The sequence below is a fragment of the Occultella aeris genome (assembly GCF_902703175.1).
GTDB classification, from domain to species: Bacteria; Actinomycetota; Actinomycetes; order Actinomycetales; family Beutenbergiaceae; genus Occultella; species Occultella aeris.
Map to the genome: position 1 here is coordinate 57,672 of NZ_CACRYJ010000071.1, position 178,731 is coordinate 236,402.

177 protein-coding genes, 4 tRNA genes, 1 pseudogene and 1 riboswitch (1 of these 183 cut by a window edge) are annotated in these 178,731 nt (G+C 70.8%); of the genes and pseudogenes, 117 read left to right on the plus strand and 65 right to left on the minus strand.

The window, feature by feature from the left end:
- On the minus strand, positions 1-484 hold the 5' portion of the coding sequence (gene pnuC, locus HALOF300_RS25885) for a nicotinamide riboside transporter PnuC (protein ID WP_156743768.1). Its footprint begins 164 nt before the window's first position; the window shows 484 of its 648 coding nt (coding positions 1-484); the start codon lies at positions 482-484; its stop codon lies off the left edge, out of view.
- 85 nt (positions 485-569) lie between these two features.
- Between pnuC and HALOF300_RS25890 the strand changes: the two genes are divergently transcribed.
- Together HALOF300_RS25890 and HALOF300_RS25895 are read left to right on the plus strand one after the other, a co-directional pair.
- The gene (locus HALOF300_RS25890) at positions 570-905 is read left to right on the plus strand and encodes an ArsR/SmtB family transcription factor (RefSeq protein WP_156743769.1); all 336 of its coding nucleotides are present in this window, start codon (positions 570-572) and stop codon (positions 903-905) included.
- Positions 902-1,408 carry an SRPBCC family protein gene (locus HALOF300_RS25895; protein WP_156743770.1) on the plus strand — a complete coding sequence of 169 codons (507 nt, stop codon included), beginning with the start codon at positions 902-904 and terminating at the stop codon, positions 1,406-1,408. Before HALOF300_RS25890 ends, HALOF300_RS25895 begins: the two co-directional genes overlap by 4 nt.
- Before the next feature lie 13 nt (positions 1,409-1,421).
- Here HALOF300_RS25895 and narI read toward each other — a convergent pair whose 3' ends face one another.
- The 9 genes from narI to HALOF300_RS25940 form a co-directional block, all read right to left on the minus strand.
- Positions 1,422-2,159, minus strand: coding sequence for a respiratory nitrate reductase subunit gamma (gene narI, locus HALOF300_RS25900; protein ID WP_156743771.1), 738 nt, complete (start codon positions 2,157-2,159; stop codon positions 1,422-1,424).
- The gene (gene narJ / locus HALOF300_RS25905; RefSeq protein WP_156743772.1) at positions 2,156-2,818 is read right to left on the minus strand and encodes a nitrate reductase molybdenum cofactor assembly chaperone; all 663 of its coding nucleotides are present in this window, start codon (positions 2,816-2,818) and stop codon (positions 2,156-2,158) included. The genes narI and narJ overlap by 4 nt, the downstream gene beginning before the upstream one ends.
- Positions 2,815-4,500, minus strand: a complete 1,686-nt coding sequence (narH, locus tag HALOF300_RS25910; protein WP_156743773.1) for a nitrate reductase subunit beta — start codon at positions 4,498-4,500, stop codon at positions 2,815-2,817. The genes narJ and narH overlap by 4 nt, the downstream gene beginning before the upstream one ends.
- Positions 4,500-8,240, minus strand: a complete 3,741-nt coding sequence (locus HALOF300_RS25915; RefSeq protein WP_156743774.1) for a nitrate reductase subunit alpha — start codon at positions 8,238-8,240, stop codon at positions 4,500-4,502. Before HALOF300_RS25915 ends, narH begins: the two co-directional genes overlap by 1 nt.
- Positions 8,237-9,523 carry an MFS transporter gene (locus HALOF300_RS25920; protein ID WP_197522852.1) on the minus strand — a complete coding sequence of 429 codons (1,287 nt, stop codon included), beginning with the start codon at positions 9,521-9,523 and terminating at the stop codon, positions 8,237-8,239. Before HALOF300_RS25920 ends, HALOF300_RS25915 begins: the two co-directional genes overlap by 4 nt.
- A 106-nt stretch (positions 9,524-9,629) precedes the next feature.
- Positions 9,630-11,246, minus strand: coding sequence for a peptidoglycan-binding protein (locus tag HALOF300_RS25925; protein ID WP_156743775.1), 1,617 nt, complete (start codon positions 11,244-11,246; stop codon positions 9,630-9,632).
- Positions 11,247-11,462: 216 nt separating this feature from the next.
- A tRNA-Val gene (locus tag HALOF300_RS25930) sits at positions 11,463-11,534 on the minus strand.
- A gap of 8 nt (positions 11,535-11,542) precedes the next feature.
- Positions 11,543-11,613: transfer RNA gene (locus HALOF300_RS25935), tRNA-Cys, on the minus strand.
- A 39-nt stretch (positions 11,614-11,652) separates the two neighbouring features.
- Positions 11,653-11,725 (minus strand) — tRNA-Gly (locus tag HALOF300_RS25940).
- Between the two features lie 103 nt (positions 11,726-11,828).
- Here HALOF300_RS25940 and HALOF300_RS25945 point away from each other — a divergent pair.
- Positions 11,829-12,938, plus strand: coding sequence for a chorismate-binding protein (locus tag HALOF300_RS25945; RefSeq protein ID WP_156743776.1), 1,110 nt, complete (start codon positions 11,829-11,831; stop codon positions 12,936-12,938).
- A 221-nt stretch (positions 12,939-13,159) separates the two neighbouring features.
- Here HALOF300_RS25945 and HALOF300_RS25950 read toward each other — a convergent pair whose 3' ends face one another.
- Positions 13,160-14,047, minus strand: coding sequence for a hypothetical protein (locus HALOF300_RS25950; protein WP_156743777.1), 888 nt, complete (start codon positions 14,045-14,047; stop codon positions 13,160-13,162).
- 391 nt (positions 14,048-14,438) lie between these two features.
- Here HALOF300_RS25950 and HALOF300_RS25955 point away from each other — a divergent pair.
- A tRNA-Val gene (locus HALOF300_RS25955) sits at positions 14,439-14,510 on the plus strand.
- Positions 14,511-14,585: 75 nt separating this feature from the next.
- Here the strand turns inward: HALOF300_RS25955 and HALOF300_RS25960 are convergent.
- Both HALOF300_RS25960 and HALOF300_RS25965 read right to left on the minus strand, forming a co-directional pair.
- Positions 14,586-14,927: a hypothetical protein gene (locus tag HALOF300_RS25960; protein WP_156743778.1), complete on the minus strand. Its 342-nt coding sequence runs from the start codon at positions 14,925-14,927 to the stop codon at positions 14,586-14,588.
- Positions 14,928-15,096: 169 nt separating this feature from the next.
- Positions 15,097-15,483: a hypothetical protein gene (locus tag HALOF300_RS25965; RefSeq protein ID WP_156743779.1), complete on the minus strand. Its 387-nt coding sequence runs from the start codon at positions 15,481-15,483 to the stop codon at positions 15,097-15,099.
- Positions 15,484-15,734: 251 nt separating this feature from the next.
- Here HALOF300_RS25965 and HALOF300_RS27655 point away from each other — a divergent pair, with 251 nt between their 5' ends.
- From HALOF300_RS27655 to HALOF300_RS26070, 22 genes are all read left to right on the plus strand, one after another.
- Positions 15,735-16,190, plus strand: a complete 456-nt coding sequence (locus HALOF300_RS27655) for an alpha/beta fold hydrolase (protein ID WP_331716258.1) — start codon at positions 15,735-15,737, stop codon at positions 16,188-16,190.
- Positions 16,191-16,200: 10 nt separating this feature from the next.
- The gene (locus HALOF300_RS27660; protein WP_331716259.1) at positions 16,201-16,392 is read left to right on the plus strand and encodes a hypothetical protein; all 192 of its coding nucleotides are present in this window, start codon (positions 16,201-16,203) and stop codon (positions 16,390-16,392) included.
- Between the two features lie 81 nt (positions 16,393-16,473).
- Positions 16,474-16,635 (plus strand): hypothetical protein, encoded by a 162-nt coding sequence (locus HALOF300_RS25975; RefSeq protein ID WP_156743780.1) that lies wholly within the window; start codon positions 16,474-16,476, stop codon positions 16,633-16,635.
- Positions 16,636-16,715: 80 nt separating this feature from the next.
- Positions 16,716-18,746, plus strand: a complete 2,031-nt coding sequence (thrS, locus tag HALOF300_RS25980; RefSeq protein WP_408637047.1) for a threonine--tRNA ligase — start codon at positions 16,716-16,718, stop codon at positions 18,744-18,746.
- A 1-nt stretch (position 18,747) separates the two neighbouring features.
- Positions 18,748-19,308: an HIT family protein gene (locus HALOF300_RS25985; RefSeq protein ID WP_231955788.1), complete on the plus strand. Its 561-nt coding sequence runs from the start codon at positions 18,748-18,750 to the stop codon at positions 19,306-19,308.
- Positions 19,295-19,966, plus strand: a complete 672-nt coding sequence (gene pgsA / locus HALOF300_RS25990) for a phosphatidylinositol phosphate synthase (protein WP_156743781.1) — start codon at positions 19,295-19,297, stop codon at positions 19,964-19,966. The genes HALOF300_RS25985 and pgsA overlap by 14 nt, the downstream gene beginning before the upstream one ends.
- Positions 19,963-20,943 carry a phosphatidylinositol mannoside acyltransferase gene (locus HALOF300_RS25995; RefSeq protein WP_156743782.1) on the plus strand — a complete coding sequence of 327 codons (981 nt, stop codon included), beginning with the start codon at positions 19,963-19,965 and terminating at the stop codon, positions 20,941-20,943. Before pgsA ends, HALOF300_RS25995 begins: the two co-directional genes overlap by 4 nt.
- The gene (locus HALOF300_RS26000) at positions 20,940-22,103 is read left to right on the plus strand and encodes a glycosyltransferase family 4 protein (protein ID WP_156743783.1); all 1,164 of its coding nucleotides are present in this window, start codon (positions 20,940-20,942) and stop codon (positions 22,101-22,103) included. Before HALOF300_RS25995 ends, HALOF300_RS26000 begins: the two co-directional genes overlap by 4 nt.
- A complete protein-coding gene (locus tag HALOF300_RS26005) occupies positions 22,100-22,690 on the plus strand; it encodes a LemA family protein (protein WP_156743784.1) in 591 nt (196 codons plus the stop codon). The genes HALOF300_RS26000 and HALOF300_RS26005 overlap by 4 nt, the downstream gene beginning before the upstream one ends.
- Before the next feature lie 10 nt (positions 22,691-22,700).
- Positions 22,701-23,996 (plus strand): PrsW family intramembrane metalloprotease, encoded by a 1,296-nt coding sequence (locus tag HALOF300_RS26010; protein WP_156743785.1) that lies wholly within the window; start codon positions 22,701-22,703, stop codon positions 23,994-23,996.
- Positions 23,997-24,057: 61 nt separating this feature from the next.
- Positions 24,058-24,987: a pyridoxal 5'-phosphate synthase lyase subunit PdxS gene (pdxS, locus tag HALOF300_RS26015; protein WP_156743786.1), complete on the plus strand. Its 930-nt coding sequence runs from the start codon at positions 24,058-24,060 to the stop codon at positions 24,985-24,987.
- Positions 24,984-25,514 (plus strand): NUDIX hydrolase, encoded by a 531-nt coding sequence (locus HALOF300_RS26020; RefSeq protein ID WP_231955789.1) that lies wholly within the window; start codon positions 24,984-24,986, stop codon positions 25,512-25,514. The genes pdxS and HALOF300_RS26020 overlap by 4 nt, the downstream gene beginning before the upstream one ends.
- Positions 25,511-26,185, plus strand: coding sequence for a pyridoxal 5'-phosphate synthase glutaminase subunit PdxT (pdxT, locus tag HALOF300_RS26025; RefSeq protein ID WP_156743788.1), 675 nt, complete (start codon positions 25,511-25,513; stop codon positions 26,183-26,185). The genes HALOF300_RS26020 and pdxT overlap by 4 nt, the downstream gene beginning before the upstream one ends.
- Before the next feature lie 4 nt (positions 26,186-26,189).
- Positions 26,190-26,948 carry a YebC/PmpR family DNA-binding transcriptional regulator gene (locus tag HALOF300_RS26030; protein ID WP_154794273.1) on the plus strand — a complete coding sequence of 253 codons (759 nt, stop codon included), beginning with the start codon at positions 26,190-26,192 and terminating at the stop codon, positions 26,946-26,948.
- Between the two features lie 84 nt (positions 26,949-27,032).
- A complete protein-coding gene (gene ruvC / locus HALOF300_RS26035) occupies positions 27,033-27,644 on the plus strand; it encodes a crossover junction endodeoxyribonuclease RuvC (protein ID WP_231955790.1) in 612 nt (203 codons plus the stop codon).
- 67 nt (positions 27,645-27,711) lie between these two features.
- Positions 27,712-28,317 (plus strand): Holliday junction branch migration protein RuvA, encoded by a 606-nt coding sequence (gene ruvA / locus HALOF300_RS26040; RefSeq protein ID WP_156743790.1) that lies wholly within the window; start codon positions 27,712-27,714, stop codon positions 28,315-28,317.
- The gene (gene ruvB, locus HALOF300_RS26045) at positions 28,310-29,356 is read left to right on the plus strand and encodes a Holliday junction branch migration DNA helicase RuvB (RefSeq protein ID WP_231955791.1); all 1,047 of its coding nucleotides are present in this window, start codon (positions 28,310-28,312) and stop codon (positions 29,354-29,356) included. Before ruvA ends, ruvB begins: the two co-directional genes overlap by 8 nt.
- A gap of 107 nt (positions 29,357-29,463) precedes the next feature.
- Positions 29,464-29,901 (plus strand): preprotein translocase subunit YajC, encoded by a 438-nt coding sequence (gene yajC / locus HALOF300_RS26050; protein ID WP_156743792.1) that lies wholly within the window; start codon positions 29,464-29,466, stop codon positions 29,899-29,901.
- A 62-nt stretch (positions 29,902-29,963) separates the two neighbouring features.
- The gene (secD, locus tag HALOF300_RS26055; protein ID WP_156743793.1) at positions 29,964-32,018 is read left to right on the plus strand and encodes a protein translocase subunit SecD; all 2,055 of its coding nucleotides are present in this window, start codon (positions 29,964-29,966) and stop codon (positions 32,016-32,018) included.
- Positions 32,019-32,020: 2 nt separating this feature from the next.
- Positions 32,021-33,118, plus strand: a complete 1,098-nt coding sequence (secF, locus tag HALOF300_RS26060) for a protein translocase subunit SecF (protein ID WP_408637049.1) — start codon at positions 32,021-32,023, stop codon at positions 33,116-33,118.
- On the plus strand, positions 33,115-33,657 hold the full coding sequence (locus HALOF300_RS26065; RefSeq protein WP_154794266.1) for an adenine phosphoribosyltransferase: 543 nt from the start codon (positions 33,115-33,117) through the stop codon (positions 33,655-33,657). The genes secF and HALOF300_RS26065 overlap by 4 nt, the downstream gene beginning before the upstream one ends.
- Positions 33,658-33,682: 25 nt before the next feature.
- Positions 33,683-36,034, plus strand: coding sequence for a RelA/SpoT family protein (locus tag HALOF300_RS26070; RefSeq protein ID WP_156743795.1), 2,352 nt, complete (start codon positions 33,683-33,685; stop codon positions 36,032-36,034).
- A 26-nt stretch (positions 36,035-36,060) separates the two neighbouring features.
- Here HALOF300_RS26070 and HALOF300_RS26075 read toward each other — a convergent pair whose 3' ends face one another.
- Both HALOF300_RS26075 and HALOF300_RS26080 read right to left on the minus strand, forming a co-directional pair.
- Entirely contained in the window at positions 36,061-38,169 is a 2,109-nt protein-coding gene (locus tag HALOF300_RS26075; RefSeq protein ID WP_231955792.1) for a DUF349 domain-containing protein, read from the minus strand.
- Entirely contained in the window at positions 38,166-38,969 is an 804-nt protein-coding gene (locus HALOF300_RS26080; RefSeq protein ID WP_156743796.1) for a peptidylprolyl isomerase, read from the minus strand. The genes HALOF300_RS26075 and HALOF300_RS26080 overlap by 4 nt, the downstream gene beginning before the upstream one ends.
- 207 nt (positions 38,970-39,176) lie before the next feature.
- On the opposite strand from HALOF300_RS26080, the gene hisS reads away from it, so the two are divergent.
- A complete protein-coding gene (hisS, locus tag HALOF300_RS26085; RefSeq protein WP_156743797.1) occupies positions 39,177-40,532 on the plus strand; it encodes a histidine--tRNA ligase in 1,356 nt (451 codons plus the stop codon).
- 157 nt (positions 40,533-40,689) lie between these two features.
- Here the strand turns inward: hisS and HALOF300_RS26090 are convergent, their stop codons facing one another.
- Complete coding sequence (locus HALOF300_RS26090; RefSeq protein ID WP_156743798.1) at positions 40,690-42,582, minus strand: DEAD/DEAH box helicase; 1,893 nt, start codon at positions 42,580-42,582, stop codon at positions 40,690-40,692.
- A 244-nt stretch (positions 42,583-42,826) separates the two neighbouring features.
- On the opposite strand from HALOF300_RS26090, the gene HALOF300_RS26095 reads away from it, so the two are divergent.
- The 4 genes from HALOF300_RS26095 to HALOF300_RS26110 all read left to right on the plus strand — a co-directional run bounded on the left by HALOF300_RS26095 (position 42,827) and on the right by HALOF300_RS26110 (position 49,160).
- The gene (locus HALOF300_RS26095; RefSeq protein ID WP_197522854.1) at positions 42,827-44,734 is read left to right on the plus strand and encodes a dynamin family protein; all 1,908 of its coding nucleotides are present in this window, start codon (positions 42,827-42,829) and stop codon (positions 44,732-44,734) included.
- Positions 44,722-46,467, plus strand: a complete 1,746-nt coding sequence (locus HALOF300_RS26100; protein ID WP_156743800.1) for a GTPase — start codon at positions 44,722-44,724, stop codon at positions 46,465-46,467. The genes HALOF300_RS26095 and HALOF300_RS26100 overlap by 13 nt, the downstream gene beginning before the upstream one ends.
- Before the next feature lie 75 nt (positions 46,468-46,542).
- Complete coding sequence (gene aspS / locus HALOF300_RS26105) at positions 46,543-48,375, plus strand: aspartate--tRNA ligase (RefSeq protein ID WP_156743801.1); 1,833 nt, start codon at positions 46,543-46,545, stop codon at positions 48,373-48,375.
- Positions 48,372-49,160: a GNAT family N-acetyltransferase gene (locus HALOF300_RS26110; protein WP_156743802.1), complete on the plus strand. Its 789-nt coding sequence runs from the start codon at positions 48,372-48,374 to the stop codon at positions 49,158-49,160. Before aspS ends, HALOF300_RS26110 begins: the two co-directional genes overlap by 4 nt.
- A 19-nt stretch (positions 49,161-49,179) precedes the next feature.
- Here HALOF300_RS26110 and HALOF300_RS26115 read toward each other — a convergent pair whose 3' ends face one another.
- Entirely contained in the window at positions 49,180-51,456 is a 2,277-nt protein-coding gene (locus HALOF300_RS26115; protein ID WP_156743803.1) for an MMPL family transporter, read from the minus strand.
- Positions 51,457-51,542: 86 nt separating this feature from the next.
- Between HALOF300_RS26115 and HALOF300_RS26120 the strand changes: the two genes are divergently transcribed.
- The gene (locus tag HALOF300_RS26120) at positions 51,543-52,892 is read left to right on the plus strand and encodes a replication-associated recombination protein A (protein ID WP_156743804.1); all 1,350 of its coding nucleotides are present in this window, start codon (positions 51,543-51,545) and stop codon (positions 52,890-52,892) included.
- A gap of 10 nt (positions 52,893-52,902) precedes the next feature.
- On the opposite strand, the gene HALOF300_RS26125 is transcribed toward HALOF300_RS26120, so the two are convergent.
- Entirely contained in the window at positions 52,903-54,186 is a 1,284-nt protein-coding gene (locus HALOF300_RS26125) for a cytochrome P450 (protein WP_197522855.1), read from the minus strand.
- A 205-nt stretch (positions 54,187-54,391) separates the two neighbouring features.
- On the opposite strand from HALOF300_RS26125, the gene rpsD reads away from it, so the two are divergent.
- From rpsD to HALOF300_RS26320, 39 genes are all read left to right on the plus strand, one after another.
- Positions 54,392-55,018, plus strand: coding sequence for a 30S ribosomal protein S4 (gene rpsD / locus HALOF300_RS26130; protein ID WP_156743805.1), 627 nt, complete (start codon positions 54,392-54,394; stop codon positions 55,016-55,018).
- Positions 55,019-55,196: 178 nt separating this feature from the next.
- Entirely contained in the window at positions 55,197-55,550 is a 354-nt protein-coding gene (locus tag HALOF300_RS26135; protein WP_156743806.1) for a DUF948 domain-containing protein, read from the plus strand.
- Positions 55,547-55,888, plus strand: coding sequence for a hypothetical protein (locus HALOF300_RS26140; protein WP_156743807.1), 342 nt, complete (start codon positions 55,547-55,549; stop codon positions 55,886-55,888). Before HALOF300_RS26135 ends, HALOF300_RS26140 begins: the two co-directional genes overlap by 4 nt.
- Positions 55,889-55,964: 76 nt before the next feature.
- A complete protein-coding gene (alaS, locus tag HALOF300_RS26145; RefSeq protein WP_156743808.1) occupies positions 55,965-58,643 on the plus strand; it encodes an alanine--tRNA ligase in 2,679 nt (892 codons plus the stop codon).
- A gap of 13 nt (positions 58,644-58,656) precedes the next feature.
- Complete coding sequence (gene ruvX, locus HALOF300_RS26150; RefSeq protein ID WP_156743921.1) at positions 58,657-59,157, plus strand: Holliday junction resolvase RuvX; 501 nt, start codon at positions 58,657-58,659, stop codon at positions 59,155-59,157.
- Complete coding sequence (gene mltG, locus HALOF300_RS26155; RefSeq protein WP_156743809.1) at positions 59,154-60,347, plus strand: endolytic transglycosylase MltG; 1,194 nt, start codon at positions 59,154-59,156, stop codon at positions 60,345-60,347. The genes ruvX and mltG overlap by 4 nt, the downstream gene beginning before the upstream one ends.
- Positions 60,348-60,349: 2 nt before the next feature.
- Positions 60,350-61,198 (plus strand): shikimate dehydrogenase, encoded by an 849-nt coding sequence (locus HALOF300_RS26160; RefSeq protein WP_156743810.1) that lies wholly within the window; start codon positions 60,350-60,352, stop codon positions 61,196-61,198.
- Positions 61,199-61,202: 4 nt separating this feature from the next.
- A complete protein-coding gene (locus HALOF300_RS26165) occupies positions 61,203-61,853 on the plus strand; it encodes a prepilin peptidase (protein ID WP_156743811.1) in 651 nt (216 codons plus the stop codon).
- A gap of 76 nt (positions 61,854-61,929) precedes the next feature.
- On the plus strand, positions 61,930-63,147 hold the full coding sequence (gene aroC / locus HALOF300_RS26170) for a chorismate synthase (protein WP_156743812.1): 1,218 nt from the start codon (positions 61,930-61,932) through the stop codon (positions 63,145-63,147).
- Positions 63,144-63,662 carry a shikimate kinase gene (locus tag HALOF300_RS26175; RefSeq protein ID WP_156743813.1) on the plus strand — a complete coding sequence of 173 codons (519 nt, stop codon included), beginning with the start codon at positions 63,144-63,146 and terminating at the stop codon, positions 63,660-63,662. The genes aroC and HALOF300_RS26175 overlap by 4 nt, the downstream gene beginning before the upstream one ends.
- Positions 63,659-64,813, plus strand: a complete 1,155-nt coding sequence (aroB, locus tag HALOF300_RS26180) for a 3-dehydroquinate synthase (protein ID WP_156743814.1) — start codon at positions 63,659-63,661, stop codon at positions 64,811-64,813. The genes HALOF300_RS26175 and aroB overlap by 4 nt, the downstream gene beginning before the upstream one ends.
- On the plus strand, positions 64,810-65,247 hold the full coding sequence (locus HALOF300_RS26185) for a type II 3-dehydroquinate dehydratase (protein ID WP_156743815.1): 438 nt from the start codon (positions 64,810-64,812) through the stop codon (positions 65,245-65,247). The genes aroB and HALOF300_RS26185 overlap by 4 nt, the downstream gene beginning before the upstream one ends.
- 59 nt (positions 65,248-65,306) lie before the next feature.
- Complete coding sequence (locus HALOF300_RS26190; RefSeq protein ID WP_156743816.1) at positions 65,307-65,936, plus strand: hypothetical protein; 630 nt, start codon at positions 65,307-65,309, stop codon at positions 65,934-65,936.
- Between the two features lie 7 nt (positions 65,937-65,943).
- Positions 65,944-66,357 carry a hypothetical protein gene (locus HALOF300_RS26195; protein ID WP_331716261.1) on the plus strand — a complete coding sequence of 138 codons (414 nt, stop codon included), beginning with the start codon at positions 65,944-65,946 and terminating at the stop codon, positions 66,355-66,357.
- 93 nt (positions 66,358-66,450) lie between these two features.
- The gene (efp, locus tag HALOF300_RS26200) at positions 66,451-67,014 is read left to right on the plus strand and encodes an elongation factor P (protein WP_154794245.1); all 564 of its coding nucleotides are present in this window, start codon (positions 66,451-66,453) and stop codon (positions 67,012-67,014) included.
- On the plus strand, positions 67,014-67,463 hold the full coding sequence (nusB, locus tag HALOF300_RS26205) for a transcription antitermination factor NusB (RefSeq protein ID WP_156743817.1): 450 nt from the start codon (positions 67,014-67,016) through the stop codon (positions 67,461-67,463). The genes efp and nusB overlap by 1 nt, the downstream gene beginning before the upstream one ends.
- A 62-nt stretch (positions 67,464-67,525) precedes the next feature.
- On the plus strand, positions 67,526-67,948 hold the full coding sequence (locus HALOF300_RS26210) for a nuclear transport factor 2 family protein (RefSeq protein ID WP_197522856.1): 423 nt from the start codon (positions 67,526-67,528) through the stop codon (positions 67,946-67,948).
- An 8-nt stretch (positions 67,949-67,956) separates the two neighbouring features.
- A complete protein-coding gene (locus HALOF300_RS26215) occupies positions 67,957-68,406 on the plus strand; it encodes a nitroreductase family deazaflavin-dependent oxidoreductase (RefSeq protein WP_156743818.1) in 450 nt (149 codons plus the stop codon).
- A gap of 93 nt (positions 68,407-68,499) precedes the next feature.
- Positions 68,500-69,057: a bifunctional pyr operon transcriptional regulator/uracil phosphoribosyltransferase PyrR gene (gene pyrR / locus HALOF300_RS26220; protein WP_231955793.1), complete on the plus strand. Its 558-nt coding sequence runs from the start codon at positions 68,500-68,502 to the stop codon at positions 69,055-69,057.
- Positions 69,054-70,040 (plus strand): aspartate carbamoyltransferase catalytic subunit, encoded by a 987-nt coding sequence (locus HALOF300_RS26225; RefSeq protein WP_156743819.1) that lies wholly within the window; start codon positions 69,054-69,056, stop codon positions 70,038-70,040. Before pyrR ends, HALOF300_RS26225 begins: the two co-directional genes overlap by 4 nt.
- Positions 70,037-71,377: a dihydroorotase gene (locus tag HALOF300_RS26230; protein WP_156743820.1), complete on the plus strand. Its 1,341-nt coding sequence runs from the start codon at positions 70,037-70,039 to the stop codon at positions 71,375-71,377. The genes HALOF300_RS26225 and HALOF300_RS26230 overlap by 4 nt, the downstream gene beginning before the upstream one ends.
- A 35-nt stretch (positions 71,378-71,412) precedes the next feature.
- Positions 71,413-72,645: a glutamine-hydrolyzing carbamoyl-phosphate synthase small subunit gene (gene carA / locus HALOF300_RS26235; protein ID WP_156743821.1), complete on the plus strand. Its 1,233-nt coding sequence runs from the start codon at positions 71,413-71,415 to the stop codon at positions 72,643-72,645.
- Entirely contained in the window at positions 72,645-75,968 is a 3,324-nt protein-coding gene (carB, locus tag HALOF300_RS26240) for a carbamoyl-phosphate synthase large subunit (protein WP_156743822.1), read from the plus strand. The genes carA and carB overlap by 1 nt, the downstream gene beginning before the upstream one ends.
- A 56-nt stretch (positions 75,969-76,024) precedes the next feature.
- Positions 76,025-76,927: an orotidine-5'-phosphate decarboxylase gene (gene pyrF / locus HALOF300_RS26245; RefSeq protein ID WP_156743823.1), complete on the plus strand. Its 903-nt coding sequence runs from the start codon at positions 76,025-76,027 to the stop codon at positions 76,925-76,927.
- Between the two features lie 104 nt (positions 76,928-77,031).
- Positions 77,032-77,343 (plus strand): integration host factor, actinobacterial type, encoded by a 312-nt coding sequence (gene mihF, locus HALOF300_RS26250; protein ID WP_133108129.1) that lies wholly within the window; start codon positions 77,032-77,034, stop codon positions 77,341-77,343.
- Positions 77,336-77,950: a guanylate kinase gene (gmk, locus tag HALOF300_RS26255; protein WP_156743824.1), complete on the plus strand. Its 615-nt coding sequence runs from the start codon at positions 77,336-77,338 to the stop codon at positions 77,948-77,950. The genes mihF and gmk overlap by 8 nt, the downstream gene beginning before the upstream one ends.
- Before the next feature lie 46 nt (positions 77,951-77,996).
- Entirely contained in the window at positions 77,997-78,260 is a 264-nt protein-coding gene (gene rpoZ, locus HALOF300_RS26260; RefSeq protein WP_154794234.1) for a DNA-directed RNA polymerase subunit omega, read from the plus strand.
- A gap of 8 nt (positions 78,261-78,268) precedes the next feature.
- Entirely contained in the window at positions 78,269-79,507 is a 1,239-nt protein-coding gene (gene coaBC, locus HALOF300_RS26265) for a bifunctional phosphopantothenoylcysteine decarboxylase/phosphopantothenate--cysteine ligase CoaBC (protein ID WP_156743825.1), read from the plus strand.
- A gap of 44 nt (positions 79,508-79,551) precedes the next feature.
- Positions 79,552-80,757, plus strand: coding sequence for a methionine adenosyltransferase (metK, locus tag HALOF300_RS26270; protein WP_156743826.1), 1,206 nt, complete (start codon positions 79,552-79,554; stop codon positions 80,755-80,757).
- An 80-nt stretch (positions 80,758-80,837) separates the two neighbouring features.
- Entirely contained in the window at positions 80,838-82,967 is a 2,130-nt protein-coding gene (locus tag HALOF300_RS26275; protein ID WP_156743827.1) for a primosomal protein N', read from the plus strand.
- Between the two features lie 37 nt (positions 82,968-83,004).
- The gene (locus tag HALOF300_RS26280; protein ID WP_156743828.1) at positions 83,005-83,634 is read left to right on the plus strand and encodes an HAD family hydrolase; all 630 of its coding nucleotides are present in this window, start codon (positions 83,005-83,007) and stop codon (positions 83,632-83,634) included.
- 9 nt (positions 83,635-83,643) lie between these two features.
- Complete coding sequence (locus HALOF300_RS26285) at positions 83,644-84,603, plus strand: methionyl-tRNA formyltransferase (RefSeq protein WP_156743829.1); 960 nt, start codon at positions 83,644-83,646, stop codon at positions 84,601-84,603.
- Complete coding sequence (locus HALOF300_RS26290) at positions 84,596-86,155, plus strand: RsmB/NOP family class I SAM-dependent RNA methyltransferase (protein ID WP_156743830.1); 1,560 nt, start codon at positions 84,596-84,598, stop codon at positions 86,153-86,155. Before HALOF300_RS26285 ends, HALOF300_RS26290 begins: the two co-directional genes overlap by 8 nt.
- A 26-nt stretch (positions 86,156-86,181) precedes the next feature.
- On the plus strand, positions 86,182-86,847 hold the full coding sequence (gene rpe / locus HALOF300_RS26295) for a ribulose-phosphate 3-epimerase (protein WP_156743831.1): 666 nt from the start codon (positions 86,182-86,184) through the stop codon (positions 86,845-86,847).
- Positions 86,848-86,964: 117 nt separating this feature from the next.
- Positions 86,965-87,097, plus strand: a riboswitch (FMN riboswitch).
- An 84-nt stretch (positions 87,098-87,181) separates the two neighbouring features.
- Positions 87,182-87,919: an ABC transporter permease gene (locus tag HALOF300_RS26300; protein ID WP_231955794.1), complete on the plus strand. Its 738-nt coding sequence runs from the start codon at positions 87,182-87,184 to the stop codon at positions 87,917-87,919.
- A complete protein-coding gene (locus HALOF300_RS26305; protein WP_156743833.1) occupies positions 87,910-88,932 on the plus strand; it encodes an ABC transporter substrate-binding protein in 1,023 nt (340 codons plus the stop codon). The genes HALOF300_RS26300 and HALOF300_RS26305 overlap by 10 nt, the downstream gene beginning before the upstream one ends.
- Before the next feature lie 9 nt (positions 88,933-88,941).
- Positions 88,942-89,205 (plus strand): phosphoribosyl-ATP diphosphatase, encoded by a 264-nt coding sequence (locus HALOF300_RS26310; protein ID WP_156743834.1) that lies wholly within the window; start codon positions 88,942-88,944, stop codon positions 89,203-89,205.
- Between the two features lie 82 nt (positions 89,206-89,287).
- Entirely contained in the window at positions 89,288-90,133 is an 846-nt protein-coding gene (gene hisG, locus HALOF300_RS26315) for an ATP phosphoribosyltransferase (protein ID WP_156743835.1), read from the plus strand.
- Between the two features lie 11 nt (positions 90,134-90,144).
- Positions 90,145-90,591, plus strand: a complete 447-nt coding sequence (locus HALOF300_RS26320; RefSeq protein WP_156743836.1) for a PH domain-containing protein — start codon at positions 90,145-90,147, stop codon at positions 90,589-90,591.
- Between the two features lie 157 nt (positions 90,592-90,748).
- Here the strand turns inward: HALOF300_RS26320 and HALOF300_RS26325 are convergent, their stop codons facing one another.
- Positions 90,749-91,864 carry a DUF3866 family protein gene (locus HALOF300_RS26325; protein WP_156743837.1) on the minus strand — a complete coding sequence of 372 codons (1,116 nt, stop codon included), beginning with the start codon at positions 91,862-91,864 and terminating at the stop codon, positions 90,749-90,751.
- Positions 91,865-91,895: 31 nt separating this feature from the next.
- Here HALOF300_RS26325 and HALOF300_RS26330 point away from each other — a divergent pair, with 31 nt between their 5' ends.
- The 9 genes from HALOF300_RS26330 to HALOF300_RS26370 all read left to right on the plus strand — a co-directional run bounded on the left by HALOF300_RS26330 (position 91,896) and on the right by HALOF300_RS26370 (position 102,164).
- The gene (locus HALOF300_RS26330) at positions 91,896-92,900 is read left to right on the plus strand and encodes a helix-turn-helix transcriptional regulator (RefSeq protein WP_156743838.1); all 1,005 of its coding nucleotides are present in this window, start codon (positions 91,896-91,898) and stop codon (positions 92,898-92,900) included.
- Complete coding sequence (locus tag HALOF300_RS26335; RefSeq protein ID WP_156743839.1) at positions 92,900-93,886, plus strand: helix-turn-helix transcriptional regulator; 987 nt, start codon at positions 92,900-92,902, stop codon at positions 93,884-93,886. The genes HALOF300_RS26330 and HALOF300_RS26335 overlap by 1 nt, the downstream gene beginning before the upstream one ends.
- A gap of 10 nt (positions 93,887-93,896) precedes the next feature.
- Entirely contained in the window at positions 93,897-94,229 is a 333-nt protein-coding gene (locus tag HALOF300_RS26340) for a hypothetical protein (protein ID WP_156743840.1), read from the plus strand.
- Positions 94,230-94,292: 63 nt separating this feature from the next.
- A complete protein-coding gene (gene tatA, locus HALOF300_RS26345; protein ID WP_156743841.1) occupies positions 94,293-94,577 on the plus strand; it encodes a Sec-independent protein translocase subunit TatA in 285 nt (94 codons plus the stop codon).
- Positions 94,578-94,628: 51 nt separating this feature from the next.
- Positions 94,629-95,408, plus strand: coding sequence for a twin-arginine translocase subunit TatC (gene tatC, locus HALOF300_RS26350; protein ID WP_156743925.1), 780 nt, complete (start codon positions 94,629-94,631; stop codon positions 95,406-95,408).
- Positions 95,409-95,454: 46 nt separating this feature from the next.
- Positions 95,455-96,396 (plus strand): diacylglycerol/lipid kinase family protein, encoded by a 942-nt coding sequence (locus HALOF300_RS26355; RefSeq protein WP_156743842.1) that lies wholly within the window; start codon positions 95,455-95,457, stop codon positions 96,394-96,396.
- A 9-nt stretch (positions 96,397-96,405) separates the two neighbouring features.
- A complete protein-coding gene (locus HALOF300_RS26360) occupies positions 96,406-99,204 on the plus strand; it encodes a DEAD/DEAH box helicase (RefSeq protein ID WP_156743843.1) in 2,799 nt (932 codons plus the stop codon).
- A 426-nt stretch (positions 99,205-99,630) separates the two neighbouring features.
- Complete coding sequence (lnt, locus tag HALOF300_RS26365) at positions 99,631-101,346, plus strand: apolipoprotein N-acyltransferase (protein WP_156743926.1); 1,716 nt, start codon at positions 99,631-99,633, stop codon at positions 101,344-101,346.
- Between the two features lie 68 nt (positions 101,347-101,414).
- Entirely contained in the window at positions 101,415-102,164 is a 750-nt protein-coding gene (locus HALOF300_RS26370; RefSeq protein WP_197522869.1) for a polyprenol monophosphomannose synthase, read from the plus strand.
- Here the strand turns inward: HALOF300_RS26370 and HALOF300_RS26375 are convergent.
- Positions 102,140-102,487, minus strand: a complete 348-nt coding sequence (locus HALOF300_RS26375) for an RNA polymerase-binding protein RbpA (RefSeq protein WP_154794214.1) — start codon at positions 102,485-102,487, stop codon at positions 102,140-102,142. The two genes, HALOF300_RS26370 and HALOF300_RS26375, sit on opposite strands and share 25 nt — an antisense overlap.
- Before the next feature lie 207 nt (positions 102,488-102,694).
- On the opposite strand from HALOF300_RS26375, the gene HALOF300_RS26380 reads away from it, so the two are divergent.
- Complete coding sequence (locus HALOF300_RS26380) at positions 102,695-103,636, plus strand: aldo/keto reductase (RefSeq protein WP_156743928.1); 942 nt, start codon at positions 102,695-102,697, stop codon at positions 103,634-103,636.
- Positions 103,637-103,745: 109 nt separating this feature from the next.
- On the opposite strand, the gene HALOF300_RS26385 is transcribed toward HALOF300_RS26380, so the two are convergent.
- Positions 103,746-104,345, minus strand: a complete 600-nt coding sequence (locus HALOF300_RS26385; RefSeq protein ID WP_156743844.1) for a hypothetical protein — start codon at positions 104,343-104,345, stop codon at positions 103,746-103,748.
- A 255-nt stretch (positions 104,346-104,600) separates the two neighbouring features.
- Here HALOF300_RS26385 and HALOF300_RS26390 point away from each other — a divergent pair, with 255 nt between their 5' ends.
- The 10 genes from HALOF300_RS26390 to HALOF300_RS26435 all read left to right on the plus strand — a co-directional run bounded on the left by HALOF300_RS26390 (position 104,601) and on the right by HALOF300_RS26435 (position 114,074).
- The gene (locus HALOF300_RS26390) at positions 104,601-105,059 is read left to right on the plus strand and encodes an Hcp family type VI secretion system effector (RefSeq protein ID WP_156743845.1); all 459 of its coding nucleotides are present in this window, start codon (positions 104,601-104,603) and stop codon (positions 105,057-105,059) included.
- Positions 105,060-105,074: 15 nt separating this feature from the next.
- Positions 105,075-105,866, plus strand: a complete 792-nt coding sequence (locus tag HALOF300_RS26395) for a putative protein N(5)-glutamine methyltransferase (RefSeq protein WP_408637052.1) — start codon at positions 105,075-105,077, stop codon at positions 105,864-105,866.
- A 121-nt stretch (positions 105,867-105,987) separates the two neighbouring features.
- Positions 105,988-109,050, plus strand: coding sequence for a hypothetical protein (locus HALOF300_RS26400; RefSeq protein WP_156743846.1), 3,063 nt, complete (start codon positions 105,988-105,990; stop codon positions 109,048-109,050).
- A 59-nt stretch (positions 109,051-109,109) separates the two neighbouring features.
- Entirely contained in the window at positions 109,110-109,553 is a 444-nt protein-coding gene (locus tag HALOF300_RS26405) for a helix-turn-helix transcriptional regulator (RefSeq protein ID WP_156743847.1), read from the plus strand.
- A 5-nt stretch (positions 109,554-109,558) separates the two neighbouring features.
- Complete coding sequence (locus tag HALOF300_RS26410) at positions 109,559-109,972, plus strand: VOC family protein (RefSeq protein ID WP_156743848.1); 414 nt, start codon at positions 109,559-109,561, stop codon at positions 109,970-109,972.
- An 18-nt stretch (positions 109,973-109,990) separates the two neighbouring features.
- Positions 109,991-112,369: an ATP-binding cassette domain-containing protein gene (locus HALOF300_RS26415; protein ID WP_156743849.1), complete on the plus strand. Its 2,379-nt coding sequence runs from the start codon at positions 109,991-109,993 to the stop codon at positions 112,367-112,369.
- A gap of 53 nt (positions 112,370-112,422) precedes the next feature.
- Positions 112,423-112,845, plus strand: a complete 423-nt coding sequence (locus tag HALOF300_RS26420) for a VOC family protein (protein ID WP_156743850.1) — start codon at positions 112,423-112,425, stop codon at positions 112,843-112,845.
- Between the two features lie 67 nt (positions 112,846-112,912).
- On the plus strand, positions 112,913-113,251 hold the full coding sequence (locus HALOF300_RS26425; protein ID WP_231955795.1) for an NUDIX domain-containing protein: 339 nt from the start codon (positions 112,913-112,915) through the stop codon (positions 113,249-113,251).
- Between the two features lie 134 nt (positions 113,252-113,385).
- The gene (locus tag HALOF300_RS26430; protein WP_197522858.1) at positions 113,386-113,670 is read left to right on the plus strand and encodes an ArsR/SmtB family transcription factor; all 285 of its coding nucleotides are present in this window, start codon (positions 113,386-113,388) and stop codon (positions 113,668-113,670) included.
- Entirely contained in the window at positions 113,667-114,074 is a 408-nt protein-coding gene (locus HALOF300_RS26435) for a VOC family protein (protein WP_156743852.1), read from the plus strand. The genes HALOF300_RS26430 and HALOF300_RS26435 overlap by 4 nt, the downstream gene beginning before the upstream one ends.
- 36 nt (positions 114,075-114,110) lie before the next feature.
- Here HALOF300_RS26435 and HALOF300_RS26440 read toward each other — a convergent pair whose 3' ends face one another.
- Complete coding sequence (locus HALOF300_RS26440) at positions 114,111-114,596, minus strand: GNAT family N-acetyltransferase (protein WP_197522859.1); 486 nt, start codon at positions 114,594-114,596, stop codon at positions 114,111-114,113.
- A gap of 346 nt (positions 114,597-114,942) precedes the next feature.
- On the opposite strand from HALOF300_RS26440, the gene HALOF300_RS26445 reads away from it, so the two are divergent.
- The 3 genes from HALOF300_RS26445 (at position 114,943) to HALOF300_RS26455 (ending at position 116,825) form a co-directional block, all read left to right on the plus strand.
- Complete coding sequence (locus tag HALOF300_RS26445) at positions 114,943-115,509, plus strand: GNAT family N-acetyltransferase (protein WP_156743854.1); 567 nt, start codon at positions 114,943-114,945, stop codon at positions 115,507-115,509.
- Positions 115,510-115,546: 37 nt separating this feature from the next.
- Positions 115,547-116,158: a hypothetical protein gene (locus HALOF300_RS26450; protein WP_231955796.1), complete on the plus strand. Its 612-nt coding sequence runs from the start codon at positions 115,547-115,549 to the stop codon at positions 116,156-116,158.
- 88 nt (positions 116,159-116,246) lie between these two features.
- Positions 116,247-116,825 carry a dihydrofolate reductase family protein gene (locus HALOF300_RS26455; RefSeq protein ID WP_156743856.1) on the plus strand — a complete coding sequence of 193 codons (579 nt, stop codon included), beginning with the start codon at positions 116,247-116,249 and terminating at the stop codon, positions 116,823-116,825.
- Between the two features lie 33 nt (positions 116,826-116,858).
- Here HALOF300_RS26455 and HALOF300_RS26460 read toward each other — a convergent pair whose 3' ends face one another.
- Positions 116,859-117,749 carry a carbohydrate kinase family protein gene (locus HALOF300_RS26460; protein WP_231955797.1) on the minus strand — a complete coding sequence of 297 codons (891 nt, stop codon included), beginning with the start codon at positions 117,747-117,749 and terminating at the stop codon, positions 116,859-116,861.
- A gap of 93 nt (positions 117,750-117,842) precedes the next feature.
- Positions 117,843-118,235 carry a YunG family protein gene (locus HALOF300_RS26465; RefSeq protein WP_231955798.1) on the minus strand — a complete coding sequence of 131 codons (393 nt, stop codon included), beginning with the start codon at positions 118,233-118,235 and terminating at the stop codon, positions 117,843-117,845.
- 91 nt (positions 118,236-118,326) lie between these two features.
- Between HALOF300_RS26465 and HALOF300_RS26470 the strand changes: the two genes are divergently transcribed.
- A complete protein-coding gene (locus tag HALOF300_RS26470) occupies positions 118,327-119,040 on the plus strand; it encodes a DUF2199 domain-containing protein (RefSeq protein ID WP_156743858.1) in 714 nt (237 codons plus the stop codon).
- 486 nt (positions 119,041-119,526) lie between these two features.
- Here the strand turns inward: HALOF300_RS26470 and HALOF300_RS26475 are convergent, their stop codons facing one another.
- From HALOF300_RS26475 to HALOF300_RS26485, 3 genes are all read right to left on the minus strand, one after another.
- Complete coding sequence (locus HALOF300_RS26475; RefSeq protein WP_156743859.1) at positions 119,527-119,904, minus strand: hypothetical protein; 378 nt, start codon at positions 119,902-119,904, stop codon at positions 119,527-119,529.
- A gap of 341 nt (positions 119,905-120,245) precedes the next feature.
- Positions 120,246-120,545 carry a hypothetical protein gene (locus tag HALOF300_RS27145; RefSeq protein WP_197522860.1) on the minus strand — a complete coding sequence of 100 codons (300 nt, stop codon included), beginning with the start codon at positions 120,543-120,545 and terminating at the stop codon, positions 120,246-120,248.
- A 426-nt stretch (positions 120,546-120,971) separates the two neighbouring features.
- Complete coding sequence (locus HALOF300_RS26485) at positions 120,972-121,397, minus strand: VOC family protein (protein WP_331716264.1); 426 nt, start codon at positions 121,395-121,397, stop codon at positions 120,972-120,974.
- A 25-nt stretch (positions 121,398-121,422) separates the two neighbouring features.
- Here HALOF300_RS26485 and HALOF300_RS26490 point away from each other — a divergent pair, with 25 nt between their 5' ends.
- On the plus strand, positions 121,423-122,004 hold the full coding sequence (locus HALOF300_RS26490; RefSeq protein ID WP_156743860.1) for a GNAT family N-acetyltransferase: 582 nt from the start codon (positions 121,423-121,425) through the stop codon (positions 122,002-122,004).
- 228 nt (positions 122,005-122,232) lie between these two features.
- On the opposite strand, the gene HALOF300_RS26495 is transcribed toward HALOF300_RS26490, so the two are convergent.
- Entirely contained in the window at positions 122,233-123,015 is a 783-nt protein-coding gene (locus HALOF300_RS26495) for a class I SAM-dependent methyltransferase (protein ID WP_156743861.1), read from the minus strand.
- An 81-nt stretch (positions 123,016-123,096) separates the two neighbouring features.
- Here HALOF300_RS26495 and HALOF300_RS27815 point away from each other — a divergent pair, with 81 nt between their 5' ends.
- Positions 123,097-123,573, plus strand: coding sequence for a GNAT family N-acetyltransferase (locus HALOF300_RS27815; protein WP_197522861.1), 477 nt, complete (start codon positions 123,097-123,099; stop codon positions 123,571-123,573).
- Here the strand turns inward: HALOF300_RS27815 and HALOF300_RS26505 are convergent.
- A complete protein-coding gene (locus tag HALOF300_RS26505; protein ID WP_231955799.1) occupies positions 123,555-124,079 on the minus strand; it encodes a pyridoxamine 5'-phosphate oxidase family protein in 525 nt (174 codons plus the stop codon). The two genes, HALOF300_RS27815 and HALOF300_RS26505, sit on opposite strands and share 19 nt — an antisense overlap.
- A gap of 117 nt (positions 124,080-124,196) precedes the next feature.
- Positions 124,197-124,577, minus strand: coding sequence for a hypothetical protein (locus HALOF300_RS26510; RefSeq protein ID WP_156743862.1), 381 nt, complete (start codon positions 124,575-124,577; stop codon positions 124,197-124,199).
- Positions 124,578-124,743: 166 nt separating this feature from the next.
- Here HALOF300_RS26510 and HALOF300_RS26515 point away from each other — a divergent pair, with 166 nt between their 5' ends.
- Complete coding sequence (locus HALOF300_RS26515) at positions 124,744-125,502, plus strand: class I SAM-dependent methyltransferase (RefSeq protein WP_156743863.1); 759 nt, start codon at positions 124,744-124,746, stop codon at positions 125,500-125,502.
- Between the two features lie 46 nt (positions 125,503-125,548).
- Here HALOF300_RS26515 and HALOF300_RS26520 read toward each other — a convergent pair whose 3' ends face one another.
- A complete protein-coding gene (locus HALOF300_RS26520; RefSeq protein WP_156743864.1) occupies positions 125,549-127,435 on the minus strand; it encodes a hypothetical protein in 1,887 nt (628 codons plus the stop codon).
- 9 nt (positions 127,436-127,444) lie between these two features.
- Positions 127,445-128,017, minus strand: coding sequence for a GNAT family N-acetyltransferase (locus HALOF300_RS26525; RefSeq protein WP_231955800.1), 573 nt, complete (start codon positions 128,015-128,017; stop codon positions 127,445-127,447).
- A 37-nt stretch (positions 128,018-128,054) separates the two neighbouring features.
- Between HALOF300_RS26525 and HALOF300_RS26530 the strand changes: the two genes are divergently transcribed.
- Complete coding sequence (locus HALOF300_RS26530) at positions 128,055-128,408, plus strand: iron chaperone (RefSeq protein WP_156743865.1); 354 nt, start codon at positions 128,055-128,057, stop codon at positions 128,406-128,408.
- 24 nt (positions 128,409-128,432) lie between these two features.
- Here the strand turns inward: HALOF300_RS26530 and HALOF300_RS26535 are convergent, their stop codons facing one another.
- Positions 128,433-129,677: a VOC family protein gene (locus HALOF300_RS26535; RefSeq protein WP_156743866.1), complete on the minus strand. Its 1,245-nt coding sequence runs from the start codon at positions 129,675-129,677 to the stop codon at positions 128,433-128,435.
- Positions 129,678-129,782: 105 nt separating this feature from the next.
- Here HALOF300_RS26535 and HALOF300_RS26540 point away from each other — a divergent pair, with 105 nt between their 5' ends.
- Entirely contained in the window at positions 129,783-130,361 is a 579-nt protein-coding gene (locus tag HALOF300_RS26540) for a mycothiol transferase (RefSeq protein ID WP_156743867.1), read from the plus strand.
- A 73-nt stretch (positions 130,362-130,434) separates the two neighbouring features.
- Here HALOF300_RS26540 and HALOF300_RS26545 read toward each other — a convergent pair whose 3' ends face one another.
- Positions 130,435-131,391, minus strand: a complete 957-nt coding sequence (locus HALOF300_RS26545) for a helix-turn-helix transcriptional regulator (RefSeq protein WP_156743868.1) — start codon at positions 131,389-131,391, stop codon at positions 130,435-130,437.
- Between the two features lie 95 nt (positions 131,392-131,486).
- Between HALOF300_RS26545 and HALOF300_RS26550 the strand changes: the two genes are divergently transcribed.
- Positions 131,487-131,786, plus strand: coding sequence for a DUF1905 domain-containing protein (locus tag HALOF300_RS26550; protein ID WP_156743869.1), 300 nt, complete (start codon positions 131,487-131,489; stop codon positions 131,784-131,786).
- A 15-nt stretch (positions 131,787-131,801) separates the two neighbouring features.
- Here HALOF300_RS26550 and HALOF300_RS26555 read toward each other — a convergent pair whose 3' ends face one another.
- From HALOF300_RS26555 to HALOF300_RS26585, 7 genes are all read right to left on the minus strand, one after another.
- On the minus strand, positions 131,802-133,214 hold the full coding sequence (locus HALOF300_RS26555) for an MFS transporter (protein WP_156743870.1): 1,413 nt from the start codon (positions 133,212-133,214) through the stop codon (positions 131,802-131,804).
- A gap of 184 nt (positions 133,215-133,398) precedes the next feature.
- Positions 133,399-133,827 carry a hypothetical protein gene (locus tag HALOF300_RS26560; RefSeq protein ID WP_156743871.1) on the minus strand — a complete coding sequence of 143 codons (429 nt, stop codon included), beginning with the start codon at positions 133,825-133,827 and terminating at the stop codon, positions 133,399-133,401.
- A gap of 78 nt (positions 133,828-133,905) precedes the next feature.
- Entirely contained in the window at positions 133,906-134,526 is a 621-nt protein-coding gene (locus HALOF300_RS26565; protein ID WP_156743872.1) for an L-threonylcarbamoyladenylate synthase, read from the minus strand.
- A gap of 23 nt (positions 134,527-134,549) precedes the next feature.
- Positions 134,550-135,413, minus strand: a complete 864-nt coding sequence (locus HALOF300_RS26570; protein ID WP_156743873.1) for a class II fructose-bisphosphate aldolase — start codon at positions 135,411-135,413, stop codon at positions 134,550-134,552.
- Complete coding sequence (locus HALOF300_RS26575) at positions 135,400-136,356, minus strand: 1-phosphofructokinase family hexose kinase (RefSeq protein ID WP_156743874.1); 957 nt, start codon at positions 136,354-136,356, stop codon at positions 135,400-135,402. The genes HALOF300_RS26570 and HALOF300_RS26575 overlap by 14 nt, the downstream gene beginning before the upstream one ends.
- Positions 136,353-137,240 carry an ROK family protein gene (locus tag HALOF300_RS26580; protein ID WP_156743875.1) on the minus strand — a complete coding sequence of 296 codons (888 nt, stop codon included), beginning with the start codon at positions 137,238-137,240 and terminating at the stop codon, positions 136,353-136,355. Before HALOF300_RS26580 ends, HALOF300_RS26575 begins: the two co-directional genes overlap by 4 nt.
- A 2-nt stretch (positions 137,241-137,242) precedes the next feature.
- Positions 137,243-138,133 carry an SIS domain-containing protein gene (locus HALOF300_RS26585; RefSeq protein ID WP_156743876.1) on the minus strand — a complete coding sequence of 297 codons (891 nt, stop codon included), beginning with the start codon at positions 138,131-138,133 and terminating at the stop codon, positions 137,243-137,245.
- Between the two features lie 147 nt (positions 138,134-138,280).
- Between HALOF300_RS26585 and HALOF300_RS26590 the strand changes: the two genes are divergently transcribed.
- Together HALOF300_RS26590 and HALOF300_RS26595 are read left to right on the plus strand one after the other, a co-directional pair.
- Entirely contained in the window at positions 138,281-139,063 is a 783-nt protein-coding gene (locus HALOF300_RS26590; protein ID WP_156743877.1) for a DeoR/GlpR family DNA-binding transcription regulator, read from the plus strand.
- Positions 139,064-139,181: 118 nt separating this feature from the next.
- Positions 139,182-139,961, plus strand: a complete 780-nt coding sequence (locus HALOF300_RS26595; RefSeq protein WP_156743878.1) for a class I SAM-dependent methyltransferase — start codon at positions 139,182-139,184, stop codon at positions 139,959-139,961.
- A 42-nt stretch (positions 139,962-140,003) separates the two neighbouring features.
- Here HALOF300_RS26595 and HALOF300_RS26600 read toward each other — a convergent pair whose 3' ends face one another.
- The 9 genes from HALOF300_RS26600 to HALOF300_RS26640 form a co-directional block, all read right to left on the minus strand.
- Positions 140,004-143,402, minus strand: a complete 3,399-nt coding sequence (locus HALOF300_RS26600; protein WP_156743879.1) for a pyruvate carboxylase — start codon at positions 143,400-143,402, stop codon at positions 140,004-140,006.
- Between the two features lie 184 nt (positions 143,403-143,586).
- Complete coding sequence (locus HALOF300_RS26605) at positions 143,587-144,111, minus strand: MerR family transcriptional regulator (RefSeq protein ID WP_231955808.1); 525 nt, start codon at positions 144,109-144,111, stop codon at positions 143,587-143,589.
- A 314-nt stretch (positions 144,112-144,425) separates the two neighbouring features.
- Positions 144,426-144,947 carry a bifunctional nuclease family protein gene (locus HALOF300_RS26610; protein WP_156743936.1) on the minus strand — a complete coding sequence of 174 codons (522 nt, stop codon included), beginning with the start codon at positions 144,945-144,947 and terminating at the stop codon, positions 144,426-144,428.
- Positions 144,948-145,042: 95 nt separating this feature from the next.
- On the minus strand, positions 145,043-145,807 hold the full coding sequence (ftsR, locus tag HALOF300_RS26615; RefSeq protein WP_231955801.1) for a transcriptional regulator FtsR: 765 nt from the start codon (positions 145,805-145,807) through the stop codon (positions 145,043-145,045).
- The gene (locus HALOF300_RS26620; protein WP_156743880.1) at positions 145,804-146,358 is read right to left on the minus strand and encodes an FHA domain-containing protein; all 555 of its coding nucleotides are present in this window, start codon (positions 146,356-146,358) and stop codon (positions 145,804-145,806) included. The genes ftsR and HALOF300_RS26620 overlap by 4 nt, the downstream gene beginning before the upstream one ends.
- Positions 146,359-146,504: 146 nt before the next feature.
- Positions 146,505-147,329: a DUF881 domain-containing protein gene (locus HALOF300_RS26625; protein ID WP_156743881.1), complete on the minus strand. Its 825-nt coding sequence runs from the start codon at positions 147,327-147,329 to the stop codon at positions 146,505-146,507.
- Between the two features lie 3 nt (positions 147,330-147,332).
- Entirely contained in the window at positions 147,333-147,665 is a 333-nt protein-coding gene (locus HALOF300_RS26630; protein WP_154794174.1) for a small basic family protein, read from the minus strand.
- Between the two features lie 64 nt (positions 147,666-147,729).
- Positions 147,730-148,587 (minus strand): DUF881 domain-containing protein, encoded by an 858-nt coding sequence (locus HALOF300_RS26635; protein ID WP_156743882.1) that lies wholly within the window; start codon positions 148,585-148,587, stop codon positions 147,730-147,732.
- Entirely contained in the window at positions 148,584-149,231 is a 648-nt protein-coding gene (locus HALOF300_RS26640; RefSeq protein WP_231955802.1) for a CDP-alcohol phosphatidyltransferase family protein, read from the minus strand. Before HALOF300_RS26640 ends, HALOF300_RS26635 begins: the two co-directional genes overlap by 4 nt.
- 67 nt (positions 149,232-149,298) lie before the next feature.
- Between HALOF300_RS26640 and HALOF300_RS26645 the strand changes: the two genes are divergently transcribed.
- The 8 genes from HALOF300_RS26645 to HALOF300_RS26675 all read left to right on the plus strand — a co-directional run bounded on the left by HALOF300_RS26645 (position 149,299) and on the right by HALOF300_RS26675 (position 153,921).
- Positions 149,299-149,622 carry an MTH1187 family thiamine-binding protein gene (locus tag HALOF300_RS26645; RefSeq protein WP_156743883.1) on the plus strand — a complete coding sequence of 108 codons (324 nt, stop codon included), beginning with the start codon at positions 149,299-149,301 and terminating at the stop codon, positions 149,620-149,622.
- A 4-nt stretch (positions 149,623-149,626) separates the two neighbouring features.
- Positions 149,627-150,217, plus strand: a complete 591-nt coding sequence (locus tag HALOF300_RS26650) for a DUF4126 domain-containing protein (protein WP_156743884.1) — start codon at positions 149,627-149,629, stop codon at positions 150,215-150,217.
- On the plus strand, positions 150,214-151,206 hold the full coding sequence (locus tag HALOF300_RS26655) for an LLM class F420-dependent oxidoreductase (RefSeq protein ID WP_156743885.1): 993 nt from the start codon (positions 150,214-150,216) through the stop codon (positions 151,204-151,206). The genes HALOF300_RS26650 and HALOF300_RS26655 overlap by 4 nt, the downstream gene beginning before the upstream one ends.
- A gap of 33 nt (positions 151,207-151,239) precedes the next feature.
- A complete protein-coding gene (locus tag HALOF300_RS27590; protein WP_269455334.1) occupies positions 151,240-151,374 on the plus strand; it encodes a hypothetical protein in 135 nt (44 codons plus the stop codon).
- Positions 151,371-151,604, plus strand: a complete 234-nt coding sequence (locus HALOF300_RS26660; protein WP_156743886.1) for a hypothetical protein — start codon at positions 151,371-151,373, stop codon at positions 151,602-151,604. The genes HALOF300_RS27590 and HALOF300_RS26660 overlap by 4 nt, the downstream gene beginning before the upstream one ends.
- Positions 151,605-151,696: 92 nt before the next feature.
- Positions 151,697-152,131: a hypothetical protein gene (locus HALOF300_RS26665; RefSeq protein ID WP_156743887.1), complete on the plus strand. Its 435-nt coding sequence runs from the start codon at positions 151,697-151,699 to the stop codon at positions 152,129-152,131.
- 117 nt (positions 152,132-152,248) lie between these two features.
- Complete coding sequence (locus HALOF300_RS26670; RefSeq protein ID WP_156743888.1) at positions 152,249-152,767, plus strand: GNAT family N-acetyltransferase; 519 nt, start codon at positions 152,249-152,251, stop codon at positions 152,765-152,767.
- 77 nt (positions 152,768-152,844) lie between these two features.
- Entirely contained in the window at positions 152,845-153,921 is a 1,077-nt protein-coding gene (locus HALOF300_RS26675; protein ID WP_156743889.1) for a DUF932 domain-containing protein, read from the plus strand.
- An 88-nt stretch (positions 153,922-154,009) separates the two neighbouring features.
- On the opposite strand, the gene HALOF300_RS26680 is transcribed toward HALOF300_RS26675, so the two are convergent.
- The 4 genes from HALOF300_RS26680 to HALOF300_RS26695 form a co-directional block, all read right to left on the minus strand.
- A complete protein-coding gene (locus HALOF300_RS26680) occupies positions 154,010-154,474 on the minus strand; it encodes a DUF4395 domain-containing protein (RefSeq protein ID WP_156743890.1) in 465 nt (154 codons plus the stop codon).
- On the minus strand, positions 154,471-155,070 hold the full coding sequence (locus tag HALOF300_RS26685; RefSeq protein ID WP_197522864.1) for a TlpA family protein disulfide reductase: 600 nt from the start codon (positions 155,068-155,070) through the stop codon (positions 154,471-154,473). The genes HALOF300_RS26680 and HALOF300_RS26685 overlap by 4 nt, the downstream gene beginning before the upstream one ends.
- Positions 155,071-155,151: 81 nt before the next feature.
- Complete coding sequence (locus HALOF300_RS26690) at positions 155,152-157,848, minus strand: ATP-dependent RNA helicase (RefSeq protein WP_156743892.1); 2,697 nt, start codon at positions 157,846-157,848, stop codon at positions 155,152-155,154.
- A gap of 149 nt (positions 157,849-157,997) precedes the next feature.
- Positions 157,998-160,847, minus strand: coding sequence for a cation-translocating P-type ATPase (locus HALOF300_RS26695; protein WP_156743893.1), 2,850 nt, complete (start codon positions 160,845-160,847; stop codon positions 157,998-158,000).
- Positions 160,848-161,014: 167 nt separating this feature from the next.
- Here HALOF300_RS26695 and HALOF300_RS26700 point away from each other — a divergent pair, with 167 nt between their 5' ends.
- From HALOF300_RS26700 to HALOF300_RS26715, 4 genes are all read left to right on the plus strand, one after another.
- Positions 161,015-162,703, plus strand: a complete 1,689-nt coding sequence (locus tag HALOF300_RS26700) for a leucine-rich repeat domain-containing protein (RefSeq protein ID WP_156743894.1) — start codon at positions 161,015-161,017, stop codon at positions 162,701-162,703.
- A gap of 60 nt (positions 162,704-162,763) precedes the next feature.
- A complete protein-coding gene (gene rlmC, locus HALOF300_RS26705; protein ID WP_156743895.1) occupies positions 162,764-163,897 on the plus strand; it encodes a 23S rRNA (uracil(747)-C(5))-methyltransferase RlmC in 1,134 nt (377 codons plus the stop codon).
- A 42-nt stretch (positions 163,898-163,939) separates the two neighbouring features.
- Positions 163,940-165,067 carry a hypothetical protein gene (locus HALOF300_RS26710; protein ID WP_156743896.1) on the plus strand — a complete coding sequence of 376 codons (1,128 nt, stop codon included), beginning with the start codon at positions 163,940-163,942 and terminating at the stop codon, positions 165,065-165,067.
- Between the two features lie 82 nt (positions 165,068-165,149).
- Complete coding sequence (locus HALOF300_RS26715; RefSeq protein WP_156743897.1) at positions 165,150-165,539, plus strand: VOC family protein; 390 nt, start codon at positions 165,150-165,152, stop codon at positions 165,537-165,539.
- A gap of 126 nt (positions 165,540-165,665) precedes the next feature.
- Here the strand turns inward: HALOF300_RS26715 and HALOF300_RS26720 are convergent, their stop codons facing one another.
- The 5 genes from HALOF300_RS26720 to HALOF300_RS26740 all read right to left on the minus strand — a co-directional run bounded on the left by HALOF300_RS26720 (position 165,666) and on the right by HALOF300_RS26740 (position 171,173).
- Entirely contained in the window at positions 165,666-166,436 is a 771-nt protein-coding gene (locus HALOF300_RS26720) for an SDR family oxidoreductase (protein WP_156743898.1), read from the minus strand.
- Between the two features lie 167 nt (positions 166,437-166,603).
- Positions 166,604-168,001: an NAD(P)/FAD-dependent oxidoreductase gene (locus HALOF300_RS26725; RefSeq protein WP_156743899.1), complete on the minus strand. Its 1,398-nt coding sequence runs from the start codon at positions 167,999-168,001 to the stop codon at positions 166,604-166,606.
- A 153-nt stretch (positions 168,002-168,154) separates the two neighbouring features.
- Positions 168,155-169,057 carry an RNA polymerase sigma-70 factor gene (locus tag HALOF300_RS26730; RefSeq protein WP_231955803.1) on the minus strand — a complete coding sequence of 301 codons (903 nt, stop codon included), beginning with the start codon at positions 169,055-169,057 and terminating at the stop codon, positions 168,155-168,157.
- A 112-nt stretch (positions 169,058-169,169) separates the two neighbouring features.
- Entirely contained in the window at positions 169,170-170,024 is an 855-nt protein-coding gene (locus HALOF300_RS26735) for a hypothetical protein (RefSeq protein ID WP_156743901.1), read from the minus strand.
- A 216-nt stretch (positions 170,025-170,240) separates the two neighbouring features.
- A complete protein-coding gene (locus HALOF300_RS26740) occupies positions 170,241-171,173 on the minus strand; it encodes a hypothetical protein (RefSeq protein WP_197522865.1) in 933 nt (310 codons plus the stop codon).
- 271 nt (positions 171,174-171,444) lie between these two features.
- Here HALOF300_RS26740 and HALOF300_RS26745 point away from each other — a divergent pair, with 271 nt between their 5' ends.
- Positions 171,445-172,944: an MDR family MFS transporter gene (locus tag HALOF300_RS26745; RefSeq protein ID WP_156743903.1), complete on the plus strand. Its 1,500-nt coding sequence runs from the start codon at positions 171,445-171,447 to the stop codon at positions 172,942-172,944.
- 113 nt (positions 172,945-173,057) lie between these two features.
- On the opposite strand, the gene HALOF300_RS26750 is transcribed toward HALOF300_RS26745, so the two are convergent.
- From HALOF300_RS26750 to HALOF300_RS26760, 3 genes are all read right to left on the minus strand, one after another.
- Positions 173,058-173,885 carry a hypothetical protein gene (locus tag HALOF300_RS26750; RefSeq protein WP_156743904.1) on the minus strand — a complete coding sequence of 276 codons (828 nt, stop codon included), beginning with the start codon at positions 173,883-173,885 and terminating at the stop codon, positions 173,058-173,060.
- 335 nt (positions 173,886-174,220) lie between these two features.
- Positions 174,221-174,691, minus strand: a complete 471-nt coding sequence (locus HALOF300_RS26755; RefSeq protein WP_156743905.1) for an SRPBCC family protein — start codon at positions 174,689-174,691, stop codon at positions 174,221-174,223.
- Positions 174,688-175,077 carry an ArsR/SmtB family transcription factor gene (locus tag HALOF300_RS26760; RefSeq protein WP_197522866.1) on the minus strand — a complete coding sequence of 130 codons (390 nt, stop codon included), beginning with the start codon at positions 175,075-175,077 and terminating at the stop codon, positions 174,688-174,690. The genes HALOF300_RS26755 and HALOF300_RS26760 overlap by 4 nt, the downstream gene beginning before the upstream one ends.
- 308 nt (positions 175,078-175,385) lie before the next feature.
- On the opposite strand from HALOF300_RS26760, the gene HALOF300_RS26765 reads away from it, so the two are divergent.
- Positions 175,386-175,583, plus strand: a complete 198-nt coding sequence (locus tag HALOF300_RS26765; RefSeq protein WP_156743907.1) for a hypothetical protein — start codon at positions 175,386-175,388, stop codon at positions 175,581-175,583.
- Positions 175,584-175,918: 335 nt separating this feature from the next.
- Here HALOF300_RS26765 and HALOF300_RS26770 read toward each other — a convergent pair whose 3' ends face one another.
- The 3 genes and pseudogenes from HALOF300_RS26770 to HALOF300_RS27150 all read right to left on the minus strand — a co-directional run.
- Positions 175,919-176,368, minus strand: coding sequence for a nucleoside deaminase (locus HALOF300_RS26770; RefSeq protein WP_156743908.1), 450 nt, complete (start codon positions 176,366-176,368; stop codon positions 175,919-175,921).
- Positions 176,369-176,548: 180 nt separating this feature from the next.
- Positions 176,549-177,157, minus strand: coding sequence for a nitroreductase family protein (locus HALOF300_RS26775; RefSeq protein WP_156743909.1), 609 nt, complete (start codon positions 177,155-177,157; stop codon positions 176,549-176,551).
- 127 nt (positions 177,158-177,284) lie between these two features.
- Positions 177,285-178,731, minus strand: a pseudogene (locus tag HALOF300_RS27150) (hypothetical protein); the annotation flags it as partial.

A 178,731-nucleotide genomic window follows, 5' to 3' on the forward strand; every position in this document is an offset into this window, starting at 1 on the left:
CCGTCAGCCACAGCCCTTGCGAGGCGTAGAGGCCGATCAGGACGACGTCGGTGACCAGCCATACCGTCCAGTTGCCGAGCCACTTGCGCCCGAGCATCACCTGCGCGACAACAGAGGACGACGTGGTCAGCGAGTCCCAGAACGGGACGGCGGAATCGGTCCACGCGGACAGGGCGAACAGACCCGCGATGGTGAGCAGTGCCGTCACTCCTGCCGCGCCGGCCCACGCCCAACCGGGCGTGCGCCGCACCACGAGCGCTGCGCCGTCGGGCCCGCGCCTGGTCCACCAGTACCAGCCGAGCGCTCCGACCACGGCGAACAGGACCTGCAGGGCAGCGTTCGCGTACAGGCCGGCGCCGGCGAACAGGATCAGGAAGGCGACGTTGTTGGCGAGCCCGATCGGGAACGTCCACACGTTCTGGCGAACGGCGAGCCACACGCAGATCGCACCGGTGACGAATCCGAAGACTTCCGTGGGGTCCACGCCCGCGAGACTAGCCGACACCGGACTCGTGACTCGTCCGGAGCCGGATCTTGACACATACCGATATGGGTATACATTGGACGGCATGGCACGAGCAGCAACGACGGCGGATGCGTTCAACGCGGTGGCGGAGCCGGTGCGTCGCGACATCCTCGACGCCCTGGCGGACACCGAACGGTCCGTCGGGGAGGTCGTCGATGCGCTCGGGCTGGGGCAGCCGCAGGCGTCCAAACACCTGCGGGTACTGCGTGAGGTGGGGTTGGTGGACGTGCGAGATGAAGGGCGTCGGCGGCTGTACCGCACGAACGCACAAGCGCTGCGGCCGATCCACGAGTGGGTCAGTCGCTACGAGAGACAGTGGAACGAACGGTTCGACGCGGTGGACACCGTGCTCGAGGAACTGAAGGAGAGCGAGTCATGAGCCAGACGACGACGAAGGGCACGGCGGTCCTGACGCTGCCGAGCGACACCGAGATCCTCGTGACGCGTGAGTTCAACGCGCCGCGGCACCTCGTCTACCGGGTCTTCACGGAGCCGGACCTGATCAGGCGGTGGTGGGCCGGCCAGCGCGGCAACGTGACGGTCGCCGAGGTCGACCTGCGGGTGGGCGGCGCCTGGCGGTACGCACTGGAGGCGGGCGGCGGCTTCGAGGTCGGCTTCCACGGCGAGTTCGAGGAGATCGTGCCCGACGAGCGGATCGTGTGCACCGAGATCTTCGAGGGCATGCCCGGCGGCGAAGGGGCGGGCGAGGCGACGCTGATCACCTACACGTTCACCGAGACCGATGGCCGGACGACGCTCGAGGTGCTCACAGCCTGCAGGTCCAGGCAGACCAGGGACGTCATCATCTCCTCGGGGATGGAGGTCGGGATGCAGGAGGGATACGACCTCGTCGAGGAGCTCGCGGTCGAACTGGCGCTCTGACGCGGCCGCGTGGTCAGCGGCGCGGGGAGTCCACCCGGTCCCACCCGCGCGGCTGGCTGCGCGACCCGAGGCGGTCGCTGCGGGAGCGGTACACCACGTACGGGCGCCACAGGTAGAACAACGGGACGCTGAACACGTGCACCAGCCGCGTGAACGGCCACATCGCGAACAGGACCATCGCCGTCATCGCGTGCAGCTGGAAGCCCAGCGGCGCCTGGGCCATCAGCTCCGGCTTCGGCTGGAAGTAGAAGATGCTGCGCCACCACTCCGAGACCCCGGTGCGGTAGTTGTAGTGGCCGCCGAGGTTGAGCACGCCGCCGGCGACCGTGTTCCACAGGCCGAGCAGGATGACCAGTGCGAGGGCGAAGTACATCGCCTTGTCCATCTTCGTGGTCGCCCGGAACACCGGGCCGGTGGTGCGGCGGCGGTAGATCAGCAGGACGAGGCCGAGGAGCGTGCAGAATCCGGCGATCCCGCCGACTCCGATCGCGAGGGCGTGGTAGAGCTCCTCGGACATGCCGATCGCGTCGGTCCAGTTCTTCGGGATCACCAGGCCCATCAGATGGCCGAGGAACACGAACAGGATGCCGAAGTGGAACAGCGGGCTGCCCCAGCGCAGCAGCCGGTCCTCGTAGAGCTGGGAGGAGCGGGTGGTCCACCCGAACTTGTCGTAGCGGTAGCGCCAGATGTGGCCGACGACGAAGATCGCGAGCGCCACGTACGGCACGATCACCCAGAGCAGCGTGGTCATCGCGGGTCTCCCATGTAGGACGGTGGGGCGAACGGTTCGAGGCCGACCTCCTCCTCGGGTGGGCCGGCCGCGATGAGGGTGGTGATGGCCTGCTCCTCCTCGCCGGCCAGCGGCGGGAGGGTGGCGCAGACGGCGGTGAGCGCGCCCGCGTAAGGGGAGCCGGCGTCCCGCAGGGCGACCCGGAGCACCTCGAGCCCGGCACGGTGCTTGAGCAGGAGCTCACGGCCCCAGGCCAGGTCGGTGGTGGCGGCGAACTCGAGGACCACGCACAGGTGGTCGGGCAGCTCGTCGTCGGAGAGCTCGAGCCCGCTCTGCCGGTAGGCGGACTTGAAGTCGAGCATCGCCATGCCGCGCTTGCGGGTGTCCCCGAACGCGTAATAGGTCAGATACAGTGCCCGGCGGCGGTCCAGGTCGAACGTGCGCACGTACTCGGCGCCGATCGCCTGGTCGTCGCCCGCGGCCAGGTGGTCGACGAGGCCGCCGAGGTCGCTGCGGGCCGGGTCCGGCAAGGACCCGACGGCGGTGGCGAGGGCTGGGAGCCGGTCGGCCAGGTTCGCGTCGGGGTACTCGAGCAGGAAGGCGGCGACGCGGTAGATGAGGGCGTCGGTGCCCTCACCGGCGCGGGGCCGGTCCCGGCGGAGCGTGAGCAGCTGCTTCATGACCGGTCCTCGCCGTCGGCCGGGTTGTCGGTGTCCCGACGCTCCGGGAAGAGCCCCGATGGGCTGCCGTTGCCGTCCCAGTTGAGCAGGTTCACCCGGGCAGCCTTGTCCGCCGGGTCGGTGCCGAAGTCGGAGCGCTGGCGCGTCTTCAGGGCGGCGAAGTTCTCCACCGCGAGCGGCGTCTGCGAACCCGACCCCTCGCCGAACGGGCCGGAACCACCCATGCCCGGTCCGCCGTCGTAATCCAACGAGCAGTCCGTGGCGAGCTCCTCCAGGCCGTGCGCCTGCTCGGCGTGCGTGGGTGGGATGACGTACCGCTCGTCGTACTTCGCCAGGGCCAGCAGCCGGTACATGCCGCGGATGTCGGCACCGGTCATCCCCACGGCGGTGGCGATGGACTCCTCGGGCTCGCGGCCCATGTTGATCTCGCGCATGTACGAGCGCATCGCGGCCAGGCGGCGGAGCACGTTCGTGACCGGGACGGGGTCCCCGGCGGTGAACAGCTCGGCGAGGTACTCGACCGGGATCCGCAGGGTGTCGATCGCGGCGAACAGGTTGCCGGGGTCCTCGGCGTCCTCGCCGGTCTCGGCGACCACGTCGACCACCGGTGAGAGCGGCGGGATGTACCAGACCATCGGCATGGTCCGGTACTCGGGATGCAGCGGCAGCGCCACCTCGTAGTCGTTGATGAGCGACCAGATGGGGGAGCGCTGCGCGGCGAGCACCCAGTCGTGGGCGATCCCGGCCGCCTCTGCGGCGCGGACCACCGTCGGGTCGTGGGGGTCGAGGAAGCAGTCCCGCTGCGCGCGCAGGAGGTCCTTCTCGTCCGGGACCGAGGCCGCGGCGAGGACCAGGTCGGCGTCGTAGAGGACCAGGCCGATGTAGCGCAGCCTGCCCACGCAGGTCTCCGCGCACACGGTCGGCAGCCCGACCTCGATGCGGGGGAAGCAGAACGTGCACTTCTCCGCCTTGCCCGTGCGGTGGTTGAAGTAGACCTTCTTGTACGGGCATCCGGTGACGCACTTGCGCCACCCCCGGCAGGCGTCCTGGTCCACCAGGACGATGCCGTCCTCCTCGCGCTTGTAGATCGCACCGGAGGGGCAGGAGGCGGCGCACGCGGGGTTCAGGCAGTGCTCGCAGATGCGCGGCAGGTAGAACATGAAGGTCTGCTCGAACTCGAGCTTCACCTTGTCCGAGACCTTCGCCAGCACCGGGTCACCGGGCACGATCTCGGTGGAGCCGGCCAGGTTGTCGTCCCAGTTCGCACTCCAGCTGATGTTCATGTCCTTGCCGGACAGCAGCGACTTCGGCCGGGCGACCGGGGTGTGCTGCTGGGCGGGGGCGGTGGTGAGGGACTCGTAGTCGTAGGTCCACGGCTCGTAGTAGTCGCTCATCGAGGGCATCTTCGGGCTGGCGAAGATCGTGGCGAGGTTCTTCAGCCGGCCGCCGGCCTTGAGCTTGAGCCGGCCCCGCTTGGTGAGGGTCCAGCCGCCCTGCCAGGTGTCCTGGTCCTGGTAGGTGCGGGGGTAGCCCTGCCCTGGCCGGGTCTCCACGTTGTTGAACCACACATACTCGGTGCCGGACCGGTTCGTCCACGCCTGCTTGCAGGTGACCGAACAGGTGTGGCAGCCGATGCACTTGTCCAGGTTCATCACCATCGCCATCTGTGCCATGACGCGCATCAGTACTGCACCTCCTGGGAACGACGGCGGATCAGCGTGACCTCGTCGCGCTGATTGCCGGTGGGGCCGATGTAGTTGAACGCGTAGGACAGCTGCGCGTATCCGCCCACCAGGTGCGTGGGTTTCATCATGATCCGGGTGAGCGAGTTGTGGATGCCGCCACGCTTGCCGGACTTCTCCGACAGGGGCACGTCGATGAGCCGGTCCTGCGCGTGGTGCATGTACACCGTGCCCTCGGGCATCCGGTGGGAGACGATCGCGCGGGCCACGACCACCCCGTTGCGGTTCACGCACTCGATCCAGTCGTTGTCCGAGACGCCGATCTTGGCGGCGTCGAGGTTGGACATCCACACGGCCGGCCCACCGCGGGACAGGCTCAGCATGAGCAGGTTGTCCTGGTACTCGGAGTGGATCGACCACTTGTTGTGCGGGGTGAGGTACCGGACCGCGATCGTGGTGCCCGCGGTGCCGTCGGCGCGCTCGCCGACGGGTGTCTCCCCGAACAGCACCGCCATGTTCAGGGGCGGCCGGTAGATCGGCATGTTCTCCCCGATCTCGCTCATCCAGTCGTGGTCGAGGTAGAACGACTGCCGGCCGCTGAGCGTGTGCCAGGGCTTGAGCCGTTCGACGTTGATGGTGAACGCCGAGTACCGGCGGCCGCCGCTCTCCGAGCCGGACCACTCCGGCGAGGTGATCACGGGGGTGGGGGCGGCCTGGGTGTCCGCGAACCGGATCCGCTTGCCCTCGTGCTCGGCGGCCAGGTCGGCCATCGGTTGGCCGGTGCGCTGCTCCAGGGTGTGGAAGCCGGCGGTGGCCAGGTGCCCGTTCGTCGTCCCGGACAGGGACAGGATGAACTCGCAGACCTGGCGGTCCTGCTCCAGCGCCGGCCGGCCCTCGGCGACGCCACCGCGGGCCGGCCCGTTCAGGTCGCGCAGGAGGTCCACCTCGTGGGCGAGGTCGAACGTGATGCCCTTCGTGGTGGCGCCGAGCTCGGCCAGGAGCGGGCCGGCCGAGCGCATCTTGTCCGCGATCGCCGTGTAGTCCCGTTCGACGACGACGAGCTTCGGCATCGTCCTGCCGGGGATCGGCTCGCACTCGCCGAACTTCCAGTCCTTGACGATGCCCGACGGCGTCGCGAGCGCATCCGGGGTGTCGTGCGTGAGCGGGACGGCCACCAGGTCCTTGCGGGTGCCGAGGTGTGCGCGGGCCTGCTCGGAGAACTCCGCGGCGATGTTGTGGAACGCCTCGAAGTCGGTGCGGGCCTGCCACGGTGGGGCGATCGCGGGGTTGAACGAGTTCACGTACGGATGCATGTCGGTGCTGGACAGGTCGTACTTCTCGTACCAGGTGGCGGCCGGCAGCACGATGTCGGAGAAGATCGTCGTGGAGGTCATCCGGAAGTCGAGGGTGAACAGCAGGTCGAGCTTGCCGGCGGGTGCCTCGTCCCGCCAGACGACATCCCGTGGACGCTTGTCCGCTGGCGTCTCGCTCGCGTTGACGGAGTGATCGGTGCCGAGCAGGTGCCGCAGGAAGTACTCGTCGCCCTTGGCGGAACTGCCGAGCAGGTTCGAGCGCCAGATGCCGAGCACCCGGGGGAAGTTCTCGGGCGCGTCCGGGTCCTCCGCGGCGAACCGCAGGTCCCCGCTCTTGAGCTGGGCCGGGACGTACGTGCCGACGTCCTGCCCGGCCGCCTCGGCGTCGTCGACGACCTGCAGCGAACTGCGGTCGAAGGTGGGGTAGGACGGGGACCAGCCGAGCCGGGCGGACTGGGCGAGGATGTCCGCCGTCGTCATCCCGGCCCAGCGGCCGCCCGGGCGGCCGGACAGTTCGTCGGCGGTGAAGGCGTCGTAGCGGAACTGGTCGGTGTGCAGGAACCAGTACGCCGTCTGGATCATGTGCCGCGGCGGGCGGGACCAGTCCAGGGCATTCGCGTACTGGGTGAAGCCGGTCAGCGGACGCACCTTCTCCTGGCCGACGTAGTGTGCCCAGCCGCCGCCGTTGCGGCCCTGGGACCCGGTGATCGTGGTGAGGGTGAGGAACGCCCGGTAGATGGCGTCGGAGTGGAACCAGTGGTTCGTCCCGGCACCCATCAGGATCATCGAGCGACCGTTGGACTCCTCCGCGTTCGCGGCGAACTCCCGGCCGATCTTCGCGGCCTTCCTCGCGGGCACGCCGGTGATGGCCTCCTGCCATGCGGGCGTGCACGGTGAGGTGGCGTCGTCGTAGCCGGTGGGCCACTTACCGGGCAGCCCGTCGCGGCCGACTCCGTACTGGGCGAGCAGAAGGTCGAAGACCGTGGTGACCAGGTGCGCACCGACCCGGCGCACCGGGACCCCGCGCACGATCTCGGCGGCGGCGCCGTCGGGCGTGTCGAAGCGGGGCAGCGTGACCGGCACGGCGTCCGGCACCGCACCCGGCCCGGCTGCGGCCGACGCGGCATCGGCGACGCTCAGCGCCGGCGCGACTCCTTCGAGGTCCAGGTTCCACTTGCCGGCGCCCGCCTCCCCGAACCGGAAGCCCAGGGACCCGTTCGGGACAACCGGGGCACCGGTGGACTCCTCGAGGACCACCGTCTTGAACTCGTCGTGCTCACCCCGGCCGGGGGTGCCCGGCGGCAGGTCCGCGGCGGTGAGGAACTTCCCCGGAACGTAACCCTCGCCGTCGGGCTCGAGCCGGATCAGGAACGGGAGGTCGGTGTACGAGCGTGCGTAGTCGACGAAGTACGGCGTGCGGCGGTCGACGAAGAACTCCTTGAGCACAACGTGCCCCATCGCCATCGCGAGGGCGCCGTCCGTGCCCGGAACCGGGGCGAGCCATTCGTCGGCGAACTTGACGTTGTCCGCATAGTCGGGGGCGACCGCGATGACCTTCTGGCCCCGATAGCGGGCCTCGACCATCCAGTGCGCGTCCGGGGTGCGGGTCACCGGGACATTCGAGCCCCACATGATGAGGTACCCGGCGTCCCACCAGTCGCCGGACTCGGGCACGTCCGTCTGGTCCCCGAAGACCTGCGGTGACGCCACCGGGAGGTCGGCGTACCAGTCGTAGAAGGACAGCATCGCGCCACCGATGAGGGAGTAGAACCGGGACCCGACGCCGTGGGAGACCATCGACATCGCAGGGATCGGGGAGAACCCGGCGATCCGGTCCGGTCCGTGGTCGGCGATGGTCGCCACGTGCGCGGCGGCGATCATCTCGACCGCCTCGCCCCAGCCGGCGCGGACCAGGCCACCCTTGCCACGGGCGGCCTTGTACCGCTTGGACCGCTCCGGGTCGCCGGTGATGTCCCGCCAGGCGAGTACTGGGTCACCGAGGCGGGCCTTCGCCTCCCGGTACATCTCGAGCAGGACGCCGCGCACGTACGGGTAGCGGACCCTGGTGGGGGAGTAGGTGTACCAGGAGAACGCGGCGCCGCGCGGGCAGCCCCGCGGCTCGTAGTCGGGTCGGTCCGGGCCGGCGCTGGGATAGTCGGTCTGCTGCGCCTCCCAGGTGATGATGCCGTCCTTGACGTAAACCTTCCAGGAGCAGGATCCGGTGCAGTTGACGCCGTGCGTGGACCGGACGACCTTGTCGTGCGCCCAGCGGTCCCGGTAGAACGTGTCCGCGTCCCGACCGCCCTTCTGGTGCAGCGTGCGCAGGTCCGCCGAGACCTCCTTGGGCTTGAAGAACCGCCGGGCCTTCAGCAGGCCCTCCACGATCCCGGTGTCCAGCCCGGGTGGCGGTGTCTGCTGCGTGGTCATGACGTGTTCCCTCCGGTGGTGGGCTCTGCGGGGTCTACGGGTGCGGCCGCCGCGGTTTCGGCGCGGCGCAGGGCGGCCTTGCGGACCGGACCCCAGGTGAAGGCGGCCATGCCGAAGGCGACGAGGGCGAGCAGGACGTATCCGACCGTGTAGCTGCCGAGGGCGTCGTAGGTTGCGCCCATCACGAGCGGCGGCACGAACCCGCCGAGGCCGCCGGCCGCGCCGACCACCCCGGTGACGGACCCGACCTTGTTCGGTGGTGCGACCTGCCCGACGAGTGCGAACGTGGCGCCGGACGCGGCGCCGAGGGTGGCGGCCATGCCAAGGAATGCGGCCGTCGGGATCGGCACCAGCGGAAGCCCGATCGCATCGATGGCCGAGAACACGCCGGTCGCTGCGAAGCTCACGAGGAGCACCTTGATCGCGCCGATCCGATCCGAGAGTGCGCCGCCGATCGGCCGGGCGACCACGGCCAGGATGACGAACACCGCGGTCCGGAACGAGGCATCGGTTCCGGTCAGGCCATAGGCGTTCACCAGATACGTGGGCAGGTACACGCTGAAGGCGACGAAGCCGCCGAAGCCGAGTGCGTACAGGGCGGCCAGTTGCCAGGTGACCCCGAGCTTCATCGTCGCGGCCGTGTTGGCGACGAAGGAGCCCGCGGGCCTGGGCCGGTCCGGGGACTCCCGGAGCATCAGGTAACTCACCACGGCATACACGGCCAGGATCACGCTGACCAGCACGAACGGCGCCTGCCGGCCGAAGGAGTCGGCGAGTGGCACTGTCGTGAACGCCGAGATCGCGGTGCCGGCGGTGCCCATTCCGAAGATCCCGAGCGCGGCGCCGCGTTTGCTGACCCGGTACCAGGAGGACACGAACGGCACCCCGATCGCGAACGAGGTGCCGCCGAGGCCGAGGAAGAACCCGCCGAGCAGCATCATCGGGAACGAGTCCGCCACGAAGGCGATGAACAGCACCGGGATGATGGTCAGCACGCTCACGAGCGGGAACATGAACTTCGCGCCGAACCGATCGGTCAGCGCACCGATCGGGATCCGCCCGAGCGATCCGACGAGCACCGGCGTCGCCACCAGCGCCGACTGCTGGAACCCCGTCAGGTCGAGCCGCTCGCCGTAGTCTCCCCCGAGCGGCGAGATCAGCGACCAGGCCCAGAAGTTCACGCCGAACCCGACCGTGGCCAGGACCAGCATCATGGTCGCCCGCGACCTCTCGCCCTGCTCGAGGGCCGTCCTGGCCCCGCCTGCTGTGTTCGATCCGGACATCGATCCCCGCCGTTCTGACGCCGTGTGATCAACCTCTCGAAGAACCTAGCAAGGCCCACGAGGGGGCGCCCGTGATAAATCCCGGAAACCCCCTCGCGGATCGGGGTTAGCGGAGCCGATCCGCGAGCTGGGCCTCGTACAGCGACTCCGGGATCAGCCCGCCGCGATCGGTGCCCTCGATGAAGCCCTCGGGGTGCGTGTACGGGCCGTCGCCGGTGATGTCACCGAAGCACCCGATCGCGTAGTTCTGGCCGGTCGGCGGGCGCTGGACGACCAGTTGGGTGCCCGCCGTGTCGGTGTTCCACGCCACCGAGTGCACCGCGGACCAGCCGTGCCCGGTGCCCCAGTCGCCACGGTTGTACAGACCGATGGTGCGCTCGCTGTTCGGGTCGATCTCGGTGTGGTTGTCGAACAGCAGCCCCTGGGTCCATTGCCGGTGGCCCTCGCTCGAGGTGTGCGAGCCGGTCGCGGTGGTCCGGTGGAACACCACGCCCGAGACCGAGCTCGTCCCGTTGGAGACGAACGCGTGCCGGGACTCGCTGGCGTGGCAGTCGGTGAACAGCACCTGTTGGGAGTTGCGTTCCAGATTGAAGTTGTAGCGCATGCTCCCGGTGATCTCGGAGACTGGGTCCAACGCGTGGCAGGAGACGACCGTGGCCCGGGTTGTGGTGCCCGTGACGATGCCGGACTGACTGAAGTGCAACACGGTGCAGCGGCGCACCCACGCGTCCTCGGCCTGGCGGATCCGGATGGCGTGCTTGGCGTGGGACCCGGCCTCCGTGGTCGGGCCGTCGTAGGCGACGTCCACCCGCAGGTCCTCGATGCCGACCTCGGTGACGCGGCGCGCCTGGTCCCAGACGTAGACGTAACTCTGGGACAGCGTCCGGTCAAGGGTCGTGAACAGCGGCACGTCCACGGTCACCCGGTTGCCTGTGATGGCCGTGATGTAGCGGTTGTAGACGATGGGGAGCTGTCCCGGCGTCCACGGAGCATCGATACCGGTGCCGCCGCCGTCGACGGCGTCGATCCATTCCTGGGTGCACGGGTGGGTGATGATGATGTTGTCACCGACGCTCAGGCCAGAGGCGTCCGCCACCGTGAAGGCAGCGTCCGCCACTCGCACCAGGTCGCTGATGAGATCGGTGCGGGTGCCGGGCACCTCACCGTCCCAGTTGCCGTTGTCGCCGATGACGACGGCGTTGCGCTCCGGATCCCCACCCTGCGGCCGGATGATCGTGTTCGTCGCCGGATCCGCCCCGTCGCCGACACCCCGGATGACGACGCCGCTGTAGGGCTGGTCGATGGTGCGGCTCACCGGGTACACGCCGCCCTCGAGCAGCAGCGCGCCGCGGAACCCGTCCTCGCCGACGGGCAGGGCACCGACCAGCGCGATGGCGGCCTCGATGTGGTCGTGGTTGTCCGCGCCGTCGGGCAACGGGGCGATCGAGTGGACCACGGGGACGTCGGGGATGTCCCGGCCGCCACGGTGATAGCCGGTGTGGCCGAAGTCGGGTAGCCGGTGCCCGTCACGGCGGGGGTAGACGAGGCCGCCGCGCCCGTTCACGCGGACCAGGGCGCAGTTCCAGCTTCCGGCCGGGGAGCGCCGCGAGCTGGCTCCGGGCGCGGCCGGCCCGGTCCCGGCATGCGCGGCGGCCGCGCTCGACCCGCCCACCGCACTAATCGTGGCTGCACCCAGCAGGAATCCTCGACGTGAGATCTGCACAACTTCCTCCTTGAAGTTCCGATGGAACCCCGATGATGGGCGGCCCGCGGGGGCGGGTGGCCACGGGTTGCCGGATGTTGCCGCAGATTGGGGTATGCGCTTTCCCGCAATTGCGGTCGCCGATGGCGACGTCGACATCGGCGCGAGCCGGGCCCACAACGCAGCGGGCCCGCCCGGATCTCTCCGGACGGGCCCGCTGACCTGCGACTTCTCTTGTGGGCGATACTGGGATCGAACCAGTGACCTCTTCCGTGTCAGGGAAGCGCGCTACCGCTGCGCCAATCGCCCGGGCTGCGAGGTGGGTACGGGATTCGAACCCGTGTATACGGCTTTGCAGGCCGCTGCCTCGCCTCTCGGCCAACCCACCGGTGGTACTCATCTGGGACCCACCGGAGTGGTGCCTCCGAGCGGACGACGGGACTCGAACCCGCGACCCTCACCTTGGCAAGGTGATGCTCTACCAACTGAGCCACGTCCGCATGCTCGCTTCTCCCACTCGAAAGTGGTTTCTGCGTGCGTCGGAGACTCTAACCCAGTCCCGGGCCGAACGTCCAACCGGTCCCACCTGGGTAGCGTGTGACCGTGACCACAACGCCTCCGGGCCCTGATCGAGCACGGGCCTGGTTCCGTGGCATCCGCGCCCGGGACGTGATCGGCTACGCCGATCTGGCCCGCGAGCCCGAGGCCCTGGCGGACGGCGGTTGGTGGGTCGTGGTGGCCGAGTTCGACGGGCCGCTGCACGCGTGGCGGTTCGCCGACGTGCACCGCACCGGAGCCGCGGACGCCGTCGTGCGTGACGCCAAGCCCTGGCACGGGCCGGCGCCGGAGCAGTGGCGCAGCACCATGTCGCGCACGGAGTACGTCGCGGCGGTCGAGGCGGTCCGGGCCGCCGTGCTCGAGGGCGAGGTCTACCAGGCGAACATCTGCCGGGTGCTGGCCGCGCCCCTGGCCGGGCCGCAGCCGCAGGCCGTACTGCCCGACGGCGGTGGCTGGCGTCCCGATGCGGCTGCCCTCGCGGTGCGGCTCGCCACGGGCAACCCCGCGCCGTACGCGGCGCTCATCGACGTGCCGGCCGGTCCGGAGTGGCCGGGTAGCTGGGTGGTGAGCGCGTCCCCGGAACTCTCGGTGCGCGTTCGCGATGGGTATGTCACGTCCGGTCCGATCAAGGGCACAGCGGTCACCGCCGAGGGTCTCGGCGCGAAGGACCGCGCCGAGAACGTGATGATCACCGACCTGGTCCGCAACGACCTCGCCCGCGTGTGCGTGCCCGGCACGGTGGAGGTCATCGACCTGCTCGCCACCGAGGAGCACCCGGGCCTGGTGCACCTGGTCTCCAGGGTCCGGGGCGAGCTGGCCCCAGGACGCGGTGGCCGGGTGGACTGGGCCGCGCTGCTCGGGGCAACCCACCCGCCGGGTTCGGTCTCCGGTGCGCCGAAGTCCTCGGCGTTGCGACTGATCGGCGAGCTCGAACCGACGGCCCGGGGGCCGTACTGCGGCCAGATCGGCTGGCTGGACGCCGACGCGGGCGAGGCGCGGCTCGCCGTCGGGATCCGGACCTTCTGGTGGGCAGATCAGGCGCTCAGGTTCGGCACGGGCGCCGGGATCACGTGGGGCAGCGACGCCGCGGCCGAGTGGGAGGAGACCGAACTGAAGGCCCGCCGCCTCGTCGGGCTGGCTTCCACCTCCCGCTAGGAGGCGCAGCGGCCCTCAGTCCACCTTCTCGAAGACTGCGACCTGATTGGTGTTGGTCGAATCGATCGGTCCGATCAGGTCATGGCGGGTATCGATGTTCCAAAGGTCGCGGTCGAGTGCCAGAGATTCCGGCCCGCCGCACTAGGCGAGCTCTTGGTGCCCGAGCAACGGTGGCGTTCATTACGACCATCGATTAGGCGCACGTCGCTACGATCTCCTGTTCAGTTGCCAGGGGTGTACACCTCGCCGGTGCCCAGCTCGAAGATCTCGGCGGTGGTCAAGGAGCCGAGGTCGGTCTCGTCCGGAAGGAACGTCGCAACTCCATCGACCACTGTGCGCAGGCGCCGGCCTTCATCATCTGTGAAGGCGATGACAGTGCCAGGAAACTCAGCCAGATTGTCGTACGGGTTTAGATCGAGGAAGGCATCGGTGCTAAGCCCGGCTAACGCGGGGTTAAAGACGACGCGCACCACGCCGTCCTCGAACGTGACGCTCTCGACGGCTATTGCCAACACCACGCCATCGTTGGCACGCCCTTCGAGATATGTGGTGAATGTGTCGATCACTTCGGCGTCGGTGACTGCTGTGCTGGTCACACCCGACGGCGGTTCTGTTTCCTCGTCGTCCGGCGTCGGGCTTGGTGAGGGCTGTGCCGGTACCGCCGGCGATGTCGGGTCTGTATCGCCGGGGCCCAATGCCTGTCCGATCAAGCCGATGAGGATGAGCGCGCCTATGAGCAGAACCCACCACTTGAGGTACCACGGCTTCGTGGCTCTTGGCGGTTGCGTGCCGTCACTGAAGTTCTGAGGGGCTTGCGAGCCGTTGTGCGGCGTTGCGGCGGCTAAGAGCGACGGAGCCGGAGACCCCGGCGACTGAGCCGCTGAGGTTCGTTCGCTCTGGTCACCGGAATCGGCGCCTTTCGCCAGTGAGGTCTGGGGCGCCGCGGAGCGAACACTTCTTGGGTTCGGCCGCCGGAGCGTGTATGTGCGAGCGGACATCAATGCGCCACCGCTCTGACCCATGAGTTCCCAACCCTGCCGCTGGAGTTTACGGGCTAGCCGGTCACTATTGACCTGCCGGACCTCGTACGGCTCCTTCTCGCGTGCCATGACGGGCGCTCCTGAGCGATGTTTGCGGAGCGCATGAGTTGCACTCGCAACTCGTCAGAGCCTAGCGATCGATACGTCACCCTGCGCGGGGGGCACCGGGGAGCACCTAACCCGGAGGTGTTGGGCCAGGAGAATCGCGTTCCGGGTGTAGGCGCTCGCGGCTGTTGGCTCGTTGTCGCCAGGACGGATAACGTCGTCGATGTTGGCAAGTCGGTGCAGCCCACGCAAGCCAGTGCCGCGTGACCCCCTGGCCGTGCATGGCCCACGGGCGCGGGTTCCGTACGAGTCGAGACCCCCAGCCACCGTCGCCACAAGGGCGTGGCGCTTGGCCCTCCCGGGCGCTGCTAGTATCGTTCCTCGTCAGCCGCACCGCCCACAAGGCGTGCGGCACGGGCGATTGGCTCAGTGGTAGAGCGCCTCGTTCACACCGAGGAGGTCACTGGTTCGAACCCAGTATCGCCCACAGGGAAGAAGGAGCGGCCAGGTCCGGCCGCTCCTGTGCTGTTTCAGAGACTCAGACTGCTCGTCGGCATCACGTTCAGCGGTACTCGGCGACGACCTCGATCATGCCGACGATGTGCCGGTTGAAGTCCTCGAGATCCTCGGCCGGGATCCAGTACTCGAGGATCGTCCGACCGCCCACTTGTTGCACGTCGTACTTGTCGAGGAACGCCTTCTCGACGTCGAAGCGGGTCACGAAGCCCACGCCGCTCGCCTTGACGTTCCAGTCGCGGGCGATCTTCGTCGCGTAGTCCTCGTTCAGCACGGGGTAGAAGATCGGCTGGTCCGGCAATCGTGAGGGCCACTCGTGCCAGCCCGAGGCTTCAACGAGCGCGAGTTCTTCGGGACCGGTCGGGCGCCAGAGCGTCACTGTCTCCATCGACGTAACTCTGGCCCACGGCATTTCGCCCGGCGGATCTGCCACGCCGTCCGACCGACGTTGTGCTCCAATCCCTGGTGACGTTGATTGCTGCGCCGGCGCTGAGATCGTTGGCGGTGCCGGAGTCGGTTGGAGGAGCAACGCCTGGGCTCCACCACTGCGGGCGCTCTCAGTCCCCGATGAACCAGAGGTATCGGTGCACGCGCTCAGTAGCCACTGCCATCAGGCGCTCCAACTCGTCGAGCATCGGCTGACGATCGGTGCCGAGTCGTGTTCGCAAGAACTCGACCTCACGTGGCAACTGCCACTTGATCTGTAGACGGTTGAACACGGTGTCGCCGTAGGCGTCCACGGCGATGAGGAGTGGCGTATCAGAGAAGTTCATGGCCTCTTTCGACGGCGTCCACGTGAGCGCACCCTCATCGATCCGGTCGCCCCGCTCTGGCATCTCCGTACGCACCCACATGCTGATCGGCACACCGGATCTTCCCACAATCGAGTCCCCGCACATCGACCTGGCCGTCGTCGTGCGGTATGGCGTGCGGTCGGTCTGCACGTCGCAGTGGCGCATTGTTGAACGAGACAGCGATTGGCGGCGTGGTCTGTTCGTCCGTGGAGGTGCGTGGGTACTGGCTAGTCTCAGCGTGAGATCGGCGAGGCGGCCGGCCGACGTGGAAGGTCACACGATGACGATCTTCGAGGGCGTCACCCCAGAGTCCGTCCAGACGCCCCGGTTGCGGGCGAACGTACTACGCCGGCCGGCGATGTCCGCCAGGCGCCGCACCGTGGTGTTCGTCCACGGCAAATGTGTCGTCGTCCCTGTTCTGGCAGCCCCTGATGCTGGCCCCGCCTGCGGACTTTGATGCCTACGCAATCGACCTGCGCGGGTTTGGTGAGTCCGAGATGCTGCCGGTCGACGCCACGCGCGGCCTGCGGGACTTCAGCGACGACGTCCGCGGCGTGATCGAGGCGCTCGGCCTGGGCGACGCCGTGGACCTGGTCGGGTGGCGCATGGGCGCCGGGGTGGTGCTGCGGTACGCGCTCGACCACCCGGTCCGCACCCTGACCCCGCAGGCTCCGGTCTCGCCCTACGGATTCGGTGGCACCCGCGGCACCGACGGCGAACGACTCACGCCCGACGACCCCGCGGTGTCGGCGCAGGTGGTGCGAACCCCGACTTCGTGGCCCGCCTCGAGACCGGCGACACCAGCGATGTGGCGCCGACGTCGCCGCGCTCGGTGTACCGCTCGTCAACCAGCTTGATGCCACCGGCGTGATCCCGGGCTGGCCGGACGCGGACGTGGCCCCGCCGAGCCCGATGGTCTCCCAGACCCGCGCGGTGCTGGACGCTTACGCGGCGGCCGGCGGCACCTACCGCGAGGTGCTGCTCGAGGGCGCCGGGCACTCGCCGCACCTCGAGCGCCAAGCCGAGTTCCTCGAGGCCCTGACCGAACACCTCGCGTGAACACGACAGCGCGCCGCCCGGGTGCGGGCCCCCGGGCGGCGTAATCTGAGCGCCTGCGGACGCCGCCGGCGAGGAGCACCCATGGGCATCGACGACATCATCAGCAAGGCCAAGGCCGAGGCGAGCCCGGATGGCCTCGAGGCCCTCTCGGAGCAGATCGCCGAGCAGATCAAGGACCGCACGCCCGAGGAGATCGACGAGATCACCGGTCAGGCCGCGGCGAAGGCAAAGGAACTGGGCTGAGCGTCCGGCAGCCGGGCGTGCGCGGCCGATCGGCCCCGGCGGACTCGCTACGATCGAGCCGTCAGTTCATCGCCTCACCCATGCCCGCTTGGAGCCACAACGTGCCCGACCTGAACCTGCTCATCGATGGTGTCGAACGCTCTGTCGAGGTCGGCACCACGGCGAGCGACCTGTACGCCGAGCAGCGCAACGTCGTCGCCGTCCGCGTGGACGGCGAGCTACGTGACCTCGCGGTCGCGCTCGACGGTGCCGCCGCCGTCGAGGCGGTGACGATCGACAGCCCGGACGGGCTGAGCATCCTGCGGCACTCCGCTGCGCACGTGCTCGCCCAGGCGGTGCAGCAGGTGAACCCGGACGCCAAGCTCGGCATCGGCCCGCCGATCACCGACGGCTTCTACTACGACTTCGAGGTGGCGGAACCGTTCACTCCCGACTCCCTCAAGGCGCTCGAGAAGGCCATGCAGCGGATCATCAAGGAGGGCCAGACCTTCCGTCGTCGGGTGGTCAGCGATGACGAGGCGCGCGCCGAGCTCGCCGCCGAGCCGTACAAGCTCGAGTTGATCGGTCTGAAGGGTTCCGGCGCGGACGCGTCCGCAGCCGCCGAGGGCGCGGGGGCCGAGGTCGGTGCCGGCGAGCTCACCATCTACGACAACCTGCGCCGCGACGGTGCGACCGCGTGGAAGGACCTCTGCCGCGGCCCGCACCTGCCCTCCACCCGGCTGATCGGCAACGGCTTCTCCCTGATGCGCAGCGCTGCCGCGTACTGGCGCGGCAGCGAGAAGAACCCGCAGCTCCAGCGCATCTACGGCACCGCCTGGCCCACGAAGGACGAGCTCGTCGCGTACAAGGAGCGGCTCGCCGAGGCCGAGCGCCGAGATCACCGCAAGCTCGGCGCGGAGATGGACCTGTTCTCCTTCCCCGAGGAGGTCGGCTCGGGGCTCCCGGTGTTCCACCCCAAGGGTGCGATGATCCGGATGGAGATGGAGGACTACTCGCGTCGCCGGCACATCGAGGCCGGGTACTCCTTCGTGAACACCCCGCACATCACCAAGGCGAAACTGTTCCAGACCTCGAGGCACCTGGACTGGTACGCCGAGGGGATGTACCCGCCGATGCACCTGGACGAGGTGCGCGACGCCGACGGCGAGGTGACCCGGGCCGGCCAGGACTACTACCTGAAGCCGATGAACTGCCCGATGCACAATCTGGTGTTCAGCGCCCGGGGCCGCTCCTACCGCGAGCTGCCGCTGCGGCTGTTCGAGTTCGGGCACGTGTACCGGTACGAGAAGTCCGGCGTGGTGCACGGACTGACCCGTGCCCGCGGGTTCACCCAGGACGATGCGCATATCTACACCACCCGTGAGCAGATGCGCGACGAGCTCGCGTCGCTGCTGTCCTTCGTGCTCGACCTGCTCAAGGACTACGGCCTGGACGACTTCTACCTGGAGCTGTCCACCCGGGACCCGGAGAAGTCCGTCGGGGACGAGGCCACCTGGGAGGAGGCGACCCGGGTCCTCGAGGAGGTCGCAGGAGACTCGGGGCTCGAGCTCGTGCCGGACCCGGGCGGCGCCGCGTTCTACGGGCCGAAGATCTCCGTGCAGGCCAAGGACGCGATCGGGCGCACCTGGCAGCTCTCCACGATCCAGCTCGACTTCTTCGAGCCGGAGCTGTTCGAGCTCGAGTACACCGCGAGCGACGGCAGCCGGCAGCGGCCCGTGATGATCCACCGAGCCCTTTTCGGATCCATCGAGCGGTTTTTCGGTGTGCTTCTGGAGCACTATGCCGGCGCCTTCCCCCCGTGGCTCGCCCCCGTGCAGGTGGTCGCGGTCCCGGTGGCGGAACCGTTCAACGACTACCTCGCCGACGTCGTCGCCCAGTTGCGCACCGCCGGCGTGCGCGCCGAGGTGGACGCCGGCGACGACCGGTTCAACAAGAAGATCCGCACCGCCACCAAGGACAAGGTGCCGTTCGTTCTGATCGCCGGCGGTGAGGACGCCGAGGCCGGTGCGGTCTCGTTCCGGTACCGGGACGGCAGCCAGCGCAACGGGGTGCCAGTGCCGGAGGCGATCTCGCTGATCACCGACGCGATCCGGCAGCGGGTCCAGGTCTGACGTGGCGCCTGACGTCGAGGATGCCGGCGCTCACCCGGGCGAGCCGGACGGCTACCAGCGGCTCTGGACCCCACACCGGATGGCCTACATCGGTGGGGAGTCCAAGCCTGTCTCCGACGCCGCCGGGGACTGCCCGTTCTGTGCCGCGCCGAAGCGGGCCGACGACGAGGCCCTGATCGTCCACCGGGGCGAGACCGGGTACGTGCTGCTGAACCTCTACCCGTACAACTCCGGGCACCTGCTGGTCTGCCCGTACCGGCACGTGGCCGACCTGGTGGACCTGACCACGGCAGAACGGCACGAGCTTGACGACCTGGTGGTGGCCTCGATCCACGCGCTCACTGCGGCCAAGCACCCGGACGGGTTCAACCTCGGCATGAACCAGGGTTCTGCCGCCGGCGCCGGGGTGGCCGCGCACGCGCACCAGCACGTCGTGCCCCGCTGGTCCGGGGACGCCAACTTCCTTCCGATCGTGGGCCGCACGAAGGCCCTCCCGGAGTTGCTCGCCGACACCCGCGCCGAGCTCGCGGCCGCCTGGGGGAGTTCCGATGGTGCTCGGTAGCCGCGGCCGCGGCTTCAGCTCGGTCGTGTTCGGGCCCGTCGCGCGGCTGCTGGTCCGCCTGCACGTCAGCCCGGACGCGGTCACTGTCGCGGGGACGGTGGCCGTCTCCTCGGCAGCGCTGATCCTTTTCCCGCAGGGGTACCTGGTGGCCGGCGCCCTGATCACCGGGATCCTCGTGCTCACCGACTCCGTCGACGGTCTGATGGCGCGCCAGATCGGGCGGACCAGCCAGTTCGGTGCCTACCTCGACTCCACGATGGACCGGATCTCGGACTCGGCGATCTTCGCCGGCCTGATCCTGTACTTCGTGAACGCGCCCGACGGCGACTGGCGGATGCCCGGCATCATCGCCGCCCTCGCATGCCTGATCCTGGGCAGCCTGGTGTCCTACGCCCGGGCTCGCGCGGAGGGGCTCGACTTCACCGCCAAGGTCGGCCTCGCCGAACGCGCGGACCGGCTCATCGTCGCGCTCGTGGCGACCCTCGCCGTCGGGCTCGGCGCCCCGACCGCGGTGCTCGTCCTCGCGCTCTGCCTGCTCGCCCTGGCCAGTCTCTACACGGTCGGCCAACGCACCGCCACGGTGTACCGGCAGGCCGACGCGCGCGACGCGGCGCAGCGCGACGCCGCGGGCCGCGACGGGGGAGGATCGCAAGCATGAGGCGACCGGACCCCGCCAAGGCGTTCCAGATCGCGTGGAAGGTTGTCGGGAGGATGCCCCGATCCCTGGCTCGCGGCGTCTTCGACGTGATCGCCATCGGTGCGCACACCGCCCGGATCGGCGGGGTGCGTCAGCTCGAGGCGAACCTCGCCCGGGTGCGGCCCGAGGCGGACGCCCGGGCGTTGCGCCGGCTGTCCCGCGCCGGGATGCGTTCATACATGCGGTATTACTGCGAGTCGTTCCAACTGCCGTCGATGACCGCAGCGGAGCGGGACGCCCGGGTGCGGGCCATCGGTGCCGACGCGGTCCGTGAGCACGTGCAGGGTGGCGGTTCGGTGGTGATGGCGCTCGGCCACGCCGGCAACTGGGACCTCGCCGGCGCCTGGGCGCAGGAGCACGTCGGCCGGGTGGTGACCGTCGCCGAGAAACTCGAGCCGGAGGAGCTGTTCCGGGAGTTCCTCGCGTTCCGGGAGGGCCTTGGCATGGTCATCGTGCCCTACGAGCGCGGCTCCGGGGTGTTCCGGCGGCTGATCTCCGAGGCCCGCGATCCGGCCCTGATCCCGCTGCTGGCGGACCGGGACCTGTCCCGGTCCGGCGTGGAGGTACTTCTCGGCGACGTCCCGATGCGGGTGGCCCCGGGCCCCGCGGCCCTCGCGATGGCCTCCCGGTCGGCACTGTCCCCGGTGTTCATCCACTACGAGCGACTGTCCGGGGCCCGCAGGCGGACCGCGCGCAGCCCGTGGGGCATCGTCATCGAGTTCTGCGACTTCGTCGACCTGCCCGACGGCGGCGCGCGCCAAGGTTCTGGCGGTGCGGCCCGGGAGGAGCGCACCCAGGTGCTCACCCAGCTCTGGTTCGACGTCTGGGCGGCGCGGGTGCGGGAGCACCCGCAGGACTGGCACATGCTGCAGAAGGTGTTCACCGCGGACCTGGACCCGGACCGGCTGGCCCGCGCGAGCGTGGAGCAGGCGCCGTGAGGATCGGCCTGGTCTGCCCGTACTCCTTCGACGCGCCGGGCGGCGTGCAGTTCCACATCCGTGACCTTGCCGAGAAGTTCCTCGAACTGGGTCACGAGGTGTCCGTCCTGGCGCCCGCGGACGAGGACACCCCGGTCCCGGACTACCTCGTCTCCGTCGGCGGGGCGCTGCCGGTCCGGTACAACGGCTCGGTGGCCCGGCTCTCGTTCGGGCCGGTCGTCGCGGCGAAGACCCGGTCCTGGCTGGCTGCCGGGAACTTCGACGTGGTGCACATCCACGAGCCGCTCGCGCCGTCGGTGGGACTGATCGCCCTGATGCAGTCCGAGGCCCCGGTGGTCGCCACCTTCCACAGCGCCCAGCTCCGCTCCCGGGCGATGCAGCTCGGGTACCCGCTGGCACGGCCAGGGCTGGAGCGGATCAGCGCCCGGATCGCGGTGTCCGAGGACGCGCGGCGCACCATCGTCGAGCACATGGGCGGCGACGCCGTCGTCATCCCGAACGGCGTGTACACGCAGGTGTTCGCCACCGCCGAGCCCGCCGAGAGGTGGCGCGGCACGCCGCAGGCACCGACCATCGCCTTCCTCGGCCGGCTCGACGAGCCCCGGAAGGGGCTGGCGGTCCTCGCCGCCGCCGCGCCGGCGATCCTGGACGCCCATCCCGGCGCCCGGTTCCTGATCGCCGGCAAGGGAGACATGTCCGAAGCCCGGCAGCTCCTGGCGGACCGGGCCGACGCCCTTGAGGAACTCGGCCCGATCACGGACGCCGAGAAGGCGTCCATGCTCGCCGCCACCGACCTCTACGTGGCGCCGCAGCTCGGTGGGGAGAGCTTCGGCATCGTACTCGTCGAGGCCATGAGCGCCGGGGCTTCTGTGGTGGCAAGCGACCTGCCCGCGTTCCGCCGGGTCCTCGACGACGGGGGCTCCGGCTTCCTGTTCACCACGGGCGACCCGGACTCGCTGGCCAGCACGATCATCGGTGCCCTCGCCGACCCCGCGGAGATGGAGCGACGACGTGCCTACGCACGCACCGCCGTCCGGCGTTTCGACTGGGACCGGGTGGCGGCCCGGATCCTCGACGTGTACGCGATGGTGACCGAGCACCAGACCGCGGAACCGCGCTCGCTCCTGGGCCGCCTGTTCGGGCGGGGTGAGGGCCGATGAGCGGCGCCGAGATCACGCTGGTCGTCATCGCCGCCCTGGCGCTGGCTGGATTCCTGCTCTGGCGGATCGCCCAGCGGCTGGACCGGCTGCACCAGCGCGAGCTCTCCTCGCGTGCCACCTTGGACGCCCAACTGGTGCGGCGCGCGGAGGTGGCCGTCGCCCTGGCGGAATCGGGGGTCCTGGACGCCGCCAGCGCCCTGATCGTCGGGGACGCCGCGTGGCGCGCCGCCGTGGAGGCGAGACGCCTCGTCGGCGACGACGCCGGCGACCCCGCCAGCACCGACGACACCCGCGGCCAGGCGGAGAGCGAACTGACCCAGGCCCTGCGCGCAGCTCTCGGTGGCGGCCAGGACCAGGCGCACCTCGCCGCCGAGCCCGGCGGCCGGGACCTGCTCGAGCGGCTCGCCCAGGCGAACTACCGGGTGCAGCTGGCCCGCCGGTTCCACAACGATGCCGTGGTCCAGATCATCGCCATGCGGGACAGCACGCTCGTGCGCACGTTCCACCTTGCCGGCCGGGCCGAGCTGCCCCAGACCTTCGAGATGGACGATGCGCTGACCGTCCAGGCGGAGAGTGCCAGGCCCTAAGGTTGGGGCCATGTCGAACCAGTACGGCTACCCGAGCGGCCCGAGCGGGAACGGCCCGACGGCCCAGCAGCCGCAGCGGCAGGCCTACCCGACGGCGTACCGCCCGGGCGGGTTCGCGCCGTCGCCGGCGGACTGGGGCACCATGAACGCCGCGGTGGCCCCGCCGCCGAACACGACCGGTCCGATCGAGCAGGTCTGGGCGCCCGGTCAGCGGCGCAGCAACCGGCACCTGTTCAACGTGATCGGGTACTCCCTCGGCGCTGTCACGCTGGTCATCGCGCTCATCATCATCATGTACCAGACCGGGGTCGGGAAGACCACGGCGGCGTTCTTCCTGGCGCTCATCCCGCTCACGATCGTGCTGCTCGGGGTGCGCTGGCTGGACCGGTGGGAGCCGGAGCCGAAGGGGATGCTCGTCCTCGCGCTGCTCTGGGGCGCCGGGGTGTCCGTGCTCAGCGCGCTGCTGATCAACACCGCGATCATCCAGTGGATCTACGAGCAGACGCTCGACGCGCAGGGAGCCAACACCCTCGGCGCAGTGGTGGTGGCCCCGGTGGTCGAGGAACTGGTCAAGGGAATCGGAGTGCTGCTGATCTTCCTGTTCCGGCGGCAGCACTTCGACGGACCGGTCGACGGCGTCGTGTACGCCGCGACCGTGGCCGCCGGGTTCGCGTTCACCGAGAACATCCTGTACTTCTCCCAGAACGCCGACGAGGTCTGGACCGTCTTCGTGCTCCGCGGCATCTTCTCGCCGTTCGCGCACGCCCTGTTCACCTCCTGCGTCGGTATCGCGCTCGGCATGGCGGCCCGGTCGAGCCGGGCCAGCGTCGTCGTGTTCGCTTTCCCGGTCGGCCTCGTCGGCGCGATGGGGCTGCACGCCCTCTGGAACGGCAGCGCCAGCCTCGGCAACAACTTCGTGCTGCTCTACCTCGTGATCCAGGTGCCGCTGTTCATCGCCACCGTCGTGCTGCTGGCCTGGCTGCGAAGACAGGAGGCCGACGTCATCCGGGCGCGCCTGTCCGAGTACGCCCAGGCGGGCTGGTTCGCCCCGCACGAGGTTGAGATGCTCTCCTCGCTGCGGATGCGCGGGCAGGCCAGGACCTGGTCCGACGGGTACGGCGAGCGGGCCAAGGAGGCGATGCGCTCGTTCCAGCGCGACGCGACCTCGTTGGCGTACCTGCGCCAACGGGTCCTGACCGGACGCGCGGACCTGCGCGCCTCCCAGAGCGAGCACGAGCTGCTGAACATGGTCCAGCGCGACCGGCACGTGTTCACCACCAACGCCCGCGGCGTCGGTCCCGCCTGAGCCGGTCCGCGGACTAAACTGGTGGCTCACGCCCCCACCCAACCTTCGATCAGAGGTCAACGTGTCCGAGCAGTCCCAGTCAGCGCACTCCGAGCCCACCGCCGCAGCCCCCGAGGTCGGCACCGCCCGCGTGAAGCGCGGCATGGCGGAGATGCTCAAGGGCGGCGTCATCATGGACGTGGTGACCGCCGACCAGGCGAAGATCGCCGAGGACGCCGGCGCGGTCGCCGTGATGGCCCTCGAGCGGGTCCCGGCGGACATCCGCGCCCAGGGCGGCGTGTCCCGGATGAGCGACCCGGACATGATCGACTCGATCATCGAGACCGTGTCCATCCCGGTGATGGCCAAGGCCCGGATCGGCCACTTCGTCGAGGCGCAGGTGCTGCAGAGCCTCGGCGTGGACTACATCGACGAGTCCGAGGTGCTCACCCCGGCGGACTACTCCCACCACATCGACAAGTGGCAGTTCACGGTCCCGTTCGTGTGCGGTGCCACCAACCTCGGCGAGGCGCTGCGCCGGATCACCGAGGGTGCGGCGATGATCCGCTCCAAGGGCGAGGCCGGCACCGGCGACGTCTCCAACGCGACCACCCACATGCGAACCATCCGCGACGAGATCCGCCGCCTGACCTCGCTGCCCGAGGACGAGCTGTACCTGGCCGCCAAGGAGCTGCAGGCGCCGTACGACCTCGTCAAGGAGGTCGCCGCGAACGGCAAGCTGCCGGTCGTGGTGTTCACCGCCGGGGGCATCGCGACCCCCGCGGACGCGGCGATGATGATGCAGCTCGGCGCCGAGGGCGTGTTCGTCGGGTCCGGGATCTTCAAGTCCGGCAACCCCGAGCAGCGCGCCGCGGCCATCGTCAAGGCCACCACGTTCTACGACGACCCCGACGTCATCGCGAAGGTCTCCCGCGGGCTGGGCGAGGCGATGGTCGGCATCAACGTCGACGACATCCCGGTGCCGCACCGGCTCGCCGAGCGCGGTTGGTGAACGACCTCGGCCCGGAGTGGCGTCTCGGCCCTGACGGCCGGTACTTCCGCAAGGCCGCCCGGGTGCTCCTGCTGGACCACGCGGATCGGCTCCTGCTCGTGCGCGGTCACGACGTCGACCAGCCCGAGCGGTCCTGGTGGTTCACCGTCGGCGGCGGGATCGACACGGGGGAGAGCTCCCGCGAGGCGGCCGTGCGTGAGGTCGTAGAGGAGACCGGGCTGAGCGTGGACCCCGACGCCCTGGTCGGCCCGGTGCTGACCCGGTCCGCCGTCTTCGACTTCTTCGCCCGAGACGTCCGGCAGGACGAGGAGTTCTTCGTGGCTCGGATCTCCTCGCCCGGGGAACTGAGCGAGGCCGGCTGGACCGAGATCGAGCGGGACTTCGTCGACGAGATGCGGTGGTGGGACCTGGACGCCCTGGCGGAGGTCACGGTCGAGGTCTTCCCCGCGGAACTGGTCGAGGTGACCCGCTCGCTGCTCGACGGGTGGGACGGGACCGTTCGGCACCTGGGCGAGGTGTCCGAATGAGCGGCCCGCTGATCGGCGTCCTGGCCCTGCAGGGGGATGTCCGCGAGCACACCCACGCCCTCCGGGCGAGCGGCGCCGAGGTGGTGCCGGTGCGCCGGCGCAGTGAGCTCGCCGCCGTCGAGGGCCTGGTGATCCCCGGTGGGGAGTCGACCACGATGGACCGGCTCCTGAAGGTCTTCGAGCTGTACGAGCCGCTCCGTGCGCGGATCGCCGACGGCCTGCCTGTGTACGGCTCCTGCGCCGGGATGATCCTGCTCGCCGACCGGATCCTGGACGGCGCCGGTGGGCAGGGCACGGTCGGTGGCCTCGACGTGACGGTCCGCCGGAACGCGTTCGGGCGGCAGGTCGACTCCTTCGAGGAGGACCTGGACGCCCCGCTGCTCGGGGCCGGGGAGGGCGACCCGCCCTTGCACGCGATCTTCATCCGGGCGCCCTGGGTCGAGGAGGTCGGGCCGGACGTCGAGATCCTGGCCACGGTGAGGTCCGGGCCGGCGGCGGGTAGGATCGTCGCCGTACGCCAGGGGGTGCTGATGGCCACGGCCTTCCACCCGGAGATCGGATCGGACCATCGGGTCCACCGGGCCTTCGTCGACCTGGTGCTCGCGCACCGCCGTCGCGAGGAGTCCGCCGCGGCGGACCTGGAAGCAGCACGGGTAACGAGAAGAGGGTAGGGACATGTCCGGTCACTCAAAGTGGGCGACGACCAAGCACAAGAAGGCCGCGATCGACGCCAAGCGGGGCCAGTTGTTCGCGAAGCTCGTCAAGAACGTCGAGGTCGCTGCGCGCACCGGCGGCGGGGACCCCGCGGGCAACCCGACCCTCTTCGATGCCATCCAGAAGGCGAAGAAGTCCTCGGTCCCGAACGACAACATCGACCGCGCCGTCAAGCGTGGCTCCGGCCTCGAGGCCGGCGGCGCCGACTACCAGACCATCATGTACGAGGGCTACGGTCCCGGCGGCGTCGCGGTCCTGGTCGAGTGCCTGACCGACAACCGCAACCGCGCGGCCTCCGATGTGCGCGTCGCCTTCACCCGCAACGGCGGATCGCTCGCGGACCCGGGCAGCGTGTCCTACCTGTTCACCCGCAAGGGTGTGGTGCTCGTGCCGAAGTCCGGTGAGCTGGGCGAGGACGACGTCCTCGAGACGGTCCTGGACGCCGGCGCCGAGGAGGTCAACGACCTCGGTGAGGCGTTCGAGGTGATCAGCGAGGCGACCGACCTGGTGGCCGTCCGCACCGCCCTGCAGGGGGCCGAGATCGACTACGACTCCGCCGAGGCCCAGTTCGTGCCGGCCACCCAGATCGAGGTGGACGCCGACGGCGCGCGCAAGGTGCTGCGCCTGATCGATGCCCTCGAGGAGAGCGACGACGTGCAGAACGTGTTCGCGAACTTCGACGCCTCCGACGAGGTCATGGCCGAGCTCGAGAACGACTGACCCCCGCCCAACCTCGGGCTGATGCACGGCGGGTTGTGCGTGGCGCTACCGCGCCATGTCCGACGGCGGTGCGAGAGTAACGGGGTGAGCTTCCGCATCCTTGGGGTCGACCCGGGCCTGACCCGCTGCGGCCTCGGCCTCGTCGAGGCCGGTCGGGGCCGGAGCCTGCGGCTGGTGGATGTCGGCGTGGCCCGGACCGGGGCCGACGAGGACCCGGCGCAGCGGTTGCTGCACATCGCGGACGAGCTGGAGGCGTGGATCCGCCGGCTCGAGCCGGACGCGGTCGCGGTGGAGCGGGTGTTCGCCCAGCAGAACGTCCGCACCGTGACCGGCACGGCCCAGGTGGCCGGTCTGGCCATGGTCGCGGCCACACGGGCCGGGGTCCCGGTCGCCCTGCACACCCCGAGCGAGGTGAAGGCCGCCGTCACCGGCAACGGCCGGGCGGACAAGGCTCAGGTGCAGGAGATGGTGCGCCGCATCCTCGGTCTCGAGCAGCGGCCCCAGCCGGCGGACGCGGCGGACGCCCTGGCCCTGGCGATCACGCACGCCTGGCGAGCCCACGCCGTCGGGCAGGTGCACGGCGCTCAGGGCGGCCGGCAGACGCCCGCCCAACAGGCCTGGGCCCGCGCGGAGGCGGCCGCCCGCACCGGGGGCAGGACGCAGCGGGTGACCGCCCGCCCGGCGGGTCGCGGGTAGGCGCACGCGGCGCTCAGATACGCTGGGTGGTCGTACGGATGTTCGTTCAAGCGGGAGGTCGTAGTCGGTGATCGCGTCGGTGCGAGGTCGGGTCGAGCACGTCGGGCTGGATGCGGCGGTCCTCGAGGCCGGGGGACTGGGGTACCGGATCCACGCGACCCCAGGCACGCTCGCGACGCTGCGTGATGGTGCCGAGGTCAAGCTGGCCACCACGCTCGTGGTCCGTGAGGACTCGATGACCCTGTTCGGCTTCGCCGACGACGAGGAGCGGGACGTCTTCGAACTGCTGCAGACCGTGAGCGGCGTCGGCCCTCGGCTGGCCCTGGCGATGCTCGCTGTACACACGCCGAACGGACTGCGCCGCGCGGTCGCCGGTGAGGACTTCAAAGCGCTGACCCGGGTGCCCGGGATCGGGGACAAGGGCGCCCGGCGGATCGTCCTGGAACTCGGCGACCGGCTCGGACCCGCGATCGAGGAGGGTGCCCGCCCGGCCCCGACCCCGGCCGGGTCACAGGCGGACGTGGTGGCGGCACTGGTCGGTCTCGGCTGGGCGGCGAAGCAGGCCGAGGCCGCCGTGGACAAGGTACTGGCCGAGGGGGACCTGAATGCCGCGGACACCGGTGCGGTGTTGCGAGCGGCCCTGCAGCACCTCGGCGGGAGTGCACGTGGCTGAGCACCCCGAGCAGGACAAGCTCGGCGAGCACCTGCTCGCTGCGGAGGCGGACGAGCTGGACCGCGCCGCCGAGGCGGCCCTGCGCCCACGGCGGCTCGCGGAGTTCATCGGCCAGCCGGTGGTCCGCGACCAGCTCTCGCTCGTGCTCGACGCGGCCAACGCTCGCGGCCGGACCCCGGACCACGTCCTGCTCGCCGGCCCGCCGGGACTTGGCAAGACGACGCTCGCGATGATCATCGCCGCCGAGGTCGATGGCGCCCTGCGGCTCACGTCGGGACCAGCGGTGCAGCACGCCGGGGACCTCGCCGCGATCCTGTCCGCGCTCCAGGAGGGCGACGTCCTCTTCATCGACGAGATCCACCGGCTCGCCCGGCCCGCCGAGGAGATGCTGTACCTGGCCATGGAGGACTTCCGGGTGGACGTGGTGGTCGGCAAAGGGCCGGGCGCCACGGCGATCCCGTTGTCGCTGCCCCGGTTCACCGTCGTGGGCGCGACCACTCGTTCGGGGCTGTTGCCCGCACCGCTGCGCGACCGGTTCGGTTTCACTGCCCACATGGACTTCTATTCGACGGCGGAACTGGAGTCGGTCCTACGCCGTTCGGCCCGGCTGTTGGGCGCCGAGCTCGCCGAGTCCGCGGCCGCGGAGATCGCCAAGCGGTCCCGCGGCACACCCCGGATCGCGAACCGGCTCCTGCGCCGGGTTCAGGACTGGGCGCAGGTGCGCGGCACCGGTGCGCTCGACCACGCGGCCGCGATGGCCGCCCTCAAGGTGTTCGAGGTGGACGAACTCGGGCTGGACCGGCTGGACCGGTCCGTCATGCGGGCCCTGTGCGAGCGGTTCAACGGTGGGCCGGCCGGGCTGACCACGCTGGCGGTCGCCGTCGGGGAGGAGCCCGAGACCGTGGAGACCGTGGTCGAGCCGTTCCTGGTCCGAGAGGGCCTCATGGCCCGCACTCCGCGGGGCCGGGTCGCCACGGCGGCGGCGTTCGCCCATCTCGGCCTGACGCCCCCGAACCAGTCCGGCATGCTCTGGGACTGACCGTACCCACGCGGTGTGGCCCCCGGATTGCTGGCGGCGGATGGTTGGTGCCTTCAGTCTTGTCGCCTAGAATCGGGCGAACCCCCTCGATCTTGGAGTAATTCCTCATGGATGGTCAGAGCCCGATCCTGCTCATTGTGCTCGGCGTTGCGATCGTCGGCCTGTTCTGGATGAACAGCCGCGCGAAGAAGCAGCAGCAGCGCAAGCTCTCGTTCCGGGACTCGCTCGTGCCGGGCCAGGAGGTCCAGACCATCGGTGGTCTGGTGGGCACCGTCACGCACGTCGAGGGCGACCTGATCACGATCGCGACCACTCCCGGCACCGAGCTGCGGTTCGTGCGCGCGGCCATCGCGAAGCTCGTCGAGCCGACGGAGGCCGACGAGGAGTTCAGCGACGAAGTCACCGATGACACCGACGACGGCGAGACCGCCGCGCCAGAGCAGTCGGAAGGGACGCCGTCGGCCACGGCGTCCGGGGACCGACCGACCGGCTTCCTCTCCGACGACGACCTGAAGAAGCCCTACCGGGACGGCGAGAAGCCGTAACGCTCGCCCACGTTCCGCCCATCTTGTGGCGCTGACGCGCGCCCACACGGAAGAAGACCTCGTTGGCAACACCTAAGAAGCCTGCCGTTCGTCCGCTGCGCACGCTGACGTTCCTGGCGGTGCTGATCGCGATCGTGTTCGGCTCGGTCGCCGCCGGCACGAAGTGGTCCGACGCGACGTGGACGCCGAACCTCGCGCTCGACCTCGAGGGCGGGACGCAGCTGATCCTCACCCCGAAGACCGAGGACGGCGACCCGATCACAGCCGACCAGGTCAACGAGGCCATCCGCATCATCCGGCAACGCGTCGACGCCTCCGGTGTGGCCGAAGCGGAGATCACCAGCCAGGGCGGCCAGAACATCGTCGTCGCGCTGCCCGGCACACCGTCCGAGGAGACTCTCGACCTGGTCCGTCGCAGCGCCCAGATGCGGTTCCGGCCGGTGCTCGTCGAGGCCGGCCCGGGGCAGATCGACCCCGCCCAGCTCGAGGCTGCGGAGCAGGACCCGAACGCCGTCGATCCGAACGCCGTCGATCCGAACGCCGATCCGGAAGCGACGGACCCCGCATCGGACCCGGCCACGGAGGAGACCACCGAGCCCGCCGCGGACGGCGCCGTCCGCGGGACGGTCGGGGCCGAGACCACGCCGCCGAGCGACGATCCCACGACCGAGCAGCCCGTCGAGGGCGCCACGGAGGAACCGGCCGAGGAGCCCACGGCCACCACCTACACCCCGGAGGAGATCGAGGCTGCGGCGATGGCGGCCTCCGACGCCAACGGCGACGGGGTGCTCTCGAACGAGCCCGCCACCGAGCCGACCAGTGCGAGCGACCAGGCGTGGATCACCGAGCAGATCACGTATGACTTCTACATGCTCGACTGCACCGACCCGGCGAACCTGGTCGGCGGTGGCGGCGACGACCCCGACGCACCGCTCGTGTCCTGCGCCGACGACGGCACCGCGAAGTACATCCTCGGCCCGATGGAGATCGCCGGCACCGAGATCTCCTCCGCCAGCTCCGGCCTCCAGGTCACCGAGTCCGGCACCGTCACCAACGACTACGTCGTCAACATCGAGTTCACCTCCGAGGGTGGCGAGACCTTCGCCGCCGTCACCGAGCGCCTCGCCTCGCCGGAACTGCAGGCGAACGGGACCAACCGGTTCGCGATGGTGCTGGACGGTCTGGTGATCTCGGCGCCGAGCGTGACCGCGCAGATCCCGAACGGTGAGGCCCAGATCAGCGGAAGCACCGCCAACCCGTTCACCCGGGACGAGGCCACCGCACTGGCGAACCAGCTCAACTTCGGTGCCCTGCCGATTACCTTCGAGGTGCAGAGCGAGGAGCAGATCTCCGCGACCCTTGGCACGGAGCAGCTCGAGCGGGGGCTGCTCGCCGGTCTCATCGGGCTGATCCTGGTGGTCATCTACTCGCTGTTCCAGTACCGCGGGCTCGCCATCGTCACGGTGGCCAGCCTCGTCGTCGCCGGTTCCCTGGTGTACGGGGTGATCGCACTGCTGTCCTGGGTCCAGGGGTACCGGCTGTCCCTGCCCGGCGTGGCCGGTCTCATCGTGGCCATCGGCATCACCGCCGACTCGTTCATCGTGTACTTCGAACGTATCCGTGACGAGGTCCGCGAGGGCCGGCGCCTCGACGCAGCCGTCGAGGAGGGCTGGAAGCGGGCCCGACGGACCATCCTGGCGTCCGACGCCGTGAACCTGCTCGCCGCCGTGGTGCTGTACTTCCTGGCCGTCGGCGGGGTCCGCGGGTTCGCGTTCACCCTCGGCCTCACCACGATCATCGACCTCGTGGTGGTCGTGCTGTTCACGCACCCGATGGTGCAGCTGCTGACCCGCACGAAGTTCTTCGGGGAGGGACACCGGCTTTCCGGTCTCGACCCGGAGCACCTCGGCGCCACCGTCTCCGCATACAAGGGCCGGGGCCGGTTCCGCAGCCCCGAGGAGCGGCTCACGATCGCCGAGCGAAGGCGCCGCGACGCCGAGTCCGCGGCTTCTGCGGGGTCTGCGGCATCGCCCGAACCCGCGGAGGACTCCCCGGACGATCCCGGCGGCGGGTCCGAGAGCGTCACCTCCACTTCGGCCAAGGACGGTGAGAAGTGATGATGAACTTCGCCAAGTTCGGTAACGAGCTCTACTCCGGCAAGCGCTCGTTCGACATCGTCGGCAACCGTCGGCGCTGGTTCGCCATCGGGATCGGCCTGATCATCCTCTCCGGGCTGCTCGTCGGCATCCGTGGGATCAACCCCGGGATCGAATTCCGGGGCGGCTCGGAGTTCACAGTCTCCGGGATCTCCAACCCGGACCCGCAGCTCGCCCACGACGCACTCGCCGAGGTCAACAGCGAGCAGGTCGCACGGGTCTCCACGGTCGGTTCGTCGGCGATCCGTGTGCAGACCGAGGAACTCACCGACGCCGAGACCGACGAGCTCGCCGACCTCCTGGCCGAGGCGTACGACGTCCCGACGGCGGACGTGACGTCCTCGTTCGTGGGCCCGTCCTGGGGCGCGGACGTGACCTCGAAGGCGGTCCAGGGGCTGGTCATCTTCCTGGTCCTGGTCACCCTCGTGATGGCCCTGTACTTCCGCCGATGGTCTATGGCGATCGCCGCACTCATCGCGCTGCTGCACGACCTCATCGTGACGATCGGGCTGTACTCCGGGGTCGGGTTCGAGGTCACCCCGGCGAGCGTGATCGGGTTCCTGACGATTCTCGGGTACTCGCTCTACGACACGGTGGTGGTCTTCGACAAGGTCCGGGAGAACACCGAGGGTGTCCTCGATCAGAGCCGCTACACCTACGCCGAGGCGGCGAACCTGGCCGTCAACCAGACCCTGGTGCGGTCCATCAACACCTCGGTGGTCGGGTTGCTGCCGGTCGCGTCGATCCTGTTCGTCGGAGCCTTCCTGCTCGGTGCCGGCACCCTGCGCGACATCGCGCTCGCCCTGTTCATCGGGATGCTCCTGTCCACGCTGTCCTCGATCTTCATCGCCACCCCGATGGAGGTGGTGCTGCGGCAGCGTGACCCGAAGATCGCGGCACACACGGCGAAGGTGCTCGAACTACGGGAACGTCGCGTTGCCGAGGCCGAGGAGGACGGTCTCACGGCCGACGAGGTGCTCGCGGAGGCACGGGCCGGCGGCCTGGTGGCCGGGCGGCACCTCGGGCAGGGTGCACAGCCACGGCGCAAGACCAAGCGATGACGCCACGGATGATCTCCGCGGGGCTGCACGGCCTGATCACGGAGAAGGTCCGCGACGTGCCCGACTTCCCGGAGCCCGGGGTGCTGTTCCGGGACATCACCCCGCTGCTTGCCGACGGCACCGCGTTCTCGGCGGTGGTCGGTCACCTCGCCGACGTGTTCGGCGGCGAGGTGGACGTCGTGGCGGGTATCGAGGCCCGCGGGTTCCTGCTCGCGGCGCCGCTCGCGGCCGTGCTCGGCGTCGGTGTCGTCGCGGTCCGTAAGGTCGGCAAGCTGCCCCCGCCCACGTTACGCACCGCGTACGACCTCGAGTACGGCAGCGCGGAGATCGAGGTCTCCCCGGCCGGGCTCACGCCCGGTGCGCGGGTGGTGCTGATCGATGACGTGCTCGCCACCGGTGGCACCGCAGCGGCCGCGTGCCGGCTGCTGGAGGAGGCGGGCACGAAGGTGACCGGCATCGGGTTCCTCATCGAACTCCTGGAGCTGGGCGGTCGGGACCGCCTGCCCGACCGCCCGATGCACGCCCTGGTCAGCTACTGAGCCGTGCAGGTCGTAGCATGGCTGGATGAGCGAGGACGTCGCCGTCGGGACCACACCCGACCCCGGTAGCCGGGATCAGGGTGGCGATCCGGTCGTGCCCGGATCCCGGATGCGATCGCGTCTGGTCCGCCTGGGATCGCGCGGGCACTCCACCGCGCCGGCGATCGAACCTCTCATCCAGGTGGTGCGCAGCAACCATCCGAAGGCGGACACAGCGCTGCTCGAACGCGCATACCGGGTGGCCGAACGTGCCCACAAGGGGCAGTCCCGCAAGAGCGGCGATCCCTACATCACGCATCCGGTCGCCGTCGCCACGATCCTTGCCGAACTCGGCATGACCCCGCCAACGCTGGCGGCGGCACTGCTGCACGACACCGTCGAGGACACCAGCTACAGCCTCGATGCGCTCCGCGCCGACTTCGGCGACGAGATCGCCGTCCTCGTCGACGGCGTCACGAAGCTCGACAAGGTCACCTACGGTGAGGCCGCGCAGGCCGAGACCGTCCGCAAGATGGTGATCGCGATGGCCCGCGACATCCGGGTGCTGGTGATCAAGCTCGCCGACCGGCTGCACAACGCGCGCACCTGGAAGTACGTGTCGGCGAACTCCGCGTCCCGCAAGGCCCGCGAGACGCTCGAGATCTACGCCCCACTGGCCCACCGACTGGGCATGAACACCATCAAGTGGGAGCTCGAGGACCTGTCCTTCGCCACCCTGTACCCGAAGGTGTACGAGGAGATCGTCCATCTCGTGGCCGAGCGGGCCCCGGCCCGGGAGGAGTTCCTGGCGATCGTCCGGGAGCAGGTCACGGCGGACCTGAAGGCCGCGAAGATCAAGGCCACCGTCACCGGCCGGCCCAAGCACTACTACTCGATCTACCAGAAGATGATCGTCCGCGGCCGCGATTTCGCGGACATCTACGACCTCGTCGGTGTCCGCGTCCTGGTGGACTCGGTCCGGGACTGCTACGCCGCCCTCGGTGCGCTCCATGCGCGCTGGAACCCGGTGGCCGGGCGCTTCAAGGACTACATCGCGATGCCGAAGTTCAACATGTACCAGTCGCTGCACACCACGGTGATCGGGCCGACCGGCAAGCCGGTCGAGATCCAGATCCGCAGCATGGACATGCACCGGCGGGCCGAGTACGGCGTGGCCGCGCACTGGAAGTACAAGGAGACGGCGAAGCAGACCGGCAAGCAGGGCAGGACCGAATCGGACGCCGATGCGATGCCGTGGCTGCGCCAGCTCCTGGACTGGCAGCGGGAGACCTCGGACCCGGGGGAGTTCCTCGATTCGTTGCGGTTCGAGATGTCCGGCGCGGAGGTGTACGTCTTCACACCGAAGGGCGACGTCCTCGCGCTGCCTGCCGGATCCACGCCCGTGGACTTCGCCTACGCCGTGCACACCGAGGTCGGCCACCGCACCGTCGGGGCGCGGGTGAACGGGCGCCTGGTGAACCTAGAGTCGACCCTCGAGAACGGTGACACCGTCGAGGTGTTCACCTCACGTGCCGAGGGTGCCGGACCGAGCCAGGACTGGCTGAGCTTCGTGAAGAGCCCTCGAGCCAGGAACAAGATCCGGGCCTGGTTCACGAAGGAGCGGCGCGAGGAGGCCATCGACTCCGGGCGCAACCTCATCGCGAAGGCGATGCGCAAGCAGAACCTGCCGATGCAGCGGCTGCTGAACCACGAGACCCTGGTCACCCTCGCCGATGAGCTGCGATACGCCGGCGTCAGCGAACTCTATGCGGCCGTGGGCGAGGGGCACGTGTCCGCGTCGAACGTGGTGCAGAAGCTCGTCACGTCGCTCGGGGGCGAGGAGGTCACCGAAGAGGACGAGGCGGAGGCGACCCGCCCGGGCCAGCCGGCACAGCGCAGCCGCTCCGGTGACCCCGGGGTGATCGTCAAGGGCATGGGGAACACGGACCTGTGGACCAAGCTCGCCCGGTGCTGCACCCCGGTGCCCGGCGACCCGATCGTCGGCTTCATCACGCGCGGGTCGGGTGTGTCCGTGCACCGGGCGGACTGCTCGAACGTCGATGGGCTACGCGCCCAGCCGGAGCGGATGATCGATGTGGACTGGGCTCCGAACGCGCAGAGCGTGTTCCTGGTGCAGATCCAGGTCGAGGCCCTGGACCGCAATGGGCTGCTGTCCGACGTGACCAAGGTGCTCTCGGACAACCATGTGAACATCCTGTCCGCCAACGTCGCCACGTCGAGGGACCGGGTGGCCGTGTCCCGGTTCGTGTTCGAGATGGCTGAGCCGTCCCACCTCGGTCATGTGCTCCGAGCGGTGCGCAACATCGATGGCGTCTTCGACGTGTACCGGCTCACCGGTTCCCGCTCCGACAAGTCCCACGGCGCCGCGACGGTCTGAACCGCCGCGGCGCACGTACGGATGCGTCAGCGGGCGTCGTCCGCGGCGCGGAGCACCTGCTCCAGCCACGCCTTGCGGGCGTCGAGGGCCTCGGTGGCGTCCTTGATGCGACGGGCGTCGCCTGTGGCCTTCGCCTTCTCCAGGTCCTCCTCGAGCCCCGCGATGGCGGCCTCGAGCTGGGCGGCGGCGCCTTCCGCGCGAGCACGCACCCGCGGGTTGGACGTCTTCCACTCCCGCTGCTCGGCGTCCCGGATGGCCTCCTCGACGGCCCGCAGCCGTGCCTCGACGCGCTGCAGGTCGCCACGAGGCACCTTGCCGGCCGCCTCCCAGCGGTCCTGGATGTCCCGGAGCTTGGCCTTCGCGGAGCGCAGGTCGCGGACCGGCAGGATCCCCTCGGCCTCGGTGAGGATCGTGAGCTTCACCTTCAGGTTCTCGCCGAACTCGGCGTCCGTCTCGGCGTTGCGGGCGTTGCGTGCCTCGAAGAACGTGTCCTGAGCGGCACGGAACCGCGCCCACAGGGCGTCGTCCTCCTTGCGGGAGGCGCGGCCGGCCCGCTTCCACTCGTCCATCAGGTCGCGGTACGCGGCGGCCGTTGGTCCCCAGTCCGTCGAGCCCGAGAGTGCCTCGGCCCGCTCGATCAACTGCTCCTTGGTGGCCTTGACCTGACCGTGCGTCTTGTCCAGCTCGGCGAAGTACTGGCGCCGGTTCCGGTCGAACTGGGACCGGGCGTGCGAGAACCGCTTCCAGAGCGCGTCCTCGGACGGGCGGTCCAGCCGGACGCCGGTCTTCTGTGCGTGCTTCCACTCGTCGAGGAGCTTGCGCAGTTCCTCGCCCTGCTGGCGCCACTGCACCCTGGCCGGGTCCGCCCCGGCGATCTCCTCGGCGCGCTCCACGATGACCGTGCGCTCGGCGAGGGCCTGCGCGCGGGCCGCCTCCCGTTCGGCGGCGATCTCCTTGCGGCGCTCGGCGGCCTGCTCGCGCAGGTCCTCCAGCTCCGCTCGGAGCCCGTCGAGGTCGCCGACCACGGCCGGGTCCTCGAACTGCGAGGTCAGGCCGGCCAGGGTGCTGTCCAGGTCCTTGACGGTCAGCGTCGACAGGCGGGTGCCGAACAGCCGGACCTGGGCCTGCAGGTCGAGGAAGCGTCGGATGTACAGCGAGAGCGCCTCCTCCTCGGAGACACCGGGGTACTGCCCCACGACGCGTTCGCCGTCGCCTTCGCGCACATGCACCGTGCCGTCCGCGTCGACCCGGCCGTACTCGGCCGCCGCAGCGACCTCGATCGGGTCGAGTGGGGGACCGGCCTCGGTGCTCGCGTCGACCGGCGCGGGCGCCGCGACCGGGGGCACGACGGCGGGGGTGGTGTGCGCGAGCACCGCCGGCGTCGGTACCGGGCCAGGCCGAGGTCCCGGGCGCGGCACCGGCTTCGGGGCCGGTGCAGCGGTCTCTGCCTTGCCCGCGGTCTCGGTCTGTGCGACCGCGGGCTCGGTCTGTTCGACGGCGGGCGTCGCCGCCTCCTGGGAGGCCGGCTCGGTCGCCGCGGACTCCTCGGCATTCGGAGCGTCACTGGGTTCGGCAGCCGGCGCTTCGGCGGGTGCGTCGTCGGACCCTGTCACCGCTGCAGCCTGTTCGGCGGGTGCCTCCGACTCGACGGCGGGTGCGTCGCCGCTCTCCGTCCCGGCTGGATCGGGTACGCCAGCGCGCTCGTGGGCAGCCGTCTCTGTGGGCTCCGCAGCAGCCGTCTCGGCGCCAACCGTCTCGGCAGCAGCCGTCTCAGTGGGCTCGGCGGCGGGTGCGTCCGACTCTTCGCCGGTGGCCGAGTCAGTGCCGTTCGCAGCGACTTCAGCTGCCGGTGCCACTGCCTCATCGGCAGGTTCGTCGGTGGTTCCAGTCGATCCGTCGACGGCCGGTGCGGTTGCTTCGTCGGCGACAGGCGCCTCGTCGTCGGCAGGTGCCTCGGCGGCTACTGCCTCGTCGGCCACCACTTCCTCGGCGGCGTGCACCTCGGTAGCCTCGGCGGCCGACGCTTCGGTCGCCACGGCCTCGATGGCTTCGGTCGGTGGCACGGTCTGCTCCTGCGACAACTGGATCTCCACGTCTTCGTTCGGTTGGTCCGGGTTGTTCGGGTGCTCGGTCACAGGACCTCCACGCTCTCGATGATGACGTTCTCGATCGGTTGTCCGTCCCCGGAGCCGTCGGCGGTACCGGCTGCACCGATCGCCTGCAGGATCTCCAGGCCGCTGTCGATGGTGCCGAAGACCGAGTAGCCACCGGCCGCGTCGGAGGGCAGCGGGACGTCATTGAACACCAGGAAGAACTGGGAACCCTGACTCTCGGCGTTGCCACCCTGCCGGGCCATCGCGATGGTGCCGGTGGGGTACACGTCGTCCGCGGGTGCGTTCTCGATGGGACCGAAGGAGTAGCCGGGGCCGCCTCCACCGGTCGCCGTCGGGTCGCCGCACTGCAGCAACGAGTCCGGCAGCAGGCGATGACAGGCGGTGCCGTCGTAGAAGCCGTTGGAGGCCAGCATGATGAAGGAGGCCACGGACTGCGGCGCGAGCGCACCGTCCAGGGTTGCCTCGATGTCACCCATGTTGGTGTGGATGATGATGTTCCAGTCCTGGTCCAGCGAGTCGGCCGCCGGCGGCGGGGCCTGATAGGTCTGCGGGTTCGTGGTCGGCAGCGCACCCGGCTCGGTCGCAGGTGACTCGCTCCCGGGTGCCGTGGCAGTGTCGCTGGCGCCCGGGTCGGCAGCGGGGTCGGCCTCCAGCTGCCTGTTCCAGAAGAACAGCCCGGCGACGGCCACGAGGAGTGCGAGCACCGACACGGTCGCGACGATCCGCCGCTCCCGCGCGACGGCGTTGTTCTTGGCCAACTTTGCGGCACGCTTGTTGTATCGACGACGCGCGTACTCGCGTTCCCGTTTACTCGGGGACACCTATTTCCTCCTCGGAACAGACAACGGCCACGATGCGGACTCACACCCCGAACCCGCGCCGACACGCGCGCACGCGGGGACGCCGAAGGTGGCGCACGTGCCCGATTCTAGGCAAGGCTGCCATACGCCCCTGACCGTGGGGGTCCTCCGGCCGGTCACGGGATGGTCACAAACTCACGGTGCGTCGCTCGATGGAATGATGGGGGCATGGCTCGAATCGCACCCCTGTCCGGATTTCCCGAGTGGCTTCCCGAAGGCCGCGCCGTCGAATCGCACATCCTGCGCACCGTGGCGCAAGTCTTCGAACTGCACGGCTTCGTGGGGATCGAGACGCGTGCGGTGGAGCCGCTCGAGCAGCTGCTGAGCAAGGGAGAGACGTCCAAGGAGGTGTATCTCCTGCGCCGCCTGCAGGACGACGGCCCCGAGCAGCAGGTCGCCGGTGACAAGACACTCGGCCTGCACTTCGACCTGACCGTGCCGTTCGCGCGCTACGTCCTCGAGAACGCCGGGCACCTCGCCTTCCCGTTCAAGCGCTATCAGATCCAGAAGGTCTGGCGTGGCGAGCGGCCCCAGGACGGCCGGTTCCGCGAGTTCACCCAGGCGGACATCGACGTCGTCGGTTCCGAGGAGCTCCCGTTCCACTTCGAGGTGGAGCTCCCACTCGTGATCGCCGAAGCGTTCGCTGCCCTGCAGGAGATCGGGCTGCCGCCAGTGCGGATCTCGGTGAACAACCGGAAGGTCGCGCAGGGCTTCTACGAGGGCCTCGGTCTGGCCGACGTGGAGGGCGTCCTGCGCACGATCGACAAGCTCGACAAGATCGGCCCGGACGCCGTCGCCGAAGCACTCCAGCGCGACAACGGGGCGAACGAGGAGCAGGCCCGGGCCTGCCTGGCCCTGGCGTCCATCACCGGCACCGATGCGTCCGTCGCCGAGCGGGTGCTTGCCCTCGGCGTGCGGACACCTCGTCTCGAGGAGGGTCTGGACGAACTGGTCCGGCTCGTCGAGACCGCCGCCGCACGAGCCCCGGGGGTGGTCGTGGCGGACCTGAAGATCGCCCGCGGCCTGGACTACTACACGGGCAGCGTCTACGAGACCACCCTCGTCGGCCACGAGCAGCTCGGCTCGATCTGCTCGGGCGGCCGCTACGACTCGCTCGCCTCTGACGGCAGCCACACCTATCCGGGGGTTGGCCTGTCCATCGGGGTGTCCCGCCTGGTCTCCCGTCTGCTCGCCGCGGGTCTGTCGTCGCCCACCCGGGCGATCCCGACGGCGGTGCTCGTCGCGGTCGCGGATGAGGCACACCGCGGGGCTTCCGACGGTATCGCCGCGGCGCTGCGCGCGCGCGACATACCTGCCGACGTCGCCCCGAGTGCGGCCAAGTTCGGCAAGCAGATCCGCCACGCGGACCGCCGTGCGATCCCGTTCGTCTGGTTCCCGGGCGTCGACGGCGCCGCCGACCAGGTCAAGGACATCCGCTCCGGTGACCAGGTCGACGCGGACGCAGCGACCTGGGCGCCGCCGGCGCAGGACCGCTGGCCGGTGATCCTCCCGCAGACCTCCTAGCGCCGCAGATCTCCTGGAACGGTGGTGGCACGCCGGGTCGGGCACGGTGCGGTCAGGGTTGGTGGCCCGCGCACCCAGTCGATACCTGTCTGCGACCCCTACGACGGAAGGACCCCAGCACGCGAGTGCTGAGGTCCTTCAAGTCGTTCGGGTTCGCTCAGCGCGGAACGCTGCGCGAGGGGCGTTGGCCGTTGTACTTGCCGGCCGGCTTGTCCCGGTAGGGCTTGCTCGAGCGGGGCTTGTCCCACTGGCCGCGAGCGGTGTGGGGCTTGTCGACGTGCCCCTTGGCATCCCCGACACCAGGACCGCGGCGCGGGCCGCCCTCGTCCGGGCGGATCTTCAGGGCTTGGCCGGCGACGCGCGCGTTGCCGATCCGACGGGAGGCCTCGGGGGAGACGTCCGCGGAGATCTCCACGAGCGAGAACCTGCTGAAGATGTCGATCTTGCCGAGGTCGCTGCCACGCAGGCCGCCCTCACCGGTGATCGCACCGACGATGTCCTGCGGGCGGGCCCCGTGGGTGTGGCCGACAGCCACCCGGTACACGGTGCCCGCACCGGACGCGCGGTGCCGGGTCGGGACGCGCCGCTCCTCGTGCGCCCCCCGGGCAACCCGCTCGGGGCGCTCGGTGTCAAAGCGGGCCGAGAACTCGGAATCGGCGCTCTCCTCGCCCTCACGCCACGGCTTGGGCCCGGCGTCCCCGACCGCCAGCGCGAGCAGGGCCGAGGCGACGTCCAGCGGATCCCCGGCGGGGGTGTCCACGGCGTTGAGCAGGAACTCGGCGAGCTGCTCCCGGTAGGACTCCAACCGGCCCTTGTCGATCCGGTCGGTCACCGATTCGAGCACGGTGGTCGCGCGGTGGGCGCTGACCTGCGCCGGGGTCGGGATCGGGACCTCGGTCAGTGGCGTGCGGGTGACCCGCTCGATCGCGCGCAGGCGTCCCTTCTCCCGCGGGGTGAGGAAGGTCAGGGCGATGCCGGTGCGGCCGGCGCGGCCGGTGCGGCCGATGCGGTGCACATACGCCTCCGGCTCACCGGGGACGTCGAAGTTCACGACGAGGCCGATGCGGTCCACATCCAGGCCACGGGCCGCCACGTCGGTGGCGACGAGCACGTTCAGAGTGCCGTTGCGCAGGCGCTCGACGATCCGCTCCCGCTCCCGCTGGGCGACGTCACCGGAGATGGTGGCGGCGTTGATGCCACGCTCGATGAGCGCTGAGCCGACGTCCTCAGCGGTGCCCCGAGTACGCACGAACACCAGGGCCGCCTCGGCGGGGGTGGTGGCGAGCACCCGGGCCAGCGCGCCGATCTTGTGGCGGAACGGCACGACGGCGAACGTCTGGGTGATCGTGTCGGTGGTGGAGGACTGGCGCGAGGTGGCGACCTCGACCGGGTCGTTCATATGCGTCCGGGCGACCTTGCGGATCGCCGGCGGCATGGTCGCCGAGAACAGCGACGTCTGGCGGTCGGAGGACGCGTGGGTGAGGATCTGGTCGACATCCTCCGCGAAGCCCATCCGGAGCATCTCGTCGGCCTCGTCCAGGGCCAGGAACCGCAGTCCGCTGAGGTCAAGGGCGCCGCGCTCGAGCATGTCGATCACGCGGCCCGGGGTGCCGACGACGACCTGGGCGCCGTTCTGGATGCCGCGCAGCTGCGGGCCGTAGGGGGAGCCGCCGTAGATCGCCAGGACGTTCACGCCGCGGCTCGCCGCGGCCATCGCGCCGATCGCCTCGCTGACCTGCATGGCGAGCTCACGGGTCGGGGTGAGCACGAGCGCCTGCACGCGGCGCTGCTCGGGGTCGATCGTCGCCAGCAGCGGCAGCCCGAACGCGGCGGTCTTGCCGGTGCCGGTCTGGGCCACGCCGGTGACGTCGCGGCCGGCCAGCAGCGCGGGGATCACGGCGGCCTGGATGTCGGTCGGGGTGGTGAAACCCATCCGCGAGACCGCGTCGAGCAGATCCGCGGGCAGGCCGAGGTCGGCGAACGTGGTGGGCGCGTCAGAGGCGTCGGGGGCGTGCGTGGGCACGTCGGAGGACAGGACGGATTCAGTCATGGTGGGGCCTTCGTCGAATACGGAGCCGGCAGACCGGACGGTCCTTCTCCGCATCGGCCCGTCTCCTCGCAATGCCGCACTCTGCGACATCTGCACGTGAACACCCGCTCTTGGCGGGTCGTGATGTGGGCCCTCTCGCGGCATGATGCGCTCCAGGTAGCCCGAGTCTACCGGGACGGAGGGCCTCGGCGCTGGGTAGGACACGAAGATGTGCCGCATCTCACGCACTGGCATGATCAGCGCCATGGAATCTGCGCTGTCCGGCCTACGAGAGGCGATCGAGGCTGCGCACTTCCCGTTGGAGGTCCCCGGGGCCGAACATGCACGCGGCCTGCGGGCCCAGCTGTTGAATCAGCTCGACGACTACATCCTGCCCCGCTACGACCAGCTCGACGCCCCGCTGCTCGCCGTCGTCGGCGGGTCCACGGGCGCCGGGAAGTCGACACTCGTGAACGCGTTGGTCGGGGCGCCGCTGACCCGGCCCGGCGCGCTCCGACCCACCACCCGGGACCCGGTACTCATCCATCACCCGGCGGATGCCCGCTGGTTCGCGGGTCAGCGCATCCTCCCGTCGCTGCCGCGGGTCCGCGGGGACGGCACGATGCCACCCTCCGGTGGCGCCGGCGAGGCCGGCGCTGCCGCGCTGCGGCTGCAGCCCTATGACGGGCTCCGGCAGGGCCTGGCACTGCTGGACGCTCCGGACATCGACTCCGTGGTCGACACGAACCGGCAGTTGGCGTCGCAGCTGCTGGCCGCCGCGGATCTGTGGATCTTCGTGACGACTGCGAACCGGTATGCCGACGCGGTGCCGTGGGAACTGCTCCGGGCTGCTTCCCGCCGCCAGGTGGTCGTCGCCGTTGTCCTGGACCGGGTGCCTCCGCCGGTCCTTGAGGAGATCAGTCACGACCTCGCCGCCATGCTGGCAACCGAAGGGCTCGCGCGGGCACCGCTGTTCCTGCTGCCCGAGACGGCACTCGACGAGCGCGACGGGCACAGCATGCTGCCCGCCCACCTCGTGACCGACCTGCGGAACTGGCTCCTGGGGCTCACCGCGGACGAGGAGTCCCGGGCCGGCGTGATCCGGCAGACCCTCGCGGGCGCGACGATGGATGTGGCCCGGCAGGCGTCCGACCTCGCGTCGGCCGCCGAGGCCCAGGAACGCGCCGCTCGGGAGATCCGCGGGCGGATCACCACGGCCTACGCCTCCGATGCCGCGCTCGACGCGTTCGCCGATGGCGCCGTGCTGCGCGGCGAGGTGCTCGCGCGCTGGCAGGACTTCATCGGCACCGGTGACTTCATCCGCGGCCTGGAGAGCCGGGTGGGCCGGATCCGCGACCAGCTCACCGCGTTCGTCACCGGCCGCCCGCAACGCGAGGTCGAGGTGAAGGAGGCCATCGGCACCGGCCTGCAGGCGCTCCTGGTGGCCGAGGCCGATGCCGCCGCGGAACGCGCTCAGCTCGCACTCCGGCAGGACAATGCCGGCCGGGCCCTCCTGGACGGCCGGGACTGGGGCCGGGCCACCAGCGGCTTTCCCGAGCGGGCCGCCGAACAGGTCCGCCAGTGGCAGGGCTATCTGCTCGACCTCGTCCGCGGCGAGGGTCAGGGCAAGCGCACCATGGCCAGGATCCTCGCGTTCGGGGTGAACGGCGTCGGCGTCGCCCTGATGATCGTGGTGTTCGCCTCGACCGGCGGTCTCGTCGGAGGCGAGATCGTGGTGGCCGGTGGTACCGCGGTCGTGGCCCAGAAACTCCTCGAGGCGATCTTCGGCGATCAGGCGGTCCGGCGGCTGGCCACTGCCGCTCGGGACGATTTCACCGAGCGGGCGACGGCGCTGCTCGCCACCGAACGGCAGCGGTTCGAGGATCTGCTCGCCCCGGTGGCCGGCGCCGACGAGGTGGCCGCCGAACTGCGGGTGCGCGGCGAGGCGGTCCTCGAACGCGGAGCCACAGCGCTCGAGTCGGCGCCCGCGCCCGCGGCGCTCGGGCCCCCTCACGACGAGCCACCGGTCGAGCTCCCCGCCGTGGTGCCTCGGGTCATCGAGTCGACCGACTACACCGTGACCGACGCGCCACGACGCACGGCCACCGGCGCCCCGGCCCCAGGCGCCGGACCCGCGGACCCGACCGACCCGGATCGTCCGTGGCACGCGTGACGGCGCGGGCGCGCGTCGGCGAACGCGCAGACCTGGGTCCTCGGCTCGCCGGCTTGCGCGACGCCGTCGAGGTCCTCGACAGGGTGGGCGCCGAGACTCTCGCCGACCCTGCGCACGGCCGGCACAGCGTCACCGGTCCGCACCGCACCGAACCGCCGGAGCAGGCGGCGCCGCTGGCTCGCGCGCATGGCGTGCTCACCCGGGTGGGACGCCGGCGGGAGTTGTCCGCCGAGCACACCGTGGTCGCCCTCGCCGGCGCCACCGGCAGTGGCAAGTCGTCGGTGATCAACGCGTTGTCCGGGACGGACGTCGCCACCGTTGGCGCTCGGCGGCCCACCACGTCGCACCCGCTCGCGATCATCTGGGGGGCGGCGGCTCCGGCGGGCGAACTGCTCGACTGGCTGGAGGTCACCCAGCGGGTCGAGGTCGCCCCCGACCATGGCGGCACGGATCTCTCGGGTCTCGTCCTCCTCGACCTGCCCGACATCGACTCCGTGCAGACCGAGCACCACCTCCGGGCCGCCCGGCTCGCGGAGGCGGTCGATGTCCTCGTCTGGGTGCTGGACCCGCAGAAGTACGCCGACGCCGTCGTCCACACGCAGTACCTGCGGCCGATGTCGCGGCACGCCGAGGTCACCGTCGCGGTGCTGAACCAGGCGGACCTGCTCGCTCCGGGCGACCGGGCGCCGGTCCTGGCGGACCTCACCGACCGGCTCGCCGACGACGGCCTGCGCGGGGCGCGGGTGCTCGCCGTCTCCGCGCGCACCGGTGAGGGCCTTGACGACCTCCGCGAGGTGATCGCCCGGTTCGTCTCCGAGCGCCGCGCGGCCGACGCCCGGCTGTCCGCGGACATTGCGACCGTCGCCGCCGAGCTCGGGACCGCCTACACGGCCGAGGCCGGCTCGGAACTGGGCGCCCCGGACCGGCGCCGGCTGGTGAGCACCCTGGCCCGGTCGGCCGGCGTCGAGGAGGTGGCCGACGCCGTCGCCGGTTCGTTCCGACACCGCGCCCGTGCCTCGACCGGCTGGCCGGTGACCCGCTGGCTGGGCCGGTTCCGCCGGGACCCGCTGCGCCGGCTGCACCTGGACTCCGTGCCCGAGCGGGGCGAGGGGGGAGCGGTCGTCGCGACGTCATCGATCCCGGCCGCCTCGCCGGTCCAGCGCGCCAAGGTCGCGACGGCGCTGCGGGACCTCGGCGATGCCACCGCGGCCGGCAGCGCGGAACCCTGGCGCTCGTACATGCGGTCCGGCGCAACCGGCGCCCTCGAGGCGCTGCCGGATGCCCTCGACCAGGCGATCGTCTCGACGCCGCTCGTGGGGCGCTCCGACCCGCGCTGGTTCGGGGTGGTCGGGGCACTGCAGTGGCTCGTGTTCGCGATCCTCGCCGCCGGGGTGCTCTGGCTCGGGGTCCTGGCGGCCCTACGCTACTTCGGTCTGCCGGTGACCTGGCTGCCGCAGCTGGGTCCGGTGCCGGCGGACCCGCCGTGGCCGCAACTGCCTGCGCTGCCGTGGCCGACGGTGCTGGTGATCGTGGGCGTCGTCCTCGGGCTGCTCATCTCGTTGATCTCCGCGGTGGTCGCGCGGGTCGGGGCGAGGCGACGCGCCCGCAAGGCCCGCGCGGACCTGAACCGCGCCGTCGCCGACGTCGCCGAACGGCTCGTGCTGGACCCGGTCCGGGCCCGGATCGCCGACGTCGCCGCGTTCGCCGCGGGGATCCGCACGGCCGGGGGCTGAGCCGCCTGACGGGGCGCACTAGGATCGTGCAGGCGCCGCGCAACCCACCGGCGTTCCTCGTCGGAAGGATCAGCAGTGCTTCGCACCCACAAGGCCGGCTCCCTGCGCGCCGGTGACATCGGTTCCACCGTCACCCTGACCGGGTGGGTGGATCGCCGTCGTGATCACGGTGGGGTGGCGTTCATCGACCTACGGGATGCGTCCGGCATCGTGCAGGTGGTCATCCGGGACGAGGCCGTGGCCCACCCGCTGCGCTCGGAGTTCGTGCTCGCGGTCACCGGCGAGGTCTCGCAGCGCCCCGAGGGCAACGCGAACCCGAACCTGGCCACCGGTGAGGTCGAGGTCATCGCGACCGAGGTGCGGGTGCTGAACACCGCCGCGGCGCTGCCGTTCCAGGTCTCCACCGCGCTCGACGAGCAGGTCACCGTCGGCGAGGAGACGCGGCTCAAGTACCGCTACCTCGACCTGCGCCGGCCCGCGCCCGCGCACGCCATCCGCCTTCGTGCGAAGGTCAACGCCGCCGCCCGGCGGGTCCTGGACGCCGAGGAGTTCGTGGAGATCGAGACCCCCACGCTGACCCGGTCGACCCCGGAGGGTGCCCGCGACTTCCTGGTGCCCGCACGCCTGGCGCCCGGGTCCTGGTACGCGCTGCCGCAGTCACCGCAGCTGTTCAAGCAACTGCTCATGGTGGCCGGGATGGAGCGCTACTACCAGATCGCTCGCTGCTACCGCGACGAGGACTTCCGCGCCGACCGTCAGCCCGAGTTCACCCAGCTCGACGTCGAGATGAGCTTCGTCGACCAGGACGACGTGATCGCCGTCGCCGAACGGGTCCTGGTCGCGCTCTGGGAGCTCATCGGCTACACGATCCCGACGCCGATCCCGCGGATGACCTACGCCGAGGCGATGCGCCGGTTCGGGTCTGACAAGCCGGACCTGCGGTTCGGGCTCGAGCTCACCGAGCTCACCGACTACTTCGCGAACACGCCGTTCCGGGTGTTCCAGGCACCGTACGTGGGCGCCGTGGTGATGCCCGGCGGCGGGTCGCAGCCACGCCGGCAGTTCGACGCCTGGCAGGAGTGGGCCAAGCAGCGCGGCGCCAAGGGCCTCGCGTACGTCACGGTGGGTGAGGACGGTGAGCTCGGCGGGCCGGTCGCCAAGAACTTGTCCGAGGGCGAGCGGGCCGGTCTGGTCGAGGCGGTCGGGGCAAGCCCCGGCGACGCGGTCTTCTTCGCAGCCGGCGCCGTGACCGACGCACGCGCCCTGCTCGGCGCCGCACGCCTGGAGATCGCCCGCCGCACCGACCTGATCGCCGAGGGCGACTGGAAGTTCGTCTGGGTGGTCGACGCGCCGATGTTCGAGTCGTCGGAGGCCGCGGTGGCCGCGGGCGACGTGGCCGTGGGGGCCGGGAAGTGGACCGCCGTGCACCACGCGTTCACCTCCCCGAAGCCCGAGTTCCTCGACACCTTCGACACCGACCCCGGCAACGCGCTCAGCTACGCCTACGACATCGTCTGCAACGGCAACGAGATCGGTGGTGGTTCGATCCGTATCCACCAGCGCGAGGTGCAGGAGCGCGTCTTCGAGCTGATGGGACTGGACGAGGAGTCCGCGCAGACGAAGTTCGGCTTCCTGCTCGACGCGTTCGCCTACGGCGCCCCGCCGCACGGCGGGATCGCGTTCGGCTGGGACCGGATCGTCACCCTGCTCACCGGCTCGGACTCGATCCGCGAGGTGATCGCGTTCCCGAAGTCCGGCGGCGGCTTCGACCCGCTCACGCAGGCCCCGGCGCCGATCACCGCGCAGCAGCGCAAGGAGGCCGGCGTGGACGCGCCGCTCAAGGCGCCCAAGCCAGCGGCACCCGCCGACGCCCAGGGGGCTGACGGCGCCGCGACCGACCCGAAGTGACGTCGCCGGAGGCCCTGCGCCCCCGGAGCGTCACCGACCTGCCCGCGCCATGGTCGGCCGATCGGTTCGTCGTCGACGACTTCGATCGGTGGGCCGACCCGCTCGCCTGGGGTGACGAGCGTGCTGTGCTGTTCCTCGCACGGCCACGGCCGGACACGGCGGCGCTGATCGGGGTGGGGGAGCCCGCAGCCCTGACCTCGGTCCTCACGGACGTCATGACGCCCGACGGCGGATCGCGCGTCTCAGGATCCGGTCACCTCGGGCAGGTGGCCGTGGCGAGCCTGACGCGCGGCACCTGGGACCTGCTGAACCCGGGTGTCGCCGCCGCGCTTGCTCTGCCGACCGTCTCCCACTGGGACTGGCTCTGGACCGAGACTCAGCCGCCCGCGGTCCCGGGCGAGGACGCGGTCCGCGAGCTCGATCCGGTCGCCGACGCCGAGGAGATCCGCGCCGTGCAGGCGCAGGCCAACCCGACCACGCACCTGACGCTGGACCGGGAGGGTGCGCGCTGGTTCGGCTGGCGGGACGGGCAGGGCCACCTGCGTGCGATCGGCGGAACGATGCGGCGGCCGGTCTCCGTGCACCTCGGATCCATCGCGACCGTGCCGGCGTGGCGGGGCCGCGGTCTCGGCGCGGCCGTCACCGCGGCCATGACCCGCGGTGGGATTGCGAGCACCGGGCAGGTCAGCCTTGGTATGTACGCCGACAACGCGCCCGCGCGGCGCCTGTACACGCGGCTCGGCTTCGCCGTCGGGCAGGAGGTCGAGACCCGCCGCCGCGCGTGAGACCGGGTGGGTGCCGTCCTCAGTGCTGGATCGCGAACCGCTTGTGCAGGCGGCGCAACGGCTTCGGCGCCCACCAGTTCCAGTCCCCGAGCAGCGTCATGGTCGCGGGCACCAGCAGCATCCGCACGAGCGTCGCGTCGACCAGCACGGTCAGCGCGAGGGCGACGCCGGCCTGCTTGATGGCGATCAGTTCCCCGGTCGCGAACCCGGCGAACACGACCACGATCACCAGGGCCGCGGAGGTGATGATCCGCCCGGACTGCTGCAGGCCCATGCGGACCGCGAGGTCGTTGTCGCCGGTGGCGTCGTAGAACTCCTTGATCCGGGCGAGCAGGAACACCTCGTAGTCCATCGCCAGGCCGAACCCGAACGCGATCACGATGGCGACCACATAGGACTCGAGGCCACCGGTCGAGGTGAACCCGAGCGGTCCGGAGAGGTGCCCCTCCTGGAAGATCCAGGTGGTGATCCCGAGCGAGGCACCGAGGGAGAGGACGTTGATGAGCAGCGCCTTGAGCGGCACCAGGAGCGAGCCCGTCATCAGGAACAGCAGGACGAACGTCGCGAGGACCACGATGCCCACCGCCCACGGCAGGCCCTCGATCAGCGCGTCGGTGAAGTCGATCTGGTTGGCTGCCTGGCCGAGCACCCAGACCTGCTCCGGGGCGCCGTCCCCGGTCTCGAGGGCGCGGATCTCCTCCACGACCCCGGTGGCGACCTCACCACCGGCCTCGTCGGTGTCCGGGCGCACCCCGATCAGCTGGTACTGCGTCCCGACGGCGGTGGGTGGGTTCACGCCCTCGACGTCCGGCAGCGTAGCGATCTCGTCGGCGAATGCCTGGGCCTGCGCCGCGTCGGCCTCGACGAGCACCTGGATCGCGGGCGTCGCCAGAAGTGGGTAGTCCGCCTGCACGACGTCGATGAAGTCGCGCTGGTCGGAGTCGCGGGGCAGCATCTCGGTCGTCGAGTTGCGCAGCTGGAGGCCGAGCACGGGGGAGGCGAGCAGGCCCAGCACGACCGTGGTCAGCACCAGGACGACCCACGGCCGCTTCTGCACGACGCCGGCCAGCCTGGAGAAGAAGCCGTGCTCGGGCGCGACGTCGCCGAGCTTGCCGATCAGGGACCGCAGCACGGGCACCTTGGTGAGCACCGAGGGTTGCAGCATCCGCCGCCCGATGAGCACCAGCAGCGCCGGGACGAGGGTCAGCGCCGAGGCCACCGCGATGATGACGACCGACACCCCTGCCGCACCGAGCGACTTCAGGATGTCTGGCCGCAGCAGCAACAGCCCGGCGATCGACACGGCCACGGTGACGGCCGAGAACGTGACGGTGCGCCCCGCCGTCGTCATGGTGCGCCGCAGGGCCCGGACCAGGACCGGGTCGACGCCGCGCCTGCCCGTGCGACCCCGCTGGCGCCGCTCGCCCGAGCCGAGCTCGGCCTCGGCGGCGGCCGCGGCCTGGATCTCCTCCCGGAACCGGGACACGATCAGTAGGCCGTAGTCGATCGACAGGCCGAGCCCGAGCACGGTCACGACGTTCACCACGACCGAGTCGAGGTCCAGCACGTAGGAAAAGCCGTACAGGGCGCCCAGGCCACCGGCGATCGAGGCGAGCGCACCTGCCAACGGCATCCCCGCCGTCAGGAAGCCACCGAACACCACGATCATGATCAGCAGCGAGATCGGCAGCGCCACGGCCTCGCCGCGGGCGAGGTCCGTCTGCAGCTGACCGATGATCTCGTCCGTGACGATCGGGGAGCTGGAGACCAGGCCCGTGGCGCCGTCGGAGGCCGCCGCGGGGAACTCCTCCAGTTCGGTCACGACCTCGTCGTGGGCGGCGGCGGGTGCGTCCGGTTCAAGGGTGACCGAGACGAAGAAGCCGTCCTGCGCCGTCGAGACGAAGGCGGCGGCTTCCTCGGCCGCAGGCCCGTCGGGGAACACGAACGGGTCCACCACCGACTCCACGCCGTCGATCGCCAGCAGCGTCGTGTGCAGGGTGGCGGCGGCGCGGCCGGCCTCGCTCACCGCCTCGGCATCGGCCAGATCGACGCCCTGCACCACCAGCGAGATGGTCTCTCCGGTCTCGTCGTTGTCGGCGACGATGTCGGAGCCGATCTGGCTCTGGGAGCCGGGGACGCGGGGCTCGCCGGAGTGCAGCCGGTCGAACAGACCCTGCCCGCCGACCCCGGTCAGGGCGAGCGCGAGGCACCCACCGACCAGCAGGATCCAGACGAAGACGGTCAGGCGGGGGCGGTGGGCGATGTCACGTCCCAGGCGATCGAACACGGGACACATGATGACAGCCCGCCGGCGCCCACGTTCACGACTGCGGCGCCGAGCCGGCGGCCGGTGACGTCGTACGGGCCGCGTAGGCTGCTGGGGTGGATCTGTTCGAAGCAGCCGGCACCGACGACGTCGGCGTCCCGCGGACCCGGGACGGGGCCCCGCTCGCGGTCCGGATGCGCCCTTCCGTCCCCGCCGAGGTGCTCGGCCAGGACCACCTGCTCGAGCCCGGGTCACCGCTGCGCCGGCTCATCGACCCGCCCGTGCCGGGGGCGCTGCCACCGTCCTCGGTGATCCTGTGGGGACCGCCCGGCACCGGCAAGACCACGCTCGCCTACCTGGTCGCGCACGTCTCGGGCCGGCGGTTCGTGGAACTGTCCGCGGTCACCGCGGGGGTGAAGGATGTGCGGGCCGTGATCGAGGACGCCCGCCGTCGGCTGGCCGGGTCCGGTGGCGAGACGGTGCTGTTCATCGACGAGGTGCACCGGTTCTCCAAGACCCAGCAGGACGCGCTGCTGCCCGCGGTCGAGAACCGCTGGGTCACCCTGATGGCCGCGACCACCGAGAACCCGAGCTTCTCGGTGATCTCACCGCTGCTGTCCCGCTCGATCATGCTCACCCTGCGCCCCCTGGAGACCGAAGACCTGGACGCGCTGCTGACCCGCGCGCTGACCGACGAGCGGGGTCTTGCCGGGGCGGTCACCCTCGACGACGAGGCTCGCGCCTACCTGCTGCGCCTGGCCGGTGGTGACGCCCGCAAGTCGCTGACCATCCTGGAGGCCGCGGCCGGCACGGCACAGTCAGCCGGTGGCGCCGATGCCGTGATCGGGCTGGAGGCAGTTGAGCGCGCGATCGACGTCGCCGCCGTGCGCTACGACCGCGACGGCGACCAGCACTACGACGTGATAAGCGCGTTCATCAAGTCGATGCGGGGCAGCGACGTGGATGCCGCGCTGCACTACCTGGCCCGGATGATCCAGGCGGGGGAGGACCCCCGCTTCATCGCCCGGCGGATCGTGATCGCGGCATCCGAGGACGTCGGGATGGCGGACCCGGCGGCGCTTCAGACGGCGATGGCCGCCGCGCAGGCGGTGGCCATGATCGGGATGCCGGAGGCCCGGATCATCCTCGGGCAGGCCGTGGTGCACGTGGCCACGGCACCCAAGTCGAACGCGTCCTACAACGCGATCAACGCCGCCCTCGCCGACGTCCAGGCCGGCAAGGTGCCGCTGGTCCCGGTGCACCTGCGGGACGCGCACTACGCCGGGGCGAAACGACTGGGCCACGGTCAGGGCTACGTCTACTCCCATGACGAACCGCACGGGGTGGCCCGCCAGCAGTACCTGCCCGACGACCTGCAGGGCACCCAGTACTACAGCCCGACCGACCGCGGCTACGAGCGCGGCCTCACCGAGCGGCTGGCGCGGATCCGCGCGATGTTGGACTAGCGCACGCCGGTCACCGGCGCGCGGTGACGTGCACGCGGAGGCCCTCCCGTGGTCGCATCGCCGCGAACCCGGTCGGACGGATCCGCTGCGCGGGCAGCGTCAGGTCCAGGCGAGCGACCACCCGGGCCAGCATCACGATCAGTTCCGTCGTGGCCATGGTTGCCCCGATGCACCGATGCGGGCCACCCCCGAACGGCAGGTAGCGCGCCGGTCCCGGCTTCGTGTATTCGGCAGATCCGGGCAGCCACCGCTGCGGGCGGAACTCCAGCGGGCGGTCCCAGTACTCGGGCATCCGATGGGTCAGGTACGGGCTGAGCAGCAGGGTCGCACCCGGTCGGATCAGGTGACCCTCCACCTCGAAGTCCTGCGCCACGTGGCGGGCGGTCACGACCGCCGGCGGGTACAGACGCAGCGTCTCGTTCACGACGGCGGCCAGGTACGGCAGGGCGCGCAGGTCGCCCGGCCCCGGTGGCCGGTCGCCGACGGCGTCGCGCACCTCGGCGCGCGCGGTCGCCCACACGTGGGGTTCCGTCGCCAGCGAATAGATCGCCCACGCCATCGCGGAGCTGGTCGTCTCGTAGCCTGCCGCGATCAGGGTGACGACCTGGTCCCGGATCTCCCGGTCGGTCAGGCCGTCACCGTCGTCGTCACGGCCGTTGACCAGGGTCGCGAGCACGTGATCGCCAGCGCGCGGTCCGAGCAGGCGGGCGCGAGTGATCTCCGCGCGGATGCGCCGGTCGAGCATCGCGCGGGCCCGGCCGGCGCGCTGCCAGGCCGGCGTGCGCAGCCGACGGTGCCATTGGGTGGCTGCCGGTAGGCCGTCCACCAGGTCCAGCAGCGGTTGCAGACTGCGCCCCAGGACGTCCGCGTCCGCCGCGAGCTCGGGCCCGAACAACGCGTGGATGGTGCTGCGCCGAATGGCTGCCCGGAACACGGCATAGGCGTCCGCGTCGGTGCCGGGCCGCAGACCGTCGATGGCCTCATCCGCTGTAGCGGCCATGATCTGCACGTAGTGGGCAACCTGCCGATGGTGCATGGCGGGCTGCACGAGCCTGCGCCGACGACGGTGCTCCGCTCCGTCCGAGACGATCATGGACGTCGGTCCGTCCACCGGCACCAGACCGGCGAAGGCCTCCTCCCAGCGGAACCGGTCAGAGGCCGCGAACACGGCGGCGTTGGCTGCCTCGCCTCGGACGTAGACGAACCCGCGCCGGCCACCGACACGCAGCACCGGGCCGAACCGGTCATGACAACGCCCGAGGACCTCGGCCGGGCGGTAGGACAGGACGCTCACTCGATTCCCCTTCGTTCCCGCCCACTGTGCCATGTGGCCCCGATCGGTGCGGTAGACTCTTGGGGTTGTCCGTTCGGACACCTGGGGCCCTAGCCGAGGGTCGCGCACCGTCAGGGACGCGATCGGGAGTCGGCCCCACACCACACCGGCAGTCGCCGGAGCAGTGGTGTGACGTCATCAACAACACGACAGGAACACATTTCGCATGGCATCACAGAACCGCACGCGCCGCCAGGTGCGACTGTCCCGCGCGCTGGGCCTCGCGCTCACGCCGAAGGCCGTCAAGTACTTCGAGAAGCGCCCCTACCCGCCGGGCGAGCACGGCCGCGCCCGTCGCCGCACCGAGAGCGACTACGCCGTCCGGTTGAAGGAGAAGCAGCGTCTGCGCGCCCAGTACGGGCTGCGTGAGGTCCAGCTTCGCCGCGCCTTCGACGAGGCCCGCCGCGAGCCGTGGCTGACCGGTGAGTCGCTGGTCGAGCTGCTCGAGATGCGTCTCGACGCCCTCGTGCTGCGCTCCGGCTTCGCCCGCACCATCGCCCAGGCCCGCCAGTCCGTGGTGCACCGCCACGTCCTGGTCGACGGCAAGCTCGTGGACCGCCCCTCCTTCCGCGTTAAGCCGGGCCAGGTCGTGCAGGTCAAGCCGCGCAGCCAGACCATGGTGCCGTTCCAGGTGGCCGCCGCCGGTGCCCACCGGGACGTCCTGCCCCAGGTGCCCGAGTACCTGAGCGTCGACCTCGAGAAGCTCCGCTTCGAACTGGTCCGCCGCCCGAAGCGTGCCGAGGTCCCCGTGACCTGCGAGGTCCAGCTGGTCGTGGAGCACTACTCGCGCTGACGCAGCAGACGATCGTCGGAGCATCGAGCCCGCCCCGGGACGGCCGCACCACGGCCGTTCCCGGGGTGGGTTCGTTTCAGCACCCGGCTCCGGCTCGGGTACCCGGTTCCCGAGCCGCAACCGGTAGTGTCGCCCCGAGGATCTTCCCCCCGCCCCAGAAGCCTCAGGAGGCACCGCCATGGCATTGGGAGACATTGCAGGTCTGATCGCGGCGATCGCGTTCGTGCTGCTCGTGGGAGCGCTCGCGATCCCGCTGTTCAAGCTCGGCCGCGTCATGGACGAGGCCCGCACGTCCCTGGCCCAGATCACCGAGCACACCCTCCCGGTGATCGATGAGGCCGCCCAGACGATCACGTCCACGAACGGCCAGATCGCCAAGGTGGACACGGTCACGACTGCGGCGGCCGAGGTCTCCACGAACGTGTCCGCGATGACGTCCCTGGTCGCCGCCACGGTCGGCGCGCCGCTGATCAAGGTGGCGGCCTTCTCGCTGGCGGTGCGCGGCCTGTTCGGCAAGGCGGAGAAGAAGTGAAGCGCCTGTTCTGGATCGGCGTGGGCGTCGGCGTCACCGTGCTCGTGCTGCGCCAGGTCGGCCGGCTGAACAACACCGTCGGCAGGGTGGCCCACGCGGTCAGCCCGGCCGGCATCGCGGACTCGATCACCGAACTCGCCACCACGGCCAAGGAGCTCGGAGAGACGTTCCGGGCCTCGATGGCCGAGAACGAGGCCGCCCTCACCGCCGCCCTGCTGCCCTCCGAGGAGGAACAGGCGCGGGCCGCCCGGGTGCGTGAGGAGCGTCGCGCGGCCGACCGCCGCGCCGCTGCCGAGTCCGGTGGCTACGACCCGGACGACGAGAACGAGTTCTTCTAGGCGCTCCGAGCGCCACCGAGTAGCGCCCTGCCGTCCGCCGGCAGGTCCGCCCCGATCTATCCCCGAACGAGGACCCATGCGTACCGCCGAGATCCGACGCCGTTGGCTGACCTACTTCTCCGACCGCGGCCACACCGTGGTGCCGTCCGCCTCGTTGATCTCCCCGGACCCCTCCACGCTGTTCGTGATCGCCGGCATGGTCCCGTTCATCCCGTACATGACCGGCGAACAGACACCGCCGTGGTCGCGCGCGACGAGCGTGCAGAAGTGCGTGCGCACCTCGGACATCGAGGAGGTCGGCAAGACCACCCGGCACGGCACGTTCTTCCAGATGAACGGCAACTTCTCCTTCGGTGACTACTTCAAGGAGGAGGCGATCCGGTACGCCTGGGAGTTCATCACGGGCTCCGAGGACGAGGGCGGGCTCGGGTTCGACCCGGACGTCATCTGGGTCACGGTCTACCAGGACGACGACGAGGCATTCCGGCTGTGGCAGGAGGTCGCGGGCCTGCCGGCCGAACGGATCCAGCGCCGCGGCATGCGGGACAACTACTGGTCCACCGGTGCGCGCGGCCCGGCCGGCCCGTGCTCGGAGATCTACGTGGACCGGGGACCCGAGTTCGGCGTCGAGGGCGGTCCGATCGCAGACGAGGACCGCTACCTCGAGATCTGGAACCTCGTGTTCATGCAGTACGAGCGCGCGGACGGTGGCACGAAGGACCACTTCGAGATCCTCGGCGAGCTGCGCAAGAAGAACATCGACACCGGCATGGGTCTCGAACGGGTCGCGTTCCTCAAGCAGGGCGTCGACAACATGTACGAGATCGACGAGGTGTTCCCGGTCATCGCGGCGGCGCAACGGCTGTCCGGCAAGCGCTACGGCGACAATCACGACGACGACGTGCGGATGCGCGTCGTCGCCGACCACGTCCGCTCGGCCCTGATGCTCATCTCCGACGGCATCAAGCCCGCCAACGAGGGTCGCGGCTACGTGCTGCGGCGGCTGCTGCGCCGAGCCGTTCGCGCGATGCGCCTCCTCGGCGTCACCGAGCCCACCCTCCCGGTCCTGCTGCCGGTGTCCAAGGACGCGATGAAGGCGTCCTACCCGGAGCTCGAGGCGGACTTCGCACGGATCTCCCAGATCGCCTATGGCGAGGAGGAGGCGTTCCGCCGCACCCTCGACTCCGGCACCACGATCCTGGACTCCGCGGTGGCGAAGGTGAAGTCCTCCGGCGGCACGCTACTGGCAGGTGACCAGGCGTTCGCGCTGCACGACACGTACGGCTTCCCCATCGACCTGACCCTCGAGATGGCGGCCGAGCAGGGCCTGAAGGTCGACGAGGAGGCGTTCCGGACCCTCATGACCGAGCAGCGTCAGCGCGCCCGCGCGGACGCCCTCGCCAAGCGCAGCGGTGGGGTCGACACGCAGGTCTACCAGGGCCTGCAGTCCGAGCTGGATGCACCCGTGCAGTTCCTCGGCTACACCGACCACACCGCGCCCGCGCGGGTCGCGGCGATCCTGGTCGACGGCGTGGCGGTGCCGCAGGTGCACGCGCCCGCCGATGTCGAGATCATCCTGGACCGCACCCCGTTCTACGCCGAGGCAGGTGGCCAGCTCGCCGACCACGGCACGATCGTGCTCGACGGCGGTGGCCTCGTCGAGGTGGACGACGTCCAGGCGCCCGTCAAGGGCATGCCGGTGCACCGGGGCCGGCTCGTGGACGGCGACGTGACCCTCGACGAGGGTGCGACGGCCACGATCAACAGCGACCGCCGTCGGGCCATCAGCCGCGCGCACACGGCCACGCACATGGTGCACAAGGCACTGCGGGAGTCTCTCGGCGACTCGGCCACCCAGGCCGGATCCGAGAACGCCCCGAGCCGGGTCCGGTTCGACTTCCGGTCCGGATCCGGGGTACCCGCGGGCGTGCTCTCGGAGATCGAGGAGCGGGTGAACACCCAGCTCGCGGAGAACCTCGAGGTGACCGACGCGGTCATGGGCCTCGACGAGGCCCGCGCCCAGGGCGCCATGGCCCTGTTCGGCGAGAAGTACGGCGACCGCGTCCGCGTGGTCTCCATCGGCGGGGACTGGTCCAAGGAACTCTGCGGGGGCACCCACGTGCGCACGTCCGGGGAGCTCGGGCTGGTGACCCTCCTCGGTGAGGCGTCCATCGGCTCCGGCGTGCGTCGCATCGACGCACTCGTCGGCGCGGGCGCGTACAGCTTCGGAGCGCGCGAGCACGCGCTCGTCGGCCAGCTCTCCCAGCTCGTCGGCGCCCGCAGCGAGGAGCTGCCGGAGCGAGTCTCCGGCCTGCTCACCCGGCTGAAGGACGCCGAGAAGGAGCTCGCGGCGCTGCGTCAGGGCCAGCTGCTCGCCGGTGCGGGCACGCTCGCGTCGCAGGCGGTCACCCACGGCGGCCTGCTCGTGGTGACCGCGGACATCGGTGAGGTCGCCTCGACCGACGACGTGCGCACGCTCGCGCTGGACGTCCGGGACCGGCTCGGCAACGCCTCCGGTTCCGTGGTGGCCATCGGCGCCCTCGTGAAGGACCGCCCGGTCGTGGTCGTTGCGACGAACGAGGCGGCCCGCGCCGCCGGCGCGAAGGCGGGCGCCCTGGTCCGGACCGCGGCCGGCCGGCTCGGCGGCGGTGGTGGCGGCAAGGACGACATCGCGCAGGGTGGGGGCACCGACGCGAGTGCGCTGGCGGAGGCGCTCGCGGCGATCACCGCGGACCTGGACGCCATCGGTGGTTGACAGCCCCGAGGGCATGCGGACCGGCGTGCGGATCGGTGTCGACGTCGGCACCGTCCGCATCGGGGTGGCGCGCTGCGATCCGCACGGCATGCTGGCCACGCCGGTGCGCACCGTGGCCCGTTCCGGCCCCGGCCGAGGCATCGACGAACTCGCCGAGATCGTGGCCGAGAACGACGCCATCGAGGTCGTCGTCGGGCTGCCCCGGAGCTTGTCCGGCGAGGAGGGTACTGCGGCTCTCAGGGTTCGCGCGTACGCTAGAGCGGTTGCACTCGCGGTCCGCCCCACTCCTGTGCGCCTCGTCGATGAACGGCTGACGACTGTCTCGGCACATCAGGCCCTGCACGCGTCGGGACGGGCCGGGCGCAAACACAGACAAGTAGTGGACCAGGTCGCCGCGACCATGATCCTGCAGGCTGCGCTCGACCAGGAACGTCACCTCGGCCGGCCGCCCGGCACGGCCATCGACAGCGGCGGCACAGCGAACGAACCGACATCCCAGGAGGAGGAACGGTGACCGACCTCTTCGACGAACCTCTCGCGGGTACCGCCGATCCGGACCAGGACCGGGCGAACTCCCGACGCCGTGCCCACCGCCGGCGTCAGGCCAAGCGGCGCGCTCAGCGGCGCCGCAACCTGATCACCTTCATCGTGATGATCGTGGCGATCGCGCTGCTCATCGGCGGCGCCTGGGTGCTGATCCGCCCGATGCTGGCCGGCGACGGTGCGGCGACCGAGACCATCTCGGACTACCCCGGGCCCGGTACCGGCGAGGTACAGATCGTGGTCAACACCGGCGACACGGGTTCCGACATCGCGACCACCCTCGTCGACAACGACGTGGTGGCCACGAGCGGGGCGTTCGTGCAGGCCTACAGCAACAACCCGGATGCCGTGGGCATCCAGGCCGGCACCTACACGCTGCAGTCCCAGATGAACGCCGCCGACGCCGTCGCCGCGCTCCTCGACCCGGCCAGCCGCTCCGACCTCACGATCACGATCCCCGAGGGCTGGCGCGCCACGAAGATCTACGCGCGGATCGCGAACCGGCTCGGCGTCACCGAGGAGGAGGTCGCCACGGCCGCCGCCGAGGTCGCCGCGTCCTACCTGCCCGCCGAGGCCGGCGGTGAGATCGAGGGCTGGCTGTTCGCGTCCACCTACACGGTCCAGCCGGACTCCACGCCGACCAGCGTCCTCCAGCAGATGGTCGATCTGACCGTGGCGAACCTCGACGAGCGGAACATCCCCGCCGAGGACCGGGCGGAGCTCCTCATCAAGGCCTCGATCGTCGAGGCCGAGGTTGCCAACCAGGACGACTGGGACAGGGTCGCTCGGGTGCTCGAGAACCGGCTCGCGGGCTGCACCGGAGACGGGACCCTCGGCATGGACTCCACCTATGCGTACGGTCTGAACAAGATCGCGACCGAGATCACGCGTACCGAGTGGCAGACCGAGCATCCGTTCAACACCCGGATCGTCCCCGGCCTGCCACCGACGCCCATTGGGGCCGCGGGCCCGGGCGCCGTCGACGCCGTCCTGAATCCGCCCGAGGGTGACTGGTGTTACTTCGTCACGGTCAACCCGACCACGGGCGAGACGCGGTTCACCGCGGACTACGACGAGCACCTCGTCAACCAGCAGATGTACCGTGACTGGCTGGCCGCACAGACCGCGGCGCCGGAGGAGACCACGGAGGGCGAAGGCTGAGCATGCGCCACCATGCGGCGGTGCTCGGTCACCCCGTCGCGCACTCGTTGTCCCCGGTGCTGCACCGGGCCGCCTACGCCGAGCTCGGGCTGACCGACTGGACCTACGAGCTCCACGACGTCGACGAGCCCGAGCTCGAGGCGTTCGTGCGCAGCCGGGACGGCTCGTGGGCGGGACTCTCGCTGACCATGCCGCTCAAACAGCGCGCCATGGCGCTCAGCGACCACGTGGAGTCGCTCGCGAAGGTGGTGGGCGTCGTGAACACCTTGCTGTTCCAGCCCGGTGGGCTGCTGATCGGCGCGAACACCGACGTCCACGGTCTGGTCCAGGCGCTGCGCGAGGCCACGCCGCAGGCACCGGGCGCGGATGCTCGGCGCGGCGTGATCATCGGCGCCGGCGCCACGGCCGCGGCCGCCCTCGCCGCGCTCGGTGAGCTCGGCATCCACGCGCCGGTGGTCCTGATGCGCTCGGTCGGGCGCGCCGGCGTCGTGATGCGCGCGGCCGGCCGGATGGGCGTCACACCCTCCTACGTCACGCTCGGTACCGACCAGGCGCGCGCCGAGCTGCTCGGCGCCGACGTGGTCATCTCGACGTTGCCGCACGGCGCCGCGGACCCCCTTGTCGGCCTGCTCGACGGCGTCGCGCTCGAGGCCGATCAGGTGCTGTTGGACGTCGTGTACGAGGGCTGGCCGACGGCGATCGCGTCCGCATGGCGGTCGGCCGGCGGTTCGATCTCGCCCGGGTATCTCATGCTGCTGCATCAGGCCGCGGAGCAGGTTCGCCTGATGACCGGGTGTCCGGGCCCGGTCGAGGCGATGCGCGCGGCCCTGCTGCAGGCGCTGACGGACTGACCCCATGGGCGATCCGGTGGTGGTGCTGGTCTGCGGTGCGCTGACCGGCCTCGTGGCCCTGATCCTGACCCCGTGGCTGCGCACCCTCACCGGGGCGGAGTCCACGCTGCCCAACTCCGGCCTGCACGCCATGCTGGCCTGCTTCGGAGGCGCCGGGGCCGCCGCCGTCGCCGGCGGCTGGGCCGAGCTCGTGGCGCTGGCGGTCGCGGCGCTGGCGTGCTCGCTGCTCGTCGTCGTGGACGTGGCGACCCACCGCCTCCCGGACCTCATCGTGGTGCCGGCGTTCGCCGTCGTCCTCGTCGCACTCGTGGTGGCGGCAGCCACCACTGGCGCCTGGCCGGAGCTGCTCCGCGCCCTCGCCGGCGCCGCCGTGGTCGGTCTCGGGCTCCTGCTGTTGTGCCTGGCCAGCCCGACCGGTCTCGGCCTCGGGGACGTGAAGCTGGGCGCCCTGATCGCGCTCGTCCTCGGCTGGACCGGTTGGGCCGCCGTGGCCGCCGGGATCCTCGCGGCGTTCGTCCTCGGCGGCCTGTTCGCGGTGATCCTGCTGGCCACCACCAAGGCCGACCGGCGCACAGCGGTCGCGTTCGGGCCCTGGCTGGTGGCGGGCGGCGTGGTCGGCGTCGCCTGGGGACCTGCCCTGCTCGGCATGGCCTGAGAGTCTCCGGCGGGCGCGGTGCCCGCGTACCGGACGCTGCCCGGCTCGGCGCCGGGTCCGTGGGAGACTGACGGTCATGCTCAGATGGTTGACGGCCGGGGAATCACACGGCCAAGCGCTCGTCGGGATCATCGAGGGGGTGCCGGCCGGTGTCACCGTCGGTAGCGCCGAGATCCGGGCCGCGCTCGCCCGGCGCCGGCTCGGCCACGGCCGCGGTGCCCGGATGAAGTTCGAACAGGACGAGGTGCGCCTGCTCGGTGGCATCCGGCACGGGGTCACGATGGGCTCGCCGGTCGCGATCGAGATCGGTAACTCGGAGTGGCCGAAGTGGGAGCAGGTGATGGCGGCCGACCCGGTCGAGGCGAGCGCGCTCGAGGTCGATGCCGGCACCGGCGACGCACGCGAGAAGTCGCGGAACAAGCCGCTGACCACACCCCGGCCCGGCCACGCGGACCTGGTCGGGATGGAGAAGTACCACCTCGACGACGCCCGCCCGGTCCTCGAGCGGGCCTCGGCGCGGGAGACCGCGACCCGGGTCGCGCTCGGCACCGTGGCTGCCGCGCTGCTCGAGCAGGCCGCCGGCATCCGGCTCGTCTCGCACGTGGTCTCGGTCGGCCCGGTCGGTACCCCGCAGGACGCCCCGCGGCCGGGGCCCGACGACGTCGCAGCCCTGGACGCGGACCCGATCCGCAGCTTCCACCCCGAGACCTCCACCGCGATGGTCGCCGAGATCGACGACGCGAAGAAGGCCGGGGACACCCTCGGCGGCGTGGTCGAGGTCCTCGCGTACGGGCTGCCCCCGGGGCTCGGCAGCTACGTGCACAGCGACCGCCGCCTGGACGCCCGCCTGGCCGGAGCGCTGATGGGCATCCAGGCGATCAAGGGTGTCGAGGTCGGTGACGGGTTCCGGACGGCCGCCCGGCGCGGCTCCGTCGCGCACGACGAGATCACCCGCGACGCGGGCGGCCGCGTCCACCGGCGCACGAATCGGGCCGGCGGGGTCGAGGGTGGCATGAGCAACGGGGAGGTGCTCGCCGTGCGCGCGGCGCTGAAGCCGATCTCCACGGTGCCGCGAGCCCTCGAGACCATCGACGTCGCCACCGGCGAGTCCGCGACCGCCCTGCACCAGCGCTCCGACACCTGCGCCGCGGCGCCGGCCGCAGTCGTCGCCGAGGCCATGGTGGCGCTCGTCCTCGCCGAAGCCCTGCTGGAGAAGTTCGGCGGGGACTCGATCACCGAGACCGCGCGGAACGTGGCGTCCTACCTCGAGGCGATCCCGGAGACCATGCGATGAGCGACACGACCGGCCCGGCGCTGATCCTTGTCGGGCCCCCGGGCGCCGGCAAGTCCACCGTCGGCCGCCTGCTCGCAATGGCCTGGGGCACCACGTTCCGAGACACCGACCACGACATCGAGACCGCCGCCGGGCGCAGCATCTCGGACATCTTCATCGACGACGGCGAGGACGCGTTCCGTGCCCTGGAGCGGGCAGCCGTGGCGACGGCGTTGGCCGAGCACGACGGCATCCTCGCGCTGGGCGGGGGAGCGGTGCTCGACGAGGGCACCCAGGCGGCCCTGGCGGGCCGGCGGGTGGTCTACCTGTCCGTCACCCTGGCGCACGCGTCCCCGCGGGTCGGGCTGAGCGGCAACCGGCCCCTGCTCGTGGGGAGCCCGCGCCGGCAGTGGCAGCTGCTGATGGAGGCCCGCCGGCCCGTATACACCTCGCTCGCCACGGTCGAGGTGAACACCGACAACAGGTCCCCGGAGCAGGTCCGCGACGCCGTGTTGGCCGAGGTGTCCGCTCCGTGAGCGTCACCCGCGTCGCCGTAACGGCGGAACGCAGCTACGACGTCCTGATCGGGCACGACCTGGCCGGAGAGCTGCCGGGCCTGATCGGCGCGGGCACCCGCCGGGTCCTGGTGGTCCACCAGGGTGCGCTGGCCGGTCCTGCCGAGCGGATCCGGGCGGCCCTGACCGGCGCCGGGTACGAGGTGCACCTGAGTGAGGTCCCGGACGGCGAGGACGCCAAGACCGCGACCGTGGCCGCGCGGTGCTGGGAACAACTCGGCCTGGCCGGTTTCACCCGTGACGACGTCGTCATCGGGCTCGGCGGGGGAGCGGCCACCGACCTCGCGGGCTTCGTGGCTGCGACCTGGCTGCGCGGGGTCCGCGTGATCCAGGTGCCCACCACCCTGTTGGGGATGGTCGACGCGGCCGTGGGTGGCAAGACCGGGATCAACACCGCCGAGGGCAAGAACCTCGTGGGCTCGTTCCACTCGCCGATCGGGGTGCTGTGCGACCTCGACGCCCTCGAGACGTTGCCCGCCGCGGACCTGGCCGCCGGGCTGGCCGAGGTCGTCAAGTGCGGGTTCATCGACGACCCTCGGATCCTCGAGCTCGTGGAGGCCGATCCGGACGCCGCCCGGGACCCGTCCGCACCGGTGGTGCGCGAGCTGGTGGAACGCGCGGTCGCCACGAAGGCCCGCGTCGTCTCCGCGGACCTGCGCGAGGCCGACCTGCGCGAGATCCTCAACTACGGGCACACGTTCGCTCACGCGATCGAGCACCACGAGCACTTCCGCTGGCGGCACGGGGAGGCCGTCTCGGTGGGCCTGGTGTTCGCCGCGGAACTGGCCCGCCTCGCCGGTCACCTGGAGGGTGGCATCGTCGACCGGCACCGCCGGATCCTCACCTCGCTCGGCCTGCCCACGAGTTACCCGACCGGGAGTTGGGACGACCTGCTGACCGCGATGCGCCGGGACAAGAAGACCCGAGGGGCGACGCTGCGGTTCGTGATCCTCGATGGGCTGGCGTCCCCGACCCGGCTCGAGGGGCCCTCCGAGGACCTCCTTCTGGCCGCCTACGTCGCCGTCAGCGCCGAGCCGGCGCTGCTCGTGCCGCAGCCGGAAGTGTCCGCGCGACCCGCCCCGTCCACCGATGAACCCCCGGAGCTCCTGTGACCAGTGTCCTCGTCCTGAACGGCCCGAACCTCGGCCGGCTCGGCTCCCGCGAACCCGACGTCTACGGGGCCCTCGACCACGCCGGACTCACCCTGGCGATCACCGAGTGGGCCGCTGCCCTCGGTCTGTCCGCCGAAGTGCGGCAGAGCGACGACGAGGCCGAGCTCGTGCACTGGCTGCACGAGGCGGTCGACGCGCAGCGCGACGTGGTGCTCAACCCGGCCGCGTTCACGCACTACTCGTACGCGCTGCGGGACGCGGCCGCCCAGGTGACCACGTCCGGCTTGCGGCTGATCGAGGTGCACCTGACGAACCCGGCCACCCGCGAGAGGTTCCGGCACAACAGCGTGATCGGCGGCGTCGCCACCGGCACCGTGGCCGGCTTCGGGACCGACTCCTACCGGCTCGCCCTCTCGGCGCTCGCTCAGGCTTGATCCGATCAAATCAAGCCCGTGGCCTTGATAGCAGGCAATCAAGGTTGTAGCCTTGTCACATGTTCGTACTCACCGTGGACCAGGACGCCTCCCGGCGACGCGGGGACCGTGTCGACGCCGCATTGAGCGGGCTCGCCGCCCACATCGGAGCCCGCCGTCTCGGCGCGGACCTGGCCCTGCCGTTCGAGCGCACGGTGGGGGACGAGATCCAGGGCGTGATCAGGACGGCGGCGACCACCCTCGACCTCGCGCTGTACCTGCAACGGCGGGCCGAGTGGAGCGTGGGGGTGGGCATCGGCGCGGTCGACACGCCGCTGGCCGAGACCGCCCGGGCCTCCTCGGGCGCGGCGTTCGTGCGCGCCCGCGACGCCGTCGAGCGTGCCAAGGGCAAGTCGGTACCGGTGCCGCTCGCCCTCGTCGCCGCGGACGGACCGAGCCCGGCCGCCGACGAGGCGGAGGCGCTGCTGCAACTACTCGCCGCCGTGGTCCGGCGCCGCACCGAACGCGGCTGGGAGGTGGTCGACCTGCTTGTGGACGGCGTCGGGACCGCGAAGGAGGCGGCGGCCCGGCTCGGGATCACACCCCAGGCCGTGAGCCAGCGACTCGACGCGGCGATGTGGACCGTCCAGGACCGGGTCCGCCCGCTGGCGGAGCGCCTGCTGGCCGACCTGGACCAGGTCACGACATGATGGCGCGGTGAACCTGGTCCTCACCATCGAGATCGCCGCGGCCGCCCTGATCATCTCCGCGGGCGCCGGTGGCCCCATCACGGCCTGGATCCTGCGCCTGGCGAGCCGCAAGCACCGCGAGGAGGCCGCGGAGCGCGCCGGTGACCCGACGGACGAGCCCCGACCCGACCCCGCCGCCGAGCAACTGCGCGGCGGTGCCTGGATCGGAGTCCTCGAGCGACTGGCCATCACCGGTTCGATCCTGGTCGGCTATCCGGCCGCGATCGCCGTGGTCGTGGCGGTCAAGGGACTCGGCCGGTTCCCGGAGATCCACGGCAGTTCGGGGGTGTCCGAGCGGTTCATCATCGGCACCCTGGCCTCCTACCTGTGGGCGGGTGCGATCGGCGTGGCAGCGGTGGCCGCCCTCGGCGCGTTACCCTGAGGGCCGCACCTTTTCATCCTCCCGGCCCGACATCCCCGCTCGCATGAGAGCGCAGGCTCCCGGCCGGTCCCGATAGACAACGAAGGAACGCCTGTGGCATCGACGAACGACCTCAAGAACGGCTTGGTTCTCAACATCGACGGCCAGCTCTGGTCCGTGGTGGAGTTCCAGCACGTCAAGCCCGGCAAGGGCCCGGCGTTCGTGCGCACGAAGCTCAAGGGCGTCACCAACGGCAAGGTGGTCGCGAGGACGTTCAACGCCGGCGTCAAGGTGGAGACGGCGAACGTCGACAAGCGCGACATGCAGTACCTGTACCAGGAGGGCGAGGACTTCGTCTTCATGGACACCAGCGACTACGAGCAGATCACCGTGTCCGCAGCGACCGTGGACACCGCCGCGAACTTCATGCTCGAGGGCCAGGAGGTCATCGTGGCGCTGCACGACGGTGTCCCGCTGTACGTCGAGCTGCCGGCGTCCGTCGTGATGGAGATCACCTACACCGAGCCGGGCCTGCAGGGCGACCGCTCCTCGGCCGGCACGAAGCCCGCCACGATCCAGACCGGCTACCAGATCCAGGTGCCGCTCTTCCTCGAGACCGGCACGAAGGTCAAGGTCGACACCCGCAGCGGTGACTACCTGGGCCGCGTCAACGACTAGTGGCCGCACGCAGCAAGGCACGCAAGCGGGCGCTGGATGTGCTCTACGAGGCCGACCAACGCGCGCTCGGTGCCGCCGCGGCCGAGGGTGGCTCCGCGCCGACCCTGATGGGTCTGCTGGCGGACCGCATCCTCGAGCCCGGCACCCAGGCGGCGCTGCCGGAGTACTCGGTGCAGATCGTCGAGGGCGTCAGCGAGCACGTGGCCCGGATCGACGAGATCCTGTCCACGTTCTCCCAGGGCTGGACCCTCGAGCGGATGCCCGCGGTGGACCGCGCCATCCTGCGGCTGTCCACGTGGGAGATCCTCTTCAACGACGAGGTGCCCGACGCCGTCGCGATCGACGAGGCCCTCGAGCTCGCCCGGGCGCTGTCCACCGACGACTCCCCGCCGTTCATCAACGGCATGCTCGGCCGGATCGCGCAGTACGGCTCGGACCTCCTGGACTGACCTGGATCTGCGGGCGCAGCGCGCTTGCACCTCACGCCACGTGAGGGCCTACGCTCCGGACCATGGCGATCGACGAGCAGGTGACGGGCCCGACAACGCACGTGGACGGCGAGGTCGACAGGGCCGAGTTCCAGGCGCTGCTCGAGGACTGGGCCGCGGCGATCGTGGCCAACGACGCCGACCGCATCAGCGCGTTCGCCGAACCGGACTGGCAGATCGTCGGCACCGAGAGCGGCCCGTCGCCCTTGGGCGCCTTCCTCGAGGTGGTCCGCGACGGCAGCCTGACCCACTCGGAGATGACCTTCGAGGTCCTCTCGGTGCGCCGACTCGGCGAGGTCGCCGTCGTGGTCGCTCACGGCACGAACCGCGGACGGTGGCAGGGCGAACCCTTCAGCGCCGACGAGTGGGTCTCGGACGTGTTCGTCCGGCGCGACGGCCGCTGGCGCTGCGTTCTGTCGGCGCTCACGCCCAACGCAGGTGCTTGACTGGGACCATGCCTCTCCACGGTGAGTACGCGCCCAGCCCCAGCGACCGGTCCGCCAGGCAGGTGACCGCCTACGAGTCCTCGCAAGGAACGAAAGGCATCACGCTCGGCGGGAAGCCGGTCGTGATCCTCACCACGATCGGCGCCCGCTCCGGCAAGCTCCGCAAGGTCCCGCTGATGCGCGTGGAGCACGACGGCGAGTACCTCGCCGTCGCGTCGTTGGGCGGAGCCGCGAAGAACCCGGTCTGGTACCACAACCTGCTCGCCGACCCGCGGGTGGAGCTCCAGGACGGGCCACAGAAGTGGGACATGGTCGCCCGTGAGCTCTCCGGGCCCGAGCGCGAGGCCTGGTGGACGCGGGCCGTGGCGGCCTTCGACAACTACGCGAACTACCAGCGCAGGACCGAGCGGCTGATCCCCGTGTTCCTGCTCACACCCGCCCCGACGCCGCACGCCTGAGTCGGGCGTCCCGCGCCGGTGGCGGTAGTGTGGTCGGCGGCAACACTGTTCCTTTAAACCCGTCCTGTGAGGCGGGGAAGGAGGCTTCCGCCGGTGACCTCTGGCGCCCCGAGCACGACCGTGCTCTCCGAGAACGACATCTCCCGGGCCTTGACCCGGATCGCTCACGAGATCCTCGAACGCAACAAGGGCGGGTCCGATCTGGTCCTCCTCGGGATCCCGACCAGGGGCGCGCCGCTGGCGCGGCGACTGGGGGAGCGGATCCTCGCGGCCGAGGGCCGCCCTGACGCCTCGCTCGACGATCTCGTCGGCACCCTGGACATCACGATGCACCGTGACGACCTGCGCCGGAACCCGACCCGGGCGCTCGAGCCGACCCGGATCCCGTCCGGCGGCCTGGACGAGAAGGTCGTCGTCCTCGTCGACGACGTGCTCTACTCCGGCCGCACCATCCGGGCGGCGCTCGACGCCATCTCCGACCTCGGCCGGCCCCGTGCCGTCCAGCTCGCCGTTCTCGTCGACCGCGGCCACCGCGAGCTGCCGATCCGCGCCGACTACATCGGCAAGAACCTGCCCACCTCGCGCAGCGAACGGGTCAGCGTCCGGCTCACCGAACTCGACGGCACCGACTCGGTGGTGTTGTCCTCATGAGGCACCTGCTCTCCGCCGCCGACCTCAGTCGCGCCGAGGCGATCGAGATCCTGGACACGACCGCCACGATGGCGGCCACGCAGTCCCGGGAGATCAAGAAACTGCCGGCCCTGCGTGGGCTGACCGTGGTGAACCTCTTCTTCGAGGACTCCACCCGTACCCGGATCTCCTTCGAGGCGGCCGCCAAGCGGCTGTCCGCGGACGTCATCAACTTCTCCGCAAAGGGCTCCTCCGTGTCCAAGGGGGAGTCCCTCAAGGACACCGCGCTCACGCTCGCCGCGATGGGCGCGGACGCCGTCGTGATTCGGCACCAGGCCTCCGGTGCGCCGCACCGGCTGGCCACGTCCGGCTGGGTCCGCACCCCCGTGGTCAACGCCGGCGACGGCATGCATCAGCACCCCACCCAGGCCCTGCTCGACGCGTTCACGATGCGTCGCCACCTCGCCGGTGGCGGTGATGCGGGCCCAGACGGTGTCGGTCGTGACCTCGCCGGCGCCAAGGTGGTCATCGTCGGGGACGTGCTGCACTCCCGGGTGGCCCGCTCGAACGTGGACCTGCTGCACACCCTCGGCGCGGACGTGACCCTCGTCGCGCCGCCCACCCTGCTGCCGGTGGGCGTGCACACGTGGCCGTGCGCGGTCTCCTACGACCTGGACGCCACCATCGCCGACGTCCGCCCGGACGCGATCATGATGCTGCGCGTCCAGCGGGAGCGGATGTCCAGCGCCGGCGGCGGCTTCTTCCCGTCGCCGATGGAGTACTCGCGCCGCTACGGGCTCGACGGCACGCGCCTGGCCGCGCTGCCCGAGCACTGCGTGGTGATGCACCCGGGGCCGATGAACCGCGGCCTGGAGATCTCCGCGAAGGCCGCCGACTCGCCCCGATCCACCATCGTCGAACAGGTCGCGAACGGCGTCGCCGTACGTATGGCCGTGTTGTACCTGCTGCTCGCCGGCGGCACCGAGACCGAAGGATCCCGATGACCACCTACCTGATCCGTGCCGCATCCGTGCTCGGGGGTGAGCGCTCCGACCTGTACCTGGCCGACGGCGTGATCGCCGCACTCGGTGCCGACGCAGCCGCGGCCGCGACCACTGCGGGCGCCGACGGCGTGGACGTCGTCGAGCTCGACGCGAGCACCCTCATCGCGCTGCCGGGACTCGTCGACCTGCACACGCACCTGCGCGAACCCGGCCGCGAGGACGCCGAGACCGTCGCCTCCGGGACCCGCGCGGCCGCCGTCGGGGGGTTCACCTGCGTGCACGCGATGGCGAACACCGACCCCGTCGCGGACACCGCCGGTGTCGTGGAGCAGGTCTGGCGGCTCGGCGAGGACGCCGGCTGGGCGCAGGTGCGCCCGGTGGGTGCCGTGACCGTGGGCCTGCGCGGGGAGCAGCTCGCCGAACTCGGCGCGATGGCCGACTCCGCCGCAGCCGTGCGGGTGTTCTCCGACGACGGCAAGTGCGTCGACGACCCGGTTCTGATGCGCCGGGCGCTGGAGTACGTGAAGGCGTTCGACGGTGTCGTCGCCCAGCACGCCCAGGAGCCGCGCCTGACCGAGGGCGCCCTCATGCACGAGGGTGTCGTCTCCGCGGAGCTTGGGCTGACCGGGTGGCCTGCGGTCGCGGAGGAGGCGATCATCGCCCGGGACGTTCTGCTCGCCGAGCACGTCGGCTCCCGGGTGCACATCTGCCACCTGTCAACGGCGGGTTCTGTGGACATCGTCCGGTGGGCGAAGGCCCGCGGGATCGATGTGACCGCCGAGGTCACCCCGCATCACCTGATCCTGACCGACGAGGCCGTCCGCGGCTATGACCCGCAGTTCAAGGTGAACCCACCGCTGCGCACGGCCGCCGACGTCGCCGCCGTGCGGGCCGGCCTGGCCGACGGCACCATCGACATCGTCGCCACCGACCATGCACCGCACCCGGACGAGGACAAGGACTGCGAGTTCGCCGCCGCCGCGATGGGCATGACCGGGCTGGAGACCGCGCTGTCCGTAGTGGTCGCCGCGATGGTGGACAACCCGGAGTACGACTTCGACTGGGCGGACGTGGCCCGGACCATGTCCACCACCCCCGCGGCCATCGGCCGGGTCGCCGAGCAGGGCCGGCCCCTCGAGGTCGGCGAGCCCGCGAACCTGGTCCTCGTGGACCCGGACGCCACCTGGACCGTCGACCCGGCGGCGCTGCGCACGGCCAGCGAGAACACCCCGTTCGCCTCCGACGAGCTCCCCGCCCGCGTGATCGCCACCTTCTGGCGGGGTAGGGCAACCGTCCTCGACGGCGAACCCCGAGCGCGAGCGGACGCCCACTCATGACCCCCCAGCAGCGAACGAACCCCGAGGTGAAACTGATGACGTCCAGCGAGAGCGCCGGCCACCGGGCGGCGGACACCGCCCTGCTCGTCCTCGAGGACGGCACCGTCATGCGCGGACGCGCCTATGGCGCGCGCGGCGTCACGTTCGGCGAGATCGTCTTCTCCACCGGCATGACCGGCTACCAGGAGACCCTCACGGACCCCTCCTACCACCGCCAGATCGTCGTCATGACGGCCCCACACATCGGGAACACCGGCGTGAACGACGAGGACCCGGAGTCCCTGAAGATCTGGGTCGCCGGCTTCGTCGTGCGGGACCGGGCCCGGCGGGCGTCCAGCTGGCGTTCGCGCCGCGAACTCGAGGACGAGCTGGCCGCGCAGGGGATCGTCTCGATCAGCGACGTGGACACCCGCGCGCTGACCCGCCGCCTGCGCGAGGAGGGCGTGATGCGCGCCGGGATCTTCTCCGGCGACGCACTGCCGACCCTGCCCGGGACCCACGGGGAGGCCGAGCTGCTCGACCAGGTCCTGGCCAGCCCGCAGATGGCCGGCGCGGACCTGGCCCGCGAGGTGAGCACTCCCGAGCCCTACGTGGTGGAGCCGGCCGGCGAGTTCGCCGGCCGGGAGCCGCTCGCCACGGTGGTCGCCGTCGACCTCGGCATCAAGGCGATGACCCCGCAGCGGCTGTCCGAGCGGGGCGTGCGGGTGCACGTGGTGCCCTCGCGCAGCACGATCGCAGACCTCACCGCGCTGAACCCGGACGGGGTGTTCTTCTCGAACGGCCCCGGAGACCCCGAGGCCTCCGTGCACGAGGTGGCGCTACTGCGTGAGGTCCTCGACGCCGGCCTGCCGTACTTCGGGATCTGCTTCGGCAACCAGATCCTCGGCCGGGCCCTCGGGTACGGCACCTACAAGCTCGGGTACGGCCACCGCGGCCTGAACCAGCCCGTCAAGGACGTCACCACCGGCAAGGTCGAGATCACCTCCCACAACCACGGGTTCGCCGTCGACGCGCCGATCGACGGCGAGTCGATCGCCCCGCACGACGGCGGCCGGTACGGGCGCGTGATCGTCTCCCACATCGGGCTGAACGACAACGTGGTGGAGGGCCTGCAGTGCCTCGACATCCCCGCGTTCTCGGTGCAGTACCACCCGGAGGCAGCGGCCGGCCCGCACGACGCCGCCTACCTCTTCGACCGGTTCGTCGACCTGATCACCGCAATGCCGGACCGGGCCACGGCCCCGCAGACCCAGAAGGACGCCAACTGATGCCCCGTCGTTCCGATATCTCCAGCGTCCTCGTCATCGGGTCCGGCCCGATCGTCATCGGCCAGGCCGCCGAGTTCGACTACTCCGGCACCCAGGCCTGCCGGGTCCTGCGCGAGGAGGGCCTGCGGGTCATCCTGGTGAACTCCAACCCGGCCACGATCATGACCGACCCGGAGTTCGCCGACGCCACCTACGTGGAGCCGATCACCCCCGAGGTGGTCGCGTCCATCATCGAGAAGGAACGCCCGGACGCGCTGCTCCCGACCCTGGGCGGACAGACCGCGCTCAACACTGCCATCTCGCTGCACGAGGCCGGGGTGCTGGAGCGGTTCGGCGTGGAGCTGATCGGCGCGAACATCGCCGCCATCAACGCGGCCGAGGACCGGCAGCTCTTCAAGGGCGTCGTCGAGCGGTGCGGCGCGGAGGTGGCCGCCTCCGCGATCGCGCACTCCATCGAGGACGCTCTCGCCGCCGTCGAGGACCTCGGCTACCCGGTCGTGGTGCGACCGTCCTTCACCATGGGCGGGCTCGGCTCCGGGATCGCCTACGACGAGACCCAGCTGCGCCAGATCGCCGGCGCCGGGCTGCACTACTCCCCGACCACGGAGGTGCTCCTCGAGGAGTCCATCCTTGGCTGGAAGGAGTTCGAGCTCGAGCTGATGCGCGACCGTGCGGACAACGTGGTGGTCGTGTGCTCCATCGAGAACTTCGACCCGGTGGGCGTGCACACCGGAGACTCGATCACCGTGGCCCCGGCGCTCACCCTGACCGACCGCGAGTACCAGCGGCTGCGGGACATCTCGATCGCGGTCATCCGTGAGGTCGGCGTGGACACCGGCGGCTGCAACATCCAGTTCGCCGTCGAGCCGAGCACCGGGCGCATCGTCGTCATCGAGATGAACCCCCGGGTGTCCCGGTCCAGCGCCCTGGCCTCCAAGGCGACCGGCTTCCCGATCGCGAAGATCGCGGCCCGCCTCGCGGTGGGCTACACCCTCGACGAGATCCCGAACGACATCACCGGCTCCACGCCGGCGTCGTTCGAGCCGACCCTCGACTACGTCGTGGTCAAGGTCCCGCGGTTCGCGTTCGAGAAGTTCCCGGCCGCCGACCCCACCCTCACCACCACGATGAAGAGCGTGGGGGAGGCGATGGCCCTCGGCCGCAACTTCACCGAGGCGCTGCAGAAGGCGATGCGCTCGATCGACACCGACAACTCGTCGTTCACGTGGGCCGGGCCGGTGCCGGACGCCGAGGAGACCGGCCTGCTCCTGGAGTCGATCCGGGTCCCCACCGACCACCGGATCCTGGACCTGCAGCAGTCGATCCGTGGCGGCGCCACCCTTGAGGAGATCACCGCGGCCACCGGCATCGACCCGTGGTTCGTGGACCAGATCTTCCTGCTCGACGAGGTCGCCCGCGAGATCACCGACGCGCCGACCCTCCAGGCAGACGTCCTGGCCCGAGCGAAGCGACACGGCTTCTCGGACGCCCAGATCGCACAGATGCGCGGCCTGGGGGAGGCCACCGTCCGTGAGATGCGGCACGCCTACGGACTTCGGCCGGTCTACAAGACCGTGGACACCTGCGCCGCCGAGTTCGCCGCCCAGACCCCGTACCACTACTCCAGCTACGACGCCGAGACCGAGGTGGCCGGCCGGGAGCGTCCCGCGGTGCTGATCCTCGGCTCCGGGCCGAACCGGATCGGGCAGGGGATCGAGTTCGACTACTCCTGCGTGCACGCAGCCCTGGCGCTGTCCGGCACGTACGAGACCGTGATGATCAACTGCAACCCGGAGACGGTCTCCACCGACTACGACACCGCGGACCGGTTGTACTTCGAACCGCTCACGTTCGAGGACGTCCTCGAGGTCTACCTGGCCGAGCTCGCCGTCGGGCCGGTGGCCGGGGTGATCGTGCAGCTCGGCGGGCAGACCCCGCTCAAGCTGGCCGACCGCCTGGCCGCCGCCGGCCTGCCCATCTGGGGCACCCCGCCGTCGGCCATCGACGCGGCCGAGGACCGCGGCCAGTTCGGGCAGGTCCTGCTCAGGGCCGGGCTGCCGGCACCCGCGTTCGGCACCGCGATCTCCCTGGCGCAGGCCACCGAGATCGCCGACCGGATCGGCTACCCGGTCCTGGTACGGCCGTCCTACGTGCTCGGCGGACGCGGCATGGAGATCGTCTACGACGCCGACCAGCTCGTCGACTACGTGCGCCGGGCCACCGGCGCCAGCGACGCCGGGACGCTGCTGCCCGCACCGGTCCTCGTCGACCGGTTCCTGGACCAGGCCATCGAGATCGACGTGGACGCCCTCTACGACGGCACCGAGCTGTACCTGGGCGGCGTGATGGAGCACATCGAGGAGGCCGGGATCCACTCCGGGGACTCCGCCTGCGTGCTGCCGCCGGTCACCCTCTCGGACTCCATGATCAACCGGATCCGCACGTCCACCGAGGCGATCGCCGAGGGCGTGGGCGTGCGCGGGCTCATCAACATCCAGTTCGCCCTCGCCGCGGACGTTCTGTACGTGCTCGAGGCGAACCCGCGCGCGTCCCGGACCGTGCCGTTCGTCGCGAAGGCCACCGGCGTGCCGTTGGCGAAGGCGGCCGCCCTGCTGATGAGCGGCCGCTCGATCGCGGACCTGCGGGCCGATGGTGTGCTGCCCGAGCACGACGCCAGCCGCACCGACCTCGAGGCGCCGATCGCCGTCAAGGAGGCGGTGCTGCCGTTCAAGCGGTTCCGTACCGCGTCCGGTCAGGTCGTGGACACCGTGCTCGGGCCGGAGATGCGTTCGACGGGTGAGGTGATGGGCTACGACGTGGACTTCCCGCTCGCGTTCGCGAAGTCCCAGGCCGCGGCCTTCGGCGGCCTGCCCACCGAGGGCACCGTGTTCGTGTCCGTGGCGGACCGGGACAAGCGGTCCCTGACGATGGCGACCGGCCGCCTGATCGAGCTCGGGTTCCGGATCCTCGCGACGGCCGGCACGGCGAGCGTGCTGCGCCGCAACGGCCTGGCCGCCGAGGTGGTCCGCAAGGCCTCCGACGGCCCCGGCCCGAACGGGGAGCCGACCATCATCGACCTGATCAACGCGGGGCAGGTGGACATGGTCATCAACACCCCCGGCAGCAAGGGTGCCCGGGCGGACGGGTACGACATCCGGACCGCGACCACGGCCGCTGACAAGGCCATCTCGACCACCACGCAGCAGTTCACCGCCGCGGTCCAGGCGATCGAGGCGATCCGGCGGGGGCCGTTCGCGGTGCGCTCGCTCCAGGAGCATGACGCCGCCAGGGCGGGCCGGGTCGAGGCCGCCGGGCGCGCCTGACTGGGCCGTATCGGAGCAGACCGGCACAATAGCCACCAGGGAACGAGGGAGCGGACATGAGCGCGATCACGACGTCGACGACCGGCGCGGGCGAGAGGTTCGCGGGAGCCGGGTTCGGCACCCGGCTCAGCGAGGCGATGGCGGCCCGTGGTCCGCTGTGTGTCGGGATCGACCCGCACGTCGGCCTGCTGCAGCGCTGGGGTCTGCCCGACGACGCCCGCGGGGTCCGCGAGTTCTCGCTGCGGGTCGTCGAAGCCGTCGCCGGCCAGGTCGCCGCGGTGAAGCCGCAGTCCGCGTTCTTCGAGCGCTACGGCAGCGCCGGCATGGCCGCTCTCGAGGAGACGATCGCGGCCTGCCGGGCCGCGGACCTGCTCTGCGTGGTGGACGCCAAGCGCGGTGACATCGGCACGACGATGGACGGCTACGCCGACGCCTTCCTCGGCAAGGACTCCACGCTGGCCGGGGACGCCGTCACACTCTCGCCCTACCTGGGGTTCGAGACGCTTCGGCCCGCGATCGACGCCGCGCTGGCAACGGGCCGCGGCGTCTTCGTCCTTGCACTGACGTCAAACCCGGAGGGTGCCCAGGTGCAGCACGCCCTGGCCGACGGCGTCCCGGTCGCCGCGCTGATCGCGCGGCAGGCGGCCGCGGCGAACGCCGTCGAGATCGAGGCTGGTGCCCCTCTCGGCAGCATCGGACTGGTCGTCGGAGCGACCGTCGGCTCCGCCGCTCGCCATCTCGGTGTGGACCTCGGCGCCGTCCGCGGCCCGCTGCTGGCACCCGGCGTCGGCGCCCAGGGCGGCGGTGCGGCGCAGATCCGCGATGTGTTCGCCGAGGCCCTCGGCGCGGTGCTGCCGTCGAGCTCCCGGGACGTCCTGCGGGCCGGGCCCGACGCCGGCGACCTGCTCGCGGCCGCCCAGGCGATCAACGAGGAGCTGCGCCACGCCGTCGCCGGATAGTGGGCCCACCCACCACGCCCGCGATTGATCTGCGGCGTTCGCATCGCTAGGTTGCCTAGGAACGACTTCGCCGACCACCGCTTCGAGAGTTGAAGGTAATCACCGTGGCTCTTCCCCCATTGACACCGGAGCAGCGCGCGAACGCGCTCGCGAAGGCCGCCGCTGCCCGCGCCACCCGCGCCGAGGTGAAGAACCGGCTGAAGTACTCCGGTGGCAAGCTCTCCGAGGTGATCGCCGAGGGGGCAACGGATGACGCCGTTGGCAAGCTCAAGGTGCTCTCGCTGCTGGAGTCCCTGCCCGGGGTGGGCAAGATCACCGCGCGCGCCGTCATGACCGAGGTGGGCATCTCCGAGAGCCGCCGGGTGCGCGGCCTCGGGCCGAACCAGATCGCCAAATTGGTCGAGCGGTTTGGCTGAGCAGACCACCCCCGCTCGGCTCACGGTCCTGGCCGGCCCGACCGCCGTCGGCAAGGGCACCGTCTCCGCGGACCTACGGGCCCGCTACCCGAACATCTGGCTGTCCGTCTCCGCCACCACCCGCCCAGCCCGTCCCGGCGAGGTCGACGGCGTGCACTACCTCTTCCTGAAGCCGGAGGAGTTCGCGGCCATGGTCGCGGGCGGGGAGTTCCTCGAATGGGCCGTGGTGCACGGGCGCAACAGTTACGGCACACCGCGCCAGCCCGTCGCCGAGCGGCTCGCCGCCGGGCAGCCCGCGCTGCTGGAGATCGACCTGCAGGGTGCCCGGCAGGTGCGTCAGACCATGCCCGAGGCGCGGTTCGTGTTCCTGGCCCCGCCGAGCTGGGAGGAACTGGTCCGCCGGCTCGAGGGCCGCGGCACCGAGGACGCCGAGGAGCGCGAGCGACGGCTTGTCACCGCCCAGGTGGAACTTGCCGCTGCCGCGGAGTTCGACCACACGATCATCAACGATGACGTGCACCGGGCCACGGACGAACTCGTGGCCCTGATGGGGTGCGGGCCCCAACCCGGCGAGCGCCTCACGCACACCGACGATACGAACCGCTAGACTAGAGCGTTCGAACACCCCCAAGCACACACGAGGTTCTCCCGACATGTCAGGAACCGTTGCCGCACCCGAGGGCATCACCGATCCGCCGATCGACGAACTCCTCGAGGCAGCCGACTCCAAGTACGCCCTGGTCATCTACGCCGCCAAGCGTGCGCGTCAGATCAACGCCTACTACGCGCAGCTGAACGAAGGGCTGCTCGAGTACGTGGGCCCGCTCGTGGAGACCAAGCAGCAGGAGAAGCCCCTCTCCATCGCCATGCGCGAGATCAACGAGGGCCTTCTTACGGTCGAGCCGACCGAGGACTGAGCCCGAGCGTGCACGTCGTCCTCGGGGTCGGCGGTGGGATCGCCGCCTACAAGGCCGTCCTGCTGCTGCGCCTGCTCCGGGAGGCCGGGCACGACGTGCGCGTCATGCCTACGGACGCCGCACTGGCGTTCGTGGGCGCACCGACCTGGGAGGCCCTGAGCGGGCACCCGGTCACCACGAGCGTCTTCGACGGCGCCGATACGGTCGACCACGTCCGCTTCGGCCGCGCGGCCGAGCTTGTGATCATCGCGCCGGCGACGGCGGATCTGCTCGCCCGTGCCGTCGGCGGCCACGCCGACGACCTGCTCACGGCGACGCTGCTCACGGTCACCGCTCCGGTGCTGATGGCGCCAGCCATGCACACCGAGATGTGGAATCACGCGGCGACCAGGGCGAACGTCGCGACGCTGCGCGAGCGTGGCGTGCACGTGCTCGACCCGGCCGACGGGCGGCTCACCGGAGCCGACTCCGGACCCGGGCGGCTGCCGGAGCCCGAGGAGATCCTCCACGCCGCGCTCGCCCTGGTGACCGACCCGGCAGGTGCCGCGCCCGCGACGGGCGGGGCGACGCCGTCGGGCTCGCTGACCGGACGTCGCGTCGTGATCAGCGCCGGCGGCACCCGCGAACCGCTGGACCCGGTCCGGTTCATCGGCAACCGGTCCTCCGGGCGGCAGGGCGCCGCTCTGGCGGCCGTCGCCGCCGCCCGCGGCGCCGACGTCGAGCTGGTCGCCGCGAACGTGGACGCCGCACTACTGCCCGACGGCGTCCGGGTCACCGCCGTTGAGACGACCGCCGAGCTGTACGACGTGATGACCGACCGCGCGAGCGCCGCCGATGTGCTCGTCATGGCGGCCGCAGTCGCCGACTTCCGGCCGGTCCAGGTGGCCGGATCGAAGACGAAGAAGACCGCGGACGGATCGGTCGCGCCGATCGAGCTGACCGAGAACCCGGACATCCTCGCCACCCTCGCGACCGGGCGCCGCCCGGGCCAGGTGGTCGTCGGCTTCGGCGCCGAGACCGGCGACGCCGGCGGCAGCGTGCTGGACCACGGTCGTGCCAAGGCACGGCGCAAGGGTGCGGACCTGCTCGCCGTCAACCAGGTGGGCAACGGCCAGGGCTTCGGCGACGTGCCGAACCACGTGGTGGTGCTGGACGCGTCCGGCGCCGAGGTCGGATGCGTCGAGGGCAGCAAGGACGAGGTGGCCGCAGGACTTTGGGACGTGATCGCCTCCCTGTTCACGGACTGAACGATGCGCCACCGTGGGGCCTGGTTGCCGTTAGGCTCGCCCCCATGACTACTCGCCTCTTCACCTCGGAGTCTGTGACCGAGGGGCACCCCGACAAGGTGTGCGATCTGATCTCCGACTCGATTCTGGACGCGATGCTCGCCGCCGACCCGACCTCCCGGGTCGCGGTCGAGACGATGGTGACCACCGGCCTGGTGCACGTCGCGGGGGAGGTGACCACCGACAGCTACGTCGAGATCCCGCGACTGATCCGCGGCGTCGTCAACGGCATCGGATACACCTCCTCCGACATCGGCTTCGACGGCGACTCCTGTGGCATCTCGATCTCCATCGGCCAGCAGTCCCCGGACATCGCCGTCGGTGTGGACAAGGCCCTCGAGGTGCGCACGGACGCCACCGACGACGACCCCAACGACCTCCAGGGTGCCGGTGACCAGGGCCTGATGTTCGGCTACGCCACCGACGAGACGCCCGAGCTGATGCCGCTGCCGATCGTGCTCGCGCACCGCCTCTCCGCGCGCCTGACCCAGGTCCGCAAGGAAGGCATCGTGCCGGGGTTGCGGCCCGACGGCAAGACGCAGGTCACGGTCGCCTACGACGGGGACCGCCCGGTGGCCGTCGACACGGTCGTGCTCTCCACGCAGCACGAGGCCGACGTCCGCCTCGCGGACCAGCTCGAGCCGGCGATCCGCGAGCACGTGATCGACCACGTCCTCAATGAGTACGCCGCGAAGACCGGCCTGGACGTCTCCTCCTACAAGCTCTACGTGAACCCGACCGGGACGTTCGTGGTAGGCGGCCCGATGGGCGACGCCGGCCTGACCGGCCGGAAGATCATCGTCGACAGCTACGGCGGGATGGCCCGTCACGGCGGTGGCGCCTTCAGTGGCAAGGACCCGTCGAAGGTCGACCGGTCCGCGTGCTACGCCATGCGGTGGGTCGCGAAGAACATCGTGGCCGCCGGGCTGGCGCGCCGCTGTGAGGTGCAGGTGTCCTACGCGATCGGTCGAGCCCACCCGATCGCGGTGTACGTGGAGACGTTCGGCACCGAGACAATTCCGACGGCGAAGATCACCGACGCGATCACGTCCGTCTTCGACCTGCGTCCGCGGGCCATCATCGCGGACCTGGACCTGCTTCGGCCGATCTACGCGCTCACGTCCAACTACGGCCACTTCGGGCGCGAGCTGCCGGAGTTCACCTGGGAGCGGACCGACCGGGTCGACGCCCTCAAGGCTGCAGTCGCCTGATCGCTGCGCCGACACCCCACGCCCGGGCCCCTGTGGACCCCGGACGTGGGGTGTCCGGCGTTCATGATGGGATCAGTCCTGTGCCGGCACCGGAACAAACCAGCCTCCTCGATCCGGGGCTCGTCGCACCTGCGCCCGCGGCCACCCGGTTCGCCGCGGTGGCGCAGGTGCTCGTCGACATGCCACTGCCGCACCTGGACCACACCTTCGACTACGGCATCCCGGACGCCCTCGACGCGGCCGCACAGCCGGGCGTGCGGGTCAAGGTGCGCTTCGCCGGCACCGACCGGGACGGGTACCTGATCGCCCGGACGTCCGGGACGACGCACACCGGCGCCCTCGCGCCGCTGCGCAAGGTGGTCTCGCCGCTGCCCGTGCTCACCCCGGCCGTCCACGAGCTGGCTCGCACGGTGGCCAAGCGCTACGCCGGGACCAGCACCGACGTGCTCCGCCTGGCCATCCCACCCCGGCACGCCACCGCGGAGAAGGCCGTGCTCGCGCAGCCGGAGGCCGTTCCCGAGCTCCCGGCGTCCGCACCCGAGGTGGGCTCCGCCGTCGGGCAGGCACCTCTGCCCGACCCGACCGGCGCCGACGTCGTCCTCGACGCCGACCGGCTCGCGCACTGGGCCGATTACCCGGGCGGTGCCGCCTTCCTGCGCCGGATCGGCGCCGGCGACTCACCGCGGGCCGCCTGGTGCGCACTGCCCGGACGGGTCGAGCTCGGTGGCACCGAACACCCGCACTGGGCCGTGGCCGTGGCCGTGGCGGTCCTCGCGACCCGCGCCGGCCGACGGGACGCCATCGTGAGCGTGCCCGACGCCCGGGACGTCGCGACCCTCGGGGCCGCCCTGGACGCCCTGGACATCGAGCACGTGGTGCTGACCGCCGAGCAGGGCGCCTCGGCCCGCTACCGCCGGTTCGTGCGCGCCCTCACCGGACGCACCCACGTGGTGATCGGGACCAGATCCGCCGCATTCGCACCCTTGCCGAACCTCGGCCTCGTGGTCTGCTGGGACGACGGGGACGATCTCCTCGCGGAGCCGCGCGCGCCGTACCCGCACACCCGCGAGGTCCTCGTGCAGCGGGCCGACCTGGCCGGCGCCGCCGCGCTCGTCGGCGGCTTCGCGCGCACCCCCGAGGCGCAGCTGCTGGTCGCCGACGGCTGGGCCCGCTCGCTGCAGGCCGACCGCTCCGTGGTCCGTGCTCGCGCTCCCCGGGTGATCGCGCCGGGGGAGGCGGACCTGGCCCGCGAGGGCGAGGGTGGCCGGGCCCGGATCCCGGCGCCGGCGCTCGCCCTCGCGCGCCGCGCGCTGGCCAACGGCCCGGTCCTGGTGCAGGTACCCCGGGCCGGGTACCTGCCGGTGGTGGCGTGCGCCCGGTGCCGCACCCCCGCCCGCTGCAGCCACTGCCACGGCCCGCTCCGGCTCGACCGCGCCGACGCGCCGCCGCAGTGCCGGTGGTGCGGCCGGCACGCCACCGCATGGGCCTGCGGTGAGTGCGGCGCCACGGCGATGCGCGCGATGCGCACCGGGGCCGGCCGCACCGCCGAGGAGCTCGGCCGCGCGTTCCCCGGGGTGCCGGTGACGGTGTCCGGACGCGACGGCGGCGTGCTGGACCGGGTGCCCGCCGGGCCCCGGCTCGTGGTCGCCACGCCCGGCGCGGAGCCATCGGCCGACGGCGGCTACACCGGCGCGCTGCTCCTCGACGCCGCCCTGATCACGAACCGGCCCGAGCTCTCGGCCGGGGTGGAGGCGCTGCGCCGCTGGCTGGGTGCCGCGGCCCTGGTCCGGTCCTCCGGTGACGGGGGAGAGGTGATGATCCTCGGCCAGGGCGCCCCGGTGCCCGTGCAGGCCCTGGTGCGCTGGGACCCCGTCGGGCACGCCGGGCGTGAGCTCAGCGAGCGGCAGGACCTCTCGTTCCCGCCGCTGGTGCGGCTCGCCACCCTCACCGGTGGTTCGGGCGCGCTCGCCTCGATGATGCGGCACCTGCGTCTGCCGGCCGAGGCGGAGGTCCTCGGCCCGGTGCCGGTCGAGGACACCGGCGGCCCGGCACAGGGCGCGGAGGAGGAGATGCTGCGTACCCTGGTGCGCATCGATCGCCGCGCCGGGGACGTGCTGAGCGTCGCGCTGGCCCAGGCGCAGGCGATCCGCAGTGCCCGTAAGGAACCCGGCGTCGTTCGGGTCCGCATCGACCCCGACCACTTGTGGTGAGTTCCATCACACACCGCCCAGGCCTGGAGGCCCACGCGTGACCAAGATCGACCGGACCATCACCACCGTCGTGTTCGACCTCGGCAACGTCCTGATCCGCTGGGACCCGGTGGCGGTCTTCGAGGGCCGGCTCAGCGAGGGCGAGGTCGCCGAGTTCATGGCAGCGGTCGACTTCCCGACCCTGAACCGGTCCCTGGACGCCGGCCGCACCTGGGCGCAGGCAAGGCCCGAGGTCGCCAACCGGGCGCCGGACCACGTCCACCACATGGATGCCTACTTGCGTGACTTCGAGCGCTCCCTGGTCGGCGAGGTCCCAGGCACGGCGCAGATCGCACGGGACCTGATGGCGGCCGGGGTGCGGGTGCTCGGCCTGACGAACTGGTCCGCCGAGACGTTCGAACACGCCCCGAGGGTCGCACCGGTGCTGACCGAGTTCGAGGACATCCTGGTCTCAGGCGCCGTCGGTCTGGCGAAGCCGGACCCCGCGATCTTCGAGCTGCTGATCCGCACCACCGACCTGGTGCCGCAGGAGTCGGTATTCATCGACGACTCACCGGCGAACGTCGCCGCGGCCGCGGACCTGGGCTTCCACGCGCTGCTGTTCACGGACGCGCGGACGTTCCGCGCGGACCTGGTCGCGCTCGGACTGGGCATCCCGGACTCCTAGACTGCCCCCATGCGTTTGCTGTTCGCGGGCACCCCCGCCGTCGCCCTGCCCACCCTGGCGGCTCTGCTTGACTCCAGCCACGACGTGGTGGGCGTGCTGACCCGGCCGCCGGCCCCGGTCGGCCGCAAGCGCGTGATCACCCGGAGTGCCGTGCATGCCCTCGCGGACGAGCGCGGCGTCCCGGTTATCACCTCGTCGCGGCCGCACGAGGCGGAGACCATCGCAGCATTGTCGGCCCTGACCGAATTCGGCATCGACTGTGCACCCGTCGTCGCCTACGGCGCGCTGCTGCGCGACCCCGCGTTGTCGTTGCCCCGACACGGGTGGCTGAACCTGCACTTCTCCCTGCTGCCCGCCTGGCGCGGCGCCGCGCCGGTGCAGCACGCGATCATGGCCGGCGACGACATGACCGGTGCGAGCACGTTCCGCATCGAGGCCGGGCTGGACACCGGACCCGTCTACGGCACCCTCACCGAGCCGATCCGGCGACGCGACACCGCCGCAGACCTGCTCGGCCGGCTGGCCGACGCCGGGCCCGCGCTGATGCTGGCCACGCTGGACGCCATCGAGGCCGGCACGGCCCGGCCGGTGCCCCAGGCCAGCGACGGGATCAGCCTCGCGCCCCGCCTGACCAGCGCGGACGCGCACGTCGACTGGTCGCTGCCGGCGCTGGCCATCGACCGGCGGATCCGCGGCTGCACCCCCGCGCCCGGTGCCTGGACCACCCGCGACGGCGACCGGTACAAGCTCGGGCCGGTGCTGCCGGTGGTCGAGGATGCCGGCCTGGCCCCGGGGCAGCTCGCGGACGTCGACGGCGCCGTACTGGTCGGGACCGGCTCGGAGGCGGTCCGGCTGGACGCGATCGCCCCGCCGGGTCGCGGCTGGATGGCCGCCTCGGACTGGCTGCGCGGCGCACGACTGCCTGCGGACGCCTCCTTCGACCGGGTCGAGGTCGCCTCCGATGTCTGAGGGCGAGAATCAGGGCGGTGGCCGTGACCCCGGCGGGGACCGAGGCAGTGGCCACGGCTCGGGCGGCGGGCAGCGGGGCGGCCGTGGATCGGGCCGGCCGGCTCAGGGCCGGGGCTCGCGCGACCGTGGCCGGCGCCCTGACTCACAGCGCACCTCCTCCCGCCCCTCCGAACGCAACCGCGGCACGGATCCCGCACGCCGCGCCGCGTACGACGTGCTGCGGTCGGTCGCGGCCACCGACGCCTACGCCAACCTGGTGCTGCCCCCGGTCCTGACCGAGCGGCAGATCCGCGGCCGCGACGCGGCATTCGCCACCGAGCTCACCTACGGCACGCTCCGGATGCAGGGTCGTTACGACGCGATCATCGCCCATGCCTCCCGCCGCGACGTCACGAGCCTCGACGCCGAGGTCCTCGACGTGCTTCGCCTCGGCGCCCATCAGGTCCTCGGCATGCGGGTGCCCGGCCACGCGGCCGTCTCCGAGACTGTCGGTCTGGCCCGGTCCACCTGCGGCACCGGACCCTCCCAGCTCGTGAACGCCGTGCTGCGGCGCATCACCGAACGCCCACTCGCCGAGTGGCTGGACCTGATCGGCGCCGACGCGAAGGACGAGACCGCCCGCCTGGCCGCGGTCCACTCGCACCCGGCCTGGGTGGTCCGGGCGATGCGCTCGGCACTCGCGCAGACCGGTCCCGGTGACGGCGACCTCGAGGCCCTGCTTGAGGCCGACAACGCCTCCCCGGCGGTGAACCTGGTGGTGCGTCCCGGTCTGGCCGACCCTGAGGACGTGTCCGACGCTGACCCCGGCCGGTGGGCCCCGACCGCTCTGGTGCTTCGCGGTGGTGACCCCGGCGCATTCGAAGCCGTGCGCTCGGGGCGCATCGGCGTCCAGGACGAGGGCAGCCAGCTCGTCGCCCTCGCAGCCGCGGCCGTGCCCATCGAGGGTCCGGACCGCACCTGGCTGGACCTGTGCGCCGGACCGGGTGGCAAGGCCGCGCTGTCGGCCGCCCTGCTTGCCCAGCGGGCGCCGGACGGGCTGTTCGTCGCCAACGAGGTCGCCGAACACCGGGCCAGGCTCGTCGAACAGTCCATGTCCGCCGTGCGCGGACTGCTGCCCGGCATCGAGGTCCGCACCGGCGATGGGCGGGAGATCGGTGGCACCGAGCCCGGACGCTACGACCGGGTCCTCGTCGACGTGCCGTGCACCGGACTCGGGGCTCTGCGGCGGCGACCCGAGTCGCGATGGCGTCGCTCGCCGTCGGACCTTTCGGCACTCGGCCAGCTCCAACGAGAACTGCTCACCTCCGCCCTGGCCGCCACCCGCCCCGGCGGGGTCGTCGCGTACGTCACCTGCTCGCCGCACCTGGCCGAGACCAGGCTCGTCGTCGAGGACGTGCTCAAGCGCACCGACGGCGCGACGCTCCTGGACGCCGTCGAGGTGCTCGCCGGGGTGAGCGCCGAACCGCTCGGCGACCTGGACGGCCCGTACGTGCAGCTCTGGCCGCACCGACACGGCACGGACGCGATGTTCCTGGCGCTGATCCGTACCTGACCCTCCGCAGCACTACGCTCGCCGGTATGGGCATCCTCATCTCTCCCAGCGTGCTGAACTCCGACCTGTCCGACCTGGCCGGTGAGGTCGGGCGGATCTCCGCCGCCGACTTCGTGCACCTGGACGTCATGGACAACCACTTCGTGCCGAACCTCACCTTCGGGCTGCCGGTGGTGGAGCGGCTCCTCGCCCGTACCGAACTACCCGCCGACGTGCACCTGATGATCGAGGACCCGGACACTTGGGCACCCGCGTTCGCCGAGGCCGGTGCGCGCTCGGTCACCTTCCATGTGGAGGCGTCAAGCGCGCCGGTCCGGCTCGCGCGCGAGCTGCGCAAGCGCGGCGCCCGGGCGGCGATCGCGCTGAAGCCCGGCACGGGCATCGAGCCGTATCTGGACCTGCTGCCCGAGTTCGACATGGTGCTGGTCATGACAGTGGAACCCGGTTTCGGGGGTCAGTCCTTCATCGACGGCACCCTGCCGAAGATCCGGCGCACCCGGGACGCCATCACCGCGCTCGGCGCCGACATCTGGGTGCAGGTCGACGGTGGCGTGTCGCGGACCACGATCGCCGGCGCCGCGCAGGCCGGCGCGAACATGTTCGTGGCGGGCTCCGCCGTCTACTCCGCCGACGACCCGAACGCCGAGATCACCGCCCTGCGCGAACTTGCCGACGCGGCGTACCGGGGCTGACGCCGAAGCCGGCGGGCTGCCTGCCCGCAAACCCCGGCCCAGGGCGTCTCGCGATCCGGGCGTGACCGTCCTCATACGCGTGGGGCTGCTCGAGTGTGTCAGAATCGGATCAGCAAGAACGTGCTCCGGGGTCGGTGAAAGTCCGAGCCGGCGGTGATAGTCCGCGACCCGGCCACTGCTCGTCAGTGGTCGGTTGACCTGGTGGAACTCCAGGACCGACGGTTAAAGTCCGGATGGGAGGATGCACGCGGCGTCGGGTAGATCCCGGCGCCGACGGACGGACGCGCGGTGCGCCGTCCTTCCCCGGGGTACGCCTGGGGAAGGAGAACGGCAGGTGGCCCGCGAGGACCTCGTCGCACCCGTCGCATTCGGCGCGCTCGGACTGATCGCGTGGCAGGGACTGGCAACGCTGCTCCCGGACCGGGTCCTCCCGACGCCCACTGCCGTCGTTTCCCGCTTCATCCTCGAACTGCGCGAGGGTGGCCTGCTCGGCTTCGCCGGGCACACCCTGACGGAGGCCGTGCTCGGCAGCCTGCTCGGGCTCGTTGTGGCCGTGCCGCTCGGCTACCTCGTTGCCCGGTCCCGCCTCGTGGCCGCGGCGATCGGTCCCTACCTCGCCGCCTCCCAGGCGATCCCCGCCGTCGCCCTCGCCCCCCTGCTGGTGGTCTGGTTCGGCTACGGGCTGTTGCCCACCGCCCTGCTCTGTGCCCTGCTGGTGTTCTTCCCGATCTTCGTGAACACGACCCTCGGCCTCAGCACCCTCGACCCGGACGTGATCGGCGCGGCGAAGGTCGACGGCGCCGGACGCTGGCGGCTGCTCGTCCACATCGAGGGTCCCCTCGCGCTGCCCGCCCTGCTCGCCGGCATCCGGAACGGCTTCGTGCTGTCCGTCACCGGGGCCGTGGTGGGGGAGTTCGTGATGGGCGGCCAGGGCCTGGGCCTGTTGCTGTCCGTCTACCGGGACCGCTCCGACGTCGAGGGCATGTTCGCCGTGCTCGTCGCGCTCGTCGCCATCGCGATCGGCGTCTTCTACCTCATCCGCTCCTTCGAAAGGCGCATCCAATGGCTCTGACCGCGCACCCCGTCCGCATCCTCGCCGCGCTCACCGGCGCCGCGGCCCTCACCCTCGCGCTCGGTGCCTGCGGCGCCGATGAGCCCGACGGCGGGGCTACCGATCTGCCCGCGCTCACCATCGGCCTGACGTACGTGCCGAACGTACAGTTCGCCCCGTTCTACGTCGCTGCGCAACAGGGCTACTTCACCGACGCCGGGGTGGACGTGACCCTGCGCCACCACGGCGAGTCGGAGGACCTGTTCGGTGCCCTGGCCGGTGGCACCGAGGACGTCGTCGTCGCCGGGGGCGACGAGATGCTGCAGGCCCGCTCACAGGGCACCCCGGTGGTCAGCATCGCGACCCTGTACCAGACCTACCCGGTCACGCTCATCGTCCCCGAGGACTCCGAGATCGACTCCGCGGCCGACCTCGCCGGGCACAGCATCGGCGTCCCGGGCCCGTTCGGCGAGACCTACTTCGGCCTGCTCGCCATGCTCGACGCCGCCGGCCTGAGCACCGACGACGTCACCATCGAACATGTCGGGTTCACCCAGCAGAGCGCCCTCGCCGAGGGGCACGTCGACGCCGTCATGGGCTACGCCAACAACGACATCCCGCAGTTCCAGGCCACCGGCCTGGCGGTCCGCGGCGTCCCGATCGGGACCGACATCCCGCTCGTCGGGATCGGCCTGGGGACCACGGACGACGTGCTCGCCGCCGAACCTGACGCACTCGCAGCGGTGATCACCGCCGTCGGGCGTGCGGTCGCGGACATCGCGACGGACCCGCAGGTCGCCGTCGACGCCGCCGCCGAGGAGGTCCCGGGCACCGTGACCGCCGAGCAGGAGGCCATCACCCTGGCCACCGCCGAGGAGACCATCCCGCTCTACGGCGAGCTCCAGGGCCCGTGGGGGACCCAGGACGACGTGACCTGGGAGGAGATGGCGGAGTTCATGACCCGGACCGGGCTGATCACCGAGCCCGTCTCAGCATCGGAGGCGCACACCAACGACCTGATCGGTGCCGAGTAGGCTCGGGGCGTGAAGACCTTCGACGACCTGTACGCCGAACTGCGGGAGAAGTCCATCAGCCGACCCGAGGGCTCCGGCACGGTGGCGCAGCTGGACGCGGGCGTGCATGCCATCGGCAAGAAGATCGTCGAGGAGGCAGCCGAGGTGTGGATGGCTGCGGAGTACCAGACCGACGCCGAGACGGCCGAGGAGATCTCCCAGCTGCTCTACCACCTGCAGGTGCTCATGGTCGCGAAGGGCCTCACCCCGGCGGACGTGTACCGCTACCTCTGAGCGGGCGGGACCACACGCCTGGAAGCAAGCCACCGAAACTCCGCCCCGCCTCGCCGGGGCACGAACCAACAAGGTTGACGACGTGTTGCGAATCGCCGTGCCGAACAAGGGCTCCCTCTCCGAGCCCGCCACCAACATGCTCCGCGAGGCGGGCTACCGCCAGCGCCGCGACGGTGGTCGTGAACTGGTCCTGCCGGACCCGGAGAACGACGTGGAGTTCTTCTTCCTGCGTCCCCGGGACATCGCCGTGTACGTGGGTGCCGGCGTCGTCGACGCCGGGATCACCGGCCGGGACCTGCTCCTGGATTCCGGCGTGGACGCCCTGGAACATCGGGCGCTCGGCTTCGCCGGCTCGACGTTCCGGTTCGCCGGACCGGAGGGCAGCGTGGGCAGGCTCGAGGACATCGAGGGCAAACGCGTGGCCACCTCGTATGAGGTGTTGGTGCGCAACTACCTGACCGAGCGGGGCGTCACGGCCGACGTGGTGCGCCTCGACGGTGCCATCGAGTCCACGGTCCAGCTCGGCGTCGCTGACCTGGTCGCCGACGTCGTGGAGACCGGCAGCACCCTCCGGGCCGCCGGGCTGGAGGTCTTCGGCGACCCGATCCTGAAGTCCGAGGCGGTCCTGATCCGCCCGAACGCGGATCCGAAGCCCGGCCTGACCGTGCTCGACCGGCGCCTGCACGGTGTGCTGGTGGCGCGCCGGTACGTGCTCATGGACTACGACTGCCCGGTCGAGAAGGTGGATGCGGCCGTTTCGATCACGCCCGGGCTGGAATCCCCGACGGTCTCGCCGCTGCATCGCACGGGGTGGGCTGCGGTGCGGGCGATGGTCCCGCGCGAGCGGACGAATGCCGTGATGGACGAGTTGTACGACGTCGGCGCCCGCGCCATCATCGTCACCTCGATCACCGCGAGTCGCCTGTAGGGCTGCGCGACATGACCACCGAGCCCGATCCCTACGCACCGTTCCGCCCACGGGCGACCCGGATCGCGTGCCTGGTGATCGTGGTCTGGCTGCTCGCCGGCCTGGTCGTGTTCGTGGTGGTCCTGAACCGGCTCGACGAGCCCCGGGTGCCGGACCAGGCCGCCGCCGCCGTGATCGTCGCGCTGGTGTGTGCCTTCCTCGCCCGGCAGGCCGGCGTGCGGGCCGTGCCCGACGCCGATGGCCTCACCGTCCGCAACGTCATCCTGACCCACCGCCTGGACTGGGCGGAGATCGTCTCGGTGCGGTTCGGGGAACGGGACTGGGTCCAGCTCGATCTCGCCGACGGACGCACACTGGCCGTCATGGCGATCCAACGGGTCGACGGCGAACGCGGCCGGGCCTCGGCGAGCCGCCTGGCGAGCCTGGTCGCCGCCCATGAGCCCGGTGGCGCGCCCTGATCGACCGGGTCCGACCATCCTGGCCACGCGAGTCTCCGAGCCCAGGGGATGGCCTCGAAGGACGAGATCATCATGCCGACGCGTGTACTACCGATCGGTCGGTGCGCGGCACCGGGCCGCGCCGGAGCGCGCCCAGACGGGGCCCACGCTCCGAGCGTCAGCGCTCGGCGCCCACCCGTACCGCGTGCACCCCCGCGGCACCCGCCGCAAGGAACGACGCAGGATCCTCGTCGAGCCCTCGGCCCATCGTGGACATCCGCACCGGCGTGCCCGCGAGCGCGGGCCGCAGGCCCTCGGTGCCGATCCGCACCAGCCGGTGACCGGCCGGCGCCGCCTCGAGCAGCGCGGCCTGTTCCGCTACGCGCGCGCCCAACGGCGCCAGCTCGCCGTCGAACACCGGCACCGCGACGTCAGCGGGTGCGAGTGCGACCCGACCGTACGCCGTCATGCTGTGGTGCGAGATGCCCAGGTGGCGCTCTCGCGCGTCGGCCCCGGAGACGCGCAGGGATGCGATCGGGCGGCCGCCGAGCACGGCGGCGGCGTTGACCGCCTCGCCCGCGCTCACGCCGGAGAAGCCCCACCGCGTCCCGGTGCCGAGGTTCCCCGGGCCCTGTGCCACGACCACCAGGTCGGCCTCGACCACGAGGGCGGCGGCAAGCAGGCCGGTGTGGACCGTGACCGCCTCGAGGTCGCCGCCGAACGCCTGCCCGACGGTGATCGTCGCCGCGACCCAGCCCGCCTCACGCAGCGCCCCGATGGTCCGGGAGAACCAGGCCGGCAGCGCCCCGCCGTCGGTCATCACGTACGCGACCCGCGGCGCCGCGAGCCCCGCCCGCGAGGCCTCCAGCCGCGCCCCGGCAACGATTGCGGGCAGAGCGGAGTGCAGATCCGCGATCACGACGGGCAGGCCGGCGAGGTCGTCCGCCTCGCGCAGGAGCTCGTGATGGGCGGACTCCTGCTCATCCACCCCGAGCACCATCGTCTGCAGCGGCGTGTACCGGGCCTTGACGATGTGCCCGGCCCCGACGGGCGGGTCCGCGGGCAGGCGGTCGGGCAGCGCGGCCACGAGCGCGTAGCCGCCGGTGCCCAGACCCCGGGTGAGGGCCGTCGTGGTGACGCTGACCCGGTCGCCGACCTCGGGCGAGCCGACCAGTTCCGGGTACGCCAGTGCGCGGACACCGCTCGGCCCGCCCGCGATGTCGATCAGGAGTTCGAGCGCCCCCGGCCAGCTCCTGCCCAGCGAGCGCACCACGCCGTCGCGCCAGTTGATCATCCCGGCAACCTATCGCGACTAGCCTCGCAGTATGAGTGAGCGTGTCGAACCCGCCGAACGGCTGCTGGATCTGGTGATCGCGCTGGCCAACACGCCCCACCGGATGACGAAGTCGCAGATCCGGCGCGGCGTGAACGGCTACGCCGACGCCAAGAACGACGCGGCGTTCGACCGGATGTTCGAACGGGACAAGGAGGCGCTGCGGACCCTCGGAGTACCTATCGTCACTCTCACCGACGCCGCCCACGAGGACGACATCGGCTACCGGATCGACACCGACTCCTACGACATGCCACCCGTGGCGTTCACGCCGGCCGAGGTCGGCGCGCTGTCGCTCGCCGCCGAGGTCTGGCAGGACTCGACCCTGTCCGCGCAGTCGCGCCGAGCGCTGACGAAGGTGCGGGCGGTCAGCGAACTCGAGGACGCCGCGCTGCACGCCGGCCTGGCTCTGCGGGTGCGCGGTCCGGACGCGAACTTCGGCGCCCTGCTGGACGCGATCGCGGACCGGATCACCGTCCGGTTCACCTACCGGGCCGCGAACACCGGCCGGACCAAGCAACGCACGGTCGAACCCTGGCGCCTGTACGCCAAGGACCGCGGCTGGTACCTCGTGGGCCACGACGTCGAGCGTGCCGCCGAGCGTGAGTTCCGGCTGTCCCGGATCGTCGGGCGGGTCAGCCGTATCGGTGAACCCGGGTCCGTCCAGGTGCCCGACCGGGCGAGCGCGCACCGGGAGGCGCCGATCATCCGCGCCACGCTGGCGCTACGCCCAGAGCGCGCGTCGGCGCTGCGCGCCCGCGCGATCGAGATCGAGAGCCCGACGGCGGGGGCCGAGCCGGCGCAGGCGGCACCAGCGGCGCAGGTGCCCCGGCCCTCGGACCGGGATGTGATCGCCGTCGACATCAGCGACCTGGACCTGTTCGCGGAGGAGTTGGCCGGCTACGGCGACGCGGTGCTGGTGCTCGACCCGCCGCGACTGCGCGAGGCGGTGCTGTCGCGGCTGCGGCCGGCCGCGAGTCTGGGAGGGGAGTCCTGATGGCCGAGACCGCCGAGGACCGGCTGGTCCGCATGCTCGCACTGATCACCTACCTCGAGAGCCACCCGAGCGTGCCGGTCGCAGACGTGGCGGCGCACTTCGGGGTCACCGAGGGGCAGGTGCTCCTGGACATCAGCACGCTCTGGGTCTCCGGCACGCCTGGCTATCTACCCGATGACCTGATCGACTTCGCCGTCGACGATCACGAGCGGAACCTGCTCACGCTCACAGACGCGCGAGGGATGGACCGACCGTTGCGGCTCGGCCCGCAGGAGGCCGTGGCACTGCTGGTCGCGTTGCGGTCGCTGCAGGCCACGCCCGCGCTGGCGCAGGACCCGGTGCTGGTCTCCACGATCGACAAGCTCAGGGCCGCGGCGGGGGAGGCGGCCGGTGCCGCCGACGCCGTCGACGTGTATGTCGGTGCCGAGGACGTCGGGGAGCGGCTCACGGCGCTGCGCTCGGCCCTCACCGACGGCAGGCAGGTACGGCTGCGCTACGTGTCCGGCTCCGACGTGGTCAGCGAGCGCGTGGTGGACCCGCTCCAGCTGCTCACCGACGCCGAGCGCTGGTTCCTCTACGCGTGGTGCCACCGGGCCGACGGCGTCCGGCAGTTCCGGCTCGACCGGATGCTCGAGGTGACGGTGCTGGACTCCGAGGCACCGGCGCACCCGGACGTGGCCCTGAGCGAACGCACCGATCCCGAACTCACGACCGCGCAGTGGCACGTGCGCCTCGAACTGGCCTCCCGGGCCCGCTGGGTGGCCGAGAAGTACCCCAGCGCGTCCGTGACGGATCTGGAGGAGGGCTGGTTCGCCGTCGAGCTGGACGTGGTGAACCTGGCCTGGCTGCACAACCTGGTGCTCGGCCTCGGCGCGGACGTGCGGGCCGTGCACCCGCCCGAGGTGGCCGCCTCCATCGCCGAGCGGGCCCGGGCGGCGCTGGCTGCCTACGAGGCGCTCGACGCCGGCGCCGACGTCGCACAGTAGGCTGGCGCCCGTGCTCTGGTTCAGCGTGTGGACGGTCCTCGTCCTCGCCACCCTCGTGGGGGCCTTCTTCCTCGGCCGACGCCTGTGGCGGTCCGCGAAGGCACTGATGGCGCAGGCGGGAGCGACGTCCCAGGTGCTCGGCGAACTGTCCGCGAAGATCGCCGAGCTCGAGGCTGCTGCCGGGTCGGCACGCATATTCCAGCCGGACCTGGTCGCAACCGAGGAGCAACGCGAGACGTGGCGGTCTCGACGCGCCGAGAACATCGCCACGCGGCGCGGGCGCGTACACGAGCGGCGGTCGCGTACGCTGGCCGGGTGGCGCTCGATCGGGATGCCGTTCTAGCACCGCGTCAGACAGACGTTAGACTGACCACACAGAACCCAACCTCAAGGCGGAGGGCCAATCATGCGGCCGCAACTCTGGCACATCATCGTGCTGCTCGTCGTAGTTCTCCTGATCTTCGGCGCAAGTAAGCTACCCGACATCACGCGCAACGTGGGTAAGTCCATGAAGATCTTCAAGCAGGAGGTCAGGGAACTGCGTGACGACGTCGACGCCGTCGACCCGAACTCCACCACGGACGCCCCTGCGGCCCCGCAGGGTTCGCAGACCCAGAGCGTGCCCACCAGCACCCAGCAGGGCAGTAGTGGCACCGCACCGGGTGATACGCCCGGCGACCCCAACCGCTAACCTCCCGTGGCCCTGAACATGGGGGCGCGCAAGAGCAATCCGGAAGCGCGGATGGCCTTGACCGCGCACCTACGCGAACTTCGCAAGCGCTTCGTGCTGGCCGCGATCGGCCTCGCGGTGGGCACGATCGGTGGCTGGTTCCTCTTCGACCCGGTGTTCCAGGCCCTACAGGCACCCATCGATCAACTCGCCGAAGAGGGCAGGGTCGCGGCCCTGAACTTCGGCGGGATCGCGACCTCGTTCGACATCAAGATCCGAGTGGCGCTGTTCGTCGGCGCCCTGGTGAGCTCGCCGTGGTGGCTCTATCAGGTGTGGGCATTCATCACACCGGGACTGACGACGAAGGAACGACGATCTGCCCTCGGCTTCGTGGCTGCGGCGGTCCCGCTCTTCTTCGCCGGCGCCTACCTGGCGTGGTCGGTACTACCGAACGCCGTCCGGATCCTCACCGAGTTCACCCCCGAAGGTTCGGTGAACTGGATCGGCGCCGACGTCTATCTGAAGTTCGTCATGCAGTTCATGCTGGCGTTCGGTATCGCGTTCCTGATGCCACTGATCATGGTCGTCGTGAACTTCCTCGGGCTTGTCCGCGGCCAGACCTGGCTCAAGGGCTGGCGTTGGGCGATCGTCGGGATCTTCACGTTCTGCGCATTCGCGACCCCAACGCCGGACGCGATCTCGATGATCCTGATGGCACTGCCGATCGTCGGGCTCTACTTCATCGCCGTGTTCATCTGCTTCCAGCATGACAAGCGTGCCGACAAGCGCCGCGCAAAGGAGGACGCCGAACTCGACGCCGCCCTCGCGGACGACACCACGTCCGCGGCGTGAGACAACCGAGTCGCGCGCGGAGTTCTGAGTTCGGACGTACCGCCCGGTGAGCAGGCTCGGGGTCCTCGTCAATCCCTCTGCTGGGCACGGGCGGGGCAGCACCGGGGGACGCGACGCGATCGCCGGGCTGGCCAGGACCGGACACGAGGTGATCGACCTGTCCGGACCGAGCGCCATCGAGGCACTCGCGCACGCTCGGGCCGCGCTCTGGGAGATCGACGCCGTCGTCGTGGTCGGTGGTGACGGCATGGTGCACCTCGGCGTCAACGCCGTCGCCGGGACGAACATCCCGCTCGGCATCGTGCCCTACGGCAGCGGCAACGACTTCGCCCGGTGCATCGGACTGCCGATCCACGACGTCCCGGCCGCCGTTGACGTGATCGTCGACGCCTTGGACCGGCCGCCCCGGATCATCGACGCGATCGCCACCCGGGTGCACAACCCCGAAGGGGCCCCGGAGCAGGAGACCGCCGTGGAGTGGACGGCCTGCATCCTCTCGGCGGGCTTCGACGCCGCCGTGAACGGCCGCGCGAACGACTTCACCTGGCCGAAGGGCGAGGGCCGGTACCTGCGCGGCGTGGCGGCCGAACTGATCCGGTTCCGCCCGTACGGCTACCGGCTCACGATCGACGGCGTGGTGCGCGAGCAGGACGCGACGCTCGTGGCCCTCGCGAACGCGAAGTCCTTCGGCGGCGGCATCCCGATCGCGCCGGACGCGGAGGTCGCCGACGGCCTGATCGACGTGGTCATCGGGGACGCGATGAGCCGTGGCCAGCTGATCCGGCTGTTCGGCAAGCTCCTCAAGGGCAACCACCTGGGCGACGAGAAGGTGCACGTGGTCCGAGCCCGCGAGGTGATCATGGAGGCGCTGCCGGGGCACAATGTCCCGCCGCAGGTGTTCGCGGACGGTGAGCCGCTCGGGTCGCTGCCGATCCATGCCCGGCTGCGCCCCGGCGCGCTGCGGCTGTTGACCCCGGCGGACGCATAGTCTGAAGGCATGTCCTCACCAGCCGAGCGATACGCGGCGGCCCGCAAACGGCAACAGGACGCGCTCAGCAGGCTCGGCGCGTTCCGGGCCACCCTCGACTTCCCCCTCGACGACTTCCAGATCGAGGCCTGCGAAGCCGTCGAGGCCGGGCGCGGCGTGCTCGTCGCAGCCCCGACCGGGGCGGGCAAGACCGTGGTGGGCGAGTTCGCCGTCGAGCTGGGTCTGAAGACCGGCCGCAAGGCGTTCTACACGACGCCGATCAAGGCCCTGTCGAACCAGAAGTTCACCGACCTGCAGCGCCGGTACGGGCCCGAGCACGTCGGCCTGCTCACCGGGGACACCTCGATCAACGGTGACGCACCGATCGTGGTGATGACCACCGAGGTGCTCCGGAACATGCTCTACAGCGATTCCCCGGCCCTGGCCGGCCTCGGGTTCGTTGTCATGGACGAGGTGCACTACCTGGCGGACAGGTTCCGTGGGCCGGTCTGGGAGGAGGTGATCCTGCACCTGGCCGACGACGTGCAGGTGATCTCCCTGTCCGCGACCGTCTCGAACGCAGAGGAGTTCGGTGACTGGCTCACCGAGGTGCGTGGGGACACCGCCGTGGTGGTCTCCGAGATCCGGCCGGTGCCACTCTGGCAGCACGTCATGGTGAACAAGACAGTCCTGGACCTGTACAGCTCGAACGTGGACCCGACCAGGCCCGGGGTGAACCCGCCGATCAACCCCGACCTCGTGGAGGCCATCCGGGCATCCGAACGGGGTGGGCGGCCGGGGGAGCGCAGCCGGGGTGCACGAGGGGACCGCCGTGGCGGGAAGGGCCGCCACTACCAGCGCGGTCCGCTGGTACGGCCACCGTCGCGACCGGTCATGGTGGACCGCATGGACCGGGCTGGGCTGCTCCCGGCGATTGTGTTCCTCTTCTCGCGGGCCGGCTGCGAGGCGGCCGTCACCCAGGTCCTGTTCAGCGGGATCTCCCTGACCTCGCCTTCCGAGCGTGCCCAGATCGCGGCGATCGTCGAGGAGCGGTGCGCCAGCCTGCCCGCCGAGGATCTCGACGTCCTCAACTACTGGTCCTGGCAGCAGGCGCTCCTGCACGGGGTGGCGGCCCACCACGCCGGGCTGCTCCCGGTGTTCAAGGAGACGGTCGAGGCGCTGTTCACGGCGGGCCTCGTCAAGGTTGTGTTCGCCACCGAGACGCTCGCGCTCGGGATCAACATGCCGGCCCGCTCGGTGGTGCTCGAGAAGCTGACCAAGTGGGACGGACGCGGTCACGCGGAGGTGACCCCGGGGGAGTACACCCAGCTCACCGGCCGCGCCGGGCGACGCGGCATCGACGTGGAGGGCCACGCCGTCGTCCTCTACACCTCGGGCCTGGATCCGGTGGCCCTGGCCGGTCTCGCGAGCCGGCGCACCTACCCACTCAGGTCCCGGTTCCGGCCCACCTACAACATGGCCGTGAACCTGATCGCCGCGTCCGGGTGGACCCGGACCCGCGAGGTGCTGGAGACCTCGTTCGCGCAGTTCCAGGCTGACCGCGGTGTGGTCGGGCTGGCCCGGCAGGCGCGCACGCTGTCGGATGGCCTGGCCGGCTACACGGAGTCGATGACCTGCCACCTCGGCGACTTCGAGGAGTACATGGAGCTGCGGCGGGCGATCACGGCTCGCGAGGGTGAGCTGTCCCGCTCCCGGTCGCGGGCCCAGCGGGACGCGATCAACTCGGCGGTCTCCCAGTTGCACCGTGGCGACGTCGTGCAGATCCCCACGGGCCGCCGCGCCGGGTATGCCGTTGTCATCGAGCCGCCCGGCCCGGCCGGGCTGGACGGGCCTGCGCTGACCCTGCTCACCGGGGACGGCAAGGTTCGCCGCCTCGCCGGCGCGGACGTGCCCTACGGCACCAGTTCGCTGACCCGGGTCCGGATCCCGAAGGCCTTCAACTCCCGTAGGCCGGCCGACCGCCGGGACCTGACCTCCTCGATGCGCAACGCGCTCGGAGCGCTGGCCGACGACGAGCCACGCACGCGCCACGGCGAGCGGCCACCGTCGACCGCGACGACCGACTCCGAGCTCGGCGCGCTCAAGAAGGCGCTGCGCTCCCACCCCTGCCACGGGTGCTCGGACCGGGAGAGCCATGCCCGGTGGGCCGAGCGCCGGGCCAAGCTCGCCGAGGAGCACGACGCCCTGCTGCGCCGGATCGAAGGCCGCACATCCTCGATCGCACGCGACTTCGAAAAGGTCTGCGAGGTCCTCGGCTCGCTGCACTACCTCGAGGGCCAGGGCGAGGAGACCGCGGTGACCGACCAGGGGGCCTGGCTGCGCCGCCTGTACGCGGAGAAGGACCTGGTGCTCGCGGAGTGCCTGCGGTCCGGCTCCTGGGCGGACCTGGACGCTGCGGGCCTGGCCGCCGTGGTCTCCACGGTGCTCTTCTCCTCACGGTCCGACGATGAGCGGCCCGCGCCCCGGATGCCCGGCGGCACCAACGGTTCGCTCGCCCGCGCCGTCGAGGCGACGGTCCTGATCTCCCAGGAGCTCGAGCTCCTCGAACGCGAGCACGACCTCCAGCCTGCCGAACCGGTCGACCTCGGACTGGTCCGCTCGATCCATCAGTGGGCGATCGGATCCAGCCTGGAGGACGTCCTCGACGGCACGGACCTCGCGGCCGGCGATTTCGTGCGCTGGGCGAAGCAGGTCATCGACCTGCTCGACCAACTCACCCTCGCTGCCCCGACCCCCGCGCTGCGCAGCACGGCCCGCAAGGCGATCGAATCAGTGCGCCGGGGCATAGTGGCGCACGGCACGCTGTGACACCAGACGCCCTGGCGCGCCACTGGAGAGTACGCGGGGTCAGGATGTGAGACGTACCCGTTTCCCCTGCTGGATGGACGACGCCCGATCCTCCGACACACCCACCCGACACGCCGTGAACCGAGATCTTTTTGTGATCCAGGAGGGATGCGCTGACCTGCGCAGACGTCCGTGACCTGCGGCGATGTCGTCTTGGCTGGGCACGAGGAGACGAGTAGGTTCACTTGTCACTACCTCGCCGGGGAGGCAGGTGGGCACCGACTGGGCCCGCGGGTTCACTAGACAACGGGGCGGCAGTTCGCTGCGGTCGCGGACCGAAGGATTCGCGGGCCGGTCGGTGGTAGATGCGGGTGGGCGGTCGCGCTCTGGAGGCCGACGGCCCGGTCACGGACTGCCCGCTCGGGCACGTATCCTGCAACGGTGTCCATGCCCTCCTCGCCCCGGTGGCTCACGCTGCTGCTCGCCCTCGTCGGTGGCCTGCTCACCGACACGGCCTTCCCGCAGCGCTCGTGGTGGCCGATGGCGTTCGTGGGCATCGGGCTGCTGGTCCTCGCCCTCGGGCGGGACAGTGCCCGGTGGGCGTGGCTCGTCGGCTTCACGTGGGGTCTGGCGTTCTTCCTGCCGCACATCTGGTGGGCGAACGAGGCTGTCGGGGTGATCCCCTGGGTGGCGCTGTCCGTGGCGGAGGCTGCAATCGCCGGGCTGGCGTGCGCCACCTGGATCTGGGTGCGGCGGATCGGTTGGATCGAGCGGCACCGGATCGTGCAGCCTGTGGCCTTCGCGATCGTCTGGGTTACGCTCGAGCAGTTACGCCAGATCTGGCCGTTCGGTGGGTTCCCATGGGGTCGGTTGGGCTTCTCCCAGACCGACGGCCCGCTGCTGGCCCTGGCTTCGGTGGCGGGCGCGCCGCTGGTCTCGGCCGCGGTCGTGATCGTCGGCTTCCTGCTCGCGCAGGCGGTGGTCGGGTTCCGCCGGGTGCAGGTGCTGCAGGCGACGACTGCGGCCCTTGCCGGGGCGGCGATCGTCGCGGCTGCCGGGTTCATCCCGCTGCCCACGCAGGCCGAGAGCGGTGCCCTGAACCTCGGTGCGGTCCAGGGCAACGTGTCCGAGCCCGGACTGGGTGCGTTCAACAACGCCCGCGAGGTGCTGAACAACCATGCCTCCGGTACCGAGGAGCTGGCGGAGTCGCGGCCCGCGGGATGGTTCGATCTCGTGGTCTGGCCGGAGAACTCCTCCGATATCAATCCGCGCGTCGACGCCGACGCGGCCAACGTGATCGACGGCGCCGTCGACGCCGTCGACGCACCCCTGCTGTTCGGCACGGACTCCTACACCGAGGACGCCCGCTACAACGACATGGTGCTCTGGATGCCCGACCAGGGCCCGGTGTTCTCCTACTCCAAGCAGATCCCGGCCGCGTTCGCGGAGTACATCCCGATGCGGTCGATCGCGCGGGTGTTCTCCTCAGCGGTGGACCTGGTGCGCACGGACATGGCGCCGGGCTCCGAGATCGCCGTCGTGCCGGTACCGGTGGCCCGGCTGGACCGGGTCGTGGACGTCGGCACGATCATCTGCTTCGAGGTCGCCTACGACGCGCTCATCCGGGAGGCGGCGCTCGGTGGTGCAGAGGTCCTCGTCGTGCCGACCAACAATGCCTCGTTCGGGTACACGCAGGAGTCCACCCAACAGTTCGCGATGTCCCGGTTGCGGGCCGTCGAGCACGGCCGGGCGACGGTGCAGATCTCGACGGTCGGGGTCAGCGGTGTGATCGGGCCGGACGGATCGGTGTGGGAGGACACGGAGCTGTTCACCCCGGCGCAGTTGTCCGCGACGGTCCCGCTGCGCACGACGCTCACGATCGCGGACCGGCTCGGCGACTGGCCGGTCATCGCCGCATTCGCACTGACCCTGCTCGGACTGTTCGCCGGGATCGCCTCGACGATCCGGCGCCGCCGTGACGGCCGGGCCGGACTCGGCCCGGACGCGCCCGGTGGCGCGGACGCTGCCCAGCACGTTTCCGCGGAAGCGGATGTGACCGGTGGCGATTCCGCGGAAGCTGTCCGGACGGACGGCGTTTCCGCGGAAGCAGGCCCGTCGGAATCAGCGACAGACGCAGGCGCACCGGCGAAGGAGCCCGCGTGACGCCAGCTGATCCGGGGCACTCCAGAGCCTGCGGAGGTGACGGTTCCGAACGCTGCGGCCGTGCCACGCTGGTGATCATCCCGACCTACAACGAGCGCCCCGCGCTGCCCGGCACCCTGGCCCGGCTACGCGCCGCAGTGCCCGCAGCTGACGTGCTCGTCGTCGACGACGCGAGCCCGGACGGCACCGGGCAGTGGGCTGACGAGGCAGCGTCCGGTGACGCGCAGGTGCACGTCCTGCACCGGGCCGCCAAGGAGGGCCTTGGCCGGGCCTACATCGCCGGTTTCCGGTGGGGCCTGGACCGTGGCTACGACCAGCTGGTGGAGATGGATGCCGATTCCTCGCACCGGCCGGAGGATCTGCCCAGACTCCTGGCGGCGGCCCCGGAGGTGGATCTGGTGATCGGGTCACGGTGGGTCCCTGGGGGCATGACCGAGAACTGGCCGCTGTCCCGGGCACTGCTCAGCCGCGGCGCGAACACGTACGCGAACCTCGCGATCGGGCTCGGCGTGAAGGACGCGACAGCGGGTTTCCGGGTGTACCAGGCGGCCACGCTACGGGCGATGGACCTCGAGCACGTGAACTCGGCCGGCTACTGCTTCCAGATCGACATGACCTGGCGGATCCGACGCGCCGGCGGCACCGTCGTGGAGGTGCCGATCACGTTCGTGGAGCGCGTGGAGGGGGAGTCGAAGATGAGCCGCGACATCGTTGTGGAGGCCCTCTGGCGCGTCACTGCCTGGGGCGCGCAGGCGCGCTCCAGGCAGCTCAGCAGTGTCGTGTCTGGGATGTCTCAGGCGCTACGACGGCGGGCCTGACCGCTGCGGAGCAGGGCCAGCCGTTCGTCGAGGAGTACCTCGAGTTCCTTGATGGTGCGTCGTTCCAGCAGCATGTCCCAGTGGGTACGGACGTGCTTGGTCGGCTTGGCCTCAGGGCGAGTCGCGTCGCGCAGGAGTGCCTCACCACCGCCGGGGGCTTCCCAGACGGCGGGGATCTCGGCCTCCGCCGCGAACGGGATCACGATGACCCGGCCGTCCGGGCAGTCGTAGATCGCCTGGATCCGCGGTGCCAGTTCGACACCCTCGTCGGTCTCCATGCTGTTTGCGCCGATCTTCATGCCGCGCAGTGCTCGGTCAGCCATCGCACTCCTCCTTGTGTCAGTGGTGCGTTCCAATTGGTCCAACGGCCGAGATGTCGGTGCTGTTCCGCGCCGGGGTGAAGGTGATGTGAAGTTCGCGCAGGGAGAACGTGGCCGGAGCCGGCGCGGCCCTCTTCCCGCGCTCGGCTCAGGCATGGTGCCTGCGTCCTCCGACCTCGCATAGGCTCGGGAGCCGTGAGCACACACTCGATGGAATACCGACAACTCGGCGCTTCTGGTCTCACGGTCTCAGCCGTGGGCCTTGGCTGCAACTCCTTCGGCCGGAACACCCCGGGCCCTGAGGTCCCCGCGCTGGTCGCAGCGGCACTCGACGCAGGCGTCACCCTGTTCGACACGGCCGACACCTACGGGGCCACGCCCGGAGTCAGCGAGGAACTTCTCGGCGCCGCGCTCGGCAGCCACCGCGATGAGGTCGTGGTCGCCTCCAAGTTCGGAATGGACACCGGTGGCCTGAACGGAGCCGACTGGGGCGTACGGGGCTCGCGCCGCTACATCCGGCGGGCCGTGGAAGGGTCCCTGCGCCGGCTCGGCACCGACCACATCGACCTCTATCAGATGCACAAGCCGGACCCGCATACCCCGATCGAGGAGACCCTGGCGGCGCTGCACGAACTCGTGGTCGAGGGCAAGGTGCGCTACGTGGGCTCCTCGAACTTCGCCGGCTGGCAGGTCGTGGACGCCGATTGGACCGCCCGGACCGCCGGCTACACGCCGTTCATCTCGGCGCAGAACGAGTACTCCCTGCTCAACCGCCGGCTGGAGGACGAGGTGGCCCCCGCCGTCGAACAGGTGGGCGCCGGCGTCCTGCCGTTCTTCCCGCTCGCCTCGGGCCTGCTCACCGGCAAGTACTCCCGCAATACCCCTGCGCCCGAGGGCACCCGGCTGGCCACGCGACCGGACCGGCTCGAGCGCGCGGACTTCGACGTGATCGAGGGTCTCCAGAACTTCGCCCGGGCGCGCGACCTGAGCCTCATCCAGGTCGCGATCGGCTGGCTGGCGGCCCAGCCGGCGGTGGGCTCGGTGATCGCCGGTGCCTCGCGCCCGGACCAGGTGCGGACGAACGCGGCTGCCCTCTGGGACCCCTCGGCGGAGGACCTGGTCGAGCTCGACGAGCTCACCTCGCCCGCCTGACTCACCGGCCACGTCCCGGCCCGTTCCACAGGGATGGACCGTGGCGTGGCCCGGCCGTGCGCTGCGATCGGCCTGACGTGGCTGGGCCGGCCTCGCGACGGTTGGTTGGTCAGAGCAGGCTGGCACGCCGCGATCCCAACGCAGCCACGGCCCGCAGCCGCACCCTGTGGCGTTTCGCAGCCGCGGTCACTGCTGTGGACCAGAGCCGTTCGTAGCCGCCCCGGTCGCCGCCGTCGGGTCGCGCGATCGCGATGACGAGGCTGGACAGGCCTCCCTCGGCGTCGTCGAGGGCCTCGCGGAACTCCACGAAGAACTCGTCGAGCCGGTTGCGGTCGGGCCGCGCGCCACCGACCGCCATCGGTAGCAGCATCTCGGTCATCGTGTCGTGGTCGTCTATCGCGAAGCACCAGACTCCGGGTGGCTCCGCGGTGGCCAGGATGCGGGTCCACGCCGCGAGCACCGCCAGAAGCATTGCGTCGTCCGCGACCGGGACGCCGGCACCGGGCATTCGCGGCCGCACTCCGGGGTCGACTGCGCCGCTGATCTCGTCGTAGGTCGCGTCGATGAACGGACCGACGTCGAGGTCGTCATCCGGTTCGTCCGCGTAGTCGTCCCAGTAGTCGTCGTCGAGGTAGGCGAGATGTTCGATCCCGGTCTGCTCGACCGGCTCGTCGTCGTCCCAGTTCGTCTTTCGCAGGCGCTCGGTCATTCGGACACCATGACGGCAACACGGAGCCGAACTCCGACCAACCGCAGTCGGGGTGGACGCCCGCGCGGCCGGACAAACCCTCGGGACGCCTGTGCGTCCGAACTCACTCTGTGGACGTCCGAATGCTCAGGCTCATCCTGTGGACGACAATCACGTCACGGACGACCCCGGAGCGGTCGATACTGATGATCGACCGCCTCGGCCAACCTGCCGTCCTCAGACGACACCCGCGAACGGCGATCGCAGGAGGGAATCATGGCGATCCAGGGCTTTCTCAAGATCCCCGGCATCCCGGGGGCGAGCGTTCGTGAGGGTCACGAGGACGAGATCGAGTTCCACGGGATCGAGTTCGGGATGGCTGCGGCACAGGCGCCGGGTGGAAGTGGCGTCGGAGCGGCGCGGGTGGGACGGGTGACCCTTGAGCCGATCCGCGTCGTGAAGCACTACGACGTGTCGTCACCGGCACTGAAGCAGGTGCTGTACCGCGGTGAGCACGTCCGGGAGGCGGTCTTCGCGATGACTCGGACGGTCGACGGTGACACCGCCGACTACCTCGTGGTCACGCTCACCGATGCCAGCGTGATCGGCTACGACCTGCGGTCGGCGCCCGAACCGGACCTACTCGAGGAGTCCATCACGTTCACCTACCGCGCGGTGACCTTCGTCTATGACGGAACCCACGAAGTGGAACTGGAGGGCCGTCGTGCCCGTTGACGCCCGGCGGTGGCGGTGCGCCCGTTGATCCCACAGCTCGCCGACCAGTCCGAGACGGTGCTGCGTCTGCGCGCAGCCGGCTGTGTCTTCGCGGAGGACGAGGCTCGTCTCCTGCACGAGGCCGCGGTAGGTGCCTCCGAACTCGAGGAACTCCTAGCCCGGCGAATCGCGGGCGAACCCCTCGAACAGATCCTCGGCTGGGCCGGGTTCGGAGGGTTGCGGATCCTCCTCGAGCCCGGGGTGTTCGTGCCACGCGCGCGCACCGAGTTCCTCGCCGACCGGGCCGCCGCCCTGTTGTGCCCAGGGGACGTGGCCGTTGACCTCTGCTGCGGGGCAGGGGCCATTGCCGCCGTGCTCGCAACTCGGGTCCCCGGCCTCGACCTGCACGCGGCCGATGTCCAGACGGAAGCGGTTCGCTGCGCACGCCGGAACCTGGCCGGCCACGCCCGGGTGCATTCCGGCGACCTGTACGCCGCGCTCCCGGCCGAGCTCGCCGGCAGTGTCCGGGTGCTCGTCGCGAACACCCCGTACGTACCCACCGACGCGATCGCCCAGCTGCCGCCGGAAGCGCGCGACCACGAGCCGCACCTGACCCTCGACGGCGGGCCGGACGGCCTGGACGTCCAGCGCCGACTCGCCGCCGGAGCCGCTCGGTGGCTCGCCCCCGGTGGGTACCTGCTCGTCGAGACGAGCGACGAGCAGGGCCCGACGGCGGCCCGCGTCTTCTCCGAGCACGGCCTGGTGGCCGACGTGCTCAGCGAAGACGAGGTCGGCGCCACCGTGGTGCGGGGCCGCCTCCCCTGCTGAGGCTCGCTCCTGGTAGGAAGACCTCGTGTCCTCGGGAAGGGCGTGGGCGATGTCGGGGGTGAGGACTAGATTCGGACGCAACGTCGGTCAGTCGGTCGGACACCAGGTCGGGAGCGTGACGATGCGCAACAGGTGCCCCGGCCGGGGCAGGACCGCCGAGCCGGCCGATCCTGCAGCCATCTCCGTACTGGAACTGCGGGTACACGGAATCGGCAACACGCCGCCCGCGGTGCTCCTCGACCTGCCGCCTGCGGAGATCATCCAGTCGCGTGGAGATGCGCTGGGCAGCTTCTGGGTGCCGACGGACGCCGCCGCCGAACGCGACCGCGCGCTGCCCGCCGAGGACGTGCACGTGATCCGGCCGGATACGCGCCGGGAGGCCTACTCCTGGGGCGCGATGGCTCGGCTGTCCACCGTGCCGGGGTGGGGCTTGATCGGGGCACTTGCGCGCGGCCTGGTCCGGGTCGGTTGGACGGTGCTCATCCCGTTCGGCTTGGCCAACGTGGCCTACTGGAGCCGCAGCCTGCCCAGCGGATCTGCCGGCTGGCGGGCCGGCAACGGAGCGGCGAGTGTCCGTGTCTTCTCGCTGCTCCTGACGCTGTTGTTCACCACGTCGACGGCGTCGGTCACCCTCGGCCTGCTCGCCGGGCAGTGCTTCCCGGCCGCGCAGACGGTGACCACGCCGGCCGGAGGAGCCGAGGTGGACGTCGCCCTCGCGTGCGCACGGCTGCCCGGGTTCGCCCAGACCCTGGCCGCGTGGGACCCCGGGGCCCGGACCGCGCTGCTCGCTCTCGTGCCGCTCCTCGCCGTCGTCGCCCTCTGGCTGATCTCCCTGACCGGCCAGGTCCGCTACGAGGAGCGGATGTCGCCCGCCCGTGCGGACGCCACGGCGCCCGCAGCCGGGTCGGGCCACGCACGCAGCGGCGCAGGGCCGGTCCCGCTCGCTCCGCGACCCGCCGAACCGGTTCCGGGACCGAGCCCGGGCGTTCCGGTCCTGGCCACGCCGGGCTTCTGGGGCCACCGTCTGCTCACCGTGACCACGGGTCGCCTCCATCTGGCGGCGGCCGCTTCCATGCTCACCGCGGTACTCGCATGGGACGGTGTGCTCGGCAACGTTCCGGCGTGCCGGAGACTGACCGGTGCCGTCACCACCGCGTGCACCGACCGCGCCATCGCGGCGGCGGGGGAGCGCCCGCTGCTGGCCGGACTTGGGGCGGCCGCGACGGTGCTCCTGGCCTGGGCGGTCGCCCGGGTGTGCATCGGGTCGGAGGCGAGCCCGGATGTCGGGAGCGCCGGACGCGGCCGCCGCGTCCAGTCCGGCTCGTTGCTGCTGGGCTCGCTGGCCGTGTTCACGGGTGCGCTCGTCTCCACCTGGCGTGCGGAGGCCCCGCAGCCGTCCGCGGGCTACGCCGGGCTTGAGGCGATCCCGGTGCTGCTCGTCGCCGCGCTCCTCGGGATCGCCGTCGCGGCACTCGGCTGGCGGGGCGGGCTGCGGGCTCGCTGGTGGGTGCCGCTGCTGGCCCTCGGTACGGTCGGTTGCGGGGGGTTCGCAGTGCTGCGCGTCGCGGCCGACTGGGCCGTGCTCCTGCTCGGCGCCGGCGTGGTGGCGCTGTTCGCCCTGCTCGTGCTGGTGCTGAGGGCATTGCGGCGTCCGTCCGGTGCGGGCGAGGGCTGGTCCGGGGGTGGCCCGGGTGTGCTCCTGCTCCTTGCCGGGGGCGCCGCGATGATCCTCTCGACGCTGGTCGTGCTCGGGACGGAGGCGTTCCTGAACGGCGCCGGTCCACAGGTACCGTTCGCCGTCGCGGCTGGTTCTGCCCTGACCCTCCCGACGGCGGAACTCGCCACCGTGGGCGAGCTCGCCCGTGCCCAGGCGGACTGGCCTGCTGTGCTGGCGGCGCCGCAGGCCTATGCGGAGTTCGGCCTCGCGACGCTGCTCACGTTGGCGGCACTGGTGATCGCGGTGATCCCGCCCGCGCTGCGGGCGCTCCTGGGTACCCGGCCGGTGCCGGGAGCGTCGCGTATGTGGTTGGACCCCAGCCACGGTGACCCTGGCACCCCCGACCGCGGCAACGAGCGCAGTAGCGCGCGGCGGAGTGGGGATCGTCGTCGGTCCAGCCTCGGCTCCAGGCGGGACGGTGGCGGCAGTGCCGCAGACTCGCAGATCCAGCGTTCGCGACAGGTCGCGGCGGCGATCCAGCGCGCCGAGCCGGTGGTCGGCTGGGTCGCCGGCGGCGCCGCGCTGGCGCTCGCGCTCACCCTACTCACGCGAGTGCCCCGGCCGCCCGCGTCGGCGGAGACGACGGGAGACGGATGGGGGCGCGCCGGGGCGGCGGAGTCCGGTACGGGGTTCGTCGGAATCCCCCTGCCGCCCTGGGCCCTGCCTGAGGACGTCACCACCTGGGCGATCGGCGCGGTCGGGGCCGCCGCGGTGGCGCTGCTGGGCGCCATGCTCGCGGGAGCGGTCGGCACCGGCGCCCGCCCACTCGGGATCCTCTGGGACATGCTCTGCTTCCTACCGCGGGCGGCGCACCCGTTCGGGCCGCCGTGCTACGCGGAGCGGGCGGTGCCGGAACTCCGGGGCCGTATCGACGCCTGGCTCGGCGGAGCCGAGTACGACGCGCGCTCCCTCGCTGCGCCGGCAGACCGGCGAGTGGTGCTCTCGGCGCACTCCCTCGGTGCGGTGCTGGCGGTCGCCGTCCTGCTCGCACGACCGCGAGATCCCGCGACCGCTCGCATCGGCCTGCTCACCTACGGCACCCAGGTGCGCGGCTTCTTCGGACGCTACTTCCCCGAGCTGCTCGGCTCGGTGGCGACCGGGAACCCGCCATGCCGGGCACCGTCCTACCTGGCCGCGGATCCTTGGCACCTCGACCGGGCGGAGCCGATTCCTCCAGTGGGCCGGCTACCGACCGGAAGGCACACGCTGACCGCCCTGTTGACCGGTCCCGGCCAGGACGAACCGGCGTGGGTGAATCTCTGGCGCCGCACGGATCCGCTCGGGCTCCCGGTCCACTCCTACCGCGACAACGAGATCGATCGCGGCGCGGAGGAGTGCGATCGGGGCGGGTATCTGTTCGGGGTGATGGCGCACTCGGGATATCCGCGTGCGTTCGCCTACCACCGGGCCCTTGCCGAGGTGCTGGCCCGGCTGTCCCCGCACCGGTCCCGCCCCGCCCGCCGATGACCGGCATTGCGGTGGCCACGCGCTGGGAAAGTACGGGTGAGCATGGCAGGATCTAGCGAGTGCCGAAGGACGAAGCGGAGCGGCTGAGCGACCTGAAGAGACTGCGGCGGGTCCGCGACCGGATCGATCGCGAGTACGCGCAGCCACTCAACGTGGATGCGCTGGCGCAGGCCGAGTACATGTCGTCCGGTCACCTGAGCCGGGAGTTCCGGGCCGCGTTCGGCGAGTCCCCGTACAGCTACCTGATGACCAGACGCATCGAGCGCGCCATGGCGCTCCTGCGCGTGGGCGAGCTCTCCGTGACCGAGGTCTGCTTCGCCGTCGGGTTCTCCTCCCTCGGCACGTTCAGCACCCGGTTCACCGAACTCGTCGGCATGCCGCCCAGCGTCTACCGGACCGAGGATGCAGGGCCGCCAGCGGGCATCCCGGCATGCGTCGCGAAACGGGTCGCACGACCGATCAGGAATCGAGAAGCGCCCGCACCGACACCGGAACTACCGTGAGGCGCATGGACATCACCATTCACCAGGCATATCTTCCGCAGACCGATCCGGACGCCGCACTGGCGTTCTATCGGGACACACTCGGCTTCGAGGTTCGCAACGACGTCGAGTACCAGGGCCTGCACTGGCTCACCGTCGGCCCTCCCGGACAGCCCGATACCTCGATCGTGCTGACCCCACCGGCGGCCGACCCGGGCATCACCGAGGACGAACGCAAGGTCATCGCAGAGATGATGGCCAAGGGCACCTACGCCGGGATCAACCTCGCGACCTCCAACCTCGACGAGGCGTTCGAGAAGGTCCAGGCCGGCACGGCCGGCGAGGTCGTCCAGGAGCCGACCGAGCAGCCCTGGGGGGTACGGGACGCCGCGTTCCGGGACCCGTCCGGCAACATGATCCGCATCTTCGAGAGCAAGTAGACACCGTTGGAGACACCGATGAACACCGCCGCGCACGCAGCCGACAGCCACGACCTGATCCGCGTGCACGGTGCCCGGGAGAACAATCTCAAGGACATCAGCGTCGATCTCCCGAAGAGACGGCTGACGGTGTTCACCGGGGTCTCCGGCTCCGGTAAGAGCTCGCTGGTCTTCGCCACCATCGCGGCGGAGTCCCAGCGGCTCATCAACGAGACCTACAGCGCGTTCGTCCAGGGCTTCATGCCCGCCATGGCCCGGCCGGACGTGGACCTGCTCGAAGGGCTGACGACCGCGATCCTGGTGGACCAGGAACGGATCGGCGCCAACCCGCGGTCCACGGTCGGCACGATCACCGACGCGAACGCGATGCTGCGCATCGTGTTCAGCCGGCTCGGTCGGCCACACATCGGATCGCCGCAGGCCTTCTCCTTCAACGTCGCCTCCATCAGCGGCGCCGGTGCCGTGACGTACGAGCGGGGCGGCGAGACCGTCAAGGAGCGACGGGATTTCGCCGTCGTCGGCGGGATGTGCCCGAGGTGCGAGGGTCGTGGCGCTGTGACCGACTTCGACCGTTCCGCGCTGTATGACGAGACGAAGTCCCTGAACGAGGGTGCCCTGACGATCCCCGGTTACTCCATGGACGGCTGGTACGGCCGCATCTTCCGCGGCTCCGGCTGGTTCGACATGGACAAGCCGATCGGGAAGTACACGAAGAAGGAACTGGACGCGCTGCTGTACAAGCCCGCCACCAAGCTCAAGGTCGAGGGCATCAACCTCACCTACCTCGGCCTGATTCCGCAGATCCAGAAGTCGTTCCTCGCCAAGGACGTCGACTCGATGCAGCCGCACATCCGCGCGTTCGTGGAGCGGGCCGTGACGTTCGCGACCTGCCCGGAGTGCGCTGGCACGCGGCTCAACGAAGGGGCGCGCTCGTCGAAGGTCAACGGCATCAGCATCGCGGACGCATGCGACATGCAGATCAGTGACCTCGCCGAGTGGGTGCGCGAGCTCGACGAGCCATCGGTCGGCCCGCTGCTGGACTCCCTCGGGGACACCCTCGACTCGTTCGTCGACATCGGACTGGGCTACCTCAGCCTCGCCCGGCCCTCCGGCACTCTCTCCGGTGGCGAGGCACAGCGCACCAAGATGATCCGCCACCTCGGCTCCTCGCTCACCGACATCACCTACGTCTTCGACGAGCCCAGCGTCGGCCTGCACCCGCACGACATCCAGCGCATGAACCGGCTGCTCCTCCAGCTACGGGACAAGGGCAACACGGTCCTGGTCGTGGAGCACAAGCCCGAGGTCATCGGGATAGCCGACCACGTCGTCGACCTCGGGCCACGCGCGGGCACGGCCGGGGGAGAGGTGATGTTCGAGGGCACGGTCGAGGGACTGCGCGCCGCCGACACCATCACCGGCAAGCACCTCGACGACAGGGCGAGGCTCAAGGACTCGGTACGGACGCCGTCGGGCGCTCTGGAGGTTCGCGCAGCGAACACGAACAACCTCCGCAACGTCAACGTCGACATCCCGCTCGGGGTGCTCGCCGTCCTGACCGGGGTCGCAGGTTCGGGCAAGAGTTCCCTGATCGGCGGCTCCGTCGCCGGACGCGAAGGCGTGGTGACCATCGACCAGACCGCGATCCGCGGGTCCCGGCGCAGCAATCCGGCCACCTATACCGGGCTGCTCGAACCGATCCGGAAGGCGTTCGCGAAGGCCAACGGTGTCAAGCCCGCGCTGTTCAGCGCGAACTCCGAGGGCGCCTGCCCGGCGTGCAAGGGCGCCGGGGTGGTCTACCAGGACCTCGGGATCATGGCGGGCGTCGCCACGACCTGCGTGGAGTGCGAAGGCAAACGGTTCCAGGCCGCCGTGTTGGAGTACCACCTCGGCGGCCGCGACATCAGCGAGGTGCTCGCGATGCCTGTGGCGGAGGCGAAGGTGTTCTTCGCCGAGGGCGAGTCGCGGATCCCGGCCGCGCACAAGATCCTGGTCCGCCTCGACGACGTCGGCCTCGGCTACGTGAGCCTCGGACAGCCGCTCACGACGCTGTCCGGCGGCGAGCGGCAACGCCTCAAGCTGGCCGCACAGATGGGGGACAAGGGCGAGGTCTATATCCTCGACGAGCCGACCAGCGGCCTGCACCTGGCGGACGTCGAGCAGCTCCTCTCGCTGCTCGACCGACTCGTGGATTCGGGCAAGTCCGTGATCGTGATCGAGCACCACCAAGCCGTCATGGCGCACGCCGACTGGATCATCGACCTCGGTCCAGGAGCGGGGCACGACGGCGGTGCGATCGTCTTCGAGGGCACGCCGGCCGAGCTCGTGGCACAGCGCTCCACGCTGACGGCCGAGCATCTCGCCGACTACGTCGGTGCGGGGAAGCTGGTCTCGTAGGCGGACCCCAGCACGGTATCTTGATCTCGAGATATCTATCCGGGAGGACCCAGATGCGACTGCACCACGTCCAGATCTCGATGCCGGTGGGCCAGGAGGACCTCGCGCGACGGTTCTACGCCGACGCCCTCGGCCTGACCGAGGTGGCCAAGCCCGCCGCGCTGGCCGGGCGCGGTGGGTGCTGGTTCCGAGCCTTCACAGACGGGTTGGTGACGGCGGAGCTCCATCTCGGGGTCGACGACCCGTTCGCGCCGGCCAAGAAGGCGCACCCGGCGCTCATGGTGGAGAACCCCGCTGAGCTCCGGGCGCTGGGGGAGCGCGTGGCCGAGGCCGGCTTCGAGGTCTCCTGGGCGGAGCGGACCACGTTCAGCGGCTACGAGAGGTTCCACTGCCGCGACGGGTTCGACAACCGCATCGAGGTCATGACGACGCTCGGGAAGCCGGAGCGCGGGGATCGGCCTGGCCCGGCAAACTGACAATGGCTACGGTGCTCCGATGTAGGCCCGAGTCTCCGAAGCCCTGTCCTTCGAGCGCGCGCGGGACTTGGCGCGGCGGCACAACTGGCGCGAGAAGGTGCTCGTCCTGGAGCACACCGAGTCCTACCCCACGGCGGGCGTCCAGGTGCCGGCGGGTGGGGTTGACCCGGGCGAGGATCCGGCGGACACGGCGACCCGGGAGCTCTTCGAGGAGACCGGCCTGCGCGTTCCTGGACCCGCGCAGTACCTCAGCTCCCAGCGCTGGCACGACGAGGCGGCGCCATCACGGATCCGGCACTACTACCGGCTCACTGCGCCGCTGGAGACGCCGGACCGATGGGAGCACGTGGTCAGCGCGGGAGAGGAGGATTCCGGGTGCTGTTCCGGTTGCCCTTCCGGCCGTTGACCGATCCAGGGCTCACGCCGGGGTTCGGTTGGGACGCCGAGCTCGAGCAGGTCCGCAGGTCGCCCACGCCGACATGAGCGGGTGCACGGGGTCGGGACTTGATACGCAAGCGCCCACTTGCCTATAGTGTTCACATGGCCGATGTGTTCCGCGCCCTCGACGATGAGACGAGGCGTCTCGTCCTGGACCAGTTGGCGACGCGGGACGGGCAGACGCTCTTCGAGATCTGCTCGATCCTGGCGGCGCGGTACGACGTCAGCCTGACGCGCCAGGCGATCTCGCAGCATCTCGGAGTCCTCGAGGAAGCCGGGCTGATCAGGACCGAGCGACTCGGGCGTTCCAAGTACCACTACTTCACCCCAGAGCCACTCGCCGAGATCGCTCGGCGGTGGCCGACCGGACAAAGGACCGAACCATGAGGATCGAACTGACCAGCATCTTCGTCGACGACCAGCGGGCCGCCCTCGACTTCTACACCGGCGTACTCGGCTTCACCAAGCGTCACGACATCCCGCTCGGGGACAACTTCTGGTTGACCGTCGCCTCGCCGGAGGTACCCGACGGTCCCGAACTGCTCCTGGAGCCGTCGGACCACCCCGCTGCTCGCGCATACCGGGCCGCGCTCGTCGAGGACGGGATCCCGCTCGTGCAGTTCGCCGTCGATGACGTCGACGCCGAGCACGCCCGGCTGACCGAGCGTGGGGTCGTGTTCACGCAGCCGCCCACGGACATCGGAACCGCCGGCGTGGCGGTCTTCGACGACACCTGCGGCAACCTCGTGCAGATCGTCGCCGTGAAGCCGGAGACGGTGGCCGCTGGTTGACGCGGCGGGGGAGTCGACCGGCTCACTCCGGCCGGCTCACGGTCCGTCGGTGACACTCCACAACAGTTCGGGATTGTGCTCGAAACCCGCGCGTTCATACATCGGCACCGACAGTGGCGATGCGTGGACGGTCACATGTTCACACCCTCGGCGGCGGGCCTCCTGCAGGACCGCCGCGACGAGCCGGCTCCCGACGCCACGTCCGCGGAACTCCCGCAGCACGTAGCAGGACTGTAGGTCGCCGTTGAGGCGCTGCATCCGGTCCGGCGCCGGGACTCGCTCGAGAAGTGCCAGCCAGGCCATGCCGATCGCACTCCCGGACGACCGAGCGACGAACGCGACGTGCGAGTCACCGTGGGTGCGAGCCCAGGCGGCGGCAGCGGTGACGTAGTCGTCGTGGTTCGGCAGGTTCGCGCCGCCGTAGGGCTGGTCGTGGACCCAGTGCCACCGTAAGGAGGCCACCTGGCCGAGTTCGTGATCGCGAGCTGGGCGCACGTCGACCTCGGGTGTCGTCTCGGTCACCTCACCATCGTGGCAGACCGACGTCGCGGATCGTGGCAGGCGTGGCGGGCGACGATATCCACGAGTCCTGCGCCGTACACACCGGTACATTCTCAGGACGGAGTCGGCCAACGAGGAGGCGGACATGTCTGTCACAGAGCTCCACGCCGCCGGGCAAGGGCTCAGGAACTGGCAACCCTGCTCCTACAGCGTGCCCGACGGGCCGATCCGACGGCGGGCCTCTGGGAGGCCACGGACGTGCAGCGGTGGTGGCGCAGTCCACGACGCTCCGACGATGTCGAGAAACCGTTCGCCCTGGAACACGCGGCGGAGTGCTCCGGGAACCGGTTCGAGGTACCCCTGAGTGATGACGATCGTGTCTCTCGGGGGTTGGCCGAGCGACCGGGTCAGGGCACCCGCTGCGGGCTTCACGCTCGTTGACCGCACGCAGCGCCCGGACACGGCGCACCCGGTGCGGCGCCGGAGCGGCGAGGACATCGCACGATGCCTGGAGCAGTGTTCCCTCTACGACCAGGCCCTGGACCTGGCCATAGAGAATGCCGAGGGACGGACCGCGGGGTACGCGCTGTTCTGGTTCGACGCGGACACGAAGGTGGGACTGGTCGAACCCGTGCAGGTCGAGGACGGCTACCAGCGCCGAGGCCTCGCCCGGGCGATGCTGTGCGCGGGGATCGACCGCCTCACCGCCAGAGGAGCCGAGCGGGTGAAGGTCTCGTCCGAGACGCACGCGGCGGGCGCGCGCTGTATCAAGGCACCGGGTTCCGGCCGACGTCCACGGCGACCTGATATCGCTCGAATCACGGGTAGGGGAGTAACGCGTCGGTCTGAAGAACGGATGTTCGACCGGGGGACTCCAGCTCTTGAGGAGCTCGGCCACCCATTTCCCGTTTACACGCGACCTACCCTGTGTTGATGAAGCGGTTCCACTGCGCCGACGGGCACGAGATCTGATGTTGCTGTCACTGACGGGCGCCAGCGGCGCAGGAAAATCGACCACGCTGGCGCACCTGACTGCGATGAATTGGGCACAGCCGATCGTCTGCGTCGAGTTCGACTCTGTGGGTGTGCCTCCGGACGCCGACACCGCGTGGCGACACGCCGTGATCGAGCAGTGGGTCAAGCGAGCCCTGGCTGCCCAGGATGAAGGCAGCCACGTCCTGCTGTGCGGTCAGGTTCCGATCGGCGAGCTTCTGGCCGCGCCGTCGGCAGATCGGCTCGATGGCATCGCTGCGTGCGTGCTGCACTGTTCACCCGAGGTACGCCGAGCCCGACTGCTGGAGCGCCGCGAGCCCGAAGACAGCCTGGAACACCACGTCGCATTCGGTGAGTGGTTCCACGGACACGCCGTGGACCCGACGTTCCACCCGGAGGTCATCCGCGTCGACAGCCCCGTGCCGATGAGATGGGAGCGGTGGCAGGACTGGCGCTCCGACGACCCCCGCTGGCCGGCCCATGTGGTCGAGACGGACGGATTGACGCCGGTGCAGGTGGCCCAATGCGTGGTGACTTGGGCGCGTGATGTCCTCACCCAGGGTGCCCTTCGACTCTCTGCTGAGCGGTGAGTGCCGCGCACACGTCGTAGGCGCGGCTGTCCTTCGCGCCTGTCGAACGCTCCGGTGAGTTCGGGTCGCTGGTCCGGTCTATCCAGGCATGGCAACCGTACTCATGCACGCAGTGGTGTCCCTCGACGGGTTCATCGCAGATGACGACGACGGCGTCGGACCGCTCTTCGACTGGTACTTCAACGGCGACCGTCCGCTGGACCATATGGGGATGAGCCTCTCGCAGGCGTCCTACGACTACACGCGACCGATGTGGGACTCGATCGGGGCGACGATCATGGGCAGGCACCTGTTCGACCTGACGAATGGTTGGGAGGCCAAGGCACCAGCGGGGGAGCACCTCGTGGTCGTCTCCCACCGGCCGAAACCGGCTGGCTGGCATCCCGAGGCCGACGTCCCCTTCTTCGAGAACGTCCCTGACGCCGTCGCGGACGCCAGCCGGCGTGCCGGTACCGGCGTGGTCGCTCTCTGCGCCGGCGACGTCGGCGGTCAGGCGCTGGCAGCAGGTCTCGTCGATGAGGTGGCGATGGACGTCGTCCCCGTCGTGTTCGGCTCAGGGAAGCGCTACTTCGGGCCGGTCGACGGCCAGCACCTGCTTGACGACCCACACGCCGTGATCCAGGGCAACCGCGTGTTGCACCTGCGCTATCGCGTGCGGAAGGGGTGACACCCGGACGGCGCCGTGTGGCCGCCTTGGGAGTCATGGAGTCCGCTCGGCCACCGGATCGTCGCAGACGTCGTCGAGCAGGGGACTGAGGTGCCATGAAGTCAGTGCGTGTGCCGCTTGCCCGGCACCCGCCGACAGCGACGTACCCACATCGGCACCGGCGAGCGTCGCGTCGAGGAACCCGGCCAGAAAGGCGTCGCCGGCGCCGTTCGTGTCGACGATCCGCTCGACCGGCGCCGCCGGCGCCCGCCACTCGCGATGCTCAGCGTCCACGGCACGGGCACCCTCGGCACCGAGCGTGCAGACGACGACGCTCGCTCCGCCGTCGACCAGCTCGTGCATGAAGTCGCCCGGTGCGTCCAGACCGTCGGCGTTCATGAACACGTGTGAGGCACTCTCGATGAACGGCCGATGGAACAGTGCCTGCCCGTCGTAGTCGTGCAGGTCGGTCCAGACGAGGTCGCGTCGGGCTCCGGTGAGCGTGACGAGTTCGCGTGTCCATCCGGCCAGGTCGACCACCACCGCTCGCGCGTCGCGAACCCGCGCGACCAGACGAGAGGCGACCACCTCGGGGTCCAGGTCAGAGTCCGGGACCGACAGGTAGATCGAGACCCGCTCGCCGCGCTCGGTCAGCAGGTTCGCGTGGCGCTCACTCGCCCCCGCGACCGTGATCGCGTCGTGGTCGATCCCGGCCCGGGACAGCGCGTCGGCCACCGATCGTCCCGCAGCGTCCGACCCGACCAGCGTGGTCAGATGCGACGAGCGACCCAGCTCGGCCAGGTGCAGGGCCTTGCCGGCGGACGTGCCGCCGAGCGTCTCGAAGGTCGTCCGTGCGAACACCGTCTGAGATCGGGGTTCGGGGAGTTCGTCCAGGTGAATCAGAGTGTTCCACGAGGCTGGCCCCAGTACCTCGACGTCGACCATGGACGTCATGGTAGGCGGATCGCGTCGGCACGCCGTGACCGGTGAGCGCCAGCGTGCGGGGATCTCTCCCCGCCTGGACCCGGCACCGTCGGGTCAGGCGATTCGGTTCAGGCGGACGTTGACAGCTGCCAGCAGTCGGTCGCATCTGGCGATGGTCTGCGGCGTGTCGCCCAGCTCGTGCCGGTCCAGCGTCTGCCGAGACGCCACCACGGATCCGGGCGGAAACTGCTGCCAGGTGAGGTCGACCGCCATCAGGTCACACCCAACCCGGAGTTCGTTCCAGAAGTGGACCTCGTGGCCGACGCCGGTCCATACCGTCCCCTTGACGATGTCGGCGGCAGGCAAGAAGTGCTGGACGACGCGCGCCGTCGGATAGCACTGTCCGAGCGCGGGAATTCGTTCGTCCCAGACGCCGCGGTATGACGTGCGGCGACTCCACGACGCTTCGAGCGCCTCCCGGAGCACGATCAGGTCTACGGCGGTCACACAGCGCAGAGTATCGATGGTCGCGGCATGACCCACGCAACCCCTCGAGCCTCAGGTCGGCGGGGCGGAGCTCGCCTCCCACCACGACCGGATGGGTGACGATCGCACCCTCGTCGAGCCCGGCCCGCATGGCCGCCGCGCCAAGGGTCTGGCAGGCACGGGAGTTGATCAGGCGGGCGTGGCGGGGGAGCGGTGCGGCGGGGTCGTGGCAGGAGCAGACGCAGGTGCGCCGGTCCTGCGCATGGGCGGGACCGTCGTGAATCATGGGCACATGAGGAGTTCTGCGGCAGACCGCGAATGGATGTGCAGCGTCTGTGGTGCCCAACACAGCGGACTGAACATGGTCTTTGGGCCCAGCGGTCCCGACTCGTGGGCTGCAGCGAGTCCCGAGGACCGCGCACGAGGCGAGATCAGTCGCGACGTGTGCGTGCTACCCACGGACGAAGGCACCTTCTACTTCATCCGCGGCGAACTGCGGGTCCCGGTGACTGACGCCGTCATCGGCGACTTCGCCTGGTCGGTGTGGGCCTCACTGAGCGAACGAAACATGCAGCTCGCGGCGAAGCGTTGGGACGACCCGAATCGAGTCAATCTCGATCCGATGTTCGGGTGGCTCAACAACCGGCTGGCACCCTTCGACCCGCCGACGATGAACTTGGCGGTCAACGTCCACACCCGCCCGCCGGGCGTCGTTCCGCTCATCGAACTGGATCCATCGTCCGATCACCCTCTCGCATTGGAACAACAGGAGGGCATCACTCTCCACCGCGTAGCGGAATTGAACCGTCTCCTGCTCGCGGAGTAGATGCAGTCACCGCTCACGTACCAGTCCGCGACTTGCCGTGACCGCAGCGGCAAGACCTACTTCTTCTACCGTTGGCTAACTGGCAGGGACGGGAGTTGATGAGCCGGGAGTAGCAGTGCCCCACCGGCAACGTAGAGAGGATCACCTCACGCGACTCGGGAAGGTGAACGGCTGCTCAGTACTGCGGCGGGATGTGGAAGTCGATCGTGTCGTCGTGGACGGTGCCCGTTCTCGTCCCCGACAGAGGCGATCGTGTGGGGGTCGAGGTTGATCGAGTTTCCCGGCGCAGACGGACATCGATGCGCAGAGCACAAAGCCCACGATTGGGGCGTGATCCGCTCGAAGAGCGCCCAAGTCCTCTCGCTCGGCGAACCAGCCGAGGGTCCGCCTGCGAGGGTCGCGGTCCTCCTCGAAGCGGAGGTCCAGTCCCGTTCCCCAGACGATGCTGACCTGGTAGTCAGTGTGCTGCGCAACAGATCCGGCCGGTTATGGGTACCGCTCGAGGCCGTCCAGATACGCGTACGAGACCATGGCGAGCTGGCCACGAGTCAGGTCGATGCCCTCGCCTGACGGGCAGCTCACCGTGATGACCTGCTGCACACCGAGCGCCACGAATGCGCGGGCCGTGACAAGCAGCCACTGGCCATTGCTTTCTTGGCCTAGTGCCCGTGCGACGGTGTAGGTCGGACCGTCCTCGCCCAGACCCTCTCCGATGCCGAGCAGGTCCTGCGCTGGCCCGGCGACGATTTCTACGCCGGCTAGGCGGTCCTCGACCAGAGCTGTGGATGCCTTCTCGTCGCCGGCGCTCTCGCCCTCGTAGGGGGCCCGCTCATCGAGGACGCGGCAGCCGTTGCCGGAGTTCACCATCTCCAGTGTGGTGGGAGGTGATGTGCCGGTCGTCGTGGAGGCCGGGGCGCCTACGAGTTCCCAATCCCACACCTCGCCCAGGTCGTTGCGAAAGGTCACGTCGGTGGCCGTGGCCAACGCAGGCCCGTCAGCGAACGAGACCGTGCCCTCCAAGGCTCCGTCACCAGTCCAGGTCGGCGCTACCTCAGCACCATCACCGTTCGAGCTGGCAGTTGACTCCGACGCGGCTGTGTCTTCCGAGACCGTCCCCACGGAGCTCCCGCAGCCGGACATGAGAACCGCGCCTGTCAACGCCGCGATCACTAGCGTCATACATCGGCCGCCCACGCCTCCAAGCTTCACCCGCACAACCCTAGTCCAGCGACGTCGTCCCAGGTCAGCCGGATGACGTCTTCAATCTGCTGGCCGAAGACGGTGACCAAGATGGCGGCAGCCCGGTCGCGCACGGTGAGCTCGCCGGTGTGCACGACGCGGTCAACGGCTGCGTCTTGCTCGGACTTCGGCAGTTTGGGGCTGGTTCCGCGGCGATGCCGCGCGATGCTGAGCTCACGGTCGACGAGCCGGGACTTGATCGCCCACGGGATGAACCGGTCGACGAGCCTGCGGGTGCCCGGCCCGTCCGCCAGCCGGCCAGACATCGAGATGCTCCTGCCGAAGCTCCCCGAGTGCAGTGCCGTGGTCGTGTAGCCAGTTCAGGAACTCGATCGCCACGGTGATGGTCTGCTTCGATCGGAGGAAAGTGCCGTGCGGCACCGCCTCCATCTGGTTCATGCGTCGCTGCTGATGCCAGCGGATGTGGCGGCGTACGACGTCGCCCGCCCGTCCGCGGCGACATGATGCTGACCTGCCGAAATGCTGTCTACGCCAAGAGAAGGGAGTGGTCGCATCTACTGCGACTCTCGTTGCTTACGCGCCGATAATGTACATTATGTCATAACGCCGTCCTGCTCGGTCCATCGTGCACTTCCCCACCGATGTCCCCGAGACGTACGCTTCGATCATCGGGCCGTCCCTGGCCACGGCGGCCGAACGTCCTTGGCGCCGGCTGTGCAGCGGATCGTGGCTCAAGCGATCACGCAGAACAGGTTGCCGTCCGGATCGGCCAGGACCACGAAGTCGGCGTCCTCGGGATACTCCCAGTCAACCCTCCGGGCGCCTAGCGTGATCAAACGTTCAACCTCAGCGCGTTGGTCGGCCTCCCCGTCTGCCCACAGATCGAGATGCGTGCTGTCATCCTCGTCCAGATGAAGCCGAGTGCCGGCTGCACCCTCGGGCACCAGGAACGCCGCGTTGTGCGGCTGCCTGGTGTAGCCGAGCGCGGCTGACCAGAATGCCCCCGCCCTGTCGACGTCTGACACATTCATCACGACGGCTCCGAGTCTCAACATGGGTCGATCGTGACGCACCCGACTGCGATCAGTCCAGCGATCCACCTCCGGGTTGGTTGCGGCGATCCGTGCGATCCGGCGCGCGATGCGGACATAATTCATCCGGAATCTTGCCTACGATGCCGACATGGTGACAGGTGAGCACACGATCGAGCCGTTGACTGCTCATACCTGGAACGCGTTCGCCGCCCTGGTGGAGCGGCACAACGGGATCTTCGGTGGCTGCTGGTGCACCTACTTCCATCCCGACTGTGCCGACCGGGAGCCTGGGTACGAGGGCAGCCGCACGATGAAGAAGCGGTTGGTCGAGAACGGACAGGCCCATGCGGCGCTGGTGATCGTCGGTGACGAGGCGGTTGCGTGGGCGGAGTACGGCACCCCGGATGAACTGCCCACCATCCATCACCGCAAGCAGTACCTCGCCGAGGCCGATGTCATTCCCGACTACCGCATCACCTGCATCTTCGTCGACAAGCGTTACCGAAAGCAGGGCTACGCCAAGGCGGCCCTGGCCGGTGCGCTCGCTCTGATCGCAGCCCGGGGCGGCGGCGTGGTCGAGGGGTACCCACACGAGATCGGTGAGAAGAGGATGAACAACTCGTTCGTCTACAACGGAACACGCACGATGTACGAGCGGGCCGGCTTTGAGTTCATCCGCTCCAAGGGGCTGAAGAACACGGTCATGCGTCGCACGATCCAGCCCGCTTGAGTTCTGCCCGAGGGCCGTGACGGTTACGACGCAGGGTCCCGAAAGGTGCATCGGTACACCATCGGTGCGGCACCGACATCAATCATCAGGGTGCCGATCAACGGGCCGCGAGAGCCCCGGCCGGTCCGATGGCCGAAGGTCCCTCCTGCGGATCCCTCTCCCCCACCGATCCACCGATCGGCACCTCACTGCGATTCCCCAGTCCGCGAGCGGGTGCTCGGGGTGCGGTTACGGGCTGGAATGCGGCCGGAGTTTGAAGATCACGATGCCGAGATACTTGTTCATCCACGCCTGCTTGTGCGGATAGCGGCGTCGGTGCACCTCGGACAGTTGAGGCTCTGCCGCGGACTCGATCCACAGCCCTGCCGCACTGAACACGTTGATCAGATCGGAGATCGTGTAGGGCCGCTTGGTCAGGGCGATCTCGTCGTTCCAGCCGCTGACGTAGGAGAACGGGGCGGTCGAGAAGTACTCCTCACCCATTGAGGTCCCGTTCATTTCTGCCCGTTCGAGGGCGTATCGGATCGGCTGCGTCCTGGTCAGCAGGATGAACCCGTCGTCGGCCAGCATCGCCCGCGCTGCCCGCAGGGTGCGAACGGGGTCCTTGGCGTAGCCGAAGGACTGCAGGAACAGGATCCGATCGAACGTGCGGCCGGCAAGCCCGGGCACCGACTCCAGTTCGGAGAGATCGCCTTGGAGGAGTTCCAGCCCAGGAGGTTGGGCACTGGGAAAGTTGCCACTGATATCGACACCGACCGAGGCGCCGGCACCGTCTCGAACCAGCTCGGCGACCTTGCCCCCGTTGCCGCAACCGACATCGAGCACCGAGCGCCCTGTGACATCACCCAGAACGTCTCGCTGCGCAGGCCACTCGACCAGCCGGTCCAGCGAGTCCTCCTTGGCTCGAGCCCGCTCGTAGTCCGGAGCGAGCTCGAGCCACGGCTGGCTCGGGTCCGCACCATGTGCCCGGTGAGCACTCGTCGTGTCCTGAGGGCCATCTGACACCGCCATGACACCGAACATAGCCGTCAACCCGCGGGGTGCCGACTCATTCAGGACCATCGCGACTCGACTGCGTGCCACACTCCTCTCGTGAGGATCAGCCGAGGCACTGCGGACGACAGCGGCGAGTTGGCTCGGCTGCTGTGGCTCGATACCGTCAACGGTGAATACTCGGAGTCGTCGGCTGACGAGTTCACGGCGGACCTCGCGACCTGGTGGACCGTTCATCAGGACACGCACCTGGCTTTCGTTGCTCGACTCGACCGACCGGAGATCGTCGGGATGGCCTGGGTCGCGCTGATCCCCCGCACTCCGAGGCCTGGCGCGACAAGTCGGCTATCGGCGGACATCCAGAGCGTCTTCGTCGTGCCGGAGCAGCGCGGCCAAGGGATCGGCTCGGCGCTCGTGCACGCCGCTAGCGGGCACGCAGCACAACTCGGAGCCCTTCGTGTGACCGTCCATTCCGGTCGCAAGGCGGTTCCGGTGTATGAGCGGCTGGGCTTCGAGTCGTCCCGACAGCTCCTGCATCGACCGTTCTCCCGCACAGGTCAGCCATCCCCCGCTTGACGCTCCGCCCGCTGTCGGACCAGTTCCTCGACGGCGCTCGGCAGCGTCGTCTCGAAGTCGATCAGCTTCGCCCAGGTCGGGGTGACGACGATCCGCACCATGCCGTCGCGGTAGAGCGAACGCACCTCCGCCTCCCACTCGACCCGTTGCTCAGCGGTCATCTCGTAGGTGCTGGTCGCCCGCAGATACTCGTCCGGGATGCCGTCGACGAAGTCCAGCTCGGCGAGCCCGCGGATGAGCAGGATCTTCGGTGGGTGCACCTCGGTATCGATCGTCATGGCCACTGCCGGATTGTTGCGCAGGGCAGGGATCTTCGGTGCGTTCTTCGTCGTGCAGATGACGATCTCGGCGCCGTTCCAGGTGAACGCGATGGGCACATTGCGGGGGGTGCCGTCCTTCGCGACGTAGGCCAGGCGGGTCAGGTCGCGGGACAGCAGTTCCTGACTGATCGGGCGCTCCAGGACCTCGGTGATCTGGCTCGGTTGCATGATCCGCTGCGTCGTCATGATGGTTCTCCTGCATCCTCCGCCGGCTCTGTTCGTGGCCGCTGGTACACCTGGGACGGAGCCAGCGTCGCACTCTCGACATCCGAGGGGCACCCGGGCGGATCCGCCGCGATGTGGTCAGACGCCGATCGGTGCGCCCTGCCATGACGTGCCGTCCACGACGTCCCCGCTGCCATCGATCAGTACGATCCGGAAGTACACGTCGTACTGCTCCGCCAGGTTGTAGTTGCGCACCTCCCACGTACTGCTACCGGAGAAGACGAACTCGCCGGCGCGTCCGTACTCGGTCTCCCACTGCAGGATCGGGGTCAGTCCGTCGACCTGGGTGTCGGAGAGCGCGAAGATGTCCCCGTCGCTCTCGAAACAGGCCGTGGCTGCCTCGACTTCGAGGCAGTAGTCCGCCGCGCTCGCCGGTGCTGCCGTGGTGAGGGCGGCCGCAGCCGCCAGACCTACCGTGGCGAGCGTTCCTACTGATGCCCTGCGCGTCGTCTTCCGCATGGTCCGTTCCTCTCGGTGCTCGATTGTCTTCCGGTGATCCGCTTCTGCGCGACCACCCGGTCCTGCCCGTCCACCGTGCGCAGGCCGTCCGCGCCCTCGCTACCTACTTTCGGAGGGGATTCGCGGGCGGTGTTGGCGAGCCCGGCCAGGGAGTAGCCTCGTGCCGATGGCAGCCGACGCCCACGCCGACCGGGTCCGATGGGACGCGGTAGCCACCTCGTACGCGGCAATGGTGGGCGGTGACGCGGACTCCTTCTACCGCCGACTCGAACCGTTCCTCGCGGAGGAGATCGGCGACCCGACGGGTCAGCGGATCTGGGACCTCGGCTGCGGGCACGGGTGGCTCGCCGGCCTGCTCACCGCCGGCGGCGCGCGCGTCGACGGCGTCGACGGCAGCGCCGCCCTGATCGCGACCGCCCGGCACAACCACCCGGACGTCCGGTTCGAGGTCCGTGACCTCGCCGACGAGGTGCCGGTCGAGGAGAACGCCTACGACGCCGTCGTCTGCCACATGGTGCTGATGGATCTCCCGGTCCTGGATCCCATCATCACCGCCGTTGCCAAGGCACTGCGACCCGGGGGGCGGTTCGTGTTCTCCGTCCTGCACCCGGCCTTCTACAACCAGACCCCCTCCCCCAGTGACAGTCCTGCCCCGTGGTCGCGCACAGTCACCGGATACCTCGAGCCGGAACAGTGGTGGGTCAAGTCGTTCGGCGGCCACCGGCACTACCACCGACCCCTCGAGGACTATGTCGAGGTGCTCGCACGGCACGGCCTCCTGGTTCGCCGGCTCGTCGAACCACCCACCCTGCCTCATCACGCACGCTCCGACGACCAATGGAGCGCCTACGAGCGCTGGTTCGCCACCATCCCCACGATGCTGGCGGTGTCCGCGGTGGTGTCGGACCGGACCGGCACCGACTGAGCGACGAAGCGAGACCGGACGGACGCCGTCGACCCTGGTCCTGTACTCATCGAGGTAGGGAGACGGTCCCCCTCAGGCTCAACGCAGGCAGATGCCGGTGGCGGTGTTCCTCACAGACGACCAGGAACGCGCCGATCCGCCAGCCCTTCGGCCGCCCGGTATCCCGATACGGAGCCAGCGCCCGGTCCAGGTCATCGCGCACCGCGGTCGTCGAGGCCGCGTCCGAGTTTCGCGCCACTGTGAGCGTCCACGCCCTGAGTGGGCCCCCGACCTCGCGCGGTGCCAGGAAGATGCTGCCCTCCGCCGGTCGTCGCAACCGCACGGTGAGCGTGCCGCCGCTCGACCACGCGAGCGCGTCGGGATCGTCCGTCGCCCAGCCGAGCTCTGTGACGGCGACTGCGGCGTCCGCGGTGCTCGGCTCACGCCAGCCGGACACGAGTTGCGCGAACCGGGCCAGGTCCGCACCGGAGATCGATGACGTCGTCCCACCTCCGGCCAGGGCGGTCGCCCAACTGGGCCAGTCCGGCCGCTGCGCGCCGATGAGCCGGTTCGCCTCCAGCCACAACAGCCGGTCGTCCACGCGCCAGATCGGCTGGCCGGTCACAGCGGCGGGCACCACCTCGCCGGAGATGGCGGCGCCGAGGCAGCGGCCGTGCCAGTCGTCGCGCACCTCGTGCTGTCCGAGTGCCTCACCCGCAAGCAGCCACGAGCGAGCCGCGGCCACCCCAGCGCTCGTCGGCTCAGCCACCTGCGCCCGGTAGCGCTCGAAGCCCGGCGCGCCCGCCTTCAGGTTCGCGAACGAGGTGACCGTCGCTCCCACCGCCCAGGTCCACCGCTCGGACGGCTCCCCGAACGCGTCGGTGAACGCCGCCGAGATGGCCTCGTTGGCATCCTTCGACTCGGGCGCCACCTGGGCGATCGAGCGGGCAACGCGCCCGTCGACGAGGCCGAACTCAATATCCCGTCCATGTGGGTCCAGCAGTGCCACGGTCCCGGGCAGCTCCCGGGCCGGCGCCTGCGTGACCGCACCTTCGGCGATCAGCCGGCGCCGGGCTTCCTCGAACGGCAGTCCGCGCAGGTCCGAGAGCTGGCGCAGCAGCGACGCAGCTTCGTGAGGTTCGGGCTCGGGCGTGGCATCGATCGTCACTGCGCTGCCCCCGAACGGTGCGTGGACCCGGCCCACGGGGGCATCCCCGAAGTCGACCGAGCGTGAGTGGAAGCTCTTCATGCGTCGGATCGAGAAGGAGCGGGTGTTCCGGCGCCAGGCGCCATCCCGAAGTGGCGCACCGGTGACGTCACCCAGGAACTCCAGCGTTTGCTGGAACCGTTCGTCGTCGTTCGCCGACTTGGTACCGGGTGGCCGGATGCCGGCCTCCATGAAGAAGTGCACCCGTGTCTCCCCCGTTTCGCGGGACGTGATGGACGCCCTGGTCAGGCTGTGCTTCGCGCGCGGCCAGCGACCGCGGTCGTCCGGCCGGGCGCCGGCGTCGACGAACCCGTGCTCGACCAGCCACTGCTCAACCACCGCACCGTCCAACCAGGCGGACGCGGCCCGGCGCAGGTCCGACATCGAGAACTGGGCGTGCAGGCCCAGCGAGACCAAGCCGGCGTGGCAGGACATGGTGACCGCCCAGCCGCCGACATCCCATCGCTTGTCGGTCCCGGAAGGCTTGCCGACCTTGCGTGTGATCGCGGCGCGGAGCCTACGCTGGAAGGCCTCCGGGTCGTCGTCGCCCGGACGAACGAGATCGATGTGCTGGTGCGTCTCCGGGACTTCACGGTTCCTCGGCCAGTCGGCGGCACCGTCCAGACCGGAGTCGGCGAGGGCCTGTTCGATGGCGCTCGGGGCCGAGGAATCGAGACGCGCGAGTGTCTGGAGGAAGTCGGGTATCCGTGCGACGAGGTCGATGGTCTCGAGATCGGCGTCGGCCACGGTGGCAGCCTAGCGCGAGCCGCCTCCTGTGGACCGAGCCCGACGGACGCCGTCGGGCTCGGTCTCCAGCCGGTCCGAGCGACCGTCTGGCGGCCGCGTGAGCCGGAGCTGCCGGACGCCGTCGGCGACCTCGGCGGGACCGTCCGGCACGAAGCCATGCTTGGCGTAGAACGCCTGCGCCCGTGGATTCGGGTCGATCACCCGGAGCGTGGTCCGCACGGACGGATCGAGCACGGCGGCAAGCAGCGCACGCCCGGCACCGGTGCCGTGATGCTTGGCGAGCACGTAGATGTTGTACACCTGTTCGTCCCACGGGGATTCCTGCTCCGGCACCGGACCGACCAGGGCGAGGCCGATCACCGCATCCTCGACTACCGCCACCGCCGCACGGCTTCGTGACGCGAGATCTCCGCCGATGACCTGCGTCCACATGCGCTCCCGACGAGCGATGAAGGTGGGGTCGTCCAGCACCTCGTCCGGCATCAGCCCCCGATAGGTCTCCTGCCAGGTCGCGACGTGCACAGCCGCCACCGCGGGCACGTCGCCGGCCCGCATCGCGCGCACCATCACCTGTGGGTCCACGAGCGCATCCTAGGCGTCGCGGTGGCAGGATGACGCCATGGGTACCGTCGATGACCTGCTGGCCGACCTCGATCCGGCCGACCGTCCGTCCGTCGAACGCATCTACGAGATTGCGCGCGAGCAGGTGCCGGACGCCGCGCAGGGCCTCGGCTACGGAATGCCCGCGCTCGTCCACCGGGGCAAGCCGTTGCTGTCGGTGATGCGAGCGAAGAAGCACATCGGTGTCTATCCGTTCAGCCCGGCCGCCGTCTCCGCGGTCGCGGACGACCTGGCGGGGCATCCCGGCATCGGGCTCGACAAGGGAACCATCCGCTATCAGCCCGAGCACCCGCTGCCCGACGCCGTCGTCCGCGCGCTGGTCCGGGCCCGCCAGGAGCAGATCGAGGCCTGAGCGACCCTCTCGTCACAATGGTGATCAGGACCCATCCGCGCGGAAGGTGAGCTCGTTGCCCTCCGGATCGGCAACCGTCCATCTGCCGTCCTGCTCCCCCACCATCCGCCCGCCCGCAGTGACCGCGGTCGCGACCCGGGCCGCGGCCTGGTCATGTGGCACGAACACCTCGAGGTGGAGCCGATCGCGCTGACGGCGACGCTCGGTATCGGCAGCATCGAGATCCTGGAAGAACAGGACCGGGTTGAGCCGGCGCGGGTCGTAGATGTCGGTGAGGTGGGCGCGTGGGTCCAGCCGGTAGCCGAGAGCGGCCGTCCAGAACGCCCGCGTGGCGGGGATGTCGACGGCGTCGATGCCGTACTGCACGAAGCCCAACTGCTCGGGGGCGGCGCTCAGCCCGAGGCCGCGTGCCGCGGCCTGGATCGCGGCGGCGAGCTCGACGAACGCCTCGCGAGTCCCGCCGTCGGCGTCCTCGAACTGGTCCTTGCCGCTGTCGATCGTGACGCCGTCGGGCCGCAGGTCCACGAGCAGTGGCTCGCCGGCCTCGTCGGCGAGCGTGGCGACGGTCGTCGCGAGTGCAATCCCCTGTGCCAGCGAGTCGGTGCGGTAGTGCGTCATCGCCCCGAAGATCGCGCGCCAGTCCGAGGTCTCGGGTCGGTCGCCGAGGTTGCCACCGGGAACGAGGTCGACCACGTTGCCGTCGGGGTCGGCGAGCGCTAGGCCGAAGGGACCGTGGGGCGCCTGCCCGGCCGCCTCGCGGGCAGCCGTCACCGACTCGGCGACGCGGACGACGTCGACGTGCATGCGATTGCGCAAGGGCCGCCGCGGCTCCTGCGGTGCGAACGAGACGCCCGGCCAACGCCCGAGCGGGTCGACCAGAGCGGCCTCACCATCGGCCCCGTAGCCCAGCACGGTGCGCCAGAACGGGAGCACGGCCGTACGGTCCGACGCGTCGATGACGAGCCGAACCGCCTGGAGTGCCGCCGGGTCGGCCACCAGGGCCAGGTCCCGAGCCGCCGCCGAGACCGCCCGGGCAACCTCGACGTCCGCGCCGGTGATCGTCACTCCCACGAGGCGAACGCGCACTCCCCCGGCCCTCAGGTCGATCGCCGCCGGGGCACCCGCCGCCACGCTCGCGATCCGCGCGACCAGCTCCGCCCCTGCTGACATGGACGGCGCCTCGAACCAGGCGCTCGGGCGGCCGTCGACCACACGCCAGTCCGGCGTGGCCTCCGCGTCAGGGAACCCCGCTGTGTCGACCTGAGTCATGATTGCCTCCCGCGTCGCGATCGACGGTCATCCACCGTCACCGGTTCCGACGATAGAGCCGGTGGCGGACGGTGAACGTCCGGATCTCCACCTAGCCTGCCTGGTATGACCACGGATGACTACCCCTGGGAACCGCCACTCGCGGGCACCGAGATCGAGCACCTGCTCGGCACCCTGAAGCGCCTGCGCACCACCTTCCGATGGAAGGCCGACGGACTCGACGAGGCCGGCCTCACGCACCGGATCCCCTCCTCGAGCCTCACCCTCGGCGGGCTGCTCAAGCACCTCGCAGCGGACGAGGACTCGATGTTCACGGTGAAACTCACCGGGGCGTCCATCGGCGAACCGTGGGAATCGATCTGGCCCGACGGCGCGGAGTACCACGCGTTCACGCTCGACCCCACCGGGCACACCCCGGACGAGCTCTACTCCTTCTGGGACGGAGCCGTGGCCCGCTCGGACGCACGCATCACGGCAGCGCTCGAGCGTGGCGGGCTGGGCCAGCCGACCGCCCTCGACTTCGGCGCCGAGGGCCACGCCAGCCTGCGCCGGCTCCTGTTCGACCTGATCGAGGAGTACGGCAGGCACACCGGCCACGCGGACCTCATCCGCGAGGCGGTCGACGGCCGGGTCGGTGAGGACCCCCCGGCCAGGTGGACGCCGGTCAGCGGCCGGGCCGGCTGAGCAAGGACTGCCCGACGGCGATCGCTCGCTCGTGCGGCCGCGTCCGGCCCTCCGCGTGCTGCGTCCGGCCCCGTCAGCGTGCCGCGTCGAGCAGTCGCTGCCCTATCGCCCGGCAGGCCTCACTGAGCTCGGCGCCCCGCACGACACGGAACGCCATCGGGGGCTCACTCAACTGCGCCGCGTACCAGGTCGGGTCGCTGGTGCTCCCGACCAGGCGGGTGGCCCGCTCCCCAGCCTCCTCGAGGCGACCGAGCGCACGCGGGATCCACGACCGTACTGCGGCGATCGGGGCGTCGAAGACCACCTCCACCTCGTACTCCCAGCCGATCGCAAGGTGCTCCTCAAGTACTGCCACGGGGTCCAGGTCGGCCGGCGGCGTGAACGAGACATCGAGCGGCCCGACGGCGAGGATCCGGTCGATCCGGTAGGCACGCTGAGCGTCGGCCCGATGGGAGTGGCAGAGCAGGTACCAGCGCCCGTGCCGAACCACCACGGCCCACGGATCCACCTCGGCCACCCACTGCGACCCGGACTCGGAGCGGTACTCCAGCCGCACCTGTCGCTGCTGTGAGATCGCCTGCACGAGCGCACTGGTGGTCCCCGGGTCAGGCCGCGCGGCGCCCAGGTCCGGGGCCGCGGCCGCGCTGCGCCGGACCGCTTCGGCCTGAGCGGCCACCGACTCCGGCAGGGCGCGCATGATCTTCCCGACGGCGCTGCCGACCGGGGCAGTGGGGTCACCGGCGTCGTGGTGACCGTCGAGGACCGCCATCACGAGCGCGAGTACCTCGGTGGCCGTGAACGTGAGCGGCGGCAGCCGGACACCACGACCCATCCGGTATCCGCCGTACGGGCCGCGACTCGACTCGATGGGGATACCGGCGTCACGCAGGATCGACACGTATCGGCGTGCGGCCCGCTCGCTGACGCCGAGCCGCTCCCCCAACCGGTCTGCGCTGATACCAGGGTTCCCCTGGATGAGCTCCAGCGCGAGGAGCGCCCGCGCCGTGGGACTGTCGACGTCACCGTTCACCGGATCCTCCCTCGTCGGTGGCGAATGTTCGAGTCGGCCGCTCCGGCCCTTGTTCCGGAAGCGGTTCATCCGGAATCCGGCCTATCCTCGCAGGTATGGATCTCGAGGTGACCGGCGACATCTGGTACTGGCGTGGACCGTCGCCCTTCCACTTCGTCACGGTCGATGACGAGGGCGCCGAGTTCCTGCGCGAGATCATGCGTGAGGTGACCTACGGCTGGGGCATGATCCCGGTGCAGGCACGGATCGGTGACACGCCGTACACGACCTCGCTGTTCCCGAAGAACGGCGGCTACATCGTGCCGATCAAGGACGCCGTCCGTCGTGCCGAGGAACTCGAGGACGGCGACGTGGTCACGATCAGCATGACGGTGACTTCGTCGCGCTGGCGCTGACGTCGAGACCGAAGGTCACGAGTCCGAGGCGCCCGCGAAGCACTCCTGCCCCGCCTCGCAGGCGACGTCCTCCGCTCGAGGCACGGACGCCTCGTCACCATCGGACGCAGTCTCCTCCTCGGCTGCCTCGGTGACGTCCAGGGGGTTCGCCAACTCGTCCCGCGGCAGCCGGGCCAGCAGGATCGCAGCCACCGCGAAGAGGGCCGGTAGCACCCCGGCGGCGATGAACGTGGCGCGCAGCCCGATCAGGTCCGCGACCGGACCCGCCAGCGCCATCGAGACCGGCATGAGTGAGATCGAGACGAAGAAGTCGAGGCTCGAGACCCGTCCGAGGAGGTGCGGCGGCACCCGGCGCTGCAGCAGCGTGCCCCAGATCACCATCGGGGCCGAGAAGAGCGCACCGAGCACCGTCGCGGCCGCGATGATCTGCCAGACGGCGGTCGCGTAGGCCATCGCGACGAACGGCAGGCTGCCGAAGCCCCAGAGCAGGATCATCACCGTGAGGTAGCGGCGAGGCAGCCGTCGTGACGCCATCACCAGCGAGCCGAGCGCACCGCCGATGCCGAAGCCGGCAAGCACGAGGGCGTGATCACCGGCGCCGCCGCCCAGCCGGTCCTTGATCAGGAACGGGATCAGGACCTCCAACGGGCCCATCATCACCAGGATCATGAGGGAGGCGAAGAGGAGCGTGGCGAGCAGCCATGGCGTCACCAGGAAGTAGCGGAAGCCCTCGGCGATGTCGGTGAACATGGTCCGGATCGGGTGGACACGGGCAACGTCGGAGGCTTCGGCAGGCTGCCGGCGCACCGGCGTCAGTGGCACCGTGCCGAGCGCGACGAGCCCGATGAGACCGCTCAGGGCGGCCAGTGCCATCGCCGCGCCCGGTGACGCGACCCCGATCACCACGCCCGCCAGCGCGGGACCCGCCGCCTGCTGCAGCGATGGGCGGAGCATGCCCTCGAACCCGTTCACGGCGAGGAGCTCCTCCGGCGGCACCAGGGCGGGTAGCCACGCGGAGTAGGCCGGGTAGTAGAAAGCCATCGCGGCCCCGCCGAGGAAGGCGATCACCGCCAGGTGCCACAGCTGGGTCTGCCCGCTGATGCCGAGGAACGCCGCGGTGGCGAACAGGGTCACGTGGGCCGCCTCGACGCCGAGCAGGATGATCTTCTGTGGCACCCGGTCCGCGACCACCCCGGCGGCCAGGGCCGGCACGATCGTCCCGATCGCCGCGCACATGGTGACCAGGGACAGGTCCCGGGCGCCGCCGTCGATCCGGATGACTTCCCAGACCATCGCGACCATCCAAAGACCGCTCATGATGAGCGAGAAGAAGAGCGCCAGGCCGAGCCGCCGGTACGCGGAGTGCCGGAACGGGCTCAACGCACGGGGCAGTCGTCGGCCGGTGGTGACGGATGGTGACTGCGACATCTCGGAGATCTCTCTGACTCGGTGAGCGGGATTGACGTACCTGGGTCCGCGGGGCCCGTACCTGCCGATGTGGTGAACTCGACAGCACTACAGACCCGCGGGACCCATCGAACTCATCGGCGGCCATCGAAGACCCGACGAATCTTGCTCACCTCAGAGCCTGACGCCTCAACCGTGGTTGAGGTCAAGCAATCTGCCGGCGCCGCTGCCAGATCCGGCACCGGACGCCCGCCCCCGATGCTCCCGGCATGCCAGCGGGACCACCGCTCTCCGGACACCCGCGATCGGGATCGGGCCAGGCGGGGCGACCCGTCGGCGCCTCGGCCACGGGCTCCCAGCACGACCAGAACAGGTCGCAGTCGCACCCCGGCACCGACCGGGCATCATGGTGCCCCGACGGCCCGCCGTCGGTCCACATGACCTCCGCGCCGGGCGGTGCGGCGGCCCCGGCCTCCACGGCCCACCTGCGGCCCCACCGCGACGTCCCGTCGCAGTCGAACGTCGTGAGCATCCGCTGCACGTAACACAGCGCGCACTCCCCCGGCCGCACTGCCGTCAACTCCTGCGCCAACCGGGCGAGCTCGCCCTCCAACTGCTCCATGTGTGCCGTCATCGGCCCTCCCGAACGTTGTGATACCGATGTTCGAGAGCGTGTCAGGTACCTATGACATCCGTGCCTTCGGCCGGGATGTCACTCGAACGGGCTGGGGTCGCCGGCGCCGTAACGGGCGATCTCGGCGTAACCCTCGGAAAGGTCCACCACGGTGGTGGGTACCTCGCCGCACTCCCCTGAGTCGATCACCGCGTCGAGCACATGGTCGAGCTCGTCCTTGATCTGCCAGCCGTCGGTCATCGGCTCGTCCTGCCCGGGCAGCAGCAGCGTGGAGGACAGTAGCGGCTCGCCCAGCTCGGCGAGCAGTGCCTGCGCCACCGGGTGGTCCGGGATCCGAACGCCCACTGTCTTCTTCTTCGGGTGAAGGAGGCGCCGCGGCACCTCCTTCGTGGCCGGCAGGATGAAGGTGTAGCTCCCCGGAGTGCTCGCCTTCACGGCCCGGAACACCGCGTTGTCGACGTGCACGAACTGCCCCAGCTGGGCGAAGTCCGCGCACATCAACGTGAAGTGGTGCTTGTCGTCCAGGCGCCGGAGCGCGACGATGCGGTCCTTCGCAGCCTGGTTCCCCAGGGCGGCGCCGAGCGCGTAGCAGGAGTCCGTCGGATAGGCGATGAGGCCGCCCTCACGCACGATCTCGGCGGCCTGCCGGATAAGCCGGGACTGGGGGTTGACCGGGTGGACGTCGAGGTACTTGGCCATCCAGAGAGCCTAGTCGGGACCGATCAGAGGCGCACCGGCGCCGGGGCCGGTGCCGGTGCCGCGTACCACTCGAGCAGCCGGGTCACCTCGGCAGCCATGGCGTCGTTGCCGGCCTGGAACCACTTGCGGGTGTCCACGACCTCCATGTTCTCGATCAGGTAGTCCCGCACGCTGGTGGTGAAGATCTTGTTCAGGTGAGTGGCCACGTTGATCTTGGTCATGCCGGCCGCGATCGCGTCCCGCATGCCCTCGTCGCTCACGCCGGACGAGCCGTGCAGCACCAGCGGCACGGCCACGCGAGCCGCGATCGCCCCGATCAGATCGAGGTCGAGCTGGGCGCCGCGGGTGGTCATCGCGTGCGAGGACCCGACGGCGACGGCGAGCAGGTCCACCCCGGTCGCCGCCACGAACTCCGCGGCCGCGTCGGGGTCGGTGCGTGCGGACGGGTCGTGGACGCCGTTCTTGCCGCCGACCTCACCCAGCTCCGCCTCCACGGATACCCCACGGGCGTGCGCGTGCTCCACGACCGCGCGGGTGGTGGCCCGGTTCAGGTCGTCCGGCAGCTTCGACCCGTCATACATCACCGAGGTGAACCCGAGGTTGATCGCGTCCTGGACGAGCGCCACGTCCTCCGCGTGATCGAGGTGCACGACAACCGGCACGTCCGCGGCCCGGGCCACCGCGAGCACGCCGGCCCCGATCGGCGCGAGCGCACCGTGGTACTTCACCGCGTTCTGGCTGATCTGGAGGACGATCGGCCGGCCTGCGCCCGTAGCGGCCTCCACAAAGGCTTCGGCGTGGTCCAGATGCACGACATTGAACGCTCCAAGTCCTGAGCGTTCGACGCGGCACAGATCTGCAACGCTGACCAGATCAACGAGTGGCATGGCTTTCCTTCACTTCGGTCCGAGCAAGCAAGCGCTGATAGGTGGAAACGTCGAAATCACCGGCCACCGGGGCGACGACGGCCGCCCCCGAGAGCGCGACGACGTCGTGCAGTCTACGGGCGACGAGACCGGCCTCGTCGCCGGTGCCCGGGAGACCGGTGTCCAGGGCCCGGGCGATCGCGGCGACGGCCGCGTCCCCGGCGCCCGTCGGATTTCCCGTCAGAACCTCGGGGGCCGCCGCGGTCCAGGTCCGCCGCGCCTGCCCGGCCCCGCTGACGGCGACGACGCCGTCCTCGCCGAGCGAGACCACCACAAGGCCGGCGCCGCGGTCCAGCAGTGCGCCGGCGGCGGCGTGCACGTCAGTGATCTGGGTCGCGGCCCGCAGCTCCTCGGCGTTGGGCTTGAGCACGTGCGCGCCGGCCGCGGCGGCCGCGAGCAACGTCGGTCCCGAGGTGTCGACCACGACCCGGACGTCCTGCTCGACGGCGTCCCGCACCAGAGTGGGAACGGCCTCCGGTGGGGTGCCGGGCGGGGTCGAGCCGCTGATCACGAGCACGTCCCCCGGGCTCAGCAGCGTGAGGGCAACGTCGGCCAGAGCCCGCCAGTCGGCGGCGGAGACCTCAGGTCCCGGCTCGTTCAGCACGGTCGCGCCGGCGTCGTCCACGACCGTCACCGTGGTCCTGGTCAGTCCCTCGACCGGCAGGAACTCCTGCCGGATCCCGGCGCGAGCGAGCAGGTCACTGATCACTGCGCCGGTGCTCCCGCCGAGGAAGCCGAGGCAGACCGGGTCCTCCCCTAGGGCGTGCAGCACGCGCGCGACGTTGATGCCCTTGCCACCGGCGGACCGGGCCACGACGCCGACGCGATGGCTCTCGCCGGGCCGCAGCGCCGAGGTGCGGTAGGTGACGTCGAGCGCAGGGTTGGCAGTGACGGTCAGGATCATGATCCCACTCCCTCCCCGGCCCCCGTCGTCGAGAGGCCCATGGCGAGTGCCCCTGCCCCGAGACACCCTGCCCAAGGTCCGAGCGTAGCCGCAAACACCTCGGGCGCGGGACGCTCACCGAGTCTTCTGGCCATCGAGTTGCGCAACGGGCCGAGGACCGCCTCGCCGCCGCCGGCCAGGCCGCCGCCGATGACGACCCGGACCGACCCCAGCAGCGCGATGGAGTCGGCCAGCGCCAGACCCAGCGCCTCCATGCCCTCGGCGATCACAGCGGCCGCATCGGCATCGCCAGCCACGGCTGCCTCGACCACCTCGTCCGCTCCGGTCACCGCCGCCCCGGTGCGCGCCGCGTACCGCCTCGCGATCGCGGACGCGGAGGCGACGGCCTCCAACACGACCGGAGCTCCGCCGTCGGGGTCGGAGACGGTCAGCATGCCGATCTCACCGGCCCACCCGGTGCCGCGGACGCGGCCGTCGAGCACCAGCGCGGCCGCGATGCCGGTGCCGACGGGCACGAAGAGAAGGTCCCCGCCGGCACCCCAGACGGATGCCGCCAGGGCGCCGGCCCGCACATCGTGGCCGAAGGCCACCTCGCGGCCGAGCGTGGCCACGAGCAGGTCTCGCAGTGGGACATCGCGCCAGCCCAGGTTCACCGAGAGGACCGCCGTGCCGCTCGCCTCGTCGACGATGCCTGGCACGACCACGCCGACGGCGTCGCCCGGCTGGGCGAGGTCACGCACCTGGGCGGCGATCACCTCGACCATCGTGGCGACGTCGCGGGGGGTCGGCACCCGCCGTGGGTGGCTGAGCGTTCCGGTGGCGTCGACCCGACCGACCTTGATGGTGGTCCCGCCGACGTCCACTCCGACGGCATGCGAGGGCATGCTCAGTGGTCGCCGGGGTCGAGGATCACCGAACGGGTCAGGTTGCGGGGTGTGTCCGCGTCGAGACCACGAGCCTCGGCGCGGGCGACCGCGAGCCGGTGCAGCAGGACCAGGTGCGCGAGCGGGTCGAGGTCGCTGGCGACGAGGGTGGCACCGGTGGCGGTGACATCGTCGGCCAGGCCGGCCGGGGTCGGTCCGAAGACCCAGACCAGCCGCCCGGGCTGAGCGATCGAGATCGGGCCGTGCCGGTACTCCATGGCCGGGTAGGACTCGGTCCAGAACTGGCTCGACTCACGCATCTTCAGCGCGGCCTCGTGGGCGAGCCCGATGGTCCAGCCGGTGCCGAGGAACGTGATCTGGTCCGCGTCGACCCAGGCCTGCGGGAGGTCGTGGGTGAGGGCGGCCTCCGCGGCCTCGGGCAGCGTGTCGAGTGCGCCGGCACCGACGACGCTCGCCCGCAGCAGCAGCAGCGCGGTCGTGGCGAAGCGCGTCTGCACCACCGACTCCTCGTCGGCGAAGTCGAGCACGATCTCGTGGTCGGCACTGGCCGCAGCAGGTCCACCGGCCACCGCGGTGATGAGGACCGACGGTGCGGCGGAGCCGGCGAGCAGGTCGATGATCTCGGTCGTGGTGCCGGACCGTGAGATCGTCACGATCCGGTCATAGGGCCGTCCGGCCGGAAACTCGGTGGCGGTGAAGGCATCGGTCTCGCCCTGGCCGGCCTGCTCGCGCAGCGCGGCGTAGGACTGTGCCATGAACCACGACGTCCCGCAGCCGATCACAGCGACCCGCTCCCCTGCACCTGGCAGGCCCCGGAGGCCGGAGGCGTGCAGCGCCAGTGCCTCGCGCCAGGTGCCGGGCTGGGATGCGACCTCGATCGCGGTGCGGTTCATGTGTGGTCCTCTCCTCGAAACTCCAATGACGTAATGTGACGACTATACGGGCTGATCGATCACGAATCATCAGCGAGCTGATCTGTTCGGCTCAGGTACCGAGCGGGCATGCTCGGCGCCGTGGGTCGAACTGACGGAAGGACGCGCATGGACCGACACCAACGGCTCGGGTTGCTGCTCGAGCTGGTCGTTGCGCGCGAACACGTCCGCATCGAAGACATCACCCGTGAGCTGGACGTCTCGCCCGCGACGGCCCGGCGCGATCTCGACGCGCTGGCCCAGCAACAACTGATCACCCGGACCCGGGGTGGCGCCGCAGTCGCTCCGGGATCAGCCGACCTGCCGCTGCGCTACCGCGCCGCGCGGCAGGGCGACCAGAAGGAACGGATCGCCCGGGCAGCGGCGGAACTCGTGGTCGCCGGTCAGGTCGTCGGGCTCAACGGCGGTACGACGACCACGGAGGTGGCCCGTGAGATCGCCGTGCAGCCGGGTCTGCAGGGCGGACCCAGCAAGCCCCTTGTCATCGTGACGAACGCCGTCAACATCGCCAACGAACTGGCCGTCCGTTCGAACCTGCGCGTGGTGGTCACCGGGGGCGTGGTGCGCCCGCACAGCTACGAACTGACCGGACCGCTGGCCGGACTGCTCCTCGGGCAGGTGAGTCTCGACCTGCTCTTCCTCGGGGTGGATGCGCTGGACCCCCAGGGCGGTGCCAGCGCGACGGACGAGGGCGAGGCGAGTACGAACGCCGCCCTCGCCGACCGGGCCGAACGGGTCCTGGTCGTGGCCGACTCGACGAAGCTCGGGCGGAGCGCATTCGCTCGGATCCTGCCGACGAACGCGGTGCACACCCTCATCACCGACACCGACGCGGACCCCGGACTGGTTGCCGCGTTCGAGGGGGCCGGCGTCAAGGTCATCCTGTGTTGATCGACAGGCGCCGCGAGCCGGCGCGGCCCTGTCTCCTCACTCGGCCGGTCGGGGCAACAGCCTCGGTGCCGGGTAAAGCACTTGTCGGCCGAGCGGCATCGTCGGCAGGCTGGCCCGCATGACCACCGCCGCACCGCCGCCGTCCTTCGAAGCGCTCCTCGCCGAGGGCGAGTCCGTCGACGTCTCCGGGTGGGACTTCTCCTGGTTCACCGGTCGGGCCACCGAGGAGCGCCCGCCGTGGGCGTATGCCCGGCTGCTCTCGGAGCGGATGGCGCGCGCGCACGCCGCCCTGGATCTGCAGACCGGCGGCGGCGAGGTGCTCGCCACCATCGCGAGCCCGCCACCGGTGCTGAGAGCGACGGAGTCGTGGGCGCCGAACCTGCCGATCGCGCGCCGCGTGCTCGCCCCGCTCGGGGCGGACGTGCTCGAAGCGCCCGACGGCGGGCCACTCCCCTTCGCCGACGCCTCCTTCGACCTGGTCACGGCGCGGCTCCCGGTGGTCACGCCCTGGCCCGAGATCGGCCGGGTGCTCGCCCCCGGTGGCACGTTCCTGGCGCAGGAGGTCGGGCCGGGCTCGAACATCGAGATGTCGCGGGCGATGCTCGGTGAACACCTGCAGCCCAACGGCCGGTTCCCGGCCGATGCCGTCGCAGCCGCCGAAGCGGCCGGCCTGGTCGTCGTCGATCTCCGAGAGGCGTCGCTGACCATGGAGTTCTTCGATGTGGCAGCCGTGGTCGTGTTCCTGCGCAAGGTCATCTGGACCGTTCCGGACTTCAGTGTCGGGCGGTTCCGGCCGCAACTGCGCGCCGTCCACGACCGGATCCGGGCGACCGGCTCCTTCGTCTGCCACCCGACCCGGTTCCTGATCGAGGCACGCAAACCCGAACGGACCGACTGAGCGGCGAGGAGCGCGTCAGGTGCCGACGGCCGCCAGAGGGACTCAGACGATGACCATGACCAGGTCGCCGCCGTCCACCTGACGGGCCGTCGGGCTCGGCACCCGGCGCACGGTCCCGGCGACCGCGGTGGTGATGGCGGCCTCCATCTTCATGGCCTCGATGGTCGCGACCGTCTGCCCGACCTCCACCGCATCCCCCTCCGCGACGACAGGCGTGACGGACCCAGCGAACGGGGCCGCGACGTGCCCGGGCGTGTTCGGATCCGCCTTCTCCGCAGAGATCGCGGTGACCTCGGCCGACTCGTCGCGCACCTGCACGGGGCGCAGGTGGTTGTTCAACGTGGTCATCACGGTGCGGACGCCGCGCTCGTCCGGCTCGGACACGGCCTCCAGACCGACGAGCAGCCGGACGCCCCGCTCCATCGTGACCTCGAACTCGCTCGCGGAGTCGAGGCCGTACAGGTAGTCCGACGTGCGGATCACGGAGATGTCCCCGAACTCGGACCGGCTCGTCGCGAAGTCCTTCGCCGGCCCCGGGAACAGCAACTCGCTCAAGCGGGTGCGACGGCGCGCGGAATCGGCGGCGAGCTCGGTGCGGTCGGACTCGGTCAGCGGGGTCAGCTCGCGCTTGGGGCCACGCCCGGCGAGGGCCTTCGTGCGGAACGGCTCGGGCCAGCCGCCGGGCGGGTCGCCCAGCTCGCCGTGCAGGAACGCGACGACCGAGTCCGGCAGGTCGAACCGTCCCGGCTCGGCCTCGAAGGCCTGCGGGTCGGCGCCCGTGGCGACGAGTTGCAGGGCGAGGTCGCCGACGACCTTCGAGGACGGCGTGACCTTCACGAGGTGCCCGAGGATGCGGTCCGCGGCGGCGTACATGGCCTCGATCTGCTCGAACCGGTCGCCGAGCCCGAGGGCGATGGCCTGCTGGCGCAGGTTGGACAGTTGACCGCCGGGGATCTCGTGCTCGTACACGCGGCCGGTCGGCGCACGCAGGCCGGACTCGAACGGCGCGTAGAGGCGGCGGACCGCCTCCCAGTACGGCTCCAGGTCGGTGACCGCGCGCAGGTCCAGCTCAGGTGCCCGCTCGGTGTGCTCCAGTGCTGCCACCAACGCCGAAGCCGGCACCTGGCTGGTGGTGCCGGCCATCGGGGCGCTGGCAACGTCCACGGCGTCCACGCCGGCCCCGATCGCGGCCATCAGGGTGGCGAGCTGGCCCCCGGCGGTGTCGTGGGTGTGCAGGTGCACGGGCAGGTCGAAGCGTTCCCGCAGGGCACCGACGAGCGTCGCCGCCGCGGCGGGCCGGAGCAGGCCGGCCATGTCCTTGATCGCGAGCACGTGCGCCCCGGCAGCCACGATCCGTTCGGCCAGGCGCAGGTAGTAGTCCAAGGTGTACAGCGGCTCGGCAGGATCGGTGAGGTTCCCCGTGTAGCACAGGGCCACCTCGGCGATCGCCGGCGTCTCGCGCACCGCGGCGATGGCGGGCGTCATCTGCGTCACGTCGTTGAGCGCGTCGAAGATCCGGAAGATCGAGATCCCGGTGTCGGCCGCCTCCCGGACGAACGCGTCGGTGACCTCGGTCGGGTACGGCGTGTAGCCGACCGTGTTGCGCCCGCGCAGGAGCATCTGCAGGTTGATGTTGGGCGCCGCCTCGCTGAGGGCGGCGAGCCGCTCCCAGGGGTCCTCCCCGAGGAACCGGAGGGCCACGTCGTAGGTGGCACCGCCCCATGCCTCGATCGAGAGCAGGCCCGGCGTGGTCCGGGCCACGTGCGGCGCGACCGCGAGCAGGTCGATGGTGCGCACCCGCGTCGCCAGCAGCGACTGATGTGCGTCCCGGAACGTGGTGTCGGTGACCGCGACCGCGGTCTGCGCCCTGAGGGCGCGGGCGAAGGCATCCGGTCCGAGCTGGGCGAGCTGCTGACGAGAGCCCGACGGCGGGGCCTCGCCGAGGTCGGTGTGCGGGAGTTTCTTGGCCGGTTCCCCGAGTGCCTCCGGCCTCGGGCCGTAGGGCCGGTTCACGGTCACGTGGGCCAGGAACGTGAGCAGCTTCGACCCGCGGTCACCGCTGACGCGCGGGGTCAGGAGCTCGGGTCGCGCCCCGATGAACGAGGTGTCCACGCGCCCTTCGATGAAGTCCGGGTCGTTGAGGACGGCCTGCAGGAACGGAATGTTCGTACGAACGCCTCGGATGCGGAACTCGGCCAGCGCCCGTCGGGCCCTGCGGGTGGCGACCGCGAAGCTCGCACCACGGCAGGTCAGCTTGACCAACATCGAGTCGAAGTGGCCGGTGATCTCCGCGCCGGCGTGCGCCGTCGCCCCATCGAGCCGTACGCCCGCGCCGCCGGGCGACCGGTAGGCCGTCATCCGGCCAGTGTCCGGACGGAACCCGTTGCTCGGGTCCTCGGTCGTGATGCGGCACTGCAGGGCGAAGCCGTTGACGCGGACCTCGTCCTGGGTGATGCCCAGATCGGCGAGGGTCTCCCCGGCCGCGATCCGCATCTGTGCCGAGACCAGGTCGATGTCCGTGACCTCCTCGGTCACGGTGTGCTCGACCTGGATCCGCGGGTTCATCTCGATGAACACATGCTCCCCGGCCCGCTCCCCCTCGGTGTCCAGGAGGAACTCGACCGTGCCGGCGTTCACGTACCCGATCGCCTTCGCGAACGCCACCGCGTCCGCGCACAGCCGCGCGCGGATCTCGGGGTCGAGGTTCGGGGCTGGTGCCATCTCGATGACCTTCTGGTGGCGGCGCTGCACCGAGCAGTCCCGCTCGAAGAGATGCACCACCTCCCCGGTCCCGTCCGCGAGGATCTGCACCTCGATGTGCCTGGGCCGAAGGACCGCACGCTCGAGGAACACGGTGGGGTCGCCGAACGCGGCGTCCGCCTCCCTCATCGCCGCAGCGAGCGACTCCGGCAGGTCGGCGGGTGTCTCGACCCGCCGCATCCCCCGGCCGCCACCGCCCGCGACGGCCTTGACGAACACCGGGAAGCCGACCTCGTCCGCCGCAGCCAGGAGTGCCTCGACGTCCGCCGATGGCTCACTCGAGGGCAGCACGGGGATCCCGGCGGCGCGGGCTGCGCGCAGCGCCGTAACCTTGTTCCCCGCCATCTCGAGGACCTCGGCGGGCGGCCCGACGAAGCTGATCCCGGCCGCCGCGGCCGCGCGCGCCAGTTCGGGGTTCTCGGAGAGGAACCCGTAGCCGGGGTAGATGGCATCCGCCTTGGATTCCTTCGCGACCCGGATGATCTCGTCGATGTCCAGGTAGGCCCGGACCGGATGGTCCTCCTCACCGATGAGGTAGGCCTCGTCCGCCTTCAGCCGGTGCTCGGAGGCGCGGTCCTCGTAGGGGAACACGGCCACGGTGCGGGCGCCGAGCTCATATGCGGCGCGGAACGCACGGACGGCGATCTCGGCGCGGTTGGCAACGAGGACGGTCGAGAACATGCGAACTCCCAGGGGTGTGCGGGGTGTGCGCACCGCACGCTACCGCGATCGGCGCCGCCGGCCGGACGCTGTCCAGAACCAGGACGGCGGCCGACACCCGAGTCGTCGGGCCCCGTTTCGAGGCCTGGGGCGGGCGCAGGCACCGAGGTTCCGGGATCCTTCCCGATCGGGCGGGCGGTGCGCTTCAGGCGCCCTTGCGGGCGGCGCGGCGGCGTGCGAGCTCGTCGTCCTTGGTGACGGTCACGGTGTCGTCCTCGGCACGCTCGGTGGGGAACTCGGCCAGGCTGCCCTCGACCTCGCGCCAGACGCGGCCGACGGCGATGCCGAAGACTCCCTGGCCGCCCTGGACGAGGTCGAAGACCTCATCGGCGGAGGTGCACTCGTACACGCTCGCACCGTCGCTCATCAGCGTGATCTGTGCGAGGTCGTCCACGCCACGCTCGCGCAGGTGGTCGACGGCAGTCCGGATCTGCTGGAGCGAGACGCCGGTGTCGAGCAGACGCTTGACGACCTTGAGGACGAGCACGTCCCGGAAGCTGTAGAGACGCTGGGTGCCCGAGCCGGTGGCGGGTCGGATGCTCGGCTCGACGAGGCCGGTCCGTGCCCAGTAGTCGAGCTGCCGGTAGGTGATGCCGGCGGCACGGCACGCGGTAGGTCCGCGGTAGCCGGTGGCGGTGTCCAGATCCGGCAGCGTGTCACCGAAGAGCATGCCCTGGGCTCGCTGTGGGGTCGAGCCGGGGGCGTCTGCTGTCGCATCGATGCCGCTCACGCCTACTCCATTCATCGCACTGACCTGCACCACTCTATCGCGTGGTGTGCTGCGAGCCCGTCCGGCGCCCGCGATGTTCCCAAACTAGAGGCAGGCAGGGTCCGGATCAACGAGGCCGGCCACGAACGGGCCCCGGCGTGTCGCACCCGGTGAGTCTTACTCTCAACCTGAAGTTGAAGGTTCGCCCGGAATCCCGCCGAAAGAACTCCCGACGGTGGCGGGCATCACACCCATGAAAGCCCGACACGCCCGGTTCAGGCGTCCGTGTCGTCGAAATCCTCCGGTGCCACGGAGTCGAGGAACTCCCGGAACTCGGCGACCTCCTCGTCGGCCTCCTGGCCGTGCATCGGCGCGCCCAGATGAACGTGCTCATGTTCGTCCTCGTCCACGTCGAGGACGACGGCGGCAACGTCGAGGACGGCTTCGGCACACCAGACCTCCACGTGCGCCCGGAGCGCCAGCGCGATCGCGTCAGAGGCCCGCGAGTCCACCCGTCGCCCGTTGGTCAGGACCAGTTCGGCGATGAAGGTGCCGTCACGCACCTCGATGATGTTCACCCGGTCGAGGCCGACCTCGGAGGCCTCGAGCACGCTGAGCAACAGGTCGTGCGGGCCGGGGCGCGGGGACTGCATGCCGGCCTGCGCCGTCGCGATCGCCACACCCTCGTGCGGCCCGATCACGATGGGTAGGGACAGCGGCCCCTCCGCCTCGGACAACACCACCAACACGTCGTGTTCGGGGGCGTGGACCCGAACACGGACACCGAGGACACCCATCTTTCGCACCCCTACACGCTACGCCGCGTGACCGACGAGCGCGCGCAATCAACCCGGGTGATTTTTCACGGACCCCGCGATCGGGGCCGATGGCGCTACTGGAGCCGGTCGATACCGGCCCGGATCAACGCCGTGTGCAGCGCGTTGAACGTCTCGGCCAGGTCGGAGGCCAGTGAGTGTGCCTTGGCCCTGGAGGCTGCTGATGACGGCCCGCTCCGGACCGAGCGCACCGGCGCCACGAGCTGGTCGATGAGGTCGAGCTCGCGTTCTGCGGCCGTGCGGACCGAGCGCAGGTGCCGTGCCTCGATCCCATGCTCGGCGAGCTGCCCGGCGAGCCGCACGATCTCGATGGCACCGGCCGGGTACTTCGATCCGGCGTCGGCCGTGATCAGGCCGGCCGCGGCAAGAATCTCGACCTGTTCCGTCGGGCAGTCCGCCGCCTCCGCGAGCTGGGCCGCCGTCATCCTGGTCCGGCCCTTGGCTCCGACGAGTTCGCCGTCCTCGGTCACCACCCGGGCGCCGGGTGCGGGTGCCTGTGCCGATCCGGCGCCCGCATCGAGCTCCGCGAGGCGCTCCCGGATCACCTTCAGGGGGAGGAACGAGTCCCGTTGCGCGGTCAGCGCGAACCGCAGGCGTTCGACGTCGGCCTGGCTGTAGGTCCGGTACCCCGCCGGGGTTCGGTGCGGTGTCACCAACCCCTGGTCCTCGAGGAAACGGATCTTCGAGACGCTCACGGCGGGGAACTCGCGCTGCAGGATCGACAACGCGGCCCCGATGTTCATCGTCGGGGTCCGGGAGACGCCGGCCGGCCAGCGCTCGGGCTCGTCGGCGGCTCGGGCCGACGCCGAGGACGTGCTCACTGCCCCGGCGCGTCCGAACGCGGCTCGCCGTCGCCGTCGACGCCGATGCTGCCGTCGACACCGGTACCGCCTTCGACGGCGTCGGCGGCAGCCTGCGTGCGGCGCGGGCTCGGGTGGAACGTGAGGCGGTACTTGCCGATCTGCACCTCGTCGCCCGCCTGGAGCTCGCTCTGGTCGATCCGGGTGCGGTTGACGTACGTCCCGTTCAGGCTGCCGACGTCGCGGACCGCGAAGCCGCCCTCGGTGGCGAGGAACTCCGCGTGCCGACGCGAGACCGTGACGTCGTCGAGGAAGATGTCCGCGGCCGTATCCCGCCCGGCGCTGACCCGATCGTCGTCGAGCAGGAATCGCGCTCCGGCGTTCGGGCCGTGCTGCACGATCAACAGTGCCGAGCGCGGCGGCAGCGCTTCCACGGCCTCCCTGTCACTGGCGTCGATCGCGCCCGGCGCGAACTCCTCGTAGTCGGTGGGTACGACGCGGCCAAGGGCCGCTGTGGTGTGGACCGGCGGTGGACCGGACTCGGTGCCCGCGCCCTCGTTCTCGGGTGCCATTGATGCGTTGCCTCCCTGGCCGGCTGACTTCGTGGAACCGCTCACGGCTCGTTCTCGTGCTTGAACCTAGACCGTGAACTTTACCCTCAACCTTAGGTCGAGGGCGCGCCCTGTGGACAGGGGTACCGCCGATCGACCCGCGTGGATCAGTTCTCGTCCTCGACGGGCACCGCGTACTCGGGCTCGACGACCTGGACGACCGCTGTGATCTGCACCAGGTCCCGCTCGACCATGTCCACCGTGGCGCCGGCGTTGCGGAACCCGGCGAGAGCACCGCCCGGGATGTCCAGTGCCACGGAGAGGGTCTGCGGATTGCCGATCGCGCGCCACTCGTACGGTGAGGTCAGTGGCTCGCCGTTGGCCATGATGCCGTCGGGTCCGTCCGTGAACGAGGCCGTCGCGGTCAGGCGGACGCCCGAGACCTCCACGGCCTCGGCGCCGGCGTTGCGCAGCTCCTCGAGCATGTGCACCATCGTCTGGGCGGACACCTCGCCGTCGGGGTCATCGACCTCGACCACGACGCCGGGTCCTTCGACCGGGACGGTGCCGGCGAGGATCGACTGAAGAGTCAGGTAGTCCTCGGCGAACTGGCGCGCGTTCGAGCCCGACTGCAGTGACGAGCGCTGGGTCCGAAGCTCCTCGCCCTCGGCGGTCAGCTGCTCGTTGCGCTGGGTGACCTCGTCGAGGAGCCGGACCAGGTCGTCCTGGCGGAGCGAGCTGAACTCGTCGCCCTGGGTCTGGCGGACCTGGGCGACGATCGCGATCCCGAGCAGCACGCACATCAGGGCGATCAGGATCCTGGCACGCAGGCTCTGCCCGCGCCCGTCCTTCGGCGTCCGCGCGATCGGCCGCGATCCATCGCCGGTGGCTGCGCCGCCGGTGGTGGCCGTGCCGGCCGTGGCCGCGTCACCGGTGGTCGCGTCGGCGGTGGCGTCGCCCTCGGCCGCCGGCTTCTCCTCGTCGGGCGCCATCGGTCAGGCCTTGAAGATGTGGCGTCGGATCGATGCGGCGTTGGAGAAGATCCGGATCCCGAGCACCACCACGACGGCGGTGCTCAGCTGCGAACCGACACCCAGCTGGTCGCCGAGGAAGACCAGGAAGGCCGCGATGAGTACGTTGAACAGGAACGAGGTCACGAACACGCGCTCGTCGAAGACCTGCTCCAGGCGAGCCCGCACGGCGCCGAACAGCGCATCCAGGGCGGCCACCACGGCGATCGGCAGGTAGGGCTGCAGTTCCACGGGGACACTCGGCTGGAGGATGAGGCCGATGACCACGCCGATGACCAGTCCCACCACAGCGATCACGCGTTCCTCCCCTCCCCGGGTCGAGTCAGTCTGACACGCACCGCGCCGTCGCGGCACGACGTGTCTATGACGATTCCGTCACATTCACCAGGCCGGAGGTGGTCCCGGCCGGCAGCACCAGGTCATCGGCCGGCGTCACCGACGACGGGATCGAGAACTGCGAGGAGAGGGTGCTCAGGTGGGTCGCCGCACTCGTACGCGCGAACGAGGTGCGCATCCCCTGCGGGTCCCCGATCGCCTCGACCACGTACGGGGTCACGAGTGGCTGCAGGTCCACGAGGACGGCCTCCCCCGCGGTCCGGATCGCGGTGGCAGCGGTCAGCCGGTGCCCGTTGATCGCGATCGCCTCGGCTCCGCTCGCCCAGAGCCCGTTCACGACGACCTGCAGGTCGAAGTCCTGGACCCGCTGCTCCTGGGTGCCGGGTTCGTTGTTCTGGGCACGTACGGAGTCCTCCACGGTGATCACCAGGCCGGGCCCGTGCACGGCCGTGCTCCCCGCCCACACCGCGAGATCGGACGACTCGTCGAGGACCTGCGCGTCGCCCGACCCGAGCGCGGTGACCTGAAGATCGTTGATCTCGGTACGGACGCCGTCGTTCTGCGCGGTCAGCTCCTCGGAGGCGGCGATCCGCTCCCGGATCTGCTCGATCAGCACCGCGCGGGCACTCTCGCCCGACGGCAGTGGGGCGCGCAGTGCCTTGGCCGCCCACACCCCGCCGAGACCAAGGGCGGCCGCCGCGAGCAGGACCAGCACGCGGGACACTGCGCCGTAGCGGGGCGCCGTGCCAGCCGCCCGGGCCTGCGCCGCGGCCGCGTAGCCGGGGTCCAGGGGGCGCTCGGTCACCTCGTTGAGCAGCGTCATCGAGGCGTCGGGGCGGCGCCCGAGGGAGATCGGGCTACCCGCGGGGCGCGGGGTACTCATGCCGCCACCGGCGGGTTCGGCGGCAGCGAACCGGTGCCGCCAGGACCGGAGGCGCCGACAGTGCCGGTGAGCACCTGCCGGAACTGGTGCAGGTAGATGGCACCCGCACACCAGTACAGGAACACGCCCCAGAGGGCCGCCGACCAGCCGAGCACGTACGCGATCTCGCCGGGCGTGCCGGGGATCTGGGCGAGCAGCAGGAGCGGGAACGCGTACATCAGCGCGAACGTGCCGGACTTGCCCACGACGTGCACCGGGAAGCCGGGGTAACCGCGCCGGAACATGAACGGCAGGCATGCCGTGACGAGCAGGTCCTTGGCGGCGATAGCGATCAGCAGCCACCACGGCACGATCCCCTGCACGCACAGGCCCACGAGGGTGACGAAGATGAACAGCCGGTCAGCCGCCGGGTCCAGCGCCCTGCCGAGCTTGGAGGTCTGGTGGAACCGACGCGCGATGACGCCATCGAGCCAGTCGCTGAAACCGGCGAGGACCAGAACCACGAAGGCCGCGACGAAGTGCCCCGACAGGATCAGGTAGCCGACCACGGGCACCAGCAGCAGCCGGATCATCGAGATGATGTTCGGCACGGTGATGACCCGATCGGTGTCCGTCTCGCCGGCGTGCTCGGGCCCTGTGCTCACGATCCGAGGTTAGACGATCCGCGGCCCGTCTCCGCCGTGTGCGTCGGTCTGGTGGGACACTTCAGGCATGCTGCTCGCCTTCTCCGTCGCCCCGCTCGGTTCCGGGGAGTCCGTCACAGCCGCCGTCGCCGACGCGGTTGCCGTGGTCCGCTCCTCCGGGCTGCCCCATCGGACCGACGCGATGTTCACCACGATCGAGGGCGACTGGGACGAGGTGTTCGACGTCGTCAAGCGCGCCACCGAGGCGGTCGCTGCCCACGGCAACCGGATCTCCCTGGTAATGAAGGCGGACATCCGACCGGGCCACACCGGGGAGCTCACGGGAAAGGTGGACCGGGTCGACGAGCAGCTGCGGCGCCGGTCCGGGGCCGAGACCGGGTCCGAGGCCTGACGCCGTGCTCGAGGTCCTCACCGGGAGCGGACTGGCGTTCGCGGCCGGCCTGAACGCCTACATCCCACTCCTGGTGATGGGCCTCCTGGCACGGTTCACCGACATCCTCGAACTGCCCGCGGCCTGGGCATGGCTCGGGGACGACTGGGTCCTTGTCGTCCTCGGCGTCCTCCTGGTCATCGAGGTGGTCGCGGACAAGATCCCCGCCGTCGATCACGTCAACGACGTGCTGCAGACCTTCATCCGCCCGACGGCGGGTGGCATCGTCTTCGCGGCCGGCACGGGCTCCGTCACTCCCGCGGTGACCGACCCTGCCTCGTTCTTCACCAGCGAGGCCGGGATCGCGTTCATCGTCGGCCTGTTCCTCGCGCTCACCACGCACGTCGCCAAGGCCGGTGCCCGGTCGGTGGTCAACCTGTCCACGGCCGGCGTCGGAGCTCCGGTCGCCTCCACCGTGGAGGACGTCTCGTCGGTGACCCTGACCATCCTGGCCATCCTGGTCCCTGTGCTCGTGCTCGTCTTCATCGCGATGCTGGTCGTCGTGGTGATACGGATGCGCTCGCAGCGCCGCAGACGCCGTAGTTTGAGCACATGAAATTCGGACTCTTCATCCCGCAGGGCTGGCGCTTCGACCTCACCGGTATCGAACCGAGCGAACACTGGGCGGTGATGAACGGTCTCGCGCAGCACGCCGACGCCGGCGCCTGGGACTCGATCTGGGTGTACGACCACTACCACACCACCCCGGTCCCGAGTGCCGAGGCCACCCATGAGGCCTGGACGCTGATGGCGGCCTTCGCGGCAAGCACGTCCCGCGTCAAACTCGGGCAGATGTGCACCTGCATGTCCTACCGCAACCCCGCGCACCTGGCCAAGGTGGCGGCGACCGTCGACGTGATCTCGGGTGGTCGCGCCCAGATGGGCATCGGCGGCGGCTGGTACGAGCACGAGTGGCGCGCCTACGGACACGGCTTCCCGCGTCCCGGGGTGCGACTCGGCATGCTGGACGAGGGCGTCCAGATCATGCGACAGGCCTGGACCGAGGGCGTCGCGACGCTCGACGGCAAGTACTACCAGGTGGACGGCGCGATCGTGCGCCCGCTGCCCCTGCAGGATGGTGGCCTGCCGCTCTGGATCGCAGGTGGCGGGGAGAAGGTCACGCTGCGGATCGCCGCGAAATACGCCACGCACACGAACTTCGACGGAAGCCCGGACGGGTTCGTCCACAAGAGCAAGGTGCTGGCCGGTCACTGCGCCGACGTCGGCACCGACTTCGGCGCGATCACCCGCTCGGCCGACTACAACGTCGCGATCGGGACCACGCAGGCCGAGGTGGACGACCGCCTGCGGATCCTGGCCGAACGATCCCTGCCCCACCTCGGCGCCGAGCGCACCGAGAACATGGTCGGCGGCTACCGCAACGATGCCTCGCTGGCGGTCGGTACACCGGAGCAGATCGTCGAGCGGCTCACGGCCATGAAGGCCGCCGGGCTCACGTATGCGATCTTCTACTTCCCCGAGGCGGCATACGATCGTTCCGGGATCGAGTTGTTCGAGCGCGAAGTCATCCCGCACCTGTCCTGAACCTGTCAGAAGCGTGATCCGAAGGAGGACACCATGTCTGTCACACCAACCGAGGGCGACGACGCCCCGGTCGGCGCCCACGAGATCCACCTTCTCGAAGCGGACGAGACCATCCCGCCTCGCCCTGAGGAAGAAGTGGCCGACGCCGCCAGGAGCGACGACGCGTGAGCACACCCGGTCCCCCGCGCGAGGACGCGCCGCCAAGGATGGCACGCTCGCGCAAGCTCTGGCACCTGGGCATGCAGCAGATGATCGTCACGGTGGTCATCATCATCGTGCTGAACGTCGTCGCTCGCCGGCTCGGCCTCGGCTGGGGCGGCAGCATCGCGATGTGCGCGGCGATCGCGTTCTCCTGGCCGTTCGTGGCCGCCTGGTGGAACGGTCGACGGCGCAAGTGACGTTGCGTGGTCGTCGTCCGCCGATGCTTGACTCACCGGCGGCGACGTCCCACGCTGGACAGGCCGTAGCCGTCCCACCTCGGAGGTAACCCGTGACCGATCGCGATCACCGCCACCGCGCCGACGGCCGACGGGATGGCCCGGCCGAGGCGACCGACGGCGAGGTCGGCACCGCCTACCCGGCCAGCCCACCGCCGTCGGGCGTGCAGCCGGCCGAGCACAGCGACGAGCCGGCGCCGGAGCGAGAGGTCAGGACGGCATCGGGATCTTCGCCCTGGACGGACTACGCGACCAGCCCCTACCCGGTCAACCCGGAGGCGGACGCGCCCGACCACACCCTGGCCGACCCGGCCTACCGGCCGCCGGACTACGCGCGCGAGCCGACTCCGGCCCACGGTGTCGACGCGCACTATCCGCCCTCCCCCGCACCGGGGTCGTCGTGGTACTCGTCGCGGACCGAGCCCGCCGCGACCGAGCCGCCGGAGCCCGCCGCGGAACCGGAGGCGAACGGCCCCCCCCGACGGTGACGAGCCAGCCGGACCGGGCTCGGACGGCGGGCGCGGCGCGTCCTGAGTTGCGCCTGCGGCCGGGCACACCTCGACGGTGCGTCCGGCGGGCCCCGCCATGCCGCTAACCTCGGCGGCGTGCACGAGGAGATGACGCTCGCCCGGGACTCCACCGATGCCTCCGATATCGTCGCGCTGCGCGATGATCTCGCCGCTTGGCAGGAGTCCATCGGGGTGACCCAGTGGCGCGTCGGCGAGGTCGCCCCGTTCGTGGTGGAGCGCCAGGTCGCGGCCGGTGAGTGGTACGTGCTGCGCCGCGGTGAGAGCCTCGTCGCGACGGCGCGGCTGCTGACCCGCGACGAGCACACCTGGGGACCCGAGCTCGGCGGCGAGGGATCCGCGGGGTACCTGCACGGCCTGATGGTCGCGCGCACGGCTGCGGGCGAGGACCTCGGCGGGCAGATCCTCGACTGGTTCTGCCGCATGAGCGCGTCGCACGGGTTGCCGGCGGCGCGCCTGGACTGCGTGGCCACGAATGCCCGGCTGCGCCGCTACTACCGTGAGCACGGCTTCACCGAACGCGGTATCACCGACTTCGGGCCGACCAGTGGCTGGGCACCGGTGCGCCGGTTCGAGCGCGTCCTGACCGCGGTGTAGGGGTTGTCCACAGGGTCCGGACGAGGTGTCCGAGGTCCGGGGTTGTCTAGGACTCCACAGCCTGAAGGAGGCACATCATGTCCAAGGAGTCCTTGGCCACCCTCAACACGAACACGCTGATCGGTCATACCGACCGGCGCGGTCGAGCGTGGCACTACAAGTCCGAGTTCCAGGGCGAGCGTCCCAACCATTACCCCGGTGCGATCCCGGTCGCCGATGTCCGTGAGCGCCTGTTCAACTGGCGCGCCGCGGCCCGCCCGGTCGCGGTCGAACGCCCGGCGACCGAGGCGGAGGCCACTCACCGGGACGCGGCGGGCAACCCGGTCCGGTGGGTCGTGGACCCCCGGCGGCGCGCGATCGTGCGGGAGGAGGATCACGAGGGCACCGTGTTCGGGGTGTTCTCCGCCGACTACGTCCCCCATCAGTACGGGGAGTGGCTGCTCGAGAACGTCGAGCACATCCTCGACGACGACCTCTCCATCGCGTCCGCCGGCGTCCTGCGGGAGGGCGCCGTCGCCTGGGTGGAGGTCTCCGTGCCGGACGCCCTCCGAACGCCGGAGGGCGTGGAGTTCCGGCCGAACCTGCTCGCCACCACCACCCTGGACGGCACGCTCGCCACGACCTACAAGCGCACGGTCACCGACGTCGTGTGCGACAACACCCGCAACGTCGCGCTGGCCGAGCGTGGACCTCAGGCGAAGTTCCGGCACTCCCGCTACGAGAAGCTCGGTCTGTTGAGCGCCCGGCAGGCGCTCGAGGTGGTCTACACGACCGCGGACGCGTTCGCCGCGGAGGTCGCCCGCTTGTGCGCCGTGCCGGTCTCCGAGGCGCAGTGGTCGGGGTTCCTGGACGTGTGGGTACCGGCCACGGATCCGCAGAGCGGCGAGAAGCTGACCGGGTCACGCAAGGCCGTCGTCGACCGCCGCCGCAGCGAGCTGGACGACCTGTACCGGACCGACGAGCGTGCGGCGCCGTGGCGCGGCACCGCGCACGCCGTCGTTGCGGCGGTGAACACCCACGAGCACCATGTGCGCGCACTCGCACCCGGCGCGAACCGGCTGCAGTCCAACATGCGCAAGATGGTCAATGGTGCGTTCGAGGAGCTCGATGTGCGCGCATGGCGCACGCTCGAGGGGGTGTTGCAGGGGTCCTGAGCCCCGGGCAGGGCGGCTGGGTGCCCGCCCGGCGCGTGTGCTGGTGTGCCCGTGGCGCGGCGCGACATCGTGACCTGCGGTACACGACTCAGGCCGTCCGGCTGGGGCGCAGTCGCCGCCCGAGCAGGTACATCTCGCAGCCGAGGCAGAGCCCGAACGCCGCGTTCAGGAACGCCGCGACGAGCGCCACGGCCGCGAACACGGTGACTGCCCAGCCGACGCCGATCAGCCCGAGGACGAGGCCGACCCCGGTGATGATGAGGCCGACGAGCTGGGCGAAGCGCGGTGGCGCGGGGTCCTCACGCTCGGTCGGCGCGGCCAGGCGGGGGCGCACGAGCGACGCGTACAGCAGGCCCTGCCAGGTGCCCTGGACCCCGCGGGTGACGCCGAGCGCGAAGGATGCGACGACGACGGCCAGCAGGATCAGTCCCGCCGGCGAGTCGCCGGCGAGGATGGTGGCGATCAGGAGGATGGCAGTGAGGGCGGCGCCGAACCTGGGTCCGCGCGGGTCGATCCCCGCGGCTCGTTCGGTGGCGTCGGGGGCAGTCGTCATCGAGGTGCTCCGATCTGGTCAGTGGCAATGGGGGATGTGGTGCCCGCGCTCGGGCGGGTGGTGCCTGCGCTCGGGCGGGCGTTGACGGATGCGCCCTCGCCGGAGTTCTCCCCGAGGAGGCCCTGGAGGGCGCGGGCCGCCTGGGCGCGGGTGGGCGCGCCGCCGATCCGGCCGACGAACACGCCGGACGAGTCGAACAGCAACGACGTCGGCGTGCTCAGGACCGCGAACCGGCGGGTCAGGTCGATGTGGTCGCCGCCGTCGACCTCGACGAAGGCGAGTGCGGGCTCCGAGGCAGCCAACTCCGACCACAACCCGGCGCTGCGACGGCACGGGCTGCAGTACTCGGAGGAGACCTGCACCACCGTGGCGCCGGTGCCAGGCGGCAGGGCGACGACCTCACGGACCCGGGCCAGGGTCTGCTCTCCCCCGTTCGTGCCCCGGCCGCGTCGCTCGTTGCTACCGCGCGTGGCGGAACGGACCGCGGGTATGGGTCGGAGTTCGCCGCGCCTGCGGGTGGCGAGCCACCAGCCGACGCTCGCGACCGCGAGCAGCACCACGATGGCGCCGGCACGCAGCAGCAGGTCCTGGCTCACGCCGTCGAGCCTAGAACGGTCCGTCTGCACACGAGTGAGGGCTCCGATTCTGTCCGGATCGTGGACAGGATGCCGGTGCGGCTAGGAGCGCCGTGCGGTCCCCCGGTGTGCCGTCGCCGTGCGAGGGTCCTCGGGCCAGGCGTGCCTGGGATAGCGGCCGCGCAGGTCCGCGCGCACCTGCGGGTACCCCGTGTCCCAGAACGAGTCGAGGTCCCCGGTGATGGCAGCCGGCCGTCCGGCCGGCGAGAGCAGGTGTACGAGGAGTCCGACCCGTCCCCCGGCGAGCCGCGGCGGCCGCCAACCGAAGGCCTCCTGCAGTTTCACCGCGACGACCGGTTGCTCGGCCGAGTAGTCCACCCGGATCGATGAGCCACTCGGGACCCTGACCCGCTCGGGCGCCCATTCCTGAAGGTGCGTCGCCTCCGGCCACGGGAGCAGCCGCCGCAGCGCCGACAGAGTGTCGATCCGGGCCAAGGCACCGGTACCGCGGACCCGGTCCAGATCGGGGCCGAGCCAGGTGTCCAGGTCGCGCAGCAGCGCCTCGTCGCTGACGTCCGGCCACTGCTCCCCCATCGCGGCTCGGAGGAACCGGAGCCTGGCCCGCAGGGCATGGCCCGCGTCCGTCCAGCGCAACACGCTGAGCCCTTCGGCAGCGATGCCCTCCCGTACCGCGGCGCGCACGAGCTCGGAAGGCGGGTCGGGCACCGGCGCCGAGGTGAGCTCGATGGCGCCGAGCCACTCCCCCCGCCGGGCTACGACCCGGCCGCGCTCCCACGTCACCCGCGTCTGCGAGCGGAGCAGTGCCGGCGCGGCCAGGCGAGCCAGGTCCGCCGCCAGCGGTGCCGCGGATCGGATGATGGCGTCCCGCCGCCCCGGTACCCGGTCCGCGTCGGCCACCGCCAGCCACTCGAGGCCGGCCAGTGCACCGTCCGGGAGGCTCGCGCCGGTGCCGGACGCCATCAGGTAGGCGGTCGAACTCGGGCGGCGTCGGGCGATCCGGTCCGGGTGGGCCAGTGCGACCACGAGCCCGACGGCGAGGTCGTCTCCAAGGGCGGGGTCGTCTCCGAGGGCGAGGTCGTCTCCCAGGGCGAGGTCAGCACCCAGCGCGAGCCTGGCCCGCTCGACGGCGCCACTTGGCGTGCCGCCCGTGCCCGCGGCGCCATGGCCGGGAGCCTCGGTGATGCCACCACCTCGTGCGGGCTCGTGCGTCTCGCCGGCGGCGGTCGGCCGGGTGGCCGGCTTCGGGTTGCGCCTTCCGACCTGCCGAGCGAGCCGGTCCGCCTGGTCCCGCCAGGCGCGCGCGGCCGGGCCACCGCGCCGAAGCGCACGCAGCGCGGCGACGAGGTCACCGCCCGGAGCGCGCACGTCCTCGGCGAGCAGGGCCACCACCTCCGCGGCGCGGCGTGCGCCGACGGCAGGGGTGGCATCGAGGAGCGCGCGCGCCAGGCGGGGGTCGGTGCCGACCGCTGCGATGGCCCGCCCGCGCTGGGTGAGCCGCCCGTCGGCGCCCAGTGCGCCGAGCCCGGTGAGGGTCTCGCGCGCGGCCGCCAAGGCAGTCGGCGGTGGGGCGTCGAGGAGGGCGAGGCCCGCCCCGTCGGGGCTGCCCCAGCAGGCGAGCTCCAGTGCGAACGCGGTCAGGTCAGCGGTCCGGATCTCCGGCACCGGGTGCGCATCCAGCCGGGCATGATCGCCTTGGGACCAGCACCGGTACACCGCGCCCGGTCCCTCCCGCCCGGCGCGGCCGGCGCGTTGCTCGGTCTCCGCACGACTGGCCCACGTGGTCACCAGTCCGGCCAGTCCACGCCGATGGTCGGTGCGCGGCCTGCGGGCGAAGCCCGCGTCGACGACCACCCGCACCCCGGGGACCGTCAACGAGGACTCGGCCACCGCCGTCGACACCACGACCCGGCGTCGCGGGCCTGGGTTGAGGGCGAGGTCCTGCTGCTCGCTCGAGAGGCGGCCGTGCAGGGGGCGTACGTCGGCCCCGAGGCCGCCGCCAGCGGTGAGCGATCGACAGACCGTGTCCACCTCGTAGGCGCCGGGCACGAACACCAGGACGTCGCCGTCGGTGTCCGCCAGGGCCGCGCGGGCGGTGGCGGCCACGTGCTCGAGGAACGGCCGGGTGATGCCCCGCTCGTCCGTGCGGGCCACCCGTGTGGGTGGCGGCCTCCAAAGCTCCGTGACGGGGTGCAGGATGCCGGGCACTGTGATCACCGGTGCCGGGCCGGCGGGGTCGGCGCTGCCGAGGGCTTGCGCGGTGTGTTCGGCCGCCACGGTGGCGGACATGGCGATCACGGGCAGATCCTCGCGCAGGTTCGTGCGCACGTCCACGCACAGGGCCAGGGTCAGGTCCGCGTCGAGCTGCCGTTCGTGGACCTCGTCGAGGATGACGGCGCCGACGCCGGGTAGGTCGGGGTCGGCCTGCAGGCGGCGCAACAGCAGGCCCGTGGTGACGAACTCGATCCGGGTGCTCGGGCCGACGCGCCGATCGCCGCGCACGCTGTACCCGACGGTCTGGCCGAGACCCTCGCCGAGCAGGCCGGCCAACCGGCGCGCCGCCGCCCGCGCCGCGATCCGACGGGGCTGGGTGACCACGATCCGGCCCGGAACGGCCGCCGCCAGCGCCGGCGGGACGAGCGTGGTCTTGCCCGTCCCGGGCGGCGCCTGCACGACGGCGACGCCCCGGCGGCGGGCGGCGGCGACCACGTCGGGCAGCCCGGCCACGACCGGGTAGTCCGGCGGCGCGGCCAGCAACCGGGCGATCGGGTCCGTGGGCACGTCCCGCAGTCTGCCAGCCGGGACGGTGCAGCCCTCGCCCCGCCGACCGCCGTCGGCAGCACCCGGCCAACCCAGTCAGGCGCACCCGGCCCACCGCCGTCGACCGCACTCAGCCGCACCCACCGCCGTCGGCAGCTTCCCCACCGCCGTCAGGCCTTGCGGGTGTCCCTCGCCCGCAGCACCACCTTGCGGATCTCGTCGAACCAGAGCACCGACGACGCCATCGCCAGGCAGACCAGCCAGTGCGCAAGGTCGAGCGACGCCGTGCCGAAGGCCACCTGCAGGAACGGGATCTCCACGATCGCCAGCTGCAGCACGATCGCAAGTAGCACAGCCCCCCACAGCCACCTGTTCGTGAACGCATGGGAGAACGCGCTCGTGGTCTCGGACCGGGAGTTGAACGCGTTGAACAACTGGGCGAGCACCAGGGTGGTGAAGCCGGCGGTCCTGGCCACCTCCAGGGAATCCTCGCCGCCCGCGATCATGCCCCCGGGCAGGAAGATGTCGATCGTGAGCAGCGTGATCAGGCCCATCACGAGCCCGATGCTGAGGATGCCGATCCACATCCGCGAGTCGATGATCCTCTCGGTGAGCGGCCGGGGCCGTCGCGCCATCACGTCGTCCACCTCGGGATCCACGCCCATCGCCAACGCCGGGCCGGAGTCGGTGACCAGGTTGATCCAGAGGATCTGGGTCGCGAGCAGCGGCACCACGACCGCGTCGGTGGAGGCGTCCGCCAGGCCGATGACACCCGCGAGCACCACCCCACCGAAGACGGTGAACACCTCTCCCATGTTGGACGAGAGCAGGTAGCGCAGGAACTTCTTGATGTTCTCGAAGATGACCCGGCCCTGGCGCACCGCGGAGACGATCGTGGCGAAGTTGTCGTCACCGAGGATCATCTTGCTCGCCTCCTTCGTGACCTCCGTCCCGGTGATCCCCATCGCGATGCCGATGTCCGCCGACTTCAGGGCGGGCGCGTCGTTGACCCCGTCTCCGGTCATGGCGACCACCTGGCCATCCGCCTGGAGCGCGTCGACGATGTCGTTCTTGTTCTTCGGCGCGACCCGCGCGTACACGCTGACCTCGCGGGTGACGTCCCGCAGTCCTTCGTCGTCGAGCTCGTCCAGCTCGCTCCCGGTGACGGCCCGCGCCCCGCTGGAGACGATGCCGAGATCGGCGGCGATCCGGGCCGCCGTGCTCGGGTGGTCCCCGGTGATCATGATCGTCCGGATCCCCGCGCGGTGCGCCTGCGCCACGGCCACCGCGGCCTCCGGTCGGGGTGGGTCGATGATGCCGACCACGCCGAGGTAGATCAGGTCCCGCTCGTCGCTCTCGTCGAGGATGTCGTCATCCTTCTCGTCGAGCCGTCGGTACGCGACACCAAGGGTCCGCAGGGCCGCGGCGGATAGCTCCTCCACGTCGGCCAGCGCCTGGGCCCGGCGCTGCGCCGTCAGTTCGATGACGTCCTCGCCCACCTGGACCCGGTTGCACAGGCCCAGGAGCACGTCGGGGGCACCCTTGGTGACGATGCCGCGCGCGTCCTCGGACGCACGGAACTGTTGGGTGGTCATCCGCTTGCGCTCGGAGGTGAACGGCACCTCGGCCTCGCGCTGGAACTCGGCGACGACGTCCCTGGTGCCCTCGAGCTTGTAGGCGGCCACGAGGAAGGCGGCCTCCGTCGGGTCACCCTGGATCTGCCAGGTGCCGCCGGTCTCGGTCAGCTGCGCGTCGTTGGACAGCGACCCGCCGCCCAGCACCATGCGGGCCTCGTGCAGCAGGGCTGGGTCGGTCACGGGGAGACCCTCGGTGAGGGCCTCACCGACCGGCGCGTAACCGACGCCGGTCAGCTCGACCCGACCCGAGGCGGTGACCACCCGCTCGACCGTCATCTCGTTCTTCGTGAGCGTGCCGGTCTTGTCCGAGGCGATCACGGATGCGGATCCGAGCGTCTCCACCGAGTGCAGCCGCTTCACGACGGCGTTCTGGCGCGCCATCCGCTGCACCCCGATGGCGAGCACCACGGACAGGATCGCCGGGAGCCCTTCGGGCACCGCGGCCACCGCCAGCGAGACACCGAGCAGCAGCACCGTCACGAACTCGCTGGGAGTGCTGACCTGGTTCACGACGGCCGTGACCACCATGACCACGATCGCGATGATGATCACGGTGAGGCCGAGTAGTCGGGACACCCCGTTCAGGTCCTTCTCGAGCGGGCTGGCCTCCTCGACCGTCGCGTCGAGCATCTGCGCGATAGAGCCCATCTCGGTGTCCATCGCGGTGCCGGTGACGACTGCCCGGCCGGTCCCCTGCGCGACGGCGGTGCCCTTGAACACCATGTTCAGCCGGTCCCCGAGCGGCGCAGGCTCCGGCAGCACGGCCGGGTCCTTCAGGACCGCCTCGCTCTCCCCGGTCAGGGACGCCTCGGCGATCCGCAGCGCGCTCGCCCGCAGCAGTCTGGCATCGGCGCCGACCGAGTCGCCCTCGCCGAGCACGAGCACATCCCCGCGGACCAGCTCGGCGGACGGCACGGACTGCAGCTCACCGTCCCGGAGCACCGTCGAGGCGGCCGCGGTCATCTGCGCGAGGGCGGCGACGGCGTTCTCGGCCTTGTTCTCCTGGACGAAACCCAGGACCGCGTTCAGCACCACGACGGCAGTGATCACGATCGAGTCGATCGGCAGGCCATGCGCGCCCTCCACCACCCACGCCACCAGGGAGATGACGACCGCGACGAGCAGCAGGTAGATCAGCGGATCCTGGAACTGGGCCAGGACCTTCCGCCACAACGGGACCGCCGGCGCCGACCGGAGCTCGTTCGGCCCGTCCGCCGCGAGCCGGCGTGCGGCTTCGGCGCTGGTAAGCCCGAGGGCGGGGTCCACGTCCAACGTCTCAGCGACCGCGACCGCATCGGTGAGCGACGGATCCGGGCCGGGACCTCGCTGCCCCGGAACGGTCGCTCGCCCCGTGTCGCTGTGGCTCGGACTCTCCGCCTGCATGGTGTTCCCCTCGTTCGGGCCGCAACCGTTCCCGGACCAGTTTCCCAGGCAGCACCCGGAACGCCATAGGACCAACGTCCGAACGGCTGTTGAATGCTCATGCGAGTTCCCCGAGCCGGCGCCAGGCCGCACACCGGACCTCCACATCGAACGGCTAGCGTGTCGGCGTGCCCCTGAAGACGACCTGGTGGGTGGCGGCCGGCCTGGTGGCCGTACTCGCCGTGATCCTGTCCGTGCTCCGCCTCGCAGCCAGCGCGCCGATCACCGCCGCTGTCCCGCAGTTGCTGCTGATCGCCGCGATCGGCCTGTCCCCGCTCGTTCTGGCTGCCGCGGCGCGCACCGTCTCACGCGGGCGGGCACCGGGTGCTTCCACGTCGCTGCTCCTCGCGGCCGGCATCGTGCTGGCCGGGACCGGGCTGTTGCTCGCGGCGACGGACGGCTTCCTCGGTCTTCGGCTTGCGACCGGGGACTGGCGCCTGCTGGCCCGAGCCACGACGGCGACGGCGCCCCTCGGCCTGGTCGGGGTGGCCGTGGCGTGGGCGGCCACGGCCGTCGGCGTGGCCCGCCGGGAACGCGTCTGGGTGCGCGCGGGCGCCGGGGTGCTGGCGCTGACCGCGCTGTGGTTCGCCGCCTCGTTCGCGGCGGCTTCGATCTGGCGGGTCCGGGCCGGCATGCCGTTGCTCACGGACGCCACCGGCCTGGTCACGGCGGTCGTGATCGCCGTCGCCGGGCTGCTCGCGCTGGGCGTGCCCTGGGTCGCGGGAGTGACCCGGGCACGGTCCGTCCCGGTGCCGGCCACCGACGCGCACGTCAGTGATACCCGCGCAGACGAACCCCGGGCAGACCGAACCCGAGTGACCGAACCTCGAGTGATCGAACCCAGCCCGCCATCCGGCTGGGCCGAGCCGCGTCCGCACCCCCGTGCCCGGATCGTCGCAGCCGGGGTGGCCGTCGTGCTCGTGGCCGGGGGCGCGGTCGCGCTCTGGACCGACCGCGGGGACCGGCTCGTCCTCGCCGAGGTGTTCCCCGACCCGGCATTGGCGGCGTGCGTGGCGCAGACCATGGGAGTGCGCGACCCCGGCGCCAGGGTCAGTGCCGCGGACCTGGCTGACGTCCTCTCGCTGGAGTGCCGCGGACCCGGGTTCCCGGGTGCCTCCGGGCCCGACACCGCGACGCCCGATCCCACGACGGCCCGGGCCGCGATCAGCGACCTGTCCGGGCTCGACCGACTGACCGAGCTGTCCAGCCTGGACGTCACCGGCAACACCGTCACCGACCTGACACCGCTGGCCGGTCTGAACCTGTGGGGTGTCGTGATCACCGACAACCCGGTCAGCGACCTCTCGCCGCTGGCGGGCCTGACGTCCCTGACGAATCTCGGGGCCTCGGGAACCCAGGTGGTCGACCTCGAGCCGCTGGCGGGGCAGGGCACGCTCGCCTACCTCGGCCTGCGCGGCACCGGCATCAGCGACATCGGGCCGCTTGCTTCGATGGGCAACCTGAACGAGGTGGACCTCGGCGACAACGCGATCGCCGACGTCGGCCCGCTCGCCGGCCACGACTATCTCACCGGTCTTGACCTGTCCCGCAATGCCGTCACGGACCTCGGCGCGTTGGGACCGCTCCCCCAACTGTGGACGCTGGACGTCACCGGGAACCAGATCTCGGACCTGACCGCGATCCCCGCGTTCCCGACCCTGACCGAACTGTGGCTCGGCGAGAACCCCCTCACCGACGTCCGGCCGCTGACCACCCTCCCGGTGCTGACCGGCGTCGACCTGACGGGTGTGCGGCCGGGCCTGCCCGGGATCGCCGAGCTCCGCACCGCCGGGGTGTACGTCGGCGGACTCGCCTAGTTCCGCAAGGTGCGCGGCCGGCCCGGCGCAGGTCCGCCCGGCCGTAGGCTTGGTCTCCTGATGCAGTGCTCCTACTTCGACGCCGGCCGGTGCCGCTCCTGCACCCTCATGGGCCAGGACTACGGCATCCAGCTCGCGGACAAGCAGGCCCACTGCCGCGACGTGCTCGCGGACTTCCCGATGGCCTGGTCCGAGCCGGTGCGCAGCGCGGAGTCGGGCTTCCGGAACAAGGCGAAGATGGTGGTCGGCGGCACCGTCGCGGCGCCGACCCTTGGCATCCTGGACCGCGCCGGGCACGGGGTGGACCTCTCGGACTGCGGCCTCTACCCGGTGAACCTGGCCGCGACCTTCGCGCCGCTCGCCGCGTTCATCACCCGGGCCGGCCTGGAACCCTACGACGTGCCGGGCCGGCGCGGTCAGCTCAAGTACGTGATCGTCACCGCCTCGCCAGACGGTGAACTGATGGTCCGCTTCGTGGTCCGCACCGCTGAGCTACTGCGGCGCATCCGCGCCGAACTGCCCTGGCTGCGGGAGCAGCTGCCGACGCTGGCGGTGGTCTCGGCGAACATCCATCCCGAGCACAAGGCCGTGCTCGAGGGCTCGGAGGAGATCGTCCTGACCGAGCAGGAGTCCCTGCCGATGCGCGTCAACGGGTTCGGGCTGCACCTGCGCCCGCGCAGCTTCTTCCAGACGAACACCGCCGTGGCGGCAGCCCTGTATCGCCAGGCCACGCAGTGGCTGGACCAGATCGCGCCGGAGTCGGTGTGGGACCTGTACTGCGGCGTCGGTGGCTTCGCCCTGCACGCCGCCGGTCCTGGTCGGTCGGTGATCGGGGTGGAGACCTCCTCCGAGGCCATCGCCAGCGCCCGGCGCAGCGCGGCCGAAGCGAGTGTGACCGAGGTGGAGTTCGTCGTCGGGGACGCGGGCAAGTTCGCATTCGGGTCCGCCGCCTCCACGCGGGACGTGCCCGACCTGGTCATCGTGAACCCGCCCCGCCGCGGGATCGGACCCGAGCTCGCCGGCTGGCTCGAGTCGTCAGGGGTCCGAAGCGTGCTCTACTCGAGCTGTCGTGCCGAGTCCCTCGCCCGCGACCTCGCCGCGATGCCGTCGCTTCGCCCTCGGCGTGCGCGCCTGCTCGACATGTTCCCGCAGACCGACCACTACGAGGTCCTGGTCGAGCTCCGCCGGGACTGACCGGGCCCGCGTCGCGTCCGAGGCGTTTGACATGATGCTCGGGTGAGCACCCCAGCGCCCGGACGGGCCTCGACCGGCGAGCCGACGCCGTCGGGCATCGAGCCCGACCACGTCCGGTACCTCCGGGGCGAGACCGAGGCCCTGATCGCGGCGGTCGTCGCCGCCACCATCGCGGCGATCACAGGGCTGATCGTCTTCCACGGCAGGGCGACCCCGCTCTGGGGCGAGACCTCGATCGGCATCGTGGCGCTAGCGGTGTGCGCAGTGATGGCCGCCGCCGCGGGTGTCACGGGGTACCTGCGATCCTGGAACCTGCCCGGGCGGCAATGGCGGCACACCCTGCGGCCGTGGTTGAAGGTGCTCGACGTGCTCGGTGTGGTGCTGGTGCACACGGCCATCGCGGGCCTGCTCACCATCGGCGCGTTCGCCCTGCTGCAGCAGAGTTTCCGCGGCCTCGCGCTCGGCTCCGTCCTGGCCGCCGGCGCGCTCGCCCTCGCGGCCGGGCTCGTTGCGTACTGGGTCTACCTGTCGGTGCTGTCCACCTCGACCGTGCGGCTCGCCAGCCTGCTCGTGATGTTCCTGACGATCGGGACGTTCACGTCGATGGCGACCGCGCAGGATCCACGCTGGTGGGAGTACCACTTCAGCCAGCTCGGCAGCTTCGGAGACGGTTCCAGCGGGCTGTTCAACATGACCCTGGCGATCGCCGGGCTGCTGGTGACCAGCTTCGCACTGTCGCTGTACCGGAACCTGCGGGCGCTGTGCCGCGCGGGGGTGCTCGTCTATGCGTTCGCGCCGCGGGTGATCGCGGCGGCCTTCGTCGTGATGGGACTGATGCTCTCCTGCGTCGGAATCGTGTCGATCCCGGTGAGTCAGGACCTGCACAACGTGTTCGCCTGGGGGCTGGTGCTCGCGTTCGGGGCGCTGCTGCTCGGATCCCCGATCCTGCTGCGCGGGCTGCCGACCCAGTTCTTCCTGGTGACGGCGGTGATGGTCGCCGTGCTCGCCGGGACGGCGGTGGCGTTCTTCCTCGGCACGATCGTGTTCACGGCCTTCGAGCTGACGGCGTTCGTGATCATCTTCGGCTGGATCATGGTGTTCATCCGGATCGTCGACGCGTCCGCGCGCCCGGCGGATCCGGTGCCTGGCACAGTTTCGTCCCGGCCCTGACTGCACGGCCACCCTCGCCGGTTGCCGCTCCTGGCGGTAGCCTCGTGACGGAGGCGGCCCTCTCGCCGATCGGAGCCCACGCATGATCGAGTCCGCGTTCGCGATCCTTGAGGTCGAGGATATCGGTGCCGCGCTCGGTTTCTACCGCGACGGGCTCGGTGGCCGGCTCACGTACCGGTTCCCACCCGAGGGGCAGGGCGAACCGGTGTACGTGTCCCTCCAGGTCGGCCGCTCCGAACTCGGGATCGGCCTCGCCGACGGTCCGCGCGGTTCTGCCGCGCAGGCACCGTTCGTGCTCTGGTTCTACGTCGACGACGTCGACACGGTGACCGCAGCCCTGGCGGCGCGCGGTGCCCCGGTGCTGGAACCTCCGGCGGACCAACCATGGGGCGAGCGGGTCTCGCTCGTTGCGGATCCCTTCGGCACCCGCGTGCGACTCGGCGCGAGCGGGACGGCCGCGGACCGTACCTGAAGCGAAACCGGTCAGTGCCCCGAGGGCCTGCGGCAGGCCTCTCCGGTTGCCGGTGCTCGGCCGCGACGGGCCGGTCGACCCCGAAACACGCACGCTCCGGGGCCGGCAGCCGTGGCAAGCAGACCGTCAGTGCGCGGTGGCGCCCGCCGATGCTCGGGCTGCGGACCAGTCCGCCAGGTGGGTCGGTGCGACTTCGGCGTCCTCGGCGGTCGCCGCCAGGGAGGTCTCACCCAATGCCGTTCCGAAGTACTTCGCCTCCGGGTCCGAGACCACTTCGCGCGGGTCGTTCTTCGCGGCCAGGGCACCTCGGACCAGGTCCGCCATCCGGAACCGCTCCGGGCCACCGACCTCGTGTCGCCGGTTCAGGGGCGCTCCGGCCGCAGTCCTGGCGACCACCGCGGCGACGTCCGCCGCCGCCATCGGCTGGAAGTAGGCGGTCGGGAGGTGAACCTGGTTGCCCTCGGTCGCCTCATCGGTGATCCGCGCGAGGAACTCGAAGAACTGGGTCGCCCGCACGATCGAGTACGGCAGTCCGGAGCTCTCGATGAGCGCCTCCTGGGCGACCTTCGCCCGTAGGTAGCCACTGTTCGGCAGCTCGTCGGCACCCACCACCGAGAGTGCGACGTAGTGACCCACCCCGGCCTCCTTGGCGGCGGCGATGAGGGTGTTGGTCGAGGTGGTGAAGAAGTCGAGCACGTCCTGGTCGGCGAACGACGGCGAGTTCGACACGTCCACCACCACGTCAGCGCCCGCGAGGGCCTCCATGACGCCTTCGCCCGTGATGCTGTTGACACCCGTGTTCGGGGCGGCCGGCACGGCCTCGTGCCCGTGCTCGGTGAGTCGGGTGACCACCTGGGAGCCGATGAGTCCGGTCCCGCCGATGACGACGATCTTCATGATGAAGGCCTTCCTGGGTCTGCCGGGCAGGCCGTCCCGCCCGGTCAACAACTAGGACCGAGCGGCGCCCCGGCCTGTGACAGCCCGAGGCGAAACGCTCTCGGAGAGATGCGCGGGCACCACGGGGTGGGGGGTGCTCGGCATCAGACCGGCCCTTGTCCTCGGCCTCAGGCAGCCACGCCTTGCCGTGGCCCGTCCTCGGGCTCGATCCTGGCGACGGTGGGGTCCTCGGTACGCCTCCCGGTGCCGCTCGAACCGCCACTCGCGCCGACGAACGCGGCCCGGGGGTCCATGGCGGACTGCAGCGACACGATATCCCGGCCGAACAGGTGCGCGGTCGTCCAGATCGCCAGCACCTGGAACTTGCGGTGCCACGTGGGCACGGCGAGCACGTGGTAGCCGCGATGGATGAGCCAGGCCGGCCATCCGGTGAGCGTGATCGGCCCGGACTGGAACACTCCACGCCCGATCCCGAGGGTGGCGATCACGCCGAGGCTGCGGTGCTCGTAGTTCTTGGGGGCACGTCCGCGCAGCACCGCTGCGATGTTGCGGCCGAGGCGTCGGCCCTGCCGGACCGCGTGCTGGGCGTTCGGCACGGTGTAGGCGTCCGGCCGGTCGACGGCGAGGTCCGGCACGGCCGCGGCGTCACCGGCCGCCCAGGCGTCCGGGACCGGGCCGTCGGAAGTCACCACCCGCAGGTCGGCACCGACGACGAGGCGGCCGCGGGCGTCCACGGGCAGGTCCGTGTGGTTCGCGACCACGGGGTTCGCGCCGTTGCCGGCGGTCCACACGATCAGGTTCGCGTCGAAGGTCGTGCCGTCGGACAGTTCCACCCGGGAGTCGACGGCGGAGGTCAGCTGGGCGTTCAGGTGCAGCGTCGCGCCGCGGTCGCGCAGGCTCTGCGCTACCTTCTCGGCCGTCGCGGCCGTGAACTCGGGCAGGATCCGGCCCTGCGCCTCGACGAGGCGGAAGTCCAGGTCGGCAACGGTGAGTTCGGGATAGTCGGCGAGCAACGCCGTCGACAGGGAGAGCAGTTCGCCGAAGCCCTCCACCCCGGCGAGGCCGGCACCGACGAAAACGACGGTGAGCAGGGCGCGGCGCTCCGGTCCCGGTGGCAGCACGGATGCCTGGTCGAACGCGACGAGCAACCGGTCGCGGATCGCGATGGCCTCCTCGACGTGCTTGAGCCCGATGGCGTGCTCGGCCAGGCCGGGGATCGGGAAGGTCCGGGTCACGGCGCCCGCAGTGATGGCGATGACGTCGTAACCGAGGTCCAGGTCGGGGCCGGCGGCGGGGTGCACCTGTACCGTCCTGGTCGCGTGATCGACCCGCGTCACGCTGCCGGCGACCACCCGCGTGCGGTGCAGCCGCTTGCGGACCGAGATGACGGCGTGCCGTGGCTCGATCGAGCCGGCCGCGACCTCGGGCAGGAAGGGTTGGTAGGTCATGTAGGGCCGGGGGTCGATCACGGTCAGCTCGGCCTCGCCCGGCCGGAGCGTGCGCTCAAGTGTCCACGCGGTGTAGAAGCCCGCGTATCCGCCGCCGACGATCACGATTCTGCGCATCTGTCTCTCGCGCCTCCCACACCCTCGCCGGTGGACGCCGATCGCCCGCCGCTCCCGGGGTGTCACTACCTATGACCGGGGAGCGGAGCCGGGCGTGACAGATCTCGGGTGCAGGGTGGTGTGACGTCGCGCACAGTCGACGTGGGAGACCGGTCAGTCCGCCCGGGCGATCCGCTCGAGCTTCGCAGGCGCCATCATCCAACGGATCTGTTCGATGCCGTCCGGTCCGGTGCTCAGGGACACCAGCACCAACGGCTCACCGTCGCGCCGGACCAGGATCGCCGGCTCACCGTTGGCCTCGACCCATTCCTGCTCGGTGTCGACCCAGAAGTGGTGTGCGAACGCCGCGATGAACCTCGCCACCTGCTCGCGGCCGACCATCAGTTTGCGCGCCGCGTTCTTCACGCCGTCGCCGTCGGTGGTGCTGACCACCTCTCCGGCGAACAGCCCCTCCAGAGCGGCCATCTCCCCCGCCTGGGCTGCGGCGAGGAACGCGGCCAGGAGCTGCCGCTGCTCGTCGGCGTCGACCCGCTCGCGACGCTCGCCGGCGAGATGCTTGCGGGCCCGGCTGACGTGCTGGCGGACGTTCGCCTGGGTCTGCTCGAGGATCGTGGCGATGGTCTCGTACGGGTAGTCGAACGCCTGCCGGAGCACGTAGGCGGCGCGCTCCATGGGAGTCAGTCGCTCCATCAGCATGAGGATCGCGAACTCCAGTGCCTCCCCCCGCTCGGCACCGAGGGCCGGGTCAGCGCTGGTGTCGACGGGCTCCGGCATCCACGGTCCGATGTAGGACTCACGGCGCGCGTGGGCGGAGGTGGCCGAGTTGATGGCCAGCCGCGTCGTCGTGGTGGCGAGGAACGCTGCCGGGTTCTCCACCGAGTCCCGGTCGTAGCGCTGCCAGCGCACCCACGCCTCCTGGACGACGTCCTCGGCCTCGCTCACACTGCCGAGCATGCGGTACGCGATGCCGAACAGCCGGGGCCGGACGGCCATGAAGACGTCCAGCGCCTCGTTCAGTGGATCGGAGGATGTCGCCTCGGGAGCGTCGGTTGACACGTCAGCGATCATAGGCGCCTCGGCTCGACCGCGGGGAGGGCCGACCTCACCCGGATCGGCATCGGCATCGGCCACGCGCCGGCAGCCCACCTCGTGCCGGCAACCCACCTCGTCAGGCGCCGCTCCCGAAGTCCATCCCGTCGTAACCGAGATCCGGCCCGGGTTCGATGCCCATGGCGTCGTGCGTCCCATCGTAGACCGCGTCGCCGTGGTTGACCGCGCCCTGGTGGTCGACCACGCCGCCGACCATGCCCTGGTCGTCGACCGGGCCCCGCCTGCCGTCCGCGCCCGCGCCGATGCCCTCGCCGGCACCCGTGTTCACCAGACCGGCCTCGAACCCGTCCTCGACGCCTTCTGGGTCGTACACGCCCGCAAGGGCGCGCCCCTGCGCACCCGGACCGTCTGCACCTACCGGTGCTCCGCCGTCGAGCACCACACCGAACATGGCCTGTGCCAGGGCCGTGCCGACGTAGGCACCGGCGATCGAACTCAGCAACGATGACCCGAGGCCCTGGCCGTGGTCGTCGAACGCGCGCCTCAGCGCACCCGGCTGGCGTCGTTCGGTGCGGGTGGCCGAGCGCGCCAGCGTCTGCGCCGAATCGTCCTCGGGTCGGTCCGCCGCCGGTGCCACGTCGAACAGGCGCGCCCGGATCTCCTGGCGCTGCGAGTGAGTCAGGGAGGCGAACGCTTCGGCGTGCGCCAGCTCGATCTGATCTGTCGGCGCGGTCCGGAGCAGGTACTCGTACCGCTCGATGGCGCGCCGGTCCTCGGCGCTGCCGGTGGCGCTGTGCTGCGCGGTGCCCGGCTGCTGGTACTGCGGATCGGTGGGGCGGCTGTCCGGGTCCTTCGAGCTGCGGAACACGGGCACGGACCACTGGCGACCACCGGCGGCCATGGGGCCGCCGGGTTGCGTCGGCTGGTCGGGCTGGACCTCGTCGCGCCCGAACAACCGATCCAGGATTCCCATGCTGTACTCCGTCCGCTCCACTGCCGCCGCGGCCGCCGACGGCTATGGCCACGGTAATGGGCGAGCCCGGCGCACTCCCAGGGGACATCTGCCCGCTCGTCGCCACCGTTCTGATGCTTGCACCCGGGGAACCGGCGGCACCCGGACCTCCCGAGGCGCGGCGGCAACGCGGTGGGAGGGGTGGCTGCGGGTCACACCGGCGACATCGTCCTGCCGTCAACTCCGCCGGCGGCGCCGCAACCGCTCCACCTCGGCACGCGCAATCGTCGCCTCCTCGTCCGCTCGATCCCGCTCGACCTCGGCGCCCTCCTGCTCCGACTCGGCCGTGACCAGAGCCCGTTCCACCTGTTCGAGGTCGTGCTCCAACTCGAACGCCTGCCGGCGCAGTTCCTCCACCTGGGAGCGCACCCGAAGGGCCTGTGCTTGCAACTTGCCCGCACGCTTGCTGGCCTTGGTGTGTGCCTCGGTGGCCCGGCGTAGTTTCCGTTCGGCCTCCGCCGCCTCCTCCCGGGCATCGGCGAGCAGGCGGGCAGAGACCTGCTCGGCCGACCCGGTGGGCTCGACGACTGCGGACAACGGCGCGCCGCGATGCTTCGTGCCGCTCCTGGTCCCCACGGCACCTTCGATGGCAACCGCACCGGACAGGTCCACCGGACCCATCCCGATCACCAGCAGCGGTTCCACGAGCAGACCCCCGAGTACGGCGGCCTCCGCGTCCGCGTCCGCCATGGCCGCCTGCAGCGTGCCCTCGACCTGAGTGGCCACCGCCTCGCTGACCGGCTGACCGAGCGAGCGGCACAGGGACCGACCCTCCTGGACCACCGCCCCCACCAGGCGGCGCCGGCTGGTCGCCAATGCCCGCAGTTGAGCGCCGTCCAGCTCGTCCTGGGCCTCCCGCAGCTGTGCGCCGAGGTCGAAGAGCTGCCCGAGCCGTTCGTCCATGCTCCGCACCATGGTGTTCACGACCCAGGCCGCCATACCTGGTTTACGGAGCGCCTTGACCGCAGCCGCCCGAGCCGTTTCGCCGTCGGCCTTGAGCGTGGCCGCGAGTGTATTGCGGGCTGCCGTGAACTCGCCCGGCAGAAGGCCGTACAGCTCGTAGGCATCCGCCTGCAACGGCTCCTGGGCCCTGTCGCGTGCCACCGGCATCCGGTCCTCCCTCCGGTGTCCGGATTCTTGCACCATCGAGCCGAGAATGTCCGTGGCGCGCGCGGGTCCGCCGGCACCAATGGTCCATGGTTGCGCCGCCCATGGTGTCGGGGACACTCGTCGGCCTCCGGAGGCCAGTCCGTCGGCGTCCGGCGGCAGCGGAGGAGGTCCGAGAATAAAGTCCATCAGTCCGGAAATGTTCTTGGACCGGACAGTGTTGTTGACGCAGACTCAACTCCCGCCCCGGACACGTCGATCGACTGGATTCGCCATGCCTGAAACTGCCCAGACTCCCCCACTGAACGCTCCGCCCGGGGCACCGGAACGGCTCGCGCCATCCACCCGGCTGGTGATCACGCTCCTGCTCGTCTCCTCGTTCGTCGTCATCCTGAACGAGACGATCATGTCGGTGGCGATCCCGAACATCATGACGGACCTGCACATCGAGGCCTCGACGGGCCAGTGGCTGTCGACCTCGTTCCTGCTCACCATGGCCGTCGTGATCCCGATCACCGGCTATCTGATGCAGCGGTTCAACACCCGCCCGATCTTCCTGGCCGCGATGACCCTGTTCAGCGCCGGCACCTTGATCGCTGCCATCTCGCCGACCTTCGGGCTCCTCATCATGGGCCGGGTCGTCCAGGCAAGCGGCACCGCGATGATGATGCCGCTCCTGATGACCACCCTGATGACCGTGGTCCCGCCGGCGCTACGCGGACGCACCATGGGAAACGTCTCGATCGTCATGGCCGTCGCGCCCGCGGTCGGCCCCGCGATCTCCGGCCTGGTGCTGTCCGTCCTGCCCTGGAAGTGGCTGTTCTGGCTGGTGCTGCCGATCGCCGTCGCCGCGCTCGTGCTGGGTGCCCTTCGGGTGCCGAACGTCTCCACCCCGAAGCCTGTGCCGCTCGACATCCTCTCCGTGGTCCTGGCAGCGTTCGCCTTCGGTGGCCTGATCTTCGGACTCAGCGGACTTGGTGAAGCCGCTCGGCACGCACCTCCGATCCCGCTTGCGATCCCCATCGGCGGCGGCGCCGTGGCGCTGGTGTTCTTCGTGCTGCGTCAGCTGTACCTACAACGTGATGACCGGGCTCTGCTCGACCTGCGCGTGTTCAAGTCCCGGAGCTACGCGGTCTCGCTGACCATGATGGCGCTGCTCATGATGTCCCTGTTCGGCACGATCATCCTGCTGCCGCTGTACCTGCAGAACGTGCTCAACCTCGAGACCGTCACCGTCGGCCTGATGCTCCTGCCGGGTGGTCTCGCAATGGGTCTGCTCGGCCCGGTCGTCGGTCGGCTCTACGACCGGTACGGGCCCCGGCCACTGGTGGTGCCCGGTGCGGTGGTCGTCTCCGGAGCGCTGTGGTCGATGACCCTGCTCACCGAGCACTCCCCTATCGGCATGGTGCTCGCGGCGCACGTTGTGCTCAGCCTCGGGCTTGGGCTCATGTTCACGCCGCTGTTCACCACGGCGCTCGGGTCGCTGCGTCCGAGCCTGTACTCGCACGGCAGCGCCGTGCTCGGCACGCTGCAGCAGTTCGCCGGCGCGGCCGGCACCGCCCTGTTCGTGGTGCTCATGACGGTCGCTCAGGTGAACGCGCTCGACGCCGGAGCCAGCGAGGTGCATGCGACCGCCGTCGGGACCCAGACCGCGTTCACGTGCGGCGCCGTGCTCTCGCTGGTGGTCATCGTCGCCGCGTTGTTCGTCCGTCGACCGGACGAGCCCGCGCGGACGGCGGACGAGGAGCACGAAGCGCCGGTCGCCGTCCACTGACGGCAGTTGGCGCCCGACGGCGAGTGGTGGCTTCGAGCCACCGCTCGCCGTCGGCGTATTGCGTGCAGGCAGGACGTGCGGTCATCCAGGGCGTGAGGTCAGGCGCCGTGAGGTCAGGCGCCCGCGGTTGCCTTCAGACGGACGACGCCGCCCTCGGTGCTGATCGACACATCGCGCACCCGGGCCCCCGCGAAGGCGTACTGGGACAGGTCGACCGTGCGTCCGTCCCATTCGTCGGTGTAGCGCTTCGCGACCGACAGCAGCGCGGCGACCAAGGGGTTCCCGCTGGTCAGTTTCAGGTTCCGCACGGTCATCCGGGACGTGTCGTCGAACGAGGCCTCGCCGGTCAGGATCGCCTTGGCGGACAGGATCGACTTTCCGACGGTGGCCTCGGCCCGCAGAGTCGCGGATTTCGGGGTGGTCGCCTTGACCTCCAGGGTCAGGTCCTTGAGCGTGAAGCCCCGTCGGGCGAGGGCGCTGGTGCCGCGTGCCTTCAGGGCCGCCGTCACATCCGCGATGATTGCGCTGGCCTCGGCGTGCCCCTCGGGGGCGACGTCCCGATCGGTCTCTTCGTCCGGCCAGAGCCACAGGACGCCCTCGGCAGTGTGCCGCCACGCCACCGGGAGGTCGCGGACCTGCGCCGAGGCGGTCAACGGGACCCCCTCGGCGGTGATCGGCGACCCCTGGATCTGCAGGTCACCGAGAACGGTGGCTTGGCGATCGGTGAACGTCGGCTCGCTGCGGTCAGAGCCCCTGGTGCGAATCCGGGCTCCGCTGAGGTCGATCTGCACACTGGGGACGGAACCATCGTCCGCGAGCGTTGCGGCAACCTTGATCGGGGCGTCCTCGCCCAGGCCCATCAGCTCGCTCAGGCCCGCCGTCAGGCGCTGGCTGAGTTCCTCCGAGGTGGCGGGGATGGGACCGGGGCCGAGCAGGAACATCTGATCTCCAGGGTTGGGAGGGCGGGGGCGAAGGCCCCGGACGTTCGTGGCTGGGGCACCCTGTCAGCGTAGGTGATCCGGGAGGTTCGGCTGCCCGCGAGCCGACCTCCCGGGCCACCGCAAACGGTGCGGGTGGTCTCATCGCGCCTGCTGCATCAGCGGCGGCGGAGCCACATGGAGCCGCCGGGCGGATTCGCCATCAGCGCCGCCGGGCGAACACGCCACCAGCGCCGCCGGGCGAACACGCCACCAGCGCCGCCGGGCGGACACGCCATCGAGCGGCCGGCCCTCATCCTCAGCCTCGTCACTCCCGACCACGTGCCCAGCCCTGCCCCTCAGCCGGCCAGAAGCTCGTCGAGTCGCTCATAGCCGTCGTTGACCCCGGACTCCATGCCCGAGTCGACCATGCCGTCGCGGGCCTCCTGTGTCGGGTAGACGCTGCGACCGGTCAGCCGGGTGCGACCACCCTCCAGCGCCTCGAAGGTCATCGATTCGATGCTGACAGTGTCCGGGAACCCCTCGAACTCGAACGTCTGGATGATGAGCTCGTTCTCCCGGGCAGTGTGGAAGACGCCGCGGAACCGGTACGCCTCATCGCCGTTGACGTGGGTGTAGGCGTAGCCGCCGCCCGAACTCACGTCGTAACGGTCGATCGTCATCTCATACCCGCGCGGCCCGAGCCACTGCTTGATGAGGTCCGGTTCGACGTGGGCGCGATACACGGCCTCGACGGGCGCGTCGAACTCGCGGGTGATCTCGATGAAGGGAACGCCGGCGGGTGCGCTGATGGTGGTTGCGTTGCTCATGATTCCTCCAGTTCGGATGTGGACTCTGTGGTGTATGCCACGGCTGAGTCGCCGGTGGCCGAATCGCTCGCGGCCAGTACCGCGTCGAGCGACCGGAACTGCTGCTCGTGGAGCAGGCGGTAGCGGTCGATCCATGCGGTGAGGGACTCCAGTGCCGCGGCGTCCAGGTGCACGGGACGGCGCTGGGCGTCCCTGGTCCGGGTCACGAGGCCCGCCTGCTCCAGCACCTGGATGTGCTTGGAGATCGCCTGCTTGCTGATCTCGAACGGTGCGGCCAGATCATTCACCGTGGCCGGGCCGGTACTCAGTCGAGCGATGATCTGACGACGGACCGGATCGGCCAGGGCCATGAAGCCCCGGTTCAGTCGATCGTCGCGAGCATCCATCATCAAATCCTTCGTTGATCAATCACTTGGTTGACTACCCTAGAGCGTCGCGCCAGTGTCGTCAATCGTCGTCTTTCCCCGATGGATCGACCGACACCGCGGCATCCGGTCCGGCTACCGTTGCGGCTGCCCCCGACTCTCCGCGACAGACCCGAACACTGTGGACCAGCACGGCTCGACCTATGGAGGACAGGTCCATGACCCAGCCCCCGGTGGCGCCGCCGGACCCACCGTCCCAGCCTCGGCCTTGGGCCGACCTCGTGGTACACGACATGCCGGCGGCGGTCACTGCGATCTACCGTCCACGCGTGAGCCTGCTGAGCATCGTCCTCGTGGCCTGGGTCGGCGTCGGAGTCGGCCTGATTGTCTCCGGACACCGATCGGTCGGGACCGCCGTGCTCGCAGCGAGCCTGGCGCTCCTGATGGTTGCTCGTGACGACACTGGCGGCCTGGCTGTCCCGGACCGGAACACGCCCGGTCCTGGTGATCAAGGGACCCGCCATTGAGCTGTGCAAGCCTCCGCTTCGCCTTGCGTGGCACACGATTCAAGCGGTCGAGGTCCAGCCTGCTCAAGGTTGGCTGCGGACTCCCGCGATAGTGCTGCGGTTACGCGACGGTGTCAGCACCAAGCCTCCTGGCCCAGCTCGGTCCTTCCGCGGGTGGGCTCAGTGGCACCACCTGCGAGGGCGGGGCGTTGTGGTCGACGTCGCCAGCATTGACACCCCACCGCACACCATTGTTGAGGCCATCGCGACCGCGAGTGGCGGCTCTGTCCACGTTCCCAGCACCGGCCTGCGCTGAGTCATCGCCACGCTCCGCGTCCAGTGCGGACACGAAGCCGCTACTCGCCGATGTCCTCGTTCCACAGGGCTGGCTCATCGGCGATGAAGTCCGTCATCATCGCGGTGCAGGACGGGTCGTCGAGAACCACCACCTCCACCCCACGGGCGCGCAGGAGGTCCTCGCCCCCCAGGAACGTACGGTTCTCCCCGATGACCACCCGCGGGATGCCGTAGAGCAGGATCGCTCCGGTGCACATATCGCACGGCGACAGCGTGGTCACGATGGTCGCCTGCCGATACACGGTCGCCGGCAATCGACCAGCGTTCTCGAGACAGTCGGTCTCGCCATGGCGAATGGAGCTGCCGAGCTGGACACGCCGGTTGCGGCCGACGGCGAGGATCTTGCCGTCGGCGATGAGCGCTGCGCCGATCGGGATGCCACCCTCGGCACGTCCGGCGCGTGCTTCCTCGAGCGCGAGGGCGAGGCCCTCGCCATCGGACAGGGACATGACGCTCCATTCGCAGGTGGGACCTCACCGAACTGGCGCGGGTCGAGGTGTTCAACTCTCCACCCGACGCCACGGCGATCACGCAACGATGCGGACGGGCCAAGCCCGCATCGCCGACACCGCAGCGCCCCAGTGATCCCTGTCCCGACTCCGGGAGTCCGTGCTTACGTCCGTGCGGGACTACCAGCGCCCGCGGTGTACGACTTCGGCGTCCGGTCTGCGCTTTCGCGTCCGGGCCGAGAGCCCAAGTCGGTCGTCAAGCGCGGGATGCCCGACGGCGATCGCTCCGATCGGCTCGAACGTCGCCGGTGCGCCGAATGCGCTCCGGAACGCCTCGTGCTGGGTCTTCGGCATCCCGAAGAAGCACGCTCCGAGACCCGCATCGACCGCGGTCTGCAGGATCAGCAGCGACGCCATGCCGGTATCGATGTGCCAGTACGGTGCCGCCCACTGTTGCTGGTCCCGGGGCGTAGCGCCCTTGTCCCGCTCCTCGTATCGGTCCCGATAGATGGACTCGGAGGCCATCGGCACGATGATCGCGGGCGCGGTCCGCATACCCCTCAACCAGGCGCTTGAGTCACCGGCACGCTCCGGCGGGGTGGTCACGCGCCAGAAGCTCGCGACGTCGTCCGGCCTGTCGAGCACGAGGAACGCCCATCCCTGGCTGAATCCGGCGCTCGGAGCCCGGACCGCGTTCGACAGCATCGCCTCGATCGCCTCAGCCGGGATTGCCTCGTCCGTGAAGGACCGCACCATCTTGCGGCGGCGAACGACCTCTGAGAACTCCATAGCATGATCATGCCCGGTGATCCGGCGCGGCTGATCCACAGGTCACCGGTCCGACGCCCCTACCGTGCAGAGCGAGCGCGCTGGCGTGGCGAACACGACGGGCCCGCTCCAAACGCTCCCTCTCGCATCAGTTCCAGGGGTTGCGGGTGGGGAGGATTTCGGTGCCGTCTGGCTTGTAGAAGTGCCATGTGCCGTTGCGTCGGAGCATGGTGATGTTGTGGGTGTGGATCAGGTGGTGGTGGTAGCGGCAGACCAGGGCTGCGTCGTGCAGGTCGGTGTTGCCGCCGTCGGCCCAGTCTCGGGTGCCGTGGTGGGTTTCGCAGTGTTCGGGTGGGGCGGTGCAGTCGTGGTAGATGCAGTGGCGGTCTCGGGCGATGACGGCGCGGCGTTGGGCGGCGGTGAACAGGCGGTGGGCGCGGCCGTGGTTGAGGATCTCGTTGTCGGGTCCGAAGATGATCCGGTAGGTCTCGCCGGCGCAGCCGATGATCCGGTCGAGCAGGTCCCGGGGCACGGGCCCGGTGTTGTCGATGAACGTCGCCGGCCCGGCGGCGAGCAGGACGGCCCAGTCCCGCCCGGCGCTGGGCACAGCGGTGCGGTCGGTGCCAGCCACGGCCGTGCCGGGCAGGGCGGTGCCGTCGGTGCCGGGCAGGGCTGTGCTGTCGGTGCCGGGCACGTCGGTGCTGGGCAGGGTAATGCCGTTGATGTCGGGCGCAGCGGTGCCGTTGACGTCGAGCACAGCGGGACCGTTGGTGCCGGCGGTGGGTTGGCCCAGTGGTCCGACGGTTTCGGACTGGCCCTCGGGCAGACCGGTCCCCTCCGGTGCGCGCGGCGGGTTGGGTGCCTCCGCCGGTGCGCTCGTGTCACGTGCCGGGCCGGTCGTGGCTCCCGTCGGTGCGCTCGACGGGGCGGGCGCTTCCGTCGAGGCGCCGGGCTCGTTCGCCCCGGTCCCTCGCGTGGTTGCGCTCGTCGGGGTGGGTGTTTGCGTGGAAGCGTCAGGGTCGCTCGACGGGTCGGTGGTCCTTGGGGCGTCGGGCCCGGTCGGCATGCTCGGCCGGGTGGGCGCTTCCGCGGGAATGCCGGTCTCGCTCGCCGGTGTGGCGCCCTGGTCCGCTGTGATCGGCGTGCCGCTGTTGCGAGGGCTGCGCTGGGCCGGGTCGGTGGTGGTGCGGTCCAGGCCGGGTAGGGGTTCGGTGATCGGCCGCGGAGGCGCGGTCGAGCCGTCCACCTCCGCTGCGTCGGGCGGTTCGTCAGCTGCCGCGCCGGCTGCCTCGTCGGCTTCGGCGACTCCGGGCGCTCCGGGCACTTCAGGCGCTTCGGCTCCCTGGGCTCCGGGTTCGGGTCCTTCGGCGGTCTCGTCGGCTGCTGGTTCTTTGTCGCCGGTTCCGTCGGTTCCTGCGGGTGCTGTTTGGGTGGTGGTGATGAGGTCGAGGAATTCGGGGTAGCTGATCAGGACGCCGAGGTGGGGGCGCACGGACCCGGAGGTGCCGACCTTGCCCTGGTCCAGGGCGGTGTGGGCGAGGTCGCTGAGGGCTTGGGCGCGGCGTTGGGAGGAGGTGCGGGTCTCGTCGGCGGCG

What these genes read in the sequence shown, in the direction of transcription:
- HALOF300_RS25890 (WP_156743769.1), top strand. Translation starts at nt 570, where the DNA reads ATGGCACGAGCAGCAACGACGGCGGATGCGTTCAACGCGGTGGCGGAG.
- HALOF300_RS25895 (WP_156743770.1), top strand. Translation starts at nt 902, where the DNA reads ATGAGCCAGACGACGACGAAGGGCACGGCGGTCCTGACGCTGCCGAGC.
- narI (WP_156743771.1), bottom strand. Translation starts at nt 2,159, where the DNA reads ATGACCACGCTGCTCTGGGTGATCGTGCCGTACGTGGCGCTCGCGATC.
- narJ (WP_156743772.1), bottom strand. Translation starts at nt 2,818, where the DNA reads ATGAAGCAGCTGCTCACGCTCCGCCGGGACCGGCCCCGCGCCGGTGAG.
- narH (WP_156743773.1), bottom strand. Translation starts at nt 4,500, where the DNA reads ATGCGCGTCATGGCACAGATGGCGATGGTGATGAACCTGGACAAGTGC.
- HALOF300_RS25915 (WP_156743774.1), bottom strand. Translation starts at nt 8,240, where the DNA reads ATGACCACGCAGCAGACACCGCCACCCGGGCTGGACACCGGGATCGTG.
- HALOF300_RS25920 (WP_197522852.1), bottom strand. Translation starts at nt 9,523, where the DNA reads ATGTCCGGATCGAACACAGCAGGCGGGGCCAGGACGGCCCTCGAGCAG.
- HALOF300_RS25950 (WP_156743777.1), bottom strand. Translation starts at nt 14,047, where the DNA reads ATGGCACGCGAGAAGGAGCCGTACGAGGTCCGGCAGGTCAATAGTGAC.
- HALOF300_RS25960 (WP_156743778.1), bottom strand. Translation starts at nt 14,927, where the DNA reads ATGGAGACAGTGACGCTCTGGCGCCCGACCGGTCCCGAAGAACTCGCG.
- HALOF300_RS25975 (WP_156743780.1), top strand. Translation starts at nt 16,474, where the DNA reads ATGGGCATCGACGACATCATCAGCAAGGCCAAGGCCGAGGCGAGCCCG.
- thrS (WP_408637047.1), top strand. Translation starts at nt 16,716, where the DNA reads ATGCCCGCTTGGAGCCACAACGTGCCCGACCTGAACCTGCTCATCGAT.
- pgsA (WP_156743781.1), top strand. Translation starts at nt 19,295, where the DNA reads ATGGTGCTCGGTAGCCGCGGCCGCGGCTTCAGCTCGGTCGTGTTCGGG.
- HALOF300_RS25995 (WP_156743782.1), top strand. Translation starts at nt 19,963, where the DNA reads ATGAGGCGACCGGACCCCGCCAAGGCGTTCCAGATCGCGTGGAAGGTT.
- HALOF300_RS26005 (WP_156743784.1), top strand. Translation starts at nt 22,100, where the DNA reads ATGAGCGGCGCCGAGATCACGCTGGTCGTCATCGCCGCCCTGGCGCTG.
- HALOF300_RS26010 (WP_156743785.1), top strand. Translation starts at nt 22,701, where the DNA reads ATGTCGAACCAGTACGGCTACCCGAGCGGCCCGAGCGGGAACGGCCCG.
- pdxT (WP_156743788.1), top strand. Translation starts at nt 25,511, where the DNA reads ATGAGCGGCCCGCTGATCGGCGTCCTGGCCCTGCAGGGGGATGTCCGC.
- HALOF300_RS26030 (WP_154794273.1), top strand. Translation starts at nt 26,190, where the DNA reads ATGTCCGGTCACTCAAAGTGGGCGACGACCAAGCACAAGAAGGCCGCG.
- yajC (WP_156743792.1), top strand. Translation starts at nt 29,464, where the DNA reads ATGGATGGTCAGAGCCCGATCCTGCTCATTGTGCTCGGCGTTGCGATC.
- secF (WP_408637049.1), top strand. Translation starts at nt 32,021, where the DNA reads ATGAACTTCGCCAAGTTCGGTAACGAGCTCTACTCCGGCAAGCGCTCG.
- HALOF300_RS26065 (WP_154794266.1), top strand. Translation starts at nt 33,115, where the DNA reads ATGACGCCACGGATGATCTCCGCGGGGCTGCACGGCCTGATCACGGAG.
- HALOF300_RS26070 (WP_156743795.1), top strand. Translation starts at nt 33,683, where the DNA reads ATGAGCGAGGACGTCGCCGTCGGGACCACACCCGACCCCGGTAGCCGG.
- hisS (WP_156743797.1), top strand. Translation starts at nt 39,177, where the DNA reads ATGGCTCGAATCGCACCCCTGTCCGGATTTCCCGAGTGGCTTCCCGAA.
- HALOF300_RS26090 (WP_156743798.1), bottom strand. Translation starts at nt 42,582, where the DNA reads ATGACTGAATCCGTCCTGTCCTCCGACGTGCCCACGCACGCCCCCGAC.
- HALOF300_RS26095 (WP_197522854.1), top strand. Translation starts at nt 42,827, where the DNA reads ATGGAATCTGCGCTGTCCGGCCTACGAGAGGCGATCGAGGCTGCGCAC.
- HALOF300_RS26115 (WP_156743803.1), bottom strand. Translation starts at nt 51,456, where the DNA reads ATGTGTCCCGTGTTCGATCGCCTGGGACGTGACATCGCCCACCGCCCC.
- rpsD (WP_156743805.1), top strand. Translation starts at nt 54,392, where the DNA reads ATGGCATCACAGAACCGCACGCGCCGCCAGGTGCGACTGTCCCGCGCG.
- HALOF300_RS26135 (WP_156743806.1), top strand. Translation starts at nt 55,197, where the DNA reads ATGGCATTGGGAGACATTGCAGGTCTGATCGCGGCGATCGCGTTCGTG.
- alaS (WP_156743808.1), top strand. Translation starts at nt 55,965, where the DNA reads ATGCGTACCGCCGAGATCCGACGCCGTTGGCTGACCTACTTCTCCGAC.
- ruvX (WP_156743921.1), top strand. Translation starts at nt 58,657, where the DNA reads ATGCGGACCGGCGTGCGGATCGGTGTCGACGTCGGCACCGTCCGCATC.
- HALOF300_RS26160 (WP_156743810.1), top strand. Translation starts at nt 60,350, where the DNA reads ATGCGCCACCATGCGGCGGTGCTCGGTCACCCCGTCGCGCACTCGTTG.
- HALOF300_RS26165 (WP_156743811.1), top strand. Translation starts at nt 61,203, where the DNA reads ATGGGCGATCCGGTGGTGGTGCTGGTCTGCGGTGCGCTGACCGGCCTC.
- aroC (WP_156743812.1), top strand. Translation starts at nt 61,930, where the DNA reads ATGCTCAGATGGTTGACGGCCGGGGAATCACACGGCCAAGCGCTCGTC.
- HALOF300_RS26175 (WP_156743813.1), top strand. Translation starts at nt 63,144, where the DNA reads ATGAGCGACACGACCGGCCCGGCGCTGATCCTTGTCGGGCCCCCGGGC.
- HALOF300_RS26190 (WP_156743816.1), top strand. Translation starts at nt 65,307, where the DNA reads ATGTTCGTACTCACCGTGGACCAGGACGCCTCCCGGCGACGCGGGGAC.
- HALOF300_RS26210 (WP_197522856.1), top strand. Translation starts at nt 67,526, where the DNA reads ATGGCGATCGACGAGCAGGTGACGGGCCCGACAACGCACGTGGACGGC.
- HALOF300_RS26215 (WP_156743818.1), top strand. Translation starts at nt 67,957, where the DNA reads ATGCCTCTCCACGGTGAGTACGCGCCCAGCCCCAGCGACCGGTCCGCC.
- HALOF300_RS26225 (WP_156743819.1), top strand. Translation starts at nt 69,054, where the DNA reads ATGAGGCACCTGCTCTCCGCCGCCGACCTCAGTCGCGCCGAGGCGATC.
- HALOF300_RS26230 (WP_156743820.1), top strand. Translation starts at nt 70,037, where the DNA reads ATGACCACCTACCTGATCCGTGCCGCATCCGTGCTCGGGGGTGAGCGC.
- carA (WP_156743821.1), top strand. Translation starts at nt 71,413, where the DNA reads ATGACGTCCAGCGAGAGCGCCGGCCACCGGGCGGCGGACACCGCCCTG.
- carB (WP_156743822.1), top strand. Translation starts at nt 72,645, where the DNA reads ATGCCCCGTCGTTCCGATATCTCCAGCGTCCTCGTCATCGGGTCCGGC.
- pyrF (WP_156743823.1), top strand. Translation starts at nt 76,025, where the DNA reads ATGAGCGCGATCACGACGTCGACGACCGGCGCGGGCGAGAGGTTCGCG.
- rpoZ (WP_154794234.1), top strand. Translation starts at nt 77,997, where the DNA reads ATGTCAGGAACCGTTGCCGCACCCGAGGGCATCACCGATCCGCCGATC.
- metK (WP_156743826.1), top strand. Translation starts at nt 79,552, where the DNA reads ATGACTACTCGCCTCTTCACCTCGGAGTCTGTGACCGAGGGGCACCCC.
- HALOF300_RS26285 (WP_156743829.1), top strand. Translation starts at nt 83,644, where the DNA reads ATGCGTTTGCTGTTCGCGGGCACCCCCGCCGTCGCCCTGCCCACCCTG.
- HALOF300_RS26290 (WP_156743830.1), top strand. Translation starts at nt 84,596, where the DNA reads ATGTCTGAGGGCGAGAATCAGGGCGGTGGCCGTGACCCCGGCGGGGAC.
- rpe (WP_156743831.1), top strand. Translation starts at nt 86,182, where the DNA reads ATGGGCATCCTCATCTCTCCCAGCGTGCTGAACTCCGACCTGTCCGAC.
- HALOF300_RS26305 (WP_156743833.1), top strand. Translation starts at nt 87,910, where the DNA reads ATGGCTCTGACCGCGCACCCCGTCCGCATCCTCGCCGCGCTCACCGGC.
- HALOF300_RS26320 (WP_156743836.1), top strand. Translation starts at nt 90,145, where the DNA reads ATGACCACCGAGCCCGATCCCTACGCACCGTTCCGCCCACGGGCGACC.
- HALOF300_RS26325 (WP_156743837.1), bottom strand. Translation starts at nt 91,864, where the DNA reads ATGATCAACTGGCGCGACGGCGTGGTGCGCTCGCTGGGCAGGAGCTGG.
- HALOF300_RS26330 (WP_156743838.1), top strand. Translation starts at nt 91,896, where the DNA reads ATGAGTGAGCGTGTCGAACCCGCCGAACGGCTGCTGGATCTGGTGATC.
- HALOF300_RS26335 (WP_156743839.1), top strand. Translation starts at nt 92,900, where the DNA reads ATGGCCGAGACCGCCGAGGACCGGCTGGTCCGCATGCTCGCACTGATC.
- tatA (WP_156743841.1), top strand. Translation starts at nt 94,293, where the DNA reads ATGCGGCCGCAACTCTGGCACATCATCGTGCTGCTCGTCGTAGTTCTC.
- tatC (WP_156743925.1), top strand. Translation starts at nt 94,629, where the DNA reads ATGGCCTTGACCGCGCACCTACGCGAACTTCGCAAGCGCTTCGTGCTG.
- HALOF300_RS26360 (WP_156743843.1), top strand. Translation starts at nt 96,406, where the DNA reads ATGTCCTCACCAGCCGAGCGATACGCGGCGGCCCGCAAACGGCAACAG.
- lnt (WP_156743926.1), top strand. Translation starts at nt 99,631, where the DNA reads ATGCCCTCCTCGCCCCGGTGGCTCACGCTGCTGCTCGCCCTCGTCGGT.
- HALOF300_RS26375 (WP_154794214.1), bottom strand. Translation starts at nt 102,487, where the DNA reads ATGGCTGACCGAGCACTGCGCGGCATGAAGATCGGCGCAAACAGCATG.
- HALOF300_RS26380 (WP_156743928.1), top strand. Translation starts at nt 102,695, where the DNA reads ATGGAATACCGACAACTCGGCGCTTCTGGTCTCACGGTCTCAGCCGTG.
- HALOF300_RS26385 (WP_156743844.1), bottom strand. Translation starts at nt 104,345, where the DNA reads ATGACCGAGCGCCTGCGAAAGACGAACTGGGACGACGACGAGCCGGTC.
- HALOF300_RS26390 (WP_156743845.1), top strand. Translation starts at nt 104,601, where the DNA reads ATGGCGATCCAGGGCTTTCTCAAGATCCCCGGCATCCCGGGGGCGAGC.
- HALOF300_RS26400 (WP_156743846.1), top strand. Translation starts at nt 105,988, where the DNA reads ATGCGCAACAGGTGCCCCGGCCGGGGCAGGACCGCCGAGCCGGCCGAT.
- HALOF300_RS26410 (WP_156743848.1), top strand. Translation starts at nt 109,559, where the DNA reads ATGGACATCACCATTCACCAGGCATATCTTCCGCAGACCGATCCGGAC.
- HALOF300_RS26415 (WP_156743849.1), top strand. Translation starts at nt 109,991, where the DNA reads ATGAACACCGCCGCGCACGCAGCCGACAGCCACGACCTGATCCGCGTG.
- HALOF300_RS26420 (WP_156743850.1), top strand. Translation starts at nt 112,423, where the DNA reads ATGCGACTGCACCACGTCCAGATCTCGATGCCGGTGGGCCAGGAGGAC.
- HALOF300_RS26430 (WP_197522858.1), top strand. Translation starts at nt 113,386, where the DNA reads ATGGCCGATGTGTTCCGCGCCCTCGACGATGAGACGAGGCGTCTCGTC.
- HALOF300_RS26435 (WP_156743852.1), top strand. Translation starts at nt 113,667, where the DNA reads ATGAGGATCGAACTGACCAGCATCTTCGTCGACGACCAGCGGGCCGCC.
- HALOF300_RS26445 (WP_156743854.1), top strand. Translation starts at nt 114,943, where the DNA reads ATGACGATCGTGTCTCTCGGGGGTTGGCCGAGCGACCGGGTCAGGGCA.
- HALOF300_RS26450 (WP_231955796.1), top strand. Translation starts at nt 115,547, where the DNA reads ATGTTGCTGTCACTGACGGGCGCCAGCGGCGCAGGAAAATCGACCACG.
- HALOF300_RS26455 (WP_156743856.1), top strand. Translation starts at nt 116,247, where the DNA reads ATGGCAACCGTACTCATGCACGCAGTGGTGTCCCTCGACGGGTTCATC.
- HALOF300_RS26460 (WP_231955797.1), bottom strand. Translation starts at nt 117,749, where the DNA reads ATGGTCGACGTCGAGGTACTGGGGCCAGCCTCGTGGAACACTCTGATT.
- HALOF300_RS26470 (WP_156743858.1), top strand. Translation starts at nt 118,327, where the DNA reads ATGGGTGACGATCGCACCCTCGTCGAGCCCGGCCCGCATGGCCGCCGC.
- HALOF300_RS27145 (WP_197522860.1), bottom strand. Translation starts at nt 120,545, where the DNA reads ATGTCTGGCCGGCTGGCGGACGGGCCGGGCACCCGCAGGCTCGTCGAC.
- HALOF300_RS26485 (WP_331716264.1), bottom strand. Translation starts at nt 121,397, where the DNA reads ATGAATTATGTCCGCATCGCGCGCCGGATCGCACGGATCGCCGCAACC.
- HALOF300_RS26490 (WP_156743860.1), top strand. Translation starts at nt 121,423, where the DNA reads ATGGTGACAGGTGAGCACACGATCGAGCCGTTGACTGCTCATACCTGG.
- HALOF300_RS26495 (WP_156743861.1), bottom strand. Translation starts at nt 123,015, where the DNA reads ATGGCGGTGTCAGATGGCCCTCAGGACACGACGAGTGCTCACCGGGCA.
- HALOF300_RS26505 (WP_231955799.1), bottom strand. Translation starts at nt 124,079, where the DNA reads ATGACGACGCAGCGGATCATGCAACCGAGCCAGATCACCGAGGTCCTG.
- HALOF300_RS26510 (WP_156743862.1), bottom strand. Translation starts at nt 124,577, where the DNA reads ATGCGGAAGACGACGCGCAGGGCATCAGTAGGAACGCTCGCCACGGTA.
- HALOF300_RS26515 (WP_156743863.1), top strand. Translation starts at nt 124,744, where the DNA reads ATGGCAGCCGACGCCCACGCCGACCGGGTCCGATGGGACGCGGTAGCC.
- HALOF300_RS26530 (WP_156743865.1), top strand. Translation starts at nt 128,055, where the DNA reads ATGGGTACCGTCGATGACCTGCTGGCCGACCTCGATCCGGCCGACCGT.
- HALOF300_RS26535 (WP_156743866.1), bottom strand. Translation starts at nt 129,677, where the DNA reads ATGACTCAGGTCGACACAGCGGGGTTCCCTGACGCGGAGGCCACGCCG.
- HALOF300_RS26540 (WP_156743867.1), top strand. Translation starts at nt 129,783, where the DNA reads ATGACCACGGATGACTACCCCTGGGAACCGCCACTCGCGGGCACCGAG.
- HALOF300_RS26550 (WP_156743869.1), top strand. Translation starts at nt 131,487, where the DNA reads ATGGATCTCGAGGTGACCGGCGACATCTGGTACTGGCGTGGACCGTCG.
- HALOF300_RS26555 (WP_156743870.1), bottom strand. Translation starts at nt 133,214, where the DNA reads ATGTCGCAGTCACCATCCGTCACCACCGGCCGACGACTGCCCCGTGCG.
- HALOF300_RS26560 (WP_156743871.1), bottom strand. Translation starts at nt 133,827, where the DNA reads ATGACGGCACACATGGAGCAGTTGGAGGGCGAGCTCGCCCGGTTGGCG.
- HALOF300_RS26565 (WP_156743872.1), bottom strand. Translation starts at nt 134,526, where the DNA reads ATGGCCAAGTACCTCGACGTCCACCCGGTCAACCCCCAGTCCCGGCTT.
- HALOF300_RS26570 (WP_156743873.1), bottom strand. Translation starts at nt 135,413, where the DNA reads ATGCCACTCGTTGATCTGGTCAGCGTTGCAGATCTGTGCCGCGTCGAA.
- HALOF300_RS26575 (WP_156743874.1), bottom strand. Translation starts at nt 136,356, where the DNA reads ATGATCCTGACCGTCACTGCCAACCCTGCGCTCGACGTCACCTACCGC.
- HALOF300_RS26580 (WP_156743875.1), bottom strand. Translation starts at nt 137,240, where the DNA reads ATGCCCTCGCATGCCGTCGGAGTGGACGTCGGCGGGACCACCATCAAG.
- HALOF300_RS26585 (WP_156743876.1), bottom strand. Translation starts at nt 138,133, where the DNA reads ATGAACCGCACCGCGATCGAGGTCGCATCCCAGCCCGGCACCTGGCGC.
- HALOF300_RS26590 (WP_156743877.1), top strand. Translation starts at nt 138,281, where the DNA reads ATGGACCGACACCAACGGCTCGGGTTGCTGCTCGAGCTGGTCGTTGCG.
- HALOF300_RS26595 (WP_156743878.1), top strand. Translation starts at nt 139,182, where the DNA reads ATGACCACCGCCGCACCGCCGCCGTCCTTCGAAGCGCTCCTCGCCGAG.
- HALOF300_RS26600 (WP_156743879.1), bottom strand. Translation starts at nt 143,402, where the DNA reads ATGTTCTCGACCGTCCTCGTTGCCAACCGCGCCGAGATCGCCGTCCGT.
- HALOF300_RS26605 (WP_231955808.1), bottom strand. Translation starts at nt 144,111, where the DNA reads ATGCTCTTCGGTGACACGCTGCCGGATCTGGACACCGCCACCGGCTAC.
- HALOF300_RS26610 (WP_156743936.1), bottom strand. Translation starts at nt 144,947, where the DNA reads ATGGGTGTCCTCGGTGTCCGTGTTCGGGTCCACGCCCCCGAACACGAC.
- HALOF300_RS26620 (WP_156743880.1), bottom strand. Translation starts at nt 146,358, where the DNA reads ATGGCACCCGAGAACGAGGGCGCGGGCACCGAGTCCGGTCCACCGCCG.
- HALOF300_RS26625 (WP_156743881.1), bottom strand. Translation starts at nt 147,329, where the DNA reads ATGGCGCCCGACGAGGAGAAGCCGGCGGCCGAGGGCGACGCCACCGCC.
- HALOF300_RS26635 (WP_156743882.1), bottom strand. Translation starts at nt 148,587, where the DNA reads ATGAGTACCCCGCGCCCCGCGGGTAGCCCGATCTCCCTCGGGCGCCGC.
- HALOF300_RS26645 (WP_156743883.1), top strand. Translation starts at nt 149,299, where the DNA reads ATGCTGCTCGCCTTCTCCGTCGCCCCGCTCGGTTCCGGGGAGTCCGTC.
- HALOF300_RS26655 (WP_156743885.1), top strand. Translation starts at nt 150,214, where the DNA reads ATGAAATTCGGACTCTTCATCCCGCAGGGCTGGCGCTTCGACCTCACC.
- HALOF300_RS27590 (WP_269455334.1), top strand. Translation starts at nt 151,240, where the DNA reads ATGTCTGTCACACCAACCGAGGGCGACGACGCCCCGGTCGGCGCCCAC.
- HALOF300_RS26675 (WP_156743889.1), top strand. Translation starts at nt 152,845, where the DNA reads ATGTCCAAGGAGTCCTTGGCCACCCTCAACACGAACACGCTGATCGGT.
- HALOF300_RS26680 (WP_156743890.1), bottom strand. Translation starts at nt 154,474, where the DNA reads ATGACGACTGCCCCCGACGCCACCGAACGAGCCGCGGGGATCGACCCG.
- HALOF300_RS26695 (WP_156743893.1), bottom strand. Translation starts at nt 160,847, where the DNA reads ATGCAGGCGGAGAGTCCGAGCCACAGCGACACGGGGCGAGCGACCGTT.
- rlmC (WP_156743895.1), top strand. Translation starts at nt 162,764, where the DNA reads ATGCAGTGCTCCTACTTCGACGCCGGCCGGTGCCGCTCCTGCACCCTC.
- HALOF300_RS26715 (WP_156743897.1), top strand. Translation starts at nt 165,150, where the DNA reads ATGATCGAGTCCGCGTTCGCGATCCTTGAGGTCGAGGATATCGGTGCC.
- HALOF300_RS26720 (WP_156743898.1), bottom strand. Translation starts at nt 166,436, where the DNA reads ATGAAGATCGTCGTCATCGGCGGGACCGGACTCATCGGCTCCCAGGTG.
- HALOF300_RS26725 (WP_156743899.1), bottom strand. Translation starts at nt 168,001, where the DNA reads ATGCGCAGAATCGTGATCGTCGGCGGCGGATACGCGGGCTTCTACACC.
- HALOF300_RS26735 (WP_156743901.1), bottom strand. Translation starts at nt 170,024, where the DNA reads ATGGGAATCCTGGATCGGTTGTTCGGGCGCGACGAGGTCCAGCCCGAC.
- HALOF300_RS26740 (WP_197522865.1), bottom strand. Translation starts at nt 171,173, where the DNA reads ATGCCGGTGGCACGCGACAGGGCCCAGGAGCCGTTGCAGGCGGATGCC.
- HALOF300_RS26745 (WP_156743903.1), top strand. Translation starts at nt 171,445, where the DNA reads ATGCCTGAAACTGCCCAGACTCCCCCACTGAACGCTCCGCCCGGGGCA.
- HALOF300_RS26750 (WP_156743904.1), bottom strand. Translation starts at nt 173,885, where the DNA reads ATGTTCCTGCTCGGCCCCGGTCCCATCCCCGCCACCTCGGAGGAACTC.
- HALOF300_RS26755 (WP_156743905.1), bottom strand. Translation starts at nt 174,691, where the DNA reads ATGAGCAACGCAACCACCATCAGCGCACCCGCCGGCGTTCCCTTCATC.
- HALOF300_RS26760 (WP_197522866.1), bottom strand. Translation starts at nt 175,077, where the DNA reads ATGGATGCTCGCGACGATCGACTGAACCGGGGCTTCATGGCCCTGGCC.
- HALOF300_RS26770 (WP_156743908.1), bottom strand. Translation starts at nt 176,368, where the DNA reads ATGTCCCTGTCCGATGGCGAGGGCCTCGCCCTCGCGCTCGAGGAAGCA.
- HALOF300_RS26775 (WP_156743909.1), bottom strand. Translation starts at nt 177,157, where the DNA reads ATGGAGTTCTCAGAGGTCGTTCGCCGCCGCAAGATGGTGCGGTCCTTC.